Origin of the sequence: Mycobacterium adipatum, assembly GCF_001644575.1 — a bacterium.
GTDB lineage: Bacteria > Actinomycetota > Actinomycetes > Mycobacteriales > Mycobacteriaceae > Mycobacterium > Mycobacterium adipatum.
In genome coordinates, this window is sequence record NZ_CP015596.1 from 4,965,729 (window position 1) to 5,195,557 (window position 229,829).

Genomic DNA, 229,829 nt, shown 5'->3' on the forward strand with positions numbered 1-229,829 from the left:
TGCCCGTGGTGTCCGTGAGCGGGGTGCGGACGGGCACCGGCTCGGTCGCCGCACCGCGGGTCGCCTCGTAGATCAGCATCAGGGTCAAGTCCCGCAACGCCGCCCGGAAGCCGGCGTTGTCGGTGCGCTCGTCACGCAGCGTGGTGAGCCGGGCAGCAGCCAGCGGGTGATCGACGATGCGCACATCCATGGGCCAGAAGATTAGTGGAACCGAACGGCCGCGGCGCGCGTCATATCCACATGATCGCTGATACCGCGGCCATCGGTGCCGCCCGCGCCGGCCTCGCCCGCCGCGCGGCCGAGTTCGATGCCATCGCCGCCGGCCTGCCCGGGGCCGCCGAACCGTGCGTGGCCGCCCTCGGCCCCGTCGGCGCCGACTTTCTGACCGCGCTGGCGGCGGCACTCGCCGATGCCGCCCGCGCGGCGAGCGGGCTGGGCGCCGATCTCACCGGGGCCGCCCACACCGCCGCGGCGACGGCCGCCGGCTATGCCGACGCCGAGCGCCGGGCCGACCATTCCCTCGGCACGCTCGGGGGCTGACATGCCTGGCGCCCTCACCGCCACCCTCAGCGCGCCGCTGCACCAGCTGCTCGCCCTCGTCGGGTCCGGGCCGCCGGGGCCGCCGGCGGCCGCGTTGGCCGGGTGGGCGCAGCAGCTGGATGCCGCCGCCGCGGCGATCGCCGGGACCGGTGAGCAGATGCTGACGTCCTGGAACGGCAGCGCAGCCGCCTCGGCCGCCGACCGTCTGGGACGCGCGGTCGCCACGGCCCGTCTGCTGGGCGACCGGGTCGCGGCGCTGGGTGCCGAGGTCGCGGCGGCCACCGAGGCCGTCGCACGGGTGCGGGCCGCACTGCAGCGTCTCATCGCCGATTTCGAGGCCCGTGCCGCGGCACTGGAGACCGCGCTGGAGCGCCCGGGGGCCGCCGAACAACTCGTCGACGAGGCGCGCGAGGCGTTGGCCCGGGCGTTGCGGATGCTCGAGGAGCTGCGCTCCGAACTCGACGCCGGCGCGCACAACCTCACGGGCGCCGCGCCCGCCGGTGTGGCCCCGGCCGGCAGCGGCGGATCGGTGCCGGGCTCGGCACCGGGTTTCGGGACGGGATCCGGGCCGGTGGGCGGGACGGGGTCCGGGCCGGTGGGCGGGACGGGCTCCGGGCCGGCTCCGGCGCCGGTGACCGAGGCCGCCTTCACCGCGCTGCGTGACGACGTGCCGGATGCCGCGCAGTTCGGTGCGGGTGTCGCGGTCACCCTGCCCGACGGCAGCACCGTCACGGCCCCCAACGCCGTCGCCGCCGGCGCCGTGCGGCACGCGCTCACCCAACTCGGGGTGCCCTATCAGTGGGGCGGAACGACGGCCGGGGTCGGGCTGGACTGCAGCGGGCTCACCCAGTGGGCCTATCACCAGGCCGGGCTGGACATCCCGCGGCTGGCCCAGGAGCAGGATATCGGCGCGGCCGTCGACTCCGACTCGCTGCGCCCCGGTGACCTGGCCGTATGGGACGGTCACGTGGCCATGGTGGTCGGCAACGGCGTCATGGTGGAGGCCGGTGACCCGGTCCAGTTGTCGGCGATCAGAACCACCAACGCCGGGCAGGGTTTCCAGGGATTCTGGCGGCCCACCGCATGAGGATCGACGCGCTGCGTCGCACCCTTGAGGACACCGTGGCCGCGGTGCGCGCCCACGCCGAGGCCCTCGACCGGATCGCCGCCGAGCGCACGGAGGAACCGGGAAAAGTCCGTCTGCTCGAGCGTTTGGGTGGACGACCCTCCGAAGACCCCAGCTGACATCGTTACGCTGTGCGCCATGGCGGCTGACATCGTGCCGGTCCGGATCGGACTGACCAATGGCGACCTGTACACCCTGTGGGCTCCGCGCTGGCGCGATGCCGGCGACGAATGGGAGGCGTTCCTCGGCAAGGACGAAGACATCTTCGCCTTCGAGTCGGTTGCCGACCTGGCGGCGTTCGTGCGCACCGACAGCGACAACGACCTCACCGATCACCCCGCATGGGAGAAGCTGACCCAGGCCAACGCGCACCGGTTCGCCCCCGCCGAGGACCAGCAGCATGACCTGATCGGTGTCCCCGAGCTGGTCGCCGAGAAGCCCACCGAGGATTCCGTCAGGACGCTGCGCGGCGCCCTGGGGTTCGTGTCGTCCATCGGGTCGGTGTGCGATCTGCCCACCGTGACCAAGATGTTCAACGGCAACCCGGTGCTCGGCACCATCGGCGGTGGCGTCGAGGCGTTCAATGGCCGCGCCGGACGTAAGCGGTGGGCCGAGATCGAAGCGGTGATCGGCCGGGCCTGGGACGGTGTCATCGACGCCATCGACGCCCTGGTGAAGACGCCCGATGTTCCCGAGGCGGCATCGGCAAAGGCCGAAGCCGAACTCGCCGAACCCGCTCCCGAAATCGACGACCTCGTCATCGACGATGACGACGAGGTGATCATCGAGGGCGAGGTGGACACCGAGGAGGAGAGCGAGGCGCTGGAGGCCGAGGCCGAGCGCCAGGTCCTGGGCAGCGACAAGGATTTCTGGACCCAGGTCGGTATCGACCCCATCCGCGTCATGACCAGCGGTGGCACGCTGTACACGTTGCGCTGCTACGTCGGCGACGACCCCCGCTTCCTGGGCCGCAACGGTCGCATCAGTGTCTTCAACTCCGAGCGGGCACTGGCCCGCTACCTGGCCGACGAGCATGAGAGCGACCTCTCCGGCTTCAGTTCCTACGAGATCATCCGCACCGCCGCCACCGACGGTTCACTGCGCGTCGAGGTGACCGACGAGAACATCTACGTGCTGTCCGGGCTGGCCGACGATATCGCCGACGGCCCCGAGGCGGTCGACCGCGACCAGCTCGACCTGGCGCTGGAATTCCTCAGGGACGTCGGCGATTACGCCCAGGACCCCAGCGTGTCGAAGGCATTGCAGAGCGATCAGCCGTTGGGCGCGTTCGTCGAGCACGTGCTGGACCCCGCCCAGCCCAAGCCCAAGGGTTCCCCGGCAGCAGCCGTGGACCAGTGGGAAGAGCTGGAGCGTTTCGTCGAATCCCGGCTCCGCCCCGAGTGATTTGTGGAGTTTTAGCCGGAATGGTTACGGTGTGCTGTTCGGAGACATCGCTGACACTGATATGTCTCGGGACATCGCTGACACCTGAGTAGGGCGTGGACCAGCATGGTTCATGGCCCAGAAGGTGACGGCGATGGACATTCGTATGGCTGCGGCGCTGGCCGGGCAGATAGAAAACGTGGCGCAGTTCTGCCGCCAGGAGCAGATCAGTCGACAGACGTTCTACAAGTATCGTCAGCGCTTCCAGGACGAAGGGGTTGACGGGCTACGCGATCGTTCGCGTCGCCCGTTGACCTCACCGGGTCAGACTTCTCCCGAGATCGAAGATCTTGTGCTGCGGCGGCGCAAACAATTGCTCGAAGCGGGCAAAGATCATGGTGCCCAGTCGATTGTGTGGGCGCTGCAACGCGACGGAATACACTCAGTGCCCTCGCCATCGACGGTCTGGCAGATCTTGACCCGCCGTGGAGCGATCACCCCGCAGCCCCAGAAGCGTCCCAAGTCGGCGACCAAACGGTTCACCTTCGCCCGGCCCAACGAATGTTGGCAGTCCGATTGGACCCAATGGTCACTGGCGGATGGCAGCGCGGTGGCCATCGCGGGCACCCTCGATGATCACTCCCGCTACCTGGTGGGATTGCGCGCAGCTCGCGGTGACGCCGACGGTGACCTCGTCTGGTCGGTCATCATCGCTGGCATAGCCGAGTGTGGTGTGCCGTCGATGTCATTGTCGGACAACGGAATCGTCTACACCGGAAGATTCCACGCGCATGAATCCGCGTTCGAGCGCAACCTACGAGCCCTTGGTGTGCGCACCATCAACTCCGCGCCCTTTCATCCGCAGACCTGCGGCAAGATCGAACGGTTCTGGCAGACACTGAAAAAGTGGCTCAACGCGCGCGACCCAGCAGCCACCATCGATGACCTCAACGATCTACTCGAGCAGTTCCGCGGCTTCTACAACCACCACCGGCCCCACCGCGCGCTCAAAGGAGCGACCCCGGCTGAGGCCTTTCACGCCACAGCCGCAGCCCGTCCCATCGACCGACCACTGCCTGCACCGGTATTCGTGTCCCGACACACCGTCGACCGTAAAACCGGACGGCTCTTCGTGGCGCCCTACGACGTCAACGTCGGCTTACGGTGGGCCGGCCACACGTGCGACAGCATCCGCGACGGCGAGCACATCATCATCTTCAGCGGCAACCGCCTGGTCCGGACACTCACTGTCGACCCCACCCGCAAGTACCAACCTGGCGACAAGAACACCAGAAGCTATCGCACCCGAGAACCCCAACCGGCACCATAGGTGTCAGCGATGTCCCGAGACATAAGTGTCAACGATGTCCCGAGACACCACACCGGAATGGTTACGGCTAAAACTCCACAAATCGTCAGCCGATGAGCACCGCGTAGCGGGGCTTGATCACCCCGTCGATGAGCGCGAGGCGCTCGTCGAAATGCAGGAACGACGATTTCATCGCGTTGATGGTGAATCGTTCCAGGTCGCTCCAGCCGTAGCCGAACGCTTCGACCAGGCGCATCATCTCCTGGCTCATGGTGGTGTCGCTCATCAACCGGTTGTCGGTGTTCACCGTGACCCGGAATCTGGCGCGCGCCAGCAGGTCGAACGGGTGCTCGGCGATGCTGTCGACGGCACCGGTCTGCACATTCGAACTCGGACACAATTCCAGCGGAATTCGCTTGTCCCGCAGCAGTGCCGCCAGCCGGCCCAGCTCGAAGGTGCCGTCCTCGGTGACCGTGATGTCGTCGACGATACGCACACCGTGGCCCAACCGGTCCGCCCCGCAGAACGCGATGGCCTCGTGGATGGACGGCAGCCCGAACGCCTCGCCCGCGTGAATAGTGAAGCGCGCGTTGTTACTTCGCATGTATTCGAAGGCGTCCAGGTGTCGGCTCGGCGGATAGCCGGCCTCCGCGCCGGCGATGTCGAATCCGACCACCCCGCGGTCGCGGAACCGCACCGCCAGCTCGGCGATCTCGCGGGACCGCGCGGCGTGGCGCATCGCGGTGACCAGGCAGCGGACCACGATCGCGCGGCCCGCAGCGGCGGCCGCCTTCTCTCCCGCCGCGAAACCGTCGAGCACGGCGTCGACCACCGCATCCAGCGAGAGCCCGCCGTCGATGTGCAGTTCGGGGGCGAATCGGATCTCGGCGTAGACGACGTTGTCCTCGGCGAGGTCCTCCACGCATTCGTAAGCCACCCGGTACAGCGCGTCCGGCGTCTGCATCACCCCGACGGTGTGCGCGAAGGGTTCCAGATAGCGGACCAGGGAACCGCTGTGCGCGGCGGTCCGGAAGAAGGTCGCCAACTCGTCGGCGTCATCGGCCGGCAACTCGTCGTAGCCGACCTCGCGCGCCAGCTCCAGCACGGTGGCCGGCCGCAGGCCGCCGTCGAGGTGATCGTGCAACAGGGCCTTGGGCGCCTGGCGGATGAGGTCCAGCGTCAGTGGCGTACTCATCTACCCATCTTGCCCGCGCCGGCGCCGTTCGGCAGCCCAGTTCACCCAAGTGTCGCCGACCCGACCGCTAACCGATGCGGTCGATGATCAGCGGACCGAGCGTCGGCGCCCGCAATCCGATGATCCACCCACCGTCGAGCTCGGCCAGCGCCGGCGCCAGTCGCTCGGGGGTGTCGGTGTACAGCGTGAACAGCGTGTCCCCGGCGGCGACGGGTTCACCGGGGCGACGGTGGATCTGCACCCCGGCACCGGGCTGCACGGGATCGCCCGGCCCGGCCCGGCCGGCCCCGAGGCGCCAGGCCGCCATGGCGACGGCCATCGCATCGATATCGCCCATCACACCCCCGGTGGGCGCCAGCACCCTCTCCGAATGCGCCCCGATCGGCAGCGGCGCGGACAGATCACCGCCCTGCGCGGCGACCAGCGCCCGGAACCGGTCCATGGCGGTGCCGTCGGTCAGCGTCTGGGCCGGATCCACCCCGTCGATGCCCGCGGCAGCGAGCATCTCGCCGGCCAGTGCCAGCGTCAGTTCGACCACATCGGCCGGGCCGCCGCCGGCGAGCACCTCCAGTGACTCCGCGACCTCGACGGCGTTGCCGACCGCGCGTCCCAGCGGCCGGTTCATGTCGGTCAGCAGCGCCCTGGTCGGGACCCCGGAGTCGTTGCCGAGCGCGACCATGGTCGCGGCCAGCTCGCGCGACTCGGCCTCGGTCTTCAGGAACGCCCCGCGGCCCACCTTGACGTCGAGCACCAGAGTCTGCGCACCCTCGGCGAGCTTCTTGCTCATCACCGAGCTCGCGATCAGCGGCAGCGATTCGGTGGTCGCGGTGACATCGCGCAGCGCATAGATCTTGCGGTCGGCGGGCGCCAGCGCGCCGGCGGCGAAGATCGCGGCACCGACCTCGCAGAGTTGTTGGCGGATGCGGGCTTTGGACAGTTCTGCGGTGAAACCCGGGATCGCTTCCAACTTGTCGAGCGTGCCACCGGTGTGGCCGAGCCCGCGCCCGGCGGCCTGCGGGACCGCGGCGCCACAAGCCAGTACCACCGGTACCAGTGGGATGGTGATCTTGTCGCCGACCCCACCGGTGGAGTGCTTGTCCACCAACGGACGTCCCAGATCACCGAAGTCGAACCGTTCGCCCGACGCGATCATGGCCGTCGTCCACCGGGTGATCTCCGCACCGGTCATGCCGCGCAGGAAGATCGCCATCAACAGGGCCGACATCTGCTCGTCGGCGACCCGACCGTCGGTGTAGGCGGCGATCACCCAGTCGATCGCGGCATCGGAGAGCACACCACCATCGCGTTTGGTCCTGATCACCGTCGGCGCATCGAATGTCATGCTCGCCTCCCACTCGCTCCGGTCCTCGCTCGTACCTCGCTGCGATCCTCACTCCCGCTCGGCTTCGGGGTCATGCTCGCTCCAGATCGGACGGCCCGAAGGCGTCGGGCAGCAGTTCGGCGAGCCGTTTCGGGCCGCCGGGATGGTCGATCAACAATTCCGGCCCGCCGTGCTCGTAGAGCACCTGCCGACACCGACCGCACGGCATCAGCGGGGCCCCGTCGGCGGCCACACAACTGAGCGCCACCAGCCGTCCGCCACCGCCGGAATGCAGGGCGCAGACCACAGCGCACTCCGCACAGAGACCTAGGCCATATGAGACATTCTCCACATTGCATCCGAGGATGATCCGGTCATCGTCGACGATTGCCGCCGCCCCGACCGGGAAACTGGAGTATGGTGCATAGGCCCGCCGGGAGGCATCAATCGCCTTGTCGCGCAGTGCAATCCAATCGATTTCAGCAGTCATTCGATGTCCGTTCATCTTCATCTGAATGCATTCCGAACACAGCCCCCACCGAACGGTGGACCAAGGTAGGTAACCCTAACTTTGTGGTAAGAGGGGTGCCTGGACACCCAGGCTAGTTCTTCAGCGGCCCCAAATGGGATTAGAGTCGCCCCGAGGTTTGGGGACGGAATCAGCCTTCTCCCCAACCGTCCACCGAAGGCGTTGGAGGACTCAATGAGCACAGCCACGGCCGCGGAATCCGATATCCCGGCACCGCGAGCGAAACCGGCGCGCCGCCGCAGTCTGTACCGCGGCGACCCAGGCATGTGGAGCTGGGTGTTGCACCGCATCACCGGTGCCACGATCTTCTTCTTCCTGCTGGTGCACGTGCTCGACACCGCACTGGTCCGGGTCAGCCCCGAGGCGTACAACTCGATCATCGAGACCTACAAGACGCCGATCATCGGGCTCATGGAGATCGGCCTGGTGGCCGCGGTGCTGTATCACGCACTCAACGGCATCCGGGTCATCCTGATCGACTTCTGGGCCAAGGGGCCCAAGTATCAGCGCAAGATGTTGTGGGTCATCGCCGGCGTGTGGCTGGCCGTGATGATCCCGTCCCTGGGAGTGATCGGTATGCACATGGCGGAGCGGTTCCTGTGAGCGAGGCAGCGGGCGCCTGGACCCCGCACCACAAGGAGGGGCGCATCGCCCCGGTGCAGGAGAAAGAGCACGACCGGCCGGCGAGCCTCGATCACCCGCGCGCACCGCGCAGGCCGCGCGGCATCCCGTACTTCGAGAAGTACGCCTGGCTGTTCATGCGGTTCTCCGGCGTCGCCCTGGTGTTCCTGGCGCTGGGCCATCTGTTCATCATGCTGCTCTGGGAAGACGGCGTGTACCGCATCGACTTCAACTATGTCGCCGAGCGCTGGGCCTCGCCGTTCTGGCAGATCTGGGACATGGCGCTGCTGTGGCTGGCGATGATCCACGGCGCCAACGGGATGCGCACCATCATCGGCGACTACGCCCGCAAGAACACCACCAAGTTCTGGCTGAACTCACTGCTGCTGTTGGCCACCGGCTTCACACTGGTGCTGGGCAGCTACGTGCTCGTCACGTTCGACGCCAATATCTAGCTAGGGACGCAGGATGATTCAAGAACATCGTTACGACGTCGTCATCGTCGGCGCGGGCGGCGCCGGCATGCGCGCGGCCGTCGAGGCCGGACCGCGCGCCCGCACCGCGGTGCTGACCAAGCTCTACCCGACCCGCAGTCACACCGGCGCCGCCCAGGGCGGCATGTGCGCCGCGCTGGCCAACGTCGAGGACGACAACTGGGAATGGCACACCTTCGACACCGTCAAGGGCGGGGACTACCTCGCCGACCAGGACGCCGTCGAGATCATGTGCAAGGAAGCCATCGACGCGGTCTATGACCTGGAAAAGATGGGGATGCCGTTCAACCGCACCCCCGAGGGCCGAATCGACCAGCGCCGCTTCGGCGGTCACACGCGCGACCACGGCAAGGCCCCGGTCCGCCGGGCCTGTTACGCCGCCGACCGCACCGGCCACATGATCCTGCAGACCCTGTACCAAAACTGCGTCAAGCACGACGTCGAGTTCTTCAACGAGTTCTACGCCCTCGACGTCGTCCTGACCGACACCCCCGGCGGCCCGGTGGCCACCGGCGTGGTCGCCTACGAGCTGGCCACCGGTGACATCCACGTCTTCCACGCCAAGGCGATCGTCTTCGCCACCGGCGGATCGGGGCGGATGTACAAGACCACCTCCAACGCGCACACCCTCACCGGTGATGGCCTGGGCATCATCTTCCGCAAGGGACTGCCCCTGGAAGACATGGAGTTCCACCAGTTCCACCCGACAGGTCTTGCCGGGCTGGGCATCCTGATCTCCGAGGCCGTGCGCGGCGAGGGCGGCCGTCTGCTCAACGCCGACGGTGAGCGCTTCATGGAGCGCTACGCACCGACCATCGTCGACCTGGCCCCGCGTGACATCGTCGCCCGCTCGATGGTGCTCGAGGTACTCGAAGGCCGCGGCGCCGGACCGAACAAGGACTACGTCTACATCGACGTGCGCCACCTCGGTGAGGACGTGCTGGAGGCGAAGCTGCCCGATATCACCGAGTTCGCCCGCACCTACCTCGGCGTGGACCCCGTCACCGAACTGGTGCCGGTGTACCCCACCTGCCACTACGTGATGGGCGGCATCCCGACCAACGTCAACGGCCAGGTGCTGCGCGACAACACCAACATCATCCCCGGTTTGTACGCCGCCGGTGAATGCGCGTGTGTGTCGGTGCACGGCTCCAACCGGCTGGGCACCAACTCGCTGCTCGACATCAACGTGTTCGGCCGCCGCGCCGGCATCGCGGCCGCCGAGTACGCGCTCAACCACAACCACGTCGACATGCCGGAGAACCCGGCGAGCATGGTCGTCGACTGGGTCGGCGACATCCTCTCCGAGCACGGCAACGAGCGTGTCGCCGATATCCGCACCGCGCTACAGCAGTCGATGGACAACAACGCCGCGGTGTTCCGCACCGAAGAGACGCTCAAGCAGGCACTGACCGACATCCATGCGCTCAAGGAGCGCTACTCGCGGATCACGGTGCAGGACAAGGGCAGGCGCTACAACAGCGATCTGCTGGAAGCCATCGAGCTGGGCTTCCTGCTGGAGCTGGCCGAGGTCACCGTCGTCGGTGCGCTCAACCGCAAGGAATCCCGTGGCGGCCATGCGCGCGAGGACTACCCGAACCGGGACGACACCAACTACATGCGTCACACGATGGCCTACAAAGAGGGCACCGATCTGCTGAGCGATATCCGGCTGGACTATAAGCCCGTGGTCCAGACCCGCTACGAGCCGATGGAACGGAAGTACTGATGACTGCTGTCATTGAACCCGACACCAAGAGCCCCGAGCTGCCGCCCGTCCCCGACGGTGCGGTGATGGTCACGCTGAAGATCGCCCGGTTCAACCCGGATGCCCCCGACGAGGCCGGCTACCAGAGCTTCCGTGTCCCGTGCCTGCCGAGCGACCGGCTGCTCAACCTGCTGCACTACGTGAAGTGGTACCTCGACGGCACCCTGACGTTCCGCCGGTCCTGCGCGCACGGCGTGTGCGGGTCGGACGCCATGCGCATCAACGGGGTGAACCGGTTGGCGTGCAAGGTGCTGATGCGGGATCTGCTGCCCAAGAAGGCTTCCAAGGCGCTGACCATCACGATCGAACCGATCCGCGGGCTGCCCGTGGAAAAGGATCTGATCGTGAACATGGAGCCCTTCTTCGACGCCTACCGCGCGGTGAAGCCGTTCCTGATCACCAGCGGCAACGCGCCGACCAAGGAGCGCGTCCAGAGCGCGACCGATCGGGCCCGCTTCGATGACACCACCAAGTGCATCCTGTGCGCGTGCTGCACCACCTCGTGCCCGGTGTACTGGAGCGAGGGCTCCTACTTCGGGCCGGCCGCGATCGTCAACGCACACCGGTTCATCTTCGATTCGCGGGACGAGGGCGCCGCCGAGCGCCTGGACATCCTCAACGAGGTCGACGGGGTGTGGCGCTGCCGCACCACGTTCAACTGCACCGAGGCCTGCCCGCGTGGCATCCAGGTCACCCAGGCGATCCAAGAGGTCAAGCGCGCGCTGATGTTCGCGCGCTAGGTTCGGTCCGCCCGAGTCTGAACTAGATGGCGAGATTTCCCAGAAATCTCGCCATCTTCTTCATATTGGGCAACGGATGGGGTGCCCCGGCGGCGTCCAGATCGCCTCGCACGCGGCGGATTATCGTCAGCTGACGGCGCCGCAGCAGATCGGCATCCACCCGGATGATCCGCCACCCCAGTTCCCGGTACCGCGCATCCTGTTCGATGTCCCGTGCGCGCTGGCGGGGGTCGGTCCAGTGCTGCGCACCGTCGTACTGCACACCGACCTTCCACTCGGGCCAACCCATGTCGAGCCGGCCGATGAAGCGGTACTCGTCGTACACCTCGATCTGGGTTCGCGACGGGCGCATCCCGGCCTTGGTCAGAACCAACCGCAGACGGGTCTCCTGGGGCGACTCGGCTCCGTCATCGGCGAGCGCGAGCACGTGGCGCAGTTGGACGACTCCGCGGGCGCCCCCGTGCGAACCGATGAGCGCACGCACGTCGGTGACCGTGAGCGTGGTCGCCTGCAGTAATGCGTCGAGGCGCAGCACAGCACTCACCGGGCCCCGCCGTCGCCCGAGGTCGAAGGCCGTCCGGGCCGGCGTCGTCGCGGGTATGCCGTGGACGACGCTGATCTCGGCGGAATCCAATCGCTCGCAGTGCAGCATGATGCCGGCCACCTTGTGCTGGCTGCGCTGATTCAGTTCGGCCGGCTCGGCGGCGTCGATCCACTTGCAGCCGTGCAGCGCCGCGGCGGAGAGTCCGGCCACGACGGCTCGCCGCCGGGACCACAACCACGCCGCACGCGCTTTGTCGCTGGGAGTCAGTTCGGCCCCGCGGGCGATGTACACGTCACGATGCAACATCTCATGGTGATGAGTCAGCTGATGCCGGGTGACCGCGCCGGCCGCCAGCGCCTCCGATCCCAGAAACACCATGTGGATTCAGACGCAGCGCAACGCCAGCAGGTTCCCCCTCCGCCGAATCTGAACTAGTTCGCGGAAACTCCCGCCACTCTCGCCATCTACTTCAGATTGGCCGGTGCTACTCGGGCGGAAGCTCCGGCCCGATGTTCTCCCCCGCCCGTTCGGCCACCTGCTCGTCGTAGTAGCGGATGATGACGGCCAGCGCCGCGGCCACCGGGACCGCCAGGAACGCCCCGACGACACCGAAGGTCGACGCCCCCAGCGTGACCGCCAGCAGCACGATCACGGCGTGCAGTTTCATCGACTTGGACTGCAGCCACGGCTGCAGCACGTTGCCCTCCAACTGCTGCACCGCGACGATGATGCCCAGCACGATCAGGGCGACGACGGGGCCGTTGGCCACCAGGGCGATCAGCACGGCGAGACCGCCGGCGACGAACGCGCCGACGATCGGCACGAAGCCACCGATGAACGTGACGATGGCCAGGGCGTAGGCCAGGGGTACACCCAGGATCACCAGCCCGATCCCGATGAGCGCGGCGTCGACGAAGCTGACCAACGCCTGGGTGCGGATGAATCCGCCCAGACTCGACCAGATGCGTTGCAGCAGCTCGGCCAGGTGGGGGGCCGCGGGATGCCCGACGGACCGCCGTAGCCACGGGATGAACTGCGGCCCGTCCTTGAGGAGGAAGAACGTCACCACGACGGTGGTGAAGACGGTCACCAGTGCCGATGTCGCCGCGCCCACGCCGGTGAACACTCCCGCTGCGATCTGGGAGCTGCTGGAGTTCAGCTGGTCGTTGATAGCGGTGACGGCCGAATCAAGTTGCGCCTGGCTGATGTTCAGCGGGGGGCCGCCCAGCCAGTCACGCACCTGCACCACCCCGGCGCTCGCCTGCTCGGCGAGTTCGGTGGACTGCTCCACGATGGCGGGGGCCACCGCGGCGATCAGGCCGCCGATCACGGCCAGGGCGACCAGCAACATGCTCAGCGCGGCTGCGGCCGGCGGCAGACCCTTGGCCCGCATCCACCGCACCGGCGGCCAGAGCACGGTGCAGATCACCACCGCCAGGGCGACGGGCAGAATGATCACCCACCCCTCGCCGAGTAGCCAGGCGAAGATCCACAGCGCGGCGGACACCGCCACGATCTGCACGGATACCACGGCAGCCGATCGAAGGTGGGCCCCGAATACCGAGCCTCGGCTCGGCGGCATGTCAGTCACGGTTCCTCTCTACCCGCCCGCGCCCGGTTCGAACGGCTTATGCCCGTCACAATCTGGCTCGCTGTTTCGTCTACCCGTTATGACCACGAGAATTCCTGCACTGACCCCCGCCCACGCCGGACCGCTCACCCGGATGATGTACCGCTATGCCAAGCGGCGGTTCGGCGAGGTGCCCGAACCCTTCACCGTCGCCGCCCACCATCCCCGGCTGCTGATCGCCAACGGCGTGCACGAGGCGATGCTGCAGGCCGGATCGACGAGGCTTCCCACCAGCGTGCGCGAACTTGCGGTGTTCTGGACCGCCCGCACCATCGGCTGCTCCTGGTGCGTGGACTTCGGTGCGATGCTGCAGCGTCTCGATGGCCTGGACGTCGATCGGCTCAAGCACATCGACGACTACGCGACATCGCCGTCGTTCAGCGATGACGAGCGCGCCGCGATCGGCTATGCCGACGCGATCACCACCGATCCGCACACCGTGACCGACGAGCAGGTGGCCGACCTACGGCAGCGGATCGGCGACGACGGTGTGATCGAGCTGACATATCAGATCGGCGTGGAGAACATGCGGGCCCGGATGTACTCGGCGCTGGGTATCACCGAGCAGGGTTTCAGCTCGGGCGACGCGTGCCGTATCCCGTGGGCCGATCAGAGCTGACCGCGCAGCGGAGAGGCGGTGAACTTGTCCGGGTTCGCGATATCCCAGAGCGCACAGACCTTTCCGTCCCGGATCGTCATCGCGGTGATGCGCGGCATCAGCTCCGGGTAGCCGTCGAGCGCGGCGGCACCCGGGGTGTAGGCGCCGAGCTCGCCGTTGATCAGCGCAAGCTGATTGCCCGCGAGCCAGTTCGGCCCGTACCGCTGCGCCAGCCCGAACAGGAAGCGCGCCACCTTGTCGGGTCCGTGGATGACCCGTGCGGCCGTGGGAGCCCGCCGGTTCGAATCCCCGGTGAAGGTGACGTCGGGGTGCAGCAGCCGGACCGCGGCGTCGAGATCGCCATCGGCCAGCGCGGCCATCAGCGACCCGACCACCTCGTCGTGGGTGCCGTCGGATACCGGAGGCGGTGCCTGCTGAACGGCACGGCGTGCCCGTGAGGCCAACTGACGCGCGGCCGCGGCATTGACGTCGAGCACGTCGGCGATATCGCCGAACGGGACACCGAAACCATCGTGCAGGACGAAGGCCACCCGCTGGTCCGGGGTCAGGCGCTCCAGCACCACCATGGCCGCGAACCGGGCGTCCTCGCCGGCCACCACGGCGGCCAGCGGGTCGTCGCGGCCGAATCCGGTGACCACCGGCTCGGGCAGCCACTGCCCGACATAGGCCTCGCGGCGGTGGGCGGCCGAACGTAGCCGGTCCAACCCCAACCGGCTGACCACCGTGGTCAGCCAGGCCCGCAGATCGGCGATGTCCTCGGCGCAACCGTGCCAGCGCAGCCAGGCGTCTTGCACAATGTCCTCGGCGTCGGCGTATGTCCCGGTCAGGCGATATCCGACGGCGAGCAGATGCGGACGCAGGGCCTCGAATTCGTCGGCCCATGCGTGCGCGGTCACACGCTGAGTCTAGGACTGTTGAAAAGTCACCTAAAGAAGCGAATCCGTCGTCGTGTTACCTCAAAGAAAACCTTTTCGTCGTATCTACCCATGCAGACAACTGAAACCGTATATTCCTGCAAATGGCAATCGCGGAACAACCGGCACCGATGACCACAGACAAGGGTCTGCAAGCCGGGGCGCTGGGTCTGGTCGGCAATGTGGTGATCGGGCTGGCTGCGGTGGCACCCGCGTACAGCCTGGCCGCCACGCTGGGGTATGTGGTGCTCAACGTCGGCGACAAGGCACCGGCGATGTTCGTGCTGGCCTTCATCCCGATGCTGCTGGTGGCCTTCGCCTACAAGGAGCTCTCGCAGGACACCCCCGACTGCGGGACGACCTTCACCTGGGGCACCAAGGCCTTCGGCCCGTGGATCGGCTGGATCGGCGGGTGGGGCCTGGCCGTCTCGGCGATCATCGTGCTGGCCAACGTCGCCGAGGTGGCGGCCATCTACCTGTTCAAGTTCCTCGGCCAGGACGCGCTCGCCGAGAATCTGTTCGCCAAGGTGGCACTCGGGTCGTTCTTCATCATCTCGATGACCCTGGTCAGCGCCCGCGGCGTGGTGGTGTCCGAGCGGATGCAGAACGTGCTCATCGTCATCCAGTTCGGCGTGTTGATCATCGCCAGCATCTGGGCTCTGGCCCGGGTGTTCACCGGCACCGCGGGGGCTCAGGCCGTCTCCCCGCAACTGTCGTGGCTGTGGCCGTCGGGCCTCGACGTGTCCTCCATCGCGGCGGCGATCATCCTGTGCATCTTCATCTACTGGGGCTGGGACGCCTGCCTGGCCGTCGGTGAGGAGACCAAGAATCCCGGCAAGACGCCCGGGATCGCCGCGGTCATCACCACCCTGATTCTGGTCTGCACCTACGTGTTGGTGGCCTACGCCGTGCAATCGTTCTCGGGGTTCAGCGTCGTGGGAATCGGCCTGAACAACCCCAACAACACCGACGATGTGCTGACCGTGCTCGGCGGGCCGGTGGGCGGTTCGATTCTGGCGTCGCTGCTGCTGCTCACCGTGTCGGTGTCGGCGCTGTCGTCCACCCAGACCACCATCCTGCCGACCGCCCGCGGCACCCTGTCGATGGCGGTCTACGAGGCACTGCCGAAACGATTCGCCAATGTCCACCCCAAGTACATGACCCCCGCCTTCGGCACCATCGTGATGGGCGCGATGGCGCTGTTCTTCTACCTGGTCCTGACGTTCCTCTCCGAGAACGCGCTGGCCGATTCGGTGGCTTCGCTGGGCCTGGCGGTGGCGTTCTACTACGGCATCACCGCGTTCGCCTGCGTCTGGTACTTCCGCGCGACGCTGTTCTCCTCGGTCCGAAACCTGTTCTTCCGCGGCATCTTCCCGCTGCTGGGCGGGCTGGCGATGGCCGTCGCGTTCGGCATCAGCGCCAAGGACATGATCGCCCCCGACTACGGCTACACCGCGTTCGGTCCGATCGGCGGCGTGTTCGTGCTCGGCGTCGGCATGCTGGTGCTCGGCGTGCCGCTCATGCTGGCCTGCTTCGCCTTCGGCACCAAACGTTTCTTCCGCGGCGAAACACTCAACGCCCGCACCGAAGTCAAAGTCCCCGATGTGTACTGATACGAAAGAACAGGCAGCACCATGCATCTGACAGTGGGATACCTGGCGACCCCGACCGGCGACGACGGCGTCGCACTGGCGGCGGCGTTGGCGCGCACGTTCCGCGCCGACGTCGATGTCGTGCTGGTGGTGCGCGAGGAACTTCCGGATGGCCATCCGGGGCGCGCCCAATACCAAAAGCTGCTCATCACACGGGGCCAGGAGTGGATCGCCAAGGCGGTGTCCGCCCTCACCGGCGTCGCCGACTCGGTCAATGCCCATGTCCTGGTGGGCGAATCGTTCGCCGAAACACTGCTGCAGTTCGCCGAGGAACACCAATCGGACCTCATCGTGGTCGGCGGCGCCCGCGACGGCTTCTTCGGCGGGCATGTCATCGGTCCGGTGTCCAGTGCGCTGCTGCACAGTTCGACCATCCCCATCGCTCTGGCGCCGCGCGGCTATGCCGACGATGCACCCGAACGCATCGAGGCCATCACCGCCGCGGTGCCCAGCAAGGCCGGTGACGACAATCCGTTGCCGTTCGCCATCACGCTGGCCAGCGCGGCGAACCTCCCGATCCGGATGGTCTCGCTGGTATCCGCCGAGAACCTGGCCGAGGCCGAAGACCTCAAGGAACTGCGGCAGATGCAGATCGACGCCGCGCAAGAGAACATGGCGGTGGCCGCCCGGGCGCTGCCGGAGTCACCGGATATCGAATCGCTGGTGGCCGAGGGCATGACGCTGGAGTCCGCGCTCAAGAAGCTCAATTGGGGCGATACCGACGTGCTGGTTGTCGGCTCCAGCAGATTCGCCGCACCGAAGCGAATCTTCCTGGGGTCCACGGCATCGCGCATCCTGGCGGGTACCGATGCGCCGGTGATCGTCATCCCGCGCGACGAATAGCGATTTGTGGAGTTTTACCCGTAACCATTACGGCTAAGACTCCACGAATCGCTACAGGGTGATGACTTCGTAGGCGCCGTCGGCGTATCGGGACCGGATGGTCTTCTTGTCGTACTTGCCGACGCTGGTGCGGGGCACCTGGTCCACGAAGGCCCACCGCTCCGGCAACCACCAGCGAACCACCTTGTCGGCCAGGAAGTCCCGCAGCTCCTCGGCGGTGTGCACGACGCCCTCCTGCAGGACCACCAGGGCCAGCGGACGTTCCTGCCACCGCTCGTCGGGCACGCCGACGACGGCGGCCTCCAGCACGCCCGGGTGCCCGATGAGGTGATTCTCCAGCTCCACCGAGGAGATCCACTCACCGCCGGACTTGATGACGTCCTTGGCCCGGTCGGTCAGCGTCACGAAGCCGTCGGCATCGATACGCCCGACGTCACCGGTGCGCAGCCACCCGCTGTCGAACTTCTCGGCGTCCCGGCCGAGGTAATAACCCCCGGTGATCCACGGCCCGCGAACCTCCAATTCGCCCACCGATTCCCCGTCGGCGGGCAGCGGGTCTCCGGCGTCATCGACAACCCGGATCTCGACCCCGCACATCGGCCGCCCCTGGGTGCTGCGCATCTCCCAGTGCCGGTCCTCCGCAACACCGGGCAGCGGCCTGGCGACGGTGGCCACCGGCGAGGTCTCGGTCATTCCCCAGGCCTGCTGGATGTACACCCCGTGCTGGCGCTCGAATGTCTGCATCAGCGACAGCGGCACCGCAGACCCACCGCAGGCCACCAACCGCAGTGACGAAACGTCATGTCCCGGGCTCTTTTCCAGGCAGTGCATGACGTCGTTCCAGATCGTCGGCACCGCGCCGGCCAGCGTGGGCCGGCGCGATTCGATGAGCTCGATCAGCGAGGCACCGTCCAGGAAGCGGTCCGGCATGACCAGGTCGGCGCCGGCCATCAGCGCCGCGTAGGCCAGCCCCCAGGCGTTCGCGTGGAACATCGGGACGATGGGCAACACAATATCGTCGCTGCCGACGTCGAGCGCGTTGGCGGTGCAGGTGGACAGCGAATGCAAGTATGTCGAACGGTGGCTGTAGACAACACCTTTGGGGTTTCCGGTGGTGCCACTGGTGTAGCACATCGCGGCGGCGGAGTTCTCGTCCACCTCGGGCCAGTCGAATTCGGTCGGGTGGCCCGCCAGTAGGTCCTCGTAGCGCAGCACGGTGACGCCGTGCCCGCTCAGCGCGCCGGCATCCGCGTCCCCGGCCACGATCACGGTGTGCACCGTGTCCAGTAGCGGCAGCACCGGCGCCAGCACCCCCACCAGCGATGCATCGGCGACGATGACCTGATCCTCGGCCTCGTTGGCGATGAAGGCGATCTGTTCGGCGGACAACCGGATGTTCAGCGTGTGCAGCACCGCACCCATCGCCGGGGCGGCCAGGTAGACGGCCAGATGCTCGGCGTTGTTCCACATGAACGTGGCGACCCGCTGATCCCCGGTGATACCGAGCCCACGCAGTCCGTGCGCCAGCTGGGCGACCTGTTCCCCGAGCTCGCGGTAACTGAGGCTGCGGTATCCGCCGTGGCCGGTGGCGGTGGTGACCACCCGGTCACCGTTCACCCGGCAGGCGTGCCGCAGGATCGCGGCGATGGTCAACGGCCAATTCTGCATGGTGGACAGCACGCCGGCGATGTTAGCGCCTTCGACCAGCCGGTCTGCAACGAATCGACATCTGCCGGCGATGTATCAGGCAGAACCCTTTGAGCACGTCAGACAGGGGGCGCACGATGCGTCCGATTGCACTCACCGCCGGATTGATCGCCGCCGCGGCGCTCGCGGCGCCACCGCAGGCCTCAGCAGAACAGACCGCTCTGGAGACGATCGGCATGCTCGAGGCGCAGGGCTACACCGTCAACGTCGACCGGATCGGCAGCGCACCGCTGGAACAGTGCACCGTCACCGGTATCCGCAACCCGCAGCAGATCACCCAGTGGGTGAGCGTCGAGGACGGCGATCATCACGGCGGGGACCATCACCGCGGCACCGACCTGGTGGAAATAGTGGTCAGTCAGTCGATTTCGGTATCGCTGGACTGCAACCGCGCAACCGGCTGAGTTCAGACGCCGACCGGCGCCAGCTCGCGCACCGCATCGAATGCCACGGCGTCGAACGGCGAATACAGCGGAGCCGGGGCGGCCACCCGGAACGCGGTGACACAGCCGTCGACATCGGCCACGTAGAGCCGGTCGCCCGCGGTGTTCAGCGCGGCCGCAACCGGGCGGGCACCGACGGTGATGGTCTCGATGACCTCGTGGGTGACGGTGCACAGCACCGCGATCTGGTCGTAGTCGACGACGTAGGCGCGCGCACCGTCGGCCGACAGCGCCATCTGGATCGGCAGGGTGCCGGCGTTGATGCTGGCGGTGATGCCGAAGGTCTTCGGGTCGATGACCTCGACGACACCGCGGGCCTGCAGATCCGAGGTCAGCACGTAGACGCTTCCGTCGGCCGCGACGGCCAGGTCACGGATGGGTGCGCCGAAAGCGATCGACTTGCGCGCCTTGGCGGTTTCGATGTCGACGACCACCACGCGGCTGCCGCGGCTGGTGGTCACGCCCACGTAGAGCCGCCGGCCGGCGGCGTCGACCGCGAGTGCGTCGATGGTCGAGCCGGCGCCCGCCCCGATGTCGATGGTGCCGACGCGATCGGCGGTGATGTCGATGACGGCCACATCCACGTGGTCATGCCCGGCGCGCGCGGCGTAGGCACGCTTGCCGTCCGGCCCGGCCAGCACCGCGGTGACCGCAAAGGCCAGCGGATAGCTGCCCACGACCGCGTGGGTGCGGGTGTCGATGACCGCAACGGTGTCGGCCTCGGCGGCGCTGGTCACGACGAACGCCAGGTCATCGGTCAGGGCCACCGCGAGCGGTTCACCCTCCACCGACACCAGGGCGGGGGCCCCGGCATTGTCGGGGCGCACCACGGCAACGCTGTCATCGCCGTAGTTGGCCACCACGATGGCATCGGCGTTGGCGGTGAGGTCGGCGATCGGACCGCGGTTGATCGCGACCGAACCCGCGAACGCGCTCTGGGAATCGTTCAGCGCTGCCGCATTGGCGCGCACAACAACACTTGCCATCTCTTCGACACCTCCGCCGGATGACTATCCCGGCACTTGATTCAGTCGCCAGCGTCCGAGTTGAACGCGTTTGAACCGAGTCTAGCGACGGAACAAGGTACCCAATCCGGCCTTCGGTCGCTCGCCGAGTTCACTGCCGGTCCACCTCTCAGCCATCCCTCAGAAAAATATCGTTATACAGTTGTGACCTTGTCGTAGCAATGTCGTTCAGCGTTCTCAACTGCAACTTCGACACCACCAGCTAACTGCCCCGCGGGGCGCAACCACACCCGTCCCACACACATCTCTCAGACCTGGTGGCGAAAATGAAAGGCAGATCACAGCCGACACGTCAGCAAACTTTCGACGGGTCGCGCAGTGGCGCAAGTTCGCTATTGACGTAGCTGGCAAATTAGCGGTGCGTCAGGGCAACAGGATGTAGGACAACTCCGGAAGGGCCCGCACCGTGCGCCCCGACCAGATGTGTGGCGCCGTGTCGGGCGCCGCCATCTCGGTGATCCGCAGGTACGTCCCGTCCGGGCGGCTGGAGGTGGCATCGACCCACGCGACATGGCCCGTGCCGGGCGCGTCCAGCACGCCGGGGGGAATCACCACCACGGCGCGGTCGCGGGGCTCCCGGACGACCGTCCAGCCGGCCGCCCGGGCCGAGGACGCCAGGTCGCGCGGCGCACCGTCGACCGCCGGGTAGGACCGCTTGCCGGAGGCGAAATACCACTTCTCCAAGGCGCCCCACAGCGCGGATCCCTCTTCCCCGGGATTGCTGCCGACGGTTCTGCCGGCGGCCCTGGGCTGGGCCGGCCGCATCGATTCGGTGGCGCACGGTGGCACAACAGGGTCATCGGACCCGGTGTCGAGCATCGCGTCGGTGACGTAGCCACCGTCGGCCAACCGGTTCCACAGATCGGTGGACATGTCGTAGGGGCCGCCGTCGAACACGGTTCCGCGGGCGTAGCAGGTGATGGTGATCCGGGCGCCGTTGCGCACGGTGGCGACCCGCTGGCTCGTCGTCGACGGCGCCGAGCGCACATTGAGATCACCGCTGCCGGTGTTCACCGTAACGGTGACCGAATTCTCCGCCGATTCCGGCGCGGCGAAGGCCGGCGCCGCGGGCAGCAGCAGGGCCGAGGCAGCCAGCAGAGACACCCGTCGATGAATCCCAGTCCTGTGCACAGCGAGCCTTTCGGAAACCGGTCGAAAAAAATCATAGAACCGGCCCGATCAATTTGCTGTCAGCACACGAAGTATTTGCCCGGTTGATATCTGGCGGGTCCGGCCGCCGGACGCGTCATCCGGGAGGTCGTCAGCGCCACTGATAGCGCGTCTTGGGCCGGCCGGCCTTGCCGTAGTCGGTGTTGCGGGTGACGGTGCCCTCGTCGGCCAGGCGTTCCAGGTACCGCCACGCCGTCACTCGCGACACCCCGACCTGGGCGGCGACCTCGTCGGCGGTCAGCCCGCCGGGCCGGTCGCGAACGGCCCGGGCGATCTCGTCGGTGGTCTGCGGGGCCGCACCCTTGGGCGAGGCGGCCCGGTCGGCGCCGATCCGCAACTCCGCCATGGCCCGGTCCACCTCGGCCTGGCTGGCGGCCTCGGTACCGGCGGGTAGAGCGGTCCGGTATCGCCGGTAGCGCTCCAGCCGATCCCGGAACGCGGCGAAGGTGAACGGCTTGAGCAGATAGGCCAGCGCCCCGTGCGAGACCGCGGCGCGCACCATCTCCAGGTCACGCTCAGAGGTGATGGCGATGATGTCCGGGGCGGGGACCAGACCGGACAGCCCGGAGGCCAGCGAGATGCCACTCGCGTCGGGTAGGCCGAGGTCGAGCAGCACCAGGTCGATCGGCTCCCCCGCCGCCGCCGCGCCGGCTGCGGTGCGCATCGCGTCACGCGCGGTGTGCACCACGGCTGCCGGCGAAAAACCCTGCAGCCGACCGAGATACGTGCGATGCGCCTCGGCGATCAGCACATCGTCCTCGACGATCAGCACCCTGATCACCGGCCGATCACCACCGAGACCACCGATCCGTAGCCGGCATCGGTGCTCAGCGTGCCCCCGTGGCGGTGCACCACCTGTGCGACCAACGCCAGGCCCAGACCGTGCCCGTCGCCGGTTTTCGTCGAGTACCCCCGCCGTTGCGCTCGGGTGAACTCGTCGGCATCCATCCCGGTACCGCTGTCGGCCACGATGATTCGCAGCGCGTCAGCGTCCTGGGTCACCGTCACCTCGACCCACGGGTCGTCCCGATCACAGGCATCCATCGCATTGTCGATGAGATTACCCAGCACGGTCACCAATTCCTGACCGGTCAGTGCGACGTCGGCGGGCAGTTGGGTGTCCTCGGTGACCGACAGCGCGATACCGCGTTCGTCGGCCTGGGCGGTCTTGCCCAGCAGCAACGCGACGAGGGCCGGCTCGCTGACGGCCTCCGACAGCCGATCCACCAGCCGTTGGGAGAGTTCCAGTTCCCTGGTCGCCACCGCGACGGCCTCGGCCGGGCGGCCCATCTCGACCATCGTGATCACGGTGTGCAGCTTGTTGGCCGACTCGTGGGCCTGGGCGCGCAACGAATCGGCCAGCACCTGCAGGGAGCTCAGTTCGCCGAGGGCGCCCTGCAATTCGGTGCGGTCCCGCACGGTCACCACCTCGCTGCCCGAGTCGGGCACCCTCGCCCGGTTGACCACCAACACGCGCTCGTCGGTGACGTGCAGCTCGTCGCGCACCCCCGGATCGGCGGCCTGCAGGAACTCCGGGAGGTCGGCGACCGAGACCGGGCCGGGCCCCAGCGCCAGCAATCGGCGAGCCTCGTCGTTGACCAGCACCACGCCGTTGCGGTCCAACACGATCAAGCCCTCCGACACCGCGTGCAGGATCGCGTCGTGATGGTCGTACATCACCCGCAGCTCGTCGGGACGCAGCCCGCGGGTCTGCCGCAACAACCTGCGCCGGATTCCCCACACCCCGACCAGCGACACGGCGAGTGCGCCGGCGCCCACCGCGGCGATGACCGACCACTGCTGGCGCCACCGCTCGGCCAGGCTCTGCTGCAGGATGCCGGCGGCGACGAGCCCGATCACCCGGCCGTCGGCGTCGTGGACCGGTACCACCGCGCGGATCGACGGGCCCAGGGTTCCGGTGTAGACCTCGGTGAACGATTCACCGTGCAGGGCCGGTTCGATGTTGCCGAGGTAGCGCCCACCGATCTGGCTCGGGTCGGTGTGGGTGTAGCGGGTCCGGTCGGGGGCCATGATGGTGATGAACGCGATGTCGGTGTGTCGGCGCACCAGCTCGGTGACCGGTTGCAGCGTCGCCGTCGCGTCGCCGTCGATGATCGCCTGTGCCGTGGACGGGGAGTCCGCCAGCGAGGTGGCGATTCCCAGCACCTGGGCCTCGGCGGCGGCGTCGCCGTCCTGGCGGGCGTCCAGCAGGGCCAGCCCGCTGCCCGCCACCACGATCAGCGTGATGACCAGGATCTGCAGGGCGATGGCCTGACCCGCCAGCGACCACCGCCACAGTCGGTCGGCCACCATGCGGCGCACCTCCCGTGAACGAAATGAACTAAAACGTGACCTGGCTCACGCCGTGTCCGACCATCCTTACATGACTACTTCCCAGCATCCGTCTCCGGCGACGTCGCCGCTGGACGCGCCCAAAACCAAGCGGGACCGCACCCATTGGCTCTACATCGCCGTGATCATCGCGGTTGTCGCCGGTGTCGCCGTCGGCATCCTGTCCCCCGACGTGGGCAAGAGCGTCGGCGTGCTCGGCACCATGTTCGTCGCGCTGATCAAGATGATGATCGCACCGGTGATCTTCTGCACCATCGTGCTCGGCATCGGATCGGTGCGTAAGGCTGCGACCGTCGGCAAGGTGGGCGGGCTGGCCTTCGTCTACTTCCTGGCGATGTCGACCTTCGCGTTGGGCATCGGTCTGGTCGTCGGCAACCTGCTGCACCCGGGCGAAGGGCTCAACGTCACCGACACTGCGGGTAAGGGCGCCGAACTCGCCGACAAGGCCCATGAGGCCGGCGGTCTGCTGGACTTCGTCCAGGGCATCATCCCGACATCGCTGTTCTCGGCTCTGACCGAGGGCAGCGTGCTGCAAGCGCTGTTCGTCGCGCTGCTGGTGGGTTTCGCGATCCAGGGTCTCGGTGCGGCGGGCGACCCGATCCTGCGCGGTGTCGAGCACCTGCAGAAGCTGGTCTTCAAGGTGCTGGTGATGATCCTGTGGCTGGCCCCGATCGGTGCGTTCGGTGCCATCGCCAATGTCGTCGGGCAGACCGGCTGGGCGGCGGTCGGGCAGCTGATGACGCTGATGGTCGGCTTCTACCTGACCTGCGCGATCTTCGTGTTCGGTGTGCTCGGCGCGCTGCTGCGTGCGGTGGCCGGCGTGTCGATCTTCAAGCTGGTGCGCTACCTGGCCCGCGAGTACCTGCTGATCGTGTCGACGTCCTCGTCGGAGTCGGCGCTGCCGCGCCTGATCGCCAAGATGGAGCACCTGGGCGTCGACCGCTCGACCGTCGGCGTAGTGGTTCCCACCGGCTACTCGTTCAATCTGGACGGGACCGCAATCTACCTGACGATGGCCTCGCTGTTCATCGCCGGGGCCCTGGGTGATCCTCTGAGTGTGTCCGAGCAGATCGGCCTGCTGGTGTTCATGATCGTCGCCTCCAAGGGTGCCGCCGGTGTCACCGGCGCGGGGCTGGCCACGCTGGCCGGCGGTCTGCAGGCACACCGCCCCGACCTGCTCGACGGTGTCGGCCTGATCGTCGGCATCGACCGGTTCATGTCCGAGGCCCGGGCGTTGACCAACTTCTCCGGCAACGCGGTGGCGACCCTGCTGGTCGGGTCGTGGACGAAGACGATCGACCGCGACAAGGTGGACGCCGTGCTGGCCGGGTCCGACCCGTTCGACGAACTCACCATGCTCGACGATCATCGCCGGCCAGAAACCGAGCCAGCTTCGGCTTCGGCTTCGGCTTCGGAGCGAGTCCCGGTAACGGCATAAGGTCCGCGCGAACCCCTGCGGCGTCGCAACCACCCCCCTCGGTGGTTGCGGCGCCGCAGCCGTGTGCACGCCTTGTCCGAGTGACCCGCCGGAGGTCCTGCGGATATGCGACCATCGGCCCATGAATCCGCAGGACGACCCGGAAGCCCGGATCCGTGCGCTGGAACCCACCGAACTCGGCACCGAGCACGCCAGTTCCGCCGGGCAGGGCCACCTCGCCCCGCCACCACCGCCGACCCAGCCGTGGTCCGCCCAGCAACCCTATGCTCCACCGCAGTATGGCCAAAGCCCTTATGGCGCCGATCCTTACGCCACCGGATACGCGGCGCCCTATCCCTCGGGCCCGTCCGGTTCCGGGTTCCGGCCGTGGATGGCGATCGCGCCGATCGCGGTCGTGCTGTTCCTGTTCGCCGGTGGCGCGGCGGCGTTCTTCGTGTTCTCCAACACCTCGGTGCCCGAACTCCCCGGTATCTCCGGCGGCGGCGATGTGCTGACCGACGCTCCGGTGGCTCCGGTGCCGCCCTCGTTGCCGACGATCATCACGATCCCCACCGACATCGCGGCTCCCCCGTCAGACTCCGTACCGGAACCCGGGTCCACCCTGACGATCAGCGGCATCGGCGTCAACCGATCCGTGGTCTGCAACGACAACATCGTGATCATCAGCGGCGCGAACAACACCGTCGACATCACCGGGCATTGCACAGCCCTGACGGTGTCCGGTTTCGAGAACGTCATCACCGCCGAATCCGCCCAGCAGATCGCCGTGTCCGGGTTCGACAACTCGGTCACCTACCGCACCGGCGAACCCGGGGTGAGCCAGTCCGGCAACGGTAACTCCGTGACCCGCGGTTGAGTCACCCGTTCGCACCGGCGTGCGCGATTCGAGCAAAACATCCGGCGCCCGGGTGGGAGGTTCGCGCTGCGTCACAGCGTCGGCACAGGTTCGATTTAGCTAAGCCTTAGTTAATCTGTTACCTTCGTCGAGGACATCGACGTGGGACAGCAGTCCCGCCGACGACACAGTGGTTACATTCAGCGAGGTCAGTGGGCTATGCGCATCGTTTCGTTCGGCTTTCAAACCTGGGGCGTCAAGACGCTGCAGGCGCTCATCGACCTCGATCACGATGTCGCACTCGCCGTCACGCACCCGGCCAGCGAGGATTCCTACAAAGGCATCTTCTCGGATTCGGTCGAAGAGCTCGCCCACAGCTACGACATCCCGGTCCATCTCACCGAGCGCGTCGACAACGACACCATCGACCTGGTCAAGCGCTCCGAACCCGACGTCATCGTAGTCAACAGCTGGTACACCTGGATGCCGCCCGAGCTCTACACCCTGCCACCCCACGGAACGCTGAACCTGCACGACTCGCTGCTCCCGAAGGGCACCGGCTTCTCCCCCGTCATCTGGTCGCTGATCAGCGGTGAATCCCAGATCGGCCTCACGGTGCACCGGATGGACGAAACCCTGGACACCGGTGACGTTCTGGTGCAGCACTCCCTGCCGATCGGCCCGAACGACACCGGCACAGAACTGGTCGAGCGCGGTATCGAGCTGATCCCGGGCGCGCTGAAGGAAGCCCTGGCCGCCCTGGAGTCCGGCAACCCGCAGTGGCGGGCACAGGACCGGGCGTCGCGCACCTACTTCCACAAACGCTCCGAACGCGACAGCCTGATCGACTGGACCTGGCCAGCCGAGGATCTGGAGCGGCTGGTGCGGGCGCTGTCGGATCCCTACCCGGCGGCATTCACCTTCTACCGCGGCGAACGGATCGAGATTCTGGCGGCGAAGGTCTCCGAAATCCGTTACGGCGGAACGCCGGGACGCGTCATCGTGCAGGAGGGCGGCGGCGCGGTGGTGTCCGGGCCGCTGGCCCACCGCGGCAACAACCTGGGCCTGGTGATCACCCGGGTCCGGTCGGCCGACGGCGTCGAACACCGCGGCGACACGTTCTTCCGGCGCGGCGGCTACCTCACCGGCCAGCCGTGATCACACGAGCTTGAGCCGCATCGCCGCGGCGGTCGCCGGCCCCACGATCCCGTCGACCTTGAGGCCGCCGAACCGGCGCTGGAATTCCCTTACCGCTCTTTCGGTTTCGACGCCGAACACGCCGTCCACCACCAGGTCCCCGGCGTAGGCCGCGTAGGCCGCCTTGAGCCGGCGCTGCAGTTCGGCCACCTGGGTACCCCGGCTGCCGCGATACAGCAGGATATCGGCGTACTCGCCGACCGGCACCGGAGGCCGCGGGGTGGGCACCGCGCCGATGTCGGCGCTGCGCTGTTCGGCGATATCTCGGCGCAGCAGATCCATATCGATCCCGCCGGGATCCCATTTGCCTTGCGCCCGGCCCGCGTACTCCTTGTGACCGATGGTGCGCGCCGCGTTGTGCCCGAGTCTGCGGTTGATCGCCGCGCAGCACCGCACCAGCGCGAAGTACTGTGCATCCGGCCAGTTCCGGCGATGCGGGGCCGAGGGGCTGGTGCCGCTGTTCGCGCATTCGATGCCGATCAGGTGCCAGTTGCCCATGTTGGCGGGCACCCAGGGGTACATGCCGACGCCGGCATGCCAGGCCACTCCCGCGGCCACCACGGTGACCGTCCCGTCCCGGGCAATGTGCACCTGGGACAGCGGCCCAGCCAGATCGGGCCGCCCCTCGGCGATGGACGCCGCGCTGGCCCGGTCCGAGCCGGTGTGGTGCACCATCACCCCGCGGATGTCCTTGAACGTGCCGTGCCCACGCTGACGCCAGCCCGGGAACTCTGTGACGTCCAGCCCTTCGGCACGCAGCGCCTCGGGCAGCCACGTCGGATTCCCGGTCTGCGGTCGGACCTGTGGCAACGTGCCCCTCAGAGCACCTTGGACAGGAATTCCTGCAGCCGAGGGTGTTTGGGATTTCCGAAGACCGCGTCGGGACTGTCGTCCTCGACGATGTTGCCGTCGGCCATGAAGATCACCCGCGAGGCGACTTCCCGCGCGAAGCCCATCTCGTGAGTGACCACGACCATGGTCATACCGCCGGCGGCCAACTGCCGCAGCACCTCCAGGACGTCGCCGACCATCTCCGGATCCAATGCGCTGGTGGCCTCGTCGAACAGCATGATCGACGGGTTCATCGCCAGTGCCCGCGCGATCGCGACACGCTGCTTCTGCCCCCCGGACAAGGTGGCGGGCTTCACGTCGGCCTTCTCCGCCAGGCCGACCTGAGCGAGCAACTCCCGGGCCTTCTTCTCCGCGGCTGCCTTGTCCATCTTCTTGGTCAGCAGCGGTGCCAGCGTGACGTTCTCCAGCACCGTCATGTGTGGGAAGAGGTTGAAGTGCTGGAACACCATGCCGATGTGCTGACGGACCTTGTCCAGGTCGACCTTCGGGTCGGTCAGGTCATAGTCGTCGACGGTCACCTTGCCGCCGGTGATGTCCTCCAGCTTGTTGAGGCACCGCAGGAAGGTGGATTTACCCGAGCCGGACGGCCCGATGACACAGACCACCTCGCCCTCGCTGATGGTCGTGTTGATGCCGTTCAGCACGACGAGGTCACCGAAGGACTTCTTGAGTCCTTCGATGCGGATCTTGACCGTTCCTTCGGGCTGGGCGGACGCCTCTTCGGTTACCAGCTCACTCATTTCACGAGCCGCCTTTCCAGTCGGTCCGAGAGTTTGGTCAGCGCCATGATGACGATGAAGTAGATGATGCCGACGATCAACCACATCTCGAAGGCCTTGTAGTTGCCTGCGATGATGATCCGGCCGCTCTGCGTGAGTTCGGCGATGCCGAGCACCGACAGGATCGAGGTGTCTTTCAAGGTGATCACGAACTGGTTGATGTAGGACGGGATCATGGTGCGGATCGCCTGCGGGAGGATCACCTTGCGCATCGTCGGCAGGTATCCGATGCCGAGACTGCGCGCGGCCTCCATCTGACCCTTGTCCACCGACAGGATGCCACCCCGCACGATCTCGGTCATATAGGCGCCGGCATTGAGCGAGAGGGTGATGATGCCGGCGGTGACCGCCGACATCTGAAAGCCCAATGCCGTGGGTATACCGAAATAGATGAAGAACGCCTGCACGATCAGCGGTGTGCCGCGGAAGATGTCGACGAACGTGGTGCCGATGGCGCGCAGCCAAATCGACCGCGACACCCGGGCCAGGCCGAAGATCACGCCGAGGATCAGTGCGAAGAAGATCGACGATACGGTCAGGATGATCGTCATCTTGAGGCCCGCCAGCAGCATCGGCGCCGTGCTCTTGATCAGCCCGAAGAACGAGCTGTCGCTGGTGGCCGCGCCCTCACCGAGGTAGGTCGCCAGGATCTCGTCGTAGCGACCCGACGCCTTGAGGTTCTCCAGCCCGGCATTGAACTTCTGCAACAGCTCGGCGTTCTGCCCCTTGTTCACGGCGAAGCCGTAGCCGGTCGGATCTTCCTTCGGCGTCACGGTTTTGAATCCGTTGCCCTGCGCGATGGCGTAGAGCAGCACGGGGTAGTCCTCGAAGGCCGCCACCGAGTTGCCGGTTCGCACCTCGTCGAACATCGTCGACGAGTCGGCGAACGAGACCACCTCGAAGCCGTACTGGTCTTTGATCGAATTCGCGAAATCGGCGCCCTGGGTGCCGTTCTTGACCGAGACCCGCTTGCCGCGCAGGTCCTCGTAGGACTTGATGTCCTCGTTGTCCTCGAGCACCGCCATCTGGATACCGGACTCGAAGTAGGGTTCGGAGAAGTCGAAGACTTTCCGCCGTTCATCGGTGATGGACATGCCGGCGATGACACCGTCGACCTGGTTGGCCTGAACGGCCTGCAGTGCCGCGTCGAAGCCGAGCGGCTTGATGTCGACGTTGAAGCCTTGATCCTCGCCGATCGCCCGGATCAGATCCATATCGATGCCCACGAAATTGCCGCTGGCATCCTGGAATTCGAACGGTGCGAAGGTCGTGTCGGTGGCGATGGTGTAGGTCTCGCCGTCGGCGGAGGCGGTGGCCGGTGCGAGCAAGGCGCTGCCGAACAGCCCGATCAACAGACCTGTCAGCAACACTGCGAGCCGCCGCCCGGGCCTGGTGGGTGGTTCGGGCCGACAGCCCGACGACGTTTCGGCTCGCATGTTGATCTCCCGTCCGCAGTGCCGTGACCGAATCACGCTATCGCTGCGGTGCGTCATGCGGGGGATCTCCAGCCAATCTCCACGTCCGCTCCAAGCGCTGCCACCGCCACCCCGAGCAGGATCGACGCATGAAAACCCATCCCCACCAGGAAGGAACGCTCATGCGTACCGCATTGCCCGTCGTCATCGCCACCGCCGCCCTCGGCGTGTTGGCCGCCACCGCGGCCCCGGCACACGCCGAGGGCGCGAACGTCACCATCGATCAACTGCGGGCGCAGGGATTCGATGTCCGCGTCACCCGCGTGGGCAGTGCCCCCCTCGACGAATGCACGGTCACCGACATCGGCAACGTGCAGGAACGCAAGCGACTGGTCAACGTGGAAGGTTTCGATGACCGCAACGCGATTGTGCCCGTCGTCGTCGCCCGCACCGTCACGGTGTCCCTGAACTGCGCCCGCTGACGCTCGTCGGGCCGGGCCACAGCGGCACGCAGGTGACCACACTCGACCTCTGTGCATAGGTTAGGCTAACCTGCCCAACCATTCACCGCCCGGTCAAGTGCGGGGTCACTCGTCGGAGGTCCAATTGCTCGGCAGCGTTTTCCGGTTCCGGCGCCATGATATCGGCGAGCACCACGCCGCCAAGCGGCGTGCGCGCAGGCAGGTGGCGATGACCACGACGCTCGCGGCAGTGACCACGATCGCGCTCGCGCTCATTACCGCCGCGCGGTCCCGCCGTGACCACCCGATGGACCACGCCGACGAGGACGTCGCGAGCGCACCGCTGCAGCCGATCCCACAGCCACCCGCGCAGGATGACCGACCGCTTGAATATCGCTCGATAGCAGCACATTTCGCGGCAACCGCCCACAGCGTTCCGGACCGGGTTGCCCTGCGCACCGCGACCGACACGGTAACCTACCGGGAACTGCTGCACGCAGCGCAGGCGTCGCGACCACGTTCTGGCGACGCTCGCAGGGCAGCGGTATTGCCCGCCCCGCTGACACCCACGACCGTCGCGACCGCGCTGGGCCTGTTCGCATCCGGGACACCGGTGGTCGCGCTGGATCCGGCGACACCTCAGAACCGGGCACAGAAGATCACCGCAATCCTCAACGAGCACGGATACCGCCCCTGGCACGTCGAGGTCCCCGTCGACCTGCCCCGGGAGCCCGATGCCGAGGCACAGTGGGGCGCCGGGCCCGACACCGACGATATCGCGACCATCCAGTTCACTTCCGGATCCACCGGCACGCCCAAGGCGGTGCTGCATCCGAATGGGTTGTGGCTCGCGGATGCCCAACTGCTCAACGACCGGTTCGGCCTCGGCGACGGTCGACGGGTCGCGCTCTGCCTGCCGATCAGCTTCGCCGCCGGTCTCAATGTGCTGATCGCCGCCCTGCTGGGCGGAGCCGAGATCGTGACGGTCGATCCGCAGCAGCATTCCGCGCGTGCGGCATTCGACCGAATCGCCGATAACGCCGCGGAGGCGATCACCTGCACACCGGCGTTCGTCGATGCCCTGCACACCGCCGCGCGTGGAGCCACCCTTCCCGCGGTGCGACGGATCGTATGCACCGGCGAGGCCGCGCATGCGCGCCACGTGCGATTGGCCCGTGAACTCGCCCCGCACGCGGTGTTCACCAACTGGGCCGGTTCCACCGAGACGCTGGCCATCGCGAGCTATGACATTCCGCCGGGCGCTCTGTTGCCGCACGGGGTGATACCCGTGGGAGTTCGGGCCCCGCACAAACAGATCGACATCGACGAGCACGGTGCGGTGTCCATCACGTCACGCCATCTCGCATTGGGCTACCTGGATCCGACGGCTTCGGCTGCCGTGTTCACCTCCCACCGCGACGGTGGCCGAACCTACACCGGCGGTGACACCGGCCGCTGGGACGAGCAGGGCAATCTGGTGTTGTCCGGCCGGGCCGACGCCACCGTCAAGGTCAGGGGTTACCTCGTGGAACCCGCCGAGATCGAATCCGCGCTGTTGAGTTACGACGATATCCGCGAAGCCGTCGTGGTGGCCGATACCAGCGCCGCCACGTCCCTGGCCGCCTACGTCGCCGCGGATCCCGACGCCCGCACGCCCGCAGTGGCCGAGTTGCGCACCCGCCTACACCGGGACCTGCCCGCCTATATGGTGCCCAGCCATATCGTGGTGCTCGGTGCCCTGCCGCGCGGCGACCGAGGCAAGATCGACCGGGCGGCGCTGCCGCCGGTGAGTCGGCCGGAATTCGAACCTCCTCGCGGAGAACAGGAATCGTCCATCGCGCGGCTGTGGTCAGAGGTGCTGCACATCGAGAAGGTCGGACGCACCGATGGCTTCTATGCGCTGGGCGGGGACTCCCTGAGCGTGACCCAGATGCTGGCCCGGGTCACCGAGGTGCACGGTGTCTCGTTGAATCCGTCGGATCTGGCAGGTGCACCGACCGTGGCCGAGTTCGCGCAGAAGCTGACGACCTCCGGTACCGGTGTCCTGCCCGCCACCACGGTCGCCCTTCGGCCGCGGTCGCCGAATACCGTTGGCGAGCCCATCTTTTGCTTCTCCGGTGCCGGCGCGTCGTCACTGTGTTTCGTACCCTTCACCGAGCGAGTCGGGGCGAAGACCGCGGTGTACGCCTTGGAGCCCAAGGGCCTGGAAAGGCGGGCGATCCCCGATCTGTCGGTGCAAGCTGCGGCCCGGCGCCACGTCGGGAACCTCCGACGGATCCAGCCACGCGGCCCCTATATTTTGGTCGGCCATTCACTGGGCTCCCATATCGCGCTGGAAGCCGCTCGTCTGCTGGAGAGCTCCGGCGAGACGGTCGAACTGCTCGTGATGCTGGACCCGTGGCTGTCACCGCAGGCGGCCAAGCAGGCGGGCGCCGGCCTGCCCGATGTGCGGGTGACGATCCAGGAGACGATGCCAACGGATATCAAATCCTGGTGGGAACACCAGAAAACGGTGCCGTTGGCGGGCTTGATCCTCGGGGACCATCAGCGCAAGACCGCGGCGATCGAAGAGGTCGGCATCATGACCGGCTTGCGCTACGTCCCGCGCCCGTGGTCCGGACGCGCGCTGGTGGTGTTGAGCCACCTCAACAAGGACGATCCCCGACTGTGGCCTCGTATCATCACCGGTGACCTGACCATCCGGCATCTGGAATGCACCCACATGTCGATCGTGCGCGAACCGCATATCGGTGCCGTGGTGACCATGATCGAGGAGTTGCTGAGCACCTGACACGCACGCATCGGGAGGGCGGCACCGCCGCCCTCCCGATGTCCACTAGCTGGCTGTAGGTCGAGTCAAGGGGTGTGGAGGCCGTAGTGGGCCGACGCCCCGGGGCGGGGCGTGATGTCTGTGGTCGGTGGTGCTGCCGAGTTGAGGGCGGGTGCCTGGCGCCCACGCTGACTTATGCAACCTCGGTGTGGGTTATCTGGCGTCGTTCGGGCTGCCGTGGAGGCGAAGGGCCGGGTGCCAAGCTAGCGTCGGCGTGACCGGTGGGGGCCCGCCATAGCGGATACGGCATCTGATCCGGCCCTTCGTCCCGTCCTTCTAGCGTGGCACTACTGACGGGGTTGTGGAAGGGTCTGGTCGGTCCTTTCGCGTTGAGTGTGCGGGGTCTAGGCCCAGCGGGCTGCCTCGTAGGTGGCGTGGTCGCGGACGAGTGCATGGGCGATGCGGTTGGCGCGATGGGCCAACGCGCAGGCGACGATGCCGCCGGGCTTGCCGCGATCTTTGAGCCCCTGGGCGTAGTTCTTGGCGGCCGGCTCGTTGAGCCACAGGCCGATGCCTAGGTCGATCAGGGCGCGGCGCAGTGCGACGCTGCCTTCGCGGCTGATACCGCCGTCGCGGCGCTTGTGGGCGGATTCGTATTGCATGGGGGACAACCCCGACGCACGGTAGATCTGCTGGGGTCCCGGCCAGCGTTTCGGATCACCCAGAGCGGCAGCGTAATTGGATGCCCGCACCACTGCCCAGCCTGGCACCGAGGTCAACGTTGCATATGGGCTGCGCGGTAACAGTGATCCCAGCGCGGTCTCCGCGGACTGAATCTGGTCGTCAAGATCGCCCAGCAACACCAGATCGGCGGCCAGTATCCGACGCGCGATCACGGCGTCGCGGGTCGGCAAGGCGTCATGGGCCGCAGCGACCAAGCGCTCGACGACGGGGCGGCGCAGTTGCAGGTCGCGGGTCGCGGCGAAGCGGATCAACCGGTTGACCCCGAGCCCGGCCAGGCGTGCCGGGTCGGTGAACTCGGCGGCCACCAGCCGGCCGATCTTGGTGGCCAGCACGTCGGGCAGAGCCAGGGTCAGCCCGGGAAAGGCCCGGTCGAGCTGGCCGAGCAGCTGATTCTTCGTCGCGGTACGCGTGGCGACCCGCCGGCTCCGATGCACTGCCCAGGCGCTGATCTCACCGATCACGACATCGCGATCGGTGACCGGACGCCCGTAGCCGGCCAGCACCAGCTCGGTGATCGCTTCCAGGTCGATGACATCGGTCTTGATCCGGCGCCGTCCCTGCACGCGGCGCTGCTCAGCGACCTGAGCGGGGTTGAGTTCCAACACTTCCCACCCATCGGGCCATTGATGGTCGAGCACCGGTCGGTGATAGTGGCCGGCCGCCTCCACGCCCACCTTGACCTGCACCGCGGCAGGTGCGACAGCCATCGCGCGAGCCGCCGCGGCGGTCAGGCCCGATCCGGTCATCGCGAATTCCGACGGCGCGAGCAGCCGATGGCGAGCCGCGTCGGTCACCGAAAGCACAGCTGAGGTCTTGCCGACATCGACGGCAACGACGATCGTGGACGACGTGACTGGCGCTACATGCACAGACACAACAACACCTCCGGGGTGTGTCAGGAGGTCCGCGTGCGTCAACACACGGACCCCGAAAAGGAATCAGTTACAGATCCCTTCCTGACACCTCCGGAGGCATTTGAGAAGGACTAACTCGATCTATATCAGCGGAACAGGTTGCCGATATTGCGTGCGAGATTGCGGCCCGCGGTTCCGGCGTTGCGCGCCAGGTTGTTACCCGTCCGGTTGGCGTTCTGCACGACGTTGTCGGTGAAGGTGCCGCCGTTGATCAACAGGTTCGTCCCGACACGGCCGAGATTCTGCTGCACATCGCTGCCCACCTGTCCGGCGTTGCGCTGCAGATTGCTGCCGAAGCGGCCGATGTTGCGCACCAGGTTGTCGCCGAACTCCCCGATGTCCTCGGGGGTGACGGCGGTGGCGCTCACCCCGGCGCTGCGCTGCTGTGCGGCGACGTGCGCATCGGCGGCACTCGTGTCGGCCGATGCCGTCCCGGCGCCCGCGAGCGCAACCCCGAGACACATCGTCGCGGTGGCGCCGGCCATCACCATTGACTTGATCATTGCGGGTTTCCCTGACCCTGTGCGATCCATGATTCGTCTCCCCTCCAGCAAATTCGACACGAACAGGCTGAAGTTAACACAAAAAGTATCGCGCGCGTCATATCGCACCGGGACAATCCGCGCACGAAATGTCACGTTTTCAGCAGCATTCCGCTTTGCTGCCCGCGCCGTCAACGGCTAGCTACCCGCGGCGGCGGGCCGCCGAAACATCGCATCTGAACTGGAACAACAACGATCATGAAACACAGCAAGTATTTACCAAAGCGACAATTGAAGCTTCACCAGGAAATAGGGTGGCGGCGGCCACGACTGGCGCTATCGCCACCCCAGTGAAGGCGCCGGCCGCCCGCGGCGCGCACGACCCGATATCGGCTCGACAGCAAACCAATCGAGGGAAAAGGCAAAACGGGCAGCACCCCAAGCCACTGCCCGAACGCCGACGACGGGCAGGGGAACGTCACCACTGCCCGTCGTCGACCGAATTCTGGCTAGTCGCCCAGGATGTTGCCGACGAACTCGCCGAGGTTCTGCTGTGCGTTACTGGCCGCGGTGCCCCCGTTGACCAGAACGTCCGTACCGACCTGTCCGAGGCCCTGCTGCGCATCACTGCCCACGGTGCCACCGTTGATGAGCAGGTTGGTGCCGACAGTGCCCAGGCCCTGCTGCGCATCGCTGCCCACCTGCCCGAGGTTGCGCTGCAGATTGCTGCCGACGGTCCCGATATTGCGCTGCAGATTGCTGCCGAACCTGCCGATCCGCTGCAGCGGCGACTTGCTGGTGCTCGAGCTCGAGCTGGATGCGGTCTGCCCCGTCTCCGCATACGCGGCGCCCGCACCCGCGGTGGCCACACCCATGGCCAACGCGATTCCGCCCCCGGCCACGGCTGTCGCGGCGATCATCCTGACGGAGGTTCCCTGACGTCCCAACATGTTGATCTCCCTTTCAGCAAATTCCCCAACCAACATCGAGAAGCTACCACGGCAGTTGCTTAGCAAACTAGTACCCTCGGCAAATTTTCTGAAATTCCGATTGACGTTGGCGAAAATTTGTTTGCCCCGTCATTACCCGTAGCGCGGCGGCGAAACCTCGGCGGCGATGCGGCAGCGGTCCGCACGGTCGCCTAAAATAGGCACGTCAACGGTATTTTTGGGGCTGTACAGCTGGCGCGCGGACGGCGCTGGGCACGCGCATCGGACCCGAGCGTGGCATTAGCCTCCGCCAAGGCCAGGCAGAATCCGCCAGCATCTATCCAGCATTTGCCCACTGACCGTCAAGATCAGTGATTCTCGGCGTGCAGCAAACTAAACATCACATTCGCGCATCTTTTGTCCCAATGCCGAAGTACGTGCCGCAGGTCCGGGTGCGAGCGGGCATCGGACGCGAAGAAGCCGCCCGGACACCAAAGGTCGCCGGGCGGCACTGCTGGTCGTCTACTGGGTGCGATACACCTTCACGCCCACGAACGGCCGCCACGTCATGACGCCCCGTTGGAACGTCACCCTGGTCGCGCCGTTCACCCACTTCTCCGAGGACGTCGCCAATCCCAGATCCGGGGTCCACTTCTTGGCGAACTCCACGCTGGCCGTCTGCACGCCGGTCTCCGGCGAATACCAGACCCGGAACGGCTGCCACCCGCCGAAATCCTGGAAGCCGTCCTTGAAGGACGTCTTGGGCAGGATGTTCTTCCTGCGTACCAGGTCCGCAACGGGAGTGGGCGACGCCACGAACGTGCCCGGCGATACCTCCCAGACCGTGCCGAGGGCGCGCAACTGCGTCGGGATCTTGAAGGGTCCGGTGAACACCGGGCTGAGTACCTCGCCGAAGCTGGGGTCGGTGAACGCCGCGAACCGCTGGTAGACCGCGCCGGGGCCCGGTGGCGACGCGACCACCTGCTGCGCGGTCTTGGGAACCCAGTCGGACCGGTAGAGGCCGAACCGGTCGTCATCGGAACTGCTCGAGCTGTTGAGATCTCTTGTGGTGTAGAGCATCAGCGGGCCGGCATACGGGAGCTCGCGCCAGGTGCTGATCATGTCCGAGATGAAGGCCGCCTGCGTCGCCTCGTTCACCCGATTGGTGGGGGCGCCGTACTCCGAGACCCAGATCTTCTTCGCGGCGTCGCCCTGTTCCAGCATCACCCTGCGCATCCGGACCAGTTGGTCCACCGGGGAGTCCGCCTGCAGCATGCCCTGCGAGAACTTCATGGTGTAGCTGTAGGGGTGATAGGACAGCGCGTCGAAGAACGGTTTGGCACCCGCGGCGTACATGCGGGTCAGAAACGTGACCGGATCGATCGTCCATGAGCCCCAACTCTTTCCGGAGCCCAGGACGCCGCCCACCACAATCGCGGCCGGGTCGGCGGCTTTGATCCGCGGATAGGCGGCCTTCAGCAGATCGGTATATCCGGCCGGATCCGGTTTCGGGTGATAACCGAATACGCCATTGGGTTCGTTCCATATCTCGTACGCCGCAATTTTGCCTTTGTACCGTTGCGCGACTTTCGCCGTGAATTTCCCGTACTGCTCGGGTGAGGCCGGACGTCCGTGCGGGGGCAGCGCGTTCCACGCCTTGGCCCACCACGGGCTCGAGGTGATGGCGCAGATGATCGAGATGTTTGCCGCTGCTGCCGCAGCGACGACCCTGTCGGATCGCGACCAGTCGTAGCGGTTCTGCAGCGCCTCGACGCCTGCCCATGGGATTCCGATGCGCACCGTGCGGATATTGTTCTGGACCCAGCGCTGCACCGTGGCCGCGACATCGGCGTCGTTGTAAAAGTAGACCTGGGAGTCAGCGAAGCCCAACGTGGTGGCTGAATTACTCAACGGCGCCACGTCGTCGGTGATGACTTGGCGGTGCCGCTGCGACGTGGGAGTCGCCACCAGGGCGACAACGCAAAGCCCAGACACAATGGCGCCCAACGCTGCGCGCATTAATTTGCGGCGCCGGAATAATCTTCCGCCGCGCACTGTGCTCTTAAACATCGCCGACCCTTCTCAATATCAGGTTATTTGTAACGGAAGGGCCATCAGAACCACCGCACCCAATTCGGCGTGTCGAAAACCCCCGGTCACGGTCCGGATACGGTGTGGATATGCGGATCGGTGTGGTGTTTCCCCAAACGGAACTGGGCGGCGATGCCGGCGCGGTGCGCGCTTACGGCCAACGGGTCGAAGAACTGGGTTTCACCCACGTCCTCGCCTACGACCACGTCGTGGGGGCTGACCCGGACGTACACGCCGGATGGTCGGGGCCCTACGACGTGCACACCACCTTCCACGAGCCCCTGGTGATGTTCGGCTATCTGGCTGCCATCACCACGACCGTCGAACTGGTCACCGGAGTGGTCATCCTGCCCCAGCGCCAGACCGCCCTGGCTGCCAAGCAGGCGGCGGAGGTCGATCTGCTGAGCGGCGGGCGACTCCGCTTCGGCATCGGGATCGGCTGGAACGCGGTGGAGTACGAAGCGCTCGGCGAGGATTTCGGCAACCGCGGCAAGCGGTCCGAGGAACAGATCGCCCTGATGCGCCGGCTGTGGACCGAGCAGTCGGTGACCTTCACGGGCCGCTATCACCGCGTCACCGGCGCCGGCCTGGCACCGTTGCCGGCGCAGCGGCCGATCCCGGTGTGGATCGGCTCGGCGTCGGACGCCGGCTATCGGCGCGCCGGCCGGATCGCCGATGGCTGGTTTCCGATGATGGCGCCCGGCCCCGGTCTCGACCGTGCCCAGGCCGTCCTCTCCGAGGCGGCCGAGGCCGCGGGCCGGGATCCGTCCGCCATCGGTATGGAAGGGCGGGCCGGCTGGCGAGGTGACGATGACGCGACGTTGCGCGAGGTCGGTGCCTGGGCGCAGGCCGGTGCGTCACACCTGTCGATCAACACGATGGGCGCGGGACTGCGCACCGTGGACCAACATCTCGATGTGCTGGCCCGGTTGTCCGCGGCGCTGCCCGAATCATGACCCCCGCGGGCGAATCCGCGGCCGGCGGTTCGCCGGCGACCGATCGCCCCGCGACGGATCGGGTGGCATCGCTGACCGGGTTGCGCGCGGTGGCGGCGCTGCTCATCGTCGCCACCCATGCGGCCTTCGGAACCGGCCATCTCGATGACGGCTATCTCGGTCAGCTCTACGCGCGGCTGGAAGTCGGCGTCCCGGTGTTCTTCGTTCTGTCGGGTTACCTGTTGTTCGGGCCCTGGGTCGTGGCCGCGGCCCAGGGATCCCCGCCTCCCTCGGTGCACCGCTACGCCCGTCGCCGGGTGCGCCGCATCGCGCCGGCCTACATCATCACGGTGCTGGCCGCCTTCGCGATCTACGAGTTCCGCTACGCCGGACCGAATCCCGGCCACAGCTGGCTGGGACTGCTGAAGCATCTCACCCTGACCCAGATCTATCCGCCGCTGTACTACGCCGAGATGCATCAGGGGCTGACCCAGATGTGGAGTCTGGCAGTCGAAGTCGCCTTCTATGCGGTGCTGCCGTTGCTGGCCGGGTTGCTGCTGTCGGTGCTGTGCGGCGGGGTGTGGCGACCGGGTCGGCTGTTGGCGGCGCTGGCCGCGCTCGGCGCAGTGACACCGTTGTGGCTGCTGCTGCCGCAGGTCACCGACGTGCTGCCGCCGTCGGCAACCATCTGGTTGCCTGCGCATCTCATCTACTTCATCGGCGGGATGTGCCTGGTCGTGTTGCGGGAACTCGGCATCGGATGCCGCGCCGCCATCGCGCTGCCGATCGCGGTGGCCGCGCTGTTGGTGGTGGCGCTGCCGATCGCCGGTGATGTCACCGCCCCGGATGTCGAACCATGGCAGCGGATGCTCAAGACGATCCTCTACGCGGTGGTGGCCGTGGGCCTGCTGGCGCCGCTGGTGCGCGACACCGGCAGCGGGTACGCACGCCTGCTGAGCGCCCGGCCGGTGGTGTGGCTCGGCGAGATCTCCTACGAGATCTTCCTCTTGCACGTGATCGCGATGGAGTTCGCGATGGCCGAGGTATTGCGCTGGCCGATGTTCACCGGCTCGATGCCGGGACTGTTCCTCGTCACGACGGCGATGACGGTGCCGCCGGCGTGGCTGTTGCACCGCGCTACGCGGGTGCCGACGACGTTGAACTAACGACGTCGAACTAACGACGTTCAACTAATCACGCTGCGTGACAACATCATCGGACGGCTTGGAGCGCTGCTGCCACGGCCACCGCCCGCTGATCTCCACTTCGAGGGAGAAGCTGAGGAAGGTCCGGATCAACACGATTCCGGCCAGCACCACCACGCTCTGCCAGGTCGGTGTCAGAGCTACCGTGCGGATGATGTCGGCGGCCACCAGGAACTCCAGGCCCAGCAGGATCGAACGGCCCAGCTGTTCCCGGAAGTAGCGGTAGGCGTCACCGGACCGCCCCGCCATCTTGCGGATGGTCACGACACCGGCGAGTATCGCGCCCACGGCGATCACCGCCACGCCGATCCCGTCGATCACCTTGCCGACCGTCTCGATGACCTCGTAGAAGCTCATGGCGCAACGTTAGGGGCAGGGCATCAACCGCCGCACCGTGTCCCGGGAATCGGTGCGCAACAGGTATCGCCACGCCACGCGTCACGCCCCTCCTTGACGGCGACGGCGGCGATCACCAACGCCGCGAGCGGGTCGGCCCACGACCAACCGAAGGCACGTTTGAGCACCAGACCGGCCAGCAGTACGCCCGACAGGTAGGTGCACAACAACGTCTGCTTCGAATCGGCGACCGCCGACGCCGAACCCAGTTCGCGGCCGGCCCGACGTTGCGCCCATGACAGCACCGGCATGATGACCAGGCTCAGCGCTGCCAGCGCGATCCCGACGACGGAATGCCGGGCCTCCTGCGCACCGAGCAGCGAACGCACCGCGTCGACCGTGACGAAGACCGCCAAACCGAAGAACGCGAAAGCGATGATCCGCAGGGCTGTCTTCTCGCGGGCTTCGGGATCTGGACCGGCGAACTGCCATGCCACGGCTACCGCCGACGATACTTCGATCACCGAGTCCAGCCCGAAACCGACCAACGCGCTGGAGGACACCCGTGTGCCCTCGGTCAGGGCCACGACCGCTTCGATGACGTTGTAGGAGATGGTTCCCGCCACGAGCCAGCGGATCCGTCTCGACAGCAGCGCCCGGCGCTCGGTCCCGAGAACGCGCCCACCGGCCATCAGCGGCACCCGCATCCCGCGCCGTCGACACCCGCGCAGCCACACCTCGGGTCGACGGCCAGCACCAGGCCCATCAGATCGGTGAGTGCATCACCGATGCGGCTGTCCGCCAGCTCATACCGGGTGCGGCGCCCCTCGGGAACGGCAACCACCAGCCCGCACCCCCGCAGGCACGCGAGGTGGTTGGACAGGATCTGGCGGGAGACCCCCAGTTCCTCGGCGAGCTCGGACGGATAGCCGGCGGCCCCGTTGAGGCTGAGCAGTATCCGGGTGCGCGTGGCATCCGAGAGCGCATGCCCGAAGCGGGCCAGCGCGTCGGTGTGCGCCAATGTTCGCATGGCCGAGATAGTACATCGAATTCTGTACTAAGTCTTCACCGCCAGTCGCGAAAGGCCGCCAAGAGCCGCTCCCGGAACGCCGGGTCCAGCTGCCCGCTGTCCACCTTGCCGAGGACACCCACGGTGCTGCGCAGCTGTTGCAGATAGTTGTGGCAGCCTTCGCACTCGCCCAGATGGCGGTCGAAACGCGCCCGCGTATCCAGATCCAGCACACCGTCGAGGTAATCGGTCACCAGTTCCACCAGTCGGATGCAATCCAGCGATTCGGCATCGCTCATCGCGACTCCTTCAGATAGTCCTCAAGCGTCTGCCGCAGCGCGGCGCGGCCCCGGTGCAACAGCACGCGTTGATTGACCGCACTGATCTCCAACAGCGCGCTCACCTCCGCGGCCGTCATGCCCAGCACATCGCGCATGGTGAGCACGTCACGCTGCCGCGCCGGAAGTTTGTCGAGTTCGCGTCGGGTCACGGCCAACAGTTCGTCACCGAGCACCGACCCCTCGGGAGTGTCCGGAAACGGTGCCGGCGCTTCGTGTTCCTTCCAGTGACCGTCCCACTGCCGACCGTCCGCACGGAACCGGGCCGGGTCGACCGTGCCGCCGGTGAACGCCGTGATCTGGACCTCGATTTCCCTGCGCTCACGCTTACCACGCGTCTTGGCGATGTTCACCAACACCGTGAAAAGCCATGTGCGCAAGGAGGATCGGCACTCGAAGGTGTCGATACCCTTGAGCAGCGCGATCCAGGTCTCCTGCACCACCTCTTCGGCGATCTCGCGGCTGGCCACGTAGCCGCCGGCCACCCGCAGCATCGACGGAGTGTGCCGCTCGACCAAGGCCGCGAAGGCGGCCTCGTCGCCGAGCCGCAGCGCGGCGACGAGGCTGTCCTCATCAGCTGTCGATACCGTCATGGCGGTGTCAGCGTAGGACTGGAAGCTTGTCCGCGCGCTCGGTTTGCCGGCGTGCGGCGGCCAGCGAATCGGCGAGGGTCCACAGCGATATTCCGAGCAGGGCCGCGTCTTTGATGAGGAACTGCCCTGTCGAGGACAGCACCGGGAAGCCCCCGGCCGAGGCCTCACCGACTCCCGGGGTCGTGAACAGGAAGCTCAGCGTCGCCGTGAACAAGCCCACGGCCACCACGCTGCCCACCGCCGAGATCCGCGGCAGCCACGGCTTCACCGCCAGCAGGGCGGCCGTTGCGAGTTCCAGCAGACCGAGCAGTGCGGAGAAGGCCGTCACCGGGAGGATGTCGTACACCCAACTCATGAGCGGACTGTTTTCGACCAGCGGCTGGATGCCGTGCGCCTCGTAGGAGGTGAATTTCAGTGCACCGATCCAGGCCAGCACCAGCACCAGGCCGTATCGTGCGGCGTTGCCGCCGATATCGGCCAGCGCCGACTCGGCACGGATGAATCGCGCTTCGCGCGTGATGGTCATGGGTCACTCCTTTGCGTTCCGGTCATCGGTTACGCAAAGGGAGTGTGGCCTCGACGGCCAAGCGTTACAGACCGCCGGGTGCTACTGGGTAGCGGCGCTACGGCGTACCCGACTGCGGCAGCGGCGCCACGTCCGCACGCTGGGCACTGATGAGTTCGACGCCGTCACCCACATCGACGGTGACGACCTCTTCATGTTCATGCGGTTGATCGAAGAACGGGAGCCCGAGCAGTCCGCGGAAGTCGCCGGTATCGACGAAGGTGTGCGCCCGGGCGAACAGCGGTTGCACGTCGAACACCCGCACCCGGAGTTTCTCGCGGCTGAGCCTGCCGAGTTCCCGGCCGGATTCGGGATCGGTGATCACCTGACCGGTGCCGGAATGCACCCCGAAGATCATCCCGGTGACCACCCCGGACTGCGCGCCCCGATTGATGACCAGGGTGTAGTCGTCCTCGATCAGCGCGACTTGTCCGCAGATCGGTTGCGCGCTCACGAAGCCGCCGCGGAACCGGCCTGGATCCGGGGCCGCAACCGGTAGGCGTCGACGTGGACGGGTTCGGCATCGCGCTCGCTGTCGTCCTGTTCGGTGCCCAGGGCGAGTTCGACGGCCGTTTTCGCCTGGAAGAGCGCGATGACCGCCTGCTGGTGCCGTTCGGACCCGAGGGAGTTGAGCGCGAGCGTCAGCTTCCTGTCCACATAGCCCACCGAACGGGACAGCTCCGATTCGGCGGCGGCCGGTGCGGCAGCGTTCCTGGTGAACCAGCGGTGCCCGAGCGCGCCGAGAGCGATCGCGCTGACCGGCACGACCACCACACTGCAGATCAGCCCGAGCGTGCCCGTCGCGGCGATGGCACCGACGACCCCGACCAACATGGTCAGGGCCAGGACGGCGAGCAGTTGCAGGGCAGCCGGCACCGCCTCGATCGCACGCCCGATCTGCGCGAGCGCGCGGGCGATGAATCGCGCGCCGCCCGCGATCGCCCTCGTCGCGGCGGTCGCGGCGGTCCGGGAGGTCTTGGCGGCGGTGCGGCCGAACTCGTCGACCTGCGTGCGACCGATCGGAGACTTCGGCATCGACCACGACCGCTGCCGGCCCGCGGGACGCGCGGGAGCAGGCGGCGCAGTATCGGCAGCGGTCGCGGCCTCTGCGCCTGTCTCCTGCTCCACCGAGGGGTTCACATTGATCACATTTGTCTCAGCAACCACACCCGTATCATCCCCCGGACCGGCCGCGATCGGCTCGTGGCGCGCCGCGTCAGAGCCGAATCCACTGGCCGAGGAACCAGAATCCCCAGCCGTCGCCGTTACCCGCGCGCATCGGTTCGACACGCTGCCCGTTGTGCATGAACGGCTGGTGGTCATTGCGGGCCTGGTCGATCCCCCGCCGCTGCCAGTCGTTGTTCTGCGGCGCCGGGGCGCAGGCCTGGGCGTTGGGTTGCCCGCAGGGACGCCCGGGGTCGGCGCCGGCCGTACCCGAACCGACGCCCAGCAGACCGGCCAGGGCGATGCCACCGGCGAGGATCGGGGCGGCGGTCCGACACGAAAGCAACATGTGCGACTCCATTCGATCGTGTGTGTTCACGCGGCACCTCACCGCCACACGAGAAGGACGCTATGGCCGCCGATTGGGTGACCACTGTGCTGAGGTTAGGCGCCCGCTGTGCATCCCATAACGGAATGAAATGCGCTCGGTAACAGACTTGTTGAGCGCTAGCTGGCTGTAGGTCGAGTCAAGGGGTGTGGAGGCCGTAGTGGGCCGACGCCCCGGGGCGGGGCGTGATGTCTGTGGTCGGTGGTGCTGCCGAGTTGAGGGCGGGTGCCTGGCGCCCACGCTGACTTATGCAACCTCGGTGTGGGTTATCTGGCGTCGTTCGGGCTGCCGTGGAGGCGAAGGGCCGGGTGCCAAGCTAGCGTCGGCGTGACCGGTGGGGGCCCGCCATAGCGGATACGGCATCTGATCCGGCCCTTCGTCCCGTCCTTCTAGCGTGGCACTACTGACGGGGTTGTGGAAGGGTCTGGTCGGTCCTTTCGCGTTGAGTGTGCGGGGTCTAGGCCCAGCGGGCTGCCTCGTAGGTGGCGTGGTCGCGGACGAGTGCATGGGCGATGCGGTTGGCGCGATGGGCCAACGCGCAGGCGACGATGCCGCCGGGCTTGCCGCGATCTTTGAGCCCCTGGGCGTAGTTCTTGGCGGCCGGCTCGTTGAGCCACAGGCCGATGCCTAGGTCGATCAGGGCGCGGCGCAGTGCGACGCTGCCTTCGCGGCTGATACCGCCGTCGCGGCGCTTGTGGGCGGATTCGTATTGCATGGGGGACAACCCCGACGCACGGTAGATCTGCTGGGGTCCCGGCCAGCGTTTCGGATCACCCAGAGCGGCAGCGTAATTGGATGCCCGCACCACTGCCCAGCCTGGCACCGAGGTCAACGTTGCATATGGGCTGCGCGGTAACAGTGATCCCAGCGCGGTCTCCGCGGACTGAATCTGGTCGTCAAGATCGCCCAGCAACACCAGATCGGCGGCCAGTATCCGACGCGCGATCACGGCGTCGCGGGTCGGCAAGGCGTCATGGGCCGCAGCGACCAAGCGCTCGACGACGGGGCGGCGCAGTTGCAGGTCGCGGGTCGCGGCGAAGCGGATCAACCGGTTGACCCCGAGCCCGGCCAGGCGTGCCGGGTCGGTGAACTCGGCGGCCACCAGCCGGCCGATCTTGGTGGCCAGCACGTCGGGCAGAGCCAGGGTCAGCCCGGGAAAGGCCCGGTCGAGCTGGCCGAGCAGCTGATTCTTCGTCGCGGTACGCGTGGCGACCCGCCGGCTCCGATGCACTGCCCAGGCGCTGATCTCACCGATCACGACATCGCGATCGGTGACCGGACGCCCGTAGCCGGCCAGCACCAGCTCGGTGATCGCTTCCAGGTCGATGACATCGGTCTTGATCCGGCGCCGTCCCTGCACGCGGCGCTGCTCAGCGACCTGAGCGGGGTTGAGTTCCAACACTTCCCACCCATCGGGCCATTGATGGTCGAGCACCGGTCGGTGATAGTGGCCGGCCGCCTCCACGCCCACCTTGACCTGCACCGCGGCAGGTGCGACAGCCATCGCGCGAGCCGCCGCGGCGGTCAGGCCCGATCCGGTCATCGCGAATTCCGACGGCGCGAGCAGCCGATGGCGAGCCGCGTCGGTCACCGAAAGCACAGCTGAGGTCTTGCCGACATCGACGGCAACGACGATCGTGGACGACGTGACTGGCGCTACATGCACAGACACAACAACACCTCCGGGGTGTGTCAGGAGGTCCGCGTGCGTCAACACACGGACCCCGAAAAGGAATCAGTTACAGATCCCTTCCTGACACCTCCGGAGGCATTTGAGAAGGACTAACTCGATCTATATCAGCGGGGCGCGGCGGGGGGTACCGGTGGCGGCGAGTAGATGGGCGGGATCACATACACCGGGCCCGACGCGGGCTGACCGCCGTCGGGTTGATTCAACGCGGGCGGCTGCAGCGGCGGTGGCGGCGCGCAGTTGGCGCCCACCAGTTCACACCATCGGGCTTCCACGTCCTGGGTGAAGCCCTCATCGGCGCAACCGGCCGCCGACCACACCATCAGCACACCCAGCAGAACTACCGGAATCGTCCGCACCGCTGCCCCCCTCGCATGCCCAGGCCTGCCGAACGCTATGGTCACACACCCGCGGCGATCTGCGGGAATCTGCGATTGATCCCGTCGATCATGCCGTGCAATTGGTAGAGCTCCTTGCGCAACTGGGCGGTGTTGACCCGGTGGGCACGGGGGGTCGAACCGGCGGGCCGGCGCGCCACCCGCGCCTCCTCGTCCTCGATCTTGCGGGAGATGTCCTCCACCTGTTCCCACAACGCCCGAAGCAGCAGCCGCGCCTGCGCAATGTTCGCGGTTTCCTCGCTGTCGTTCTCGGCCATCGTCGTTATCGTCGCACCTGCGTGGGGCGCGGCGCCAACGAACGCTGAGCGCCCTTCTCAGCGTCCACGGCCCAACCTGGTGCCGCGCGACGCGGCCGCCTGCTGGCCGCGAAACCGCGGAACGGCGGCCAGGGAGAGGCTAAAGTTTGCTCAATTGACGAGGGAGGCAATTGTGGCGGGCAAGCACCAGGTTCGGCGCGAGGCTCGGCACCGGCGCCGCCGGCGGGCCGAGGACCTCCCGGTGCGGCACTGGCTCGCCGCGGGTGCCGCGTCGGCCGGGATGGCCGCCTCGCTGTGGGGGCTCTCACTGGCGGTCCCCGAGCTCGCGGTGGCCGCCGCCGACGATGGTGTCTCCGCGAGCTCGGACAGTTCCGGGAGCGCGGGTGAGTCTCGGAGCGGCGACACCGCCACCACGAATCCGACCGGCAGCGCCGGGTCCGCCGGCACCGCGCAACGCACCGATGATGCCGACGACACCGACCCGTCCGACGAGGCCGACGAGCCGCTAGCGACACCGAAAGATCGCGATTCCGCCGCCGATCTCGGCGGCGACACCGACGAGCCTGAAGAGGCTGAAGAATCTGAAGAGCCGAGCGTCTTCACCGATGCGGCCGAGCGCAGAACACAACAGGTTTCGGCCGCCACCGGCGATCGGTCCGAGGGGGCCGACACCGAGACGAGCGAGGCCACCGTGGCCGACGTCGCCGACGTCCAGCCGCCGTCGGTCACCCCGGTCGGCGCGGCGGCCCTGCCCGACCCGGAGCCGCCCTCCAGCGATGTCGAGGTACTGACTCCCGCCCAGTCCGCGGTCGTCTCACTCGACGGTCCCAGCTTCGGTCGGCAGTTGGTCGCCAGCCAGATCGCGGCCCTGATGGGCACCGGTAAAACCCTCATCTCGATACTGCCGGTCGCCGCCCCGGTCAAAGGCTGGCTGTATGACTCGCTGGCCGGCACGCGCCGAACACTGTTCAACCAGGCTCCGTGGTTCAGCCCCACCCAGATCACGGCGGACGGTGATCTTCCGATCGTCGGAACGCTCGGCGCGGTCGACCTGGAGGGTGACCGGATCCGGTACAGCATCGTCACCGCGCCGCTGTCGGGCACCATCGTCATCGCCGACGACGGGACATTCACCTACACGCCCAATAGCGGGTTCACCGGAGTCGACAACTTTGTGGTCGCCGCGACCGACCTCGGCACGCACATCAACCTGCTCGACCCGTTCCGCAGCGCCAGCACCCGCGCATCGCTGTTGGTGAATCAACGAGCGGTCACCTTCATCTTCAACTACACCAGCGGCTCGCAGTACTGGACTGCCGACGCGCGCAGCGCCCTGCAGCGGGCCGCCACCAATCTGATGAGCCAGTTCGTCGTGACCACCCCGGTGGTCGTGACCTACGACATCATCGGTGAGAACGACTTCAGCTCGGGCAATCTGGCGTCGGCACACAGTCCGCTCATCGGGTCCGGTGCCGGCTTCTTCCCCACCGTCGTGCAGCACAAACTGCTCACCGGGGTCGACGCGAACGGCGCCGCGGCCGACGGTCAGATCAACTGGAACTTCGCCTACCCCTGGGCCTTTGGCGATTTCGTGTCCGGCCTGCAATACGATTTCACCACCGTCGCGATGCACGAGTTCGTGCATTCGCTCGGCTTCATGTCCTATGCGCAGCCGTCCACCACCGGCACCCAACGATCATGGACGCTCTACGACAGCTTCCTGCGCACCGCGAGCGGCGCGGCCCTGATCGGCAATGATTTCCGGGTGGTTTCGGGCCTGGCCGGCAGCCTCACCGGCGCCGGCGGCGGGGTGTACTTCGGCGGCGCCGGCGCGGTGTCCGCCTACGGCACGCTCGTCCCGCTGTATGCACCGACGACGTGGGCCGAGGGCAGTTCCATCTCGCACCTGGACGGCACGGTGTTCACCGGGCCGGACCGACAGATGATGAACCCACAGGTGCCGTCAGGTCCCGGGGAACGCACATTGAGCGCCGTGGAACGCGCCATCATGGCGGACTTGGGTTACACCCTCGCACCGATCGATGTCACCTCGGCCTTCACCCTCGTGGGGTTCGTCTTGCTGCGGCGCCGGCGCGCGCTGAACTGAGTCCCGACGGCGTTCACTGTCGCGGGGTCAGGCGAAGCGACGGTTTGGGTTTGGGTACGGTTCCGGCGCTGGAGGGGTGCCGCAGCTCCTGTGCGACATCCGCGACCGCGATCAACCCGGCGGTCGCGGCGCGGTCATCGGTCACCGCCTGGTCCGGTTTGATCGGGTAGCGGCCGGCGGTGGGTCCATAGGCCTCGATGAACTCCTTGGTGCCGCGGCGGTAGCTGTGCCGCAGCGCGGCGAGCGTGTCATCCAACTCCGAGCCGGCCACGCGGTAGCGGATCCAGCGGTGCAGGTCGAAGTCGAAATCGTCGAACAGCGCGGCGGCCTGCGCACCACGGTTGGCCAGATCCTCGATGGTGCCGGGTTCCATCTTGAGATTCATGCCGCCTTCGCCGGGGCGCTGGAGCACCGCCGCGACCCGATCGCGGTAGCCGGGCATCGTGATCTGCGTCGTGTCCACCCAGTTCTGCATGGTGTCGAAGATCGCCTTGTACATTCCCACCACCGATTTCATCTCATAGCTGCGCGGCAGCCGTCCGCCTCTGCCCTGCGGACGTGGTGTCCACACCACGTTGTCGTAGTCGGGGTGTTGCGGCGAGAGGTTGATACCGAAGGTCGGGCGGGTCGGCCACAGCGAGTCGAACAGGTGCATGGGGAAGTTGCTCGAAATGCCGCCGTCGGAGAACCAGGCCTCGATGAGCGTGCGACGCCCCGGACCGCGCGCCCAGTCCACGCAGAACAGCGGGACGGCGCTGATCAGGGTCGGGAAGCTCAGGCTCATGCGGGCCGCCATCACCACCGGGATGTCCCACGGGTCTGGCAGTGATCGCACCTGTTCCCCGTGGCACGGGCACCGCATCGCGACGATGTGGTCGCCATCCTTGCCGTCGGGCGCCGGTGCTGACGCGCCGACCAGATGATCGACGACGTAGCCCGGGAAGTAGACCCGCAGACGCTTCTCACAGAAATAGAAGATGCGGCTGGTGAACGGGAATCGATACGGTCGCCGGAAGGTCAGGTTGGTGGTCATGACCTCCAGATCGATCCTGCGGGCCTCAAGGGCCGCGATGCGGTCCTCGACGGGCGCGGTGCCCTTCTTCTCTTTGAGGTCGAGGGCTTTGGCCAGCTCGACCGCCGCATCTCCCCACAGATCGCCGAATGTCAGCGGCTTCACCTGCTTCGGCAGCCCGGCCAGGTCATCGAGGACATCGGCGAGCCAATCCGTCAGCGGTGGGTAGTCGACACTCGCGTCGCGGGTGTGCCCGTCACACAACCCGAAACCGTTGCCCGGCAGTGCCTTCAACGTGCGGACCACAAAGAACACCAGCGCCACGACAAGCGCGATGGCGACGGCCACGGGCGCCCACACCAGTAGTGCGACGCTGCCGCCGAGCCACTGGGCCAGCGTCGCCGGGAGGCCGAAACCCGACCCGATCGCGAGCGCCGGGATCAGCATCAGGACCGCGGCGCACAGGAACGCCACGGGCGCGCCGCGGATGATCGCGATGAGCGTCTGCCAGATCTTGCCGGCCATGCTGCGCTTGGGTTCGAGCCAGTTGCTCAGCACCGCAAAGGCGGGCTTGGTCGTCGGGGCAGGCTGGAAGAGATCGGCCAGATGCGTGCCGAGATCGGTCGGCACGGTCTTCAACTTGTCGAATCCGCCGCTGCGGCGGCCGTGTTCGGCCGCGGCCGCGGCGGCCGCGGAGATGGCGCCCGCGGACGCGCCACCCAGTCGGCGGAACGTGTACCTCTCGGCGAGGTGGCAGACCGCTCGCGGGTAGACGATCCCGCTGCTGATGCCACCCTTCATGATCAGGTCGCATTCCGCCTGCGGTGCAACACTTCTTGCTTGCGCAACCTCTGCACTCACGACCGGCCCCCTCCCGTGAACGTGTCCCTTGCCGTTGTACATCGCCGCCTGCTGCTGCGAGGGTGAGTTGGTGAATCGGATCGAGGACTGGCGTCGCGCGCGCAATATGGTGGCGATCGGAAATCTCGGCGAACAGGTCGCGATCCGGGTGCTCAGCCGCTGGGGCTATCACGTGTTGGCCACCCAGGAAGATCTGCGCGGTGGGGTCGAGAACATCCTCGAGATGCCCACCCGGATGAACCCCGAGGATTTCGTGTGCGTCAGCCCCGACGGGCAATTGGTGACCGTGAACAGCAAGGCGACAGTCTCACCGCGGGCGTCGGGATCTGATCGCGACGGCAACCTGCTGCGGCCGAGAATTGCCAAGGGGCAGAACACCGTTGAGTACACGACGGTGCGCGGCGGGCTGCCGTCCCCGGTCGACGGCGAGGTGGACGGCCAGGTGCTCAAGGTTGACCTGGTGCTGATGCGGGCTCAGCTGTTCGCGTTCGACGACGCCGGGCGACTATATGCCGGCGGGCCGGTCGAGAACATCGCCGGCGATGTGCAGACCGTTCTGCGCCGGTATCCCGACTGTCCTCCGCCCGGGCCGTCGGCGTACGACGATCTGTAGCGACGATCCAGATGGCGAACAGTTCCCGCAATCAGCAAACCGATAAGCCGCACTGCCCTAGGGTTCGCAACCGTGGGCAAACTGACGTTAGTCATTCTATTTTTCGGTGCTGGGCTTGCGATGGCACCGCTGTCCCAGGCCGAACCGTGTGACTCCAACTATTCGGGGGCGTGCGTTCCCATCGCCAGCGATGTCGACTGTGCGGGCGGCAGCGGTAATGGCCCGGCCTACGTCGACGGTCCGGTGACCGTGGTCGGAAACGACATCTACAAACTGGACAACGACGGTGACGGCACCGGCTGCGAGTCGTAGTACCCGCGCCCGCCGACCTCCGCCGGCGCCCAGTCCGGTGTCCGGAGGTCAGTCGGTAGAGCCGCGATTGGTCAGCAGAAGGGCCGCCTCGTTGTAGGGAAACGCTCGGTAGAGCAGCCGGGAACGCGGCACGACGAGGGCCTCGGCCTCGGCCTTGCTCACCACCCGTGGGTTGACGAGCGCGATATCCCGTCCGCGCTTGCGCAGCACCGTCGGTCCGCCGGCCAGCACATTCTTCACCCAGTCCGTTTGTGGGCCGTAGCCGATGAGGATGGCGTAACCATCACGGGTCCTGAATACCAGCAGGGGCGTTCGATATCGCTTACCCGACTTCCGCCCGACGTGTTCCAGCGTCCCGAGGTTCGGAAGCCACGGTGTGATCGTGCGGGCCGCCGGATTGGTGACTCGCTTGTTGAACTCTGCGATTCGGCGAGGGACGCGCATTCTCGGAGTCTATGTACCGGTCGCCGTTCGTCGCCGACACGGTGCTGACATGAACCGTTAAAGGCCCGACCGCGGGTTGGGTGTACAGCGCAAAACTGCTTCTACTTGCATGTTCGTAGTGCCCCCAGCGAGACTCGAACTCACACTTGGCGGATTTCAAGTCGGACTTCCCTGCTTGATTGCGGTTGCTGCAACGCCGCGCAGCGATCCAGCAGGTCCGTAAAACCCCAGTCAGCGCTACTCTCCGACGCCAAAACGAGGTTTTGCAGCCGCTGCTGAATCGTTGCCGCAGGCAGCCGCATTGCTACCGCGCTGCTGTCACGACGCGGCAGCGTTGCCAGCATCACAGTCCTCATGACCGCCTTCTTCGTCATCGGCCTGGTAGGTATCGGCGAAGCCGAGCACGCGCGGTTCAAGCGGCATCTGCGGCGGTGCCAGACGTCGCCGGGTGAAGCCAGGGCCGGTCTGCAGGTAGTACGCCCCTTGCCGTCCCTCGAACCGTCCGATCAGTTCCCGTACTGTCGCCGCGTCCTGTGCCGTATTCGGATACAGCACCTTGTCCAACCTTTCCTGCAGCGGTCCCATGAGCGGCTGAACGGCCTTGATCATGTCCAGCACGTTGGGGTCAGAGTCCAACTCTTCCAATTCCCGACGCTTCAGCCAGGGTTTGGTCCGGTTGTCCGTCAGGAAGTCATCGAGCATGTAAGCGCGGTCCATCGTGATGATCACCTCTGGATCAGAGCGCATGCTGACGTTGAAGCTCCACCTGAACGCGTTAATATCGCCGTGCTGCAGCGCATCTCGCAATGCTTCCAGCCAACGGTAATCGAACGACTCTCGTTTCAGGTCGGCGAACAGCTGCTTGATCGCGTCCACCTGCTCACGGCCAAGACCGAGGGTTCGCCGGGCACTGCGGATCGTCTGGTACTCATGAATTTGCAGTGCGGCGGTGAAGGAGATCAGCGCCGATCGCAGTTTGCGCTTCCACTCGTCCATGGCCGCGTAGTTCGTCAGTGACAGTTGCTGGCTACCAAGTTCACGGAGGACGCCGATTAGCACGGCCATCAGGCGATCACTTTCGTACTGAATGTGCTGCAACAGTTCACTGTCCAGCATCCGCCGAAGCCGATCGTAAGCCTTGACGTACCTAGTGTTTTCCTCTTCGGTGAATGAACACACCTTCGTGAAGATGGGCGCATCCGAGACCCTGTGATCGCGGTACAGCAGGATCGCGCCGTACTGGTCGGCTTCGGCTTCGGCGTCCTGCGTGTCCAACTCGGCGTTCTTGCTCTCGATGGTGTCTTTGGCCTCAGCCACTGCGGCTACTACTGCCGAGATTCGTTGCTTTACATCATCTGAAGGCGGAAGTCCTTCATCCAGCCAGCGATGGCCCTCTGCTACAACTCTGTCCAGCGCATCTTTAGAGCGATCCTGGGCAGAATCGCGCGTGAAGCGATCACGCACGTCGGGTGTGTCGGCCCAGTCCATCGCGACGGCAACCATCACCTGTAGTAGCGCGTTCAGACCCTCCAGGGCGATTGCCATAGCCGGGCTGGTCCTCGGCGGCGGGTCGATCATCACTGCGCTCTGCCACGCGTAACATGCGTTCTCGCAGAATTCCGACGGCGTCTCCCCGTCGATGTCGTCCAGCGCAGAGGCGAAGCCTTCCAACCGGCCGACCCAGTCTCGTACTCGCTCTACTTCTTCCTGCTCGTCTTCCACGCTTCTTGCCTTTCCTCGCACTGTCACATCGCGTGTGGCTCCCTCCTTATGGGTAGCTCAACAGAATCGCACACCGACCCGACAAACGCACGCACATTCTCCCGGCGAGTCGCGGTCATGGCCCGCGCGAACACACAGTGACAGGGAGCGCTACACGCAGATGTCCAAGCGGGTCGGCCACTTCACGTTCGTGCTGACACTGACCACTTACGCGGACTACATCAATGAGGATGAGATGGTCGCCGAAGGTTGGACGAGGTGTCGTTACTGCAGATAACGTGGTGCCGTTAGGCCGAAAGGCCAACTAACCCTCGCGGGGATTATCCGGGCGTGTGTCGTCGCCGTCGGTGTGGTCTCGGATAACGCGGATGTCCCTCAGGAATTCCTCGCGCTCGCGTTCGTCTTCGATGAACTCCGCTTCGCGACGACGACGCTCCTCGTCACCAGGGACCGTGTACACCCATACTCCGTGATGTTCACGTTGGTAGCTCCGAAGCGTGTCTGCAATAGCGTAAAGCGCGTCTTTGGCTGTCTTGCTTTCGTTCCGGCGGATCCAAGTAGTGTTGTAGAACATGTTGGCGTCCAGCGAAATTGGATTCGAGTAGGACGGCTTGTCCGCGATCATCTTGTCGTCGAATTCGACGCTCCCCACGAAGCTGCTAGCCAGGCTTTCCTTGTGTTTCTTGCGATAGTCCTCGCGCCGAACGGCGGAATCCCACACGGTACGCCACTCTTGGTTAGGCGCCAGCACCGCTATGGTTTTCGGCAACCACAAGTGAGTCACTTCTTCGCCAGTGATCTGGTTAGTAAATGGTGCCACCCGCAAGGGAGGCAACTTCAACCGAATGTTGTATGCCGTGGTCTGTCCAAAGTTCTTGATCACCAGATCCAAGTAATGCCGAACCTCGTTGTGATCGATGTACACCACAACGTCGGGTTGCGCTACCCGTTCGCGGGTCTCACGGGCCAACTTGACCTGCTGATAGGCAAAGACTGCTGCGCCGATAGCGATGATGGCGGTAGCCCACTGCGCCCAAGCAGCCCACGTGTCCGCAGTTGGAAACCAGTCCGGAGTCACGACGTCACACTGTCGAGGCGCTCAGGCTGGCCGCTGTCCGTCCGCCGCCACTGGTAGCCGGCCTCGTCCTCATAGTCAATCGTGATGCGCAGCTTGAATCTCGGATCACTGGTGACATACGCCATCAACGCGCTTTGGTTAGGACCCAGTGTGGTTTGCCATTCCGCGGCGAAGTGACCAATCATTGCCTCCTGCATAGCTTGCTTGACCGTCGGTGTCATCTGGCCCGCCAGCTGACCAGCCGTTCCAGGCGGGATCATTGCGCCATAGCCCGAACGTTGAAGGCCACTTTCCAGTGACCCCGACAAAGCCGCCTGAATTGACCGCCCAAACGCTTCGTCAATCGGCATCGTGTTGTTGGCCCGCTGGCATCCGTCGGACACCACAGCGCCGCTGGCGTCTATAGCCGCCACGTCCACGTTGAGGATCGTCGCCACTGCGTTGCTAACGTTCTCGATCTTGACCGTCCACCACTTATTGCCGAACATCGGTGTTCGCACGCAGCTGGGCACAATTTTGCGGGCCTGCGCCGCTACGCGATCCATCTCAGCGCGATTAAGTGCGGTCATCTCAGCTTGGTGCCGTTCGCGTTCTTCAGCGGCCTTGCGCGGTTCCCGTACCACCGCTACGTAGAGCGCGATGAGCACGCCGACCGTGGTTGCAACGGCGGCAGCCGCCTGGACGGCCAAGTACCAGGTCGGATCGTTCACCCGTCTGCCTCCCTTTGAACTGTCACTCCCTCCCAGCACCGGCCAAGGTAATCGACAGGTCCGACAGGCTCGTTGCGCCGCGCCGCTGTCACGGTGTCTATTCGGGTGCCGCGGCAGCAACGTACGAACCGCCAAAGGGGCCTTTGAGCTCGGCGAACACCGGTGCCCCCAGTCGGACTCGAACCGACACTTGGCGGATTTTAAGTCCGCTGCCTCTGCCAATTGGGCTATGGGGGCGTTGCCAGCTCAGAGAGTACTTCAGGTCGAATTTGTGAGGTCCGACCGCTCCGCGTGCCGCAGTGCTCTCGGCCTCGCTGCTCAAAAGTTGGCCTGCAGCTGACCACTAGTGGCGCTGACAGCTGGCACTGCCGAGCCGGCAAGCTAGCCCCAAATCCCGCTTCTGCGCACCCGTAGAAACTGCGACGGCCACGGGTGCTGGCACGATCTACGCGCCAAACGGGGAATAGCATCAACCGCCCGTTTCCGGCAGCCGTGACAGCACCTAATTGGTCGAGGCTGGTGGTGGTTCGAATGGTGTGTACCACCACCATTGGGCGCGTTCACCCTTCGGTCCGGGGCACGGTGGCACCTCGGGTGCCGCCGTGGTGGGTGGGCGGGCCAGCGCGGTGTTGGTCAGCTCCTCTCCGTGCTGGTCGGTGACTTTCAGGGTGTCGGCGGGCCCGGTGAGGGTGATGCCACCGCGGTGATGCAGGCGGTGATGAAACGGGCACAGCAACACCAGATTCCACAATTCGGTGGGCCCGCCGTTCTCCCAGTGCACCAGATGATGGGCATGCAACCCGCGGGTCGACCCACACCCGGGCACCACACACGTGCGGTCACGGTGCTCCAACGCCCGGCGCAGCCGCCGCCCCACCGTCCGGGTCGCCCGCCCCGCCCCGATAGGGCGCCCGGCGCGTTCGAACCACACCTCGCAGGTGGCATCACAGAGCAGGTACCGGCGATCGGCCTCCGAGAGCGCCGGACCCAGGTGCAGCGCTGCGATTGGGGTGTCCACATCGGCGTGAATCACCACGGTGGTGTGCTGCCCGTGCGGGCGCGCCGCCACATCGGTGTCCCAGCCGGCCTCGATCAGGCTCATGAACGCATCCACGAGATTCGGCAACGGCGGCGCCTGCACCGAAATCGTGTCGGATCTGTCGACGTCGTACTGATCCCCCCTCGCGCGGATCAATCACGTCTTTGGGGTCGTGGTCGCGTTTCCACCCCGCGATCAGCCTGTCGCGGTGCGACTGCAGGCCGGCCTCGAAGATCGCGGCCTCCACCTTCGGCAGGGTGATCCGCCACGTCGTGGACTCATCACCCTCGACGCTCGTGATCGTGCGCTGAGGCTCCGGCTTGGGGTCGGGTTCGGGGCGCGGCTCCTGCTTGACCGCGGTGCGCAACTGGCTCACCGTGGCGACCGCCACCAACTCCGCATAATGCTCATCGCAGCCCGGCCCGCCACGCTCGGCGATCACCCCGATCTGATCCAACGACACCCGGCCCTCCCGCAGGCCCGCCACGCAGCGTCCAAGCTCCGACAACCGGTGCGCCACCGCGACCATGGTCTCGGCCCGGCTCGGGCTCACCCCGGTCTTCCACGCCACCAACCCCGGCAACGACCGACACCCCGTCGCACCCCACAACGCGTTCCCATCCTCGGAGCCCGCGCCGTCGATCTCGGCGATGATCTCCACCAACCGGCCATCGATCGCATTGCGCTGCCCCGTCAACTCCGCCATCTCATCGAACAACACCTCGATACGCTTGGGCGCAAACCGATCCCGATCCAAAGGCGCTGTCGGAGGCGGCATACCACGATTCTAGAAGCCGGGTACGACAAGTTCCGCGACGATCATGTGAACCCGCAATCCCCGTCGAGGCCGCCCTCACATGACCGATGTTGCGTCGGTGCTCGCGGGTGACTGTGCGCTGTCGGGCAACAGCTCGGCGACGATCTCCACGCCGAGGGCGTAGGCGGGGGCGCCGCAGGTGATCAGGGCGGTCTCTGCGACACCGGCAAGGTCGGTCAGGCTGGCACCCGCGTGCAGGGCGCCGCGGGCGTGCAGCCGCGCCGCGTCGGCGCGGCCGAGGACCAGCAGCTGGCCGAAGTGGACAAGCTGCTGAACCCTTTTGCCCAAAGGGTTTTCGTCGAGCACGACCTGGCGAAGGTTCGCAAACGTGTCCTCGGTGGTAACCCGGCCCAGGGCCCCGGCAACCCGCAAGCGCTCCTCGACGCCCGCCGGCACCGATCCGTACGTGCTGCGGTAGCGGTCGCGGATCGGCTCCAGATTGTGCGGGCTGGTCACGACGCCGCCCGCGCCATCGATGCCCGCACGGCTTCCAGCGCACCGGCGGGGAAATCCACCGCGCCGCCGAGTACGCGCGCCGCGAGCTCGGCCTCCGCACTTTCCTCGATGGCGATCAACAGGTCGGCCGCCTGCCGCGGGTCGGCTCCGAACACCAGCAGGCCGTGATTGGCCAGTAGCGCCGCCGAGGTGGTCGGGCACGCGTCGAGCAGTTCGGCGATGCCGCGGACCGACACCTCCGAGCCGCGCGGCCCCCAGGGCACCACCGGCACCTCCTCGGCCTGCCCGAACCGCAGCATGGTCTCGGTGCGGCACGGCAGCGGCCGATGCGCGACCGCAAACGCGGTCGCCGCGGGCGAATGGGTGTGCAGGACAGCGCCGACGTCGGGACGTGCGCGATACACGACGCCGTGCATGTTCACGATCTCGGTACTCGCCGACACCATCGGTCCACCGACCGCTCGCCCATCCATGCCGACCACCGCGACCTGGTCAGCGCGCAGGCCCGTCACGAACCCCGGGGTCAGCAGGAACCGATCGCCGCTGAGGCGGGCGCTGAGGTTCGCATGCCCCGAATGCGACATCACGCCCGCGGCGAAGAGTCGCTCCGCGACGGCCACCAGCTCTTCCGCGGACTCCCGCTGGCTCGATTCGTCGTCCTTCTCGATGTCCATCTCGATCCTCCAATCGTGTTGGTTGCTCGCCTCCCACCGTCCACCTTGAACTAAGGTTTAAGTCAAGTGCGAGGTTCGCCCCGCACCCCCTCGACGGGAGGATGCCCATGCTCATGACGATCGGCACCCTGGCCGAACGCACCGGGGTCCCCGCCTCTGCCATCCGGTATTGGGAACGCCACGGCCTGCTCCCCGCCCCCGAACGCCGCAGCGGCCAACGCCGCTACCCACCCGAAGCGGTGGAACGGATCACCCTGCTTCGAAAATGCCAGCACGCCGGCCTGACGCTTGCCGACCTCGCCGAACTACAACAGGACCGATCCCGCCGCACCGCGATGATCACCGCCAAACTCGCTGAGACACAGCAGCGTTCGCTCGATCTGGAGTACGCCAGGAAATTCCTGGAGCACGCGGTCCAATGCAGCCACGCCGACATCCTCGCCTGCCCGAAATTCCGGGCACAGATGGCCGCAGCCAGTGCCGCGCAGTCGAGCGGCGACTGAGCCCGTCAGGAATGAACGGAATCCCGTCAAGATTCCGTACGGAATGGCCCAACCCGCGCAATTGCCGCGCATCGTGGATTGGTGACCTACACCATCAAACGTCTGTGGCAGCTGCTACTCGATGGCGACACCGAGTGGGGCACGCTGGCCATCCGACCGCAACGCTGGGGCGCGACGTCCTACCGCATCGTGATGTATCCGCCCGGCATCACCGCCGAGCAGCGCCGCCGGGTACGGCTCTGGCGGGGCTGCTACGCCTGGGGCGCTGCTCTGTGGCTGTGCGCCACGGCGGTGCTGTCCGGCTTCACAACCCCCTGGACGGCCGTCGTCATCGCCAGCGCCATCACCGCGGCCGCCGGTGCGGTCGCCGGTGCCAGGGCGAAGGACACCCGGAAGCTGGTCCGATCCGCGGAAGTGACTGTGCTTTCCCCTGATACCGATCGCGCGGCACTCGCCCGCGCGCGGCTGATCGTCACCATCGGCGCCGCCATGACCAAAGTGGACGCGATGCGCAACGACGGGACGCTCGGGCTCACCCAGCACGAACTCATGTGGTGGCATGCCTACGAGCAGCTGGACCGCAACACCGCAATCCCATCCTTCGGCCGTTACGGAGTAGTTCGATGACCGACCTGATCGCCGCCCTCACCCTGCTCGGAGCGCCGGCGGCCGCATTGTTCGCGCTGCGCTGCACGGTCCAGCATCAGTTCCGCCGGGAACGCGGGGACGACCCGCGTCCCTGGACGGCCGCGCCGCAGCATGCGCGCGCCACCAAATCTCCGCGCGCTCTGTGACATTACGAGGTGCAATAACCCCACGGCCCGCCGATGCGACGTCACGGCCAATCATGGCCGGGACGGCCCGAGCGTCAGCCCCGGGCGCGGCAGCCGCCACCGCGCGCACCCGTCGTCGATAGCGTCATCGACGGCCGAGGCCAACGCCGTCAGCTCATGTTTGTCCGCCCGCAGCCAGGCATCGGCCGGGCCACCGACCAAGCTAATCCTGGTCACGTCGACACCCAGCCGGCGCAGGGCGGCGATCCGGCCGAGCAGTAGCTCGGCGGCACCGCCCCACCGCATCGGCGCCGACGTGTCGACGCAGCAGTGCATTCCGATCACACCGATCGCTTCCGAAGGTTGCCCGGCCACCACACAGCCGTGGTCCAGATGCACCGAGGCCACACCGGGAGCCAGGTCGGCGAGCGTGTTCAGCTGCCCGGGCGCGGAGGCCACGAAACGTGTCACACCGCAGGACAGCGCACCGGAGATCCCGATCGCCGATGGCCCGCACTGCCAGACCACCTGCTCCGGTGCCACCCCGGCCGCGCGCACCAATCCCAGTCCATGGGCATCACCGGCATAGACGGTGACACCATGCCCCCGAACCCAGGCCGCCACCATCGGATCGACCAGCAGCACCGCGGGCAACCCGCAGGCCGCCCGCGGCAGCACTCGACGCACGGTACGTATCGAGGCACGCAGCCGGTGCGGGCTGCACGCGTGCGTATCAAGATCTGTCATCACTCCGGTGTACGCGGGGCAGCTGACCGCCGGCTGTGCAGTAGCGCAGAACACCTTCAGAAATCCGCGTCGCATGGACTCCGTAAAGATGGCGGCCGCAGGTGTCAAGGAACCGTCAATGCCCAGTTCACCGCCCAAAACCGGCGGTAGTTTCACCTTGGCCACCGACCCGGAATCGGGCGGGGCGTCAACGATTCAGGAGAGCTGATTCCGCCGTGTTATCCACCTTCATATTCCTCGCGCTGACGGTGGCGGTCTTCGCCCTGCTCGGCCTGGTGCAGCGTCTGGTCGAGCGGCTGTGAACCTCGCCAATGGTGTCGGCCTCGTCTTGGCCGTCCTCATCGCACTGTTTCTGTTCGCCGCACTGCTCTTCCCCGAGAGGTTTTAGTGAGTACGACCACCGCGGGGATCGTGTTCCTCGCCGCACTGGTGCTCGCGCTGGCGGTCACCCATGTGCCGCTGGGCGACTACATGTATCGGGTCTACACCGGCACCAAAGACTCTCGCCTCGAACGCGGGATCTACAAACTCATCGGCGCCGACCCGAAGGCCGAGCAGACCTGGGGTGCCTACGCACGCAGCGTGCTCGCCTTCTCAGCAGTCGGCATCCTGTTCCTGTTCATCTTCCAGCTGGTGCAGGGCAAGCTGCCACTGAGCCTCACCGACCCGGGCACCGAGATGACCCCGGCGCTCGCGTGGAACACCGCGGTCAGCTTCGTGACCAACACCAACTGGCAGGCCTACTCGGGTGAATCCACCCAGGGGCACCTGCTGCAGATGGCCGGTCTTGCCGTGCAGAACTTCGTCTCGGCGGGCGTCGGCATGGCGGTGGCCGTGGCCTTTATCCGCGGGCTGGTCCGGCGCAGCACCGGCGACCTGGGCAACTTCTGGGTCGACCTGACCCGCGGCACCATCCGCATCCTGCTGCCGATCTCGGTCATCGGCGCCATCATCCTGGTCGCCGGCGGCGCCGTGCAGAACTTCGTGGTCAACGACATGGTGATCACCACGATCACCGGCGCCCAGCAGACCCTGCCCGGTGGCATGGTCGCCAGCCAGGAGGTCATCAAGGAACTCGGCACCAACGGCGGTGGGTTCTACAACGTCAACTCCGCGCATCCGTTCGAGAACCCCACGACATGGACGAACTGGCTGGAGATCCTTCTGCTGCTTCTCATTCCGTTCGCACTACCGCGCACGTTCGGCCGCATGGTGGACAGCAAGAAGCAGGGTTATGCAATTGCCTCGGTAATGGGCATCATCGCGGTGATCAGCGTCGGTATCACCATGTTCTTCCAGCTGCAGGCCCACGGCACCGTCCCGAGCGCCGTGGGGGCGGCCACCGAGGGCGTGGAACAACGCTTCGGCGTGGCCAACTCGGCGGTGTTCGCGGCCTCGACCACGCTCACATCGACCGGCGCGGTCGATTCGTTCCACGACTCCTACACCAGCCTCGGCGGCATGATCCTGATGTTCAACATGCAACTCGGCGAGGTCGCCCCCGGCGGTGTCGGGTCCGGTCTGTACGGCATGCTGATCCTGGCGATCATCACCGTGTTCGTCGCCGGCCTGATGGTGGGCCGTACCCCGGAATACCTTGGCAAGAAGATCACCCCGCGTGAAATCAAGCTCGCGGCAACGTACTTCCTGATCACCCCGCTGCTGGTGCTCACCGGCACCGGCATCGCCATGGCCATGCCGGGCCAGCGTGACGGCATGCTCAACTCCGGTCCCCACGGCCTGTCCGAGGTCCTCTACGCGTTCACCTCGGCATCCAACAACAACGGTTCGGCGTTCGCCGGCATCTCGGTCAACACCGAGTGGTACAACACCGCATTGGGCCTGGCCATGGCGTTCGGTCGCTTCCTGCCGATCATCATGGTGCTGGCATTGGCAGGGTCGTTTGCCGCACAGGGTAAGACACCCGAATCTGTCGGCACGCTGCCCACCCACCGACCGCAGTTCGTCGGAATGGTCGTCGGTGTCACCTTGATCCTGGTCGCCCTGACCTTCCTGCCCATGCTTGCGCTCGGGCCTCTTGCTGAAGGAATTCACTGATGTCCCCTTCCACCCAAATGCCGTCAGCCACCGATGATTCGGCCGCACCCGCGCAACCGAAGGCAACCAAGAAGGCCGTCAGCGGCGGCCTGCTCGACCCCAAGATGTTGTGGAAGTCGTTGCCGGATGCGCTGCGAAAGCTCGATCCCCGCACGATGTGGCGCAACCCGGTCATGTTCATCGTCGAGATCGGTGCGGTATGGAGCACTGTCCTGGCAGTCACCGAACCATCATGGTTCGCCTGGTTGATCGTGGCCTGGTTGTGGCTGACGGTCATTTTCGCCAATCTCGCCGAGGCCGTTGCCGAAGGCCGCGGGAAGTCGCAGGCAGACAGCCTGCGCAAGGCTAAGACCGACACCATGGCGCGTCGCGTCACCGCTTCCGGCGGCGAGGAAGCCGTCGCGGCACCCCTACTGCAACAGGGCGATGTCGTCGTGGTCGAGGCCGGACAGGTCATCCCCGGCGACGGCGATGTCATCGAAGGTATTGCCTCAGTGGATGAATCGGCCATCACCGGCGAATCCGCCCCGGTTGTCCGGGAGTCCGGTGGCGACCGATCGGCAGTCACCGGCGGCACCACGGTACTGAGTGACCGCATCGTCGTGAAGATCACCCAGAAGCCGGGCGAGAGCTTCATCGACCGGATGATCGGGCTGGTCGAGGGTGCGGACAGGCAGAAGACGCCCAACGAGATCGCGCTCAACATCCTGTTGGCATCCCTGAGCATCATCTTCGTGTTCGCGGTAGCGACCCTGCAGCCGGTGGCCATCTTCTCCAAGGCCAACAACCCCGGCGTACCGGATTCTTTGTCGCTGAACAGCTTCGGCGTCACCGGTATCGTCATGGTGGCCCTGCTGGTCTGCCTCATCCCCACCACGATCGGCGCCCTGCTGAGCGCCATCGGCATCGCCGGTATGGACCGCTTGGTGCAACGCAACGTGCTGGCCATGAGTGGCCGCGCGGTCGAGGCCGCCGGCGACGTGAACACTCTGCTGCTCGACAAGACCGGCACCATCACCCTCGGCAACCGGCAGGCCGGCGATTTCGTCCCGCTGACCGGTGTCACCGTCGAGGAGCTCGCCGACGCCGCGCAGTTGTCCAGCCTGGCCGACGAAACACCCGAGGGTCGTTCGATCGTGGTGTACGCCAAGCAGGCGTACGGTCTGCGGGCCCGCACCCCCGGCGAACTCAGCCACGCCCACTGGGTCGAGTTCACCGCACAAACCCGGATGTCGGGTGTGGATGTCGACGATCACAAGCTACGCAAGGGTGCCACGCAATCGGTCGCGGAGTGGATCCGTTCCGAGGGTGGCACCGTGCCCAACGAGCTCGGCGATATCGTCACCGGCATCTCACAAGCCGGCGGCACCCCGCTGGCGGTCGGCGAGGTACGCGACGGCACCGCCCGCGTGCTCGGTGTCATCCATCTCAAGGACGTCGTCAAGGACGGCATGCGGGAGCGCTTCGACGAGATGCGCCGCATGGGCATCAAGACGATCATGATCACCGGCGATAACCCGATGACCGCCAAAGCGATTGCCGAAGAGGCCGGTGTCGACGACTTCCTGGCAGAGGCCACGCCCGAGGACAAGATGGCCTTGATCAAGAAGGAGCAGGCCGGGGGCAAGCTGGTCGCCATGACCGGTGACGGCACCAACGACGCACCGGCGCTGGCACAGGCGGACGTCGGCGTGGCCATGAACACCGGCACCTCGGCGGCCAAAGAGGCCGGCAACATGGTCGACCTCGATTCGGATCCGACCAAGCTCATCGAGATCGTCGAGATCGGCAAGCAGCTTCTGATCACCCGAGGAGCACTCACCACGTTCAGTATCGCCAACGATATCGCCAAGTACTTCGCCATCATCCCGGCGCTGTTCGTCGCGATCTTCCCCGGCTTGGATGTGCTCAACATCATGCGGTTGCACAGTCCGCAGTCGGCGATCCTGTCCGCGGTGATCTTCAACGCGCTGGTCATCATCGCACTGATCCCGCTGTCACTGAAGGGTGTGCAGTACACACCCAGCAGTGCGTCGAAGTTGTTGAGCCGCAACCTCTACATCTACGGCCTCGGCGGCATCATCGCGCCCTTCATCGGCATCAAACTGATCGACCTGATCATCCAACTCTTCCCGGGAATGTGACATGTACTTCACCAATCTCGTTCGCCAACACGTCGCGGCACTGCGCGCGCTGCTGGTGTTCACCGTGATCTTCGGGTTCGCCTACCCGATCGGCATCTGGCTGGTCGCACAGCTTCCCGGCCTGCAGGACAAGGCCGACGGCTCGCTGATCGAGGTAAACGGACAGGTGGTGGGCAGCAGCCTCATCGGCCAGTTGTTCACCGACTCCGACGGCAACGCACTGCCGCAGTACTTCCAGTCCCGGCCATCCGCGGCCGGCGACGGGTATGACCCGTTGTCCACCAGCGCGTCCAACCTCGGCCCGGAGGACATCGTGGACACCGCCGATCGCACCAGCCTGCTGTCCACAGTGTGTGGACGCAGTGTCGCCGTGGGCGACCTCGAGGGTGTGTCCGGAGACCGGCCGTTCTGCACCGAAGATGGCGTGGGCGCTGTTCTCTCGGTTATCGGCCCGCGTGAGGCGACCGGCAATGTCACCGCGCCGACCCGGGTCGTCAGCGTCAATCAGATGTGCCCGGCCACCCCGTTCATGGCGACCTACCGCGGTGTACGGGTGGAATGCGCCGAACCCGGCGCCGACTACACGGCGGGCCAACTGGTCCCCGTGCACGGCCCGGTGACCGACCCGCAGGTGCCGGCCGACGCCGTCACCGCCAGCGGCAGTGGGCTGGACCCGCACATCTCCCCCGCCTACGCCGACCTGCAGGTCGACCGGGTCGCCACGGCCCGCGGCATCGCGCCCGAGACGGTTCGCGCACTCGTGGCCGAGCACACCGACGGCCGCACGCTGGGCTTCATGGGTGAGCCACGGGTCAATGTGCTGCAGCTCAACCTCGCCCTCGACGGCCTAGGTGGATGATGGGAACGTGACCGACCGAGCGAAACGCGGGGAGCTGCGCATCTATCTGGGCGCGGCTCCCGGCGTCGGCAAGACCTACGCCATGCTCGGCGAGGCGCACCGCCGGCTGGAGCGCGGCACCGACCTGGTGGCCGCCGTCGTCGAAACGCATGGCCGCGCGAAGACCGCCGAACTGCTCGATGGTATCGAGATCATCCCACCGCGCTACATCGAGTACCGCGGCAGCCGGTTCCCCGAACTCGATGTCGACGCGGTACTGGCCCGGCACCCGCAGGTGGTCCTGGTCGACGAACTGGCGCACACCAACACCCCGGGCAGCGCGAACGCCAAGCGCTGGCAGGACATCGAACAGTTGCTGGCCGCGGGCATCACGGTCATCACCACCGTGAACGTCCAGCACCTGGAAAGCCTCAACGACGTGGTAACCCAGATCACCGGGATCGAGCAGCAGGAGAAGGTGCCCGACGAGGTGGTGCGCGCCGCCGATCAGGTCGAGCTGGTGGATATCACCCCGGAAGCGCTACGGCGCAGACTCTCCCACGGCAATGTGTACTCCCCCGAACGCATCGACGCCGCCCTGTCAAACTACTTCCGGCGCGGCAACCTGACCGCACTGCGCGAGCTGGCCTTGCTGTGGCTGGCCGATCAGGTCGACGCCGCGCTGGCGAAGTACCGCTCCGACAACAAGATCACCGCCACCTGGGAGGCCCGCGAACGCGTCGTCGTCGCGGTCACCGGGGGCAAGGAATCCGAGACGCTGGTGCGCCGCGCCTCCCGGATCGCGTCCAAGTCCAGCGCGGAGCTGATGATCGTGCACGTGGTGCGCGGTGACGGTCTGGCCGGGGTGTCGGCGCCCATGATGGGCGCCGTCCGCGATCTCGCCGCCAGTCTCGGCGCCACCCTGCACACCGTCGTCGGCGATGACGTGCCGGCCGCGCTGCTGGAATTCGCCCGCGATATGAACGCCACCCAACTCGTGCTCGGCACCTCGCGCCGGTCGCGGTGGGCCCGCATCTTCGACGAGGGCATCGGCGCCACGGTGGTGCAGAACTCCGAGGGCATCGATGTGCACATGGTGACCCACGACGAGGCGGGGCGCGGATCGGCGCGGCAGACCCCCAAACCGTGGCAGCGCCATGCCCTTTCGTGGTTGGCGGCGGTGCTGGTGCCGACCGTGCTGTGCGCGCTGACGGTGCTGCTGTTGGACCCGTTCCTCGGGCTCAGCGGTGAGAGCGCGCTGTTCTTCATCGGCGTCCTGGCCGTGGCGCTGCTCGGTGGGATGGCGCCCGCCGCGCTCTCGGCGGTGCTCTCGGGTCTGCTGCTCAACTATTTCCTGGCCGAACCGCGGCACACCTTCACCATCGCCGAACCGGACAGCGCCATCACGATCGCCGTCCTCGGCATGGTCGCCGTGGCGGTCGCCGCACTGGTGGACGGGGCGGCCAAACGGGCGCGCGAGGCGCGGCGCGCCTCCCAGGAGGCCGAGCTGCTGGCGCATTTCGCCGGTTCGGTGCTGCGTGGCGCCGACCCCGCCGCACTGCTGGAGCGGGTCCGCGAGGTGTACTCGCAGGGCTCGGTCAGCCTGCTGCGCGAGCACGACGGGGACACCGAGGTGGTCGCGTGCGCCGGCGACGACCCATGCGTGACGGTCGAGCGCGCCGACACCGCCATCGAGGCCGGCGATGACGAGTTCTGGCTGCTGCTGGCCGGGCGCAAGCTGGGCGCCCGGGACCGCCGGGTGCTCGGCGCCGTCGCCAAGCAGGCCGCCGGCCTGGTTCGGCAACGCGAGCTGATCTCTGAGGCCGGCCGGGCCGAGGCCATCGCACGCGCCGACGAACTGCGCCGCTCGCTGCTGTCGGCGGTCAGCCATGATCTGCGCACCCCGCTGGCGGCGGCCAAGGCCGCGGTGTCCAGCCTGCGCAGCCAGGATGTCGACTTTTCCGCCGAGGACACCGCCGAACTGCTGGCCACCGTGGAGGAGTCCATCGACCAGTTGACCGCGCTGGTGGGTAATCTGCTGGACTCGTCGCGGCTGGCCGCCGGGGTGGTCCGCCCGGAGCTGCGCCGGGTGTATATGGAGGAGGCGGTCCAGCGTGCGCTGTTGGGAATCAGCAGGCGGACAACCGAGTTGGTGGACCGGGTGAAGGTCGATGTGGGCGACGCCGTGGCGCTGGCCGACCCCGGTCTGCTGGAGCGGGTGCTGGTCAACGTCATCGACAATGCGCTGCGCTACGCGCCGGACGGGCCCGTGCGGGTCAACGCCGGCCGGGTGGGCGAGCGGGTGCTGATCACCATCGCCGACGAGGGGCCGGGCATCCCGCGTGATGCGGAGGAACAGTTGTTCGCCCCGTTTCAGCGCCTGGGCGATCAGGACAACACCACCGGCGTGGGGCTGGGGCTTTCGGTGGCGAACGGATTCGTCGCCGCCATGGGCGGTTACATCGCGGCCAACGACACCCCCGGCGGCGGGCTCACCGTGGTGATCGACCTGGCCGCGCCCTCACAGAGCGACGGGGACGTGCTGGGGAGTGGCTCATGACCCGCGTCCTGGTGATCGATGACGAACCGCAGATCCTGCGCGCCCTGCGGATCAACCTGTCGGTGCGCGGATACGAGGTCACCACAGCGGCCACCGGCGCCGAGGCGCTGCGGGCGGCCGCCGACCACCGCCCCGACGTGGTGATCCTGGACCTCGGCCTGCCCGATATCTCCGGTATCGAGGTACTGGCCGGGCTGCGCGGCTGGCTCACCGTCCCGGTGATCGTGCTCTCGGCACGCACCGATTCCTCGGACAAGGTGGAGGCGCTGGACGCCGGCGCCGACGACTACGTCACCAAGCCGTTCGGGATGGACGAGTTCCTGGCCCGGCTGCGCGCGGCCGTGCGGCGTGCCAGCAGTACCACCGAAGAGGATCAGCCCGTCATCGAAACCTCCTCGTTCACGGTGGATCTGGCCGCCAAGAAGGTCACCCGCAGCGGCGTCGAGGTGCACCTGACCCCGACCGAGTGGGGCATGTTGGAGATGCTGGTGCGCCACCGCGGCAAGCTGGTGGGCCGCGAGGAACTGCTCAAGGAGGTGTGGGGACCCTCCTACGCCAAGGAGACCCACTATCTGCGGGTCTACCTGGCGCAGCTGCGCCGCAAGCTGGAGGTCGACCCGTCCCATCCCAAGCATCTGATCACCGAGGCCGGAATGGGATACCGCTTCCAGGAGTAGCGCTGCGAGGGATGATGGTCAGGTGAGCATCCTCGGCCGTCGACGCGCAGACCTGCGCATCTACCTGGGCGCGGCCCCCGGCGTGGGGAAGACCTATGCGATGCTCGGCGAGGCACACCGCAGGATGGAGCGCGGCACCGATGTGGTCGCCGCGGTGATCGAGACGCACGGTCGGCGCAGGACCGCCCAGCAGCTCGCCGGTATCGAGGTGATCCCCCCGATCTACATCGAGCATGAGGGCACCCGCCGTCCCGAACTCGACGTCGACGCGGTGCTGGCCCGGCGACCCCAGGTCGTCCTCGTCGACGAGTTGGCCCACGCCAACACCCCGGGCAGCCGCAATGCCCATCGGTGGCAGGACGTGGAGGTCTTCCTCGACGCCGGGATCACGGTGATCACCACCGTCAACGTGCAGCACCTGGAGAGCCTCAACGACGTCGTCAGTCACATCACCGGCACGGCCCAGTCCGAACGTGTGCCCGACGGATTCGTCCGCGCCGCCGATCAGATCGAGCTCGTCGACATCACCCCGGAAGCGTTGCGGCGCAGGTTGGTCCACGGCAATGTGTATCCACCCGAGCAGGCCGCCGCCGCGATGGAGGACTACTTCCGGCCCGGCAACCTCACCGCGCTGCGGCAGCTGGCGCTGCTGTGGCTGGCCAACCAGGTCGACGCCGCGCTGGAAAAGTACCGCAGCGACAAGAAGATCACCGACACCTGGGAAACGCGCGAACGCGTGGTGGTCGCGGTGTCCGGTGGCCCCGAGTCCGAGACCCTGGTGCGGCGCGCGTCGCGGATCGCGTCCCGGTCCGGCGCCGACGTGAAGGTGGTGCACGTCATCCAGGGCGACGGGTTGATCGCCATCTCGCCTCAGCAGAGGAAGGTCATCCGCGAGCTGGCCGCCAGTCTCGGCGCGACGATGCACACCGTCGTCGGCGACGACGTCGCCGCCACCCTGCTCGATTTCGCGCGCGGCAACAACGCGACCCAGGTGGTGATCGGCACGTCCCGACGGTCGCGGTGGGCCCGGATGTTCGACGAAGGTATCGGCGCACAGGTGATCCAGCAGTCCGGCAACATCGACGTGCACATGGTCACCCACCCCGAGGCTCACACCGGGAGCTCCTGGTCCCGGCAGTCGACGGTACGGCGCTCCGTCCTGTCATGGCTTGTCGCACTGGTCATTCCGGCGGCCATCTGCGCCGTGGTGACATGGTTGCCCGCCGGCATGCTGGGCATCGGCAGCCAGAGCGCGCTGTTCTTCACCGGCGTGCTGCTGGTGGCGCTGCTGGGCGGCCTCGGTCCGGCCGGCGTATGTGCGCTGCTGTCAGGACTGTTGCTCACCTATTTCCTGGTGAGTCCGGTGCACAGCTTCACCGTGTATGACTCCGACAGCGTCGTCACCGTTTTGGTGCTGCTACTGGTCGCGCTGGCGGTTGCGGCTCTGGTGGACTGGACCGCTCGCCGCGCCGGCGAGGTGCGCCGCGCCGCGCAGGAGGCCGAACTGCTGGCGTCCTTCGCCGACTCCGCGTTGCGTGACGCCGATCCGACACTGCTGCTCGAACGGCTCCGCGAAACGTATACCCAACGCGCGGTCAGCATCCTGACCGCCGAGGGCTCCCTGCTCGCCGCGGCGGGACCAGATCCGTGCGCCGACGTGGACGCCGCGGACACCGCCATCGAGGTGGGCGATCACGAGTTCTGGATGTTGATGACGGGGCGGACGCTGACGGCCCGAGACCGGCGCGTGCTCAGCGCGGTCGCCGAACAGGCCGTGGCCATGCTCACGCAGCGGCACTGAGCTCACAGCGCGTAGCGGGCGGCGAACGCGCCCGGTGTCGCACCGGTGACGCGGCGGAAGTCCCGGCTGAGGTGGGCCTCGTCGGCGTAGCCGAGATCTGCGGCGACCGCGGCCATCGTGGTCGCCCCGGTGCGCAACCGCCACGTCGCGTCCTGGATGCGGCGGCGGCGCACCAGCCACTTGGGGGTCAGCCCCACCCGGTGGCGGAGCAGCCGCTGCAGAGTGCGCTCGCCGATCGCGAATCGCATGCAGATATCGGCAACGCGGGTCACCTCCGGGGTGTCCTCCACATAGGCGACCACCTCATTGACCATCAGGCCCTGTTCGTCGACGGGTAGGTAGTCGCATAGGAATTGCCGGTAGCACTCGACGGCGGCCGACTGTGCGGCCGGCGCGACCGGATCGGGTGCCCTCGTCGCGCGGACCCGGTCGGCCAGCGCGGCCCCGCGGGCGCCGAACAGTGCGGCCAGTTCGCCGTGGGCATCGGTCCACCGCGACACCGGGCCGCCGGTGAGCAGCGCCCCGGCGGCCGGTTCGAACATCACCCCGGCCGCCCATCCGTCCCCGGTCAACGGGGTACTGGCGACACCCGACGAGGGCCCGTAAAACCGGGCGTACTCCGCGGTGACGACCATCAGACAGACCGGGTACTGCAACACCCGCTGGGTGTAGACCTCACCGGCCGGTACCCGCCACACCGGCATCCAGAACCGTCGGACCAGACCCGCGAGGTCGGCCGGCGCGGCGGGCCGGGTCATCGCGATCGCGGCCCGGTGCGCCGGATCGAGCAGGTGCGCCGGCTCCGCGGCGACGGAGTTGTCGGGTTTGTCCAATTCGCCCACCGTCTCGCTGCCTATCGTCGGCTCATGACCGTTTCGAGTGTCGCAGAGACCTATGACGAACTGGCCGAGGGCATGGCGGCGGTGATCGCGAGCCTGCGCGCCGAACACTGGGACCGGCCCAGCCCGTGCGAGGGGTGGACCGCACGCGATGTGCTGGCCCACCTGATCGACTCCGAGCGCGACTATCTGACCGGCCACGGCCTGCCGCTGCCGGCGCGGCCCGATCTCGACGACCCGGCGGCGGCGTGGTCCGCCCACCGGGCCGCCGTCGCCGAACTGCTCGCCGACGGTTCGGTCGCCGCGCGTGGCTTCGACGGGCACTTCGGACCCACCACCGTCGGCGATGCGCTGCTGCAGTTCTACGGATTCGACCTGATCGCGCACCGCTGGGATCTGGCCGCCGTCACCGAGACGCCGTACCGCTTCACCGACCGGGAACTCGACACGCTCGAGCGGTCCATCGCCGGCTGGGGTGAGGCGCTCTACCTGGACGGGGTGTGCAAACGGGCCGAGATTCCCGACCGGGCCGACCGCCAGGCCCGGGTGCTGGCCGCCCTGGGCCGCATCGGCTGATTGTTCTCGCCGGATTGCAACCGCATTGCAACGTGACGCGCATTACGGTTTGGCTTATGTCCGGCTATCGCGCACTCTTCGACGCCAGTATCACCGACCCGTCGACCTTCTGGGCCGACGCCGCCAAGGGCGTCACCTGGACCAGGGAACCGCAGCGGGTGCTCGATGACAGCAACCCGCCGTTCTACCGCTGGTTCCCCGACGGGGAGCTCAACACCTGCGCCAACGCGCTGGACCGGCATATCGCCGAGCGCGGCGATCAGGCCGCGCTCATCTACGACTCCCCCGTCACCGGCACCAAGCGCGTGTACACCTACCGCGAGCTGCTGGACCAGACGGCCCGGTTCGCCGGCGTGCTGCAGGGGCTGGGGGTGGCCAAGGGGGACCGTGTCGTCATCTACATGCCGATGGTGCCCGAGGCCGTCATCGCCATGCTCGCCTGCGCGCGGCTCGGCGCGGTGCATTCGGTGGTCTTCGGCGGGTTCGCCGGGCACGAACTGGCCACCCGCATCGACGACGCCCGCCCGACGGTGGTGGTCTCGGCGTCTTGCGGTATCGAGCCGACCCGCACCGTCGAATACAAGCCGATGCTCGACGCGGCGCTGCGCCTCGCCGAGCACACCACCCCGAAATGCGTGATCCTGCAGCGCGAACAGCATCCGTGCGAGCTGGTCGAGGGCCGCGACGTGGACTGGGCGCAGGCGATGGCCGCCGTGCAACCGGTCGACCCGGTCCCGGTGGCCGCCACCGACCCGCTCTATGTGCTCTACACCTCGGGGACCACCGGGAAACCCAAGGGCATCGTCCGCGACAACGGCGGGCATGCGGTGGCCCTGCTGTGGACCATGCGCCACCTCTACGATATCGAGCCCGGCGACGTGTTCTGGGCCGCCTCCGATGTCGGCTGGGTGGTCGGGCACTCCTACATCGTGTACGCGCCGCTGCTGCTGGGCGCGACCACCGTTCTCTACGAGGGTAAGCCGGTGGGCACCCCCGACGCCGGCGCGTTCTGGCGGGTCGCCGCCGAGCACAAGGTGAAGGCGTTGTTCACCGCGCCGACCGCGATCCGGGCCATCAAGAAGGAGGATCCCGACGCGAAACTGCTTGCCGACTATGACCTTTCGGGGCTGAAGTACCTGTTCCAGGCCGGCGAGCGGCTGGACCCCGGCACCTACGAGTGGGCCTCGGAGAAGCTCGGCATCCCGGTCATCGACCACTGGTGGCAGACCGAGACCGGCTGGGCGATCGCCGCGGACCCGATGGGGGTGGAAGCGCTCCCCGTCAAACCCGGCTCGGCGACGGTTCCGATGCCCGGCTACGACGTGCGGGTGCTGCGCCTGGACGGCTCGGAATGCGAACCCGGCGAAGAGGGTTCGATCTGCATCAAGCTGCCGCTGCCACCCGGAACGCTGCCCACGCTGTGGGGAGATGGCGCTCGTTACGTGTCCTCGTATCTGTCGGCGTTCGACGGCTACTACCTCACCGGCGACGGCGGGCACATCGACGCCGACGGTTACCTTTTCGTGGTCGGGCGCACCGACGATGTGATCAACGTGGCCGGGCACCGGATGTCCACCGGATCGATCGAGGCGGTACTGGCCGGCCATCCCGCGGTGGCCGAATGCGCCGTGATCGGGGTGGCCGACGAGCTGAAGGGACAGGTGCCGCGCGGGTTGGTGGTGCTCAAGTCCGGCGCCTCGGCCGACGGCGTGGCCGACGAACTGATCGACGCGGTGCGCAACGACATCGGTGCGGTGGCGAGCTTCAAGCTGGTGGATGTGGTTGCCGCCCTTCCGAAGACCCGGTCGGGCAAGATCCTGCGCAAGACCATGCGTGGCATCGCCGACGGCCGCGACGAGCCGGTGCCGTCCACGATCGAGGACCCGTCGGTGCTGGAGGCTCTCAAGGAGACGCTGCAGCGCTGACCCTCACCGATTCCGCCGAAACAGCATTCCAGACGGCAAAGTTCGAGGCAGATTCATACGGTCACTGCAACATCCGGTGGTGTGAGGAGTTGCTGAATGACCAGTGGTCGACGGTTCGGGTCTGAGGTTCGGCGTGAGTTCTATGACCGGGTCTGTGCCGGTGCGCCGGTCAAGCACGCCGCGGTGGAATTGGGCGTGTCGTTTCAGGCCGGCTATCAATGGTGGCGCAAAGCTGGCGCGATGCGACTGCTCAACGGCAAGGGCAAGTTAGGGCTGGCCGAACCAGGTGATCTGACCCGAGCCGGCGGGCCGGGCCGGCGACTCAGTTTCACCGAACGCGTGGCGATCATGCGGGGCCTCGACGCGGGATTGAGCTATGCCGCGATCGGGGCGCAGCTAGGCCGGGACCGCTCGGTCATCTGGCGCGAGGTCACCCGCCACCGCACCGCCGACGGGGACTACCACGCCCAACTGGCCCATGCCCGGGCTGCTCGGGCGGCGCGGCGGCCCAAAGCGTTCAAACTCGCCAATCCTCACCTGTGCGCGGCGGTGGAGGCCTGGATGGACGACGGGTGGAGTCCCAAGCTGATCGCCGAGGTGTTGGCCCGCGATCACCCCGGTGACAAGCTGGCACGAGTGAGCCATGAGACCATCTACCGCAGCCTGTATGTGCAGACTCGTGGCCAACTCCGCGCTGATCTGCACAAATGCTTGTCCACCCGACGCGCGGCGCGCAAACCGCGCGGGCAGGCCGAACGGCGCAGCCGCTTCGACGACGTGCTGCGCATCAGTCAGCGGCCCGCCGAAGCCGCCGACCGGGCCGTGCCCGGGCATTGGGAGGGTGATCTGATCGTCGGCGCCCGGGGAACCAGCGCGATCGGCACCCTGGTCGAACGCAGCACCCGGTTCACCATCTTGTTGCACCTGCCCGTCGACCACAGCGCCGCTGCCGTCGCCGCAGCGATGCTCGCCGCGATGGGCGAGTTGCCCGATCATCTGCGCCGCTCGATCGCCTGGGATCGGGGCAGCGAGATGGCCCACTGGCAAGACATCTCACTGCAGCTGCAAGCCCCGGTGTATTTCTGCGACCCACACTCCCCGTGGCAGCGCGGCAGCAACGAGAACACCAATCGGCTGCTGCGCCACTGGTTCGAAAAGGGCACCGATCTGAGCGGCTACACCAAAGCCGACCTGCAAGCCATCGCCGACAAACTCAACACCCGACCACGCCCCACCCTCGACCTCGACACCCCAGCACAACGCATGGCCGCCCTCATTAGCCAAGCGGCCTAACCGTTGTCATGACCACTTGACTTTGCCCGAGTGCACGCCTTCTGGAATGCTGTTTCGGCGCCCGGTGCCGGCCTGGTTACCGGACCGGCCAGGCGCGACGGCGCAGCAGCCGCAACCCGTTGAGGGCCACGATGATCGTGGAGCCCTCGTGACCGGCGACACCCAGCGGCAATGGTAGGTACCAGAACAGGTCCCACGCCACCAACACCACGATGAACGTGGCGGCGACAGCCAGGTTGGCGATCACCATCCGCCGTGCCCGCCGCGCCAGGGCCACCACCGCGGCCACCGCCGCCAGGTCGTCGCGCACGGTCACCGCGTCCGCGGTCTGCAGGGTCAGGTCGGCGCCGCTGCGGCCCATCGCCATCGACGCGTGTGCCGCGGCCATCGCCGGGGCGTCGTTCACACCGTCCCCGATCACCAGCACCCGGCCCGGCAGGCCCCGCACCGCGTCGACCTTCTGGTCCGGGAGCAGATCCGCGCGCACATCGTCGATGCCGATCTCGCTCGCCAGATGCGCTGCAGCCCCTGCGTTGTCACCGGTCAACAGCACCGGCCGGTGGACGGTGAGCCCCGACAGCGCCCGCACCGCGTCCCGCGCGGCGGGTCGTGCGGTGTCCCGCAGCCCGATGACCCCGGCGGGCACCCCGTCGATGACCACCACCACCGCGGTGGCGCCGCTGCGCTGCAAGGCGGCCACCTCGGGCGTCACCGGTCCCGGTGCCGCACCCGGATTGACCACCTCGACGAGGCGGGACCGGACGGTGGCTCGCACCCCGCATCCGGGTACCGCGTGAAAGCCCACGGCCCCCGGGATGTCGATGCCGCCGGCACGAGCGTGGGCCACGATCGCGCGCCCGAGGGGATGCTCGCTGTACTGTTCGGCCGCTGCGGCCATCGCCAGCACCTCCGGCGACGGCGCGCTCACCACCCGCGGCCTGCCCGTGGTCAGCGTGCCGGTCTTGTCGAAGGCGACGGTGTCCACCGTCGCCAGTTGTTCCATCGCGACGGCCGATTTGACCAGCACGCCGTGCCGTCCGGCGGTGGCGATGGCCGACAGCAACGGTGGCATGGTGGCCAGCACGAGCGCACACGGTGACGCGACGATCATGAAGGTCATCGCGCGCAGCAATGCCGAGCGCATGTCCTCACCGAACAGTTGCGGCACGATGAACAGGGCCAGCGTCGCGGCCACCATCACCACCGAGTAGCGCTGTTCCACCTTTTCGATGAACAGCTGGGTGCGGGCCTTGGTGGCGGACGCCGCCGTCACCAACGTTACGATGCGCGCCACCACGCTGTCGGAGGGGTCGCGAATCACGCTGGCCTGCAACACCCCGCCCCCGTTCACGGTGCCCGCGAATATCTCGTCACCGACACCGACCCCGACCGGCAACGGCTCCCCGGTGATGGAGGACTGGTCGACGTCCGATGCCCCGGTGCGTACCGCGGCATCGGCCGGGATCCGCTCGCCGGGCCGGACCAGGATGCGGTCCCCCACCTGCAGTTCGGCCGCCGCGATGACGCGCTCGATGCCGCCGTCGAGCACGGTGGCGGTTTGGGGCGCGAGGTCCAGCAGGGCCCGCACGGAATCCGCGGTTCGGCCGGTGGCAACGTCCTCCAGCGCACCCGAGGTGGCGAAGATGACGATCAGCAGCGCGCCGTCGAAGACCTGCCCGATCGAGGCCGCACCGACGGCGGCCAGCACCATCAACAGGTCGACATCGAGTCGCCGGGCGGCCAGCTCCCGGAGTCCGTCCAGCCCGGGTTGCCAGCCTCCCGCCGCGTAACACGCGAGATACATTGTCCACCAGATGATTTCCGGCGCGCCGAGCAACTGGGCGAGCAGCCCGAGAACGAAGAGGAACAGTGCCGCCGCGGCCCAGCGCACCGAGGGCAGCGACCACGGCGACCTCCGCGTCGACCGGGCTGTGCGCGCATCTGGTGCTCGAAGGTCCGTCATCACGTACACATCAAAACATGTAGAGTTCTACATGTCTAAACCTTATTGCGTCGTCGTGGTTCAATTGTCGAATGGGACATGGCGTGGAAGGACGCACCCCCGCGGTAACGTCACTGGATTCGGCGTCCGCGGTCAAGGTGGCCGAAACCCTACAGGCTCTCGCGTCGCCGAATCGGCTGCTGATCCTCACCCGGTTGCGCCAGTCCCCCTGCACGGTGACCGAGCTGTCCGCTGCGGTCGGGATGGAGCAATCGGCGGTATCCAACCAGTTGCGCCTGCTGCGCGCCCTGGGGCTGGTGGCCGGCGACCGTGCCGGCCGCAACATCGTCTACCGACTCTTCGACAACCACGTCGCGGCGCTCCTCGACGAGGCCGTCTACCACATCGAGCATTTGCGCCTCGGCGCCCGCGACAACACCGCCTGAGACCGGCACGGGCCACCCGGCTTTCACCGGCGGCATTGCGTGCCATACAGCCGTATGGAGCAAATGCTGCCGAGTTAGCACCGCGGCCCGGCGGAGCCCGCTGACCGGCGCAGCAAAGAAGTCAACGCCACTTGAGATATTTGCTGTATGGCACCGCCGCGATCCTCGCCCGGCCAGCCGCCGCGGCTGCCGGTACCGTGGCCGGGCAATACGGCGGTACCGTACACCCCGGCCACCTGCTAACTTCGCTGAGTGTGTGCACCCCACCGGGGGGAACGCCGTTATTCGGACGACTCAGGAGTGAAACACCGTGAAGACCACGAGCATCGCGGCCGCGTTTGCGGCCGCGGCCATCGCCGCCGCAGGGGCGATCACCGCGTACAGCGCGCCGAGCGCGATCGCCGAGGAGCAGAACGCCGTCAACACCACCCATCTGGGTAGCCAGGCCCAGCTGGTCGACGGCAATGTCGTGCAGGGCTGGACGGTCACCGGGCTGAAGGTCAGCACCGACACCATTCCCTATCAGCCGCAGGGCACCCTGTGGGAGGCCACCGCCACCGACCAGGCGATCCAGGGCAGCGCGATCCCCATCGTGTCCAACTTCAACGCCCGCGCCCGCGACGGCCAGACCTACCGGGCACTGTTCGGTGTCGCGACGGCGCAGGGTGTCAACCCCGCGACGCTGGCGCCGGGACAGCAGACCTCCGGAAAGATCTACTTCGACGTCACCGGCTCCGCGCCCGACAGCGTCGTCTACGCCACCAACGCCTCCGACCTGATCGTCTGGGTCACCCCGCCACCCGCACCGAGCACCGGCGGCAGCGCGGCGGCCAGCGGTACCCGCACCTATCGGGCTCCCGCCGCGACGTCGCCGTCCACCTCGAGCACCGAGACCTCGACCACCGAAACCCCGACCACCGAAACCCCGGCCGCTCCGGCGAGTGCCGAGGCCACCACCCCGGTGCCGACCTCGGTGCCGGCGGGTAGCCAGGGCACCCCGCTGCCCGAGGGCACCGCCGAGAGCGCCCCGGTCCCGGCCGGTAGCCAGGGCACCCCGCTTCCCCCGGGCGAGCCGGGCCTCACCCCCGCCGGTGTGCAGGAAGCTCCCGCGGCCGTCGCACCCGCGCCCGAGGGCGCAGTGCCGGCCGCAGACGGCGTCGCGCCGGCTCCCGTCGAGGGCACGCTGCCCGGTGACGAGGCCCGGATCGAAGGTGGCAGCCAGGGCACCCCGCTGCCCGACGGCGCGGCACCGGTCACCACCCCGGTGCTCGCACCGCCCGCCTGATCAACACACGACAAAGTCCGGCGCCCTGGCCAGAAGCCAAGGCGCCGGGCTTTTCTCGTCAGCGGGTCAGGAGTGGGTGGTCCACCAGGTGTACAGGTGATCCAGCGTCGGCCCGGCCGGACGGCCCTGGGTCACCGCGATCATCTGCCGGTCGATATCGGTCCACGCCAGCATCGGATTGTCGTTCTGGATGCCGCACACCAGGGTGCCGCTGACCTCGTGCAGCGAGGCGTTGTGCCGCCACGGCCCCGGGGACTGGATGCGGCCGGGACAATCGACCACGGTCGAGGTCGCCGCCAGATCCTCGATGGCGGTGTTGAGCGCAGCGGTGTCCACCAGCAGTGAATAGGTGGCCGACATCGGTCCGCCCGGATCCTTGTTCACCGTGCAGGCGATGGTGGCCAGGGCGCCCTGCAGCCGCGCCACCGGCTTGCACGCACCGGCCGGGTATCCCCGCGGCAACGCCCTCATCAAGCGGTCGTTAGGGTCGTCGGCTACCTCCGAAGTCGCTTGCGCCGCTGACGTTTCCGGCGCCGCGGCCGGAGCCCCGGAATCATCGGAGGCCGACGGCCCCAACAGCAGGTACGCCGCTGCGGCACCGACGGCCAACACGGCGGCCGTCACCCCGGCGATCACGCCGATACTCGGTCCGCGCCGCGTCGGCGGGCGGGGCACGACGGGTGGCGGGGTGCCACCCGAATTCCAGGTACTCACGCCGCTACCTCCTCAGGTCTCACCGCTACCACGCTAGGCGATGGATAGCGCTATGCCGTCCAGGATGTCGTGCTCGCTGACCACGAGTTCACCCAACCCGGCCCGCTCGGCCAGCACGCGGGTCAGTTCCTGCACGATGATCGCCCCACCCGGGATCACATCGGCGCGGCCCTCGTGCATCGGCCCCAGCGCCAGGCGTTGCTCGGCGGTCATCTCCAACAGATCCGCGCAGACCGCCAGCAGATCGCTGAAACCCGTCCGGGACAGATGAATCGCCGCCGGATCGTAGACCGGCAGCCGGTGCGCCAGCGCGGCCAGCGTGGTGAAGGTGCCCGCCACGCCCACCCAAGTGTGGGCGGCACCGACCTCGACCACCGACAGCGCCTCGGCGAGGCGTTCGCGCACCACCGCCCGTGCGGCGTCGATCTCGGCGGCCGTCGGTGGATCCGAATGCAGGCAGCGCTCCTTGATCCGCACGCAACCGATATCCGCGGAGAAGGCGGCGGTGACGCCCGCGTCCGTGCCGAGCACCAGTTCGGTGGATCCACCACCGAGGTCGACCACGACGAAAGGTGCAGCGCCGGCGTCGAGTTCGCCGACCGCCCCGCGGAAGGACAACTGTGCCTCTTCGGTACCGGTGATCACCTCGGCGACCGCGCCGGGCGCCACCGAACCCAGCAGCCGCGCGGTCATCGCGAAGAACTCGTCGCGGTTGCCGGCATCGCGGGCAGCCGAGGTCGCCACCATGCGGACCCCGCCCACCCCGTGCTCGCGCATCAGGTCAACGTAATCAGAGAGCGCGGACTCGGTGCGCGCCAAGGCTTCCGGTGCGAACTCACCGGTGGCGTCCACACCTTGGCCCAGCCGCACGATGCGCATCTCGCGATGCACATCCCGTAGCCGTCCGTCCGCACTTGGTTCGGCGATCAGCAGACGAATCGAATTGGTACCGCAGTCGACCGCGCCGACCCTCATCGCCACACCGCGCTGTCCAGAATTCCCGCCATCGCGGGTTCGGCGGCCAGCAGCGCGAGCGCCTCGTCGCCGAACGGGTTCACCCCGGGCCCCTTGGCCAGCGAGTGCGCCATCACCACGTGCAGGCACTTGACCCGGTCGGGCATACCACCGCCGGTGAACGTCGTGCCCAGTGGCTCGATGGCATCGCGTTCGGCGAGGAAGGACTCGTGGGCGCGCAGGTAGGCCGCGGCCAGATCGGGGTCCTGGGCCAGCCGATCGGTCATCTCCCGCATCAGCCCGGAGGACTCCAGCCGGCTCGCCGCGGCCGTGAGCACCGGGTGGGTCAGGTAGTACAGCGTCGGGAAGGGAGTGCCGTCGGGCAATCTCGGCGACGTCTTCACCACGGCCGGTTCGCCGTTGGGGCAGCGGTATGCGATCTCCAGGACGCCGCGCGGCTCACGGCCGAGTTGCTGCGCGACGGCGTCCAGATCGGCCTGGTCAACCACCGGCGGGTGCGGGGCTCGGCGGGGCCTCGCCCGGTGCGGGCGCCGGCGTGATCACCGGCGAAACCCCATGCGGGGCATCGGCAATCGTGTGCCACAGCGACGTGTACCACGGGTCACTGGATACCACCTCCGGGGCATCGGGTCCTGTCACCGGCGGGGCGGCCGCACCCGGAGGCAGCTGCACCTGGTACGGAATATCGCCCGGCATCACGAAGCCCAGCCGTTCCCGGGCCTGGGCCGCGATGAAGACCGGATCGGCCAGCTTGATCTTCTGCTGTTCCAGATCCGCGATCTGCGAACGCAACTGTGCTTCCACGGTTTTCAACTGATTCATCTCGGTTCGCTGGGCAAAATAGGTGCGCACCGGGCCGGCGATGGTCAGCGTGAGCACGCACACCACGGCGGCGAGGATCGCCGCTCGCCGCGCCGCCGAGCCGAAACGCTGATCGGACTGCTGCTCGGAGGATTCGGCAACCGACCTGCGGATCGCCTCGGCGACGGTGTCCGGTCCCGAATCCGGTGCGGCGGCACCGGTTTCCAGCTCATCCGCCTCCCGAGCCTGACGGCCCTCCCGGCTCTCGATGGCGCGCGGCTCCCGCCGCGACGCCGCGCGCGGACGGCCCGCTCCGCCCGCCTTGCCCGGCCTGGGGGCAGGGCCGCGGCGGCGCGGATCGGGCCGTTTCGCGTCGGGCATGCAGCGTCTTACTTACTCTCCACCGCGAAGCGCGGGAAGGCGAGGTCACCGGCGTAACGGGCGGCGTCGCCGAGGGCTTCCTCGATACGCAGCAGCTGGTTGTACTTGGCCACCCGCTCACTGCGGGCCGGCGCACCGGTCTTGATCTGACCGCTGCCCACCGCGACCGCAAGATCGGCGATGGTGGTGTCTTCGGTCTCACCGGAGCGGTGGCTCATCATGGTGCGGTAGCCGCTGTTGTGGGCCAGCGCAACGGCATCCAGCGTCTCGGTCAACGTGCCGATCTGGTTGACCTTCACCAGCAGCGCGTTGGCGGCGCCCTTGTCGATGCCCTCCTCCAGGCGCTCGGGGTTGGTGACGAACAGATCGTCACCGACCAGCTGCACCCGATCGCCGATGGCGGCGGTCAGCGCCACCCAACCCTCCCAGTCGTCCTCGGACAACGGGTCCTCGATGGAGACCAGCGGGTACGCGTCGAGCAGGCCGGCGTAGAACTCGGCCATCTGCTCGGCGGTGCGGGTCTCCTTCTCGAAGGCGTACCCGGTGCCCTCGGTGTGGAACTCGGTGGCGGCCACATCCAGGGCCAGTGCGATCTCGGTGCCGACCTTGAAGCCCGCTGCCTCGATGGCGCTGCCGATCAGGTCCAGCGCGGCCTTGGTGCCCGGCAGATCCGGGGCGAAACCACCCTCGTCACCGAGACCGGTGGACAGGCCCTGCTTCTTGAGCACCGACTTCAGCGAGTGATACACCTCCGCACCCCAGCGCAGCGACTCCTTGAAGGTGGCCGCACCGATGGGCGCGATCATGAACTCCTGGACGTCGACCCCGGTGTCGGCGTGCGCGCCGCCGTTGATGATGTTCATCATCGGCACCGGGAGGATGTGGGCGTTGGGGCCGCCGACGTAGCGGAACAGCGGCAGACCGGCCGACTCGGCGGCGCCGCGCGCCACCGCCAGCGAAACACCAAGGATGGCGTTGGCGCCGAGGCGCGACTTGTCCGGCGTGCCGTCCAGGTCCAGCAGCGCCTGGTCGACGAGGCGCTGGTCGTCGGCGGAGAGCCCGATGACCGCCGGGGCGATCTCGTCGAGCACGGCCTCCACGGCCTTCTCGACGCCCTTGCCGCCGTAGCGGCTGCCGCCGTCGCGCAGTTCCACAGCCTCGTGCTCGCCGGTCGAGGCGCCCGAGGGCACCGCGGCCCGGGCGATCGTTCCGTCGATCAGGGCCACCTCGACCTCGACGGTCGGGTTACCACGCGAATCGAGGATCTCGCGGGCTCCGACCTGTTCGATGATGGGCACGGGCTCCTCCTTGTGAAGACAGAATCTCTCTTGGGTGTGATCTTGTGCTCATAAGAGCCTAGAGGTTGCGCCGCGGCGCGGCGTGCTCAGCGTGGGTGACGCTCGGCGTAGGCGGTGGCCCAGTCCCGCACGCTGCGCGCGTACTGGTTGGACAGGTTGTAGGCGCGCAACGCCTCCATCCAGCCCCGCGGGGTGGACAGGTCCTTGCCCCGCCAGCACAGATAGCCCGCCGCCGACAGCGCGGCATCGTCGAAGTTGTCCGGGCTGATGACGCCGTCGTTGTTGGCGTCCACCCCGTACAACCGCCAGGTTTCCGGGATGAACTGCATGGGGCCCATCGCCCGGTCCAGGTTCGGGTCCCCGTCCAGCACGCCGTTGTCGGTGTCCAGGATCTGCATGTTGCCCAGGGTGCCGTCCAGCTGGACGCCGCGGATCGGTGGGCGCACGTCGCCCTTGGGCGCGATGGCCGCGCCCTGATAGGTGCCGTGATGGCTCTCCACCATCCCGATGCCGGCCAGCGTCGTCCAGGCCAGGTTGCACTTGGGATTGACCACCTGGGCGACCCGCGCCGCATAGGCGTAGGCCTCCAGCGCCTTGGCCGGGATACCGATGGCGGGCGCCAGCTCGGCGGCCCAGTCGCTGAGCTGGTCGGCGGGCCGCCCGGGCGCGTTGGTGTCGATCTCGGGGACCGGCGCACCACGCGGCGGCGGCACCCCGTCCGGGATCGGACTACCGGTCTGGAAAGAGCAGCTGGAGGCCAGCAGCAGCAGTGTCGCGGTCAGCACCGCGGCCACCCGCCACCAACGAACCCGTCGGGTCTGCACGTCGGGTGCCGGCGGGGGATCCTCGACGGTGGCGGGGACGGTCGGCGCCGGGCGCGACACACTCCCTACGTCGGACAAGGCTCTCCCTCAAACCACCGGTGACTGGGGCCGATATCCCCCGATCAAGAGTAACGGTGGCGCCGACCGACAACCCTGAACACGCGATTCGCGTCCGATAACCGAGGTATGCCTATCCAATCCTTGTCGAACGGGTACTGTGCTGGCATTCACTAGAGGAGGATCGATGGGACGGCATTTCGCCTGGCAGATACCGGTTGTCGCGACAGCACTCATTCTCAGCGGGTGTTCGAGCAATGGCGCGGACAGCGGCACGGAGGCTTCGACCTCGAGTGCCGCGTCGGGCGCGTCGGCAACCAGCTCGGCCGCTGCCGCACCCAATCCGCTGACCGAGAAGGCCGCCGCCGAGTACAAGGCGTACGCCATCGCCCAGATCGACGAGCTGGTCACCGCCGTCAAGGTGTTCACCGATGCCGTGCGGGCCGGTGACCTCAAGGCCGCCCAGGACGCCTACGCCCCGTCGCGCATGCCGTGGGAGCGCATCGAGCCGCTGGCCGGGCTGGTCGAGGAGATCGACGGCAAGATCGACGCCCGCGTCGATGACTTCGCCGGTGTCGACGACCCCGGGTTCACCGGCTGGCACCGTCTGGAGTACCTGCTGTTCGAGAAGAACACCACCGAGGGCGGCGCCCCGTTCGCCGACCAGCTCGACGCCGACGTCGCCGCGCTCAAGGAGCAGTTCCCCGCGGTCGACGTGAAGCCGGTCGACGTGTCCACCGGTGCCGCCGAACTGATCGAAGAGGTCTCCGAGGGCAAGATCACCGGCGAAGAGGACCGCTACGCCAAGACCGACCTGTGGGATTTCGACGCCAACCTGCAGGGTGCCCGCGACGCCGTCGGCAAGCTGAACCCGGCCCTGGTCGAAGCCGACCCGGCACTGCTCGGCAAGATCGAGGCGGGGCTGAACTCGGTGTTCGAGACGCTGCGCCCGCTGCGCCGCGGTGACGGCTGGGTGCTGTTCTGCACCGAGAACGACCCCTACCCGTCCGCGCGCTGCCCCGAGGTCACCGTGACCCCGGATGTGATCGACACCCTCAAATCCGAACTGGCCGGTCTGTCGGAGAACCTCTCGCAGGTCTCGGGAGTACTGAAGCTGCAGTGACGCAACGCTCACCACGCCGTGGGATCTCCCGCCGCGGATTCGTCGCGGGCGCGTTGGGCACCGGTGCCGCGGTGGGAGCGGGGGCACTGGCGGGTTGTTCGTCCGACGCGCCCGCCCCCGGGAGTTCCCGCACGCAACGGTTCATCGATTTCGAGGGCCCACACCAGGCCGGGATCACCGCGTTACCCATTCCCGAGCAGGGACTCATCGCGTCGTTCAACGTGCACGCCCGCGACCGTGCCGAGCTGGCGTCCACGCTGCGGGAGCTGACCGACGAGATCCGCGGGCTGATGGCCGGAAAGCCACCGGAGACAAGGGATCCCGCCTATCCCCCGGTCGACTCCGGAATCCTCGGCGAGAAGCCGCCGGCGGACAACCTGTCGATCGTCGTCGGTGTCGGAGCCTCGTTGTTCGACGATCGCTTCGGGCTGGCCGACCGCAAACCCCGCGAGCTGGTCACCATGCCGTTTTTGGCCAATGACCGGCTCGATCCCAAGCTCTCGCACGGCGACATCTCGGTGATCTTCGAGTCCGGCCACAACGACACCATGCAGTTCGCGTTGCGGCAGTTGATGCGGCGCACCCGCAGCGATCTGGTGTTGCGTTGGATGGTCGACGGCTACGCCCGCGGTATCGGCGCGGGGCGCGCCGCCGTCGCCTCCGACAAGGACGCCGCCACCCCGCGAAACCTGCTGGGGTTCAAGGACGGCACGTCCAACCTGGACGTGGCCGATCCCGCGGTGATGGACCGCCACGTGTGGGTGGGCGCCGACGACGACGAACCCGAGTGGGCCACCGGCGGGACCTACCAGGCCGTGCGCATCATCCGGAACTTCGTCGAGTTCTGGGACCGCACCCAGCTCGTCGAGCAGGAGGCTCTGATCGGGCGGGCGAAGGTCAGCGGCGCGCCGCTCGGCATGTCCGGGGAGTTCGACGACCCGGATTTCGCCGCCGACCCCGACGGACTCCGGATCAAGCTCAACGCCCACATCCGGCTGGCCAACCCGCGCACCCCGGAGACCGAAAAGAACCTCATCCTGCGGCGCGGCTTCAACTATTCGCGCGGATTCGACGCAGCCGGCCGCCTCGACCAGGGACTGGCGTTCGTCGCCTACCAGCGCAGCCTGCGCGACGGCTTCCTCGCGGTGCAGGAGCGGCTCAACGGCGAACCACTGGAGGAGTACATCCTGCCGGTGGGCGGCGGGTTCTTCTTCGTGCTGCCGGGCGTGACCGGGCACGACCGGTTCCTCGGCGACGCGCTCGTCGGCTGACGTCTTGGCTCGCCGAAACAGCATTCCAGACGGCAAAGTTCGAGGCAGATTCATACGGTCACTGCAACATCCGGTGGTGTGAGGAGTTGCTGAATGACCAGTGGTCGGCGGTTCGGGTCTGAGGTTCGGCGTGAGTTCTATGACCGGGTCTGTGCCGGTGCGCCGGTCAAGCACGCCGCGGTGGAATTGGGCGTGTCGTTTCAGGCCGGCTATCAATGGTGGCGCAAAGCTGGCGCGATGCGACTCTCAACGGCAAGGGCAAGTTAGGGCTGGCCGAACCAGGTGATCTGACCCGAGCCGGCGGGCCGGGCCGGCGACTCAGTTTCACCGAACGCGTGGCGATCATGCGGGGCCTCGACGCGGGATTGAGCTATGCCGCGATCGGGGCGCAGCTAGGCCGGGACCGCTCGGTCATCTGGCGCGAGGTCACCCGCCACCGCACCGCCGACGGGGACTACCACGCCCAACTGGCCCATGCCCGGGCTGCTCGGGCGGCGCGGCGGCCCAAAGCGTTCAAACTCGCCAATCCTCACCTGTGCGCGGCGGTGGAGGCCTGGATGGACGACGGGTGGAGTCCCAAGCTGATCGCCGAGGTGTTGGCCCGCGATCACCCCGGTGACAAGCTGGCACGAGTGAGCCATGAGACCATCTACCGCAGCCTGTATGTGCAGACTCGTGGCCAACTCCGCGCTGATCTGCACAAATGCTTGTCCACCCGACGCGCGGCGCGCAAACCGCGCGGGCAGGCCGAACGGCGCAGCCGCTTCGACGACGTGCTGCGCATCAGTCAGCGGCCCGCCGAAGCCGCCGACCGGGCCGTGCCCGGGCATTGGGAGGGTGATCTGATCGTCGGCGCCCGGGGAACCAGCGCGATCGGCACCCTGGTCGAACGCAGCACCCGGTTCACCATCTTGTTGCACCTGCCCGTCGACCACAGCGCCGCTGCCGTCGCCGCAGCGATGCTCGCCGCGATGGGCGAGTTGCCCGATCATCTGCGCCGCTCGATCGCCTGGGATCGGGGCAGCGAGATGGCCCACTGGCAAGACATCTCACTGCAGCTGCAAGCCCCGGTGTATTTCTGCGACCCACACTCCCCGTGGCAGCGCGGCAGCAACGAGAACACCAATCGGCTGCTGCGCCACTGGTTCGAAAAGGGCACCGATCTGAGCGGCTACACCAAAGCCGACCTGCAAGCCATCGCCGACAAACTCAACACCCGACCACGCCCCACCCTCGACCTCGACACCCCAGCACAACGCATGGCCGCCCTCATTAGCCAAGCGGCCTAACCGTTGTCATGACCACTTGACTTTGCCCGAGTGCACGCCGTCTGGAATGCTGTTTCGGCGGGGTGTGGTCAGGCGGGCCAGTGGCTGCGCCACTCGGCGGGGCTTATCGGCTCCGAAGGGGTCTCCCCGATGGGGTCGCCGCCCCGGGCGGTCTTGACGGCTCGCTCGGCCCGGCGGACGGCGTCGATGAACTCCAGGGTGGCTGTGCGCAGGGTGTTCTCGGCGTCGGACTCCACGCCGATCCGCACCTCCCGCAAAGAGTCCGGGATCAGCTCCTCGGGGATGCCGGCCCCGGCGCAGCGTTCGAGCACCTTCTGCGTCAGCGCCAGCGCGGGCTGACCGGTCGGCACGTCGTCCATGCAGGAATCGCGCACCTTCTCGCTGCGTTTGCGCTCCTCCCACTGGGCGAGCTGTTCCTCCAGGGACACCGACTGTCCGGCGAGCACTCCGGCGGCGCGATTGCCCAGTTTGCGTACCAGCGCATCGGCGACATCGTCGATACCGAACGGGTGCGCCGGCGCGTCCTCGGCGATGCGGGCATGAAAAAGCACCTGCAACAACACATCTCCGAGTTCCTCGCGCAGTTCCTCGGCGTCCCCGCCACGCACCGCGTCGAACAGCTCGTAGGTCTCCTCCAGCAGGTAGCGGCGCAGCGAATCGTGCGTCTGCTCGCTCTCCCACGGGCCGTCGGTACGCAGCTTGTCCATCACCGCGACGGCATCGACCAACCGCTCACCGGCCTGCGGCGCGGGCGCGGCGATCAGCTGCTCACCGGCGGCCAGCCGGGATGCCACGGCGGGATGTTCGGGATCCGAGGACAACAGCACCGGGGCGGGATCACCGTCGTATTCCGGGCGCGCCGAGGGCAACGACCACGGCACCTTGATCGGCATCTCCTCGGTGTACTGCACGTCGCCGACGAGCAGGGCGACGGCCTCCACCGGAACCAGCGAGGGCCGGCGCGGGTCGACCAGAACGACCGTCATTGCGCGCCGCCCATCGCGGTGATGTCCACATCGCCCGCCGGCCGGCCGTCCAGCGCCAGCAGCAGACCCGCAACCGCCTGCAGCAGTTCCAGATCGCGGATGCGCGGCGCGCCCACCCCGGAACCGGCCCGCGGGATCGGGACCTGCACCGTGGACGTCGTGGCCCGGTACGCCGAACCGGGATAGACCCGCTTGAGCCGCATCTGCCCGGAATCCAGCAGAGTCAGCGGGGCGACCTTCAGGGTGGCGTCGGACACGGTGGCCACCTCGGTCACCCCGTACTCGCGGCACAGCAGCCGCAGCCGGGCCACCGCGATCAGCCGTTGCGCCGGCTCGGGCAGCGGGCCGTACCGGTCGTTGAGCTCCTCGATGACCCGGTCCACCGCGGCACCGTCGGCGGCCGCGGCCAGCCTGCGGTAGGCCTCCAGCCGCAGCCGGTCGCTACCGATGTACTCGGGCGGGAAGTGCGCGTCCACCGGTAGATCGATGCGCACATCCTTGGGTTCCTCGACGGCGCTGACGGTCTTCCCGTCGACGGCGGCCCGGTACGCCTCGACGGCCTCACCCACCAGCCGCACGTAGAGATCGAACCCGACACCGGCGACGTGACCGGACTGTTCGGCACCCAGCACGTTGCCGGCACCGCGAATCTCCAAGTCCTTCATGGCAACCGCCATGCCGGCGCCGAGCTCATTGTTCTGCGCGATGGTGGCCAGCCGGTCGTGCGCGGTCTCGGTCAGCGGCACCTCCGGCGGATACAGGAAGTACGCGTACCCGCGCTCGCGACTGCGCCCGACCCGGCCCCGCAACTGGTGCAGCTGGGACAGGCCGAAGGTGTCGGCGCGTTCCACGATCAGCGTGTTGGCGTTCGAGATGTCCAGGCCGGTCTCGACGATGGTGGTGCAGACCAGGATGTCGTAGTCGCGGTTCCAGAAGCCCTCGACGGTCTTCTCCAGGGTCTCCTCGTTCATCTGACCGTGCGCCACCACCACGCGCGCCTCGGGCACCATCGCCTGCACCCGCGCCGCGGCCTGATCGATCGAGCGGACCCGGTTGTGGATGTAGAACGCCTGCCCGTCGCGCAGCAGTTCACGGCGCAGCGCCGCGGCCACCTGCTTGTCATCGTGCGGGCCGACGTAGGTGAGCACCGGGAAGCGTTCCTCGGGCGGGGTGAGAATGGTGGACATCTCGCGGATGCCGGCCAGGCTCATCTCCAGGGTGCGCGGGATCGGGGTGGCGCTCATGGTCAGCACGTCGACATGGGTGCGCAGGCTCTTGATGTGTTCCTTGTGCTCGACACCGAAGCGCTGTTCCTCGTCGACGATCACCAGGCCGAGGTCCTTCCAGCGCACCGCGGTCTGCAGCAGCCGGTGGGTGCCGATCACGATATCGACGGACCCGTCGGCCATTCCGTCGAGGGTCGCCTTCGAATCGGCCGGATCGGTGAACCGGGACAGGCCCTTCACGGTGACCGGGAAACCCGCCGTGCGGGCGGTGAACGTCTGCAGATGCTGATCGGCCAGCAGCGTCGTCGGCACCAGCACCGCCACCTGTTTACCGTCCTGCACCGCCTTGAACGCCGCCCGCACCGCGATCTCGGTCTTGCCGTAGCCGACGTCACCGCAGATCACCCGGTCCATCGGGACCGGCTTTTCCATATCGGCCTTGACCTCGGTGATCGCGGTCAACTGATCCATGGTCTCGGTGAAGCCGAAGGCGTCCTCCATCTCGGCCTGCCACGGGGTGTCCGGGCCGAACGCATGACCGGGGGCCGCCTGACGTTTGGCGTACAGCGCGACCAATTCACCGGCGATCTCCCGGACCGCCTTGCGCGCCTTGGTTTTCGTGTTGGTCCAGTCACTGCCGCCGAGACGGCTCAGGGTGGGCGCCTGGCCCCCGACATAGCGGGACAGCTGGTCAAGGGAGTCCATCGGGACGTAGAGCTTGTCGGTGCCACCACCGCGTTTGGCCGATGCGTATTCCAGTACCAGGTATTCGCGGCGTGCGCCGCCGATCACCCGTTCGGTCATCTCGACGAATTTGCCGATGCCGTGCTGATCGTGCACCACCAGGTCACCCGCGGTCAGCGCCAGCGGATCGACGACGTTACGGCGTTTGGCGGCAAGGCGTTTGCCGTCGGTGGCGGCCACTCGGTTACCGGTGAGATCGGTCTCGGTGATGATCACCAGATTGGCGCCGGGGATGACGACACCGTCGTGCAGCGGGCCCTTCAGCACGCCCACCGACCCCGCTGCGGGCGCGGCGCCCGGGTCCAGAAGTGTTGCGGGAGTGTCGGCCTCGGTCAGCTGCTCGACGACGCGCAGCGCGGTGCCGGTGCCCGGGGTGACCACGACGGCGAACCCGCCGGTCGCGACGTGGGCCCGCAGCATCGCGAAGATCTCCTCGAGCCCATTCTGGCTGCGCGCCGACGGCGCCGGGCGCACATCGAGCTCGATCGCCGACTCGTCGTTGAGCTGGCTGAGCGTCCACCAGTGCCCGGCCGCCGCCCGCACCTCGTCGAGCTCCCGGAAGCCGGACCCACCCAGGGATTCGATGTCGACCGGGGCCGCCCCGCCGATGGCGGCCACCGACCAGGACGCCTCCAGGAATTCCCGGCCGGTGCGAATCAGGTCGGCCGCGCGCGACCGCACCTTCTCCGGATCGCAGACCAGCACCGGGGTGCCCTCGGGCAGGTGAGTGGTGAGCAGGGTCAGCGCATCGGGTTGTAGCACCGGTAGCAACGCCTCCATCCCGTCGACCGGGATGCCCTCGGCGAGCTTGGCCAGCATGTCGCCGACCCCGCCGGCCACGGTGTTGTCGGTCTGCGGGCCGGCATCGACGAGTTGCCCGGCGCGTTCCCTGACGGCGTCGCTGAGCAGGATCTCCCGGCACGGGACGGCCACCAGATGGTCGATCTCGATCTCGGTGATGGACCGCTGATCGGCGACGGAGAACATCCGCATCTCGGAGACCTCGTCCCCCCAGAACTCCACCCGCACCGGATGTTCGGCGGTCGGCGGGAAGATGTCGAGGATGCCGCCGCGCACCGCGAACTCGCCGCGCTTGGCCACCATGTCCACCCGGGTGTAGGCCAGCTCGACCAGCCGGGCGATGGTGACGTCGAAATCGGAGTCGGCGCCGACCGTGAGCGTCACCGGCTCGATCTCACCGAGGTCGACCACCATCGGCTGCAGCAGCGACCGGGTGGTGGTGACCACGACGCGCAACGGCGGGCCCAGATGCTCGTCCTCGGGATGCGCGAGCCGGCGCAGCAGCATCATCCGGGCGCCGACGGTCTCCACGCCGGGCGAGAGCCGCTCATGGGGCAGCGTCTCCCAGGACGGGAACAGCGCGACGGCCTCGCCGAAGACGGCCTGCAGTTCGGCGGTCAGGTCGTCGGCCTCGCGGCCGGTGGCGGTCACCACGAGCAGCGGCCCGGTGCGGGCCAGCGCGGCGGCGGCGAACAGTCGGGCACTGGCCGGGCCCACCATCGCCAACGTGTCGGGACGGCCCTGCGCGCGGTCGACCAGATCGGTGAAGGTGGGCGAGCTCAGTGCCAGGTCGACGAGGCCCGCGATCGAATTCTGGACATGAGTGTGCCCCGGTGCGGTCATGATGGGGTCCATCCTAGGCGGCGCCCGACAGTGACGGAGCTCGCGCCGGGGTGCGGTCAGTCCTCCAGCTTCGGATCGGACTCCAGGTGTGTGAGCCCGTTCCAGCACAGGTTGACCACGTGCGCGGCCACCACTTCCTTCGGCGGCTCACGCACGTCGAGCCACCACTGGGCCGTCATCGACACCGATCCGACCAGCGCCTGGGCGTAGAGCGGCGCGAGTTCCGGATCCAGGCCACGCCGGGAGAAGTCCCCGGCCAGGATCGAGGCCACCTGGTTGACGGCATCGTTGAGCAGCGAGGCATAGGTGCCCGAGGTGATGGCCGCCGGCGAATCACGGATGAGGATGCGGAAGCCGTCGGTGTGTTCCTCGACATAAGTCAGCAGGGCCAGGGCCACCCGCTCCACCCGCACCCGGGACCGGTTGTTGGTCAGCGATGCGGTGATCCCGTCGAGCAACGCCGACATCTCGCGGTCCACGACGACCGCGTACAGCCCCTCCTTGCCGCCGAAATGCTCGTAGACCACCGGTTTGGAGACATTCGCGCGTTGGGCGATCTCCTCGATGGAGGTGCCGTCGAAACCGCGCTCGGCGAACAACGACTTGGCGATCTCGATGAGCTGTTGGCGTCGTTCACTGCCGGTCATCCGGGCGCGGGGCGCACGAGTCTCTTTGTCGGGTGCTGCCACGCTTGGAACCCTAGCGGGTTCGACTAGAGTCACGGGTTGATCAGTCCGTCGTGGTGTAATCGGCAGCACCTCTGATTTTGGTTCAGATAGTTCAGGTTCGAGTCCTGGCGACGGAGCGAGGCTTGCCGAGCGACCCTCGGGACGGAGCATCGAGCGAGGCTTGCCGCGCGAGCAGGCAGCACAGATTGCCGAGCGATATCGGAGGAATCCTTGTCAGCCACCGAAACCGCCGTGATCGTGCTGGCCGCCGGGGCCGGCACCCGGATGCGTTCGGCCACCCCCAAGGTGCTGCACCCCCTCGGCGGGCGCAGCATGCTGGCCCACGTCCTGCACGCGCTGACCGCGCTGGCCCCCAGCCACGCGGTGGTCGTCGTCGGGCACGGCCGCGATCGGGTGAACGCCGAGGTCAGCCGGGTCGCCGAGCGCACCAACACCACGATCGGCACCGTGGTCCAGGAGGAGCAACTCGGTACCGGACACGCCGTCGGCGTCGGACTCACCGCGCTGCCCGACGACTTCGCCGGCACCGTGGTCATCACCACCGCCGATGTGCCGTTGCTGGGCGCGGACACCTTGGCGGCGCTCACCGCCGCGCACGAGGGCGCCCAGGCGACCATCCTGACCACCACGTTGGCCGACCCGACCGGCTACGGCCGCATCGTGCGCGACGCCGACGGCGCGGTGGCCGCGATCGTGGAGCAGGCCGACGCCGACGAGACCCAGCGCGCGATCGGGGAGATCAACTCCGGTGTGTACGCCTTCGACGCCGCCGCGTTGCGCTCGGCGCTGACCCGGCTGAGCACCGACAACGCCCAGGGCGAGCTGTACATCACCGATGCGGTGGCCATCCTGCGCGCCGATGGGCACACCGTGCGCGCCCAGCACGTGGCCGACGCCACCCAGGTCTCCGGCGTCAACGACCGCGTCCAGCTCGCCGCCTTGGGCGCCGAGCTGAACCGCCGGATCGTCGAACGCCACCAGCGCGCCGGGGTGACCGTCATCGACCCGGCCACCAGCTGGATCGACGTCGATGTGGAGATCGGGCCCGACACCGTGGTGCATCCGGGCACCCAGCTGCTCGGGACCACCGCGATCGGCTCCGACTGCATCATCGGGCCGCACAGCACGCTGGCCGATGTCGAGGTGGGCGACGGCGCGTCGGTCGTGCGCACCCACGCTCAGCTGGCCGTCATCGGCGCCGGGGCCAGCGTCGGCCCGTTCAGCTATCTGCGCCCCGGCACCCAACTGGGTGCCGACGGCAAGCTCGGCGCCTTCGTCGAGACCAAGAACTCCACCATCGGCGCGGGGACCAAGGTGCCGCACCTGACCTATGTCGGGGACGCCGACATCGGTGAGCACAGCAATATCGGCGCCTCCAGCGTATTCGTCAACTACGACGGAGAATCGAAGCGCCGCACCACAATCGGTTCTCATGTCAGGACCGGTTCGGACACCATGTTCGTGGCCCCGGTGAACGTCGGCGACGGCGCCTACACCGGCGCGGGCACGGTGCTGCGCGACGACGTGCCCCCGGGTGCGCTGGCGGTCTCGGAGAACACCCAACACACCATCGAGGGCTGGGTGCTGCGCAAGCGCCCAGCCAGCGCGTCCGCCGACGCCGCGCGCCGGGCCGGGGCATCCGAACCCGACGCCTGATGTTCGCAATCTGGTAACCCGGGGACGCGGGACGGTTACTGGCCCGTACGATTGGCGCGTAATCGACCCGACTGGCGAAGGCGACAGATGAGCCACGACTGGACCGACAACCGCAAGAACCTGATGCTCTTCTCGGGTCGGGCCCATCCCGAGCTGGCCGAGCAGGTGGCCAAGGAACTCGATGTCCCGGTGACCGCGCAGACCGCGCGGGACTTCGCCAACGGCGAGATCTTCGTCCGTTTCGACGAGTCGGTACGCGGCTGCGACGCGTTCGTGCTGCAGAGCACGCCCGCCCCGTTGAACCAGTGGCTGATGGAACAGCTGCTGATGATCGACGCGCTCAAACGCGGCAGTGCGAAGCGGATCACCGCGATCCTGCCGTTCTACCCGTACGCCCGCCAGGACAAGAAGCACCGCGGACGCGAGCCGATCTCGGCCCGCCTGGTCGCCGATCTGTACAAGACCGCGGGTGCGGACCGCATCGTCACCGTCGATCTGCACACCGACCAGATTCAGGGCTTCTTCGACGGGCCCGTGGACCACATGCGCGCCCAGAAGCTGCTCACCGGCTACATCGCCGAGAACTACGCCGATGACGACAAGGTGGTCGTCTCCCCCGACTCGGGACGCGTCCGGGTGGCCGAGAAATGGGCCGACGCCCTCGGCGGCGTCCCGCTGGCCTTCATTCACAAGACCCGCGACCCGCTGGTGCCCAACCAGGTCAAGTCCAACCGGGTCGTCGGTGAGGTCAAGGGCAAGACCTGCATCCTGACCGACGACATGATCGACACCGGCGGCACCATCGCCGGAGCGGTCAACCTGCTGCGCCAGGACGGCGCCAAGGACGTCATCATCGCCGCCACTCACGGCGTGCTCTCCGACCCGGCCGCGCAGCGTCTGGCCGACTGCGGTGCCCGCGAGGTGATCGTCACCAACACCCTGCCCATCGGCGAGGAGAAGCGGTTCCCGGCGCTCACGGTGCTGTCGATCGCGCCGCTGCTGGCCAACACCATCCGGGCGGTGTTCGACAACGGCTCGGTCACCGGGCTGTTCGACGGATCCGCCTAGGAGCCCGGACATGGCGGCCCGCATCTTGCACAACCCGAAATGCTCGACCTCGCGCAAGACCTTGGAACTGTTGCGCGACAACGGTATCGAGCCGGAGATCGTGCTGTATCTGAAGACGCCGCCGACGCGTGCCGAGCTGCAGACCCTGATCGCCGACGCCGGCATCGAGGTGCGCGGCGCGGTCCGCAAACGCGAATCCTTGTACGGCGAACTGGGTTTGGCCGACGCCTCCGATGACGAGCTGCTCGACGCGATGGCAGCGCATCCGATCCTGATCGAGCGACCGTTCGTGGTCACCGACAAGGGCACCCGGCTGGCGCGCCCGATCGATTCGGTCCACGAGATCTTGTGAGGGCGGCACTTGCGGTGCTGGCGGCCGCGGTGTCGCTGCTGGCCGGCTGCGGCGACGCCACGCCGGACTACCAGTCGCTGCTGTCGACCGCCCCGTCGACGTCGCCTCCCGCCACCTCCGAGGAATCCGTCCCGCTCTCGGCGTATCTGGAGGGCGTCGGGGTGAAGGGTCAACCGGTCGCCCCGGAGAAGCTCACCGATCTGACCGTCACGGTCCCGCGGCCCAAGGGCTGGCAGGACTACACCAACACCAACCTGGCACCGGGCACCCGGGTGATCGCCGATGGCGAGACCTACCCGACGGCGATGCTGATGGTGTTCACCCTGGACGGGGATTTCGACACCGCCGAGGCCCTCAAGCACGCCGACGTCGACGCCGAAGTGTCGGAGAACTTCAAGAAGCTCAACGGTTCTCGCGAGGACTTCAAGGGATTCCCTTCGTCGATGATCGAGGGCACCTATGACCTCAACGGGCAGCGCATGCAGGCCTACAACCGCATCGTGTTCGCCACCGGGAAGATGCCCGACAAGCCGGCGCCCGGGCAGCTCGAACCGAAGGCACAGAAGTACCTGGTGCAGCTGACCATCACCAGCTTCGCCGATGACGCGGAAGCCAAGGGCGCGGCGATCGAGCAGATCATCTCCGGGTTCAACGTCGCGGCCAAGTAGATACCCTGGCCACCATGAGTTCATGGACCGCCGCAGATCTGCCCTCGTTCGCCGGCCGTCGCGTCATCGTCACCGGGGCCAACAGCGGGCTGGGACTGATCACCGCCCGCGAACTGGCCCGGGCCGGCGCCTCGGTGGTGCTCGCCGTCCGCAACACCGACAAGGGCCATGACGCCGCCGCCACCATGACCGGCGATGTCGAGGTCCGTCGGCTCGACTTGGCGGACCTGGCCTCGGTGCGTACCTTCGCCGGGCAGACCGACACGGTGGATGTCCTGGTCAACAACGCCGGCATCATGGCCGTGCCGTACGCCCAGACCGCCGACGGATTCGAGAGCCAGATCGGCACCAATCACCTCGGGCATTTCGCGCTGACCAACCTGCTGCTGCCCAAGATCACCGACCGGGTGGTGACGGTGTCCTCGGTGATGCACCTGCTCGGCGTCATCAGCCTCAAGGACCTGAACTGGCGTTCGCGGCCGTACTCGGCATGGCTGGCCTACGGGCAGTCCAAGCTGGCCAACCTGCTGTTCACCAGCGAGTTGCAGCGCAAACTGGCCGCCGCCGGTTCACCGGTACGCGCCGTGGCCGCCCATCCCGGCTACTCGGCGACCAACCTGCAGGGCCAGACCGGCAACCCCACCGGGGATCGGTTTTGGAAGGCCGCCAACAGGGTCGCCACCGATGCCGATTTCGGGGCCCGCCAGACGCTGTACGCGGTGGCCGCGGACGTCCCCGGGGACAGTTTCATCGGCCCGCGGTTCGGCATGCGCGGACCGACCGGCCTCAGCCCGCGCAGCCCGCTGGCTCGCAACACCCGGACCGCGGCCGCCCTGTGGGCGCTGTCCGCCCAGCTCACCGGTACCGAATTTCAGATCTGAGGCGACGGTGGGCTACCCTGATGCCGATCACGGCGAGGGTGGCCCGGCCACCGTTATCGACGGGAACTTGTCTGTTCTTCCCTGGCCGTGCGATTTCCCTCACCGGCACAGGAGTAAGAACACATGGCCAAGAACTCGGCCCCCAACAAGCTGACCGCGACCGTGCGCACCCGCACCGGTAAGGGCGCCTCGCGCCAGGCCCGCCGCGACGGCAACATCCCCACCGTGCTCTACGGCCACGGCACCGATCCGCAGCACCTGGAGCTCAACGCCCGCGACTTCGCGGCCGTAATGCGCCACTCCGGCACCAACGCCATCCTCACCCTGGACATCGAGGGCACCGAGCAGCTGGCCCTGACCAAGGCGCTGGACATCCACCCGGTGCGCCGCAACATCCAGCATGTGGACCTGCTCGTGGTGAAGCGTGGCGAAAAGGTGCACGTCGACGTCAACGTGCTCGTCGAGGGCGAGGCCGCCCCGGGCACCCTGGTCACCCAGGACGCGAACACGATCGCCATCGAGGCCGAGGCGATGTCCATCCCCGAGCAGGTCACGGTGTCGGTCGAGGGCGCCACGGCGGGCACCCAGATCACCGCGGGTCAGCTGGAGCTGCCCAAGGGTGTCAGCCTGACCGTCGATCCCGAGACCCTGGTGGTCAACGTCGTCGCGGCGCCGACCGCCGAGGACCTGGAGAGCGAGGGCGCCGGCGAGGCCGACGCCGCCGCGGCACCGGCCGAGGAAGCCGCCGACGGCGATGCCTCCGAGGGCGAAGCCGCCGAGTAACGGCGTGCTTCTTCCGAACTGATGGCCGAACCGTTGTTGGTGGTCGGCCTGGGCAATCCCGGGCCGAACTACGCCAAAACCAGGCACAACCTTGGTTTCATGGTCGCCGACATCCTGGCCGCGCGCATCGGTTCGGGGTTCAAGGTGCACAAGAAGTCCGGTGCCGAGGTGACCACAGGTCGCCTCGGCAACCGGGCCGTCGTGCTCGCCAAGCCGCGGGTCTACATGAACGAGTCGGGCCGCCAGGTCGGCCCGCTGGCGAAGTTCTATTCGGTGGCGCCCGCCGATGTCGTGGTGTTGCACGACGAACTCGATATCGACTTCGGGCGGATCCGGCTCAAGCTCGGCGGCGGCGAGGGCGGTCACAACGGCCTGCGCTCGGTGGCCGCGGCACTGGGCACCAAGGAGTTCCAGCGGGTCCGCGTCGGGGTGGGCCGCCCGCCCGGGCGCAAGGACCCGGCGGCCTACGTGCTGGAGAATTTCTCGGCCGCCGAACGCCCGGAGGTCCCCACCATCTGCGAGCAGGCCGCCGACGCCACCGAACTGCTTCTTGAGCAGGGCCTGGAGGCCGCGCAGAACACCGTCCACGCCTGGTAGCCGGACCCGCTCAGGCCGGTTCGACGCGCTTGGCGGCTGCGAATTCCCCACGGATGAGCCAGATTCCGAGCGCGAGCACCGCACCCACCTCGAACGCGACAATCCCGCGTTCGACGATTCCGAGCGGGATGATGCGATACCAGCGCAGGTCGGTGAGCATGCCGATGACGATGGCGCCGAACAGCACCGACAGCCAGGCCAGCGAACCGTAGGCCAGCCAGACCGCGGGCCGGGCCTGCCGGTGCCGGCGGGCGATGACCAGCACCGCGGCCGGCAGCGACACGAAGGCCAGCAGGGTGGCCAGCCGGTGGATCGACCCGCTGGTGCTCGGTCCGATCTCCCAGTTGTGTTTCGGGAACGCGGCCACCCCGACCAGGCCGATCACCCACAGCGACAACAGGATCGACCCGACCGACAGCGGAGCCAGCACGCCCGCGCGGATCAACCCGACCAGCAACAGCATCGAGCCGACGGCCAGCGCCAGCACGCCGGTGAGGAAGGCCCAGCCACCCGCGGTGTAGACGTACTCGGAGATGGTCGCCATCCGCAGTGTGCGACCGGGCCGGTGCGATTCGCCGCCGAGGACGGCGTCCAAGGCCAAGATGGCGACCACCGAGGTGGCCGCCCCCAGCACCGCGATCCAGCCGCACAACGCGTGAGAAGCACGGTCCATCACACCAGGGTAGGGACGCCCCCGATGTCGGCCTACCAGGACAGGATGATGCCCGACCTGTTGTTGCCGCGCGGGATGGACTCGGCCACGTTGGGCGCCCGGGTTCCCGGCACCGCCTTGATGGACACGCTGCCGTTGGTCTGGCATCGGGTGACACTGCCCGCGTCCTGACAGGTCGGCACGGCGTTGGCCGCCGGCGCCGAGATGAGGGCCGCCGCGACGGCACTGCCGACGAACAACACCGCCGGATACTTCGCGTAATGGGTCACGACACCTTCTCCCGCCGAGAATCGGCTGCTGGCAAGGACACTCACGGGCAGGACGACGCCAGCACTCGGGCGGCGGGGTCGAGTGCCACACCCGCCCGGGTGGCGTTGGCGAAGGCATCCTCACGTGCGGCCGCGATGGTCCCGCCGGCACCGCCGGCGACCAGGCCGCTGCCGTCATCGGCCCCCACCGTCACGACACAGAAGACGTCGTTGGTGACCTCGTCGCTGCTGCACTGGTCGGCCCCGGCACCCTGACAGAGCGACACCACGTTGGCCGCGGCCACCTCGTTGGTGGGCCCGGTTGCCGTATAGCCGACCAGCAGGCCGTCCACCAGACCGGAACCGACGGCCCTGGACAGGTCGGTGTCCTCGACGACCCCGCCCGGACCTCCGGCCCAGGCCGCCGCCGCGCAGAGCATCGCCGCGGCAACACCGACGGCAGAGAGCGCGCTCACCGTGACCGTAGAACGTCCGCGCAGCACAAAGCCTCCTCTATTGACGACCGCGTCAGCGCGGATCACCAGGAGGAATGTACCCCGTCGCGGGAGAAGGTGCCGGGCGTCGGAAGGATTGGCGAGAAAGAGGGTCAGCCGGTGACCAGTGCCACCGAGTTGGCTCGGCGCAGCTTGCCCGACGGCGTCTTCGGGATGGTGCCCGGGCCGAGCACGACGACGTTGCGGGGGCGCACGTCCACCTCGGTCACCACTTCGTGGGCGACCTGGTGCTCGATGCGGCGCACCGCGGCCGGATCCTGGTAGGCGTTGGATTCGACTGCCACGGCGAACGTTTCGCGAGAATGGCCGGCGTCCAGGCGCACCGCGACGGCGCAGCCGGGGCGCACCCCTTCGACGCGGCCGGCGGCCCGCTCGATATCGGTCGGGTAGATGTTGCGTCCGGCCATGATGATGACGTCCTTGACCCGGCCGCACACGACGATGTTGCCCTCGTCGGTGATGTAGCCGAGGTCGCCGGTGTCATACCAGCCGTTCTCGTCCTGGGTCGGCAGGAAACCCGCCATCGTGATGTAGCCCGGGGTGACGGATTCGCCACGCAGCTGGATGACACCGACACCGCGGGCCGGCAGCACGGCGCCGTCCTCGTCGACGATGCGGGCTTCCAGATCGTTGAGCAGTGGGCCCAGCGACGCCAGCCGGCGGGTGTTGCCCTTACTGGACGGCACCGCGCGGCGCAGCGCGGCCAGCAGGTCGGCGTCGACCTCGTCGACCACCAGGCCGGCGTTGCACGGTGAGAAGGACACCGCGAGACAGGTCTCGGCCATGCCGTAGGCGGGCAGGATCGCCGACGCCGGCAGACCGAACGGCTTACCCGCGTCGATCAGGTCCTCGACATCGGCGGGCTCCACCGGCTCGGCGCCCGAGAGCGCGAACCGCAGGGTGGACAGATCGAACTCGCCCGGCTTGGCTTGGCGGCGCAGCCGCTTGGCGAACAGCGCGTAGGCGAAGTTCGGGGCCGCCGTCATGGTGCCCTTGTACTTGTCGATGAGCTTGGCCCACAGCAGGGTGTCGCGCAGGAAGTCCATCGGGGTGACCTTCACCAGCTCGGCACCGAAGTACATCGGGATGGTGAGGAAGCCGACCATGCCCATGTCGTGGAAGCAGGGCAGCCAGCTGACCATGACGTCGGTGTTGACGTCGTACTGGGCGCCGATGAACATGGCCTCGGCGTTGGAGTAGATGTTGCGGTGCGTGATCTGCACGGCCTTCGGGGAACCCGTCGAGCCGCTCGTCAGCTGCATCAGCGCCAGATCGTCCTCGCCGGTCTCGACCGGGTCGATCGGGTCGGCGGCCAGCAGGTCGGCCACCTTGAGGACCTTGATGCCCTTTTCCTCGAGCACCGGGATGGCGACGATGAAAGGCTCGGAGACGATCACGGCCTTGAGTTCGATCATGCCGATGACGGTCATGGTGTCCTCGGCCCACACGACAAGGTCGGTGCGCGGGGTCGGCTGGTGCAGCATGGTGAGGCTGCCGCCGCGCATCCACACGCCCTGGGCGGTCGGTGCGATCTCGACCGGGAAACCGGCCAGCACGCCGACGGCATCGCCGGGGCCGATACCGGCCGCTGCCAATCCACCGGCCACCCGGCGGGCCCGCTCGTGCACCTCGGCCCAGGTGTGGCGGACCGGCTCGTACGGCTCGCCGGTGACCATGCCCCGGGTGCTCTCTTGGGCGCTGCGGTACATCTTGTCGGTGAATCGGCTCACGACGACCTCCTCGGTGTCTGGGCCGGGTCACGTGCGACGTCGGCGCCAGTTTCCTTGCGCGTTTCCCTATGTTCCGCCTGCTAGTGCACTCTTCGAGAGAGGCGCGCACACACAATTGGGAAGCAGTTGTGTCTCAAATCGGTGATGGCCTGCCGCTAACTCACGAGATCGGGCTGCGGTTTTCCACCGGAGCCCATCTTAAAGAACCCTTAAGTAACTGCCAAACGCTCGGGCCGATCGAGACATGTGTCACAACCCGGGAAGGTTTGGTTCAGCGCGCCGGGTCCGGCACCACACGGGCCCCGTGCACCGGCCCGCCGGCCACCCGCACGGTGCGGCACACGCCGGCTCCCGACAGCGCGGTGCCCACGTCGACGGCGTCGGACTCCGAAGCGCACAGGAAGGCGCAGGTGGGCCCGGACCCGGACACGATGCCGGCCAGCGCCCCGGCGTCGCGGCCGGCCCGCAGCGTGCGGCGCAGGTCCGACCGCAGGCTCAGCGCGGCGGGCTGCAGGTCATTGCCCAGCAGTGCGGCCAGCTCGTGCGGGTCACCGGACGCCAACGCGGCCAGCACCGGCTCGGCATCCTCCAGCCGGGGCGGCCCACCCCGGTCGGGGGTCTCGCGCAACCGGTCGATCTCGGCGAACACGGCGGGTGTGGACAGTCCCTCGTGGGCGAAGGCCAGCACCCAGTGGAAGGTGCTGCGGGCCAGTACGGTCGCGAGTTCCTCCCCGCGGCCGGTACCCAACGCCGTACCGCCGTGCAGGGCGAAGGGCACATCGCTGCCGAGTTCGGCCGCCAGCGCATGCAGATCGCGCCGGGGCACCCCCAGCTCCCACAGCTGGTTCATGGCCACCAGCACCGCCGCGGCATCTCCGCTGCCGCCGGCCATACCCCCGGCCACCGGGATCGACTTGACGATGGAGATCGCCACATCCGGTGCGCGGCCGACGTGAGCGGCCAGCAGCTCGGCGGCCCGCCACGCCAGGTTGCGCTCGTCGGTCGGTAGCGCCTCGGACCCCTCGCCGGACATCCGCAGCGTGAGCCGCTCGGCGTCGCGCACGGTGACGTCGTCGAACAACGAAACGGCATGGAACACCGTGGTGAGTTCGTGATAGCCGTCGGCACGGCGATCCCCGACCGCCAGGTACAGATTGACCTTGCCGGGGACGCGCACCGTGACCGAACCGGTGGGCACCCACTCGGTTGCGATATCGCCGTCTGATGCAGACACCGCACGACACTACCGCCACGCGCAGAACCGAGCGTTCAGGCGCTGAGATACCCCTCGTCAGATCCCGCCGCCGATGGCCAGACTAATGTTTGCCGGCGCAGTGTGTCAAGGATCACAATGAGATGGCCGGGAATGCCATTTTGCGCGATAACGGTCGTCATTGCTGATCGGCCGCGAAGCGGACCGGGGACCGACAGACTTTGCCAGCGGTCAGCTGCGAGCCGGGTCGACCGCACGCTCGGATTCACGCACGGCGGGCTCCGGCGCGGGGGCCGGCGGCGGCGCCAATTCGCCCGACCGCTGCAACAACCGGACGAAGTCCTTGATGGCCAACGTCTCGCCGCGGCGCGCCGGATCGATGCTCGCCGCCAGCAGGCGCTCGGCCGATTCGTTGCCGGACCCGGCCCACTCGGCGAACGCATTGCGTGACGTCTTGCGGCGCTGCGCGAAACCGATGTCGATCAGCTCGAAGACCTGCTCGCGGAACGCCGCGTCGGTCGGCCACTCGGACTTCTCGTACCGGTCGATGCGGACCAGACCGGAGTAGACCCGCGGGATCGGCCAGAACACCGTCGGCGAGACCATGCCGTAGCGGCGCACCTCGCCGTAGAAACGCACCTTGGCGCTCGGCACCCCGTAATCCTTGCCACCGGGCTCGGCGGCGAGTCGTTCGGCGACCTCGGCCTGCACCATGACCATCACCGTCTTGATGGACGGGAACTCGGCCAGCAGATGCAACAGCGCCGGGACCGCGATGTTGTAGGGCAGGTTGGCGACCAGCGCGGTGGGCAGCTCGTCGATATCGTCGGCCTTGAGCGTCAGGATGTCCTGGTTGAGCACCGTCAACCGGCCGATCTCGCTGTGCGAGTGGTTCGCGATGGTCTTGGGCAGCTGCCGGGCCAGCACCGGGTCGATCTCCACCGCGGTCACCCGGGCGCCACGGTCGAGCAGACCCAGCGTCAGGGAGCCGAGGCCGGGGCCGACCTCGATCACCGAGTCCTGCCGATGGACACCGGATGCGGACACGATGCGCCGCACGGTGTTGGCGTCGTGGACGAAGTTCTGTCCAAACGCCTTCCTCGGCCGGAAGTCGATCTCCCGGGCCAGATGCCGTATCTCGGTTCGCCCGAGCAGTCGGATCGTCATGATGACCCCAATCTGGCGCTACATGTCGGCCAGGCACCCCAACCCTGACGTGCCCTCGTCACTTCAGCAATCGCGATCTGTTCTTCGCGAGTCGCCAAATCTGCCCGCTGAGCATAGCGCAAACCGCCTTGCCGCTCCCAGGTGTTTTGGTCAAATTGGACGCCACCGAAATATCCGTTGCCGGTGTTGATAGCCCAGTTACCACCCGATTCACACCCGGCGAGGGCGTCCCAGGTGTGCCCGTTGGTCACCGGCGGAACCTCGGTACCGGGTTTGGTGCCGACCCTCAGCACAGCTTGACGCGCCGGCTGCACGACGACATTGGCTACCGGCAGTCGACCCGTTTCGACCCCGTTGACCTCTGCGATGGCAAACGTCACGTCCTGCAGGCCGGGGGTGCCCGGATCCTCGACGATCTGGCGGCTCTGATTGAGCGTCGGGTCCTCGATGCGGTTGCTGGGCGGGGGCAGCGGAACCTGAGCGGTGACCTTCTCGATCCGGATGCGCGTCACGTCGATGCGCATACCGTCGACCACCGGTGCCGACGGGGCCGGGACCACGGTGTCGCGCTGCTGCAGCGGCGCACCCGCAGCCTCGAGCAGGGCCCCGACGGTGGGGGCGGCCAGCCGGACGGTGCGCAGGGTGCCGCCGTCGTTGAGCTGTACGGTTTTGGCGCTCACCACGGGCAATGACATTCCGGCCAGGGGCAAACGGCTGCCGCGGGAGGCCGCCGCGGGAGCGGTGTCGGTCATCGACAGCTGCGCGAGCGCCTCCTGCACCGTCGACGCGGTGGTCCACACCTCCGTAGTGCCTCGGCCGTCCAGGGAGATTTGCAGGGGGCGGCTGCGACGCAGCACGATCGCATCGGTATCGGCCACGGCGGCGTCGGCGGCCGGGTAGAGATCGTCGCGCTCGCCGACGGTGTAGCCGTTCTCCTCGACGACGTCGATGACCCGCGACTTCATCGTTGCCACGGTGAGCTCGGTGCCGTCGACGGTCAGTGTGACCGTCTTGTGCGAGGTGACCGCGACCGCACCGGCAAACACCAAGGTGAGCAGCAGTGCGCCGACCAACAACCGCAGCGCAGATGACTGCGACTCATGGAGCTTGTTCAAGACATTCACTGATTTGGATCCCTGACTCGAGAGCGCGGCACACGAGCAGTCAGGACGACCGGCCGCATTCGATAACAGGACGGTAACGAAGTTCGGTGGACCGCGCCAACTCGGCACGACGGCGAATGCCTCACCCGATGCCGTAGGTGCGGAGCGCGTTCGTCGTGGTGATCTCAGCCAGTTCGGCCGCCGGCCGGTCCAGCAGGTCGGCCAGCGCCCGCACGGTGTAGGGCAGGCAGTACGACTCGTTGGGCGCACCGCGGAACGGGTGCGGGGTCAGAAACGGTGCGTCGGTCTCCACCAGCAGCAGCTCGGCGGGGACGACGGCAGCGGCCTCGCGCAGCGCGTGGGCGTTCCGGAAGCTGACCGTCCCCGACAGGCTGACCATCCATCCGTTGGCCGCGCAGGTGCGGGCCATCGCGGCGTCGGAGGAGAAGCAGTGAAAGATGACCGACTCGGGTGCTCCCTCGGCGGCCAGCACGTCGAGCACCTCGTCGTCGGCGTCCCGGTTGTGGATCATCAGCGGCTTTCCCACCCGTTTGGCCAGGTCGATGTGCCAGGCGAAGGCCTCACGCTGCACCGCGGGGTCGGCGCAGTCCGCCAGCTTGCCCGGCCAATACATGTCCATACCGGTCTCCCCCACCGCCACCACCCGCGGCCGGGCGGCCAGCACCTCCAGCTCCGCCTTCGCCGCGTCATCGAGCGCGTCGGCGCGGGTGGGATGCAGCGCCACCGCGGCGTACACGCGTGGATCCCAGTCCGCGGCCCGCGCGGCCCAGCGCGCGGCGTCCAGGTCGTCGGCGATGGTGACCACGGCCTGCACCCCGACCGCCGCGGCCCGGTCCACGATCGCGGTGACATCGGCGGCGGTCTCGGCGCCGCAGGCGTCGAGGTGGGTGTGCGCGTCGATCAGTGGCGCGAGGGGCTCCGGCACCGGCGGCGACTCGCGCTTTGCACTCACGGCCCACACTCTAGGGTGAACCTGAAATGAGTACGCCTTACTACATCACCACAGCCATCGACTACCCCAACGGTGCGCCGCATATCGGTCACGCCTACGAAAAGACGGCCACCGACGCGATCGCCCGCTTCAAGCGCCTCGATGGTTTCGATGTCCGCTTCCTCACCGGAACCGACGTGCACGGCCTCAAGATGGCCGAGACCGCCGCCGCCGAGGGCATCCCGACCGCCGACCTCGCGCGCCGCAACTCCGATGTGTTCCAGAGCATGCAGGAGAAGCTGAACATCTCCTTCGACAGGTTCATCCGCACCTCCGACGCCGACCATTACGAGGCGTCCAAGGCGATCTGGCGGGCGATGAACGAATCCGGCGACATCTATCTGGGCACCTACGCCGGCTGGTACTCGATCCGCGACGAGCGGTTCTTCGCCGAGGACGAGACCGAGCTGCTGCCCGACGGTTCGCGCATCGCCGCCGAGACCGGCACACCGGTCACCTGGACCGAGGAGCAGACCTACTTCTTCAAGCTGTCCGCGTACGCCGACCGGCTGCTCGCCCTCTACGCCGAACACCCGGAGTTCATCGGGCCCGATGTCCGACGCAACGAGGTGGTCAGCTTCGTCTCCGGCGGTCTGCGCGATCTGTCCATCTCACGCACCACGTTCGACTGGGGCGTGCCGGTCCCCGATCATCCCGATCACGTCATGTACGTGTGGGTCGACGCGCTGACCAACTATCTGACCGGCGTGGGTTTCCCCGACACCGCCGCCGAGTCGTTCCAGCGGTACTGGCCCGCCGATCTGCACGTGATCGGCAAGGACATCATCCGGTTCCACACCGTTTACTGGCCGGCGTTCCTGCTGTCTGCGGGTATCGCGCTGCCGCGCAGGGTGTTCGCGCACGGCTTCATCAACGTCAAGGGCGAGAAGATGAGCAAGTCGGTGGGCAATGTCATCGACCCGATCGCCCTGGTGGATGCCTTCGGTGTGGACCAGGTGCGGTACTTCCTGCTGCGGGAGGTGCCGTTCGGCCAGGACGGCAGTTACAGCGAGGAAGCGATCATCGGCCGGATCAACGCCGACCTGGCCAACGAGCTGGGAAACCTGGCCCAACGTTCGCTGTCGATGGTCGCCAAGAACCTCGACGGTGTCGTGCCGACGCCGGGTGAGTTCAGCGCCGAGGACGCGGCGCTGATCGCCCTCGCCGACGCGCTGCTGCCGCGGGTGCGTGGCCATTTCGACGAGCCCGCCATGCACCTGGGGCTGGAGGCGATCTGGTCGGTGCTCGGGGCCGCCAACCGGTACTTCTCCGCGCAGGAGCCCTGGGTGCTGCGCAAGACCGACGAGCAGCGCTTCGCCACCGTGCTCTACACGACGCTGGAGACCGTGCGGATCGCCGCGCTGTTGATCCAGCCGGTGATGCCGGCCTCGGCCGGCAAGCTGCTCGATCTGCTCGGCCAGCCCGCCGACCAGCGCGACTTCACCGCCATCGCGACCCGGTTGGTCCCCGGCACGGCGCTGCCGACACCCGAAGGAGTGTTCCCGCGATACCAGGAACAGTGATCTGAGCCACACTTGCACGCAAGGTGTCACACTCGGAGCGGCACCGGTGTCTTGAGGGCATGACCCCTCATAGACAGGAGAGCACCATGACTCAGAAGACCCGCGTCGTCGTCCTCGGTGGTGGATACGCCGGCGTGCTGGCCGCCAACCACCTGCAGCAGCAGGCGGTGGACGTCACCCTGGTGAACGCGCGCCCGGCGTTCGTCGAACGCATCCGGCTGCACCAGCTCGCCGTCGGCAACGACGACGCCGTGGCCGGCTACGACGACCTCCTGCACGCCGACGTGCGCCTGCTGGTCGACCACGCGCAGCGCATCGATACCGCGACGCGACGCGTGGAAGTGGCCTCCGGAACCGCACTGGACTACGACTACCTGATCTACGCGGTGGGCAGCACCAGCGGCGCCGCACCCGAATTCGCCTACCGGATCGCCGAATTGGAGGATTCGCAGGCCCTGGCCGCCCGGCTGCAGGACGTCCCGGCAGCGGCCCCGATCGTGGTGGTCGGCGGGGGCCTGACCGGTATCGAAGCGGCATCGGAATTCGCCGAGGCCGGCCGGTCGGTCACCCTGGTGACCGGTCCGGTGCTGGGGCCGTCGCTGAGCGTCCCGGGCCGCCGGTCGGTGGCCAGGCAACTCGCCAAGCTGGGTGTCAGTGTGATCGAGGGCCCCACCGTGACCGCGGTGACCGCCCACGACGTGACGCTGTCGGACGGGCGCGTTCTGGAGAGCGCCGCGACCGTGTGGACCGCCGGGTTCGGGGTACCCGCGCTGGCGGCCGACAGCGGCCTGCGCACCGACGCGTTGGGCCGGTTGCTCACCGACGAGACGTTGACCAGTGTCGACGACGACCGGGTCATCGCCGCCGGTGATGCCGCCGCGCCCTCGGGTGTGCCGCTGCGGATGAGCTGCCAGGCCGCCCTGCCGCTGGGCGCCCAGGCCGCCAACACGGTGCTGGCACGCATCGCGGGATCCGCACCGGCGCCCATCAATCAGGCCTTCACCGGGCAGTGCATCAGCATCGGCCGCGACGGCGGCACCATCCAGCTCGCCCGCACCGACGACACACCGATCCGGGTGTATCTCGGCGGGCGCACCGCGGCCCTGGTCAAGGAACAGGTGTGCAAGGGCACGCTGTCGTTCCTGCGCAAGGAGGCCGCCAAACCGGGTGCCTACTTCTGGCTCAAGGGCGGCAAACGCGCCCGCCGGATCGAACTCGCCCGAGCATGAGCGAGCACGCCGACCGGTTCACCGCCCTGCGGCCGCTGCTGTTCACCATCGCCTACGAAATTCTGGGTTCGGCAACGGAATCCGACGATGTGCTGCAGGAGAGCTACCTGCGCTGGGCCGAGGTGGACCTGGATACGGTGCGCGATACCAAGTCCTACCTGGCTCAGCTGGTCACCCGGCAGTCCCTCAACGCCCTGCGCGCGCAGGCCCGGCGCCGCGAGGAGTACGTGGGCCCCTGGCTGCCGGAACCACTGCTAGTGGACGCCGATGACGCCGGCACGGATCTGGTGCTGGCCGAGTCGGTGTCCATGGCGATGATGGTGGTGCTGGAGTCGCTGAGCCCCGATGAGCGCGCGGTGTTCGTGCTGCGCGAGGTGTTCGGCTTCGGGCACGACGAAATCGCCTCGGCCGTCGGCAAAACCGCGGCCGCGGTACGCCAGATGGCGCACCGCGCCCGCGAACACGTCCAGGCCCGACGGAAACGGTTCGAGCCCGTCGACCCGGCCACCAGCGAGCAGATCACGCTGCAGTTCTTCGCCACCGCCGCCACGGGTGACGTCAGCAAACTGATCGAACTGCTCGCGCCGGACGTGGTCTGGACGGCCGACAGCGCGGGCAAGGTCAGCGCCGCCCGCCGCCCGGTGCACGGCGCCGACCGGGTGGCCCGGCTCATCATCGGGCTGTTGCGGACGGCCGGCACCGCGGGCCGTGTCGAAATGGCCACCTTCAACAACGCGCCGGCCCTCAAGCTCTACCTCGGCGAGCGGTTCGAAGGCATCATCACCGTGGAGATCACCGAGGGCCGGATCTCGCACTTCTATGCGATGCGCAACCCGGAGAAGTTGACCACCGCCACCATCCCGCGCGCCATCAGCCGCTAGCTTCTGACAGGCTGGGCCGGTGCGCATCGACCCACTCGGCCCGCTGGGCAGTGCCCCCGGGGTGCTGCGCTGGATCGCCGACGCCGGGGCGCGGATCGGCCTGGCACCGCCGGCCGCGTTGATCGGCGACTGGTTCGGATCCCGGGCCGTCATCGCCCCGTCGCTGCACGCGACACCGGCCACCGAGGTGCCCGATGTGCCGCCCGGGGAATCGGCGGCCGTCGGCGGTGGCTGGTTCGGCTACCTGTCCTACCCGGACGGGCCCGGCACGCACCGCATCCCGGACACCGCGGGCGGCTGGTCGGATTCGGTGCTGCGCCAGGACGCCGACGGGCTCTGGTGGCATGAAAGCCTTTCCGGTGCAGCACTTCCCGAATGGCTGTCCGGGGTCACCGAAACGCCGCCGCGGCCGTACGCCATGACGTGGACCGCACCCGAGCGCGATCGACACCGGGCCGCAGTGGCGGCGTGCCTGGCCGCCATCGCCGCCGGGGAGATCTACCAGGCCTGCGTCTGCACCCAGTTCCATGGCCACATCACCGGTGACCCATTGGATTTCTTCGTCGATGCCGTCAGTCGAACCGCCCCGGCACGGGCCGCCTACGTCGCCGGCGACTGGGGCGCGGTGGCCTCGCTGTCCCCCGAGCTGTTCCTGCGGCGGCGCGGCGAGTCGGTCATCTCCAGCCCCATCAAAGGCACGCTGCCGCTGCGCATGTCACCCCACACGCTGCGCGAGTCGGTCAAGGATGTGGCCGAGAACATCATGATCGTGGACCTGGTGCGCAACGATCTGAGCCGCGTCGCGGTCACCGGGTCGGTGACGGTGCCCGAGTTGCTGCGGGTGCGTGCGGCTCCGGGCGTGTGGCACCTGGTGTCCACCGTCGCGGCCCGGGTCCCGACCCATGTGCGGTTGTCCGAGGTGCTGGCGGCGACCTTCCCGCCGGCGTCGGTGACCGGCACCCCGAAGGGCCGGGCCCGCGAACTACTGCTGCAGTGGGAGTGGGAACGCCGCGGAATTTATTGTGGCACCGTCGGTTTGGCATCACCGAGCGCCGGGACCGAATTGAACGTGGCGATCCGGACGGTGGAGTTCGACGCCCACGGCACCGCGGTGCTCGGCGTCGGGGGCGGGATCACCGCGGACTCCGACCCGGCCGCCGAATGGGAGGAATGCCTACACAAGGCGGCCGCCATCGTGGGACTCGGTCAGCCCGCCACCAGCGATTCGAGGGTGGCCACCCATTCGCCGATGCCGGAGAACACGTAGAAGCCGATCTCACCGGCGGCGGTCACCACGATCAGGTGGGTCTGCCCGCCGACCAGCGAGCCCTTGAAGACCGTTGCCTCCCGCACCCCGGTGATGGCCTCCAGGGGCACCTCGATCGTCTTTCCCGTCAGCGTCCGGAAGACCAGCCGCCGGCGCGTCAACGCGATCACCCCGGCGTTCTTCACCGTCGGGTAGCCGTCGGCCGTGGCGCCACGGTAGGAACCCTGCTCGGGCCCGCGCAGCACCGTCTCACCGGCGAGTTCGGCACCGAGTTCGTCGACGACCGCGGCACCGCGCCTGCGCAGCCAGCGGACCAAGGGCACGGCGATCAGGGCCAGCACGAGCAGGATGGCGAACACCAGCACCACCACGAACACCGTCGTATTCACGATGACCCCCGTCAGCTCATTCGCGCGCCTTCAAGATCGCATCGTAGAGTTCGCGCCGCGATGGCGCGCCCGGATTCGCGGCGACGACCTGCGCGCACGCGTCCTTCACCCGCATGCCGTCCTCCACCAACTCGGCCACCTCGGCGAGGAGGGTCTGCAGGTCGGTCTGCGGGAGCGCACCGGCCAGGACCACGGTGATCTCGCCGAGCACGCCGTCGGCGGCCCAGTCCGCAAGCTCGCCGAGCGTGCCGCGTCTGATCTCCTCGTGGGTCTTGGTCAGTTCCCGGCACACCACGGCCCGGCGGCCCGGACCGAGCGTATCGACGGCGTCGCGCAGGGTCTCGGCCAGCCGGCGCGGCGACTCGAAGAACACACAGGTGCGCCGTTCGCCGGCGAGCTCACCCAGCCAGGTGCGCCGGGCCGCCTGTTTGCGCGGGGCGAACCCCTCGAAGCAGAACCGGTCGGCGGCCAGACCCGATACCGCGAGCGCGGTGGTCACCGCCGACGGGCCCGGCAGGCAGCTCACCGGCAGGCCGGCTTCGATACACGCGGTCACCAACCGGTAGCCGGGATCGTTGATCAGCGGCATCCCGGCATCGCTGATCAGCAGCACCGTGGCGCCCGCGGCGATCTCCTCGAGCAGCATCGGCACCCGGCTCGCCTCGTTCTGGTCGAAAACGCTCAGCACCCGCCCGGCCGGGGTCACCCCCAGCGCCGCGGCCAGCGCACGGGCCCGCCGGGTGTCCTCGGCGGCGATCACGTCGGCCGACGCCAGCGCGTCGACAAGGCGCGCCGACGCGTCCCCGGGCTGGCCCAACGGGGTGGCAGCCAGCAGCAGTCGGCCCGTCAGCACCAGCACAGCCTACGATCGTCGGTGATGACCGCTCCCGACACCGTGCTTCCGGAGCGCGCCGCACCCGTGATCAGCCCGGGACCGCTCGTGCCGGTACCGGACTTCGGGCCCGTCGACCGGCTGCAGGGCTGGGTGATGACGGCCATCATCGGGGCGCTGGCCGCGCTGACCCGGTTCCTGAACCTCGGGTCCCCGACCGACGCGGGTACCCCGATCTTCGACGAGAAGCACTACGCCCCGCAGGCCTGGCAGATGCTGGGCAACGGCGGCCTCGAGGACAACCCCGGCTACGGGCTGGTGGTGCACCCGCCGCTGTCCAAGATGCTGATGGCCGTCGGCGAATGGCTCTTCGGCTACACCGGGCTGGGCTGGCGGTTCTCCGGCGCGGTGTGCGGCGTCATCATCGTGATCCTGGTGGCCCGCATCATCCGGCGGATCAGCCGCTCGACACTCGTCGGGGCGATCGCCGGGCTACTCGTCATCGCCGACGGGGTCAGCTTCGTCTCGGCGCGCACCGCGCTGCTGGACGTGTACCTGGTGGTCTTCGTGGTGGCGGCCTTCGGGGCGCTGATCGTCGACCGCGACCAGGTGCGGATGCGGATGCACACCGCGCTGCTGGAGGGTCGGATCGGCGAGACGCCGTGGGGCCCCCGGCTCGGGGTGCGCTGGTGGCGGTTCGGCGCCGGTGTGCTGATGGGGCTGGCATGTGCCACCAAATGGTCCGGGCTGTACTTCATCGCGTTCTTCGGCGTGATGACGCTGGCCTTCGATATCGCCGCCCGGCGCCAGTACCGGGCCCCGCGACCGTGGCTGGGCACACTGCGGCGCGACACCCTCCCGGCGGTGTACGCGCTGGGCGTGATCCCGTTCTGCGTCTACCTGGCCTCCTATGCGCGCTGGTTCGCCTCCGAGACCGGGGTGTACCGGCACGAGGTGGGCCGCACCATCGGTGAGGGCGGGCTGCTGCCGGACGCGATCCGCTCGCTCTGGTACTACACATCCTCGGTCTACAAGTTCCATTCCGGGCTGACCAATGCCGCCGGCAATCACCATCCGTGGGAATCCAAGCCGTGGACGTGGCCGATGTCGCTGCGGCCGGTGCTCTATGCCATCGATCAGCAGAACGTGTCCGGCTGCGGCGCACAGTCCTGCGTCAAGGCGGTGATGCTGGTCGGCACCCCGACCATGTGGTTCATCGCCGTGCCGGTGCTGTTGTTCGCGCTGTGGCGGATGTTCGTGCGCCGGGACTGGCGTTATGCCGCCGTGCTGGTGGGCTATTGCGCCGGGTTCCTGCCGTGGTTCCTCGATATCGACCGGCAGATGTACTTCTTCTACGCCACGACGATGGCGCCGTTCCTGGTGATGTTGATAGCCCTGATACTCGGCGACATCCTGTACCAGCCGCGGCAGAACGCCGAGCGCCGCACGCTGGGCTTGATCGCGGTGAGTTGCTATGTGGCGCTGGTGATCACCAACTTCGCCTGGCTCTACCCGGTGCTCACCGGGCTGCCGATATCGCAGAGCACCTGGCATATGCAGATCTGGTTGCCGTCCTGGCGGTAGCGCCACATCTGTCCTGCGCCGTTTTCCACACCAGGGCTGCACATCCGGACGGTTGACGACCCTGTTGTGGAAAACGGCGCAGGACCGCAGGAGGTTATCCACAACCGGGCGCGGAACCGGTCCAGAATTGGTGCGTTTCTGTCGGACCGGCGCGTGAGTCTTCGGCCATGAGCACCCCCTTCCTCGGCCCCGAAGCGCTGCGGGCCGGACTGCTGACCCGCGGTCAACTGCGCTCGCGCTATGTCGCAGCGCATCCGCGCGTCTACGTCCGCAAGGACGTTCCGCAGCGGTTGTCGTCCAGGATCGTCGCCGCGTGGTTGTGGTCCGACCGCCAGGCTGTCATCGCCGGGCGCGCGGCCGCGTTCCTGCACGGCGCACGGTGGGTGGACGACCACGTGCCGATCGAGTTGATCACCCGGCACGGACGCAGGCGTCCCGGCGTCGTCGTGCGGGAGGAAAAGCTGGCCGACGACGAGATCTGCCGTATCGGCGACCTCGCCGTCACCTCACCCGCTCGCACCGCGCTCGATCTGGCCCGCTTCCTTTCGCCGGCCGAGGCCGTCGCACATCTCGACGGTTTGGCTGCTGTCACGGGTATCAGCGCCGCCGAAGTACTGACATCGGCCGCGCGATACCCAGGGCTGCGCGGAATCCGGCAGGCGCGGATCGCCCTGGATCTGATGGACCCTGGCTCACAGTCGCCGAAGGAGTCGTGGCTGCGCCTGATACTCGTCCATGGCGGCTTTCCTCGGCCGCGCACCCAGATACCCGTCACCGACGGCGTCAACACCGCATATCTGGATATGGGCTACGACGGCCCGAAGGTCGGGTTCGACTACGACGGCGCACTTCACCAGACCGACAGACGCCGATTCGTGCACGACATCGGCCGTGCGGAGATGATCGACCGGCAGGGCTGGATCGACATCCACGTGGTGGCCGAGCATTCGAAGGCCTTCATCCTGCACCGAGCACGGGAGGCGTTCGCCCGGCGCGGCCATCCGGTGCCGCCGATTTCTCCATGAGGGCGGTGAACTGTGCCGCGCGGCGACCCTCGTGCAGAAAACGACGCCACCCGACCACCTCAACTATGGTTGAGGTCGTGGAGATCCACGAACTGACTCCCGGCGAGCTGGCACACCGCAGCGGGGTGGCGGTGTCCGCGCTGCACTTCTACGAGCGCGAAGGGCTGATCACCTCCCGGCGCACCTCGGGCAACCAGCGCCGCTACCCCCGCGAGACCCTGCGCCGGGTGGCGTTCATCCGGATGTCGCAGCGCCTGGGCATCCCGCTGGCCCGCATCCGGGAGGCGCTGGCCACCCTGCCCGACGACCGGGTTCCCACCAGCAAGGACTGGGCCCGGCTCTCGGCAGGCTGGCGCCAGGACCTCGAGGACCGGATCGTGCACCTGCAACGCCTGCGCGACAACCTGACCGGCTGCATCGGCTGCGGCTGCATGAGCCTGAAGGCCTGCCAGCTGGTCAACCCCGAGGACATGCTGGCCGATCACGGTCCCGGCGCGGCCAACCTCTGATATCGAACGCATGTGCGATACCCTGGAGTCGTGTCTCTGGCCGTTCAAGGGTCGCTCTTCGACCACGACGAACGTCGCAACCTGGGCGCGGGCGCCTGGATCGACGTGCGGGCCGGCTGGCTGAACGGCTGGTTGGACGAGGGCGGAACCCTGTTCGACGAACTGCTCGAGGCCATTCCGTGGCGGGCCGAGCGCAGGCAGATGTACGACCGGGTGCTCGCCGTACCCCGGCTGGTCAGCTTCCACGACCTCACCGCCGGGCCCGCCCCGCACCCGGCGATCGCGCGACTGCGCCGGCGCCTCAACGACATCTACGCCGGCGAACTCGGCGAACCGTTCACCAGCGCCGGGCTGTGCCTCTACCGCGACGGGACCGACAGCGTGGCATGGCACGGTGACACCGTGGGGCGCAGCAGCACCGAGGACACCATGGTGGCGATCGTGAGCCTGGGCGCCCGGCGGACCTTCGCCATGCGGCCACGCACCGGGGAACGCTCGCCGGGGTCGCCCGGCCGGCACCATCGGTCCCTGCGGCTGCCCCAGGGGCACGGGGATCTGCTGGTGATGGGCGGATCGTGTCAGCGGACCTGGGAGCACGCGGTCCCCAAGACCGCACGACCGACGGGCCCGCGGATCAGCATCCAGTTCCGCCCGCGCGACGTGCGCTAACCGCGTACCGCGGCCACCGCCGCGGTCAACACATCCCTGGCCTTCTGGGTGTCCACCGGCGCCACCGGGGTGTTCGGTATCACCAGCGGGTTGGCGGTGACGATCACCAGATAGTTGTCGAATGTCGCGACGTAGTTGAACAACTCACCGCTGTGGGGCTTGCCGTCCACCACGGTCTGCACGACGCGATGGGTGCCCAGGACCCGGACGCCGTCCATCTTCGGGGACTCCACCACCTCCACCAGGCCGCGGACGCCCGGACCCCCGTAGGCCACCTTCTGGCAATCCGGACCGGGCTCGTTGAACGGGACCGCCTCGCTGGTCTCGACGGCGATCGCGATGAAGCGGTTACCCTTGCCCTCCGCCGTGGTGGCCGCCATGTTGCCCTGCGCTCCCGGCGGAATGGCAAGGCCCGCGGCGAATTTCGCGCAGGCCTGCGGCTCCACTTTCACCCCTGCGGGTATCGCGGCGGGCGCGAGCAGCTTGGGGTCGATACCGGTGGGGCCGGTGGTGGTCACCTGGAAACCCGAGTCGAATGCCGACTTGACGTCGAATACGCCGGTGATACCCGCACCCTGTTCGGGTTCGCCTGCGGTGCACGATGTGAGCGCGGCTGCGCAGGCGGCGAGGACGAGCACCCGTGACGAGAACATCGCCGCCAATCTACCGGCCTCCCCCACCGACGGCGGTCACCGTCTGCGCCAGCAACCGCGCGGCGATATCGGGTCCGAGCACCGGCAGCGCCGAACCGGGGTCGGTCACCACGGTCACGGATGCGACGTAACCCGAGCCCAGATAGGCGCTGACGGTGTCGGCGTGCGAACGCGTCTCGGTACCGCCTTCGACAACCGTGGTGGCCACCGTGCTCATGGCGACGGTCGGCGTGTCGGCGATCGCGGGCGGTGGCACCGCGCGCACGGCAGCCGTGGTGCGTCCGCCGCTCAGCGACCAGACCGCACACCCCTCGGGCACCGACGAGGTGACCCCCGGTCCCGCGACAAGGGCGTACACGATGCCCCCCGGACCGGACGCCGACCAGCCCCGGACCGGCGCGCCGGCACCAGGATCGGCCAGCACACCGCACTGCACCGGCTCTGCCGTCCAGTTCGGGGTGAGCCCCCAGAACGCCGCCGGCGCAGCGTGATCGGCGAGCGCACCCACCTCGTAGCCGGGCGGCAGGTCGGTCCGCACCCGCGCGACCGCGGCGGGATTGATGTCCTCGATCGCGCCGGTGGCCGGCGGCGGGGTCGGTGTGGTGGGCCGGGGCGCACCACACCCGGCGACGACGAGCGCAGCGCCCAGACAGATCGCGTAGCCACGCATGAAGCTGTGGTATCACATCGACACCCGCGTACGGCCGTTCTCCGATATTGACGCGCTCGCCCGCGTGGCCTGACCGCGCCAGGTAACGTCCCGCACAAGATCGCCCTCGGGTGCCCACGACAGGAGACGCAATGAAGAAACAGACGACCGTCCGCGGTATGGCAGCGGCGGCCGCAGTTCTCAGCTTGGCCCTGGCCGGCTGCGGATCGGACGGCAAGAGCGAGTCCACCAGCAGCGCCGAGGAGAGCACCAGCACCACCTCCGCGGAGGCCACCGAGACCAGTGCCGCGACGTCCAGCGCGGCGGCCGCACCCGCCGGCGAGAACTACACCATTGCCGAGTACATCAAGGACAACGGCATCACCGAGGCCCAGATCAGGCGCGGCGCGGACGGGGCGCCCACCGTGAATCTGCCGACGCCGCCGGGATGGATCGATGCCGGGCCGGGCACCCCGGACTGGGCCTACAGCCAGATCGTGTACACCGATCCGTCGATGCCGCCGCCGCCGCCCACCATCACCGCGATCATGTCGAAGCTGACCGGCGATGTCGACGGGGCGAAGGTCCTGGAGTTCGCCGCGGGCGAGCTCAAGAACCTGCCCGAGTTCGACGGGCCCGCCGAGGGCCAACCCGGCAAGCTCGGAGGGTTCGACGCCGTCCAGGTCGGTGGCACCTACGTCAAGGACGGCAAGAATCTGCTCGTGGCGCAGAAGACGACGGTCATCCCCGCCGATGACGGCGTGTTCGTCCTGCAGATCAACGCCGAGGGCACCGAAGAGCAGATGGGCCCGCTGATGGACGCCACGTCGGCCATCGACGAGGAAACGACCATCACCCCCTGAGCGCGGCTGCCGGGCGACCGGCCGGTGGACAGTTCACAGGCTGGGTACCGCGTGAATGGGCAGATCGCTGAAAACCAATGTGAGTCGCAGAGGTCCGATCCGATCGCGGAGCTCGGCGTAGGTATGCGCGCGTAGGTTGTCCTGCTCCGCGACGGACATCACGCCGCCGTAGGAGACCCGCAGATCGATCTCGGCGGTCTTGCCTCGGCTGATCGCCAGTGCGTCGACAAGGACGAGGTGGTGGTCGAGTTCGTCGGCGTGCTCGGCATTCACGGCGGCGATGGCGTTCTCGACGGCGGCGTCGAGAGCCGGGTCGGCACGCTGCCCGGACAGCCGTGCGAACTCGCGGCGGATCTGGCGGATGGGCTCACCGACGAGTAGCAGACAGAGGACGATCACGATGATGCTGTCAGCGATGTCCTTGATATCGAAGTCCGGCGAGGTGATGACGGTGCCGTCCGGGATCACAATCACCAGAACCAGCGACGCGCAGATCCCGCCACTGATGATGGCTTCCATTTTTGCCGCGGTGGCTTCGACCCGCAGGAGAGCTGACGCCCCACCGACCGAACGATTGTTGCGTTCGTGATTCCACTTGAGGGCCAGGCAGACCAGCACACATACCGCGGTGTACACGGCAGCCAAGCCGAACTCCGGTTCGGTGCCCACTCCGGTGAGGAGGTAGTCCACCACCTTGATCCCGTTGATCACCAGACCGACGAGCACCACTCCGAGGATCATCAGCGAACGAAACAGGGCGTACAGGTTCTCCAAAGCCAGGCGGCCGTACGGGTTGTCGGCGTCGGCGGGCTGCGACGCAGTCACCGCCAGGCGTGCCGCAATGAAGGCTGCTGCCGCATTGATCAGCGAGATCACGCCATCGAGCTGAGTAGCCGACACCCGCGTTATCGCGTAGATGGCGAACCCGAGTACTGCCAGGCCGAGCATGGTGAACATGTAGGCCCGTAGGCTGCGACGCTCGGCTACCAGCACCATCGACTCCGTCGGCACCGCCATGGGTCCTCCTGTTGACGAGCATTTCCGGAAGTCAGGCGCAGGGGATAATTGCCGTGACCGTTAATTTAACCGGCCGGGACGGCAATCGCGGCTCGGACCCGGCCGTGTCGGTGACGTGCCCGCGCCGTATCACCCCCTAGGCGCGCGATATCGCCGACGCGGCGGCGATCTGCTCGGCGGTCGGCCGCACCCCGGTGTAGCGCTCGAACTGTTCGGCCGCCTGCCGGGCGATGACCTCCGCGCCGGTAATCACCGTCGTGCCCGCGGCGCGCGCGGCGGTGATCAGTGGCGTCTCCGACGGCAGCGCCACCACATCGAAAACCGTTGCGGCCGCAGCGATCACGTCGTCGTCGAAGGCCTGCTGGTTTTCCCCGGCGGCGCCGGCCATCCCGATCGGTGTGACGTTGACGACGATCGGGGCGCGCAGCGACCCGACCTCCGGCGCGTACCGGTAGCCCACCCGCTGCGCCAGCGCACGCCCGGCATCGCCGTTGCGCGCCACGATGACGCCGCTGCCGAAGCCGGCGCCGGTGAAGGCCGCCGCCACGGCGTTGGCCATGCCGCCGCTGCCCCGGATGATGACGGCATCGTCGGTGTTGAGCCCGTGCTCGGCGATCAGGCTTTGCACCGCAAGGTAATCGGTGTTGCAGGCCCGCAGATACCCGTCGTCGTTGACGATGGTGTTGACCGATTCGATGACCTGCGCCGAGGGTTCGATCTCGTCGACCAGCGCCATGACCGCGGATTTGAACGGCATGGACACCGAGCAGCCGCGGATGCCCAGCGCCCGGACCCCGCCGATGGCGGCGGCGATATCGGTGGTGGTGAAGGCCTTGTAGAGGAAATCGAGGCCGAGTTCGTCATACAAATAGTTGTGAAACCGGGTGCCGATATTGCTGGGCCGCGAGGCCAGCGAGATGCACAGCGTGGTGTCCTTGGACAGCGGCGGTCTCACCAGCTCACCGATCGCATGGTGCGGCGCGCCATCTCGGCGATCTCCTGGTAGATCTCCGGACGCAGCGACAGCGACTCGGCCGCGGGCACGTCCACCTCGGTGATGACCACATTGAGATCATCGCGCACCCAGTGCGCGCCGGCACGGTCCATGATGGCCCGCATGGCGTAGTTGTCCGAGAGCACCCGTGCGGTGAACCGGGTGACGCCGCCCACGTGGGCGGCGACCGCCAACGCATCCATCAGAAAGGTGCCGATGCCGTGGCCCTGGTAGATGTCGGCCACGATGAACGCCACCTCGGCGGTGCCGGCCCCGTGGCCCTCCCGCACGAATCGGGCGTCGGCCACCACGGGCCCGTCCGCGCCGGCGGTCATCACCCAGACGAAGTGGTCGACGTAGTCGACCTCGAACAGGTAGGCCATCAGCGCCGGGGTGGGCACGCGGGTGCTCTGGAACCGCCGGTAGAGCGTCTCCGAGGAGAACTCGATGGGCCCGCTCACGGTGCGCACGTTGTCACCGGGCAGCACCGGGCGCAGGTGCAGCACCAGATGATCGCGCAACGCGATCTCGATCGGGGTGATGTAGGCGGCCAGCCGCTGCCGGGCGGTGCGCACCATACGGTTCATCGCCTCGGGGAGTTCCAGCAGCGCAGCGAAGGCCTCCCGGTTGCCGGCCCAGCCCTTCAGTTCGGTGGTCGCCACCACGGTGGCGTTGCGCGGCTTGTCACGCAGCAGGGCGATCTCGCCGACGACGACACCGGGCCCGAGGTCCGAGACGGTCACCGAGCCGTCGTCGCCGACGTGCGTCACCTGGGCCTGCCCGGAGCCGATGAGCAGGAAGGTCAGCGCCGTTTCCCCCTGCCGCATCAGCACCTGCCCGGGCTCGGCGACCAGCGGTTGCAGCTGGGCGGCCAACGGCCGCAGGGTCTGCGCGGGACAACCGCCGAAAAACTCCAGCGCGGCCAGTTCGTCGGCACGGACAGCGGTCACTCCGGACACCTCACGAGGCTACGGCGGCACCGACGGGGTCGGCAACAACAGCCGTCAACTCATTTGCTATGAGCGCGCACAAACCAGCAGTTCGGGACGGTTTCTACGCATGAGTCAGATAACTGTGGCAAACTCCGCGTATGACACAAGCGCTGCGCCGTACTCGCGGCCGTCCCCGAGCAGCTAATGGTGCCGAAACCCGTGAGCGGATCATCCATGCGGCCCGGCAGGTTTTCAGCGAACTTGGCTATGACGCGTCCACCTTCCAGGCGATCGCCGAGCGCGCCAATCTGACCCGCCCGGCGATCAACCACTACTTCGCCAACAAGAAGGATCTGTACGGACAGGTACTGGCGAGCACCAACTCCGCGCTGTTCGACGCCGGCGTGCAGGCCGCGGACGGCGAGTCGACGCTGGCCGGCAAGTTGTCGGCATTCATGACCGGGATGATGGCCGCGCACCGCGAGTTCGACTCGGCGGCGGCCTTCCTGGTCACCTCGATGCTGGAGGCCTACCGGCACCCCGAGCTCAAGAATGACGATTACGCGCCGCGCGATGATGTCCGCGCGTTCTTGAGCAGTGCCGTCAGCGACGCCGCCGAGAGCGGCCAGCTGGCCGAGGACGCCGACGCCGCCGCCCTGGTGGAAATGTTGCTGGTGTTGATGTTCGGGATGGGCTTCTACGCCGGGTTCGTGGGGACCGACACCGAGGTGGCCGCGGTCATGGACAAGTTGCAGAAGTTGTTGTCCAACCACCTGTGGACGTTGCGGGAGCCCGCCGCGAGCTGACGGCTTGCCGGCTTCCCGTTCGGATGCGACGCTTCCCCGAAGCGTCGCATTCGGCATTTTTGGGATCGTCGTGCAATCTTTGGAGAACGCCATTACCGGTCGTGGACGCGACCGGCAGCGACGAGAGGATCCGCCGACGATGACCCGCGTTGACCCGCTGCACCCCAAACAGTGGCCGCCACAGATGCGCGACGCCTTGACGGCCATGAATCCCCCGGTCCGCCGGCACCCCCCGTTGCCGACCGAGGGGCGACCGAAGGGGATCAACGTGTTGGGGGCGCTGGCCTACCACCCGGAGCTGGCCAAGGCGTTCTTCACGTTCAACGGCCACCTGCTCTCGGCGACGTCGCTGACGCCACGGCAGCGCGAGCTGCTCATCCTGCGCACCGCGGTGCTGCGCCAGTCCGAGTACGAATGGGCTCAGCACGTGGTGATCGCCGGCGACGTCGGCATCTCCCGCGCCGAGGTGGCCCAGATCGCCTGGGGGCCGGATTCCACGCTGTGGTCCGACGCCGATGCCGCGCTGCTGCGCACCGCCGACGAACTGGTCACCCAGGGGGTCATCGGTGACGCCACCTGGGCCACCCTGAATGCACACCTGAGCACACCACAGATCCTGGACGCCATCTTCACCGTCGGTGCCTACGAGACGCTGGGCTGGATGTTGCGTTCCTTCGGTGTCGCACTCGACGACGATGTGCGGGCACACCTGAGCGGCAGTTGAGGACCGCGGCCGCACGGGTGTGACCCGGCTCTCATGCCGCGGGCGGGTTCGCCTCCTACCACGGTCGCACATCAAGATCGACCCCGGGCACGATGCCGGGTGGGCGCCGTATTCGTAGCGTCGAATCATGACACAAGCCCATCCCCTGACGGGGTCGCCGGCGGCGGCGATACCTCTGCCGCACATCAGTTTTCGACAGTGGGGAGACCGAGTCGCAGCTTTCCTTGCTGCGGCGCGGCCGACCCGCAAGAAGCCGCGCCACCGGGCGGTCCAGCGGGAGGCATTCATCGAAGACGCCGCGATGGCCCGCGAGATGTTCCGGCTCTAGCCGCCGGGCCGCGCCAGTACCGCCACGAATTCCCGCAGCGGGTCGGCGGAGGTGGCCACGTCACCGACGAAGGGGTGCGCCAGCTGCAACACCAGGAAGAGGTTGGTGGCCACCAGCACGCCGACGATCGCCACCATCGGGTAGTGCATCGACGGTTTCTCGACGCCGTAGATGATGGCGGTACCCAGCACCATGGCGCTGGTCAGGAAGATGACCGCCCACAGCGGCCACGGGATCCCGTCATCACCGCGGGCCTGCAGCACCCGGACGGTGCGCGCCTGGCTCACCTTGTCGAGATTTCCGAAAGACGTTGCCAGGAAGGTCTTCTGAGTGTCATTGACCGGCCGGATCTGCTCGTAGGCCCGGTACACGTCGGCCAGCGCCGCATCGGCATCCGCCGTCGAGTGACCGCCCACGATCGGCCACTCCGCCAGCGACGCCTGCCCATAGGCCAGCAGCCGGTCGCGCACACGTTGGCCGTCGGCCTCGTCGAAGACCACCGAATCCCTGGCCAACTGCACCGCCGCGGCACCTTCGGCCCGGATGTTGCCGTCCGCGGTGTTGATGTGGCCCCACATCGCCGAGACGACGAACCCGATGAAGAAGGCATACACGAAGCCGATCACGCCGTAGGTGAATCGGGTGACGTCGTTGTGGTCCTCCCCCGCCAGGTGCGGGTATCTGCGGCGCACCACACGTTGCAGCAGCACCGCGCCGCCGGCAATCAGGACGATCAGCGCAACGAGCAGCACCCCCGCCGGGATGTGGCCGACCAGCCAAGCACTCATCGCCTGACTGTAGAGCGCAGCGGGGACACCACCGCGCACGCCGCGGCGCGAGGCTGATCCAATTTCACTGACGGTCGTCATTGACGATCGTCAGTCATCCCTCTACGGTGAGTGCCATGGCAGCCAATGCCCTCTCCGACGCCCCGCCGACAGCGCGAGAAATCCGTCGGCGCGAAACGCGGGCCCGACTGTTCGAGGCGGCCGTGGCCGAGATCGGGCGATCCGGATTGAACGGTGCCGACGTCAGCGCCATCGCCAGCGCCGCCGGCGTCGTACGCGGGACGTTCTACTTCCACTTTCCGACCAAAGAGCATGTCCTGGTCGAACTCGAACGCAACGAAGAGGTCCGCATCGTCGCCGCACTCGGCGACCCCGCCACCACGTCGCTGGAGTCGATGCTGGCCGATCTGGTGCGCGAGACGCTCACCTCCGAACGCCGCCTGGGACCCGTCGTGTTCCGGGACATGCTCGGCCTGCACTTTTCGTCGACCCGCCCCGCCGAGGACGAACTGGCCGAACACCCGCTGGCCGAGTTCGTGGTCACCGCAGTCTCCGCCGCCCAGGCATCCGGTCAGGTCGCACCCGATGTCGACCCGGCGGAGATCGCGCTGTTCTTCTTGACCGGGCTCTTCGCGCTGCTGGCCACCGGCGCCCACGACTCACACCACGCCGACGCGCTGTTGCGCCGGTACGCCACGACCATCGTCAAAGGAGTGCAAACACGATGAACGACAACGGAATCGAAGGCTACCGCGAGTTCCTGCTGCGACGCGACGGCGAGGCCGACCTGCTCAACCGCAGGCTGGCCAATCGCGAGGACTTCTTCGCCGAGCTGCAAGCCAACCCGGTGCGGTCCGCTCGTCCTGCCGATCGGGATCAGTTCCTGCGCAATCTGCGTCACCGACGCCCCGAACCCGGGCTGGATCCCAAGATGCTGTTCCTGTTGGCGACCGCAAAGCTCAACCAGGCCGAGCGGTTCGGGGTCGGACTCGGGGAAACCTACGGCCGCAACAGCGCTGCCGACCTCCCGCCGGAGCGGGTCTATCTGGAGCTGGAGGAGCACTACCACACGCGGCTGCTGGCCTACGTGCTCGACATCTTCGACCTGACCTTCGAAGTGGTGCCGCCGCCAGTTGTGCTGCGGCAGTTCGTCAAGGCCGGAGTGTTCATGCCCGAGCGACTCGGATTCCTGTTCGTCGGTGCGGCGGAGATGGCCGGCTGCGTGATGTTCGACGAACTGCGGCGCACGGGCATCGAACTGTTCGCCGACGAGCCCGACGTCAGCGAGCGCATCGAGCGGCTCTACGCCGAGATCCTGATCGATGAGATCGGCCACGTCGGTTACTGCGCGTCGCGCTGCACGCGGGCCGAGCGGGCCGTGATGCGCCGCCTCTACCCTCTGATCGTCCGGTTCTTTGCCTACCAGACCGCCGAGATCGGTCTGCTGGTCGATCCGGCGCGGCTGCGTGCCCGGTTGGCTCGCCCGTTCGATGTCGCGGAGCTCACCGCCGGACTGCGCAACGAGACCTACCTCGTCGCGCACCCCTGATCACATCCGCAGCGTGATGGCCAGCAGGGCCAGCACACCCAGTCCGGCGATCAGCGCCGCGACAACCGAGGCGATGGAGTAGCGCATCGGCCCGAACTCCGCACGCAGCGCCGCCAGCTCCTGGCGATGCTGCACCCAGGCCAGCGCCAGCGCGCAGATGCCGATGACGACCATGACGGCGCCGACCAGCTGCGGGCTGACGTAGGGTTCGCGCAGGCGTTCACTCTCGGAGAGCACCCGGAAAATCTGGTAGATGGTGAACCCGAAGGCGATCAGCGAGGTCGCCGTCCTCGTCCAGGCCATCAGGGTGCGTTCCAGCGCCAAGCGGTTGCGTTCGGCAGCCAGACGGGTGTTCGCATCGACCGGCGGATCGCTCATCGGCACAGCTGCAGCATGACACAGGGCGTCAACCCGGTGCGCCGACCACCGACAGCAGCTGCACTTTGTCGTAACTCTCACTGCCGGGTGCCGCCGTATAAACCAGCAGCGTGTGTGATTCGTCGGGGTCCAGCAGGATCTGGCAGTGCAGTTCGAGGTCGCCGACCTCGGGGTGGATGTAGCGCTTGGTCTCACGCGGCCGGACGCCGATCTCGTGCTCGTCCCAGAGCGCGCGGAACTCGGCGCTGCCGGCGACGAGCAGCTCGGCGAACCGCGCCGCCTTCGATTCCGGGCCGCGCAGTGCCGCCACCCCGCGCAGCCCGGAAACATACATCCGCGAATAGAACTCGTGGTCCTCGGGCGGATGAAGCGCGCGGGCCGCCGGGTCGGTGAACCACCGGTAGCCGATACTGCGCGACGGACCGGTGAACCGGCAGAGGTCACCGAAAAGTGCGACACCCAGGGGTGTCTGGCGCAGCGTCTCGCCGAGCTCGGTGACGATCTCGGCCGGGGTGTCGGTGAGCCGGTCGAGGATCCGGAGCATCCCGGGGCCGATGTGATCGGTGCCCGCCCCCCGCACCGGCGGACGGTGCCCGGCCAGGGTGAACAGATGGTCGCGCTCAGCGCGGGACAGGTGCAGGCCCTGAGCGATCGAGGCGATCATCTGTTCGGAGGGGTGCGGGCCGCGTTCGCGCTCCAGCCGGGCGTAATAGTCCGTCGACATGTGGCACAGCGCGGCGACCTCCTCGCGGCGCAGCCCGCTGGTCCGGCGTCGCCGCCCCCGGGGCAGGCCGACATCCTCGGGCTGCAGCGCGCTGCGCCGGCGGACCAGGAACTCCGCCAACCCCGCTCGATCGATCATGGCTGCCATTGTCCCCCGGGGCCGGCGCCGTAACCACGGATCGTCAGACCGTGGTTACGGCGCCGCCCGCCCGGCAGTCTCGCAGTCATGCCACCCAGAACGTATGACCTTGCCCTTCCCGATCTCACCGGCCGACGCGCGGTGGTGACCGGCGCCAGCGACGGGATCGGGCTCGGCATCGCCGCCGGCTTGGCCGGCGCGGGCGCCGAGGTGATCATGCCGGTGCGCAACACCGCGAAGGGGGACGCCGCCGTCGACGCCATCCGGGCCCGGCACCCGCAGGCGAAGCTGTCGCTGGAGGCACTGGATCTGTCCTCGCTGGCGTCGGTCGGCGCGCTCGGCGCGAAGCTACGCGCCGAGGGCTCCCCGATCCACCTGCTGGTCAACAACGCCGGGGTGATGACACCGCCGGACCTGCAGCGCACCATCGACGGGTTCGAGCTCCAGTTCGGCACAAACCATCTCGGCCATTTCGCGCTCACCGGGCACCTGCTGCCACTGCTACGGGCGGGTCGGGCACGAGTGACCTCGCAGACCAGCGTGGCCGCCCGCAGCGGGTCGATCAACTGGGCTGACCTGAACTGGGAGCGCAGCTACGACGGGATGGCTGCCTACCGGCAATCCAAGATCGCGGTCGGGCTGTTCGGCCTGGAACTGGTGCGACGCAGCGCCGCAGGCAGCTGGGGTATCACCAGCACTATCGCGCACCCCGGTGTGGCGCCGACGAGTCTGCTCGCCGCGCGCCCGGAGGTCGGCCGGGACACCGACACCACCGAGGTCCGGATGATCCGGTGGCTGTCGGCGCGCGGCCTGCTCGTCGGGACTCCCGAGACCGCCAGGCTACCGGCGTTGCAGGCGGCGACAGCCACCGAACCCTCGGTGTTCTACGGACCGCAGTGGCCGGGTGGCGCCGGCGGCCCGCCCGGGCCACAGAAGCTCTGGAAACCGTTGCGTGACAGCGCAAATGCACGTCAGATGTGGGACATGTCGGAGCAACTCACCGGCGTCGCATTCGGCTGACGCAGCCGGCCGCGACGTCCTAGACCTCTACATCAGGCACCAGCGATGTCCATCGCGTGCTTCAGGCCGCGACCAGCCGGATGGGTAGCCGGTCGTGGCGGTGGATGATGTTGTTGATCCCCCACGTCGGCTCGGCGGCCACCTCGATGCGGTCGACGCGCTCGATCAACGCCTTGAGCATCGCCGTGGTCTCCAGCCGGGCCAGACCTTGACCGGCACAGGCGTGTGCGCCGCTACCGAACCCGACCTGGCGGCCGGCGTCGTTGCGGATATCGAAGACGTCGGGAGCGTCCCATTCGCGTTCGTCACGGTTGGCCGAGGCGTAGAGCACCAACACCCGGGCACCGGCCGGCAAGCCCACGTCGGCGATGACGCTTGCGCGCGCAGTCTTGCGGGTGAACGCCCGCAGCGGTGATTCGTAGCGAACCACTTCGTTGATGGCGTTCGGAATGAGCGATGGGTCGCCCTTGAGCAACTCCCATTGCTCGGGGTGGGTGGCGAACAGATACACCGCACTGGAGATCGCACTGATCGTGGTGTCCAGCGACGGGGCGATGTAATCGATGAGCAGCGGCGGCACTTCCTCGACGGCGAGGCTGCCCTCGTCGACGGCGGTCAATAGTTCGTGGGCCATGCTGCCGGGCAGCACGTTGCGTTCACGCACCACGCGGCGCGCGAAGCGCAGCATGTGCAGGCTGCGTGGTAGAGCCTTGATCGACTGCAGGTTCGCGGGTCCGAGGATGTCGAATGTGGCTGCAGCCCAGTCGAGCAAGTGGGCGCGTTGATCGCTGGGCCACCCCACCAGATCGGGCACGATGGCCAACGGTAGCGACGTGGCGAGGTCGGCGACCGCATCCACCGTCTTGCGCGACACGGCCTGCTCGACGATGGAACGCGCTTGGTCATCGACGGCATCGCCGAGGGTGCGCAGAGCGCGCGGCATCATCCGGTGAGCGACGAGCTTGCGGCGTCGGTCGTGGTCGGCGCCGTCGCTGTTCAGCGTGGTGCCGCGGGAGAGTCGATTGATCAGTGGGTTGGCCGCGACCCCATGACCGGAGAGGAACAGGTCATCATCGCGCAGCGTGGCCTTGCATTCGCTGTACCGCGGCAGGGCGTAGAGGCGATGGTGGGTCAGCCACACGACGGGCCCCAGCTCGCGCATCGCACGGTAATGCGGGTAGGGGTCGAGAATGGCTGAACGACTGTAGATGTCGGGCCGGTAGGCCGGCACAGACGAGGGGTGACGAAGCACGCGGATCATTCCTAATCGTGGTGAACGACACCGGTGGACGGCGACGTTGGCGGGCTGAGCGGTCGGGTGTGACGCTCGGGCAAGTCCGGTGGACGGCGCCCGAGTAGGAAGCGCGGGACGCCGTGGCACACTGCGGTGAGGTCACGGCCGGCGGTCATCACGGTGCCGTCCGGCCTGACCACCACGGCCTTGACGTAGTGGCGGCGCAGCCATCGATCCAGCTCCGATCCTGCGGCAGCGTGGACGATGCGAGCGCCGCGCGCGGTGACGATCTGCTGCTGCCCAGCGGTCAGGGCAGCCCGAGTGATCACACCGAACCCGACGCCGACTTGATCGTCGAGACGAATACCACTGTCCAGAAGCGCATTCGGGCACATATGGCCGGCGATACCACGTGTGGTCGCGGAACGTCGGAGCACGGTCGACGATCGAAGCGGCGGGGTTCGTGAGTCGGTGACCTTCGCGCGCAGTCCCGGCACCGCATGCAGGTGCGGCAACACCAGGGAGCGCGCGACTGCGCCGAGCCGTCCCCCAGCGGTCATCGCACGCCCCACGTTCAGCGCCAGCGAAATCATGTGCCGTGTGTGCGGGCGCCGCTCGGCCTGGTAACTATCGAGCACGCTGGATAGAAGATCTTTGTGGTGCACGCCGGCAACCTTCCATGCCAGGTTCATCGCATCGCGCAACCCGGCGCCCAAGCCCTGCCCGACGAACGGCGGGGTGAGGTGGGCGGCATCGCCGAGCAGGAAGACATTGCCATCCCGCCAGCGGTCGGCAAGCTGGGCGCGAAAGGTGTACTCGGCCACCCGGATCACCCGAAGATCGGACTCGTCAACATCCCGCGTCCACGGTGCGATCAACGGGCGCAGGTCGGCCAGGGTGGCATAGTCGTCGACCGTTTCGCTGTCCAGCAGCCGGAATTCCCAGCGGTAGCGGGTGGACCCGATGCGCATATAGGTGCCCGCGCGGTGGGAGTCGCAGAGCTGGTGCACACCCTCCCACTGCCGCAGATCGGCGTCGGTCGCGATGTCGACCACCAGCCAACGCTGGTCGAACCTCAGATTGCGCATCGAGGCACCGATTGCGCTGCGTACCATGCTGTTCGCACCGTCGCAGCCCAACACGAAGTCGGCGGTGACGTTTGAGTGCGCCCCGGTCGAGCGATCCCGCACAGTAAGGCGCAGTGGCTGGGCACCCGAGCCCACCGCGAGGTCGAGCACCTCGATGTCACCGCGTAGGCGGGCACGCGGGTGCCGAGTCAGATTGGCGCGCAGCAGCTCTTCGAGTTGGGGTTGATCGAACATGCTGGCCGCCGGAAAACCATGGCGAGTCACCCCGGTGTCGCGGTCGAACTGGGCCAGTACCGCCATGTGGCGATCGATGAGCCGCAGGCCGTGGGCGGGACGGGAAATCTCGGCGAACTCGCCGGCGATGCCGAGCCGGGCCAGGATCCGGTAGACCTCGTCGTCGAGGTGAACCGCACGCGGCTGCGGATACACCTGCGGCCAGCGATCCAACACAAGGCAGTCCACCCCATACTGGGCCAGCAGCGTGGCGGCGGTGATCCCGGTGGGCCCGCCACCGACGATCGCGACCGGAACATGTTCGTTATGAGAGGTATTCGCCTCGGTCATGACTGTCGAATCTCATGGTTCACCGAGAACGACTTCACCAACCGTTCCACGGCGGCGCGATCGGCGCCCGGCCCGAGGGTGAGCACGACGGTGGGCAGCCCGGCACTGACCTGGCCCACGATCTGTACCACCCCAGGCTCGTCGGCAAGGGCTTCGGTCAGCGCATGCTCGGCGGCGGTGGCGCGCAGCGCAACCTTGTAGGGCTTGCCCACATCGGTGACCGGGATCGCGTCGATGATGGTGACTGTTTTGGGGGTCGCGGCGCGTTCGCTGATCCGCTCGCCGGCGAACGCGGTCAATTCGTCACCGCGCACGGTCGCGCCCGGTCGCAGCGTGACGAATCCGACCGGGACTTCGCCGGAATGGGCGTCGGGCCGCGCCACTGCCGCGGCCGCGGTGACGTCGGGATGAGCGAGCAACGCGTCCTCGATCACCGCGGGGTCGATGTTGTGCCCGCCACGGATGATGAGGTCTTTGGAGCGTCCCGCCAGATAGACGAAGCCGTCGTCATCGACGCGGGCCAAGTCGCCGGTGTCGAGCCACCCGTCGCGCAAGGCACCACGACCGTCGAGCACGTAGCCGTCATCGTCGCGCCGGGTGACGTACCCCGGGAAGACGGTCGGTCCGTTGATGACCAGCCTGCCGACCCGACTGGTCGAAACCTCCTGCCAGGAACCGTCGTCGCCGACCTCGACGACCTTGAGCCGCTGATAGGGCATGCGCTGGCCGACCGAACCGGGCCGAGGGTGATCGGGGAAACTGCGCGCGCTGGCACAGGTCGCCTCGGTGAGCCCGTACCCTTCGACCAGGTTCACCCCGGTGGCATTGCGGAAGTCCTCGCGCACGGTGTCGGGCAAGGCCGAGGCGCCCGACACCGCGGACGTGAGGGTGGAGATGTCGGCGTTGACGGGGATGTGGGCCAACACCGCGTACACCGTCGGGACGGCGCTCATCGCCGCCAGTCGGTAGTGCGCCACGATGCGCCAGAAGTTCTGGTAGAGGCCCATGTCGCGGTATCCCAGCGGCCCCGCCCACACGACGGGCTGACCGCGCAACAGGGGGGCCAGCAGGGTGACGATCAGGGCGTTGACGTGAAACAGCGGCAGCGCGGCGAAGACCACGGCGTCCTCGTCGAGGTCGGCGCTGAGCGCGACCATCCAGGCGTCGGCGACCTCGTTGCCGTGGGTGTGTGCGGCCAGCTTCGGCGTGCCGGTGGTGCCGCCGGTGTGAAACAAGGCGGCCAACTGTGCCGAATCCGCCTGCCCACCAACGAGTGGTCGCGGGTCCTGTTCGGCGGCCAGGGCCGACAGATAGGCCACCGTGACGCCCGGCAGGGCCGGAAGCGGTTGTGGCGCATCGCCCGCAAGCGTCGGGCGGAGCAGCAGCACGGTGTCTATCAGGCCCGCGGCGGCCAGGTCCGCGGCGTGTTGCACGCCGGCGGGGTCGAGTTCGGGTGCCGCGGTGATCAATACCCGGGCACCTGAGAGCCGGGCCAATTCGGTGACGTGCTCGCCGGACAAGGATCCGTTGATCGGCACCGCGATACCGGCGGCCTGCGCCGCCAGCGTGGCGGTGATCAACTCGTCGCAATTGGGACTGATGAGCAGGACCGCATCGCGCCGCTCGATACCGCACTGCCGTAACGCCTTTGCCGTCCGTGTCACGTCGGCGGCGAGTTCACCGAACGTCCTCCGCGCATGTCTCTCGTAGTCGGTTCCGTCCGGCAGGACGGTGATCGCGGTGCGATCCGGCCACAGTCGCGCGGCGCGCAGGACGACGCCGTAGGTGGACTCTGGAAGTCCGCGACGTTCCAGCGGAACCTGTTCGATCGCAGCGAGGTCCTGCGGCGACTGGGCGGCGGGCCACAGCGCGTCGACGCTCACGCGTGCCGCACCGTCAGCCGCTGGGTGCCCAGGTCGAGGACACCGTCGTCGGTGGCGATCGAGGCCTCGACGACGTCGCCGTGCCCCAGGTACTTCGGATTCTTGGCCTGCCGGGAGAAGAACGCCTTCCACTTGACCGCGGGTGGCAGCAGGTTGCCGATCATCTCGATCGGCTTGGGCGGGGCGGTCAATGCGGTTCCCGCCGGGGTTCCGGTGAGGATGAGATCGCCGGCCGACAGGTCCTGGAACCGGGTCAACGACTGCAGGGCCTGCAGCGGGCGGTACAGCATGTCACCCTCGACAACCGCGTTCTGGCGTTCGTCGCCGCTGACGCTCAGCCGTAGCCGCAGGTCGCCGAACCGGGCAAGTTCGGCGGCGTCCAGGAGCACCAGCGCGGGCCCCACCGGGGTGAAGGTGGGGTACGACTTGGCCTCGTAGAACTGGGTCTGCGGCAACTGGATGTCGCGGGCCGAGACGTCGTTGGTGACCGTCAGTCCGGCGATGACATCAGCGAGGTTCGCGTCGGTGATCGCGGTACCCACCGGAACATCTCGCCCGATGATCAGGCCGATCTCGATCTCGTAGTCCAGCAGGCCCACGTGTGCGGGTCGCACGATGTCATCGAACGGGCCGCTGATCGAGGCCGATGACTTTCGGAAGAAGGTCAGCGGAACGGTTTTCGGATTCATTCCGGAATCGCGGACGTGGGATTCGAAGTTGGTCATCTGTGCGATCACCCGGCACGGTGCCGTGACGGGCGAGCACAGCGCCAACTCGTCGACGGCGACCGAACCCTCAGCGGCCGCGGCGTCCTCGATCGCTGCACGGTCAGCGAGCAGCTCGCTGGTGCTGGTGGCGGCTGTGGAGATTCTGGCAGCGCCGGTGGGCGTCTGGACCCACCAGGCGTCTTTGGTGCGCAGGACGGAAATGGTCACGAGGCAGCAACTTTCAGTAGGCCGACGAGGCGGTTGAGGTCGAATTCGTTGTCGCCACGCAGGGCGGCGAGCATCGAGGTCACTTGATGTCGTGCGGCGCGCGGGCTGGCGTCGAGGAAATCCTTCGTGGCCGGCGGCCCCCACTGCGCCAGTCCCGACGCGGTGAACGGGGCCCAGCCCGGCTCGAGGGTGTTGTCGAACACGTCACCGTCGGCGAAATGCTCGACCAGAAACCCGTCGGGGTCGCGCCAGTAGTCGAACAACTGGCTGCCCTGGATGTGCCGACCGATTCCCCAGGATCGTTGGTATCCGCGTTCTTTCAGATATTCTCCGCCTGCCGCCAGTGCGTCGAGGTCGCTGACCTCGTAGGCAGAGTGGATGTAGCGGTCGGCAGGGCCGAGCGCCAGCGCAAGGGTGTGGTGGTCGGTCGGCGTGCTCCCCCGGTCACACCGGATGAAGCTCATGGCCGGTCCGCGCTCACGCTGACCGGGAAAGAACAGAAAGTCGCTGACGATCATTCCGAAGGTGTCCAGATACCAGTTCAGCGTCTGGACGTAGATGGTGGACTGCAGCACCACGTGGCCGAGTCGTTGGACACGCGCCGGTACCCGCGGCGGCCGCACCGTGGCATTGACCCGGGCCACACCGGAGCCTGCGTTGATCACCTGCGGTTGCTGTTCTGGTTGCGCGGGAAGTTCATGCTGGCCGGCAACGACTTTGACCGGCGTACCGCTGGGGTCGGTCAGCTGAACACCGATGCCTCCGATCACTTCAGGAAGCCGGAGCACCGGAGCACCCGTCTTGTCGGCAAGGCGCAGCACGTCGACCTCGTCGGCGGCCCGCAAGGCCAGTCCGGCGAAACGCGTGCGGGGGCCGCGCCGCAGGATCACACACGGCGGACCCGCCGTTGTCCCGCGTAGGTGCAATTCCTGCGGATCCCGGAGCGCAATCCCGAATCCGAACGCGCGGGCAAACGCCTCGGCCCGCATCAGGTCGGGTTTGGTGAACTCCAGCCACGCAATATCCGCCACGCGAATCGTCGGGTTCTGCGAGCGGCCGGAATGCTCGCCGCGCTCGGCACCCCGTTCACTGTGCAGATCCTTGTGACCGTCCTGCCTCGGTGTCACTACTCGGGCCATGTTCCACCCCCTTTCTCGTATCTGAGGAAATCGTCACATACGCTCAAAAGATCAGTCAAGAGTATCTGACGAAATCCTCAGAATTGATGCGCGCTGGTATCCTCCCGCCATGGATCAGCCTGAACACAGCGGCGCCGCGTCGCCGGACATGCCGATCAGCCGACTTGAGCGGCGCAAGTTGCGCACCCGTCGCGCCCTGGTGCACGCGGCCCAGGGCTTCATCGCCCAGGGCAAGCTGGGCGTGCCGATCTTGGAGATCACCCAAGCCGCCGATGTGGGCATGGGGTCCTTCTACAACCATTTCTCGACCAAGGACGAGTTGTTCGAGGCCGCCCTGACCGACGCACTCGACGATCTCGGGGCCGTCCTCGACAGTTTCACCGGCTCCATCTCCGACCCGGCCGAGGCCTTTGCCGCCAACTATCGCCTGAGCGGGCGACTGTTCCGCCTGCGCCCGCAAGAGGCGGCATTACTGCTCGCGCATGGCGATTCACTGATCCTGTCGAATCGCGGGTTGTCACCGCGAGCGCTGCGGGACATCACCGCGGCCGTCGACCAGGGACGGTTCAAGATCACCGACCCCGAGCTGGGACTGGCCATCGCCGGGGGCATGTTCGTCGGCCTGGCCACGCTACTGCGGGAGCGACCGGAACGTGACACCGAAGCCACGGTGGACTCGGTGACCGAACGTCTACTCACCACACTCGGCATGACACCCAAGCAGGCCAAGACACTGTGCCACAAGCCATTACCCGATATTTCGGCGCTGCGCGACTGGCCCAACGAGTGGCCGGCCCCGTTGGCACACGGCGCACCCGCCGCGCACTCCGAGTAACACACCGCGGCCATCAGCCACCCACGGCCCGCGAGGTGGCTGAATGGTCACTACGTCGGAAATTGTCGGCCCGCGGTGCCGAGCGTAGCTAGCACGCGGCCGATGGCCCGGGCGGCGCAACAATCGAGGCAGATTCGACGCTGAGGACATCAGGTGCGCCAAGAACGGCGCGTAGAACGCGGAGTGGAGCTAAGGGGAATCGAACCCCTGACCTTCTCGATGCGAACGAGACGCGCTACCAACTGCGCTATAGCCCCTTGAACGATATGCAGGCTACCAGTAACCCTGGCGGCAGCCGAAACCGGTGGCTACTGCCCCGCCGCCCGCGGCAGGTCGTAGCCCCGGGCGAACCGGGCGTACTCCAGATGCTCGAACACCGGGTCCTCATCGTCGATGTCCAGCACGGCCGCACCCGGGCGGCGCAACCGCGACGGCACGACGTCGAACTCTCCATCCTCGGTGTTCTCCACCCCCAGCCGGGACCGCATCATCCGCTGCGCGCGCCGGCGCCGCACCTGCTCCTCGATGCGGGTCTGGCGCCGCAGGTAGCCCAGGTAGAGCACGGTCACCGTGGTGACCGTGCCGACCGCCCACCACAGCGTCGGCGACAACACGGCGGCGAGCACCGCGGAGAGCACCAGCGTCACCGCCATCGACATCAACACGCGCTTGCGGAAGGTGTACTTGCGTGCGCTCACCGCCTGCGCGGTCTTGGACTCGTAGCGGTTGCGCCGCGCCGAGGCCATCGACGCGGCCAACTCGGGCTCAGTGTCGGCCTCGGCTTCCAGACCCGATGAGTCCTCGACGTATTCGTAATCGTCGTCGGTGAGGTCGTCCTCGGTGAGATCTGCTTCGGCGGCCGGCTCCTCGGCGGCGATGTCCTCTGCGGCTACGTCCTCGGCGTCCTCTTCGGCCGCCGCCGCTTCGGCCGCGCCGAAGTCCAGCGTCAGCTCCTCGGTCTGCGGGTCGGCCTGCCGCTGGAACGACTCGCCGATGGGCAGCGCGCCGGAGTCCTCGTCGACGACGTCGACATCGAGGTAGGGAGACTCCGCCGACTCCTCGACGGCGGCGGCCAGCACCACCGCACGGCGGCGCGCGGGTTCTTCGCCGCGTTCGTCGTCGAGATCGTCGGCGAACTCGCCTTCGTATTCGGCGGACGGCTGCCAGTGCGGGTCACTGTTGTGCCCGGCAGCCGCGCGCGGACGCCGCAACCGAGCATTGCGCCCCGAGTTGAGCACGCGGGTCGCCAACGCGATATCGCTGGTGCGCCGGACATTGTCCCGTTTGCTCACCAACATCGGCACCAGCACAAAGAGCCAGAGCACGACGAGGGAGATCCACAACAGAGATTGGGGGATGCTTGGCATGACGCCTTTCCTTTCCCCTTCAGGCTAGGTCCGTGACCAGCGCATCCATGGGCGGCGCGCCGATGTCAATTACACACCTGTAATTCACCGGATACAAGCACCATGAGTCACATAAGTCACACGAGTAACAATTGCCGACGCCGATTCGCGCGTTTCCGGCGTATTCGCGGCTACGCGAGGCGCGGGTACGCGAGTTTCGCCGCAGAACTCAGGTCCAGCTGGCCCGCCCCGACCGCACCAACTTCGCGGCCACCGAACCGTCCGTCTCCTCGACGGTCATCGCGACCAACAGGTGGTCGCGCCACCCGCCGTCGACGTCCAGGTACCGCTTGAGCAGGCCTTCCTCGCGCAGACCCGCTCTGGCCAGCACCGCCCGGCTGGCCAGGTTCTCGGGCCGCACCGTGGCCTCAACCCGATGCAGCATCACCGGCCCGAACGCGTGGTCGAGGCCCAGTGCCAGCGCCCCGGTCGCCACCCCGCCGCCGGTGTACTGCCGGGCCACCCAGTAGCCGATCCAGGCCGAACGCAACGCGCCGTGGGTGACATTGCCGATGGTGATCTGGCCGGCGAACTGCCCGTCCAGTTCGATGACGAAGGGCAGCATCCGGCCCCGGCGCGCCTCCCCCCGCAGACCCGAACACACCGCGGGCCATGACGAAAGCGCATGGCGCATTTCCCAACTCACCTCCGAGCTGGGCTCCCACGGCTCCAGATGTTCGCGGTCGGCCAGCCGCAATCTGCTCCACTGCGCGCCGTCGCGCAGCCGCACCGGTCGTAGCCCGACGACGCCCGCAGGCACCCGGATCGGCCCGACCGGCACCGGCCACCCCGGATGCGCGGGGTTGGTACGCCAGCGGTTCACGTCTCAGCCGCGTTGCGCGAGGAAGGCGACGTCCACGACCTCGCCGGTACGGATCTGCTCGGCCTCGCTGGGCACGATGACGAGGCAGTTCGCCTCGGCCAGGGTGGCCAACAAATGCGAGGACGCCCCGGGCGCGCCGCCGAGCGCCTGCACCAGATACTCCCCGGTGTCCTGGTCGCGCATGAGCTGCCCGCGCAGATAACCCTTGCGGCCCGCCACCGAGGTGATCGGGGCCAGCGTGCGCGCCTGGATCACCCGCCGCATCGGCTGACGCTTCCCCAGCGACATCCGGATGAGCGGACGAACCATCACCTCGAACACCACCAGCGCGCTGACCGGGTTGGCCGGCAGCAGAAACACCGGGACACCGTCGCGACCGAGTTGCCCGAAACCCTGCACCGATCCGGGGTGCATGGCGATCCGCACCACTTCCATCTCACCGAGTTCGGAAAGCACCGCGCGCACGGCTTCGGCCGCCGCACCCCCGACCGCACCGGCGATCACCACCACTTCCGAGCGGCTGATCTGCCCCTCGACGACTTCGCGGAGTTTCGCGGGATCGGTATCGACGATGCCGACGCGGTTCACCTCGGCACCCGCATCGCGTCCGGCCGCGGCCAGCGCGTAGGAGTTCACGTCATAGACCTGGCCGTTGCCCGGGGTGCGCGACACGTCGACGAGTTCGCCGCCCACCGAGAGCACCGTCATCCGCGGCCGCGGGTGCACCATCACCTTGTCGCGGCCCACCGCCGCGAGCAGACCCACCTGCGCGGCGCCGATGATCGTGCCGGCCCGCACGGCCACGTCGCCGGGCTGCACATCGTCGCCGGTGCGCCGCACATAGGCACCGGAGCGCACACCGCGCAGCACCCGGACACGGGACTGACCGCCGTCGGTCCAGCGCAGCGGCAGGACGGCATCGGCGAGGGTCGGCATCGGCGCACCGGTCTGCACCCGGGCCGCCTGGCGCGGCTGCAAGCGGCTGGGTGTCCGCGCGCCCGCCTCGATCTCGCCGACAACCGGCAGGCTCACCTCACGGTTGAGACCATCGTCATCGGTGCCGCCCACCGAGAGCACGTCCACGCTGCGCACCGCGTAGCCGTCGATCGCCGCCTGGTCGAACCCGGGCAGCGGCCGTTCGGTCACCACCTCTTCGGCGCACATCAGACCCTGGGATTCGGCGATCGCCACCCGCACCGGCCGGGGAGCCACCGCGGCGGCCGCTACTCGAGCCTGCTGCTCCTCAACCGACCGCACCGCACGCCTTTCTCCTGTCCGAGACCCGCCGTGCTGTCGTCAACCTTCGGCAAGGCCCAATCGCTCGACCAACCAGCGCCGTAGTTCCGGTCCGTAGTCGTCGCGTTCTAGCGCAAAGTCAACCGCAGCCTTGAGGTAGCCGCCGGGATTTCCCAAGTCGTGTCGGGAGCCGCGGTGCACCACCACGTGCACGGGATGGCCCTCGTCGATCAGCAGAGCAATGGCATCGGTGAGCTGGATCTCGCCACCGACGCCCTTGTCGACCCGGCGCAGGGCATCGAAGATGGCCCGGTCGAGCACATAGCGCCCGGCCGCGGCGAAGTGCGACGGCGCATCCTCGGCCTTGGGCTTTTCCACCATGCCCTTGACCTTGAGCACGTTCGGGTTCGCCGCATCCGGCACGACTTCGACATCGAAGACGCCGTAGGCGCTGATCTCGTCGCCGGGAACCTCGATGGCGCACAGCACCGAGCCACCGCGCTTGGCACGCACCTTGGACATGGTCTCCAGCACGCCGGTCGGCAGCACCAGATCGTCGGGCAGCAGCACCGCGATGGCATCTTCGTCGGGCAGCAGCCTGGACTCCACGCACCCCACCGCATGCCCGAGCCCGAGCGGCTCGGCCTGCACCACCGATTCGACCTTGATCAGGGCGGGCGCACGGCGCACCTTCTCCAACATGACGTGCTTGCCGCGAGCTTCCAGGGTGCCTTCGAGCAGCAGATCCTCGACGAAGTGGGCGACGACGCCGTCCTTGCCCTCCGAGGTCACGATGATCAGCCGCTCGCCGCCGGCCTCCGCCGCCTCGGCGGCCACCAACTCGATTCCCGGCGTATCCACCACGGGCAGCAGTTCCTTCGGGACCGTCTTGGTCGCCGGGAGAAAACGCGTTCCCAGACCCGCCGCGGGAACCACCGCGGTCCGCGGGATGGGTACCTGTGCCTGTGCCATCGTTGACACACTAATGCCCGTTGATGGTTCAGGCGAAGGGTGTCGGCGCAAACGTGGCAATCATGACGAAACCCGCGCTCAGAACGCGAATTCTCGCGGCTCGGCGCGCACTCACCGAGCCCCGCCGAGCTGCCGAAACACGGTCCCTGCAAACGCAAGTAACCGCGCTCGCCGCCGGCGTGGGCACCCTGGGCGCCTACATTCCGGCAGGCTCGGAACCCGGGGCGGCGCCGGACGCGGTACCGCTGCTCGACGGCCTGCTCGGAGTACGGATTCTGGTGCCGATCGCCCGGACCGGGCAGCCGATGCAGTGGGCCGAGTATCGGCCCGGCGAGCTGATCGCGGCACCGTTCGGGCTGCGCGAACCACCGCCGCCCTGGCTGGCCCCGGAATCCATCGCCGAGGCCACGGTGCTGCTGGTGCCCGCGCTGGCCGTCGACCGCAGTGGCAACCGACTCGGCCGCGGCGCCGGCTTCTACGACCGGGCGCTGCCCCTGGCCGCCGCCGGTGCACTGTTGGTGGCCGTCATCCGCGACGACGAACTGCTCGACGAGATTCCCGCCGAACCGCACGATGTGCCGATGACCCACGCGCTCACCCCCGGGCGGGGCCTGGTCGTGCTGGGAATGACCCAACCCACATAGCGGTTCTAGCACTTGAGCAGCTAGAGTGCTAGAAGGTTTGACTGTCTCGGAGGATTTCGTGCCTACCTATTCCTACGCGTGTACCGAGTGTGACAATCGGTTCGATCAGGTCCAGGCGTTCAGCGACGATGCGCTGACCGTCTGCCCGCAGTGCAACGGACGGCTGCGCAAGTTGTTCGGCAAGGTCGGCGTGGTGTTCAAGGGCAGCGGTTTCTACCGCAATGACAGCCGCGACTCGTCGAAGTCGAGCAGCACCGCGAGCTCGTCCAAGAGCAGTGAGAGTTCGACGTCGACGGCGAGCAGCTCCTCGGACTCCACGAGCAGCGCATCAGCCGCGTCGAGCTCGTCATCGACATCGTCGAGTTCGACCAGCGCGACGCCGGCCGCCGCCTCCAGCTAGCACGTTATCCACAGGCAGCCCGCTGGTCGGCTGCCGTCTTCGGCCGCACCGGCCTAGCGTTGCCCCGGTGGGGGAATCACTGGATCCATCGGCGCTGACCCGGCTGCGCCGAGCGCTGCGCCCGGACTGGACGCGCACCGTGGCGGCCCGCCGGATCGCCGCCGGGCTGCTGGTGACGCTGGCCGCCGTCGCCGCGTTCCGACCGGACCCGGCCGGGGTGCGCACCGATGTCGTCATCGCCCTGCGCGACCTCCCGCCGGGGACCGCACTGACGGCCGGCGATGTCGGCGTCGAAACACGCTTGGCGACAACCGTCCCCGACGGTGCGACTGGCGATATCGCCATCGTGCTCGGCGCCACCCTCTCCGGACCGGCCCGGCGCGGTGAAGTGCTGACCGATGTCCGGCTGCTCGGTTCGCGGCTGACCGAGGCCAGCGTCGGGCCCGACGCCCGCATCGTGCCGCTGCACCTCGCCGACGAGGCACTGGTCGCGCTGATCCGGCCCGGCGACATCGTCGATGTGCTGGCGGCAGGGAGCACCGACGCCGGGCCGGACACCGCGCCGGAAGTGGTCGCGACCGAAGCCGTCGTGACCCTGGTCTCCGCCGAACCCACGGGCCCAGCAGGTTCCCCCGGCCGGGTGGTGCTGGTGGCGTTGCCCCGTCATGCCGCCAACGCGGTGGCCGGCGCCGCGCTGACCCGGCAGATCACCGTCACCTTTCACTGACATCGGCCGGCACCTGCTCGGTTAGTGTTTGCGTGTCGCCTGTACACCATCATCTGCTGGAAGGGTCCCCGCATGATCAAGGGTTTCAAGGAATTCCTCTTGCGCGGCAACATCGTCGATCTCTCGATCGCCGTGGTCATCGGCACCGCGTTCACCGCGCTCGTCACCAAGTTCACCGAGAGCATCATCCAGCCGCTGATCGACCGGATCGGCGCCGGCGGCGAGTCCGACTACGGCATCCTGCGCATCCCGATCGGCGGCGATCAGACCATCGACCTGAACGTGTTGCTGTCGGCAACGATCAATTTCGTTCTCGTGGCGGCCGTCGTGTACTTCCTGGTCGTGTTGCCGTACAGCAAGTTCCGCAAGAAGGAAGAGGAGACCGTCGAGGCCGAGGTGGTGCTGCTCACCGAGATTCGCGACCTGCTCGCCAACAGCCCGGGCCGCTCGGCGACCGAACGGGTCGATCCCGACGCCTGAACCGTGACACACGAACGCCCGGCTGAGCTCAGCCGGGCGTTCGTGTGGGTGATGTCTGGTGAACGACGGTCACCAGTCCCCGATGGGCGGGCTGAAGATGAACGCGCCGTTGGCGGCCAGGTTGAACGGTGCCGCCTTGGTGCCCGGCACCGCCTTGACGGTGTCCTTGTTGCCCGCGCCCTGGGCGTGCACGATGCCGGACTCGGCGTTGCGGGTGTCCAGGAACCCGCGGGCCTCGCCGTAATCGGCCACCCGCAGCGCATTGTCGTCGATCAGGATCGCCTGCCGACTGGTGACGAACGGGGCGGGCGCCGATTCCTCGACCTCCGCCGCAGCGGTGCCAGCACCCAGACCGGCCAACACCGTCGCTCCCGCGAACGAACCGAACCCCAGCACAGCCAGCTTCATCGATAGCGCCATGACCACCACTTCCCACATAAGTTGACCAGCGTTAACCTCTGGTTTCCCAATAGTAGCCTGGGCAACACCTGTGAGTTGCGGGTTCGGGGCCGAGCAGGCAAAACGCCCGGCCGGGGAAGCCCCGGCCGGGCGTCTGCGTCGAGCTCACGAAACGTCGGTCACCAGTCGCCGATCGGCGGGCTGAAGACGAACGCGCCGTTGGACTCCAGGTTGAACGGGGCCGCCGTGGTGCCCGGCACCGCCTTGATGGTGTCCACGTGCACACCCTCACCCTGCGCGTGCACGATGCCGGCATCCGCCGACCGGGTGTCCAGGAACCCACGCGCCTGGCCGTAATCGGCCACCCGCAGCGCGTTGTCGTCGACCAGCAGAGCCTGCCGGCTGGTCACATAGGGTGCCGGTGCCGATTCCTCGACCTCGGCACTCGCGGTCGCACTACCCAGACCGGCCAACACCGTCGCACCCGCGAACGTACCGAACCCGAGAACGGCCAACTTCTTCGAATGGGCCATGAGATTCGCCTTCCTCACCCCGTCGTCAGTTCATGTTCCAGGGCTCGCCGTAGGTGGTGACACTGTCACCCTCCGAGGCGATGAGGCGGGCGTAGGGGCGCAGCAGCACGCCACCGGCAGCACCGGTCACGGTGCCGTGCGCGTTGGAGACCGCAACCGCACCACTGGCGCCGGCGACGTCAGCGGAGAAGGTCGCAACTTCCTGGATGCCCGGGCCGTTGCCGAGGTCAGCGCTGATCGAGGCGCCGGGGAACAGCGGCGGGGTCACGATGGCGGGGATCAGGTCGAAGTCGATCCCGGCCGGCCCCAGAGTTCCGTAGTCCTGGCCGTCGAACGCGATGTTCGGGGTGGTGTAGCTGAAGTTGATACCCACACCCAGCGACCACGGGAAGCCGACCTGGTAACCCAGCTCCAGCACACCCTCGAAGTCCTCAGCGCCCGGACCCGACACGATGTACTTCGCCTTGCCCGAGTGGAACCACTCACGCGTCAGGCGGTTGCGATCCAGCGGAAACACACCATTGAGGAAGGTGTCCCACTGCTGAATGGTCAGGGTCCGGTCCTTGCCATCCACGAGGCTCAGCTCGTTGTCCAGACCCGCGTTGGAGGTGCCCGTGCTCACGAACAGCGACGCAATGGCCGCGATCATCGCGATCAGCACCCGACTGAATACCTTCATCTTCTCCCTTAGTGGTCCTGCACTCGATGGACTGGTCGATGCGCATTCCGCTCACCGTTGACACGAGGAAATTAGCGGCGATCCGCCGTTTCAGCAACGCGAGCGGATCCGAATTCGACACCTAGGTGAGGGCCGGGATGAAGTTAGCTGGATACGTTGCGTGCACAGTCCCGGCCGAACCCGGTCGCCGGCATCGCAGCACGTCATCAGGGATCTACCGGCACGGTGCGCCGCACCACCCGCCCACACGGATCACGGACCGGCCGCAAGCTGGAGAACAGGTCGGTTAACCATGCGGTTGCGGCGAGGCCCCTCAAACGCCGATTCGGCGCGTCACCGATGGCGCAGATCACACTCGAAAACCCGAGAATTTACCGGCCGTTCACGCTATGTGCCCAGCGTGCCCTGCGCCGCGATCGGCGTTTGCCGTCGGCGCGTCCGCAGCGCGCTCGTCGACCACCGGACGACCGGAGACAGCAAAACACCCGGCCGAGAGGAACCCCGGGCCGGGTGTTTGCGTCGAACTCACGAAATGTCGGTCACCAGTCGCCGATGGGCGGGCTGAAGACGAACGCGCCGTTGGCTTCCAGGTTGAACGGTGCCGCCTTGGTGCCCGGCACCGCCTTGACGGTGTCCACGTGCACACCCTCGCCCTGGGCGTGCACGATGCCGGCCTCGGCATTGCGCGTGTCCAGGAACCCGCGGGCCTCGCCGTAATCGGCCACCCGCAGCGCGTTGTCGTCGATCAGCAGAGCCTGCCGACTGGTCACGTACGGGGCTGGCGCCGATTCCTCGACCTCGGCACCTGCGGTCGCACTACCCAGACCGGCCAGCAGCGTCGCACCGGCGAACGAACCGAACCCGAGAACCACAAACTTTTTCGATAGGGCCATGAACCCTTTCCTTCCCTGCTTTTTAGGGCCCTGTCGCCGCCATGCGGCCCGCCTGTCGGAGCACGGACCACACGGCGACGTCGGGGTCAGGAGTGAACCGTCAGTTCATGTTCCAGGGCTCGCCGTAGGTGGTGACGCTGTCACCCTCTGCGGCGATGAGGCGGGCGTAGGGGCGCAGCAGCACGCCACCGGCAGCACCGGTCACGGTGCCGTGCGCGTTGGAGACCGCAACCGCGCCGCTCTCGCCGGCGACGTCAGCGGAGAAGGTCGCAACTTCCTGGATGCCCGGGCCGTTGCCGAGGTCAGCGCTGATCGAGGCGCCGGGGAACAGCGGCGGGGTCACGATGGCGGGGATCAGGTCGAAGTCAACGCCGCCGGGGCCCACGTAGCCGTAGTCCTGGCCGTCGAACGCGATGTTCGGGGTGGTGTAGCTGAAGTTGATACCCACACCCAGCGACCACGGGAAGCCGACCTGGTAACCCAGCTCCAGCACACCCTCGAAGTCCTCAGCGCCCGGACCCGACACGATGTACTTCGCCTTGCCCGAGTGGAACCACTCACGCGTCAGGCGGTTGCGATCCAGCGGAAACACACCATTGAGGAAAGTGTCCCACTGCTGAATGGTCAGGGTCCGGTCCTTGCCATCCACGAGGCTCAGCTCGTTGTCCAGACCCGCGTTGGAGGTGCCCGTGCTCACGAACAGCGACGCAATGGCCGCGATCATCGCGATCAGCACCCGACTGATTGTCTTCATGTTCTCCCTAAGCTGCCGACGGTTGGTGTGCTGTCAACCGTGTTTGTCGATGCGGATCCCGGCCCTAACCGAGACTTCACACCTTGCAAGACCTCCATGTGATGCGAATTAGAAACTCCACATGTTGCTCTTACGATTTGCTCATCGTTGACACGAGGAACATAACGGTGCTCCATCAACCCGGCAACGCGTAGGTCCCATCGCCAGAACCCGCCCATCACGGGCCCCCAGGTTTGCTGGGATGGCCATACAGCAGTATTCGCGGTGTCGTGACCAGCGCACCGACGGGGCACGCCGCGGTTTGCCTCACAGGTCGGACAAAAAGCAGTGATCGGCTGGAATCGGGACGATTCCAGCCGATCAGGGGGAAATTACTGGTCAGCCGTGGTGCGGCGGGACGTTGTCCCGGAGCCACCTTTCCCGGTCGTAACCCTCATCCGGGGCGTTGCCCTCGCGCTCGTCCTTGGTGGTACGCGGCATTTCCTCGCCGAAGATCGCGTTAACTGCATCCTTCGACGGCCGTGTCGCCCCGGTCACGAGGCGGTACCTCTTGTGACCAACGTCACATTCAGGGTGGGATGACCGTTCATCTGCTTGTAACCTGTCGCGCTTGAAAAGGGTGCGTGGACCTGCATGATTGCCGCCTGCATACCCATTCTCGGCAGCCTCAGATGTCGAGGCTCGACAGCTGCCCGATGACCTGAACGGCCAATGGGTTCAATGTGGCCATGCCGTCGCGGACCGCGGCGCGTGACCCGGCGATGTTCACCACCAGGGTGCTGCCGGAGATGCCGGCCAGCCCGCGCGATACGCCCGCATCCACGATGCCCGCGGACAGCCCGGAGGCGCGCAGCGCCTCGGAGATGCCCAGCAGCTCGCGGTCGAGCAGGTCGACGGTCGCTTCCGGGGTCACATCGCGAGGGCTCACGCCGGTGCCGCCGACCGAGATCACCAGATCGACACCACCGATGACCGCGGTGTTGAGTGCATTACGGATCTCCACCTCGTCGGCGGACACCACCACCACCCCGTCCACCAGGAAACCGCTCTCACCGAGCAACTCGGTGACCAACGGTCCGCTGTGATCCTCTTCGCCGTGTGCCGTCCGGTCGTCGACGACGACGACGAGCGCCCGCCCGACCAATTCCCCAGGTTGTTCCATGCCTGTCACCGTATATCCGGCCGACGACAGTGACCCAGGCAAGGTCGCCTCCACTCCCCGGGTCACTGCTGCGCCTTTCCGAGCGTCACGTCCAGGGTCTCGGGTCCGCCGGACCCTTGGTAGGTCAAGGTCACCTTGGTGCCCGGCGCCTTCGAGCGCACCGCCGCCACGAGAGCGTCGGCGCTGTTGATTACGCGTCCGTCCACCTTGGTCACCACCACACCGCTGGGCAGTCCGGCCGCCGCCGCCGCGCCACCCTCGGTGACCTCGACGATCTTCGCGCCGTCCACCGATGCGTCGTTGCCCACCTGCACCCCGAGCGAGGCGTGCGATGCGGTGCCGTTCTGCACCAGTTCGTCGGCGATCCGTTTGGCCTGGTCCACCGGGATGGCGAACCCGAGGCCGATCGAACCGCTCTGGGATTCCGCGGAAGCACCGCCCAGGGTGGCGATCGCGGAGTTCACGCCGACCAACTCACCGTTCATATTGACCAGCGCGCCACCGGAGTTGCCTGGGTTGATCGCGGCGTCGGTCTGGATGGCATCCAGCACGGTGTTCTGGTCGCGGCTGTTCCCGCCGGCGGCCACCGGACGGTTCAGTGCACTGACGATGCCGACGGTCACGGTGCCCTCCAGGCCCAGCGGGGAGCCGATCGCGACGACGTCCTGGCCGACCCGCAAGTCCCCGGAAGATCCGAGGGCGATCGGTGTCAGACCCGACACCCCCTCGGCACGGACCACCGCGATATCGCTGCTGGGATCGGTTCCGACCACCGTGAACGGCGCGGTCCGGCCGTCGGCGAAGGTGACCTTGGTCTGCGGACGCCCGCCGGGCGCACCCTCGGTGGCGACGACGTGGTTGTTGGTGAGGATCAGACCGTCGGTGGACAGGATGATGCCCGATCCCTCTTCGGAGGCCCGGCCGAGATTCGTCTCGAGCTTGACGACGCTGGGCACAACCTTGGCCGCGACCTGTTCCACGGAACCCACCGGCAGGCTGGCCGCCGGAACACCGGGTGTGGCGCCGCCGGCGCTGGAGAAGCTGGTGGACGGCCGGTCGGGCTGAGCCAGCACAGCCACCCCGCCACCGATACCCGCGGAGACGACTGCGATCGCGGCGGCACCGGCCACCAAAGCGCCTGCGCGCGAACGTTTCTGGGGCCGAACCTGAGTGGCTCCGGTGGGGCGGTACGGATCGTACTGCGGCCGCGGCTGCTGGCCCTGCTGGGCGTAGCGCCAGTCATAGGGTTGCTGGTAGCCCTGTTGATACGTGCTGCGCTGGGTGGAATAGCTGGTGGGATTGCTCTCATAGCCGGGCTGGGCCGGAGGCGGCGTGTACCTCGGGTCGTTCGTCATATCGCTCGGCGCTCTTTCTTTTCAGCGGTTCAGTTATCTGTTCAACGCATCGGACAGCCATACAGTGCCGCGTCGGGCTGAGAATCCACTTAGAGAATGGCGCACAGGGGCCCAATCAGTTTCTGAAGATTCCCCACATCACCCCCCCGGGCGAACCTTATCTATTGTCGGCGCCCGAGGACGTCGCGTCCATCGATGTGTCCCCGCGTGTCGGCAGCGTGCCGGTGGCCACCTGGAACGGAGCGGTCGCGGTGGCGCTCTCCGCCAGCACCCGCCGGCCCGGCAGCACGATGCGCACCGAGGTGCCCGACGGCTCCCCTCCGGGCACGGTGTCCTCAACGTGAAGCGTGCCACCGTGTTTGAGCACCACCTGCTTGACGATCGCCAGCCCGAGACCGGAACCGGGCATCGCGCGCGCCGATGTCGAGCGGTAGAACCGTTCGAACACGAGCTCGCGTTCCTGCGGCGGGATACCCGGACCCATATCGGCGATCATGAGCTCCGCATGCAGCGCATCCCGTTGCCACAACCGCACCAGCACCGTGGCATCGGGCGGGCTCCACTTCGCGGCGTTGTCGAGCACGTTGAGCACCGCTCGGGACAGCCCCGCGAGATCACCGTCGACCTGCCAGTCGATCATGTCCACGTCGAACTCGATATCGTTGCGGCGGCGGCGAACTCGCTCCAGGGCGCGATCCACGACATCGGACAGGTCGACCTTCTCCCGGATCACCACCCCGGCTTCATCTCGGGTGAGATCCACCAGATCGCCCACCAGGGTGGACAATTCCTCGATCTGGGCGATCACGTCGGCCTGCAATTCGGCCATCTCCCCCTCCGGCAACGGCGGGGCCCCCGGGGCCTGGGCGGCCATCAGCAGCTCGACATTGGTGCGCAGGGAGGTCAGCGGGGTACGCAGTTCGTGCCCGGCGTCGGTCACCAGCCGGGACTGACGCTCGCGGGATTCGGCCAGCGCCCGCAACATCATGTTGAAGGCATCGGTGAGGCGGGCCAACTCGTCGGTGCCGACGACCGGGATGGGCCGCAGATCGTCGGTGCGGGCGACCCGCTCGGCGGCCTGGGTCAGTCGCGCCACCGGGCGCAGACCGGCGCGGGCGACCATGCCGCCGGATATCGCGGCCACCGCCATGCCGGAGGCGCCGACGATCGCCAGCACCGTGCCCAGCCGGTTCAGCAGCGCCAGGGTGGGCGCCAGACTCTTGGAGATCAGCAGGGAATTGCCGTCGGCCAGGTGCACCGCCAGTACCCGCTGGTTGTTCACGGTGCGCAGCGACATCAGCAGCTCACCCTGCACGACGGCCTTTTCCGGCGCACCGAGCGGCAGCGTCTGGCCCTGCTGATTCGCGGTGTAGATATAGCGTCCCGGGCTGACCAGCATGGCGTTGACGTCGGAGTAGGCGGTGCCCTCGATGGCCTTGCCGGGGTCCGCGGCCAGCGACCCGCTCTCGATGAGCAGTTGTGCGCGGCTGTGCAGCTGGGTGTCGATGTCGTCGTAGACGGAACGGGACACGACGGCATACACGGCGACGGCCATCAGCACCACGACCATCGCGACCATCGACATCGCCAGCAACATCACCCGCCAGCGCAGCGAGACCGCGCTGACGTTTCTGGTGTACCGGCGCTGGCTGTCGGATCGGAACACCGGCTTCTTGAACAGCCGCATCAGGGCGGGGTTTCCCGCAGCACATAACCCACCCCGCGCACGGTGTGGATGAGCCGCGGTTCACCCTCGGCCTCCGTCTTACGACGCAGGTAACCGACGTACACCTCCAGCGCATTTCCCGAGGTCGGGAAGTCGAATCCCCAGACTTCCTCCAGGATGCGGCTGCGGGTCAGGACCCGCCGGGGGTTGGCGATCAGCATTTCCAGCAGCGAGAACTCGGTGCGGGTCAGGCTGATCTGCCGTTCGCCGCGGGACACCTCACGGGTCACCGGGTCCAGGCTCAGATCGGAGAAGGTCAGCGCCCGGGAATCGGCGTTCTCCTCCGGCAGGGCGCGGCGGCGCAGCAGGGCGCGCATCCGGGCCAGCAGTTCCTCCAAGGCGAAGGGTTTGGGCAGGTAGTCATCGGCTCCCGCATCCAGCCCGGCCACCCGCTCGGAGACCGAATCCCGCGCGGTGAGCACCAGGATCGGCAGATCATCACCGGTACTGCGGAGATGCCGACACACTTCGAGGCCGTCCAGCCTCGGCATCATCACGTCCAGGACAAGGGCGTCCGGTCGATCACTGGAGATCGCCTCGAGGGCCTCGACACCATCTTGGGCGAGCTCGACGGAGTATCCATTGAACGAAAGCGACCGGCGCAGAGATTCGCGCACCGCGCGATCGTCATCAACGACAAGAATGCGCACAGCCACAGTGTCATCCCTCTGTCTGAGAGCGACCTGAGAGGCGCGCCGCTGGAGCGGTTACTTGCGGTCGAGGTCGACCAGGCCGAGGCGAGCGGCCTTGAGCAGGCGACGCGGCACCTTGCGCTGCTGGCCGCCCACGGCGACGTTGACCAGGCCGACGGCCTCGGTCTTCCACTGCGACCGGCGGCTACGGGTGTTCGAGCGCGACATCCGGCGCTTGGGCACAGCCATGTTGGAGATCTCCTCTTGCGGGGTTTCCGCCGCGCAGCGAACAGCGACGGCACTTTGCACCACAGGATAGCCCGCACCGACGGATGCCTCCAAACCGCGAAGGAACGTGCGCGGTTTCCCTCTGCCGACGTTGCCGCTGCGCGAGACTGGTGACGGCGAACGGATCGGGGCCTACCCCTTGACGCGGTACCGTCGGTACCGACTAACCTACCTACCGGTTGGTGGAAACGCGATGGGAGTTCGGGTGCAGTCTGCGGCGGTGCGAATCGGCAACTGCTCGGGGTTCTACGGTGACCGCATCGCCGCCATGCGCGAGATGCTCGAAGGTGGCGAGCTCGACTACCTCACCGGCGACTACCTGGCCGAACTCACGATGCTGATCCTCGCCCGGGACCGGGCCAGGGATCCCGGGCTCGGCTACGCCAAGACCTTCCTGCGCCAACTGGAGGACACCCTCGGGCTCGCCGTCGACAAAGGCGTCAAGATCGTGGCGAACGCCGGCGGCCTCAACCCGGGTGCACTGGCCACCGCGGTGCGCGATCTCGCCGACCGCCTCGGAGTCAGTGTCGACGTCGCCCATGTCGAGGGCGACGACCTCGTCGCGCGGGCTGCCGAGCTGGGCTTGGGCGCGGCACCCCTGGCCGCCAACGCCTACCTGGGCGCCTGGGGCATCGCCGAGTGCCTGGACTCCGGCGCCGACATCGTCGTCACCGGCCGCGTCACCGACGCCTCGGTGATCGTCGGCCCGGCCGCCGCCCACTTCGGCTGGGCACGCACCGACTACGACGCGCTCGCCGGCGCTGTCGCGGCCGGCCACATCATCGAGTGCGGCACGCAGGCCACCGGCGGCAACTTCTCCTTCTTCACCGAGATAGCCGACCTGCGACACCCCGGCTTCCCGATCGCCGAGATCGCCTCCGACGGCTCCTCGGTCATCACCAAGCAACCCGGCACCGGCGGACTTGTCAGCGTCGACACCGTCACCGCCCAACTGCTCTATGAGATCGCCGGCGCCCGCTACCCCAATCCGGACGTCACCCTGCGACTGGACTCCGTCGCGCTCTCCGCCGCCGGTCCCGACCGGGTCCGGGTCAGCGGCGTGCGCGGCGAGCCGCCTCCCCAGACCCTGAAGGTCTCCCTGAACAGCATCGGCGGTTTCCGCAACGCCACGTCCTTCGTGCTGACCGGCCTGGACATCGACGCCAAGGCCGAGCTGATCAGATCCCAGTTGGAAAGCCACCTCACGGTCCGGCCCGCCGAGCTGCAGTGGACGCTGGCCCGCACCGACCATCCCGATGCCGATACCGAGGAGACCGCCAGCGCGCTGCTGCACTGCGTGGTCCGCGACCCCGACCCGAAGATCGTGGGGCGCCAGTTCTCCTCGGCCGCAGTGGAACTGGCGCTGGCCAGCTATCCCGGATTCACCTCCACCGCCCCGCCCGGGGACGGCCAGGTCTACGGGGTGTTCACCCCGGGGTACGTGGACGCCACCGAGGTGCCCCATATCGCGGTGCACGCCGACGGCACCCGCGTCGATATCGCGCCCGCCACCGAAACCCGGGTACTGGCACCCCTCGACGATCCCGCGCCACCGGAACCCCTGGACCCCGGCCGCACCGTGCGGGCTCCGCTGGGCCGCATCGCCGGTGCCCGCAGCGGCGACAAGGGCGGCTCGGCCAACGTCGGGGTGTGGGTGCGTACTCAGTCCGAATGGCACTGGCTGGCACACACTCTCACCGTGCAGAAGTTGCGCGAACTGCTCCCCGAAACCGCCGATCTGCCGGTCACCCGGCATCTGCTGCCCAACCTGCGGGCGGTGAACTTCGTCATCGAGGACATCCTCGGCCGCGGCGTCGCCTACCAGGCACGGTTCGACCCGCAGGCCAAGGGGCTCGGCGAATGGCTGCGATCCCGATACGTCGACATCCCGGAAAGGCTGTTGTGATGCGAAGGCGAACCCGCGTGAGGATCGCAGCGAGGCACGAGCGAGGACCGGAGCAAGGGAGAGCCGAGCGATGAGGACAAGCTTGTGACCGATATCTGGCATTCCCCCGAACGCGACGATCTACGAAAGACGGTGCGGGCGTTCGCCGAACGCGAGATCCTGCCCCACGCACAGGACTGGGAACGCAGCGGTGAAATCCCCCGCGAACTGCATCTGTTGGCGGGTGCGGCCGGGCTACTCGGTGCGCCCTACCCCGAATCCGTCGGCGGGGGTGGCGGTGACAGTGCCGACGCGGTGATCATCTGCGAGGAACTGCACCAGGCCGGGGTCCCCGGCGGAACGTTCGCTTCCCTGTTCACCTGCGGTATCGCGGTGCCACACATGATCGCCTCCGGCGACCGGCGACTGATCGACACCTACGTGCGCCCCACCCTGCGCGGCGAGCTGATCGGATCGCTGGCGATCACCGAACCCGGCGGCGGCTCGGACGTCGGGCACCTGACCACGAAAGCGGTCCGCGAGGGTGACGAGTTCGTCGTCAACGGCGCCAAGACCTACATCACCTCCGGGGTGCGCGCCGACTACGTGGTGACCGCGGTGCGCACCGGCGGCCCGGGGGCGGCCGGCGTCTCCCTGCTCGTGGTCGACAAGAACACCCCCGGCTTCGCGGTGAGCCGCAAGCTCGACAAGATGGGCTGGCGCTCCAGCGATACCGCCGAGCTGTCCTACACCGACGTCCGGGTGCCGGCCGCGAACCTGGTCGGCGCCGAGAACACCGGCTTCCTGCAGATCGCCGGCGCGTTCGTCAGCGAGCGGGTGGGCCTGGCCGCTCAGGCCTACGCCGGCGCGCAACGGTGCCTGGACCTGACCGTGCAGTGGTGCCGCGACCGGGAGACCTTCGGCCGGCCGCTGATCACCCGGCAGGCCGTGCAGAACACGTTGGCCGACATGGCGCGGCGGATCGATGTGGCCCGGGTGTACACCCACCGCCTGGTGGAGCGCGAGATGGCCGGCGAGACGAACCTGATCACCGAGGTCTGCTTCGCCAAGAACACCGCCGTGGAGGCCGGTGAGTGGGTGGCCAACCAAGCCGTCCAATTGTTCGGCGGGATGGGCTACATGGCCGAATCCGAAGTGGAGCGCCAGTACCGCGATATGCGCATCCTCGGCATCGGCGGCGGCACCACCGAGATCCTCACCTCGCTGGCGGCCAAGACGATGGGCTTGCAATGACCCGACTGAGATCCACCCTGGACCCGCGTTCGTCGGCCTACGCCGAAGCCGCCGACGCGATGGCGGTCAAGCTCACCGAGCTGGCCGCCGAACACGACCGCAGCCTCGCCGGCGGCGGCGCGAAATACGTCGACCGCCACCACGCCCGGGGCAAGCTGACCGCGCGTGAACGCGTCGAACTGCTGCTGGATCCGGACTCCCCGTTCCTGGAGCTCAGCCCGCTGGCCGCCTGGGGCACCGACTTCAGCGTCGGCGCCAGCGTGGTCACCGGGATCGGCGCGGTCGAAGGCGTCGAGTGTCTGATCGTCGCGAACGACCCCACCGTCAAGGGCGGCACCAGCAACCCGTGGACGTTGAAGAAAATCCTGCGCGCCAACCAGATCGCACGGGAGAACCGGCTCCCGGTGGTCTCCCTGGTGGAATCCGGCGGCGCGGACCTGCCCACTCAGAAGGAGATCTTCATCCCAGGCGGGCAGATGTTCCGCGACCTGACCAGATTGTCCGCCGCCGGGATCCCCACCATCGCACTGGTCTTCGGTAACTCCACCGCCGGCGGCGCCTACGTGCCCGGCATGTCGGACCACGTGGTGATGATCCGGGAACGCTCGAAGGTGTTCCTCGCCGGACCGCCGCTGGTGAAGATGGCCACCGGCGAGGAATCCGACGACGAATCCCTGGGCGGCGCCGAGATGCACGCCCGCACATCCGGACTGGGCGACTGCCTGGCCAACGACGAGCTCGACGCCATCCGGATCGGACGGCGCATCGTGGCGCGGCTGAACTGGCACAAACAGGGTCCGGCGCCGGTGCCGGTCGTCGAACCCGAGTACGACGCCGAGGAACTGCTCGGCATCGTCGGCGCCGATCTGCGCATCCCGTTCGACCCGCGCGACGTGATCGCCCGCATCGTCGACGGATCGGACTTCGACGAGTTCAAACCGCTCTACGGGTCGTCGTTGGTCACCGGCTGGGCCACCCTCTACGGCTATCCGATCGGCATCCTGGCCAATGCCCGCGGCGTGCTGTTCTCCGAGGAGTCACAGAAGGCCACCCAGTTCATCCAGCTGGCCAACCGGGCGAACACACCATTGCTGTTCCTGCACAACACCACCGGCTACATGGTCGGCAAGGCGTATGAGGAGGGCGGGATGATCAAACACGGATCGATGATGATCAACGCCGTCTCCAACTCGACGGTGCCGCACATCTCGCTGCTGATCGGCGCCTCCTACGGCGCCGGGCACTACGGGATGTGCGGGCGCGCCTATGACCCACGCTTCCTGTTCGCCTGGCCGAGTGCGAAATCCGCGGTGATGGGCGGCACCCAGTTGGCCGGTGTGCTCTCGATTGTCAGCCGCGCCGCCGCGCAGGCCCGCGGCCAGCAGGTCGACGAGGCCGCCGACGCCGCGCTGCGCGCCGCCGTGGAGGCCCAGATCGAGGCCGAGTCGCTGCCGATGTTCCTGTCCGGCCGGCTCTACGACGACGGTGTGATCGATCCACGGGACACCCGCACCGTGCTCGGAATGTGCCTGTCCGCCATCGCGAGTGGACCTGTCGAGGGGACGTCGAACTTCGGCGTCTTCCGGATGTAGGGGTTGCCGACGATGATCACCAGAGTCCTGGTCGCCAACCGAGGCGAGATCGCCCGCCGGGTGTTCACCACCTGCCGACGCCTGGGCATCGGCACCGTGGCGGTGTACACCGACCCCGATGCCGCGTCGCCGCATGTCGCCGAGGCCGATGCCCGGGTGCGGCTGCAGGGCCGCAACGGCTATCTGGATGCCGACCAGTTGATCGCCGCGGCGGCCACGGCCGGCGCGGACGCCATCCATCCCGGCTACGGATTCCTCTCCGAGAACGCGGCTTTCGCCGACGCCGTGCAGCGGGCCGGGCTGGTCTGGATCGGCCCGCCGGTGGCCGCGGTGCAGTCCATGGGCTCCAAGATCGAGGCCAAGAAGTTGATGGCCGCCGCCGGCGTCCCGGTACTGGCCGAACTCGACCCCGACACGGTGACCGCCGCCGATCTCCCGGTGCTGATCAAGGCGTCCGCCGGTGGCGGCGGCCGGGGGATGCGCGTGGTGCGCGACCTGGCCGCGCTGCCCGCCGAGGTCGAGGCCGCGCAACGGGAAAGCCAGTCCGCGTTCGGTGATCCGACGGTGTTCTGCGAACGCTACCTGGCCGCCGGCCACCACATCGAGGTGCAGGTGATGGCCGACCGGCACGGCACCGTGTGGGCGATCGGCGAGCGCGAATGCTCCATTCAGCGCCGGCATCAGAAGGTCATCGAGGAGGCGCCGTCGCCCCTGGTGGAGCGCACACCGGGGATGCGCGACCGGCTTATGGAGGCCGCGCGGCTGGCCGCCGGCGCCATCGGCTACACCGGTGCGGGCACCGTCGAGTTCATGGCCGATTCGGCCGGCGAGTTCTTCTTCCTGGAGATGAACACCCGGCTGCAGGTCGAACACCCGGTCACCGAGGAGACCACCGGCCTGGACCTCGTCGAATTGCAGATCGAGGTGGCCGACGGGATGGCGTTGCCCGCGCAACCACCTGCCGCGCAGGGGTATTCGATCGAGGCGCGGCTCTACGCCGAGGACCCGGCGAAGGACTGGCAGCCGCAGGCCGGTACCGTGCACCACTTCGAGATTCCCGGCGCACGCACCGAGTTCGGCACGCTCGGGCAGACCGGGGTCCGCCTCGACTCCGGCATCGTGGACGGTTCCGCAGTGTCGGTCTTCTACGACCCGATGCTGGCCAAGGTGATCTCGTTCGCGCCGACCCGGCGGCGGGCCGCGGCGATCCTGGCGGACGCACTGGCCCGCGCCCGCATCCACGGGGTCGGCACCAACCGTCATCTGCTGGTCAACGTGTTGCGGCACCAGGCCTTCCTGGCCGGTGACACCGACACCGCCTTCTTCGACACCCACGGGCTGGCCGACCTGGCCGCCGCACCTGCGGGCACCGCAGCCCTGTCGGCGTTGGCCGCCGCCCTGGCCGACGCCGCGCACAACCGCAGCACGGCAAGGGCTTTCGGCCCGGCACCGAGCGGATGGCGCAACCTCGCCTCCGGGTACCAGACTCGGGTGTTCGCCGACGCCGCCGGCGACGAGCAGCTCATCCGGTACCGCGTCGGCCGGGGCGGGATCGAATTGCCCGACTTCGAGGGTGTCGCCGTGCTGGCCAGCAGCCCCACCCGGGTGATGCTGTCGGTCGACGGTGCCGAGCTGGCATTCGCGGTGGCCCGCTACGGAACCGACGTCTTCGTGGACTCGCCGATCGGGCCGGCCCGGCTGAGCAGTCTGCCGCGTTTCCCGGACCCGGACTCCGCGGTGGCGCACGGATCACTGCTGGCACCCATGCCGGGCTCGGTGGTCCGGGTGGGCGCTGCCGAGGGTGACGCCGTCACCGCGGGCCAGCCGCTGATCTGGCTGGAAGCGATGAAGATGGAGCATACGATCGCCGCCCCCGGCGACGGTGTGCTCGCCGAACTCAATGTGCAGGCCGGCCAACAGGTCGAGGTCGGCACCGTCCTGGCCCGAATAGAAGGAGATCAACAATGACCGGCTTCATCGAAACCGAAGAGCAGCAGGCGCTGCGCAAGGCCGTCGCCGCGATGGCCGCCAACTACGGCCAGGACTACTACCTGGAGAAGGCACGCGCCGGCGCACACACCGACGAACTGTGGTCGGAGGCGGGAAAGCTCGGCTTCATCGGGGTCAACCTTCCCGAGCAGTACGGCGGCGGTGGTGCCGGCATGTACGAGCTGTCCATGGTGATGGAGGAGATGTCGGCGGGCGGGTGCCCGTTGCTGATGATGGTGGTCTCCCCCGCCATCAACGGCACCATCATCTCCAAGTTCGGCACCGACGAGCAGAAGAAGCGCTGGATCCCGGGGATCGCCGACGGCTCGATCACGATGGCCTTCGCGATCACCGAGCCCGATGCCGGCTCCAACTCGCACCGCATCACCACCACCGCGCGCCGGGACGGCAGCGACTGGATCCTGTCGGGCCAGAAGGTGTACATCTCCGGCGTCGACCAGGCCCAGGCGATCTTGGTCGTCGGGCGCACCGAGGACCACAAGACCGGCAACCTCAAGCCGGCGCTGTTCGTGGTGCCGACCGACACCCCGGGTCTGAGCTGGACCAAGATCGAGATGGAGATCCTGAGCCCGGAGTACCAGTTCCAGGTCTTCCTCGACGACGTGCGCCTGCCCGCCGACGCGTTGGTCGGGTCGGAGGACGCGGCGATCGCGCAGCTGTTCGCCGGGCTGAACCCCGAACGCATCATGGGGGCGGCCAGTGCGGTGGGCATGGGCCGGTTCGCGATCGGCAAGGCCACCGATTACGTCAAGACCCGCCAGGTGTGGAAGACGCCTATCGGGGCGCACCAAGGCATCGCACACCCCTTGGCGCAGAACCACATCGAGATCGAACTCGCGAAGCTGATGATGCAGAAGGCGGCGGCGCTCTATGACAGCGGCGACGACTTCGGCGCTGCCGAGTCGGCGAACATGGCCAAGTATGCCGCCGGTGAGGCCTCGGTGCGGGCGGTGGACCAGGCCGTGCAGTCCCTCGGCGGCAACGGGCTCACCAAGGAGTACGGCATCGCCTCGGTGCTGACGGCGTCGCGGTTGGCGCGCATCGCACCGGTGAGCCGGGAGATGATCCTGAACTTCGTCGCGCAGACCTCGCTGGGCCTGCCCCGGTCCTACTGATGCTCGTCGGATACGACCTGCAGGGTCGGGTGGCGCGGCTCACGCTGGACTCCCCGCACAACCACAACGCGCTGTCCACCGCGCTGGTGGAGCAGCTGCACCGCGGTGTCGAGGACGCGGTCGCGGCCGGGGCACGGGTGGTGGTGCTCGGCCATACCGGCCGGACGTTCTGTGCGGGGGCCGACCTGAGCGAGGCGGCCGGGGGCACACCCGGGGACATCGCTCTGGACCGTGCCCGCGAGATGACCCGGCTGCTGCGCGCCATCCTGGAGGCGCCGGTGCCGGTGATCGCCGCCGTCGACGGTCACGTGCGGGCGGGCGGTATGGGGCTGGTCGGCGCCTGCGATATCGCGGTGGCCGGGCCGCAGAGCACGTTCGCGCTCACCGAGGCACGCATCGGTGTCGCCCCGTCGATCATCTCGCTGACACTGCTGCCGAAGCTGACCGCGCGCGCGGCCGGACGCTACTTCCTCACCGGGGAGAAGTTCGGCCCGCAGGAGGCGGCCGCCATCGGGCTGGTCACCATCGCCGCCGACGACGTCGGCGTGACGGTCGCCGGGCTGACCGCCGATATCGCCAAGGCCTCCCCGCAGGGGCTGGCGGTGTCCAAGGCGCTGACGACGGCCGGCATCCTGGCCGGGTTCGATGACCGCGCCGAGGCGCTGACCGCACAGTCCGCCGATCTGTTCGCCTCCGAGCAGGCCCGCGAGGGCATGCTGGCCTTCCTGCAGAAACGCAGTCCCGACTGGGCGTGAGCGAACGCTCTGGGTTTGCCGGTTTCGTCGACGAGCTTGCGTTTACCGGCATGAGTCGTAGGCTCAGTAACGATGAGCACTTCGTCCAGGCAGAACGGCTCGACCCGCGCCGGCGACGCCGAGCGCATACAGGTAGCCCAGTTGCTGACCGATGCCGCGTCGCAGGGCAGGTTGTCGATGGACGAATACGAGCAGCGGTTGGCCAAGGCCTACGCCGCCACCACCCAAGGTGAGCTGTCCCGGCTGTCGGCCGACCTGCCGGACTTCGCCACCACGGCCAACTGCGGTGGCATCCGCAAACCCGCTCCCTCGACGTTGCTGCTGGCCATCCTGAGCGGATTCGAGCGGCGCGGCCGCTGGAACGTCCCGAAACGGCTCACGTCGTTCGCGCTGTTCGGCGGTGGCGTGATCGATCTGCGGTACGCCGATTTCACCTCCCCCGAGGTGGACATCCACTCGATCTCGATCTTCGGTGGGCAGACCATCCTGCTGCCACCGGAGGTGAACGTCGCCATCCGCGGGCACGGCGTGATGGGCTCGTTCGACCATGTCGGCGAGCAGGGCACGCCCGGCGCACCATGCATCACCATCCGCGGTTTCTCGCTGTGGGGCAGCGTCGGGATCAAGCGCAAGAAGCGCAAGAACAGCTGACCGCGGCCTTTGCTGGATCTGCTCAGCGGGTCGCGGCGAACCCGGTCAGCGGCGGCGGGCCCGCAGGTAGTCTCCGACCACCGCGGCGCCCAGCCCGTCCAGATCCGGCACCACCACCCGCCCCCCGACCCGGCGCGCCACCTGGTCGATGAACCGGGCCAGTCCGGGGTCGCTGCCCAAGCGGAAGATGGTCAGCTGCGCACCGATCGCGGCCAGCTCGTCGAACCCCTTCACCGTCAGCGCGATGGTGCGCGGATGCGGCGGGTAGTAGAAGAACGGCTCGGCGCCGTCGCCGAAGTCCTCCAGGTGCGCGGTCGGCTCACCGTCGGTCACGATCATCACCACCGGCTGCGCATTGGGATGCCTGCGCAGATGCCTGGCCGCCAGCGCCAGCGCGTGGTGCAGGTTGGTGCCCTGGTCCCGGACGCCCTCCATGGCGGTCAGCTCGGCGGCGCTGACGGTCCGCGCGTGCCGCCCGAACGCGATGATCTCCAGGTCGTCGGAGCGGAACCGGGTGCTCACCAGATGGTTGAGCGCCAGCGCGGTCCGCTTCATCGGCAGCCACCGGTTCTCCATCACCATGGAGAAGCTGGTGTCGACCAGCAGCGCGACCGCCGACTGGGTGCGGGTCTCGGTCTCGGAGATCTCGACGTCCTCGACGCCGAACCGCACCGGGCCGTCGACGGTGCCGGTTCCGGCTTGGCGCAGCACCGCATTGGTAGCCGCCGTGCGGAGCACGGCATTGGTGATCGTGCGGGTGACGTTCCACGGTTCGGTGTCCCCGAACGCCCACGGCCGGGTCGCCCCGGTCAGCTCGCCCGCCGCACCGGCCCGGCGGGTCTCCCGCTCACCGTGCCGCCCGGAAAGTTGTTGGGCCACATCCCGTAACGCGGTCTGGCCGAGCTGGCGCATCGCCTTGGGGGAGAGTCGGAACTGGCCGTCGGACCCGCGGTCCAGGAATCCCTGTTCGGTCAGTGCGCGCTCCAGATCGGCAAGGGTGCGCGCGTTGATCGCGGCCTCGTCGCCGAGCTGACGGGCCAGCATGTCCAGGTCGACGTCCTCCATGGTGGCGCCGGCGTAGCTCTGCGACAACTGTTCGGCCAGCTGCTCCAGTTCGCTGATATCGGCCAGCGCCTGGGTGCCCTGGCCCATCCCCATCGGGTCGTCGCCGCTGAACTCCTCCGAGCCGCCCCAGTCCTCGCCCGGCCGGGCGGCCTCCAGGTTGGCATCGAGCCGATTCAGCGCGTTCATCAGCGACGGCGACCCGAAGGCCTGCTGCGCCAACGCATCCAGTTCGGCCCGTTGGGATTCCGACAGGCTGTTGCGGAACCGCTGAGCGGCCGCGGCCCGCTTGGCCAGCGAGTCCATCAACTCGTCGACATTGCGCGGGTTCTCCGGGAAGTGCTGACCGTGCTCGGCCATGAACTTCTCGAAATCCTCGTCGGTGTCCGTACCGGCGGCGTGCTTCTCCAGCAGATCGTTGAGGTCATCGAGCATCTTGTTGATGGCTTGACGGTCCTCGTCGGTGGCGTTCTGCAGCGCTTCCTTCATCCCGGCGAAGCGTTGGTCGAGCATCTCCCGGCCCAGCAGATCCTTGATCTGTTCGTACTTCTGGCGGGCTTCCGTTGAGCGCCAGTCATATTCGGCGAGTTCCTGCACAGCCTTGGCCGGGGACGGGGACAGTGCGTCGATCTGCATCTCACCGAAGCGCGCGTCGTCGTCCAGTGCCCGTGCGAGTTCCTTGCGCTCGGCCAGCACGGCCTCGTCGAGCAACTTCTTGACCTCGGCAAGGGTGCCGTCGAGATTGTTGCGCTGCAACAGTTCCCGGCGCCGACGGTTCACCTCGGCGGCCAGCCGGTCGGCCCCCGGCATGTTCTCGGTGCCGCGGCGCATCAGCTCCTGCAGGGCGCGGCGCGGCGAGGCCCCGGACATGACGTCCTCACCGATCGCGTCGAGCGCCTCGCGCAGATCGACGGGGGGCGCCAACGGGTCCGGCCCGCCGGTGTATCGCGAGTACCGCGAGAGATGTTTAGCCATAGACGGTTTCACCCTCATCGGATTGCTTGTCGATGCGCTTGGCCAGGTACAGGCCCTCCAGCGCCAGCTCGATCGCTCCCGCCCGCTGTCCCTCGGTGTGCGCATCGAGGCGCTCGGCGATCTCGTCGAGCACCGGCAGTTCCGGAAGGGCGGCCAGGACGTCCTTGGCCGATACCCGCTCCCCCGTGGTGACCGGCGAGCCGGCCTCCACGGCGGCCACCAACGGGCCGACGTCGATACCGCCGAGCGCGCGGGAGGCGGTCTCGGCGGTGGCGCGGCGCAGCAGGTGCTCCATGACGGCCTGCTCGCGGCCCTCCTCGCCGGACTCGAACTCCAGCTTGCCGCGCAGCACGTCGATCACCGTGCCGAGGTCCACCACCCGGGCCACCGGATCCTGCTCGCCGAGGATGGCCCCGCGGTGCCGGGCCGAGGCGGCGACGGTCTCCGCCGCGGCGATGGCGAACCGCGCCGACACCCCTGAGCGCTGGTCGACGGCCGTGGACTCCCTCAGGGCGCGGGCAAACCGCGCGATGACGGCCAGCAGGTACTCGGGCACCTCGGCGCTCAGATGGGCTTCCTGGGCGATGACACCGACTTCGGCGTCGAGTTCCAGCGGATAGTGCGTGCGGATCTCGGCGCCGAAGCGGTCCTTGAGCGGGGTGATGATGCGGCCGCGGTTGGTGTAGTCCTCGGGGTTGGCGCTGGCCACCACGAGCACGTCGAGCGGTAGCCGCAGCGTGTACCCGCGCACCTGGATGTCACGCTCCTCCATCACGTTGAGCATGGCCACCTGGATGCGCTCGGCGAGGTCCGGCAACTCGTTGACGGCCACGATGCCGCGGTGCGAACGCGGGATCAGGCCGTAGGCGATGGTCTCCGGGTCTCCGAGGCTGCGGCCCTCGGCGACCTTGATGGGGTCGATGTCGCCGACCAGGTCGGCGACGCTGGTGTCCGGGGTGGCCAGCTTCTCGGTGTAGCGCTCGCTGCGGTGGATCCAGCTGATCGGCAGGTCCTCGCCCGAGGTGGCCACCCGGCGGATCGACTCGGGAGTGATCGGGGAGTACGGGTGCTCGCGCAGTTCGGAGCCTTCGATCGCCGGTGTCCACTCGTCGAGCAGCCCGATCAGCGAGCGCAACAACCGCGTCTTGCCCTGGCCGCGCTCGCCGAGCAGCACGAAGTCGTGGCCGGCGATCAACGCCCGCTCCACCTGGGGCAGCACGGTGTCCTCGAAGCCGAACAGGCCGGTCCAGATCGCGGTCTCGTCCTCGCCGTTCGACAGCCGGGCCAGCAGGTTCTCCCGGATCTCGGCCTTGATGCCGCGCTCCTGGTGGCCGGCGGCGCGCAGCTCGCCGAGGGTGCGGGGCAGATCATTGGGTGACGTCACGATGTCCACGCTACGACTGCTTGCGAGTGTGGGCTTGCCCACCTGACCGATCGGGGGCTTCGCGGCGCGAAAACTAACCAGTACCATCGGTACCGTGAACTTGCATGAGTGGCGTGATCGGCCCAGCACGGTGAGCTTCGGACCCGCGTCGTGGCAGTCCCGCGCGCTGGGTGTGCTGACCGCGCTCACCCTGCGTCCGGTGCTCGGCCTGCTGACCGTACTGGGGTTGCTCATCAACCGGATCTGGCCGGCCGGACTGCAGCGCGCGCACCTCGACCTGATCGACCGCCCGCTGCGCCTCATCCGGCCGTTGCCCGGCACCGTCGTCACCGAGCAGCGGCTACCGCACTGCCCGGCCGAGTGGGTGGTGGCGCCCGCCGCGCAGGGTTCGGATCGCGTCATCATCTATTTCCACGGATCGGCGTTGGTGACGCTCGGACTGAACTCGCATCGGCGGTTCGTCTCCAAACTGTCCGAGGCCACCGCCGCGCAGGTGCTCAATGTCGGCTATCGGCTGGCACCGCAGGCCAGCATCGACGAGGCCGTCGAGGACGGACTGGATGCCTACCGGCACGCGCTGGCGCTCGGCTTCGAGCCCGGTCGCATCGTGCTGGCCGGCGACTCGGCGGGCGGACTCATCGCCGCCGACACCGCGCTGGCGGTACGCGACGCCGGCCTGACGGTGCCGGCCGGGCAGGTGTTGTTGTCGGCGCTGACATCTGCCGACATGGACCTGAAGTATCGGGCCTTGAGGGATCACAAGGATGTGCTCTTCCCCTTCATGACGGTGAAGTTCATCTACGACGTGTTCGCCACCGTCAACGGCACGCGTGAAGTGCCGACCATGCCCGCCGAGTCCAACTCGGCCGGACTCGGCCCGTTCCTGTTGCAGGTCGGCACGAACGAAATGCTGCGCAACGACACCTTCGTGCTGGCCGACCAGCTCGCCGCCGCCGGCGTCCCGGTGTGGGTTCAGGTGTGGGACAAGGCGATGCACATGTTCCAGCTGAGCTTCGACGTCAACCCCGATGCCCGGCGTGCGGTAGCCGAGATCGCCTCGTTCGTCGAGCACGTGACGTCGGCGGCACACGACGAGGCCGCCTGACCCGGTCCGCCGAGTGGCCACTTATCACACGCTTTTCGCCGATCCGCGTGTGATAACTGGCCACTGAGCCAGGTGGGGTTGTCCACAATGGCCGATCCGTCCCCAGGATGAAGGCCGTGCCGCCGTGCTGGCGCTGACCCGTCGTACATCTGCGCGACCCTCCACGCATGACCATCCCGTTCGTGGGCACCGAGGCCCTGTGCGCCGGCACCGTCAGCCGCCGATCCCTGGAAAGACATCGGCGTCTGCACCGCAACGTCTATCTCCGCCCCGACGTCGAGCTGACGCCGGTGGTCCGGGCCCAGGCGGCCTGGCTCTGGTCGGACCGCATGGCAGTTGCAGGAGGCCTGTCCGCTTCGGCATTGTTCGGCACCCGTTGGATCGACACCGACGCTCCGGCCGAGTTGTTCCTGGTCAACGGCAAACACGCACCCGGTATCTTGATTCACCGGGACACACTTTGTACCGACGAGATCTGCGACATCGCCGGCATCGCCTCGACGACACCCGCACGCACGGCCTTCGATCTGGGCCGTCGCAAGGGGCTCCCGCGCGCCGTCATCCGGGTTGACGCGCTGGCGCACCAGACAGGGGTGACGGCCCGCGACATCGACCCGTTGATCGCCCGTCATCGCGGCGTCCGCGGGCTCGTCCAGCTTCGCACGGTACTCGAGCTGATGGACTGCGGCGCCGAATCCCCACAGGAAACCAGGACTCGACTGGTGCTCATCAAGGCCGGTTTACCGAAGCCACGCACTCAGATCCGGGTGCATCCCTACCGCCTCGATATGGGTTACGACGAATTCAAGGTCGGCGTGGAGTATGACGGCGAACAGCATTGGACCGATCCCGTGCAACGGGCGAAAGACATCGACCGGTTGGCGGATCTGGCCGCGCTGGGGTGGCGGATCATTCGCGTGAGCGCCGAGATCTTGCGCAATCGCCCGCAGGTGATGGTCTCCCGAACATGCCAAGCTCTACGCGCCGCGGGCGCCGAGTGGCCAGTTGTGACACGGATTTTGGGAGATCTCGTGCAATAACTGGCCACTCGGGTCAAGTACTAGTGCGCGAAGTGCCGTGCGCCGGTGAGGTAGAGCGTGATACCGGCGGCGGCCGCGGCGGCGGTCACCTCGTCGTCGCGCACCGATCCGCCCGGGTGCACGATCGCCTTCACCCCGGCCGCGGTCAACGTCTGCAGGCCGTCGGGGAACGGGAAGAACGCGTCGGAGGACGCCACCGCGCCCTGCGTACGCTCACCGGCGCGCTCCACCGCCAGCCGCGCGGCGTCGACCCGGTTGACCTGTCCCATACCGACGCCGACGGTGGCGCCGTCCTTGGCGATCACGATGGCGTTGGATTTCACCGCGCGGCCGGCCCGCCAGGCGAACACCAGGTCGGCCAGCGTCGCCGGGTCGGCGGCCTCGCCGGTGGCCAGCGTCCAGTTGTTCGGATCATCGCCATCGGCGTCGAGAGCGTCGCGCTGCTGCACCAGCAGGCCGCCGCTGATCGGGCGGAACTCCGCGCCGGCCTCCTGCGGCTGGGCGGCGACCAGGATCCGGATGTTCTTCTTCTTGCTCAACGCCTCCACCGCGCCCGGCTCGTACGCCGGCGCGATGATCACCTCGGTGAAGATATCGGCGACCGTCTCGGCCATGTCGACGCTGACGGTGGAGTTGGTGGCGATCACACCGCCGAAGGCCGACAACGGATCACAGGCGTGCGCCTTGGCATGCGCATCGGCCACCGAGACCGAGGACACTGCGATACCGCACGGGTTGGCGTGCTTGATGATCGCCACGCAGGTCTGCTCGTGGTCGAATGCTGCCCGCCACGCCGCATCGGCGTCGGTGTAGTTGTTGTAGGACATCTCCTTGCCGTGCAACTGCTCGGCCTGCGCCAGGCCCGGCCAGCCGGAGTCATCGCGGTACAGCGCGGCCGACTGGTGCGGGTTCTCGCCGTAGCGCAGCACGGCGGTGCGCCGCGATGTCGAGCCGACCCACCGCGGCAGCACGGCATCCTGCTCCGGGGCCAGTACCGAGACCATCCAGCCGGCCACCGCGACGTCATATTCGGCGGTGTGTTGGAAGGCCAACGCCGCCAGCTTCTTCCGCTCGGCAAGGGAGAACCCGCCGTTGCGCACCGCGGCCAGCACGCCGTCATAGCCGAGCGGGTCGACCACCACGGCAACGCTGGGATGGTTCTTGGCGGCAGCGCGCACCATCGACGGTCCGCCGATGTCGATCTGCTCGACGCACTCGTCGGGGCCCGCGCCGGAGGCCACCGTCTCGCTGAACGGGTACAGGTTGACCACGACGAGTTCGAAAGGCGCGATCCCCAATTCGGTCAGCGCCGCCTCGTGTTCGGGCTTGCGCAGGTCCGCCAGCACCCCGGCGTGCACCTTCGGGTGCAGGGTTTTCACCCGCCCGTCGAGCACCTCCGGGAAGCCGGTGACATCTTCCACCGGGGTCACCGGGACACCGGCGCCGGCAATGGTTTTCGCGGTGGATCCGGTCGAGACGATGCTCACGCCCGCCTCATGCAGCCCGCGAGCCAGATCCACCAGCCCGGTCTTGTCGTACACGCTGATCAACGCACGCCGGATCGGCCGCTTGTCGCTCATCCCAGAATCGCCTTTCGTCCGGTCCAGGTCACACCGCGCGTCGCCAGCGCGGCCAGCACGTCCACCAGCAGACGTCGTTCGACGCCCTTGATGCGTTCGTGCAAAGTCTCTGCCGTGTCATCCTCGTGCACCGCCACGGCCTGTTGCGCCAGAATCGGCCCGGTGTCCACCCCGCTGTCGACCAGATGCACGGTGCACCCGGTGATCCGCACGCCGTAATCGATGGCATCGGATACCGCGTGCGCTCCAGGGAAGGCCGGCAACAGTGCCGGATGGGTGTTCACGACCCGGCCCTCGAAGCGCGAAAGAAACTCGTTGCCAAGTATTTTCATGAAACCCGCGCTGACCACCAGGTCCGGCTCGTGCTGGGCGACCGCCTCGGTGAGCGCAGCATCCCAGGCGGCGCGGTCTCGATGGTCGCGCAGGCACACCTGGAAGGTCGGGATGGCGGCCCGGGCGGCCACGTCCAGCGCGGGGCAGACCCGGTCGGCGCCGACGGCCACCACCCGGGCCGGATAGTCCCCGGTGGCGGCTTCCACCATCGATGCCAGCAGCGAACCGGTGCCGGACGCCAAGACCACCAGCCGGGCCGGCGCGGTCGCCGGGATGCGGAGTGGTCGCTGCTGCACCCGCAGCAGCCTAGTCGCCCTGTTCGGGTGGCTTCTCAGCGGTCACGTCCGGATGATCGCCGTCGGCGATGAAGTGCTCTTCGGGATCCAGCAGCGGATCGTCGGGATGCTCGATCGGCGGCGCGCCGAGTTCGAAGGACTCGGCATGCTCCGGCAATTCGGGTTGCGCGTCCAGCAGGACGACATCGGTGATCGCGTCCTCATCGTCGACCACGGCGGCATCCTCGAACACGGCGGCGGGTTCCGGCGCGGGCGCCGCGACTGGTTTCACCTTCTTGGGCCGACGCACCACGCCGCCGGCCATCGCGACGGTCAGCCCACCGATGGACAGGAACCACAGGAACACCGCGGGCCCGAAGGTCACCTGGTCGACGCCGACATCACCGAAGTTGCCGAGCCGCCCTCCCCCGGCGTAGCCGAGCAGCGCCATGGTCAGCGCGGCCACCAGGGCGGCCACCGCGACCTTCGCGGCGGCGATCGGCCAGGGCGCGGCCCGGCGCGCGCACTGCTGGCCAAGAGCCACCGCCGAGACAGCGGCCACGATCAGCAGCGCCACCCAGATCGGTCCCAGCGGTGGCGTCGGGACGGCGGCGAGCACCGGCACGGCCGGGATGTCGCCGCCCAGCACGGTGAACGAACTGAAGTTGGCCAGCCCGATATGGGCGCTGGAGCCGACGGCGACCGCCGCGGTGCCGACGAGCACGTTGGGGATGTAGAGAATCGACAGCAGGGTCAGGCTGAACTGACCGAACACCGAATCGGTGATGCCGAACAGGTCGTGCATGGTGCCCCAGTGCACGATGATCGAACCGGCGGCCACCACACCGGAGAGACCGAGCAGCGCGAGCACTCCGGCCGCGGCGCCGCGCACCGCCTCGGGCAGCCAGCGCGGCACCCGCGGCAGGGTCAGCAGGCGGCCCGTCATGGCCACGCCGATCAGCGCACCGATCGCGTGCACCGCCAGCACACCCGCGAAGGCCCGCGAGGCGTCCGGTGTTTGCAGCTCGGTGATCACCGAGGCCGCGTCGTGAATGACGGCCAGCGAGAAGGCCGCGATCAACAGCGGCCCGCCGAGTGCCGAGGCCACCACCCAGCGGACGACGAACCAGGACGACCGGCCGGCGGCCGCGGCGGTGGTGCGTGCGGTGCCCCACACCATCAGCAACACCGGCAGCAACGGCATCACACCGAGCTCGCGGCCGCCGATCGACACCGGCACCTGGTGCACGCCGAGCCACATGCTGGCGATGGCGCCGAACGCGCCGGTCATATCGCTGTTGGCGATGAGCAGCTGGATCAGCGTCACCGCAGCGATCACACCGAGCGCGACGACCGATGGCCCGAACGCGACCCTGAGCAGGTCGCGAGCCTGTCGGGTGCCGACTGACCGGTTATCCACCACTGGCTGGGTCGCTCCTCGCGCGGGTCTGCGCAACCGAGGTCCGGGTGCGCGACGCCCAGACTACGACGAGGGGGTGCCGGACTGCGGTGAGGACTCCGGGTGTCCTTGCGGTGTCGCGGACGGCTGGGACGGCACCGCGGCGGTCGGCGCCGAGGAGCCCTGTTGCTCGTAGCCCGTCGTGTCGCCCGCCCTGGACGGCTGACCGAAGGCGGGGAACCCGGTGGGCGGCGTCGGCGGCCCGTTGTGGGCGCCGGACTGGAAACCACCGGTGTTCGGGGCGCCCTCGTAGCCGTACTGCGACGGATAACCCGGCCGCTGCTGCTGCGGTTGCTGGGCCGGTGCGCCGTACTGCTGGCCCGGCTGACCCGGCTGACCGTAGTACGGCGCGCCGTACTGGCCGTAGGGCTGCTGCTCGTAGCGCGGCTTGGGCACCGGCGGTGTGAGCACGCCCGCGTCGAACAGCAGGGCGGCGATGGCGGCGCCGGTCTGCAACAACGTCGCCGCGATGACCAGGTAGAGCCCCCAGCCGATGGACAACCCGGCCGGGGCGTTGATGACCTCGGCCAGCACCAGCAGGAACGACAGCGTGGCCGCCACGGCCACCAGCCCGGTGCGGGCCTTTTGCTTGGGCAGCAGCCCCACACCGGCGAGCAGCGCGGCGAGCACCGAGGCCGCGACGGCCAGGCCGAGACCGGGCGTGCTGCCGCTGGCGCTGCCGAACTGGGGGAAATCCGAGTTGCTGATGGTCAGCAACGGGCCGAAATTGAACGCGTAGGTCGCCAGGCCGAACACGGCGACGGCAGCGCTCAGGTAGCCAGGCAGCTTGCTGGGTCCCACCTCTGCGGGCTCGCCGTACTGCTGGGTGGGCGCGTACTGGTTGCCCTGCTGGACAGGCGGATATCCGGGGTTACCGGGCGGGTAAGTCATGACTCTCCTGTGTGAGCGATTTCGAACCCACGCTAGCGCACCCCGCTGGGCGGCGGCTCAGACCGATACGAGCACCGGGGCATCCGGGGCGGTCTGATCGGCGGCCTCGATTTCACGAACCAGCGGCAACACTTTTTCGCCGAAGTACTCGATTTCCTCCTGGAAGTGGAGGAAGCCGCCCAGGATGAGGTCCACACCGCGTTTGCGGTAGGACGCGATCCGTTCGGCGATCTGCTCCGGGGTACCGATGAGTTGGGTGCGGAATCCGTCGTTGTACTGGACGAGGTCCTCGAAACTCGAATCGGCCCACATGCCCTTGTTGTCCGCAGTGGAACGACCGGCCTGCTGCACGGCCCCGCGGAAGCCCTCGACGGCGGGCTTGTTGGCCTTGGCGATGATCTCGCGCAGGACGTCCTTGGCTTCCCGTTCGGAGTCCCTGGCGATGATGAACCCGTTGAGGCCGACCTTGACCTCCCGCGCGACGGAGCGCGCATGCTCGCGCACCTCCACCACCTGTTCGGTGATGCCGGCGAAATCCTTGCCGTTGGAGAAGTACCAATCGGCATGCAGGCCCCCGTTGCGGCGCGCGGCGGTGGAGTTGCCGCCCTGGAAGAGTTCGGGGTTGGGTCGCTCGGGGGTGTTCAGCGGTTTGGGCTTCAGCGTGAAGTCGTGGATCCGGTAGAAGTCGCCGCGGAAATCCACGTCGTCCTCGGTCCAGATCTTGCGCAGCACCTGCAGGAACTCCGCGCTGCGCCGGTAGCGTTCGTCGTGTTCGAGCCACGGCTCGCCCAGATGGGTGAACTCGTCCTTGAACCAGCCGGACACCACGTTCACGGCGAACCGGCCTCCGGAGAGGTGATCGGCGGTCGCGCCCAGCTTGGCCAATACCGCGGGCTGCCACAGGCCCGGATGCACCGCGGCGATCACCTTGAGTCGCTCGGTGGCCAGCAGCAGCGCCAGGCTGAAGCTGGTGGACTCGTGCTGGTACTCCGCGCCGTAACTGGCTTCGTAGCGCACCTGGGACAGCGCGTACTCGAAGCCGTTGTTCTCCGCGGTCTGCGCCAGCTTCTTGTTGTACTCGTAGTTCCAGTCGGTGCGCTGTTCGATATCGCTGGTCACCAGGCCACCGCTGACATTGGGCACCCAGTACGCGAACTTGATCTCATCGGCGATGCGTTCGGTCGTCATGGCTGCCATGGCATCAGCCCGCACACCCGGTGTCACCGGTATTGATCGGGCTGAACCGAACGCCTCGACCACCCGGCCTTGCGCTGGTTGACTAGAACACGTTCTAATTCTGGGCATGGACTACGGGCTCGTACTTTTCACCAGTGACCGCGGCATCGCTCCGGCACCGGCGGCCAAGCTGGCCGATGACCACGGCTTCACCACCTTCTACGTGCCCGAGCACACCCACATCCCAATCAAACGGCAGGCCGCCCATCCGACCACGGGTGACGAGACCCTGCCCGACGATCGCTACATGCGCACCCTGGATCCGTGGGTGTCGCTGGGCACGGCCGCGGCGGTGACCTCCCGAGTCCGGCTGTCCACCGCGGTGGCGCTGCCCGTCGAGCACGACCCGATCACACTGGCCAAATCGATCGCGACACTGGATCACCTCTCCGGCGGCCGGGTCAGCCTGGGTGTCGGATTCGGCTGGAACACCGACGAACTGGCCGACCACAAGGTCCCGCCCGGGCGGCGGCGCACCATGCTGCGCGAGTACCTGGAGGCCATGCGCGCGCTGTGGACCGACGAAGAAGCCTCCTACGACGGCGAATTCGTGAACTTCGGGCCGTCGTGGGCCTGGCCGAAGCCGGTGCAGTCGCACATCCCGGTGCTGGTCGGGGCCGCGGGCACCGAGAAGAACTTCAAGTGGATCGCCAGATCCGCGGACGGCTGGATCACCACGCCCCGCGATTTCGACATCGACGAGCCGGTGAAGCTGCTGCAGGACACCTGGGCCGCGGCCGGCCGCGACGGCGCTCCGCAGATCGTGGCACTGGACTTCAAGCCGGATCCGGAAAAGCTGGCCCGCTGGCGCGATCTCGGCGTCACCGAGGTGCTCTTCGGCCTCCCGGACAAGCCCGAGGCCGAGGTCGGCGCGTACGTGGAGCGGCTGGCGGGCAAGCTCGCCCAGCTGGTCTGAAACTCATAGCTGGTCCTCATCCGGCGCCCACGGTGGCACGAACTTGCCGGCACACAATGGGGACATGATCGAAGAACACGACCGCGGATTCGGCTATGACATCTCGGTGATGTCGCGGCGCAGGATCCTGCTCGGACTGGGCGCGGCCGCGGGGAGCGCGGCCATCGCCGCCTGCGGCACGACCGGTACCGCACCGAGCGACACGCGTACTGACACATCGGCCGCCGCGGCGGCGCCGCAGGAAACGATGGGGCCTTACCCGGGTGACGGTTCCAACGGTCCCAACGTGCTCATCGAGTCCGGTGTGGTGCGCAGCGACATCACATCCAGCTTCGGTCCGTATACCGGTGTCGCACAGGGCGTGCCGGCGACGTTGACGATGAACCTGCGCAACCTGGCCGACAACGGTAACCCCGGCGCCGCGATGGCCGTCTACATCTGGCACTGCGACCGCGAGGGCAGGTACTCGCTCTACAGCGAGGGTGTGACCGAACAAAACTATCTCCGCGGTGTGCAGGTCGCCGACGCCGCCGGTGCGGTCACATTCCGCACCATCTTCCCGGCCACCTACCCCGGTCGCTGGCCGCATATCCACTTCGAGGTCTTCGACTCCCTGGAATCGGCGGTCGCCGGGTCGGCGGCCCGGCTGACATCCCAGATCGCCCTGCCGGAAGCGACCTCGTCGGCCGTGTACAACTTCGACGACGGTTACGCAGCGAGCATCCCAAATCTCGGCGCCCTCAGCCTGGACTCCGACATGGTCTTCGGAGACGGCTGGACCGCCCAGATGGCATCGACCGGCGGCACACCCGCGACCGGGATCGATGTGGCCATCACCATCGGAGTGGCCGAGAAGTCGAAGAACGTCGACACCAACCCGCCGCCGTCGGGCGGTCCGGGTGGTCCGCCACCGGGCCGTTAGGCCAAGCCGGCCAGGTTGATGCCGTCCTCGGTGGACTTCACCTCGATGCGCGCGCCCAGTGGATCACCCTCGGTCATCAGGGCCAGCAGCGCTTCGTCGGTGCTCAGCGCCATGAACCGGGAGTTGTCGACGTCGAGGCGCCCGATGACGACGCCGGTGGTCTCGGGCCAGTCGTAGCGCACCGAGTACGTCTCGATGGTGCCCGCGCCGTCGGCGTCGCGGGTGACCGGCACGGTGGGCAGCGCGGCGATCTCTGCCTGTAAGGCCGCGCTGTCGTCGGCTTTCCACGCGGCGGGCGTCGTCGAGTACACCCCGACCGAATACTTGCTCATCACCCCGCCGTTGGCGCCCACCAGACCGAACGATCCTGGCCGGGAACGCATTTCGTTCACCGTCTCGGCGATGCCGTGCAGGGAGTAGCTGTTGCCGGGCCCGCCGAAGTAGGGCAGCCCGCCGGTCAGCGTGAGCCCGCGCGGGTCGTCGGTCGCCAGCGCGCTCGAGTCACACACGGAGAACACCGGGAACGGGAAGCAGCTGTAGAGGTCGAAGGTGGACACCTCGGCCAGCCCGATGCCGGCCACCCGAAGCGCCTCCGCCACAGCCTTTTCCGCGGAGAGACTGGCGCTCAGGTCTTCCCGGTCGAGCAGTTGTTGCTCCACCATGTCGGCGTGGCCGTGCAGGTAGACCCACTTCTCCTCGGGCACCGACAGCCTTCGGGCCGCGGCCACCGACATGATCAGCACCGCGGCGCCCTGGTTCACCTGATCACGCGCCACCATCAGCCGCGGATAGGGATCACAGATCATCCGGTTCTCGGCGGTGACGGTGATCAGCTCCTCGACCGAGCGCGGCACCGGCGACGAGGACAGCGGGTTTCGGGCGGCGACCTCGGAGAACGGGGCGAACAACTCGGCCATGTCTCGGCGGTAGTCGGCCACCGTCGCGCCGAGACGGGCCCGCCGGGCGTTGTCCAGCAGGCCGTATTGCACCGGCGCACCGGTCAATCCGTGCTTGGCGGTGTACTCGTTCATGTACTGGTCGAAGCCGTACCCGCGGTCCTCGAGTTGCCCACCGACGTGTTCGCTGTGGTCGGGTTTGTCGTCCCGTCCGGCGAAATAGCGCAACGTCGACCCGTTCTCGGAGCCGAGCACCAGCACCACCTCGGCGTCGCCGGCCGCGATGGCGCCGGAGAACTCGGTCACCACCTTCTGCGATCCGTGCCCGCCCAGCGGTTCGAGCACCGCGCGGGCCGGGTCGGCACCGATGCGCGCGGCGACCGATCGCGGATAGTTGTCCGAGCAACCCAGGGGCGCCTCGGAGAAGGGTGTGCAGATCTCGAACTGCCGCAGCGCCACGAAGACCTCGATCGCCGCGGCGACCGAGGCCGCGTCCACGCCGGTGTCGGCCAGTGCGGCCAGTACGGCCTCGGTGGCCAGTTCCACCGAGGACATACCCCGATAGTCCGGCGCGTCGACGCGCTCGGTGAACTGTCCGACACCGACGATCACCGGCGTACGCGGATCCACCATTACAGGCCTCCTGACACGTGTTAGTTCGTCAGGCTAACGGACAGCCTGGAACAGGTTCCAATCCGGGCGCTCACCGGGTCGGTCGACCCGGTCACACTTGACGCATCTGTCACTAAGTGACACGGTGGGACTGTCACTAAGTGACAAAACGCCGAGAAAGGACCCCGTGACCGACACGACGCACACCCGGAAGCGATCCCCGACCCTCTCCGTCGAAGACTTCTTCAGCCCGCCCGAGCGGGCCGGGGCGACGATCTCCCCCGACGGCACCCGCATCGCCTACCTCGCCCCGTGGCGCAACCGCCTCAACGTCTGGGTCCAGGACGTCGAGGGCACCGGAGAGCCGCGCTGTGTCACCGCCGACGAGACCCGCAGTGTCTACATCTACAGCTGGACCCACGACTCGCGGTGGCTGCTGTACCTGCAGGACAATGGCGGTGACGAACATTGGCATGTGCACCGGGTGGACCCCGACGACCCGGCCGGCACCGCCGTGGACCTCACGCCGTTTCCCCGGGTGCGCGCCTCCTACGAACTCCTCAAGGCCCAGCCGGGCAAGGCGCTCGTCCAGCACAATGCGCGCAACGCCGAACTCATGGACGCCTTCGAACTCGACATCGCCACCGGCGAGCTCACCCTGCTCGCCGAGAATCCCGGCACGGTGGTCGGCTGGATCAGCGGGCCGGGCGGTGAGCTGTTCACCAACACACTCACCGCCGGAGGCGATGTCGAGATCTCGCAATGGGATTCGGCCACCCGGTCACTGCGGACGATCACGGTCTACGAGGGTCGCGACTATCCACTGGGCATCCACCCGATCGCGGTCTCCCCAGACGGAACCGGCATCTGGCTGGGCTCCTATCGGGGTAGCGACCGGCTCCGGCTGGCCCGGCTCGACGTGGCCACCGGCGAGGAAACCGTCATCGACAGCCATCCCCACTACGACCTCGGGGCGCAGATCATGCTGCCGTCGCCGTTCATCATCAGTGAGCGCACCGGGGAACTGATCGGTGCTCGCTACTACGGTGAACGACAGGTGATCCACGCCCTCGACGACGAATTCGCCGACGTGCTGAGCAGGCTGGCCACACTCTCCGATGGCGACCTGGCCGGCATCTCCTGTGACGACAGCGGGCAGCGCTGGGTGGTCAGCTTCACCCATGACCGCGACCCGCACGCCACCTATTTCTACGACCATGCCACCGGCGAGAGCCGACTGTTGTTCCGGCCCTACCCACACCTGGATCCCGCGGCGCTGGCCGAGATGACACCGGTCACCGTCACCGCACGCGATGGGCTGGACCTGCACGCCTATCTGACGCTGCCGGTGGGCAGGCCGCCGGAGAACCTCCCGCTGGTACTGCTGGTGCACGGCGGTCCGTGGGCACGGGACTGCTGGGGCTACCAGCCCGACGTGCAGCTGCTGGCCAACCGCGGATACGCGGTGCTGCAGGTCAACTTCCGCGGATCGACCGGATACGGCAAAGCGTTCACCCAAGCCGCCATCGGCGAGTTCGCCGGCAAGATGCACGACGATCTGATCGATGCGGTTGACTGGGCGGTCAAGCAGGGCTTCGCCGACCGGGACCGGGTGGCCATCTTCGGCGGCTCCTATGGCGGCTACGCCACGCTGGTCGGTGTCACATTCACCCCGGACGTTTTCGCCGCGGCCATCGACTACGTGGGGATCTCAAGCCTGCCCAACTTCATGCGCACGCTGCCCGATGTGGGCCGTAGATTCCTGGCCAACAACTGGAATCTCTACGTCGGGGACCCGTCGGATCCGCAGCAGGAGGCCGATATGCTGGCCCGCTCACCGATCACCCGGGTGGACCGGATCCGCACCCCACTGCTGGTGGTGCAGGGCGCCAACGATTCTCGGGTGGTGCAGGCCGAGTCCGACAACATGGTCGCGGCGCTGCGCGCCCGGGGCGTCGAGGTCGAGTACATGGTCAAACAGGACGAGGGGCACGGATTCGTCAACCCGGACAACAACATCGACCTGTACCACGCCGTGGAGAGGTTCCTGGCCGCGCACCTTTGAGCTGGCGCACGAAAAGCCCCTGGGATCGCAATGATCCCAGGGGCTTTTCGCGTGCCTCTTGTGCAGTTACAGACCTGCGAGCAGCTCACGCGCCTTGGCGGCGGTCTCCGACGGGGTCTTACCGACCTTCACGCCGGCGGCCTCCAGGGCCTCCTGCTTGCCGGCCGCGGTGCCCGCACCGTCGGACACGATGGCGCCGGCGTGGCCCATCGTCTTGCCCTCGGGAGCGGTGAAACCCGCCACGTAGCCGACGACCGGCTTGGTGACGTTGGCCTTGATGTAGGCGGCGGCCTTCTCTTCGGCGTCGCCACCGATCTCGCCGATCATCACGATGAGCTTGGTCTCCGGGTCCTTCTCGAACGCCTCGATGGCGTCGATGTGGGTGGTGCCGATGACCGGGTCGCCGCCGATACCGATGGCGGTCGAGAAGCCGAGATCGCGCAGCTCGTACATCATCTGGTAGGTCAGGGTGCCGGACTTGGAGACCAGCCCGATCGGGCCCTTGCCGGTGATGTTGTTCGGCGTGATGCCGACCAGCGACTCGCCGGGGGTGATGATGCCGGGGCAGTTGGGCCCGATGATCCGGGTCTTCTCACCCTTGTCCACGTTGTAGGCCCACGCATAGGCGCTGTCCTGCACCGGGATTCCCTCGGTGATGACGACCAGCAGCGGAATCTCGGCGTCGATGGCCTCGATGATCGCGTCCTTGGAGAACGCCGGCGGCACGAAGGCGATCGACACGTCGGCGCCGGTCTCCTTCATGGCCTCCGCGACGCTGCCGAAGACGGGCAGCTCGATGGCGTTGCCGTCCTTGTCTTCGTGCTTGACGGTCGTGCCGGCCTTGCGGGCGTTGACGCCGCCCACGATCTGGGTGCCGGCCTTGAGCATCAACTTGGTGTGCTTGGTGCCCTCGCCACCGGTGATGCCCTGGACGATGACCTTGGAATCCTTGTTGAGGAAAATAGACATTGTTCGTCGGCCCTTACTTGTTCGCCAGCTCGGCGGCCTTATCGGCGCCGGAGTCCATGGTTTCGGCCTGGATGACCAGGGGATGGTTGGCCTCGGCCAGGATACGCCGGCCCTCTTCCACGTTGTTGCCGTCCAGGCGCACCACGAGCGGCTTGTTGGCCTCGTCGCCGAGGATCTCCAGCGCCTTGACGATGCCGTTGGCCACCGCGTCACAGGCGGTGATCCCGCCGAACACGTTGACGAACACGCTCTTGACCTGGCTGTCGCCCAGGATGACGTCGAGCCCGTTGGCCATCACCTCGGCCGAGGCGCCGCCGCCGATATCGAGGAAGTTGGCCGGCTTCACACCGCCGTGCTTCTCGCCCGCGTAGGCCACCACGTCCAGGGTCGACATGACCAGACCGGCGCCGTTGCCGATGATGCCCACCTCGCCGTCGAGCTTGACGTAGTTGAGATCGTTCTCCTTGGCCTTGAGCTCGAGGGGATCGGTGGCGTCGCGGTCCTCGAACTCGGCGTGGCCGGGCTGGCGGAAGTCGGCGTTCGCGTCCAGGGTGACCTTGCCGTCCAGGGCCAGGATCTGATCGTCGGGCGTGCGCACCAGCGGGTTGACCTCCACCAGGGTGGCGTCCTCACCGACGAAGACCTCCCAGAGCTTCTGGATGGTCACCGCGGCGGCGTCGAGCACCTCGGCCGGCAGGTGGCCCTTCTCGGCGATCTCGCGCGCGAAGGCCAGATCGACACCCTTGACGGCGTCGACGGGCACCTTGGCGAGGCGCTCGGGTTTGGTCGCGGCGACCTCCTCGATCTCCATGCCGCCCTCGACCGAGCACATGGCCAGGTAGGTGCGGTTGGAGCGGTCGAGCAGGAAGGAGATGTAGTACTCCTCGGCGATGTCGCTGGCCTCGGCCACCAACAGCTTCTTGACGACGTGGCCCTTGATGTCCAGACCCAGGATGTTCTGCGCGTGGGTGAAGGCGTCCTCGGGGGTGGCCGCGTACTTCACGCCCCCCGCCTTGCCGCGGCCGCCGACCTTGACCTGAGCCTTCACCATGACCGGCTTGCCGATTTCCTCGGCGATCGCCTTGGCGTCCTCGGCCGAGTCGGTGACCCGTCCGGGCGTGGTGGGTACGTTGTGCTTGGCGAACAGCTCTTTCGCCTGGTATTCGAACAGATCCATGAGCTTCCTAAATCGCGTCGGTGCGAACTGACTTCTGAAGGTGGGCCGCCGGACCGGCCGGAAGGCCGCGACAGGCTCGCTGGCACTGTATCCATCCCGGTGTCGGGCGCCGTCATCGCCCACCGCTCATGTGGTACATCTCACCGGGTGCCGTTGGTGATACAAGTCACATTCGGTGTGGGAATGGCCGCTTAAGTTGCCACCAACATTGGGATTTCGTTAACGTGCCTCTTGGTCTTGATAACGGTCAGGTCACGGCACGAAGGATATTCCAGGTTGGCTGAGCACAGTTCGTCCCGAACCCTCCGGGGGGTAGCGACGAAAGGGCTCGCCACCCAAAGCCGCGCCGAAGTCACCGACATCATCCCGTTCAACGAGTTCGGCGACCTTCATGACCTGGACTTTCGCGATAGTTCCGCGTTCGACAAGGAACAGCGGGTGATCGCCGCGCCCGAACTCGACGACCTCCACGACACCGACGACCTGGTGCCGCTGCGGCTGGTCGTACCGAGCGAGTTCCGGTCACAGACCTCGCCGCACGGCGACGCCGGCAACGAGCCCGGCTCCTCGCACGCCTATCGCGATTCTCACACCGACCTGAGCGACGGAAACGCCCTCACCGACGTGATCGACCTGCGCGGCCCCCAGCAGCGCAGCGGCGGCGCGCATCGCAAGCAGACCGTCGGCGCGGTCAAGAGCCGGCTGATGATCGCCGCGATGGCCGCCGGCGCGACCGCGTCCGGCGCCTACTCGCTGAGCACCGCCGACGACACCACATCGACCGACACCGTGCTGGCCGCCGACAACACCCTCATCAACGGCGCCGCCATCAGCGGCTCGCCCGACGGCATGCAGATCGTCGCCGTCCAGCCGGTCGCCTCGTCGGCGATCCACGCCGAGGAGATCACCAAGGCCGCCGCGTTCGCCCAAGAGCGCGCCGAGCGCGAGGCCCGGCTGGCGCGCCCGCTGTTCGCGATGCCCACCAAGGGTGTGTGGACGTCCGGGTTCGGTTATCGCTGGGGCGTGCTGCACGGCGGCATCGATATCGCCGGCCCCATCGGCACGCCCATTCTGGCCGCCAGCGACGGCGTCGTCGTCGAGGTCGGTCCGACGGCCGGGTACGGCGCGCTGGTGAAGCTGCGGCACTCGGACGGCACCGTGACCCTGTACGGGCACATCAACACCTGGCTGGTCAGCAAGGGCCAGCGGGTGATGGCCGGCGACCAGATCGCCACCATGGGCAACCGCGGTAACTCGACCGGGCCGCACCTGCACTTCGAGGTGCTGGTGAACGGCTCCAACCGGATCGATCCGGTGCCGTGGCTGGCACAGCGGGGCCTCAGCCCCGGCAATTACGTTGGATAGGGTGACGAACCCGGATCCCCTCGCAGGGCCGCCGTCTCCCGGTCAGCCCCGCATCATCCGCCGCACCCCGACCGGCTCGTTCCCGGTTGTCGTTCCGCCGTCGACTCCCGAGGACCCGACGTCCTATGTGCGCGGACAGACCGCCTACATTCCGCGTCCGGTTCCGGTCGCGGTGCCCTCGCGTCGACCTCCGGGTCCGGGTACCGCCATCGCGGCCGCCACAGCGAGCATCCTGTCCGGCTGGGCCACCGCCGTGATCGCCACCGACCTGATCGCCGGATGGTGGAGCACCGATCTACTGTTCTGCATCGCGATCGGCTTCCTCACCGCCATCTCGGCCGCCGCAGGGATCGGCGGGTTGATCGCGCTGCTGTTACGGCGCCGGATGGGTCGGCTGTTGATCGCGGTCGGTGCCGCCATCGGGCTGCTCATCTTCGGCAGCCTGTTCCTGGCCGGCGCCAAACTGCATCCAGTGGTCTACGCCATGCCGCTGCTGCCGGTCTCGGCGATCGTGCTCGCCGCATTGCCGAGCACCCGGGACTGGGCGCGCAGCTGATCCCCGACCCTGCCGATCTAGAGCTTCTGCACCGGCGCGTGGTTGTGCATCAACTTCACCCGTCCGGCGCTGCCGAAGTCGATGAGCGACATCGCCGACTCCCCCGCCCCGGAGACCTCTTCCACGCGGCCGAGACCGTACTTGTCGTGGGTGACCCGGTCCCCCGGTTCCAGCGTGATCATCGCGCGGTTGCGCGCCTTGGCCGGCGCCGGTCGCGCGTTGTCGGCGAAGCGCCCGACGCTGCGCGGCGCGCTGAGCACCGAGGCCGGGGTCTCGACGCGGCGCCAGTCGATCAGGTCTTCCGGAATCTCACGCAGGAAACGTGACTCCGGGTTCAGCATCGGCTGCCCCCAGGACGAGCGCACCTTGGCCCGGCTCAGGTAGAGCCGCTGCCGCGCCCGGGTGATGCCGACATAGGCCAACCGGCGCTCCTCGGACAGTTCGGTCGGGTCGCCCAGCGCGCGCATGTGCGGGAACATGCCGTCCTCCCAACCGGTCACGAAGACCACCGGGAATTCCAGGCCCTTGGCGGTGTGCAGCGTCATCATGGTGACCACCCCGGATTCGTGTTCGGGGATACCGTCGGCGTCGGCGACCAGGGACACCCGCTCCAGGAACTGGGCCAGCACACCGGTATCGGGGACGTCCTCGTCCTGCGGTGTGCCCTCCTCCTCGCGCAGCGCCTGGGCATTGGCCAGGTCGATGCTGAATTCGTGTGCGACGCTGACGAGTTCGTTGAGGTTGTCCAGCCGCGCCAGATCCTGTGGGTCAGTGGAGGATTCGAGCTCGCGCCGGTACCCGGTGCGGTCCAGCACGGCCTCCACCAGATCGCCGAGTTCACCGTCCAGCCCGCCGCGCAGGCTGTCCAGCAGTTGCACGAAGGACGCGATCGCCTTCTCCGAGCGGGTGTTCAGCATCGGTACCCGGCCCTCGGCGGCGGCTTGCAGGGCGTCGTTGAAGCTCGCGCCGGTGTTCTCGGCGTACACCGCGACACAGGCTTCGGCGCGGTCCCCGATACCGCGGCGCGGGGTGTTCAGGATGCGCCGCATGCTCACCGCGTCCCCCGGGTTGTCCAGCACCCGCAGATAGGCGACGATATCGCGGATCTCCTTGCGCTCGTAAAACCGGACACCGCCGACGACCTTGTACGGGATGCCGGCGCGGATGAACACCTCTTCCAGCGCCCGCGAGTTGTTGTTGGTGCGGTAGAACACCGCGACATCGGAATAGTTGATCTCGTTGCGGTCGGCGAGGGCGTCGATCTCCTCGGCGACGAAGCGCGCCTCGTCATGCTCGTTGTCGGCGACATACCCGACGATCAGCTCGCCCTCACCGGAATCGGTCCACAGCCGCTTCTCGCGGCGTCCGGCGTTGCGGGAGATGACGGCGTTGGCGGCATTGAGGATGGTCTGGGTGGAGCGGTAGTTCTGTTCCAGCAGAATGGTTGTCGCGTCCGGGTAGTCGCGTTCGAAGTCCTCGATATTGCGAATGGTGGCGCCGCGGAATGCGTAGATCGACTGGTCGGCGTCACCCACCACGCACAGCTCGCCGGGCGGCACTCCATCCTGCGTGGTCTCGACTCCGACGAGTTCGCGCACCAGCATGTACTGGGCATGGTTGGTGTCCTGGTACTCGTCGACCAGGATATGCCGGAACCGCCGTCGGTAGTACTGCGCGATCTGCGGAAATGCTTGCAGCACAGCGACTGTCTCACCGATCAGGTCGTCGAAGTCCAGGGCGTTGGCCGCGCGCAACCGGCGCTGGTACTCGCCGTACACCGAGGCCACCGTCTTGGACATGTCATCGGCGGTCTCGGTGAGATCGGCCAGCGCCCGGTCCGGGTCGATCAGTTCGTTCTTCAGGTTGGAGATGCCGTTGGACAGCAGCCGCGAGGAATACCGCTTGGTGTCCAGGCCCATGTCCTTGGCGATCATCGTGAGCAACCGCCGCGAGTCGTCGGCGTCGTAGATGGAGAAGTTGGAGTTCAGCCCGGGCAGCAGTGAGGCCTGGTTGCGCAGGATGCGCACACAGGTGGAGTGGAAGGTGGACACCCACATGTTGCGGGCGCGCGGACCGATGAGGGCCACCACCCGCTCACGCATCTCGGCGGCCGCCTTGTTGGTGAAGGTGATGGCCAGCACCTGACCGACGCCGACCTCGCGGGCGGCGAGCAGATAGGCGATGCGCCGGGTGAGCACGGCGGTTTTGCCCGAGCCGGCGCCGGCCACGATGAGCAGCGGGGACCCCTCGTGCAGCACGGCCTGGCGCTGCTGGGGGTTCAGGCCCTCGAGCAATTGTTCGGTTTCGGTGGCCCCACCGGAAGCGTGCGTCGGTGCGTGAGAAAGCGATGTCATTTCGGTCTCGAATCTACCGCTGAACGGTGACATCCCCGTGACCCGGCTTTGCACCGAATCTGCGTCGGGTGGCACACTCGGGTCGTGCTTCCCGAGCCCGCCGCCAACATCGACGACCTCCGCCTGGAGATCGACGAGCTGGATGCCGCGATCCTGGCCGCGGTGAAGCGCCGCACCGAGGTCTCCCGCATCATCGGCAAGGCCCGGATGGCCTCCGGCGGGACCCGGCTGGTGCACAGCCGGGAGATGAAGGTCATCGAGCGTTACAGCGAGCTCGGCCCGGAGGGTAAAGACCTCGCCATGCTGCTGTTACGCCTGGGCCGCGGCCGCCTCGGCCACTAGCTCGTGAACGCGATGTACTTGGTCTCCAGGTACTCCTCGATGCCCTCGGAACCGCCCTCGCGACCGAACCCGGATTCCTTGATCCCGCCGAACGGGGCGGCGGCATCGGAGATGACGCCGCGGTTCACCCCGACCATGCCGGCCTGCACGGACTCGGCGACGCGCAGCGCGCGGTCGAGTGACTGCGTGTAGATGTAGGACGCCAACCCGTAGGCGGTGTCATTGGCCGCGGCGATGCCCTCCTGCTCGGTGTCGAACCCGGTGATCGGCGCGACGGGCCCGAACACCTCCTCCTTGAGGATGCGCGCGTCGGCGGGCACATCGGCCAGCACGGTGGCCGGGTAGAAGTGCCCGGGGCCGCCGGGGGCGACGCCGCCGACAGCGACCTCCGCGCCGCGGGACACCGCGTCGGAGACCAGGTCGGCGACGATGCCGAGCTGTTTGGCCGAGATCAGCGGGCCCAGCGTCGAGGAATCGTCGAGGCCGTTGCCCAGCGTGTACTCGCTCATCCGCTTGACCAGCTTGTCGGTGAACTCCGCGCGGACCGCGTTGGCGACATGGAAGCGGTTGGCCGCCGTGCATGCCTCGCCGCCGTTGCGCATCTTGGCCAGCAGCGCACCCTCGACCGCGGCGTCGACGTCGGCGTCGTCGAACACCACGAACGGGGCGTTGCCGCCGAGCTCCATCGAGGTGCGCAGCAACTTGTCGCTGGACTGCTTCACCAGCGCCTTGCCCACCCCGGTGGACCCGGTGAAGGTGAGTTTGCGCAGCCGGCCGTCGTCGATGAGGGCGGTGGTCAGCTCGCCCGGCTTGGTGGTCGGCAGCACCGAGAGCACGCCCTTGGGCAGGCCGGCATCGTCGATGAGCTTGGCCAGCAGCAGCATGGTCAGCGGCGTCTCCTGGGCGGGTTTGACCACCATGGTGCAGCCGGCGGCCAGCGCCGGGCCGATCTTGCGGGTGCCCATCGCCAGCGGGAAGTTCCACGGGGTGATGGCGTAGCAGGGGCCGACGGGCATCTTGGTGACCAGGATGCGTCCGGTGCCCGCCGGGGCCGCGGTGTAGCGCCCGGCGATGCGCACCGCCTCCTCGGCGAACCAGCGGAAGAACTCGGCGCCGTAGCGGACCTCGCCGCGGCTCTCGGCGATCACCTTGCCCATCTCCAGGGTCATCAGGGTGGCGAGATCTTCGCTTCGCGCGGTGAGGGTTTCGAACACCGAACGCAGGATCTCGCCGCGCTCGCGGGCCGGGGTGGCGGCCCAGTCGGCCTGCGCCGCCGCGGCGGCGTCCAGCGCGGCGATCCCGTCGGCCGCGGTGGCGTCGGCCACCGAGGTGATCACCTCGTCGGTCGCCGGATTGAGCACGTCGAAGCTGGACGAGCCCGCGCGCTCCTCACCGCCGATCCACAAGCCGGTGGGCACGGATGAAAGCAACTCGTCGATGTGCATACATCCATCATGTACACCCTTGAAACGTGCGCCGCACTAAGGTCGGAAGAATGAGTGCTGACATCACCGATACGGCCGCATGGCATTCGCTGCAACGCCACCATGAGGTGGTTGCACCGAAGAATCTTCGGGAGCTCTTCGCCGAGGATCCGGCCCGCGGCACCGACCTCACGCTGACCGTCGGCGATCTCTACATCGACTACAGCAAGCACCGGCTGACGCGCGAAACCCTGGCGCTGCTGGTCGATCTGGCCACCGCCGCCGACCTGGAGGGCCGCCGGGACGCCATGTACGCGGGTGAGCACATCAACACCTCCGAGGGCCGCGCCGTGCTGCACACCGCGCTGCGCCTGCCCAAGGGCGCCGAGCTGACCGTGGACGGCCAGGACGTCGTCGCCGATGTGCACGCCGTCCTCGATGCGATGGGTGAGTTCACCGACCGGCTGCGCTCGGGTGCCTGGACCGGGGCGACGGGTGCGCGGATCACGACCGTCGTCAACATCGGGATCGGCGGCTCGGATCTGGGTCCGGTGATGGTCTACGACGCGCTGCGCCACTACGCCGATGCCGGCATCTCGGCGCGGTTCGTCTCCAACGTCGACCCGGCCGACCTGGTCGCCAAACTCGACGGGCTCGACCCGGCCACAACGCTTTTCGTGATCGCCTCCAAGACGTTCTCCACCTTGGAGACACTGACCAACGCCACCGCGGCGCGGCGCTGGCTCATCGACGCACTCGGCGAGGACGCGGTCGCCAAGCACTTCGTGGCGGTCTCCACCAACAAGAAGCTGGTCGACGAGTTCGGGATCGACACCGCCAACATGTTCGGTTTCTGGGACTGGGTCGGCGGGCGCTATTCGGTGGACAGCGCCATCGGGCTGTCCGTGATGGCGGTGATCGGCAGGGAGCGGTTCGCGGAGTTCCTGGCCGGGTTCCATCTGCTCGACGAGCACTTCCGCACCGCGCCGCTGGCCGAGAACGCGCCGGCGCTGCTCGGCCTGATCGGCCTCTGGTACAACAATTTCTTCGGCGCGCAGTCCCGTGCGGTACTGCCCTACTCCAACGATCTGTCTCGGTTCGCGGCCTACCTGCAGCAGCTGACGATGGAGTCCAACGGCAAGTCGGTCCGCGCCGACGGCACCCCGGTCAGCACCGATACCGGCGAAATCTATTGGGGCGAACCGGGAACCAACGGCCAGCACGCGTTCTACCAGTTGCTGCACCAGGGCACCCGGCTGATCCCCGCCGATTTCATCGGGTTCTCCCAGCCCACCGATGACCTGCCGACCGCGGACGGCACCGGCAGCATGCACGACCTGTTGATGAGCAACTTCTTCGCCCAGACCCAGGTTCTGGCGTTCGGCAAGACCGCCGAGGAGATCGCGGGCGAGGGCACCGATGCCGATGTCGTCCCGCACAAGGTGATGCCGGGTAACCGGCCCACCACCTCGATCCTGGCGACCAAACTGACCCCCTCGGTGGTGGGCCAGTTGATTGCGCTCTACGAGCACCAGGTGTTCACCGAGGGTGTGATCTGGGGTATCGACTCCTTCGACCAATGGGGCGTGGAGCTGGGCAAGACCCAGGCCAACGCGCTGCTGCCGGTGCTCACCGACGACACGGCGCCGGCCACTCAGACCGACAGCTCCACCGATGCGTTGGTGCGCCGCTACCGCGCCGAGCGCGGCCGCAGCGCCTGACCACGACCCGCCGAAACACGCGTACCCGCTGCGACTGAGGTGCAGTTCGCAGCGGGTACGCGTGACTCGCGGTCAGTTAGGGAGCGGGGATGGTGGCGCACCCGATACCCGGGATGCAGCCGCTGGCGCCACCGGGGCCTGCGCTGCCCACCGGGCCGCCGGGGATCCCACCGCTGGCACCGCCGGGACCTGCGGTGCCCGCCGGACCGCCGGGGATGGATCCGGTCGCACCGTCGGGACCTGCCGCGCCACCCGGGCCGCCGGGAATCACGCCACTGGCACCGCCGGGACCGGCTTCACCGACCGGCCCGCCGGGAATGGCCACATTCGCGCCGTCCGGACCGGCGGTGCCGACGCTGGCGCACGGGGTGCCATCGGGGTTCCAGCACGGCGGCGGAGCGGGCTCCGCGCCGGCGATCGGCGAGAACGCGATGGCCGCTCCGGCGGCGCCTGCGAACAAGAGGGGCGTCATCTTCGTCAGTTTCACCATCATGGAGAAACGGTTACCACCGGCGAAGCCGGGCCAAACATCGTGCGAAACGAAAGTTCAGGCGAAGCGTTTGGTGTACTTGGGCGGCAGCAGCCGCATGATCTGGGTGATCGGCGCCCACGGCCAGGACGGCACGACGGCGCGCCCCTTTTCCTTCTCGATCGCCTCCACCATCTTGCGGACACCGGTCTCGTTGTCGACCATCAGCAGGGTGGTCGCCGATTTCGCGGTCATCTCGGATTCGATGTAGCCGGGTTCGATGACGGTGATCCGGATGGGCCCCTTGTCGTACTCGGCGCGCAGCGACTCACCCAGCGAGGTCATACCGGCCTTGCTCGCGCAGTAGGCGGCCTTGCCCCCGGGCACGCCGGTGTTGCCGAGTACCGACGAGATCAGCACCAGGTGCCCGGCGCCGGATTTCTTGAACATCTCCAGCGCGGTCTCGATCTGCACCATGCCCGAGATCAGGTTGGTGTTGATGGTGGCCTTATTGGCCCACGGCTTGCCCTCGCCGAGCGGCCAGCCCTTGCCGATGCCGGCGTTGACGATCACCCGGTCGATACCGCCGAGTTCCTCGGACAGCTCACCGAAGACCCGCGGGATGGCCTCGTGATCGTCGACGTCCAGCGCCGCGATCGCGACCTTCGCGTACGGGTGCTTGTCGAGGATCTCAGCGCGCAGCTCTTCGAGGCGTTCCACGCGGCGGGCACACAATGCCAGGTCCCGGCCTTTGGCGGCGAAGGCGCGGGCCATGCCGGCGCCCAGGCCCGAGCTGGCACCGGTGATGAGGATCTTCTGGCGGGTCATGCCAGCAGGATAACCGAGTTAAACAGCTGACCAGAAACCGTCAGAGCTCGGACGACGATTCGGGGTCCGCACCCCGGCGCGCGACGGCGTTCCAGGCCGCGTATCCGGTGGTGAACCCCAACGCGATCGACATCATCGACACCAGCATCACCGTGATCGCGCCGCTGGCCTGCCCCGATGCCAGCTGAGCGAGCCCGATCATGCCGATCGAACTGGGCACCAACAGCCAGAACCCGGGGGCCAGCATCACCTGGGCCACCGGTGTCATCGACAGCCTGCTGAGCGCCAGCGCGGACAGGATCAAGATCAGGCCGCCGCCGAAGCCGCTCATGTACCCGCCGAATACCGCGTTCGTCAGCAGCTGGGCGCCGTACGCGGTGAACAGCACCAGCGTCAGCCACGGGGCGAAACCGCGCGGCGGCCCCAGGTGCAAGGTGATCCCGACGGCGTAGACCGCCACCCCCACCCAGGGCGCCCAGCTGCCCAGCGTGTTGACCTCGACGTCGGCGAGTTCCGACCAGGTCAGCCCGAGCAACTGGACGGCCAGCAGGATGCCCAGCGCCAGTTGCGCCAGCCGCATCAGCCCGCCCATCAGGCGCGCCGACCCGCTGACCACCTCACCGGTCGACGACTCGATGACCGACAGCGTGATCGCCACCCCCGGCAGGAAGAGGGTCAGTGGCGCGATCAGTACCCGCAGACTGTCATGGCCCATGTGCAGGAGCCGCCCGAGGCTGAACGCGACATAGGTGACGACGAAGGCGCTGAGCACCGGGAGCAGCTGTCGCACCGCGGCGTTCCTGCGGGTCAGCAGCTCCAGCAGTCCCACGAACAGCCCGAAAACGGTCGCGGCGACCAGCGACACCACCGTCGGTTGCAGGATCAATCCGTATGCGGCGCTCTGCAATCCGTAGCCGATGACGCCGACCCAACCGGGAAAGCGGCGGGGCAGCGCATGCATGCGGTCCAGCTCGGCCAGTCCCTGGACCGGGTCGAGCCGACCGGCCTGGGCCTGCTCCACCAATTCGCCCAACGGAAAGGTCTGGTCATAACGCAACGTCGCACCCCGCACCACGGTGGTGTGGTGCCGGTCGCCGGCCTGGATGAAGTTCGGCAACACGAGCACCGGGCAGTCGATACCTTGGCGCGCGGCCACCCGCTCCAGGGCGTGGCGGACCATCGGCACCGGATAGTCGGCGCTGAGCATCGCCGACCCGAGCCGGGCGATGAACTCGACGGCGACGGTGTCGTCAGACACCGCGGTCACGATCCGGCCGGGGATGAGGACGGGTCACGGCTGGAAATCTACTTGAGCAACCGCGACATTCTGCGATCCGCGAGCACTTTGCCGCCGGTCTGACAGGTCGGGCAGTACTGGAACGACTTGTCGACGAAGGACACCTCGGCGACGGTGTCCCCGCACACCGGGCACGGCAGCCCGGTGCGGGCGTGCACCCGCAGCCCGGAGCGCTTCTCCCCTTTCAGGGTCGCCGCCTGCTGGCCCACCGAACGCGTCACCGCGTCGGTGAGCACCGAGGACATCGCATCGTGCAGATCGGCCAGCTGCGCATCGGAGAGCTTGTCGGCGGTCGCGAACGGCGACAGCCTCGCCACATGCAGGATCTCGTCGCTGTAGGCATTCCCGATACCGGCGATCACCTTCTGGTCGGTCAGAACGGTCTTGATGCGCCCACCGTGACCGGCCAGCGCCTGATGCAGCCCGTCGACATCCAGTTCCAGCGCATCGGGTCCGAGACCGGCGATCTGCGGCACGTCCATCGGGTTTCTCACCACCCACACCGCCAACCGCTTCTGGGTGCCGGCCTCGGTCAGATCGAAACCGTGCCCGTCACCCAGATGCACGCGCAACGCGATGGGGCCCTTACCCGGTTTGAGCGGGGTCGGGGCCAGCTTGTCCGACCAGCGCAGCCAGCCGGCCCGCGACAGGTGGGTGATCAGGTACAGCTCACCGGCCTGCAGGCCAAGGTATTTGCCCCACCGAGCGGCACCGGTCACCTCGGCACCGTGCAGGGCGGTCACCGGCGGGTCGAAGGTCTTCAGTACCGACAGGGCGGCGATGTCAACCCTGCCGATCACCGTGCCGACGGCGTGCCGGCGCAGGTGATCGGCGAGCGCCTCCACTTCGGGCAGTTCAGGCATCTCACCAGTGTGACTCGAGAGGACCCGCGGTGAGTGCCGTTATCGGCGCGCAGTGCGGTGGTTCGCCGGCGCGCCGCCGCATCGCCGGCAGCCGGCAGTCACGGTGGCCATGGCCTGCGGCAGCGGCTGAACTGTTACTGCACAGCCCTTTTCGCGTCTCCGGCAACCAGCGACAGCAACCAGCTGACGAACGACAGCACGATCGCGGCCCAGATCGCCGTCCACCAGAAGTCGTCGATGAACAGGCCCCAGTGGGTGGTGTGCTCGGTGATCCAGGAGGTGATCCACAGCATCAGCGCGTTGATGACGATGTGGATGAGGCCCAGGGTCAGAATGTAGAGCGGTATCGAAATGAACTGCACGATCGGCTTGATCACCGCGTTCACGAGTCCGAACACCACCGCGACGACGAAGATGATGCCCGCCCGCTCGATGGCGGAGTCGCCGCCGAGGATGCTGACACCGGGCACGATCAGCGTCACCACCCACAAGGCGACTCCGGTCAGTGCGGCGCGCAGCAGAAAGTTCATGCCGCTGCCTCACACGCTCGGCTGGGCCATGTCGAAAGTCGATTCGCTCCGCACGCTGCGCTCATGCGGTTCAGTCTGCCGTGCGCAGCAGGTAGATGTCCATGATCCAGCCGTGCCGTTCCCTTGCCGCGGCACGTATTTCGGCGATTCGGTCACCGACCTCACCCACCGTGCCGTGCACCAGCAACTCGTCGGGCGTGCCGAGGTAGGCGCCCCACCAGATGCGGGTGTCCGCAGGAGTGCCCAGGAATGAACATTCGCAGTCGAGCATCACCACCGCGGCGCCGCGGACCCCCTCATCACGCAGCCGCCGGCCGGTGGTGATGAGCACGGCTTCGCCGATATCGTTGAGCGGAATGCGATGTCGGGCGGTGAGCGCCTGGATGGCGGTGATGCCGGGGATGACATCGAACTCGAACTCCACATGTTCGGCGACACGGTCCAGTATGCGCAGCGTGCTGTCGTACAGCGACGGGTCACCCCAGGCGAGGAAGGATCCGCATGCGCCGTCGGGCAGCTCGGCCTCGATCGCCTGCGCCCACAGCCGGGCGCGGGCGGCGTGCCAGTCGCTGACGGCCTGCTCGTAGTGGACATCGGTGGCGCGGGTGGGATCGGGCAGTTCGACGAACCGGTAGCCGGGCTGCTCGATGAACCGTTCACAGATGTGCCTGCGCAGCGCCACCAGATCGTCCTTGGCATCGCCCTTGTCCATGGCGAAGAACACCTGCGTGTCGTTGAGCGCCGAGATGGCCTGCGCTGTCACGTAGTCCGGGTCACCCGCACCGATACCGATCACATGAATTCTGCGCACCCGCGAAGGCTAGCCGCATTGTCGACCGCGGAAATTACCCAGTACCGCAGGTATTGACTACCGCTGGTATCGGCCGTAGCTTCAAGGCTCACGCACCATGCGAGGGAGTCGACGATGACAGCTTCGGTGAAGGCACAGACGACGCGCGCGGAGTTCGCGGAGCGCCTGCTCAAGGGATCGGTGCGCAAGTCCTATGCGCCCGTCGTGGACATCGACTGGGACGCACCCCTGGATCCCGACAAGTTCTACCTGCCGCCGCGGGTGGTGTCGCTCTACGGCACCCCGCTGTGGGAGGCGATGAGCCGGGCCGAGCAGATCGAACTGTCCCGCCAGGAACTGGTGAACACCCTCTCGGCGGGCATCTGGTTCGAGAACATCCTCAACCAGGCACTGCTGCGCAAGATGATGCATCAGGATCCGACCGCACCCACCACCCATTACGAGCTGACCGAACTCGGCGACGAGACCCGGCACATGGTGATGTTCGGCAAGGCCATCGCCAAGGTGGGCGCCGACCCGGTGCGGCCCAAGCTGTATCAGCGCATCATCATCAACGCGCTGCCGTTCGCCTTCCGCGGCTCCGCGCTGTGGGTGGCCGCGCTGATCGGCGAGGAGATCTTCGACGCGCTGCAGCGCCAGATGTCCGACGATGACGAATTGCAGCCGATGGTGCAACGGCTCATGCGCATCCATGTCACCGAGGAGTCCCGGCACATTCAGTTCGCCCGCGACGGGCTGCGCAAACGCACGCCGCAGATGTCACGACTCAAGCGGGCCTGGATCGGAAACATCAACGGCGTCGGCGGTCCGTTCTTCCGTTTCCTGTTCACCAATCAGGTGCAGTACCGCCGGGTCGGCCTGGACGGCCGGGCCGCGCGGCGGATGGCACGCCGCTCCCCGCACCGCCACGAGGTGCAGATCGCCGGCTTCGCCCCGCTGGCCTCGTTCCTGGAGGAGGTCGGGCTGCTGGGCCCGATCGCGCGGCGGATGTGGCGGCGCAGCGGGTTCCTTCCCGGTGGCGCGGTGGCCCCGGCGGGCCGCACCGAGATCGTCGCTGCCGAGGACGACGATCTCTACGACGGGCCCGCCACCATCGACGGTCGGGTGGCCCGGGTTCGCCTGGCTGGGCACCTCGATCCGATCGATGGCCAGTACCACTGGCGGGGAACGGTTTTCGACACGCTGCCCGATGACGCGCGCAACCCGATGACGGTGACGATCGAGCGCCGGTCCGCGTCGGCGAGGTTCACCGAACGCAGCCAGCAGGGTGGTTACTCGATCACCGGTGTCGGCGTCCCGCCCTTTGCGCGGTAGGCCGCCACCAGCATCGCCACCGCGAACACACCGCCGAGCACAATCGGACATTGCGGGTGAGCCACGGTCGGCGGGGCCGGGAATCCGGCCGGGATCTCGGCACCCGCCCATCCTCCTCACCGGTTCCGCGCCGCAGAACTAGAACGTGTTCTAGTATCGGCGTCATGCGGTTCACCTATGCGGAAGCCATGACCGACCCCAAGTACTACATCCCGTTGGCCAAGGCCGCCGACGAGGCCGGATACCACGGGATGACCATCGCGGACAGCGTCGCCTACCCGCAGGTGTCGGACTCCAAGTATCCCTACACCGAAGACGGCAACCGCGAATTCCTGGACGGCAAGGCGTTCATCGAGACCTTCGCGCTCATCGGGGCGTTGTCCGCGGTGACGACGAAGCTCCAGTTCAACGTCTTCGTGCTCAAACTCCCGATCCGGCCGCCCGCGCTGGTCGCCAAGCAGGCAGGTTCGCTGGCGGCCATGTTCGACAACCGGCTCAACCTCGGCGTCGGCACCAGCCCATGGCCGGAGGACTACGAGATCATGGGCGTCCCGTACGCGCGACGCGGCAAGCGCATGGACGAGTGCATCGATGTCATCCGGGGGCTCACCTCCGGGGACTATTTCGAATACCACGGCGAGTTCTACGACTTCCCCGCCTTCAAGATGACTCCGGCCCCGACGAAGCCGATCCCGATCCTCATCGGTGGGCACGCCGATGCGGCGCTCAAGCGGGCCGCGCGCAACGACGGCTGGATGCACGGCGGCGGCGATCCCGCCGAACTCGACCCCTTGCTGGCCAAGCTGAAGAAGTACCGGGAGGAAGAGGAGCGCATCGGCCTGGCCGACGAGTTCCAGATCCACGTCATCTCGATCGACGGTTTCACCCTCGACGGCGTCAAGCGCCTGGAGGACAAGGGCGTCACCGATGTCATCGTCGGCTTCCGGATTCCCTACATCACCGGGCAGGACACCGAGCCACTGGATGACAAGATCCGCAACCTGGAGTGGTTCGCGGAGAACGTGATCGCCAAGGCCAACGGCTAGACGCGCTCGTCGATCGCCGCCGCGCTGAGCACCCGGTCGAGCACGATGGCCGCGGTGCCGACGGTGGCGGACCGGTCGCCATGGGTTGCCGGACGCACCCGCAACGCACTGGTGGCCTGGGCGGTCGCGTTGCGGTACAGCGTCTCTCGCAGCCCTGCCACGAAAATCTCGTGCACGCCGGCCATATCGCCGGCCACCACGATCGACGCCGGGTTGAGCAGGTTCACCGCTGGCGCGATGCCCTCCCCCACGTACCGTCCGCTGTCGCGGACCATCCGGCGCGCCTCGGGGTCGCCGTCGTGGGCGAGTTCGGCGACATCACGCAGATGCCGCACCGGGCGCCCCTGCTGCTGCAGTGCCCGCACGATCGCCCAGCCGCCGGCGATCGCCTCCAGACATCCGGTGTCACCGCACCGGCATCCAAGGCCCGCCGCGGCGGCAATCTTGTTGTGCCCGAACTCACCGGCGGCCTGATCGGCACCGCGCAACAGCACACCGCCGGCGATGATGCCCGCGCCCAGACCACTGGAGGCCTTGAGCACCAGCACATCGTCGTCGCCACCACGTTCGGCGAGTGCGATGGCGTTCGCGTCGTTGTCGAGCACCACCGGCTGGCCCGAAAGTCGGTGTAGTGCACCGAGATACGGCCGCAGGTCCACGCCGTCCCAGCCCCGCAGGATCGCCGATCCGCAACTGCAGCCACGTCCGGCGTCGACCGTCCCGGGCAGGCTCAATCCCACCCCGTAGACCGACGCGCCGGGAAACTGTTCCAACAGCACGTCGAGGCCTTTGACCACGTCGGGCATCAGATCGTCGGGCCCGAGCGCCACCTCGGAGTCGATATCGGCCAGCGCCAGCACGGCACCGGCAAGATTGCACACCGCGAGCCTGGTGCGGCTGATACCCACGGCCACCGACAGCACCACCCCGGCATCGGCGTTGAAGCTCAACTGGGTCGCCGGGCGGCCACCGGTCGAGGCGGCCGGCTGGCATTCGATGACCAACCCGGTGTCCAGCAGCGCGGTCAGCCGGGACCCGACGGCGGTGCGGGACAGGCCGGTGCGGGCGCTGATCTCGGCGCGGGTGATCTGCTGGCGCCCCCTGATCAGGGCAAATATCTCACCGACGCTGGTCACGACCTCGATTCCACCACGAAGACGTAAGTTTCGCCACTTTCGACCAAAAAATGCAAAACTAGTTTGTGGATACGACGTAAGTCGCCATAGGCTGGCCGCGTGACACCCAGCGTCGAACGCCCCACCCGCCCGCAGTCGGTCATCGCCACCGACCCCACGGTGCGCTGGCTGGCCGTGTTCGCACTGGCGCTCGGCGGCTTCGGGATCGGCACCACCGAGTTCGTCGCGATGGGTCTGCTCCCGGACATCGCGGCAAGTTTCGGGATCAGCGAGCCGACCGCGGGCCACGTCATCTCCGCCTATGCCCTGGGCGTGGTCATCGGCGCACCCACCATCGCCGCACTGACGGCCCGGCTCCCGCGCCGCGCGCTGCTGCTGGCACTGATGGCGGTGTTCACGGTCGGAAACCTGGCCAGCATGGTCGCGCCGTCCTATCTCACGCTGGTGATGGCGCGGTTCGTCGCGGGCCTACCGCACGGCGCGTTCTTCGGGATCGCCGCCCTGGCGGCCGCCCATCTGATGGGACCGCAGAACCGGGCCAAGGCCGTCGCCCATGTGCTGTCCGGGTTGACGATCGCGACGGTGCTCGGCGTGCCGATGGCCTCCTGGCTGGGCCAGTCGCTGGGCTGGCGCAGCGCGTTCGGACTCGTCGTGTTCATCGGCGTGCTCACCATGACCGCGCTCTGGTTCTGGCTGCCCGACCAGTTGCGCACCATGCACGTCAGCAGCCCGCTGACCGAGCTCGGCGCACTGCGCCGGCCGCAGGTGCTGCTGGCCGTGCTGGTCGGCATGATCGGCTTCGGCGGCATGTTCGCCGTCTACACCTACATCAGCACCACCATGACCGACGTGTCCGGGCTGTCCCGCACGCTGGTTCCGGTGGCGCTCATGGTCTTCGGTCTCGGCATGGTCGTCGGCAACCTGGCCGGCGGGCGGCTGGCCGATGTCTCGGTGATCCGCGCGCTGTACCTGTCCCTGGGCCTGCTGGGCGTGCTGCTCGCGGTGTTCGTGGCCGCAGCGCACAACCCGTGGACGGCGCTCCTGGTGCTGTTCGGCATCGGCGCGGCCGGCTCGGCGGTCGGCCCGGCACTGCAGACCCGGCTGATGGACGTCGCCCAGGACGCCCAGACACTGGCTGCCGCGCTGAACCATTCCGCGCTCAACATCGGCAACGCGACCGGCGCCTGGGTCGGCGGATTGGTGATCGCCGCGGGTTACGGCTACACCGCGCCGGCCGCGGCGGGAGCCGCGCTGGCCGTGGCCGGCTTGGGAGTTCTCACCGTGTCGGTACTGCTGGGCCGGTCCGTCAGTCCTCGATGACGTGGATGGCGGCCTCCTCGGCCGAGGCCGCACCACCATCGATGCCGACATCGCTGCCCAGCAGCTCGGACTCGACGTCCTCGCCGAAACCGGCGTCGGGTGCCACCAGACGACCCGAGCGGCGGGCACCGACCTCGTCGTCGCCGAACTGCTCATCGGGCACTGCATCGGCGTCGCCCAGCGCGGGATCGGGCTGCTCGTCGGCCAGTCGTTCGTCCAACGACTCGTGCTCGCGGGGCTCCTGCCAGCGCTCCGGCGGCGAGTATCCCTCGTCGAGCAGGTCATCGACACCGCGGTCGAGCAGGGTGTCCTCCTGGGGCAGCTGGTCTTCGTCGTCGATGCTGTAGCCCTGGGATTCTTCCGGCGTCTCTGCACTCATGCCACCACGCTACCGCCGATGCGGGTACCCGCGAGGCCGCGCGGGCGACAGATACCGTCACCCCGCAGCGCGTTTGAGCGTGTTGGCGATGGCATCGATGGGAGCCGTCGCGTCGATCGCGCGCTGCATGCGTCGCGCCGCCCTCCGATACCGGTCATCGCGGAGCACGTGATCGACGGCCGCGCGGATCGCCGCGGCCGTCGGCGTCGAGGTGCCCAGGTCCACCCCGACGCCGGTGTGGTCGACCCGGGCGGCCACCTCCGCCTTGTCGGATGTTTCGCCCGCGACCACCAGCGGCACGCCGTGGCTCAGCGCGTAGTGCACCCCGCCGTAGCCGCCGTTGGTGACCATCACATCGACATGCGGCATCAGGGCCGAGTACGGCAACCAGTCGGCGACCCGCGCATTCGCCGGTATCGCGGCGCTCAGTCGCGCGTCGGGACGCGCGGTGGTGACCACCACCAGCAGGTCGTCCCGATCGCCGAGGGCCGCCATGGTGGGCGCGATCAGCTGATCCAGATCGGTGTTGTCGAATGTCCCCTGGGTGACGTGCACCACCGCACCGGCCCGCTGCACATCGGGCCACCACGGCGGTAATGCCCTGTCGCCCTTGTACTTTGCCGCCAGTACCGGTCCCACGAAATCCACTGTGGGCGGCAGGTCCGAGCGCGGGTATTCGAACTCGCGGACCGACAACGCGACCACCGCGTCGGCCAATCGCGGCCAGTCACTGATGAACACCGGGCTGCGGCGGGACCCGGCGCGGCGCAGCGCGCGATCGAACCTGCGCTGACTGCCGCGCATGATGAGGCGGTGCGCGACGGCCGTCATCGGCCGGTAGTCGACGCCGGCTTCGGGCTGCCATGCCATACCGAAGGGCGGGACGTCGGCACTGGAGAGGGTCAGCGGGCCGACGTTGCATACCACCACCGGCGGGCGGCGGCCGTCCTGCAGCAGCAGCGGCACCGCCCCGGTGAACGTGACATCGGCCAGCACGGCGTCGAAACGGCTACTGCGCAACGCGGCACGCAGGGCACGGTCCTCGCCGCAGAGCGGTTTCGCGAAGACGCTGTCCAACTCTGCGCGGCCCAGCCAGAACCGGCGCAGCTGCACCGGAGCGCGGCGCAGCAGGGCGGGCGCCGCCGACGGCGGATCGATGTGGACATCATCGGGCAGGGTCATGGCGGGCAGCCCGGCCCGCCGCGCGGGCTCGACGAATCCCGGGCCGGTCAGCAGGGTGACATCGTGGCCGAGTGCGCGCAGACCCGCGCCGATGTCGATCATCGGCAGCACATGACCGCGGATCGGACTGACGGCAAGCAGGTATCGGGCCAATCCTCTTCCTTCGCTCGGTGGGTATCTGTGCCCCGGTCCTCAACCGCTCAAACCGCCGATGATCATAGCGGCCGCAGCCCGCGCTGCAGGGCCCCGGAGAAAGCGCAAAACTGGATGCTTAACCGCCGGAAAAAGGGGTACAAATGGGTCTGATGGCAGCACGAACCGGGGCCGCTACCCAGCCACCTGTAGCCGGCTCGACAGATTCTGCGTGGCTCACGCCGCTGCGCGCGGACGTGCTGGCCGCGGTCACCGAGTTTCTCGACACGCGGTGCCGCGACACTCTGCGCGGGGCCCACGTCGACATCGCCGAGGACGTGCTGCGCGGCCTGCTGGCCGAGGGCAAGTGTGTGCGCTCCAGTTACCTCTATCTCGGCTGGCAGTGCGGGGCGCCCGTCTCGGCCGCGACGGTCCGGGCGGCGGCCAGTCTCGAACTTCTGCACGCGTTCGCGTTGGTGCAGGACGACGTGATGGACGAGTCCGATATGCGGCGCGGCCGCCCGAGCGCCCATCGCGCGTTCCAGCGATGGCATCAGGAACGTGGGCTGCCCGGATCACCGGCCCGCTTCGGTGAGTCCGCCGCGGTGCTGCTCGGTGACCTGTGCCTGGTGTGGGCCGAGCAGATGCTGCGCGAGAGCGGGGTGGACGGTGCCGCACTGTCGCGCGCCTGGCCGCGCTATGACGCGATGCGCACGGAACTGGCGGTCGGCCAGTTCGCCGACCTGGTCAACGACAGCGCCGGGTTTCCCAGCCTGACCGATGTGCTCGACGTCGCACGCCGCAAATCGGGCAACTACACGGTCCGCCGGCCGCTGGAGATCGGTGCCGCCCTGGCCGGATGTGACGACGCCGTGCTCGATGTGCTCGGCCGCTATGGCGAAGCCATCGGCGAGGCCTTCCAACTCCGCGATGATCTGCTCGGTGTCTTCGGTGCGCCGGCGACGACCGGCAAGCCGACCGGGACCGATCTCATCGCGCGCAAGGCGACCACCGTGGTGGTCGCCGGATACGAACTTGCCTCTGGCGCCCAGCAGCGTCAGTTCAAGGAATTCATGACGGCCGACCATCTCGGCTCCGATGACGTGACTCGGTGGCAGGCCCTGATCAAAGAGGTGGGAACGGTGCAGTGGATAGAGAACATGATCGTTGACCGAGTCAACGCGGCGGTCGAGGTACTGAGCAGCCTCGGCCCCGCCGACGTCGCGCCCGACGCCCGATCGGCGCTGATCACGATGGCCTCGGCCTGCACTGAGCGGACAGCCTGATGCGCACCGTGCCCGGGCGCACCGAACATGTGGTCGTGGTGGGCGCCGGCCTGTCCGGACTGTCGGCGGCGCTGCATCTGGCCGGGCGGGGACTGCGGGTCACCGTCGTGGAGCGCGGATCCCACCCCGGTGGGCGGGTCGGCCGTGCCGACGTCTCCGGCTATCACATCGACACCGGTCCGACCGTCCTGACGATGCCCGACATCATCGACGAAACCTTTGCCGCTGTCGGAGATCTCACCGCTGAGCGCCTCGACCTGATGCCCGTCGAACCGGCCTACCGGGCGTCCTTCGCCGACGGCAGCAGCCTCGATGTGCACAGCGATGCCACCGCCATGGCCGCCGAGATCGAGCGCTTCGCCGGCCGCGCCGAGGCCGAGGGCTATCTGCGGATGCGCGACTGGCTGACCCGGCTGTACCGCCTCGAATTCGACGGATTCATCGCCGCCAACTTCGAGTCACCGCTATCGCTGCTGACCCCCCAATTGGCCAAACTTGCCGCCATCGGCGGGTTCCGGCGCTGGGAGCCGATGGTGCGCCGGTTCATCACCGACGAACGCCTGCTGCGGGTGTTCACCTTCCAGGCGCTCTACGTCGGGGTACCACCCAAGCGGGCGCTCGCCGCCTACGCCGTCATCGCGTACATGGACACCGTGTCGGGGGTGTACTTTCCGCGCGGCGGCATGCGCGCACTACCCGACGCGCTCGCGGCCGCAGCCACCGATGCCGGGGTCGAATTCCACTACAACGCACGGGTTTCCGAGTTGGAACGGTCCGGATCACGAGTGACCGCGGTACGCACCGAAGCCGGTGAGCGGTTCACCGCCGACGCGGTCATCCTGACCACCGAGCTGCCCGACACCTACCGGCTGCTCGGCCGCACACCACGGCGCGCCGTCCGGCTCCGGCCGGCACCGTCCGCCGTGGTGGCTCATATCGGCTGCCGCGCAGCATCTCCCGCAGATGCCGCCTCACATCACACGATCCTGTTCGGCGACGAGTGGGACCGGACGTTCGACGAGATCATCGATCAGGGCCGCACGATGGTGGACCCCTCGCTGCTGGTCACCCGCCCGACCGCCGGCGACCCCGCCCTCGCGCCCGACGGACGCGACCTGCTCTACGTCCTCGCCCCCGCGCCCAATACCGCGGTGGGCGGCCTGGACTGGGACGCCCGTCGCGACGACTACACCGCCGACATGCTGGACACGGTCACCAGGCGGATGCCGCACCTCGGTGCGGATCCCGAGATCCTGCACGTCGTGACGCCGCAGGACTGGGCGCGCCAGGGGATGATCGCGGGCACCCCGTTCGCGCTGTCACACACCTTCGGCCAGACCGGGCCGCTCCGGCCCGGGAACACGGTGCGCGGTATCGACAACGCGGTGCTGGCCGGGTCCTCCACGGTGCCCGGCGTGGGTATTCCGACCGCCATCGTGTCGGGTCGCCTCGCCGCCGACAGAATCACCGGGGTCGTATCACCGGCCCGCCAGCAGATTGTGACGCGATGATGGGGGCCGGCACATGATCCACTCCGAACTGGACGCGGCGGGCGTACAAGGTGCGCAGCTGCGTGCCGCCTACCAACGGTGCCGGGCGCTCAATGCCGCGCACGGCAAGACGTTCTTCCTGGCGACGCGGCTGCTCTCACCTCGCCAACGCCCGGCCGTGCATGCGCTCTACGGTTTCGCCCGGCGCGCCGACGACGTGCTGGACGGTTTCGACGACCGCACGACCGCCGCGCGCGCCGACGAGTTACAGGGCCTGGCCGATGCCCTGCACAGCCGGCTGGTGCTCGACCGGGTGGAAGGTGACGACCCGGTGCTCGATGCCGTCGTCGACACCGCGCGCAATTACGGGTTGGACTGGCAGCTATTCGACGATTTCCTGGCCTCCATGCGGATGGATCTGACCGTCACGGACTATCCCGACCGCGCCGCGCTGGACAGGTACATGTACGGCTCCGCCGAGGTGATCGGGCTGCAGCTGCTCCCTGTGCTGGGCACGGTCGTCCCCCGCGAGGAGGCGGCACCACATGCCGCCGCCCTCGGAAAGGCCTTCCAGCTCACCAATTTTCTGCGAGACATCGACGAGGACCTGACCCGTGGAAGGGTGTATCTGCCCGCCGATGAGCTCGCCGCCCACGGTGTGGACCGCGATGTGCTGAGCTGGTGCCAGCAGAACCGGCGCACCGATCCGCGGCTGCGCGCGGCGCTGGTCGAGCAGCACGCGATGACCCGGCGGATCTACGAGCACGCCGAACTGGGTATCGCGATGCTGGAGCCGCAGTCCCGGCCCTGTATCCGGGCGGCGCTGACGTTGTACTCGGAGATCCTCGACTGTATCGAGGAGATGGACTTCGAGGTCTTCAGCCGCCGGGCCACCGTGTCCAACCGCAGACGCCTGCAGGTGGCGGGTCGGGGATTGATCGACGCCTGGCGCGCCCGCGCCCGCCACGGGGAGGCCTGAGATCGCGACCTACAACGTTCCCGAGGCCTTCGATGCCGGCGCCGACGCCTATGACGGATTGGTCGGCGCCAACCCCGGATACCACAGCCATCTTCGGCTCTCCGCCCAGCGCATGCAGCTTCCCGACGCCGGAAGAGGTCTGCGACTTCTCGATATCGGTTGCGGCACCGGAGCTTCCACCGCCGCACTGCTGAAGCAGGCACCGCATGCGCAGATCATCGGGGTCGACGGCTCCGCCGGCATGCTGGCCCGCGCCCGGGCGAAGGACTGGCCCGACACGGTGTCGTTCGTGCAGAGCCGGGCCGAGGACCTGGAGCAGGCCGGGGTGAGCGGTCCGTTCGACGGGATCCTGGCCGCCTATCTGGTCCGCAACCTGCCCGACCCCGATCCGGTACTCCGCGCACTGCGAACGCTGCTGAAACCCGGGGGTGTCTTTGCCGCCCACGAGTATTCGGTGCGCGACTCGCGTCGTGCCACCGCGATGTGGAATCTGGTGTCATCGGCAGTCATCATCCCGGCCGGGAAGATCCGCACCGGGGATGCGGATCTCTACCGCTATCTGCGCCGCAGCGTCAACAGTTTCGACGGGGCGGCGCGTTTCCGGGAGCGGTTGCAAGACAACGGTTTCGTCGATGTGTCCAGCCTGACGATGCCGGGCTGGCAGAACGGCATCGTGCACACCTTCCTGGGCAGGGCGCCGGCGTGATCGACAACCGGCGGGTACGTCATCCCGCTGCGGCGGGGGTGTCGGATGCCGCGCAGCTGACCGCGCGTCCCACGGTTGTCGTGGTGGGCGGGGGCATCGCGGGCCTGAGCGCGGCGACGGCACTGGCTGAGCGTGGCGTCGCGGTGCACCTCCTGGAGCGGGAGGCCTATCTGGGTGGCCGGGTGGGCGGCTGGACCGAGACCCTCCCGGACGGCACCGCGGTGGCGATGAACCGTGGCTTCCACGCCTTTTTCCGCCAGTACTACAACCTGCGTAATCTGTTGCGCCGCGCCGATCCCGGGCTGAGCATGTTCAGTCCGCTCGATGACTACCCGTTGGTTGACGCCGACGGCCGGCGCGACACGTTTCGCGGGCTCCCCCGTACCCCGCCGTTCAATGCGATGGCGTTCGCGCTGCGCAGCCCGACGTTCCGGCTGCGTGATCTGGTGCGCCTGGACGCGAAGGCGGCCGCGCCGCTGGCCGCCGTGTCGGTGCCGGAAACCTACTGGCGACTCGATGATCTCGACGCGGAGTCCTTCCTGCGGGACATCAACTTTCCCCAGGCCGCCCGGCATCTGGCGTTCGAGGTGTTCTCGCGCAGCTTCTTCACCCGGCCGGAGGCTCTGTCGGCCGCCGAGCTGGCCACGATGTTCCACATCTATTTCCTCGGGTCCAGCGAAGGCCTGGTGTTCGATGTGGCCGCCGCGAATTTCGATGTTGCGCTGTGGCAGCCGATGCAGCGCTATCTGCAGGGTCAGGGTGCGGACATCCGGTTGGGCACCGCGGTGCACAGCGTGCGCCGCGACGATGCCGCCACGTTCACCGTGACCGACGTCGCCGGCAGCACCCTGACCGCGGACGCGGTGGTGCTGGCGACCGAAGTGCCGGCGCTGCAGCGGATCGTCGCCGAGTCACCGGGTCTGGGTGACAGTGACTGGCGTGCCCGTATCGGAGACCTCGGTTCGGCGGCACCGTTCGTCGTGCGCCGGCTGTGGTTGGACCGGCCGGTCGACGGTGACCGTCCGGCGTTCCTGGGCACCGGGGGGCTGCCGCCGCTGGACAACATCAGCGTGCTGAACCGCTATGAACGCGAGGCGACGTCCTGGGCGCAACGTACCGGTGGCTCCGTGGTGGAGTTGCACGCCTACTCCGTCACCGAAGACACCCCCGAGCTGCGCCGGCAACTCGACGCGCGGATGCACGCCTTGTTCCCGGAGACTGCGGCGGCGGGTGTGGTGCACGAAAGCACGTTGTGCCGCAACGACTGTCCGCGACTGGGTCCGGGTGATTTCGCGAACCGTCCGACCGTGTCCACCCCCGAGGAGGGCCTGGTGCTGGCCGGTGACGGGATTCGCATCGACGTGCCGGTGGCGCTGATGGAACGCGCGGCCACCACCGGCTTCGCCGCCGCGAACGCCCTGCTGGATCGTTTCGGGGTGCGCGGGCACGACCTGTACACGGTGCCGGTGCGCGGCCGTTCTGCCGTGCTGCGCCGGCTGGCCGACCGGGTGGAAGGGCGGATCCGGGCATGAAAGCGTGGCCTTTCCAACTACTCCCGCGCATCGAGTGGAGCCGGCAGCGCCCGACGGTCGGCCAGGCCGACCCGTCGCTGATCGCCGCCGCGCTGGCGAGGTCGCAGCGCAGACCGAGCGGCAATTGGTATGTGGTCGGGGCGAGCACGGATGTCGCCGAGAAGCCGTTCGGCGCGACGGTGTCCGGAGCCGAGCTGGTCTGCTGGCGGGACAGCGAAGGCACGGTGCACGCCGGTCCGGCGCGCTGCCCGCACCTGGGCGCGGACCTGTGCACTGCCGTCGTCGACGCCGGCCAGCTGATCTGCCCGTGGCACGGGTTACGGCTCACCGGGCGGGGACGGCCCGACTGGCCGGCGTTGCCGGCATTCGATGACGGTGTGCTGGTGTGGGTGCGTCTCGATCGCATCGGCGGCGAGCCACCGACGGACTTCCCGGTGCTGCCGGCGCGGCCCGGTGATCCGCGGATTTCGGCCGTCACCAGCCTCACCGGCGCGTGCGAACCCGCCGACATCATCGCCAACCGGATGGATCCCTGGCACGGCGCCTGGTTCCATCCGTACTCGTTCGCCAGGCTCGAGGTCCTCAGCGCACCACCGGAGGACCCTGGGCTGGCCGAGGACGAAGACCGGTTTTTGGTGGCGGTGACGTTCCATATCGGCCGCTTCGGCGTGCCGGTCATCGCCGAATTCACCAGCCCGGAGCCCCGCACGTTGACCATGCGCATCGTCGACGGCGAGGGCAGCGGCAGCGTGGTGGAGACCCACGCCACCCCGAACGGTGTCGGGCCCGACGGCCGGCCGCGCAGCACGGTGATCGAGGCGGTCATCGCGCATTCCGACCGTCCCGGTTTCGCGCATGCGCTGCGGGCCCAATCGGTGATCACGCCGTTCATGCGGCGGGCGGCCCACCGGCTGTGGCGTGACGATCTGGAGTACGCGGAGCGGCTGCGCGAGGTGAACCGTCAGGATGCCGACGGCACGGCGGCGTTGCTCAGGCCGCCGGACGGGCCCACCGCGGCAGGTCCGCCGCCTCCAGCAGCGGGATCTGATCCTGCGCCCAGGGGCTGATCGCCCAGTCCAGGGCGGCGGCGGTGCGCGCCTGGCTCCAATCGACCCACACCATGTCCATCACTTCGTGCGGTGCCGCGGCGATCTCGCCGTCGAGAAGCGCGCAGAACACCGGGCAGATCTCGTTCTCCACGGTGCCGTCGGCCGCGCGGGCGCGATAGCGGAATTCCGGGAGTACGCAGTGCACATCGCGGATCGATGCTCCGAGTTCCTGGTGGCCGCGCCGGTGCACGGCGTCGATGATCGCCTCGCCGGGCGCGGGGTGCCCGCAGAAGGAGTTGGTCCACACCCCCGGCCAGGTCTGTTTGGTCAGCGCGCGGCGGGTCAGTAGGACACGGCCGGCGTCGTCGAACAGGTAGCAGGAGAACGCGAGGTGCAGGGGTGTATCGCCGTGGTGCACGGCGGCCTTCGAGGCCTGCCCGATGGTGTTGCCGGCATCATCGAGCAGGACGACCTGCTCCTCGGGGACGGTTCTCACACCGGAGGTGATAGCCGCTGGGTCCGGTACCGAAACGTTTCGCATGTCAGCGCAGTTGGTCCTCGCAGTTGGAGGTGAGGCCGGAGAAGTGGACCGCGGGCGCACCGTCGACGAGGACGAAGTCGGTGCCCGTGTACCACTGGGTGGGGTGCCGAGCCGGGGCGGTTCACCCGGGGAGGTTAGCAACTGGTCGACGCGCCGGCATGTCGGCCGGCCCGCCGCTCAGAACGGTGCGACCAACTCCCGCCGGTACCGCTGCACCCAGCCGATGTTGGATTGCCGTTCGTCGTCGATGCGGCTGGCACGGTCCTCGGCCCGGGTGCGCTCACGCCGCGGCATGGTCAGTCCGGCGGTGTGCTGCGGTGGCGGGCTCCCGACGGGCGGGACGGGCGCGGTCGGCGTGCAGAGTTCGGGAAACAGCGCAAGGCTGCCCGGCCTGGTGATGTGCGTGCCGCCGTCGGGATCGGTCCATTCCAGGGTGCCGTCGGTGAATTGACGGGTGCGCCACCCCGCCCAGAACGTCTTGCACAAGTGGTGCTCGCGGCACAGCGCGACCAGGTTCGACGCGGCGGTCGGCCCGAACGGGTAGGCGATGGTGTGGTCGATATCGGTGACCGTGCGGGTGCAGCCGGGAAACCGGCAGGTGCGGTCCCGGCAGCGGATGAACCGAGCCAGCGCTGTCGACGGCCGATACCGGGGTTCCGGTGGGGACTGCCCGGGGTGGACGAGGGGGCGCAACGTGGCGTGCGATGCAATCTGCGCGATCACCGGCGCGGGGAGCACCGGCCCGCCCAGGATCACCCCGGGCGCGACGGGGCAGAGCTCACCGCGGTCCCCGCGCAGACCCGAGATCAGCTCGGGCCAGGTGTGCCGGTACCACGGCTTGGCGAACAGTGGCCTGCGCCGGGCGACAAGCGCTCGGCGCTGCGCCGTCAGGTCACCGACCGGCAGCGGGTCCGGGTCCGGGTCGGGCTTTGGGCCCGGGTGCGGCTGCGACTCCGAGTCGGGCTGGGGCGGCTGCGACTCCGGCTCCGGGTCGGGCTCTGGACCGGGATCGGGCGCGGGGCCGGGCGCAGACTCGGGAACCGCGTCGACCGCGTCTTGGCGCGCGACCACGTAGATCACCACGCCACCGGCCGGCGGCCGGGCCCCGGCGGCGCAGTCCGCACGTTCACACAGACACGGCAGCCGGTCCCAACCGAAACCCATCGCCCCGAGCGCCGCCGCGCGTCGTATGTCCAGGGAGCGCGGATCGTGCGCGCATACCGTGCGGGCCAACGCATCGGCCCGCTGATCGAGCGCCATCCCGTCGGTCACCGACAGGGACGCGTTCAGATGCGCGGTGCCCGACGCGTCATCGATGAAGACGTCGGCCCGGTGTCCGTGCGCGCTGGCCTCGCAGCGGCGTACCGCCAGCGGATCGTGGGTCAACACCACCGTGTCGACGGCTTTCTCGATCTGATCCACCGACATCGCGGCACCGGATCCGAACTGCGTGGACAGTGCCGCGTCCACGGCACGGCGGGCATCGGGGTCCTTGACCAACATCGTGCGGCCGCACACGATGTGCACCGTCCGATAGGAGAGGGCGCCCGCTGCGAACAGTTCGCGCAGCTTCGGTAACCGCTCAGCGAGCGCCACGGCGTCCATCAACAGCCCGGAAGCCATCCCGCTGGTGATGCCGTGCGCTGCGCCGATCTGCGCGCACACCGCCGACCAGTTGTCGAACCGCCACTGCTCCCGATCGGCCGAGCCCTGCGCCGCATACGCCGCTGCGAGCATGTCCGCCATGGATGCCAGTCGCGCCGCGCACGCCGCGTTCTCCAGCCGGGCGAAGGCCCGGACCCGGGTGGCCGGGGTCCGCGCCGCGGCCACCTCGGCCAGCTGCTCATCGAACATATTTTCGATTATCGTCCGGATCGAGGCCCGCGCCCAATGCCCAAAGCCCGGACTGTGGATGAATCCGCGATTGGGGATAACCCGCGCGGCGCCGATCGGAAATAAACCGCAGCCGGGCGCAGTTACACCCACCATCGCTTATAGAACATTGTTCCATAAGATCACCACACACGATAGGAATGGTCATGGCCAACGTCGTCTTCATCCATGGACTCTGGGTTGCGCACACCGCATGGCAGCCGTGGATCGAACTGTTCCACGCACACGGTCATCGAGCGGTCGCGCCGCCGTGGCCCGGTGAGCACGCCACCCCCGAGCAGACCCGCCGTCACGCCGCCGATCAAGCCGGTAACGGGATCGACGAGCTGACCGAGCACTTCGCGAAGCACCTCGAACAGTTCGACGCCCCGCCGGTGGTGATCGGACATTCGTTCGGCGGGCTCATCGCGCAAAAGCTGCTGGGCCAGAACAGGGCTGCGGCAGCCATCGCGATCGACCCCGCCCCCATCAAGGGAGTCAAGCCGCTACCGTTCACGCAACTGCGTTCGGCCTTCCCCATCCTCGGCAATCCTGGCAACAAGGGGCGCGCCAAGGGACTGACCGAGGCCCAGTGGCGGTACGGATTCGGGAATGCCTTGTCCCAGGCGGAATCCGACGCGCTCTGGCGGCAATGGGCCATCCCGTCACCGGGACGGCCGCTCTTCGAGGCCGCCGCGGCGAATTTCGCGAAGAACTCGCCGGCCAAGGTGGACACCGCCAACAGCACGCGGGGTCCACTGCTTATCACCGGGGCCACCGCCGACCACACCGTGGCGCCGGCGAGCACCAGGGCCGCCCACCGGTTGTACGAGAAGTCCTCCGCCATCACCGATTTCCATGAGTTCGACGGACGCGGCCACTCATTGACCATCGACCACGGTTGGCGCGACGTGGCCGACGTCGCGCTGGACTGGATGGCGCAACGCCAGGTCACCCGGGCGGCATGACACCGCGCCGGCGTACCGCCAGCCATCAGGTCTCGGCCGCGCTGCTCACCGCGGCCGAGACCGTGCTGGATCGTGACGGCACCGACGGCGTGACCGTGCGCGCCGTCGCGCACGAGGCTGCTGTCTCCCCGATGAGCGTTTACCACCGGTTCGTGAACAAGGAGGGACTCGTGGTCGCGCTCGCGACCCGAGCACTCGAAGAGCTGGCCACCGCCATCGGCGCGGCAGACGACGCTGATTCGGCCGAACGGTTCCGCGCCGCCTGCCGTGGCTACCGCGAGTTCGCGCTGCGCCATCCGGCCCGCTACTCGCTGATCTTCGGCGTGGGCAGCCCCCTGCGGGACCAGTCCTCGGCGGTGGCGGTGACCGGCCGAGCGGTGTTCGACACCCTGGCCACCCTGATCGATCAGATGGGATCGCTTCCTCCACAATCGGATTCAGTGGAGGCTGCACAGATCGTCTGGGGCGCGATTCACGGCGCCGTCACCATCGAGCAGGTGGGCATCGGTCAGACCCCCGACGCTGACGCCACCTTCGAGAACCTGCTGACGTTGCTGATCGGCGGACTCAGAGATAGGTGGGCAGTGCCGGATCCCCGGCAGCAAGATTGATCGGCAGCCGACCCGCCGCCGAGGCCGCCGCGGTCACGGCCCGACCGACCGGTCCCGAGACCACCCCCGACACGGTGTGCAGCACGCGGATACCCGCCCGGGTGCGCGGGTTGGCCAGCCGCAACATCCGCGGCCGCACCAGCGGTGCGGCATCGACGAAGGGCCTCATCCGCTGCTGATACCGGGGCAGGGCCGACTCGATATCGGCGCCCGTGCCGAGTTCGCCGGCCAGGATGTAGGCGCCGATGAGGGCCAGGCTGGTGCCCGCCCCACCGAAGGTGGCGTTGCAGTGCGCGGCATCGCCGAGCAGTGCGACGCGCCCCCTGCTCCACCGGGGACTGCTCATCTGCCCGACGGACGAGAAGTACATCGGGGCACCGGCTTCGAGTTCGGCCAGGATGCGCGGGGCGGCACCGCCGAGATCGTCGAACGTGCGCCGCAGGACCCTCACCAGGGCGCCACGGTCGAGTTCGTCCAAACCCCGGACGTCGGAGAGGAACGTCAGCATCGCGCGGGTGGTGCCGAGATTGTCCGGGCGCAGGTGCACCGACCGGGACTCGGTGGCGTTCTGCCAGGTCCACCAGTTGTCGTCGTCGTCGCGCCGCGGGATGGTCGCGTAGCTGAGATACATGCCGAGCTCGTGCACCTTCGTCGGGGCCACGAAACGCCGTGACCGGGAGTGCAGGCCCTCGGCGATGACGAGCAGATCGGCCTCGACGCTGCTGCCGTCGTCCAGAGCGACGCTGACGTGCCCGTCGTGATCGCTGACGTCGGCGATCTGCCTGCCGAACCGGAACTCGGTGGTCGCGGCGCGCTCGATCAGGATGCGGGACAACTCCCCGCGCAGGATCTCCAGTTCCGCGGTGGGCCCATCTGTTCCGAGCGAGACCGGGAAGGCGGCGGCCGTCGAACCGTCGGCCCGCAACAGGCGCATCCCCACCTCGGTGGTGTTGGCCGCCCGCACGTCGGCGTCGATGCCCATCCGCCGGACGACCTCGCGGGCCGCGCCGCGGATGTCGACGTTCTGCCCCTCGTCGCGGCGTTGGGGATACCGCTCGAGGACGGTGGTGCGCCAGCCGCGCGCGGCCAGTTGACCGGCCAGGGCGGGTCCGCCGATACCGGCGCCGGAGATGACAGCGTGAGGGGCCACCCTTCGAACGTAGCCGTTCGCGTCGTAGTCTCGCGGTCATGGCCATCACCGTCGACGAGCTCGTGGTCGCCGACCCGCCGCAGGCGTGGAGCACGGCCGGGTTCACCGTCACCGACGGCACCTGCCGGGTCGGCGACGTCGGCATCCGGTTGGTCGGGCGCGAGCGGGGCATCGGGATCATCGGCTGGGCCCTGCGCGGGCTCGACGCCCGGGACATCGACGGCATCCCGACCGCGGTTGCCGGCGGCGCGCCCACCGCACCCGCCGAGCATGCCAACGGCGTCACCGGGATCGACCACATCGTGGTGCTGTCCCCCGACGTCGACCGTACCGTCGCCGCGCTGGCCGCGGTCGGGATGACACCGCGCCGGGAACGGCTCGGCACCCTGGGCGGCCGGCCGATTCGGCAGGTCTTCTTCCGCTTCGGCGCGGTGATCATCGAGGTTGTCGGAGCCCCGGATCCGGCCGGCGACGGCCCGTCGACGCTGTGGGGAATCACCTACAACGTCGCCGATATCGACCGGACCGCCGCCTATTTCAGCGGTCGGACAACGCCGGTCAAGGATGCGGTTCAGCCGGGCCGACGGATCACCACGGTGGGCCACCAGCAGTTCGGTATGTCGGTACGGACGGCGATGCTCTCGGCACCTATTCTCAGTTCATGAGCGACGATCCGGTGGTCATCCACACCGACGGCGGCTGCCGGCCCAACCCTGGTCCCGGCGGGTGGGGCGCCGTACTGCGCCACCGCCACCATGTGCGCGAGATGTGTGGCGGCGAGCCCGCCGAGACGAGCAACAACCGCATGGAACTCACCGCGCCGATCATGGCGCTGGAGGCGCTGACCCGCCCGGTGCTGGTGCATCTCTACACCGACAGCACCTACGTGCGCAACGGCATCACCAAGTGGGTACTGGGCTGGGAGCGCAACGGCTGGCTGACGGCCGCCAAGCAGCCGGTGAAGAACGTCGATCTGTGGCAACGCCTGCAGGCCGCGTGCGCGCTCCATCAGGTCGAGTGGTTCTGGGTGAAGGGACATTCCGGCATCGCCGACAACGAACTTGCCGATGTGCTCGCGACCCGGGGGCTTCAGCAGGCCATCGCCGGCGCCTGATCCTCCCACCGTCGCCTGCCGTCCGGTGCGCCGGGCCGGCTGACATGTCAGGACGTGTCGGTGTCATCCCAGAACCGCACCGCCCGCGCCGCGATCCGATCGGGATACTCACCGGTCAGTGCATGCGAGGCCCCGTCCCAGACCTCGACCTGACCGTGCCGCAACAATTTTCGGGCCGTGGACGCCGCGCGGCGGGCATCGTGGATGACGCTGCGCCCGGCGATGATCGCCAGTACCGGGACCTGGAGACCGCGTAGCTGCGCCGGCGAGAACAGGGTGGGTGCCGGCTGGTGGAGCTCGAAATCGGCGGTGCCGGCATCGATCAGCACAAACACCGGTTCCGATTCCTCGACGTCGGCCCCACCGGAGATCCACCGCAGGATCCGGCGTCGCAGCGCGCCCGGAACACCCGGCAACCCCATCGGAATGAACGCCAGCATGGTGGGCAGCGGAATCGGCGCGAACGTCAGCACCGGATCCAGAAGCGCCAGCGACGCCACCCTGCCCGGGTGGCGCACGGCATGATTGACCGCGCTCCACCCTCCGAAGGAGACCCCCATCAGATGCACCGAATCCAGTCCGAGCCCGGACAGCACTTCCTCGAGCCAGCGCGACTGATCGTCCGCCCCGGAAAGCGGGGCATCCTGCACCGACATCCCCGGTTCACCCAGCAGATCAACGCAATACACGGTGCGGTGCGCCAGCAAGCCGGGCAAGTTCTCCGCCCACATCGGGGTCGACGCGTTGCGGCCCGGCAACAACATCACCGGACGCCCCGGCCCACCGTCGAATCGGTACACCCGCACCGTACCGAATGTTGTCGGCACGTCGCGGATCTCGGCGATCGGCGGCAACACCGCCAGTGCCTGGTCGTACACCCGGGCGAAGTGGGCACGCGCCGACTCGCTACGCAAGCGTCCGACGCCCACTGCCACTATTCGACGGTGACCGACTTGGCCAGGTTGCGCGGTTTGTCGACATCGTAACCACGCGCCTGCGCCACCCCGGCGGCGAACACCTGCATCGGGATCGTCGAGAGCAGCGGCTGGAAAAGCGTTGACACCGCCGGTATTTCGATCAAGTGATCGGCGTAGGGCGCCACCGTGTCGTCGCCCTCCTCGGCGATGACGACGGTGACCGCACCGCGGGCCTGAATCTCGCGGATATTGCTGAGCAGCTTGGCGTGCAGCGTGGCCGCGCTCTTGGGCGAGGGCATCACCACGATGACCGGCAGGTCGTCCTCGATCAACGCGATCGGACCGTGCTTGAGCTCGCCGGCGGCGAAGCCCTCGGCATGCATGTAGGCCAGTTCCTTCAGTTTGAGCGCGCCCTCCAGTGCCACCGGGTAGCCGACATGGCGGCCGAGAAAAAGCACAGCACTCGATTTCGCGAACCGCTGCGCCAGAGCCGTCACCGGCTCCATGCAGGTCAGCACCCGCGCGACCTGGTCGGCCATGGCTTCGAGCTCGTGGTACTCGCGGGCCACCTCGTCGGCGTACTTGGTGCCGCGGGCCTGCGCGAGCGCCAGCCCGACCAGGTAGTTCGCGGTCAGCTGCGCCAGGAAGGTCTTGGTGGACGCGACACCGATCTCCGGTCCGGCGCGGGTGTAGAGCACCGCATCCGCCTCGCGCGGAATCTGGCTGCCGTTGGTGTTGCAGATGGCCAACACCTTGGCCTTCTGCTCCTTGGCGTGCCGCACGGCCTCCAGGGTGTCGGCGGTCTCACCGGACTGCGAGATCGCGATCACCAGGGTGCTGCGGTCCAGAACCGGGTCGCGGTACCGGAATTCGCTGGCCAGCTCCACCTCGACCGGCAACCGGGTCCAGTGCTCGATGGCGTATTTGGCCAGCAGGCCGGAGTGGTAGGCGGTACCGCAGGCGACGATGAAGACCTTGTCGACCTCACGCAGTTCCTGATCGGAGAGCCGCTGCTCGTCGAGCACGATCCTGCCGTCCACGAAATGTCCGAGCAGGGTGTCGGAGACGGCGGCGGGCTGCTCGGCGATCTCCTTGAGCATGAAGTACTCGTAGCCGCCCTTTTCGGCGGCCGACAGATCCCAGTCGATATGAAAAGGACGCGCCGGTGCGTCCGCTCCGGCGAAGTCGGTCACCCGGTAGCCGTCGGCGGTGATCACCACGGCTTGGTCCTGGCCGAGTTCGACGGCCTCCCGGGTGTATTCGATGAAGGCGGCCACATCGGAGCCGACGAACATCTCGCCGTCACCGACACCGACCACCAGCGGGGTGGAACGGCGCGCGGCCACGATGGTGCCGGGCTCGTCGGCGAAGGCGAAGACCAGGGTGAAGTGACCCTCCAGGCGCTGCAGCACCTTGTGCACGGAGGCGACGAAATCTCCGGCGGTGTCCCCGTCCCGGTACGCCTGCGCGACCAGGTGCACGGCCACCTCGGAGTCGGTATCGCTGGCGAACTCGACGCCCGCGGTCTCCAGCTCGGCGCGCAGGGCCGCGAAGTTCTCGATGATGCCGTTGTGCACCACGGCGAACTTGCCGCTGGCGTCGCGATGCGGGTGCGCGTTGCGGTCGGTGGGGCGGCCGTGGGTGGCCCACCGGGTGTGCCCCATCCCGGCCTGACCGCGCAGGTCGCCGGCGTCCTTGAGAGCCGCTTCCAGATTGGCCAGCCGACCCGCCCGCCGTTGCACGGTGAGCCCACCGGCGCCGTCGAGCAGGGCGACCCCCGACGAGTCATAGCCGCGGTATTCCATTCGCCGCAGCGCATCGACGACGATCTCGCAGGCAGGGCGCTGCCCGACATAGCCGACGATTCCACACATAGCCACCCAGGGTAGTGCAGCGGGCCGGGCAGACCCGCTTCGCGCAGCGCCACGGTGCTCATCGCCACAGCCGCCGATCGCGGTGCGCGGACGTCGACTAGGGTCTATGCGTGGCCAAGACGAAGAAACTCTTCGCTGCTCTGACCCGGCGCGGACCGCACCGCGTCCTGCGCGGAGACCTCGCTTTCGCGGGCCAGCCCGGCGTCGTCTACACCCCCGAATCAGGCCTGAGCCTGCCCGGTGTGGCGTTCGGGCACGACTGGCTGGCCGCTGCCGACCGCTATGCGGGCACCCTGGAGCACCTGGCGTCCTGGGGCATCGTCGCGGCGGCGCCCGATACCGAGCGCTCGTTGGCTCCCTCGGCGCTCAAGATGGCCGTCGACCTGGGCACCACCTTGGACATCATCGCCGGGGTGCGGCTGGGACCCGGGAAGATCAGCGTGCACCCGGCCAAGCTGGCCGTCGTGGGTCACGGCTTCGGTGGATCCGCCGCGGTGTTCACCGCCGCCGGACTGGGGTCGCGGTTGCAGACCGCCGCGGCGCTGTTTCCCGCTGTCACGAGCCCACCGGCCGAACAACCGGCCGCCACCTTGCGGCTGCCCGGGCTCATCCTGCGCGCACCCGCCGATGCCACCGCCATCAAATCCAACGCCGACGCCTTGGCCCGCGCCTGGTCGGGGGCGACTCTGCGCACGGTGGCCAAAGCGGAGGCCGGTGGACTGATCGAGGGACGCCGGTTGGCCAAGGCGGTGGGGTTGCCCGGCGCCGACAAGGGCACCCAGAAGGCCACCCGAGCGCTGCTGACCGGCTATCTGTTGCACGTGCTGACCGGGGACAGGCAGTACCGCGACTTCGCCGACCCGGAGGTGGTGCTGCCCAAAACGGTCGCCGCGGACCCCGACGCCGCCGAGCCCACGCTGGAGGACAAGGTGGTCGCCCTGCTGAAGGGCTGACCCCTTGCGCTGCGGCCAACCAACCGGTCGGCCAACCAACCGGTTGGTGATATAACTCATCCATGCGCACCGGAATCTTCCTCAGCTACGCGGGCGGCTTCAAGCAGGCCGTCGAGCAGGTCGTCGAACTGGAAAAGGTCGGCGTCGACATCGCGCTGGTGGCCGAGGCCTACTCCTACGACGCGATCAGCCAGCTCGGGTACCTGGCGGCCAAGACCTCGACCATCGAGCTCGGGTCCGGCGTCGTGCCGATCTACGTGCGCACCCCGACCCTGTTGGCGATGACCGCGGCCGGCCTGGACTACGTGTCCGACGGACGGTTCCGGCTCGGCATCGGAACCTCCGGCCCCCAGGTGATGGAGGGTTTCCACGGCGTGGCCTTCGACGCCCCGCTGGGACGCACCCGCGAGGTCGTCGACATCTGCCGGCAGGTCTGGCGCCGGGAGAAGGTCACCTATGACGGCAAGTACTACCAGATCCCGCTGCCCGCAGAACGCGGCACCGGCCTGGGCAAACCGCTGCGCCTCATCAATCACCCAGTGCGGGAAGACATTCCGATCACCATCGCCGCCCTGGGCCCGAAGAACGTCGAGCTGACCGCGGAGATCGCCGAGGGCTGGCAACCGGTGTTCTTCTACCCGGAGAAGGCCGACGAGGTGTGGGGTGACGCGGTGCGGGCCGGCTACGCCAAGCGCGACCCGGCGCGCGGCCCGCTGGACATCATGGTCAGCGCCAGCCTGGCCATCGGCGATGACGTCGAGGACCGGCTGGCCTGGGCCAAACCCCAACTGGCGCTGTACATCGGCGGCATGGGGGCCAAGGGCAAGAACTTTTACCACAACCTCGCCACCCGCTATGGGTTCGGCCAGGTGGCCGACCACATCCAAGAGCTGTTCCTGTCGGGCAAGAAGGACGAGGCGATCGCCGCGGTTCCCGACGAGTTGGTGCGCAACGTGTCGCTGGTCGGTCCACGCGGTTTCGTCAAGGAACGCCTGGCCGCGTACAAGGAGGCCGGCGTGACCACCATGCTGGTGCATCCGCTGGCCACCGACGATGCCGAGGCCCTGCGGTTCACCGAGGAATTGGTGACGCTCACCTCATAGTTTCCGGCAATCGGCCTTCGTTGGGTACTCTGGTCGGCAGCGGCATCGTCTGTTCTGCCTTTTGCCGCTTCGCCAGAGCCGGATATGAGCTCTGCTGATCGTCACACCGAGCGCCGCGGACCATCCGCGCCGGGCAGGACGACCATTTCTATTTCTGGAGCCCTTCTTGTCTACGTTTGCCGACCTCGGCTTGCCTGAGGCCGTTGTCACCACACTCGCCGCCAATGGCATCGAGTCCCCCTTCCCCATTCAAACCGCGACGCTGCCCGACTCGCTGGCCGGGCGCGACGTGCTCGGCCGCGGTCGTACCGGATCCGGCAAGACCTACGCATTCCTGCTGCCCGTCGTGGCCCGACTGTCGGCATCGGCCACGCCCCGGCGATCCGGGCGACCCCGCGCGCTGATCCTGGCACCGACCCGCGAACTGGCCACCCAGATCGAGGCCTCGCTGGCACCGTTGGCCAAGGCGACCGGCCTGCGTTCGGTGACCGTGTTCGGTGGCGTCGGCGCCCAGCCGCAGATCAACAAGCTGCGCGAGGGCGTCGACATCGTCATCGCCTGCCCCGGCCGCCTGGAAGACCACGTCAAGTCCGGCCATGCCGATCTGTCGGCGGTGGAGATCACCGTGCTCGACGAGGCCGACCACATGGCCGATCTCGGCTTCCTGCCGCCGGTGAAGCGGCTGTTGGACCGCACCCCGCGGGACTGCCAGCGGCTGCTGTTCTCGGCCACCCTCGACGGTGGTGTGGACGTGCTGGTCCAGCGCTACCTGCGCGATCCGATCGTGCACAGCGTGGACTCCGAGCAGTCGCCGGTCTCCACGCTGGTCCACCATGTGTTGCACGTCGACGGCGCGGCACGTTTCGACGTGTTGGCCGACCTGGCCGCATCACCGGGGCGCACCATCGTGTTCGCCCGCACCAAGTACGGCGCCAAAGGCCTTGCCCGCAAGCTGAACTCACGCGGCGTCCCGGCAGTCGAACTGCACGGCAACCTGTCCCAGAACGCGCGCACCCGTAACCTCGGGGCATTCTCCGACGGCTCCGCCCAGGTCCTCGTCGCGACCGATATCGCCGCGCGCGGCATCCACGTCGACGATGTCAACCTGGTGGTGCACGCCGACCCGCCGGTCGAGCACAAGGCCTACCTGCATCGGTCCGGCCGCACCGCACGGGCCGGCAACGACGGCACCGTGGTCACCTTGATGGTCGACGATCAGGTCGCCGACGTGCGGGTGTTGACCCGCAAGGCCGGCGTCAAGCCCACCATCACGAAGTTCAGCGGAGCTTCGCACCCGGTGCTGCAGGAGATCGCCCCCGGCGAGCGCTCTTTCACCGGCGGCCTCGTGGTCGACACCCCGGAGCCCCCCGCGCGCACCGCGCAGCAGCCCGGGCGTCGTCGTCGGCCTCAGCGCCACAACGGTTCCGGCGCTGCCGGTTCGGGCGGCACCGGCCATAGCGGCGGCGGTCACAGTGGCGGCGGCCGCGGCCGCGGCGGACAGCGGCGCAGCGGCTCCGGAACGGCACGCACCGGCACGCGCTGAGCCTCTGGGCTCGACGTCTCTCGCTCGACATCGACGAAATGGTCACGCCAGACCCATTGGCGACGACCGTTTCGTCGATTTTGCGTTACGGCCCCGCCTGCGGCAGTGCATCGGCGGCGATCTCGCATGGGGTTTCGGCCGGGACCGGTTCGGTCGTCGCGTCGAGCGCCGGCGCGGCCATCGGCTCGGCCGGCGGCTCGGGGACCGGTGTCGGCGCCGCTGGCTCCGGTGCAGGCGGTAGCGGCGCCGGCACCGCGGGATCACCGGCCGGCACCGCTTCGTCCGCCTCCTCCGGCGACGTCTCGTCCCCGGCTGACTCCTCGTCCTCCGGATCTTCGGTAGCGTCCTCGTCGTCCTCGTCGTCCTCGTCGTCCTCGTCGTCCTCGTCGTCCTCGTCGTCCTCGTCGTGGTCGTCGATTTCGGGGTCGGCCGGGGCGTCCATCTCCGAAGCATCGAATTCGCCGTCCCCGCTGAGACTCTCGCCGAGGCCCTGCCCACCGGCACCGAACAGCCCGCCGAGGATATCGGCGAAGGACTGCCCGAGACCGGACAGGCCCGACATACTCGACATCCCCGACCCGAGCGGTGCGCCAGGTGCGCTCGCCACCGGGTCCACCGCGGCCGCCGCCGGTGCGGCGACCGGCTGAAGTTGCGCCGCTGCAGCGGGACCCGGCGCAGCGCCCCCCGGCGCGAAACCCGCCGTTCCGGAGCCGGCAGGGAGCGAATTCTGTTCGGCGCCAACCGGTGTGGGTCCAGCCAACGCAGCCCCGCCGAACCCGGCCGATGCCTCGGTCGTCATCGCCGCGATGGCGTCGCGGTAGGCCTGCCGCACCGCCGACTCGGTGTCGCACATCGTGGGCAGCCAGTCCAAGGCGATATCGTTGGCCACGAACGGCGCCACCTGCAGATCCACCGTCTCGCTGGCATCGGAGCGGTCCCCGGCGCCGGTCGTGACGGTGCGCGCGGCTCCCAACCACTGCGCCCTGCTCCCCCGCGCCTCGACGTCCCTGGTGACATTGACCTTCGCATCGATCAACTGCCACAGCCGGTCTCGCAGCTCACCGACGGCGGCCGTGGCGGCTCGCAGCCCCTCGACGCCGGCCTCCGCCGCCTGCGCGTGCCGCATCAGACGATCGGCTGCCGCCTGCGCCCCGGCGCCCCGCCAGGCCGCCGCCAGTGCGAGCCGCGCATCGTCCTGCACCAACAGCGCCTCCTCGACGGCCACCACGGCCTGCGCCAACGTCCGGTGATCGGCCTCCAGCGTGTACAGGTCCAGGCCGTCCTCCGCGGTGTACGCGGCGTGCAGACGTGCCGGGTCCGGCACGGCATGACCGAGCTGACCACTGGCACGGGCGTATTCGGTCATCGCCTCGACCGCCGGCAGACCGGCATCCAGCATGCCGGTCACCCGATCCGGCCCGCGGCGCGATCATCGATCTGCGCGTAATCGTCGGCGGAGAGCCGTAATTGAGCGGCTATGTCGCCACAGCTGCGAGACCAACCGCCCAGTGCGCTCAGGGTGTCGTCGACGGCGTTGCGCACGTGGGCGCCACAGTCGGTGTACTCGCGCCCGGCTCGTGCGGCGGTGAATCCCAGCGCCGCCTGGCAGCGCCGCAATGCCGCATCCACCCGCTCAGCGGTGTCGTCGTAGCGGCGCGCGATATCGCGTACCGCGGCGGCATCCATTCGCGCCGATTCGAGAAGTCCCATACCGAATTGGACGCAGCAGCGCCCCATCCGGTTCCCCGGATCGGGCGTCAGTTCTGTTGGCTGACCGATTCGGCGACGCGTACCGCCAGCTGGCGTGCCGTATCCGCGTCGGCCGCTTCCACCATCACCCGCACGACCTGCTCGGTTCCCGACGGGCGAAGCAGGATCCGGCCAGTATCGCCGAGCTCGGCCTCGGCCTCGGCAACCGCCGTGCGCACGGTGGCGGTTTCGGCGACGGTCGCCTTGTCGGCGACCGCGACATTGATCAGCACCTGCGGCAGGGTCTGCATCGGTTCGCACAGCTGGGCCAGCGTGGACCCGGTCTGCGCCATCCGCGACATCAACCGCAGTCCCGTGACGATCCCGTCACCGGTGGTGCCGAAGCTCGGCAGCACGATATGGCCGGACTGCTCGCCACCCAGCGAGAACTCACCGGCGCGCAGTTCTTCGAGCACGTACCGGTCACCGACCGCCGTGGTGCGCACCTCGATACCGGCCGCCCGCATCGCCAGATGCAGCCCCAGATTGCTCATCACGGTGGCGACCAACGTGTTGGAGGCCAGTTCACCGGCTTCGCGCATGGCCAGCGCCATCAGCACCATGATGGCGTCCCCGTCGACGATTGCCCCGTCGGCATCGACGGCCAGGCACCGGTCGGCGTCGCCGTCGTGGGCCAGCCCCAGGTCGGCGCCGTGCGTGAGCACGGCCTGCTGCAACTCCTCCATGTGGGTGGATCCGCAGCGGTCGTTGATGTTGAGACCATTTGGCTCGGCGTTCAGGGTGATGACCTCGGCACCGGCGGCGCGATAGGCCAGCGGCGCCGCCGCGAAGGCCGCCCCGTTGGCACAGTCCACCACCACTTTGACGCCGTCGAGCCGGGTGGTGACGGCCTTCGCGACGTGGCGCAGGTAGCGATCCAGGGCGTCCTCGGCGTCGAGGACGCGCCCGATCTCCGCGCCGACCGGTCGACTGCCCGGACCCGAGCTCACCAGCTCCTCGATGCGGTCCTCGGTGGCGTCGTCGAGCTTATGGCCGCCCGGGCCGAATATCTTGATGCCGTTATCGGGCATCGGATTGTGCGATGCGGAGATCATGATGCCGAAGTCGGCGTCATACGCGCTGGTCAGATACGCCACGGCCGGCGTGGGCAGCACCCCGACGCGCAGCGCGTCGATGCCTTCGCTGGTCAGGCCGGCGATCACCGCGGCCTCCAGCATCTCGCCGCTAGCGCGCGGATCACGGCCCACCACGGCGACCCTGCGCCTGGCGGTGCCCGCCGACGCCAGCCGCCGGGCGGCGGCCGAACCCAGCGCCAACGCCAACTCGGCGGTCAAATCGCGATTGGCGACTCCGCGCACTCCGTCGGTGCCGAACAGTCGAGCCATGCCCACAAATTTCTCACATGAGGCACCCAAAGAGCGAACTGACAACCCCCGCCATCGTGTCGACGCCGAATCGAGATCCGATCGTGCTCCGAACGGCCCACCGCCCGCTCCCAGGTGGGTGCGGGCGGTGGGGGTGCACGTCGACCGGGTCGCTTACCCGGCGCTGGGCGCGGGCACCGTGGTCGTGGTGGTGGGCGTGACCGGCTCTTCGTCACCGGTGGCCTCATCGGGTGCGGGCACCTCGGTCTCGGTCACCGGTTCCTCGGAGAACGAAGCCCCCTCGGCGGTGCCGGGCGCATCGATCACACCGGAGGACCCGTCCTCGACGGTGGCCGTGTTCTGCCGGAAATCGACGATGCCGATGGCGTTGTCGCACACACTCTGCGGTGAACCGCTGGCGTCCACGCTCGCGGCCACCGTGGCGATGGTGGCCGTATCGCTGTCACAGACGCCCGCGGCCATCTGGGTAGCCGTCTCGACCGGCACGCCCGTCAGGACGCCGGCCGTGCCGATGGCGAGGTCCACGCGTCCGTCGCCGGGCTCGGCATTGGCCGCCGCGGCCCCTCCGAACAGGAGTAGCGCGCCTCCAACAGCAGCGCCGGCGGTCACACGTGTCACGGTGAGGTTCTTCATGTTCATCCTTTCAGTCAGAGCAGCGGGTACCGGTCCCCCACGAGCTGACTGACTCGTACCGGCGGCAGATTCTCTGCCCGGGCGCATGCTGCGGCGCCCCCGCTCCACACCCACGGTGATGCCCCGCCGCGCGGGGTGTCAAACCCGTCCCGCAAACACTGCCGCGTGAGCCAACATGGGCTCAGATCGGGGCGATTAGCTGCCCGTGGCGGGCGCATCGGCCGAAACGCCGTGATGAACAGTCAGCGGTACGCCGATATGGGCGCCCACGACCCGTTTACCCACACCCTGCGACTACGGGTTCAGCAAACAAGGTCACGATAAAAAGAAACCGCCGGGTGTGGATCGGAATCCACACCCGGCGGTGCCAAGACTGAACAGATCAGCGCTTGCTGTACTGCGGAGCCTTACGGGCCTTCTTCAGGCCGTACTTCTTGCGCTCGATGGCACGCGGGTCACGCGTGAGGAAGCCGGCCTTCTTCAGGGCCGGACGGTCCTCGGGCTGCACCAGGATCAGCGCACGCGCGATGGCCAGGCGCAGCGCGCCGGCCTGCCCGGACGGGCCGCCACCATCGAGGTGGGCGTAGATGTCGAAGCTGTCCACGCGATCCACGGTGACCAGCGGGGCCTTGATCAGCTGCTGGTGCACCTTGTTCGGGAAGTAGGCCTCCAGGCTGCGCCCGTCCAGCATGAACTTGCCGGTGCCGGGCACCAGGCGGACCCGGACGACGGCTTCCTTGCGGCGGCCGACGGTCTGGATCGGGCGGTCGATGTAGACCGGCTCACGGGGAGCGGCCGCCTCGACAGCGCCCTCTTCGACGACACCCTCTTCAACGACGCCCTCTTCGGCGACGGCCGATTCCGCGGTTTCGCCCTCGGGGGTCTCCACGACGTCTTCGACAACTTCGGTCACTTCAGACTCGGTCACTGGGCCACCTGCTTGATCTCGAACGGAATCGGCTGCTGCGCGGCATGCGGATGATCCGGACCGGCGTACACCTTCAGCTTCTTCTGAACCTGGCGGCTCAGCTTGTTGTGCGGCAGCATCCCCACGATGGCGTTCTCGACGACACGGGTGGGGTGCTTCTCCAGCAGCTCGCCGATGGTGCGCTTACGCAGACCGCCGGGGTAACCCGAGTGGCTGTAAGCGAACTTGTTGGTGAGCTTGTCGCCGCTGACGGCGATCTTCTCGGCATTGATGACGATGACGAAATCGCCACCGTCGACATTGGGCGTGAATGTGGGCTTGTGCTTGCCACGGAGCAGCTTGGCTGCTTCGACGGCGAGCCGGCCCAACACCACGTCCTGGGCGTCGATGACGTACCACGAACGCGTGGTGTCACCCGCCTTGGGCGCGTATGTAGACACAGTGCTTACCTTTTTCTCGGGTTACAGTGCCGGTCAGACGGACGCGCTCGGGGTGGCCCGGCGACCGACGTTGACCCGGGACCCGTATGCCCGGATGGGCAGCACACGCCAACGCGGCAGCTTACCGGCCGCCGTCACCCCAGGTCAAAACGCCCAAACCGGCATGCAACCGCACGGTGGCGACACGTCTAGGAAATCTCGCGTTCGACGTCACGGTCGAGGGAATCCGGCGACCGTGAGGTGTCCTTGAGGTCGACACCGGAACGCCCGAGCGCGACCGCCCCACCGATCAGGCCGGCGGCCACCCGTGCGGCCTCGGCGTATCCCAGCCCGTCGGGCGGGTGGATGTTGGAGACGCAGTTGCGGTCGGCGTCGGTGCGGCCGGGGCGGGGCAGGTGGGTGAGGTAGATCCCGAGACTGTCGGCAACGCTCAGACCGGGACGTTCACCGATGATGACCACCAGCGTGCGCACCCCCTGCGCCGCGGCGATGTGATCGCCGAGCGCAACGCGGGCCTGGGTGGCGATCACCGGCGGCGCCAGGCTGTACCGGTCGCCCAACCGTTGCACCAGGGCCTTCAGCAGCGCGGCCCCGTGATGGCTCAGCGCGGTCGGGGACAGTCCGTCGGCCAGCACGAAGCCGAGATCGGCCGGGGTGTGCGGCACGTCCATGTCCTGCGATGGCAGCCGGCCCAGATCCGGGCGGCGCAGATACTCGTCGCGGGTGGTGGCGCGGCTGGTCACCAGGACCGGCTCCCCGATACCCACCTCACGGACCGCGCCGGCGAGCGCATCGGTATCCAGCGGGATGTGCACGGCGTCGCGGGCCGCGGCGTGCGCGGCGGCCAGCTCAAGCACCTCGCGGGTGGGCAGGGCGGTGCCCGCCCGGCCCAGCCCGATCCTGGCCTGGGTGGTTTTGCGCAGCTCGGCCCAGAACTCCTGGACTGCCGGATCTTGGGTGGTCACGGCGCTCCTGATGTCGCGGAGGTGAGCGCACGCAACGGTGAGTGCGTCAGATCGAACGGGGTCAGCCGGCCGGTGGCGTCGACCATCCCAACCGTGCGCAGCCACTCCTCGAACTCCGGTGCCGGCGCCAGCCCCAGGGTGCGGCGGGTGGTGAGCACATCGTGGAAGGACAGGCTCTGGTAGCCGAGCATCACGTCATCGGCGCCGGGCACGGTGATGACGAACGCCGCCCCGGCGGCCGCCAGCAGGGTCAGCAGGGTGTCCATATCGTTCTGGTCGGCCTCGGCGTGGTTGGTGTAGCAGACGTCCACTCCCATCGGCAGCCCGAGCAGCTTGCCGCAGAAATGGTCTTCCAGGCCCGCCCGGATGATCTGCTTGCCGTCATAGAGGTACTCCGGCCCGATGAATCCGACGACGGTGTTGACCAGCAGCGGGTTCAGATCGCGCGCCACCGCGTAGGCCCGCGTCTCCAGGGTCTGCTGATCGACCGGTTTGCCACCGACCCCCAGATGGGTGTGCGAGCTGAGCGCCGACCCCTGCCCGGTCTCCAGGTACATGACGTTGTCGCCGACGGTGCCCCGGCCCAGGCCGGTGGCCGCGTCGCGTCCCTCCCGCAGCAGCGAGATGTCCACGCCGAACGCAGAATTGGCGCCTTCGGTCCCGGCGATGGACTGGAACACCAGGTCCACCGGCGCCCCGCTCTCGATCAGCCCGATGGTGGTGGTGATGTGGGACAGGACGCAGGACTGCACCGGGATGTCGTAGCGGGTGCGGATGGAATCGAGCAGCACCAACAGGTCGGCGGTGGCCTGCGGGGAATCCGTCGCCGGGTTGATGCCGATCACCGCATCCCCGCAACCCAGCAGCAGCCCGTCCAGGACGGCCGCGGCGATACCGCGCGGGTCGTCGGTCGGATGGTTGGGCTGCAGCCGGGTCGCCAGCGTGCCGGGCAGCCCGATGGTGGTGCGGAAGGACGCGGTGACCGTGGTGGCCGCCGCGACGGCGATGAGATCCTGGTTGCGCATGATCTTGCTGACCGCGGCCACCATCTCCGGGGTGAGCCCGGGCGCGATGGCCGCGATCCGCACCGCGCTGTCGTCATGCGAGGCGGCCTCCAACAGCCAGTCCCGCAGGCCGCCGACCGTCAGCCCCGAGATGTGCGAAAAGGATTGCCGGTCATGGGTATCCATGATCAGGCGGGTCACCTCGTCGGTCTCGTAGGCGACGATGTCCTGGTTGAGAAAAGTGTCCAGCGGCAGGTCTGCCAGCACCCACGCGGCGGCCGCGCGTTCTGCGTCGTGCTCGGCGGCACACCCGGCGAGTTGGTCGCCCGAGCGCAGCGGGGTGGCCTTGGCCATCACCTCCACGAGTCCGTCGAAGGCGTAGTTGACGCCGGAGACCTGCTGCCGGTAGATCACTTGAGCTCGCTCTCCGCCCGTGCGAGCATGGCGAATTCCTCATCGGGCGAGTTGGCCACCAACTGGTGGCGGCTGTACACCGCGAAGTAGAGCATGAAGGCGGCGAACACGCCCAGGCACCAGCCCGCGGCGACGGGGTCGACCAGGAATGTCGCGATGACCGCGAACACCCCGATGACCAGGGCGAAACCGGTGGTGGCGACACCGCCCGGGGTGCGGTAGGGACGCGGCATCTCCGGCTCCCGGCGGCGCAGCACGATATGGCTGATCATCATCAGCACATAACTGAGTGCCGCACCGAAGACCGCCATGTTCAGCAGCATCGCCCCCTGACCGGTCAGCGACAACAGGAACCCGACCAGGCCGGGCACCAGCAGTGCCAGCGTCGGCGCCTTGCGCGAGTTGGTCACCGACAACACCTTGGGCAGGTAGCCGGCCCGCGACAAGGCGAACAGCTGCCGTGAGTAGGCGTAGATGATGGAGAAGAAGCTCGCGATCAGGCCGGCCAGGCCGATGTAGTTGACGACCTTGGCGGCGGTCCCGTCACCGAGCGCCTCCACGAGCGGGTTGCCCGATGCCGACATGGCCTCGGCCCCGCCGGCTCCGGTGGTGAGGATGAGCACCGTGACGCAGGTGACCAACAGCACGGCCATGCCGGCGATGATGCCGCGCGGCACGTTGCGCTCGGGGTTGGCGGTTTCCTCGGCGGCCAGCGGCACACCCTCGATCGCCAGGAAGAACCAGATGGCGAACGGGATGGACGCCCAGATGCCCAGGTAGCCGTTGGGCAGCCAGCTGGAGGCACCGGCGGCGGTCTCGTCGACGGCCATATCGGTGAGGTTGGCGACGTCGAAGTGCCCGATGGCGGCCACCGCGAACACCAGCAGGCCCACCAACGCGATCGCGGTGATCACGAACATCACCTTGAGCGCCTCACCCACCCCGGCGAGGTGGATACCGATGAAGATCAGGTAGGCCGCCAGGTACACCCACCAGCCGTCGGTGATGCCGAACAGCCCGAGCGACTCGACATAGGCGCCGATGAAGGTGGCGATGGCCGCCGGCGCGATGGCGTATTCGATGAGAATGGCTGTGCCCGTGGCGAAACCGCCCCAGGGGCCGAGTGCCCGGCGGGCGAAGGTGTAACCGCCGCCCGCGGCAGGCAGCGCGGAGGACAGCTCGGCCATGCCCAGCACCAGCGCCAGGTACATGCCGGCGATGATGACGGCCGCGATGGCCAGCCCACCGAATCCGCCCTCGGCGAGGCCGAAGTTCCAGCCCGAGTAATCACCGGATATGACATAGCTGACGCCGAGACCGGCCAGCAGCACCCAACCCGCGGTGCCCGATTTGAGCTGACGCTTGCGCAGATAGTCCGCGCTCTCGAGGTGTTCTTCAACACCGGCCACTTGGAACTCCTTCGTTCACAGTGCAATCACAGTCATTTTCGAAATTCACGACGCTGTCTGACTACTGCCAGCCGGCGGCTGACCGGGAAGGCGTGGCGGCGACCGGAACCTTCCGGCATCCTCGCCGCGGCGGCCACGGCCTTCCAGCGTGCGACTGCTCAACACCGGGCAGCCTAAAGGTCTGATACCCAACCTTTGATAGAGCAGTATCGTCTGTTATCGCTGTCGTGTCCAGCCCAACATGGCCTCAGGCCGGACCGAGATCATCTTCGGGCAGATCCTTCAGCGGCAGCCCCGCCACGATGCGGGCGGCGTTGTGCCCCATGGTCCGCGCCGCCGAGGGCGTCGATCCGGCGGGCAGGCCGAAGACCGGCCGCCCGAGCTTGGCATGACAGACCCGGATATCGCCCGACGCGCCGATGCCCACGCCGAGCTGTAGCGGTGACTGCATCGCCGCCCGCTGCGCCAGATCCGCCGCGCAGACGTCACGGTCGCCTGCGGCCACCGCGGATGCCGAGGACGGCACCCCTTCCTCCTCGATGCCGGCCAGCACCTCGCGCATCACCGCCTCGCCGCCGGCGGCGAGGACAACGATCACCGGCCGGGAGCGCTGCCCACCGCGTCCGGACGATCGTTCAGCCACGACCGCTGACCAACACGCCGGCGGACCGGCCCGCGTAGGCCGACACCAAACCCGAGGCCACCGCGTTGCGCGGCCCCTCGATCCCGCGGATGTTCCCGGTGCCGCACACGATCCCGTACGGCGCGAGGGCATCGGCGATGAGCTGCGGGATCTCGAAGTCCAGAGCGCAGCCACCGAGCAACACCACGAAGCCGATCTGGCGCAGGTCGGCGCCGGGCGCGACGGTGCGCAGCGAGCGCAGCGCATTGACGACGAAGATGCGTTCCTTGGCCGTCCGCCGGACGGTGGCGATCCGCTCCATCGAGTGCCGGCCCGGAATCGGGTTCATGCTGTGCCCGTCAAGGGTGACCACCCGGGCAAAAGCCGTTGCCGGCAGTGGCTTTTCGAAGAACTGGACGGTCCCGTTCTCCAGCCGGACGTGAAAGAAGCTCTCGGCCTTTCCCAGTGGGCAGCGTTTGATGTCCTCGGCAAGCTCCAGATTGTCCAGGCCCAGTTCGGCGTCGATCAGTTTGGTGACCAGATCGCCGGCACCGGCCAGATGGACCGCCGCAATCGCACCATCGGTTTCGATCAGCGCCGCATCGGTGGATCCGCCCCCGAGGTCGAGCACGACGAGCGGCTTGTCGGTACCCGGCGTGGTGAGGGCCCCGAGGACGGCCATCTCGGCCTCCACCCCACCGACGATCACCTCGACACCTTCGGCGCCATTGGCGCGCAGCCGCTCGGACACCGCGGCGGCGACGGCCTGCATCCCGCTGTCGCGGGTGCGCACCATGGCGGCCAGTGCCACCGCATTCTCCAGCGCCACCTCGCCGGCCACCCCACCGCGCACTTCCTGGGGGACAAAGGTGTCCACGGCGAGCAGATCCTTGATGTGTACATCGGCGACCGCATGATCGGACAGGTCGGCCATGCTCTGGCGTACGTTCGCGATCATGCCGCCGGTGTTGGTGCCCGCCTCGCCGGCGACGTCGACCAGCGGGCTCACCCGTTCGACGGCGGCCATGATCTCCACCGCGCCGCGCGACACATCCACTGTCGCTCGGCGCGACACACCGTTGAGCTCAAGGGATCCCGCCGGAATCGTGCGGTCGGCGACATCCCCGGCGGGCGTGCGGACGACAACCGCGGAACGGTTCCCGGTCAGCGCCCGGGCCACCGGCGAGACCACCCTGGTCGCGGTCGCGTCGAGTTCGAAGATGGTGGCCAGTCCGTAGGCGTTGGACAGGCTGCGAATCGACTGGCCCGGCCCGGCGACCTCCACGGCCGCCAGCATGCCCAATGGCACCGCGTCGATGCGTGACACCTCGTCGATCACCGGAATCGCGGTGTCCAGGCGATTGACCACCAGGACGGCATCGTCATTGCCGAGGATGGCGCCGGCCACCGCGATGCCGCGGCGGGTGGCGGCGTTGATCTGCCCCGCCGCCACCTCGAAGTCCACCCCAGCGGGCACGACCACGATGATCGGTTC

At 68.0% G+C, this 229,829-nt stretch carries 223 protein-coding genes, 3 tRNA genes and 5 pseudogenes (2 of these 231 cut by a window edge); 101 read left to right on the forward strand and 130 right to left on the reverse strand.

From position 1 onward, the window contains the following. Positions 1–190, reverse strand: the beginning of a protein-coding gene (gene upp / locus A7U43_RS23580; RefSeq protein ID WP_067999900.1) for a uracil phosphoribosyltransferase. Its footprint begins 434 nt before the window's first position; 190 of the gene's 624 nt are visible here — the first part of the coding sequence; its start codon is at positions 188–190; its stop codon lies beyond the left edge, outside the window. Positions 191–240: 50 nt separating this feature from the next. On the opposite strand from upp, the gene A7U43_RS23585 reads away from it, so the two are divergent. The 5 genes from A7U43_RS23585 to A7U43_RS23600 all read left to right on the forward strand — a co-directional run bounded on the left by A7U43_RS23585 (position 241) and on the right by A7U43_RS23600 (position 4,379). Then, positions 241–540 (forward strand): hypothetical protein, encoded by a 300-nt coding sequence (locus A7U43_RS23585; RefSeq protein ID WP_068003574.1) that lies wholly within the window; start codon positions 241–243, stop codon positions 538–540. 1 nt (position 541) lies between these two features. Then, the gene (locus tag A7U43_RS23590) at positions 542–1,627 is read left to right on the forward strand and encodes a C40 family peptidase (protein WP_067999902.1); all 1,086 of its coding nucleotides are present in this window, start codon (positions 542–544) and stop codon (positions 1,625–1,627) included. Beyond that, positions 1,624–1,785, forward strand: coding sequence for a hypothetical protein (locus A7U43_RS29860; protein WP_156526005.1), 162 nt, complete (start codon positions 1,624–1,626; stop codon positions 1,783–1,785). Before A7U43_RS23590 ends, A7U43_RS29860 begins: the two co-directional genes overlap by 4 nt. A 19-nt stretch (positions 1,786–1,804) precedes the next feature. Further along, the gene (gene satS, locus A7U43_RS23595) at positions 1,805–3,070 is read left to right on the forward strand and encodes a protein export chaperone SatS (RefSeq protein ID WP_067999905.1); all 1,266 of its coding nucleotides are present in this window, start codon (positions 1,805–1,807) and stop codon (positions 3,068–3,070) included. A gap of 112 nt (positions 3,071–3,182) precedes the next feature. Beyond that, on the forward strand, positions 3,183–4,379 hold the full coding sequence (locus A7U43_RS23600; protein ID WP_067999907.1) for an IS481 family transposase: 1,197 nt from the start codon (positions 3,183–3,185) through the stop codon (positions 4,377–4,379). 85 nt (positions 4,380–4,464) lie between these two features. Here A7U43_RS23600 and A7U43_RS23605 read toward each other — a convergent pair whose 3' ends face one another. The 3 genes from A7U43_RS23605 to A7U43_RS23615 form a co-directional block, all read right to left on the reverse strand. Then, the gene (locus tag A7U43_RS23605) at positions 4,465–5,553 is read right to left on the reverse strand and encodes an adenosine deaminase (protein ID WP_067999909.1); all 1,089 of its coding nucleotides are present in this window, start codon (positions 5,551–5,553) and stop codon (positions 4,465–4,467) included. A 67-nt stretch (positions 5,554–5,620) separates the two neighbouring features. Further along, on the reverse strand, positions 5,621–6,895 hold the full coding sequence (locus A7U43_RS23610; RefSeq protein WP_082902273.1) for a thymidine phosphorylase: 1,275 nt from the start codon (positions 6,893–6,895) through the stop codon (positions 5,621–5,623). 70 nt (positions 6,896–6,965) lie between these two features. Further along, complete coding sequence (locus A7U43_RS23615) at positions 6,966–7,364, reverse strand: cytidine deaminase (RefSeq protein WP_068003581.1); 399 nt, start codon at positions 7,362–7,364, stop codon at positions 6,966–6,968. 213 nt (positions 7,365–7,577) lie between these two features. Here A7U43_RS23615 and sdhC point away from each other — a divergent pair, with 213 nt between their 5' ends. From sdhC to A7U43_RS23635, 4 genes are read left to right on the forward strand one after another with little or no spacing between them, the layout of a single operon-like run. Then, entirely contained in the window at positions 7,578–8,006 is a 429-nt protein-coding gene (gene sdhC, locus A7U43_RS23620) for a succinate dehydrogenase, cytochrome b556 subunit (protein ID WP_081843397.1), read from the forward strand. After that, the gene (locus A7U43_RS23625) at positions 8,003–8,479 is read left to right on the forward strand and encodes a succinate dehydrogenase hydrophobic membrane anchor subunit (RefSeq protein ID WP_156526006.1); all 477 of its coding nucleotides are present in this window, start codon (positions 8,003–8,005) and stop codon (positions 8,477–8,479) included. Before sdhC ends, A7U43_RS23625 begins: the two co-directional genes overlap by 4 nt. 13 nt (positions 8,480–8,492) lie before the next feature. After that, positions 8,493–10,247 carry a succinate dehydrogenase flavoprotein subunit gene (gene sdhA / locus A7U43_RS23630; protein WP_067999911.1) on the forward strand — a complete coding sequence of 585 codons (1,755 nt, stop codon included), beginning with the start codon at positions 8,493–8,495 and terminating at the stop codon, positions 10,245–10,247. Beyond that, entirely contained in the window at positions 10,247–11,026 is a 780-nt protein-coding gene (locus A7U43_RS23635; protein WP_019510107.1) for a succinate dehydrogenase iron-sulfur subunit, read from the forward strand. Before sdhA ends, A7U43_RS23635 begins: the two co-directional genes overlap by 1 nt. 22 nt (positions 11,027–11,048) lie before the next feature. Here A7U43_RS23635 and A7U43_RS23640 read toward each other — a convergent pair whose 3' ends face one another. Next, on the reverse strand, positions 11,049–11,948 hold the full coding sequence (locus tag A7U43_RS23640; RefSeq protein WP_067999913.1) for an endonuclease domain-containing protein: 900 nt from the start codon (positions 11,946–11,948) through the stop codon (positions 11,049–11,051). 106 nt (positions 11,949–12,054) lie between these two features. Next, positions 12,055–13,152 carry an AI-2E family transporter gene (locus A7U43_RS23645; protein ID WP_067999915.1) on the reverse strand — a complete coding sequence of 366 codons (1,098 nt, stop codon included), beginning with the start codon at positions 13,150–13,152 and terminating at the stop codon, positions 12,055–12,057. Between the two features lie 76 nt (positions 13,153–13,228). On the opposite strand from A7U43_RS23645, the pseudogene A7U43_RS23650 reads away from it, so the two are divergent. Next, positions 13,229–13,819 (forward strand): annotated as a pseudogene (locus A7U43_RS23650) (carboxymuconolactone decarboxylase family protein); the annotation flags it as partial. Here A7U43_RS23650 and A7U43_RS23655 read toward each other — a convergent pair. Continuing rightward, positions 13,810–14,715, reverse strand: coding sequence for a sigma-70 family RNA polymerase sigma factor (locus A7U43_RS23655; RefSeq protein WP_067999918.1), 906 nt, complete (start codon positions 14,713–14,715; stop codon positions 13,810–13,812). The pseudogene A7U43_RS23650 and the gene A7U43_RS23655 overlap by 10 nt on opposite strands. A 122-nt stretch (positions 14,716–14,837) precedes the next feature. Between A7U43_RS23655 and A7U43_RS23660 the strand changes: the two genes are divergently transcribed. Beyond that, entirely contained in the window at positions 14,838–16,346 is a 1,509-nt protein-coding gene (locus tag A7U43_RS23660) for an APC family permease (RefSeq protein ID WP_067999920.1), read from the forward strand. A 21-nt stretch (positions 16,347–16,367) separates the two neighbouring features. Further along, on the forward strand, positions 16,368–17,228 hold the full coding sequence (locus A7U43_RS23665) for a universal stress protein (protein WP_067999922.1): 861 nt from the start codon (positions 16,368–16,370) through the stop codon (positions 17,226–17,228). 51 nt (positions 17,229–17,279) lie between these two features. On the opposite strand, the gene A7U43_RS23670 is transcribed toward A7U43_RS23665, so the two are convergent. Next, positions 17,280–18,908, reverse strand: coding sequence for a fatty acid--CoA ligase (locus A7U43_RS23670; protein WP_197499902.1), 1,629 nt, complete (start codon positions 18,906–18,908; stop codon positions 17,280–17,282). A 104-nt stretch (positions 18,909–19,012) separates the two neighbouring features. Between A7U43_RS23670 and A7U43_RS23675 the strand changes: the two genes are divergently transcribed. After that, positions 19,013–19,339: a hypothetical protein gene (locus tag A7U43_RS23675; protein WP_067999924.1), complete on the forward strand. Its 327-nt coding sequence runs from the start codon at positions 19,013–19,015 to the stop codon at positions 19,337–19,339. A 2-nt stretch (positions 19,340–19,341) separates the two neighbouring features. Here A7U43_RS23675 and A7U43_RS23680 read toward each other — a convergent pair whose 3' ends face one another. The 4 genes from A7U43_RS23680 to A7U43_RS23695 all read right to left on the reverse strand — a co-directional run bounded on the left by A7U43_RS23680 (position 19,342) and on the right by A7U43_RS23695 (position 23,886). Next, on the reverse strand, positions 19,342–20,364 hold the full coding sequence (locus tag A7U43_RS23680; RefSeq protein WP_231963447.1) for a YncE family protein: 1,023 nt from the start codon (positions 20,362–20,364) through the stop codon (positions 19,342–19,344). Positions 20,365–20,766: 402 nt separating this feature from the next. After that, positions 20,767–21,507: an amidase gene (locus tag A7U43_RS23685; RefSeq protein ID WP_231963448.1), complete on the reverse strand. Its 741-nt coding sequence runs from the start codon at positions 21,505–21,507 to the stop codon at positions 20,767–20,769. A 157-nt stretch (positions 21,508–21,664) separates the two neighbouring features. After that, positions 21,665–22,354: a response regulator gene (locus A7U43_RS23690; protein ID WP_067999926.1), complete on the reverse strand. Its 690-nt coding sequence runs from the start codon at positions 22,352–22,354 to the stop codon at positions 21,665–21,667. Further along, entirely contained in the window at positions 22,351–23,886 is a 1,536-nt protein-coding gene (locus A7U43_RS23695; protein WP_067999928.1) for a sensor histidine kinase, read from the reverse strand. Before A7U43_RS23695 ends, A7U43_RS23690 begins: the two co-directional genes overlap by 4 nt. 70 nt (positions 23,887–23,956) lie before the next feature. Between A7U43_RS23695 and A7U43_RS23700 the strand changes: the two genes are divergently transcribed. From A7U43_RS23700 to A7U43_RS23710, 3 genes are all read left to right on the forward strand, one after another. Then, on the forward strand, positions 23,957–25,363 hold the full coding sequence (locus tag A7U43_RS23700) for a cation:dicarboxylate symporter family transporter (RefSeq protein WP_067999930.1): 1,407 nt from the start codon (positions 23,957–23,959) through the stop codon (positions 25,361–25,363). 121 nt (positions 25,364–25,484) lie between these two features. Further along, on the forward strand, positions 25,485–26,219 hold the full coding sequence (locus tag A7U43_RS23705) for a DUF3060 domain-containing protein (protein WP_082902275.1): 735 nt from the start codon (positions 25,485–25,487) through the stop codon (positions 26,217–26,219). A 198-nt stretch (positions 26,220–26,417) separates the two neighbouring features. Then, complete coding sequence (locus tag A7U43_RS23710; RefSeq protein ID WP_067999932.1) at positions 26,418–27,356, forward strand: methionyl-tRNA formyltransferase; 939 nt, start codon at positions 26,418–26,420, stop codon at positions 27,354–27,356. Here the strand turns inward: A7U43_RS23710 and A7U43_RS23715 are convergent, their stop codons facing one another. Genes A7U43_RS23715 through A7U43_RS23725 form a run of 3 tightly spaced genes read right to left on the reverse strand, consistent with a single transcriptional unit; the run spans position 27,357 to position 30,462 of the window. After that, the gene (locus A7U43_RS23715; RefSeq protein WP_067999934.1) at positions 27,357–28,205 is read right to left on the reverse strand and encodes a peptidoglycan recognition protein family protein; all 849 of its coding nucleotides are present in this window, start codon (positions 28,203–28,205) and stop codon (positions 27,357–27,359) included. A gap of 8 nt (positions 28,206–28,213) precedes the next feature. Continuing rightward, a complete protein-coding gene (locus A7U43_RS23720; protein WP_067999936.1) occupies positions 28,214–28,987 on the reverse strand; it encodes an amino acid ABC transporter ATP-binding protein in 774 nt (257 codons plus the stop codon). After that, positions 28,984–30,462 carry an amino acid ABC transporter substrate-binding protein/permease gene (locus A7U43_RS23725; RefSeq protein ID WP_067999938.1) on the reverse strand — a complete coding sequence of 493 codons (1,479 nt, stop codon included), beginning with the start codon at positions 30,460–30,462 and terminating at the stop codon, positions 28,984–28,986. The genes A7U43_RS23720 and A7U43_RS23725 overlap by 4 nt, the downstream gene beginning before the upstream one ends. Positions 30,463–30,623: 161 nt before the next feature. On the opposite strand from A7U43_RS23725, the gene A7U43_RS23730 reads away from it, so the two are divergent. After that, on the forward strand, positions 30,624–30,923 hold the full coding sequence (locus tag A7U43_RS23730; protein ID WP_068003600.1) for a hypothetical protein: 300 nt from the start codon (positions 30,624–30,626) through the stop codon (positions 30,921–30,923). 208 nt (positions 30,924–31,131) lie between these two features. Continuing rightward, on the forward strand, positions 31,132–33,693 hold the full coding sequence (locus tag A7U43_RS23735; protein WP_156526008.1) for an alpha/beta fold hydrolase: 2,562 nt from the start codon (positions 31,132–31,134) through the stop codon (positions 33,691–33,693). Positions 33,694–34,076: 383 nt separating this feature from the next. On the opposite strand, the gene A7U43_RS23740 is transcribed toward A7U43_RS23735, so the two are convergent. The 4 genes from A7U43_RS23740 to A7U43_RS23755 all read right to left on the reverse strand — a co-directional run bounded on the left by A7U43_RS23740 (position 34,077) and on the right by A7U43_RS23755 (position 38,709). Then, positions 34,077–35,291: an IS110 family RNA-guided transposase gene (locus A7U43_RS23740; protein ID WP_067999940.1), complete on the reverse strand. Its 1,215-nt coding sequence runs from the start codon at positions 35,289–35,291 to the stop codon at positions 34,077–34,079. Between the two features lie 125 nt (positions 35,292–35,416). Further along, positions 35,417–35,833: a hypothetical protein gene (locus A7U43_RS23745; RefSeq protein WP_067999943.1), complete on the reverse strand. Its 417-nt coding sequence runs from the start codon at positions 35,831–35,833 to the stop codon at positions 35,417–35,419. A gap of 488 nt (positions 35,834–36,321) precedes the next feature. After that, positions 36,322–36,762, reverse strand: a complete 441-nt coding sequence (locus tag A7U43_RS23750) for a hypothetical protein (protein WP_156526009.1) — start codon at positions 36,760–36,762, stop codon at positions 36,322–36,324. A gap of 501 nt (positions 36,763–37,263) precedes the next feature. Next, the gene (locus tag A7U43_RS23755; RefSeq protein WP_197499903.1) at positions 37,264–38,709 is read right to left on the reverse strand and encodes a cellulase family glycosylhydrolase; all 1,446 of its coding nucleotides are present in this window, start codon (positions 38,707–38,709) and stop codon (positions 37,264–37,266) included. 212 nt (positions 38,710–38,921) lie between these two features. On the opposite strand from A7U43_RS23755, the gene A7U43_RS23760 reads away from it, so the two are divergent. Further along, the gene (locus A7U43_RS23760; protein WP_067999949.1) at positions 38,922–39,788 is read left to right on the forward strand and encodes an LLM class F420-dependent oxidoreductase; all 867 of its coding nucleotides are present in this window, start codon (positions 38,922–38,924) and stop codon (positions 39,786–39,788) included. After that, positions 39,785–40,933, forward strand: a complete 1,149-nt coding sequence (locus A7U43_RS23765) for an acyltransferase family protein (RefSeq protein WP_067999951.1) — start codon at positions 39,785–39,787, stop codon at positions 40,931–40,933. The genes A7U43_RS23760 and A7U43_RS23765 overlap by 4 nt, the downstream gene beginning before the upstream one ends. A gap of 24 nt (positions 40,934–40,957) precedes the next feature. Here the strand turns inward: A7U43_RS23765 and A7U43_RS23770 are convergent, their stop codons facing one another. The 12 genes from A7U43_RS23770 to A7U43_RS23825 all read right to left on the reverse strand — a co-directional run bounded on the left by A7U43_RS23770 (position 40,958) and on the right by A7U43_RS23825 (position 47,710). After that, positions 40,958–41,329 carry a DUF1622 domain-containing protein gene (locus A7U43_RS23770; protein WP_067999952.1) on the reverse strand — a complete coding sequence of 124 codons (372 nt, stop codon included), beginning with the start codon at positions 41,327–41,329 and terminating at the stop codon, positions 40,958–40,960. Between the two features lie 23 nt (positions 41,330–41,352). Continuing rightward, positions 41,353–42,000 (reverse strand): cation efflux transmembrane domain-containing protein, encoded by a 648-nt coding sequence (locus tag A7U43_RS23775; protein WP_068003603.1) that lies wholly within the window; start codon positions 41,998–42,000, stop codon positions 41,353–41,355. Further along, entirely contained in the window at positions 42,000–42,338 is a 339-nt protein-coding gene (locus tag A7U43_RS23780; protein WP_067999954.1) for an ArsR/SmtB family transcription factor, read from the reverse strand. The genes A7U43_RS23775 and A7U43_RS23780 overlap by 1 nt, the downstream gene beginning before the upstream one ends. Before the next feature lie 35 nt (positions 42,339–42,373). Continuing rightward, a complete protein-coding gene (locus A7U43_RS23785) occupies positions 42,374–42,616 on the reverse strand; it encodes an anti-sigma factor family protein (RefSeq protein ID WP_197499904.1) in 243 nt (80 codons plus the stop codon). Beyond that, complete coding sequence (locus A7U43_RS23790) at positions 42,613–43,248, reverse strand: RNA polymerase sigma factor (protein WP_067999957.1); 636 nt, start codon at positions 43,246–43,248, stop codon at positions 42,613–42,615. Before A7U43_RS23790 ends, A7U43_RS23785 begins: the two co-directional genes overlap by 4 nt. A 7-nt stretch (positions 43,249–43,255) precedes the next feature. Then, positions 43,256–43,774, reverse strand: a complete 519-nt coding sequence (locus tag A7U43_RS23795; RefSeq protein ID WP_067999959.1) for a YkgB family protein — start codon at positions 43,772–43,774, stop codon at positions 43,256–43,258. Positions 43,775–43,871: 97 nt separating this feature from the next. Then, a complete protein-coding gene (locus A7U43_RS23800; protein ID WP_197499905.1) occupies positions 43,872–44,267 on the reverse strand; it encodes a hypothetical protein in 396 nt (131 codons plus the stop codon). Continuing rightward, entirely contained in the window at positions 44,264–44,980 is a 717-nt protein-coding gene (locus A7U43_RS23805; protein WP_067999961.1) for a hypothetical protein, read from the reverse strand. The genes A7U43_RS23800 and A7U43_RS23805 overlap by 4 nt, the downstream gene beginning before the upstream one ends. A gap of 49 nt (positions 44,981–45,029) precedes the next feature. Further along, positions 45,030–45,326 carry a hypothetical protein gene (locus A7U43_RS23810; protein ID WP_067999962.1) on the reverse strand — a complete coding sequence of 99 codons (297 nt, stop codon included), beginning with the start codon at positions 45,324–45,326 and terminating at the stop codon, positions 45,030–45,032. Positions 45,327–45,822: 496 nt separating this feature from the next. Then, entirely contained in the window at positions 45,823–47,037 is a 1,215-nt protein-coding gene (locus tag A7U43_RS23815) for an IS110 family RNA-guided transposase (protein WP_067999940.1), read from the reverse strand. Between the two features lie 125 nt (positions 47,038–47,162). After that, complete coding sequence (locus tag A7U43_RS23820) at positions 47,163–47,414, reverse strand: hypothetical protein (RefSeq protein ID WP_067999964.1); 252 nt, start codon at positions 47,412–47,414, stop codon at positions 47,163–47,165. 41 nt (positions 47,415–47,455) lie between these two features. Then, positions 47,456–47,710 carry a hypothetical protein gene (locus tag A7U43_RS23825; protein ID WP_082902278.1) on the reverse strand — a complete coding sequence of 85 codons (255 nt, stop codon included), beginning with the start codon at positions 47,708–47,710 and terminating at the stop codon, positions 47,456–47,458. A gap of 172 nt (positions 47,711–47,882) precedes the next feature. Here A7U43_RS23825 and A7U43_RS23830 point away from each other — a divergent pair, with 172 nt between their 5' ends. Further along, positions 47,883–49,817: an Ig-like domain-containing protein gene (locus tag A7U43_RS23830; RefSeq protein WP_067999966.1), complete on the forward strand. Its 1,935-nt coding sequence runs from the start codon at positions 47,883–47,885 to the stop codon at positions 49,815–49,817. Between the two features lie 13 nt (positions 49,818–49,830). Here A7U43_RS23830 and A7U43_RS23835 read toward each other — a convergent pair whose 3' ends face one another. Continuing rightward, positions 49,831–51,690, reverse strand: coding sequence for a patatin-like phospholipase domain-containing protein (locus A7U43_RS23835; protein ID WP_197499906.1), 1,860 nt, complete (start codon positions 51,688–51,690; stop codon positions 49,831–49,833). Between the two features lie 70 nt (positions 51,691–51,760). On the opposite strand from A7U43_RS23835, the gene A7U43_RS23840 reads away from it, so the two are divergent. Both A7U43_RS23840 and A7U43_RS23845 read left to right on the forward strand, forming a co-directional pair. Next, positions 51,761–52,303 carry a hypothetical protein gene (locus A7U43_RS23840; RefSeq protein WP_156526011.1) on the forward strand — a complete coding sequence of 181 codons (543 nt, stop codon included), beginning with the start codon at positions 51,761–51,763 and terminating at the stop codon, positions 52,301–52,303. Between the two features lie 120 nt (positions 52,304–52,423). After that, positions 52,424–52,615, forward strand: coding sequence for a hypothetical protein (locus tag A7U43_RS23845; protein ID WP_067999973.1), 192 nt, complete (start codon positions 52,424–52,426; stop codon positions 52,613–52,615). 48 nt (positions 52,616–52,663) lie between these two features. Here the strand turns inward: A7U43_RS23845 and A7U43_RS23850 are convergent, their stop codons facing one another. The 9 genes and pseudogenes from A7U43_RS23850 to A7U43_RS23885 all read right to left on the reverse strand — a co-directional run bounded on the left by A7U43_RS23850 (position 52,664) and on the right by A7U43_RS23885 (position 59,555). After that, a complete protein-coding gene (locus A7U43_RS23850; protein ID WP_067999975.1) occupies positions 52,664–53,059 on the reverse strand; it encodes a nitroreductase family deazaflavin-dependent oxidoreductase in 396 nt (131 codons plus the stop codon). Positions 53,060–53,199: 140 nt separating this feature from the next. Continuing rightward, positions 53,200–53,415 (reverse strand): hypothetical protein, encoded by a 216-nt coding sequence (locus A7U43_RS29865; protein WP_156526013.1) that lies wholly within the window; start codon positions 53,413–53,415, stop codon positions 53,200–53,202. Next, positions 53,378–54,781: a hypothetical protein gene (locus A7U43_RS23855; protein WP_067999977.1), complete on the reverse strand. Its 1,404-nt coding sequence runs from the start codon at positions 54,779–54,781 to the stop codon at positions 53,378–53,380. The genes A7U43_RS29865 and A7U43_RS23855 overlap by 38 nt, the downstream gene beginning before the upstream one ends. Positions 54,782–55,085: 304 nt before the next feature. Further along, positions 55,086–55,859: a hypothetical protein gene (locus tag A7U43_RS30415; RefSeq protein WP_231963449.1), complete on the reverse strand. Its 774-nt coding sequence runs from the start codon at positions 55,857–55,859 to the stop codon at positions 55,086–55,088. Continuing rightward, positions 55,856–56,569, reverse strand: coding sequence for a hypothetical protein (locus tag A7U43_RS23865; RefSeq protein ID WP_067999979.1), 714 nt, complete (start codon positions 56,567–56,569; stop codon positions 55,856–55,858). Before A7U43_RS23865 ends, A7U43_RS30415 begins: the two co-directional genes overlap by 4 nt. A gap of 163 nt (positions 56,570–56,732) precedes the next feature. Continuing rightward, positions 56,733–56,806: transfer RNA gene (locus tag A7U43_RS23870), tRNA-Leu, on the reverse strand. Positions 56,807–57,071: 265 nt separating this feature from the next. Continuing rightward, positions 57,072–58,386 (reverse strand): annotated as a pseudogene (locus tag A7U43_RS23875) (HNH endonuclease signature motif containing protein). Between the two features lie 75 nt (positions 58,387–58,461). Continuing rightward, positions 58,462–58,881, reverse strand: a complete 420-nt coding sequence (locus tag A7U43_RS23880) for a carboxymuconolactone decarboxylase family protein (protein WP_197499907.1) — start codon at positions 58,879–58,881, stop codon at positions 58,462–58,464. Further along, complete coding sequence (locus A7U43_RS23885; protein ID WP_067999981.1) at positions 58,878–59,555, reverse strand: class II aldolase/adducin family protein; 678 nt, start codon at positions 59,553–59,555, stop codon at positions 58,878–58,880. Before A7U43_RS23885 ends, A7U43_RS23880 begins: the two co-directional genes overlap by 4 nt. A gap of 113 nt (positions 59,556–59,668) precedes the next feature. On the opposite strand from A7U43_RS23885, the gene A7U43_RS23890 reads away from it, so the two are divergent. From A7U43_RS23890 to A7U43_RS29870, 3 genes are all read left to right on the forward strand, one after another. Next, positions 59,669–60,058 carry a MerR family transcriptional regulator gene (locus A7U43_RS23890; RefSeq protein WP_197499908.1) on the forward strand — a complete coding sequence of 130 codons (390 nt, stop codon included), beginning with the start codon at positions 59,669–59,671 and terminating at the stop codon, positions 60,056–60,058. 81 nt (positions 60,059–60,139) lie between these two features. Then, positions 60,140–60,685 carry a DUF6611 family protein gene (locus A7U43_RS23895; RefSeq protein ID WP_067999984.1) on the forward strand — a complete coding sequence of 182 codons (546 nt, stop codon included), beginning with the start codon at positions 60,140–60,142 and terminating at the stop codon, positions 60,683–60,685. After that, complete coding sequence (locus A7U43_RS29870) at positions 60,682–60,852, forward strand: hypothetical protein (RefSeq protein WP_156526014.1); 171 nt, start codon at positions 60,682–60,684, stop codon at positions 60,850–60,852. Before A7U43_RS23895 ends, A7U43_RS29870 begins: the two co-directional genes overlap by 4 nt. Positions 60,853–60,903: 51 nt before the next feature. Here A7U43_RS29870 and A7U43_RS23900 read toward each other — a convergent pair whose 3' ends face one another. Continuing rightward, positions 60,904–61,578 carry a hypothetical protein gene (locus A7U43_RS23900; RefSeq protein WP_068003619.1) on the reverse strand — a complete coding sequence of 225 codons (675 nt, stop codon included), beginning with the start codon at positions 61,576–61,578 and terminating at the stop codon, positions 60,904–60,906. Between the two features lie 298 nt (positions 61,579–61,876). Here A7U43_RS23900 and kdpF point away from each other — a divergent pair, with 298 nt between their 5' ends. From kdpF to A7U43_RS23935, 7 genes and pseudogenes are all read left to right on the forward strand, one after another. Beyond that, positions 61,877–61,966, forward strand: a complete 90-nt coding sequence (gene kdpF, locus A7U43_RS30420; RefSeq protein ID WP_156526015.1) for a K(+)-transporting ATPase subunit F — start codon at positions 61,877–61,879, stop codon at positions 61,964–61,966. Next, the gene (gene kdpA / locus A7U43_RS23910; protein ID WP_067999987.1) at positions 61,966–63,636 is read left to right on the forward strand and encodes a potassium-transporting ATPase subunit KdpA; all 1,671 of its coding nucleotides are present in this window, start codon (positions 61,966–61,968) and stop codon (positions 63,634–63,636) included. The genes kdpF and kdpA overlap by 1 nt, the downstream gene beginning before the upstream one ends. 17 nt (positions 63,637–63,653) lie before the next feature. Further along, the gene (gene kdpB / locus A7U43_RS23915) at positions 63,654–65,780 is read left to right on the forward strand and encodes a potassium-transporting ATPase subunit KdpB (protein ID WP_082902284.1); all 2,127 of its coding nucleotides are present in this window, start codon (positions 63,654–63,656) and stop codon (positions 65,778–65,780) included. Between the two features lies 1 nt (position 65,781). After that, entirely contained in the window at positions 65,782–66,639 is an 858-nt protein-coding gene (locus A7U43_RS23920) for a potassium-transporting ATPase subunit C (RefSeq protein ID WP_067999991.1), read from the forward strand. Then, entirely contained in the window at positions 66,632–69,178 is a 2,547-nt protein-coding gene (locus A7U43_RS23925) for a sensor histidine kinase (protein ID WP_067999993.1), read from the forward strand. The genes A7U43_RS23920 and A7U43_RS23925 overlap by 8 nt, the downstream gene beginning before the upstream one ends. Further along, a complete protein-coding gene (locus tag A7U43_RS23930; RefSeq protein ID WP_067999995.1) occupies positions 69,175–69,855 on the forward strand; it encodes a response regulator in 681 nt (226 codons plus the stop codon). The genes A7U43_RS23925 and A7U43_RS23930 overlap by 4 nt, the downstream gene beginning before the upstream one ends. A gap of 22 nt (positions 69,856–69,877) precedes the next feature. Continuing rightward, positions 69,878–71,650 (forward strand): annotated as a pseudogene (locus tag A7U43_RS23935) (DUF4118 domain-containing protein); the annotation flags it as partial. Between the two features lie 8 nt (positions 71,651–71,658). On the opposite strand, the gene A7U43_RS23940 reads toward A7U43_RS23935, so the two are convergent. Beyond that, on the reverse strand, positions 71,659–72,498 hold the full coding sequence (locus tag A7U43_RS23940; protein WP_067999997.1) for a helix-turn-helix domain-containing protein: 840 nt from the start codon (positions 72,496–72,498) through the stop codon (positions 71,659–71,661). Positions 72,499–72,522: 24 nt separating this feature from the next. On the opposite strand from A7U43_RS23940, the gene A7U43_RS23945 reads away from it, so the two are divergent. The 3 genes from A7U43_RS23945 to A7U43_RS23955 all read left to right on the forward strand — a co-directional run bounded on the left by A7U43_RS23945 (position 72,523) and on the right by A7U43_RS23955 (position 76,289). Beyond that, positions 72,523–73,071: a maleylpyruvate isomerase family mycothiol-dependent enzyme gene (locus A7U43_RS23945; protein WP_067999998.1), complete on the forward strand. Its 549-nt coding sequence runs from the start codon at positions 72,523–72,525 to the stop codon at positions 73,069–73,071. Between the two features lie 56 nt (positions 73,072–73,127). Further along, a complete protein-coding gene (locus A7U43_RS23950; RefSeq protein WP_068000000.1) occupies positions 73,128–74,996 on the forward strand; it encodes a propionyl-CoA synthetase in 1,869 nt (622 codons plus the stop codon). A gap of 96 nt (positions 74,997–75,092) precedes the next feature. Next, positions 75,093–76,289, forward strand: coding sequence for an IS30 family transposase (locus A7U43_RS23955; RefSeq protein WP_068000002.1), 1,197 nt, complete (start codon positions 75,093–75,095; stop codon positions 76,287–76,289). Between the two features lie 76 nt (positions 76,290–76,365). Here A7U43_RS23955 and A7U43_RS23960 read toward each other — a convergent pair whose 3' ends face one another. After that, entirely contained in the window at positions 76,366–78,252 is a 1,887-nt protein-coding gene (locus A7U43_RS23960) for a heavy metal translocating P-type ATPase (RefSeq protein ID WP_068003624.1), read from the reverse strand. A gap of 71 nt (positions 78,253–78,323) precedes the next feature. On the opposite strand from A7U43_RS23960, the gene A7U43_RS23965 reads away from it, so the two are divergent. Together A7U43_RS23965 and A7U43_RS23970 are read left to right on the forward strand one after the other, a co-directional pair. Continuing rightward, positions 78,324–78,677: an ArsR/SmtB family transcription factor gene (locus A7U43_RS23965; RefSeq protein ID WP_068000004.1), complete on the forward strand. Its 354-nt coding sequence runs from the start codon at positions 78,324–78,326 to the stop codon at positions 78,675–78,677. 310 nt (positions 78,678–78,987) lie between these two features. Then, a complete protein-coding gene (locus A7U43_RS23970) occupies positions 78,988–79,962 on the forward strand; it encodes an MPT63 family protein (RefSeq protein WP_068000006.1) in 975 nt (324 codons plus the stop codon). A 66-nt stretch (positions 79,963–80,028) separates the two neighbouring features. On the opposite strand, the gene A7U43_RS23975 is transcribed toward A7U43_RS23970, so the two are convergent. From A7U43_RS23975 to A7U43_RS24000, 6 genes are all read right to left on the reverse strand, one after another. Next, positions 80,029–80,676, reverse strand: a complete 648-nt coding sequence (locus tag A7U43_RS23975; protein WP_068000008.1) for a hypothetical protein — start codon at positions 80,674–80,676, stop codon at positions 80,029–80,031. 33 nt (positions 80,677–80,709) lie between these two features. Beyond that, positions 80,710–81,651 carry a Ppx/GppA phosphatase family protein gene (locus A7U43_RS23980; protein WP_068003627.1) on the reverse strand — a complete coding sequence of 314 codons (942 nt, stop codon included), beginning with the start codon at positions 81,649–81,651 and terminating at the stop codon, positions 80,710–80,712. Next, the gene (locus A7U43_RS23985) at positions 81,648–82,139 is read right to left on the reverse strand and encodes a DUF501 domain-containing protein (protein WP_068000011.1); all 492 of its coding nucleotides are present in this window, start codon (positions 82,137–82,139) and stop codon (positions 81,648–81,650) included. Before A7U43_RS23985 ends, A7U43_RS23980 begins: the two co-directional genes overlap by 4 nt. After that, positions 82,132–82,833, reverse strand: a complete 702-nt coding sequence (locus A7U43_RS23990; protein WP_068000013.1) for an FtsB family cell division protein — start codon at positions 82,831–82,833, stop codon at positions 82,132–82,134. Before A7U43_RS23990 ends, A7U43_RS23985 begins: the two co-directional genes overlap by 8 nt. Before the next feature lie 8 nt (positions 82,834–82,841). Continuing rightward, complete coding sequence (gene eno / locus A7U43_RS23995; protein ID WP_068000015.1) at positions 82,842–84,131, reverse strand: phosphopyruvate hydratase; 1,290 nt, start codon at positions 84,129–84,131, stop codon at positions 82,842–82,844. 86 nt (positions 84,132–84,217) lie between these two features. Further along, positions 84,218–84,955, reverse strand: coding sequence for a lytic transglycosylase domain-containing protein (locus A7U43_RS24000; RefSeq protein ID WP_068003631.1), 738 nt, complete (start codon positions 84,953–84,955; stop codon positions 84,218–84,220). Between the two features lie 244 nt (positions 84,956–85,199). Here A7U43_RS24000 and A7U43_RS24005 point away from each other — a divergent pair, with 244 nt between their 5' ends. The 3 genes and pseudogenes from A7U43_RS24005 to A7U43_RS24015 all read left to right on the forward strand — a co-directional run bounded on the left by A7U43_RS24005 (position 85,200) and on the right by A7U43_RS24015 (position 88,695). Then, positions 85,200–86,135: an EfeM/EfeO family lipoprotein gene (locus A7U43_RS24005; protein WP_068000017.1), complete on the forward strand. Its 936-nt coding sequence runs from the start codon at positions 85,200–85,202 to the stop codon at positions 86,133–86,135. Continuing rightward, positions 86,132–87,406, forward strand: a complete 1,275-nt coding sequence (locus A7U43_RS24010) for a Dyp-type peroxidase (protein WP_068000019.1) — start codon at positions 86,132–86,134, stop codon at positions 87,404–87,406. Before A7U43_RS24005 ends, A7U43_RS24010 begins: the two co-directional genes overlap by 4 nt. Positions 87,407–87,499: 93 nt before the next feature. Next, positions 87,500–88,695: pseudogene (locus tag A7U43_RS24015) on the forward strand (IS30 family transposase). Positions 88,696–88,763: 68 nt separating this feature from the next. On the opposite strand, the gene A7U43_RS24020 reads toward A7U43_RS24015, so the two are convergent. The 3 genes from A7U43_RS24020 to A7U43_RS24030 are packed head-to-tail and all read right to left on the reverse strand — an operon-like array spanning position 88,764 to position 93,942. Then, positions 88,764–89,681 carry a nucleoside triphosphate pyrophosphohydrolase gene (locus A7U43_RS24020; protein ID WP_068000021.1) on the reverse strand — a complete coding sequence of 306 codons (918 nt, stop codon included), beginning with the start codon at positions 89,679–89,681 and terminating at the stop codon, positions 88,764–88,766. Next, on the reverse strand, positions 89,678–93,295 hold the full coding sequence (gene mfd, locus A7U43_RS24025; protein WP_068003636.1) for a transcription-repair coupling factor: 3,618 nt from the start codon (positions 93,293–93,295) through the stop codon (positions 89,678–89,680). Before mfd ends, A7U43_RS24020 begins: the two co-directional genes overlap by 4 nt. 56 nt (positions 93,296–93,351) lie before the next feature. Further along, on the reverse strand, positions 93,352–93,942 hold the full coding sequence (locus A7U43_RS24030) for a TetR/AcrR family transcriptional regulator (RefSeq protein WP_068000023.1): 591 nt from the start codon (positions 93,940–93,942) through the stop codon (positions 93,352–93,354). 86 nt (positions 93,943–94,028) lie between these two features. Between A7U43_RS24030 and A7U43_RS24035 the strand changes: the two genes are divergently transcribed. The 8 genes from A7U43_RS24035 (at position 94,029) to pth (ending at position 99,989) form a co-directional block, all read left to right on the forward strand. Then, positions 94,029–94,100 (forward strand) — tRNA-Gln (locus A7U43_RS24035). 148 nt (positions 94,101–94,248) lie between these two features. After that, positions 94,249–95,640, forward strand: coding sequence for a bifunctional UDP-N-acetylglucosamine diphosphorylase/glucosamine-1-phosphate N-acetyltransferase GlmU (glmU, locus tag A7U43_RS24040; protein ID WP_068003640.1), 1,392 nt, complete (start codon positions 94,249–94,251; stop codon positions 95,638–95,640). Between the two features lie 87 nt (positions 95,641–95,727). Beyond that, complete coding sequence (locus tag A7U43_RS24045; protein WP_068000026.1) at positions 95,728–96,708, forward strand: ribose-phosphate diphosphokinase; 981 nt, start codon at positions 95,728–95,730, stop codon at positions 96,706–96,708. A 10-nt stretch (positions 96,709–96,718) separates the two neighbouring features. After that, positions 96,719–97,060: an arsenate reductase (glutaredoxin) gene (arsC, locus tag A7U43_RS24050; RefSeq protein WP_068000027.1), complete on the forward strand. Its 342-nt coding sequence runs from the start codon at positions 96,719–96,721 to the stop codon at positions 97,058–97,060. Next, a complete protein-coding gene (locus tag A7U43_RS24055; protein WP_068000028.1) occupies positions 97,057–97,728 on the forward strand; it encodes an LpqN/LpqT family lipoprotein in 672 nt (223 codons plus the stop codon). Before arsC ends, A7U43_RS24055 begins: the two co-directional genes overlap by 4 nt. A gap of 14 nt (positions 97,729–97,742) precedes the next feature. Further along, a complete protein-coding gene (locus tag A7U43_RS24060) occupies positions 97,743–98,609 on the forward strand; it encodes an oxidoreductase (protein WP_068000029.1) in 867 nt (288 codons plus the stop codon). A 123-nt stretch (positions 98,610–98,732) separates the two neighbouring features. Continuing rightward, positions 98,733–99,392 carry a 50S ribosomal protein L25/general stress protein Ctc gene (locus A7U43_RS24065; RefSeq protein ID WP_068000033.1) on the forward strand — a complete coding sequence of 220 codons (660 nt, stop codon included), beginning with the start codon at positions 98,733–98,735 and terminating at the stop codon, positions 99,390–99,392. 21 nt (positions 99,393–99,413) lie between these two features. Then, the gene (gene pth, locus A7U43_RS24070; protein WP_068000035.1) at positions 99,414–99,989 is read left to right on the forward strand and encodes an aminoacyl-tRNA hydrolase; all 576 of its coding nucleotides are present in this window, start codon (positions 99,414–99,416) and stop codon (positions 99,987–99,989) included. A gap of 10 nt (positions 99,990–99,999) precedes the next feature. On the opposite strand, the gene A7U43_RS24075 is transcribed toward pth, so the two are convergent. From A7U43_RS24075 to A7U43_RS24110, 8 genes are all read right to left on the reverse strand, one after another. Further along, positions 100,000–100,662 carry a DUF998 domain-containing protein gene (locus A7U43_RS24075; RefSeq protein ID WP_068000037.1) on the reverse strand — a complete coding sequence of 221 codons (663 nt, stop codon included), beginning with the start codon at positions 100,660–100,662 and terminating at the stop codon, positions 100,000–100,002. A gap of 32 nt (positions 100,663–100,694) precedes the next feature. After that, complete coding sequence (locus A7U43_RS24080; protein ID WP_068000040.1) at positions 100,695–100,931, reverse strand: hypothetical protein; 237 nt, start codon at positions 100,929–100,931, stop codon at positions 100,695–100,697. A 41-nt stretch (positions 100,932–100,972) separates the two neighbouring features. Further along, complete coding sequence (locus tag A7U43_RS24085; protein WP_231963450.1) at positions 100,973–101,452, reverse strand: hypothetical protein; 480 nt, start codon at positions 101,450–101,452, stop codon at positions 100,973–100,975. A 65-nt stretch (positions 101,453–101,517) separates the two neighbouring features. Next, positions 101,518–103,155: a fatty acyl-AMP ligase gene (locus tag A7U43_RS24090; RefSeq protein ID WP_068000042.1), complete on the reverse strand. Its 1,638-nt coding sequence runs from the start codon at positions 103,153–103,155 to the stop codon at positions 101,518–101,520. Positions 103,156–103,426: 271 nt separating this feature from the next. Then, positions 103,427–104,389, reverse strand: coding sequence for a 4-(cytidine 5'-diphospho)-2-C-methyl-D-erythritol kinase (locus A7U43_RS24095; protein WP_068000043.1), 963 nt, complete (start codon positions 104,387–104,389; stop codon positions 103,427–103,429). Between the two features lie 210 nt (positions 104,390–104,599). Next, entirely contained in the window at positions 104,600–105,535 is a 936-nt protein-coding gene (gene rsmA / locus A7U43_RS24100; protein ID WP_068000044.1) for a 16S rRNA (adenine(1518)-N(6)/adenine(1519)-N(6))-dimethyltransferase RsmA, read from the reverse strand. Then, positions 105,532–106,659, reverse strand: a complete 1,128-nt coding sequence (locus A7U43_RS24105) for a resuscitation-promoting factor (protein ID WP_068000045.1) — start codon at positions 106,657–106,659, stop codon at positions 105,532–105,534. Before A7U43_RS24105 ends, rsmA begins: the two co-directional genes overlap by 4 nt. 121 nt (positions 106,660–106,780) lie before the next feature. Further along, on the reverse strand, positions 106,781–107,620 hold the full coding sequence (locus tag A7U43_RS24110) for a TatD family hydrolase (protein ID WP_068000046.1): 840 nt from the start codon (positions 107,618–107,620) through the stop codon (positions 106,781–106,783). 17 nt (positions 107,621–107,637) lie between these two features. Between A7U43_RS24110 and metG the strand changes: the two genes are divergently transcribed. From metG to A7U43_RS24130, 4 genes are all read left to right on the forward strand, one after another. After that, a complete protein-coding gene (gene metG / locus A7U43_RS24115; protein WP_068000047.1) occupies positions 107,638–109,173 on the forward strand; it encodes a methionine--tRNA ligase in 1,536 nt (511 codons plus the stop codon). Positions 109,174–109,259: 86 nt separating this feature from the next. Continuing rightward, entirely contained in the window at positions 109,260–110,402 is a 1,143-nt protein-coding gene (locus A7U43_RS24120; protein ID WP_082902288.1) for an NAD(P)/FAD-dependent oxidoreductase, read from the forward strand. Beyond that, positions 110,399–111,283, forward strand: coding sequence for an RNA polymerase sigma-70 factor (locus A7U43_RS24125; RefSeq protein WP_068000049.1), 885 nt, complete (start codon positions 110,399–110,401; stop codon positions 111,281–111,283). The genes A7U43_RS24120 and A7U43_RS24125 overlap by 4 nt, the downstream gene beginning before the upstream one ends. Before the next feature lie 19 nt (positions 111,284–111,302). Beyond that, positions 111,303–112,550, forward strand: a complete 1,248-nt coding sequence (locus A7U43_RS24130; protein ID WP_068000050.1) for an aminodeoxychorismate synthase component I — start codon at positions 111,303–111,305, stop codon at positions 112,548–112,550. Here A7U43_RS24130 and A7U43_RS24135 read toward each other — a convergent pair. Together A7U43_RS24135 and rsmI are read right to left on the reverse strand one after the other, a co-directional pair. After that, complete coding sequence (locus A7U43_RS24135; protein ID WP_231963451.1) at positions 112,490–112,939, reverse strand: hypothetical protein; 450 nt, start codon at positions 112,937–112,939, stop codon at positions 112,490–112,492. The genes A7U43_RS24130 and A7U43_RS24135 overlap by 61 nt on opposite strands. 16 nt (positions 112,940–112,955) lie before the next feature. Beyond that, the gene (rsmI, locus tag A7U43_RS24140) at positions 112,956–113,792 is read right to left on the reverse strand and encodes a 16S rRNA (cytidine(1402)-2'-O)-methyltransferase (protein WP_068003644.1); all 837 of its coding nucleotides are present in this window, start codon (positions 113,790–113,792) and stop codon (positions 112,956–112,958) included. Between the two features lie 24 nt (positions 113,793–113,816). Between rsmI and A7U43_RS24145 the strand changes: the two genes are divergently transcribed. From A7U43_RS24145 to A7U43_RS24160, 4 genes are all read left to right on the forward strand, one after another. Then, positions 113,817–115,355, forward strand: coding sequence for a dolichyl-phosphate-mannose--protein mannosyltransferase (locus A7U43_RS24145; protein ID WP_068000052.1), 1,539 nt, complete (start codon positions 113,817–113,819; stop codon positions 115,353–115,355). A 167-nt stretch (positions 115,356–115,522) separates the two neighbouring features. After that, entirely contained in the window at positions 115,523–116,380 is an 858-nt protein-coding gene (locus A7U43_RS24150; RefSeq protein ID WP_068000053.1) for a hypothetical protein, read from the forward strand. 65 nt (positions 116,381–116,445) lie between these two features. After that, positions 116,446–116,889, forward strand: a complete 444-nt coding sequence (soxR, locus tag A7U43_RS24155) for a redox-sensitive transcriptional activator SoxR (RefSeq protein ID WP_068000054.1) — start codon at positions 116,446–116,448, stop codon at positions 116,887–116,889. A 30-nt stretch (positions 116,890–116,919) separates the two neighbouring features. Then, positions 116,920–117,558, forward strand: coding sequence for an alpha-ketoglutarate-dependent dioxygenase AlkB (locus A7U43_RS24160; protein WP_068000055.1), 639 nt, complete (start codon positions 116,920–116,922; stop codon positions 117,556–117,558). Here the strand turns inward: A7U43_RS24160 and A7U43_RS24165 are convergent. After that, positions 117,555–118,211 carry a DUF5642 family protein gene (locus A7U43_RS24165; protein ID WP_068003647.1) on the reverse strand — a complete coding sequence of 219 codons (657 nt, stop codon included), beginning with the start codon at positions 118,209–118,211 and terminating at the stop codon, positions 117,555–117,557. The two genes, A7U43_RS24160 and A7U43_RS24165, sit on opposite strands and share 4 nt — an antisense overlap. Before the next feature lie 10 nt (positions 118,212–118,221). After that, complete coding sequence (locus A7U43_RS24170; protein ID WP_068000056.1) at positions 118,222–118,881, reverse strand: DUF5642 family protein; 660 nt, start codon at positions 118,879–118,881, stop codon at positions 118,222–118,224. A 131-nt stretch (positions 118,882–119,012) separates the two neighbouring features. On the opposite strand from A7U43_RS24170, the gene lpqN reads away from it, so the two are divergent. After that, a complete protein-coding gene (gene lpqN / locus A7U43_RS24175) occupies positions 119,013–119,723 on the forward strand; it encodes an envelope biogenesis lipoprotein LpqN (RefSeq protein ID WP_068000057.1) in 711 nt (236 codons plus the stop codon). 33 nt (positions 119,724–119,756) lie between these two features. Here lpqN and A7U43_RS24180 read toward each other — a convergent pair whose 3' ends face one another. The 3 genes from A7U43_RS24180 to A7U43_RS24190 all read right to left on the reverse strand — a co-directional run bounded on the left by A7U43_RS24180 (position 119,757) and on the right by A7U43_RS24190 (position 122,693). After that, on the reverse strand, positions 119,757–120,740 hold the full coding sequence (locus A7U43_RS24180; RefSeq protein WP_068000059.1) for a cation transporter: 984 nt from the start codon (positions 120,738–120,740) through the stop codon (positions 119,757–119,759). A 136-nt stretch (positions 120,741–120,876) separates the two neighbouring features. After that, a complete protein-coding gene (locus tag A7U43_RS24185; RefSeq protein WP_068000061.1) occupies positions 120,877–121,698 on the reverse strand; it encodes a shikimate 5-dehydrogenase in 822 nt (273 codons plus the stop codon). Beyond that, entirely contained in the window at positions 121,692–122,693 is a 1,002-nt protein-coding gene (locus A7U43_RS24190; RefSeq protein WP_068000063.1) for a GNAT family N-acetyltransferase, read from the reverse strand. Before A7U43_RS24190 ends, A7U43_RS24185 begins: the two co-directional genes overlap by 7 nt. A gap of 131 nt (positions 122,694–122,824) precedes the next feature. Between A7U43_RS24190 and A7U43_RS24195 the strand changes: the two genes are divergently transcribed. From A7U43_RS24195 to A7U43_RS24205, 3 genes are all read left to right on the forward strand, one after another. After that, positions 122,825–123,472: a TetR/AcrR family transcriptional regulator gene (locus A7U43_RS24195; protein WP_068000067.1), complete on the forward strand. Its 648-nt coding sequence runs from the start codon at positions 122,825–122,827 to the stop codon at positions 123,470–123,472. Between the two features lie 139 nt (positions 123,473–123,611). Next, the gene (locus A7U43_RS24200; protein ID WP_068000069.1) at positions 123,612–124,196 is read left to right on the forward strand and encodes a carboxymuconolactone decarboxylase family protein; all 585 of its coding nucleotides are present in this window, start codon (positions 123,612–123,614) and stop codon (positions 124,194–124,196) included. Positions 124,197–124,323: 127 nt separating this feature from the next. Beyond that, positions 124,324–124,524, forward strand: coding sequence for a hypothetical protein (locus A7U43_RS24205; protein ID WP_068000070.1), 201 nt, complete (start codon positions 124,324–124,326; stop codon positions 124,522–124,524). On the opposite strand, the gene A7U43_RS24210 is transcribed toward A7U43_RS24205, so the two are convergent. Then, complete coding sequence (locus A7U43_RS24210; protein ID WP_068003650.1) at positions 124,521–125,312, reverse strand: bestrophin-like domain; 792 nt, start codon at positions 125,310–125,312, stop codon at positions 124,521–124,523. The genes A7U43_RS24205 and A7U43_RS24210 overlap by 4 nt on opposite strands. Positions 125,313–125,428: 116 nt before the next feature. On the opposite strand from A7U43_RS24210, the gene A7U43_RS24215 reads away from it, so the two are divergent. Together A7U43_RS24215 and A7U43_RS24220 are read left to right on the forward strand one after the other, a co-directional pair. After that, the gene (locus A7U43_RS24215) at positions 125,429–126,040 is read left to right on the forward strand and encodes a TetR/AcrR family transcriptional regulator (RefSeq protein ID WP_068000072.1); all 612 of its coding nucleotides are present in this window, start codon (positions 125,429–125,431) and stop codon (positions 126,038–126,040) included. Then, positions 126,037–126,861 (forward strand): hypothetical protein, encoded by an 825-nt coding sequence (locus A7U43_RS24220; RefSeq protein WP_068000074.1) that lies wholly within the window; start codon positions 126,037–126,039, stop codon positions 126,859–126,861. Before A7U43_RS24215 ends, A7U43_RS24220 begins: the two co-directional genes overlap by 4 nt. Here the strand turns inward: A7U43_RS24220 and A7U43_RS24225 are convergent, their stop codons facing one another. Continuing rightward, the gene (locus A7U43_RS24225) at positions 126,862–127,239 is read right to left on the reverse strand and encodes a YidH family protein (protein WP_068000076.1); all 378 of its coding nucleotides are present in this window, start codon (positions 127,237–127,239) and stop codon (positions 126,862–126,864) included. Positions 127,240–127,267: 28 nt separating this feature from the next. Next, positions 127,268–128,101: a helix-turn-helix transcriptional regulator gene (locus A7U43_RS24230; RefSeq protein ID WP_068003652.1), complete on the reverse strand. Its 834-nt coding sequence runs from the start codon at positions 128,099–128,101 to the stop codon at positions 127,268–127,270. Between the two features lie 87 nt (positions 128,102–128,188). On the opposite strand from A7U43_RS24230, the gene A7U43_RS24235 reads away from it, so the two are divergent. Next, positions 128,189–129,121, forward strand: coding sequence for an SDR family oxidoreductase (locus A7U43_RS24235; protein WP_068000078.1), 933 nt, complete (start codon positions 128,189–128,191; stop codon positions 129,119–129,121). A 61-nt stretch (positions 129,122–129,182) separates the two neighbouring features. Here A7U43_RS24235 and A7U43_RS24240 read toward each other — a convergent pair whose 3' ends face one another. From A7U43_RS24240 to A7U43_RS24260, 5 genes are all read right to left on the reverse strand, one after another. After that, a complete protein-coding gene (locus tag A7U43_RS24240; RefSeq protein ID WP_231963452.1) occupies positions 129,183–130,283 on the reverse strand; it encodes a cytochrome P450 in 1,101 nt (366 codons plus the stop codon). A 101-nt stretch (positions 130,284–130,384) separates the two neighbouring features. Next, complete coding sequence (gene mhpA, locus A7U43_RS24245; RefSeq protein WP_082902289.1) at positions 130,385–132,007, reverse strand: bifunctional 3-(3-hydroxy-phenyl)propionate/3-hydroxycinnamic acid hydroxylase MhpA; 1,623 nt, start codon at positions 132,005–132,007, stop codon at positions 130,385–130,387. Next, positions 132,004–133,890: an acyl-CoA synthetase gene (locus tag A7U43_RS24250; RefSeq protein WP_068000084.1), complete on the reverse strand. Its 1,887-nt coding sequence runs from the start codon at positions 133,888–133,890 to the stop codon at positions 132,004–132,006. The genes mhpA and A7U43_RS24250 overlap by 4 nt, the downstream gene beginning before the upstream one ends. Beyond that, positions 133,887–134,825 (reverse strand): fumarylacetoacetate hydrolase family protein, encoded by a 939-nt coding sequence (locus tag A7U43_RS24255; protein ID WP_068000086.1) that lies wholly within the window; start codon positions 134,823–134,825, stop codon positions 133,887–133,889. The genes A7U43_RS24250 and A7U43_RS24255 overlap by 4 nt, the downstream gene beginning before the upstream one ends. Next, the gene (locus A7U43_RS24260; protein ID WP_068000087.1) at positions 134,822–135,964 is read right to left on the reverse strand and encodes a VOC family protein; all 1,143 of its coding nucleotides are present in this window, start codon (positions 135,962–135,964) and stop codon (positions 134,822–134,824) included. The genes A7U43_RS24255 and A7U43_RS24260 overlap by 4 nt, the downstream gene beginning before the upstream one ends. A gap of 109 nt (positions 135,965–136,073) precedes the next feature. Between A7U43_RS24260 and A7U43_RS24265 the strand changes: the two genes are divergently transcribed. Then, positions 136,074–136,799, forward strand: a complete 726-nt coding sequence (locus tag A7U43_RS24265; RefSeq protein WP_068000089.1) for a TetR/AcrR family transcriptional regulator — start codon at positions 136,074–136,076, stop codon at positions 136,797–136,799. A gap of 184 nt (positions 136,800–136,983) precedes the next feature. Here A7U43_RS24265 and A7U43_RS24270 read toward each other — a convergent pair. The 5 genes from A7U43_RS24270 to A7U43_RS24290 all read right to left on the reverse strand — a co-directional run bounded on the left by A7U43_RS24270 (position 136,984) and on the right by A7U43_RS24290 (position 141,236). After that, a tRNA-Ala gene (locus tag A7U43_RS24270) sits at positions 136,984–137,056 on the reverse strand. Between the two features lie 51 nt (positions 137,057–137,107). Continuing rightward, complete coding sequence (gene sepX, locus A7U43_RS24275; protein ID WP_068000091.1) at positions 137,108–138,166, reverse strand: divisome protein SepX/GlpR; 1,059 nt, start codon at positions 138,164–138,166, stop codon at positions 137,108–137,110. Between the two features lie 208 nt (positions 138,167–138,374). Beyond that, complete coding sequence (locus A7U43_RS24280; RefSeq protein ID WP_068000093.1) at positions 138,375–139,028, reverse strand: GNAT family N-acetyltransferase; 654 nt, start codon at positions 139,026–139,028, stop codon at positions 138,375–138,377. A gap of 3 nt (positions 139,029–139,031) precedes the next feature. After that, positions 139,032–140,285 (reverse strand): molybdotransferase-like divisome protein Glp, encoded by a 1,254-nt coding sequence (glp, locus tag A7U43_RS24285; RefSeq protein WP_068000096.1) that lies wholly within the window; start codon positions 140,283–140,285, stop codon positions 139,032–139,034. A 39-nt stretch (positions 140,286–140,324) separates the two neighbouring features. Next, the gene (locus tag A7U43_RS24290) at positions 140,325–141,236 is read right to left on the reverse strand and encodes a UTP--glucose-1-phosphate uridylyltransferase (RefSeq protein ID WP_068000098.1); all 912 of its coding nucleotides are present in this window, start codon (positions 141,234–141,236) and stop codon (positions 140,325–140,327) included. A 62-nt stretch (positions 141,237–141,298) separates the two neighbouring features. Between A7U43_RS24290 and A7U43_RS24295 the strand changes: the two genes are divergently transcribed. From A7U43_RS24295 to mscL, 4 genes are all read left to right on the forward strand, one after another. Then, on the forward strand, positions 141,299–141,880 hold the full coding sequence (locus A7U43_RS24295) for a 5-formyltetrahydrofolate cyclo-ligase (RefSeq protein WP_197499912.1): 582 nt from the start codon (positions 141,299–141,301) through the stop codon (positions 141,878–141,880). 58 nt (positions 141,881–141,938) lie between these two features. Next, complete coding sequence (locus A7U43_RS29300) at positions 141,939–142,280, forward strand: FmdB family zinc ribbon protein (RefSeq protein WP_082902290.1); 342 nt, start codon at positions 141,939–141,941, stop codon at positions 142,278–142,280. A gap of 67 nt (positions 142,281–142,347) precedes the next feature. Then, positions 142,348–143,007 (forward strand): SAF domain-containing protein, encoded by a 660-nt coding sequence (locus tag A7U43_RS24300; protein WP_068000100.1) that lies wholly within the window; start codon positions 142,348–142,350, stop codon positions 143,005–143,007. Between the two features lie 72 nt (positions 143,008–143,079). Beyond that, positions 143,080–143,487 carry a large-conductance mechanosensitive channel protein MscL gene (gene mscL / locus A7U43_RS24305; protein WP_068003657.1) on the forward strand — a complete coding sequence of 136 codons (408 nt, stop codon included), beginning with the start codon at positions 143,080–143,082 and terminating at the stop codon, positions 143,485–143,487. Between the two features lie 69 nt (positions 143,488–143,556). Here mscL and A7U43_RS24310 read toward each other — a convergent pair whose 3' ends face one another. The 11 genes from A7U43_RS24310 to rpmF all read right to left on the reverse strand — a co-directional run bounded on the left by A7U43_RS24310 (position 143,557) and on the right by rpmF (position 151,869). Then, a complete protein-coding gene (locus A7U43_RS24310) occupies positions 143,557–143,907 on the reverse strand; it encodes a hypothetical protein (protein ID WP_068003660.1) in 351 nt (116 codons plus the stop codon). Positions 143,908–144,065: 158 nt separating this feature from the next. Next, a complete protein-coding gene (locus A7U43_RS24315; protein ID WP_068000102.1) occupies positions 144,066–144,419 on the reverse strand; it encodes a hypothetical protein in 354 nt (117 codons plus the stop codon). A 25-nt stretch (positions 144,420–144,444) separates the two neighbouring features. Then, complete coding sequence (locus A7U43_RS24320) at positions 144,445–145,098, reverse strand: MspA family porin (protein WP_068000104.1); 654 nt, start codon at positions 145,096–145,098, stop codon at positions 144,445–144,447. Between the two features lie 539 nt (positions 145,099–145,637). Further along, complete coding sequence (locus tag A7U43_RS24325) at positions 145,638–145,991, reverse strand: hypothetical protein (protein ID WP_068000106.1); 354 nt, start codon at positions 145,989–145,991, stop codon at positions 145,638–145,640. A 100-nt stretch (positions 145,992–146,091) separates the two neighbouring features. Continuing rightward, positions 146,092–146,745 carry an MspA family porin gene (locus tag A7U43_RS24330; protein ID WP_068000108.1) on the reverse strand — a complete coding sequence of 218 codons (654 nt, stop codon included), beginning with the start codon at positions 146,743–146,745 and terminating at the stop codon, positions 146,092–146,094. Positions 146,746–147,123: 378 nt separating this feature from the next. Beyond that, on the reverse strand, positions 147,124–147,282 hold the full coding sequence (locus tag A7U43_RS30135; RefSeq protein ID WP_197500111.1) for a hypothetical protein: 159 nt from the start codon (positions 147,280–147,282) through the stop codon (positions 147,124–147,126). Between the two features lie 130 nt (positions 147,283–147,412). Continuing rightward, a complete protein-coding gene (locus A7U43_RS24335; protein ID WP_068000111.1) occupies positions 147,413–147,907 on the reverse strand; it encodes a MogA/MoaB family molybdenum cofactor biosynthesis protein in 495 nt (164 codons plus the stop codon). 62 nt (positions 147,908–147,969) lie between these two features. Then, positions 147,970–149,262 (reverse strand): S1C family serine protease, encoded by a 1,293-nt coding sequence (locus A7U43_RS24340; RefSeq protein WP_068000113.1) that lies wholly within the window; start codon positions 149,260–149,262, stop codon positions 147,970–147,972. Positions 149,263–149,419: 157 nt separating this feature from the next. Continuing rightward, positions 149,420–150,949 (reverse strand): HAMP domain-containing sensor histidine kinase, encoded by a 1,530-nt coding sequence (locus tag A7U43_RS24345; RefSeq protein WP_411289685.1) that lies wholly within the window; start codon positions 150,947–150,949, stop codon positions 149,420–149,422. Next, positions 150,949–151,638 (reverse strand): response regulator transcription factor, encoded by a 690-nt coding sequence (locus tag A7U43_RS24350; RefSeq protein WP_068003666.1) that lies wholly within the window; start codon positions 151,636–151,638, stop codon positions 150,949–150,951. Before A7U43_RS24350 ends, A7U43_RS24345 begins: the two co-directional genes overlap by 1 nt. Before the next feature lie 57 nt (positions 151,639–151,695). After that, positions 151,696–151,869: a 50S ribosomal protein L32 gene (gene rpmF, locus A7U43_RS24355; RefSeq protein WP_057168308.1), complete on the reverse strand. Its 174-nt coding sequence runs from the start codon at positions 151,867–151,869 to the stop codon at positions 151,696–151,698. Between the two features lie 259 nt (positions 151,870–152,128). Between rpmF and A7U43_RS24360 the strand changes: the two genes are divergently transcribed. From A7U43_RS24360 to A7U43_RS24390, 7 genes are all read left to right on the forward strand, one after another. Further along, positions 152,129–153,814 carry an acyclic terpene utilization AtuA family protein gene (locus tag A7U43_RS24360; RefSeq protein ID WP_197500096.1) on the forward strand — a complete coding sequence of 562 codons (1,686 nt, stop codon included), beginning with the start codon at positions 152,129–152,131 and terminating at the stop codon, positions 153,812–153,814. An 84-nt stretch (positions 153,815–153,898) separates the two neighbouring features. Then, positions 153,899–155,047, forward strand: coding sequence for an acyl-CoA dehydrogenase family protein (locus A7U43_RS24365; protein ID WP_068000115.1), 1,149 nt, complete (start codon positions 153,899–153,901; stop codon positions 155,045–155,047). Beyond that, on the forward strand, positions 155,044–156,639 hold the full coding sequence (locus tag A7U43_RS24370; RefSeq protein WP_068000117.1) for an acyl-CoA carboxylase subunit beta: 1,596 nt from the start codon (positions 155,044–155,046) through the stop codon (positions 156,637–156,639). The genes A7U43_RS24365 and A7U43_RS24370 overlap by 4 nt, the downstream gene beginning before the upstream one ends. 12 nt (positions 156,640–156,651) lie before the next feature. Continuing rightward, complete coding sequence (locus A7U43_RS24375) at positions 156,652–158,607, forward strand: ATP-binding protein (RefSeq protein ID WP_068000119.1); 1,956 nt, start codon at positions 156,652–156,654, stop codon at positions 158,605–158,607. Then, the gene (locus A7U43_RS24380) at positions 158,604–159,764 is read left to right on the forward strand and encodes an acyl-CoA dehydrogenase family protein (protein ID WP_068000120.1); all 1,161 of its coding nucleotides are present in this window, start codon (positions 158,604–158,606) and stop codon (positions 159,762–159,764) included. The genes A7U43_RS24375 and A7U43_RS24380 overlap by 4 nt, the downstream gene beginning before the upstream one ends. After that, positions 159,764–160,519 carry an enoyl-CoA hydratase family protein gene (locus tag A7U43_RS24385; protein WP_068000121.1) on the forward strand — a complete coding sequence of 252 codons (756 nt, stop codon included), beginning with the start codon at positions 159,764–159,766 and terminating at the stop codon, positions 160,517–160,519. Before A7U43_RS24380 ends, A7U43_RS24385 begins: the two co-directional genes overlap by 1 nt. Positions 160,520–160,591: 72 nt before the next feature. Further along, positions 160,592–161,170, forward strand: coding sequence for a DUF1707 SHOCT-like domain-containing protein (locus tag A7U43_RS24390; RefSeq protein ID WP_068000125.1), 579 nt, complete (start codon positions 160,592–160,594; stop codon positions 161,168–161,170). Between the two features lie 45 nt (positions 161,171–161,215). Here A7U43_RS24390 and A7U43_RS24395 read toward each other — a convergent pair whose 3' ends face one another. Beyond that, positions 161,216–163,225: a vWA domain-containing protein gene (locus A7U43_RS24395; RefSeq protein WP_156526017.1), complete on the reverse strand. Its 2,010-nt coding sequence runs from the start codon at positions 163,223–163,225 to the stop codon at positions 161,216–161,218. Next, a complete protein-coding gene (locus A7U43_RS24400) occupies positions 163,200–164,591 on the reverse strand; it encodes a sigma 54-interacting transcriptional regulator (RefSeq protein WP_068003670.1) in 1,392 nt (463 codons plus the stop codon). The genes A7U43_RS24395 and A7U43_RS24400 overlap by 26 nt, the downstream gene beginning before the upstream one ends. Positions 164,592–164,685: 94 nt before the next feature. Here A7U43_RS24400 and A7U43_RS24405 point away from each other — a divergent pair, with 94 nt between their 5' ends. Continuing rightward, on the forward strand, positions 164,686–165,696 hold the full coding sequence (locus tag A7U43_RS24405) for an alpha/beta hydrolase (protein WP_068000131.1): 1,011 nt from the start codon (positions 164,686–164,688) through the stop codon (positions 165,694–165,696). A 167-nt stretch (positions 165,697–165,863) separates the two neighbouring features. Continuing rightward, positions 165,864–166,736: an endonuclease domain-containing protein gene (locus tag A7U43_RS24410; protein WP_068000132.1), complete on the forward strand. Its 873-nt coding sequence runs from the start codon at positions 165,864–165,866 to the stop codon at positions 166,734–166,736. A gap of 20 nt (positions 166,737–166,756) precedes the next feature. Here the strand turns inward: A7U43_RS24410 and purH are convergent, their stop codons facing one another. The 5 genes from purH to sfnG all read right to left on the reverse strand — a co-directional run bounded on the left by purH (position 166,757) and on the right by sfnG (position 172,462). Further along, a complete protein-coding gene (gene purH / locus A7U43_RS24415) occupies positions 166,757–168,316 on the reverse strand; it encodes a bifunctional phosphoribosylaminoimidazolecarboxamide formyltransferase/IMP cyclohydrolase (protein ID WP_068000133.1) in 1,560 nt (519 codons plus the stop codon). Further along, complete coding sequence (gene purN / locus A7U43_RS24420; protein WP_068000134.1) at positions 168,313–168,945, reverse strand: phosphoribosylglycinamide formyltransferase; 633 nt, start codon at positions 168,943–168,945, stop codon at positions 168,313–168,315. Before purN ends, purH begins: the two co-directional genes overlap by 4 nt. A 10-nt stretch (positions 168,946–168,955) precedes the next feature. After that, entirely contained in the window at positions 168,956–170,344 is a 1,389-nt protein-coding gene (locus A7U43_RS24425) for a cell division protein PerM (RefSeq protein ID WP_068003672.1), read from the reverse strand. A 63-nt stretch (positions 170,345–170,407) separates the two neighbouring features. Next, positions 170,408–171,274 (reverse strand): DUF5336 domain-containing protein, encoded by an 867-nt coding sequence (locus A7U43_RS24430; protein ID WP_068000136.1) that lies wholly within the window; start codon positions 171,272–171,274, stop codon positions 170,408–170,410. A 57-nt stretch (positions 171,275–171,331) separates the two neighbouring features. Continuing rightward, on the reverse strand, positions 171,332–172,462 hold the full coding sequence (gene sfnG / locus A7U43_RS24435) for a dimethylsulfone monooxygenase SfnG (protein WP_068000138.1): 1,131 nt from the start codon (positions 172,460–172,462) through the stop codon (positions 171,332–171,334). Positions 172,463–172,577: 115 nt separating this feature from the next. On the opposite strand from sfnG, the gene A7U43_RS24440 reads away from it, so the two are divergent. Further along, on the forward strand, positions 172,578–173,426 hold the full coding sequence (locus tag A7U43_RS24440; RefSeq protein ID WP_068000140.1) for an LLM class F420-dependent oxidoreductase: 849 nt from the start codon (positions 172,578–172,580) through the stop codon (positions 173,424–173,426). Positions 173,427–173,490: 64 nt separating this feature from the next. Continuing rightward, the gene (locus tag A7U43_RS24445; protein ID WP_068000142.1) at positions 173,491–174,348 is read left to right on the forward strand and encodes a dioxygenase family protein; all 858 of its coding nucleotides are present in this window, start codon (positions 173,491–173,493) and stop codon (positions 174,346–174,348) included. Here A7U43_RS24445 and A7U43_RS24450 read toward each other — a convergent pair. Then, positions 174,345–175,877 (reverse strand): acetyl-CoA acetyltransferase, encoded by a 1,533-nt coding sequence (locus tag A7U43_RS24450; RefSeq protein WP_068000144.1) that lies wholly within the window; start codon positions 175,875–175,877, stop codon positions 174,345–174,347. The two genes, A7U43_RS24445 and A7U43_RS24450, sit on opposite strands and share 4 nt — an antisense overlap. Before the next feature lie 166 nt (positions 175,878–176,043). On the opposite strand from A7U43_RS24450, the gene A7U43_RS24455 reads away from it, so the two are divergent. After that, positions 176,044–177,921, forward strand: coding sequence for a S9 family peptidase (locus tag A7U43_RS24455; RefSeq protein WP_068000146.1), 1,878 nt, complete (start codon positions 176,044–176,046; stop codon positions 177,919–177,921). Between the two features lie 66 nt (positions 177,922–177,987). Here the strand turns inward: A7U43_RS24455 and sucD are convergent, their stop codons facing one another. After that, complete coding sequence (sucD, locus tag A7U43_RS24460) at positions 177,988–178,890, reverse strand: succinate--CoA ligase subunit alpha (protein WP_068000147.1); 903 nt, start codon at positions 178,888–178,890, stop codon at positions 177,988–177,990. A gap of 13 nt (positions 178,891–178,903) precedes the next feature. Next, positions 178,904–180,067 carry an ADP-forming succinate--CoA ligase subunit beta gene (gene sucC, locus A7U43_RS24465; protein WP_068000149.1) on the reverse strand — a complete coding sequence of 388 codons (1,164 nt, stop codon included), beginning with the start codon at positions 180,065–180,067 and terminating at the stop codon, positions 178,904–178,906. Between the two features lie 276 nt (positions 180,068–180,343). On the opposite strand from sucC, the gene A7U43_RS24470 reads away from it, so the two are divergent. Both A7U43_RS24470 and A7U43_RS24475 read left to right on the forward strand, forming a co-directional pair. Beyond that, positions 180,344–181,432: a M23 family metallopeptidase gene (locus A7U43_RS24470; protein ID WP_068000151.1), complete on the forward strand. Its 1,089-nt coding sequence runs from the start codon at positions 180,344–180,346 to the stop codon at positions 181,430–181,432. Position 181,433: 1 nt separating this feature from the next. Continuing rightward, a complete protein-coding gene (locus tag A7U43_RS24475; RefSeq protein ID WP_068000157.1) occupies positions 181,434–181,988 on the forward strand; it encodes a hypothetical protein in 555 nt (184 codons plus the stop codon). 17 nt (positions 181,989–182,005) lie between these two features. Here A7U43_RS24475 and pcrA read toward each other — a convergent pair whose 3' ends face one another. Continuing rightward, positions 182,006–184,342, reverse strand: a complete 2,337-nt coding sequence (pcrA, locus tag A7U43_RS24480) for a DNA helicase PcrA (protein ID WP_068003674.1) — start codon at positions 184,340–184,342, stop codon at positions 182,006–182,008. Between the two features lie 84 nt (positions 184,343–184,426). Between pcrA and A7U43_RS24485 the strand changes: the two genes are divergently transcribed. Beyond that, positions 184,427–184,684, forward strand: coding sequence for a chorismate mutase (locus tag A7U43_RS24485; protein ID WP_156526018.1), 258 nt, complete (start codon positions 184,427–184,429; stop codon positions 184,682–184,684). Here the strand turns inward: A7U43_RS24485 and A7U43_RS24490 are convergent. Next, on the reverse strand, positions 184,681–186,129 hold the full coding sequence (locus tag A7U43_RS24490; RefSeq protein WP_068000159.1) for an NAD-dependent succinate-semialdehyde dehydrogenase: 1,449 nt from the start codon (positions 186,127–186,129) through the stop codon (positions 184,681–184,683). The two genes, A7U43_RS24485 and A7U43_RS24490, sit on opposite strands and share 4 nt — an antisense overlap. Positions 186,130–186,179: 50 nt before the next feature. Here A7U43_RS24490 and pgi point away from each other — a divergent pair, with 50 nt between their 5' ends. After that, positions 186,180–187,829 carry a glucose-6-phosphate isomerase gene (gene pgi / locus A7U43_RS24495; RefSeq protein WP_068000161.1) on the forward strand — a complete coding sequence of 550 codons (1,650 nt, stop codon included), beginning with the start codon at positions 186,180–186,182 and terminating at the stop codon, positions 187,827–187,829. Between the two features lie 76 nt (positions 187,830–187,905). On the opposite strand, the gene A7U43_RS24500 is transcribed toward pgi, so the two are convergent. The 7 genes and pseudogenes from A7U43_RS24500 to cobF form a co-directional block, all read right to left on the reverse strand. Then, complete coding sequence (locus tag A7U43_RS24500; protein ID WP_231963454.1) at positions 187,906–188,301, reverse strand: hypothetical protein; 396 nt, start codon at positions 188,299–188,301, stop codon at positions 187,906–187,908. Between the two features lie 75 nt (positions 188,302–188,376). After that, positions 188,377–189,126, reverse strand: coding sequence for an SDR family oxidoreductase (locus tag A7U43_RS24505; protein ID WP_068000162.1), 750 nt, complete (start codon positions 189,124–189,126; stop codon positions 188,377–188,379). A 40-nt stretch (positions 189,127–189,166) separates the two neighbouring features. After that, a complete protein-coding gene (locus A7U43_RS24510) occupies positions 189,167–190,384 on the reverse strand; it encodes a threonine/serine exporter family protein (RefSeq protein WP_068003681.1) in 1,218 nt (405 codons plus the stop codon). A 47-nt stretch (positions 190,385–190,431) separates the two neighbouring features. After that, positions 190,432–190,905, reverse strand: a complete 474-nt coding sequence (locus A7U43_RS30425; protein ID WP_231963720.1) for a zinc finger domain-containing protein — start codon at positions 190,903–190,905, stop codon at positions 190,432–190,434. Positions 190,906–191,088: 183 nt separating this feature from the next. Then, positions 191,089–191,286, reverse strand: a pseudogene (locus A7U43_RS30430) (DNA-formamidopyrimidine glycosylase family protein); the annotation flags it as partial. Between the two features lie 134 nt (positions 191,287–191,420). After that, entirely contained in the window at positions 191,421–191,816 is a 396-nt protein-coding gene (locus A7U43_RS24520; protein WP_068000168.1) for a phage holin family protein, read from the reverse strand. Between the two features lie 70 nt (positions 191,817–191,886). Next, positions 191,887–192,627, reverse strand: a complete 741-nt coding sequence (gene cobF, locus A7U43_RS24525) for a precorrin-6A synthase (deacetylating) (protein ID WP_068000171.1) — start codon at positions 192,625–192,627, stop codon at positions 191,887–191,889. Positions 192,628–192,741: 114 nt separating this feature from the next. Here cobF and A7U43_RS24530 point away from each other — a divergent pair, with 114 nt between their 5' ends. Beyond that, positions 192,742–193,941 carry a diiron oxygenase gene (locus tag A7U43_RS24530; RefSeq protein WP_068000178.1) on the forward strand — a complete coding sequence of 400 codons (1,200 nt, stop codon included), beginning with the start codon at positions 192,742–192,744 and terminating at the stop codon, positions 193,939–193,941. 164 nt (positions 193,942–194,105) lie between these two features. Next, positions 194,106–194,987, forward strand: a complete 882-nt coding sequence (locus A7U43_RS24535) for an LLM class flavin-dependent oxidoreductase (protein ID WP_068000180.1) — start codon at positions 194,106–194,108, stop codon at positions 194,985–194,987. Here the strand turns inward: A7U43_RS24535 and A7U43_RS24540 are convergent. Continuing rightward, positions 194,984–196,123 (reverse strand): ROK family transcriptional regulator, encoded by a 1,140-nt coding sequence (locus tag A7U43_RS24540; protein WP_082902296.1) that lies wholly within the window; start codon positions 196,121–196,123, stop codon positions 194,984–194,986. The genes A7U43_RS24535 and A7U43_RS24540 overlap by 4 nt on opposite strands. A 99-nt stretch (positions 196,124–196,222) precedes the next feature. Between A7U43_RS24540 and A7U43_RS24545 the strand changes: the two genes are divergently transcribed. Further along, positions 196,223–197,443, forward strand: a complete 1,221-nt coding sequence (locus A7U43_RS24545; protein WP_068000182.1) for an MFS transporter — start codon at positions 196,223–196,225, stop codon at positions 197,441–197,443. Here the strand turns inward: A7U43_RS24545 and A7U43_RS24550 are convergent. Both A7U43_RS24550 and A7U43_RS24555 read right to left on the reverse strand, forming a co-directional pair. Next, on the reverse strand, positions 197,430–197,822 hold the full coding sequence (locus tag A7U43_RS24550) for a DUF5709 domain-containing protein (protein ID WP_068000184.1): 393 nt from the start codon (positions 197,820–197,822) through the stop codon (positions 197,430–197,432). The genes A7U43_RS24545 and A7U43_RS24550 overlap by 14 nt on opposite strands. A gap of 57 nt (positions 197,823–197,879) precedes the next feature. Beyond that, positions 197,880–199,157: a glycosyltransferase gene (locus tag A7U43_RS24555; protein WP_197499914.1), complete on the reverse strand. Its 1,278-nt coding sequence runs from the start codon at positions 199,155–199,157 to the stop codon at positions 197,880–197,882. A gap of 152 nt (positions 199,158–199,309) precedes the next feature. Here A7U43_RS24555 and A7U43_RS24560 point away from each other — a divergent pair, with 152 nt between their 5' ends. From A7U43_RS24560 to A7U43_RS24585, 6 genes are read left to right on the forward strand one after another with little or no spacing between them, the layout of a single operon-like run. Beyond that, positions 199,310–200,422, forward strand: a complete 1,113-nt coding sequence (locus A7U43_RS24560; protein ID WP_068003687.1) for a polyprenyl synthetase family protein — start codon at positions 199,310–199,312, stop codon at positions 200,420–200,422. After that, positions 200,422–201,933, forward strand: coding sequence for a phytoene desaturase family protein (crtI, locus tag A7U43_RS24565; protein WP_068000185.1), 1,512 nt, complete (start codon positions 200,422–200,424; stop codon positions 201,931–201,933). The genes A7U43_RS24560 and crtI overlap by 1 nt, the downstream gene beginning before the upstream one ends. 13 nt (positions 201,934–201,946) lie before the next feature. Further along, positions 201,947–202,891 carry a phytoene/squalene synthase family protein gene (locus A7U43_RS24570; protein ID WP_068000186.1) on the forward strand — a complete coding sequence of 315 codons (945 nt, stop codon included), beginning with the start codon at positions 201,947–201,949 and terminating at the stop codon, positions 202,889–202,891. Between the two features lies 1 nt (position 202,892). Continuing rightward, entirely contained in the window at positions 202,893–203,597 is a 705-nt protein-coding gene (locus A7U43_RS24575; protein WP_068000188.1) for a class I SAM-dependent methyltransferase, read from the forward strand. After that, complete coding sequence (locus tag A7U43_RS24580) at positions 203,594–205,129, forward strand: NAD(P)/FAD-dependent oxidoreductase (RefSeq protein ID WP_068000190.1); 1,536 nt, start codon at positions 203,594–203,596, stop codon at positions 205,127–205,129. The genes A7U43_RS24575 and A7U43_RS24580 overlap by 4 nt, the downstream gene beginning before the upstream one ends. Beyond that, on the forward strand, positions 205,126–206,196 hold the full coding sequence (locus tag A7U43_RS24585) for a DUF5914 domain-containing protein (RefSeq protein WP_068000191.1): 1,071 nt from the start codon (positions 205,126–205,128) through the stop codon (positions 206,194–206,196). Before A7U43_RS24580 ends, A7U43_RS24585 begins: the two co-directional genes overlap by 4 nt. Here A7U43_RS24585 and idi read toward each other — a convergent pair. After that, positions 206,120–206,719: an isopentenyl-diphosphate Delta-isomerase gene (idi, locus tag A7U43_RS24590; protein ID WP_068000193.1), complete on the reverse strand. Its 600-nt coding sequence runs from the start codon at positions 206,717–206,719 to the stop codon at positions 206,120–206,122. The genes A7U43_RS24585 and idi overlap by 77 nt on opposite strands. Positions 206,720–206,896: 177 nt before the next feature. After that, positions 206,897–208,573 carry an HNH endonuclease signature motif containing protein gene (locus A7U43_RS24595; protein ID WP_068000195.1) on the reverse strand — a complete coding sequence of 559 codons (1,677 nt, stop codon included), beginning with the start codon at positions 208,571–208,573 and terminating at the stop codon, positions 206,897–206,899. 185 nt (positions 208,574–208,758) lie between these two features. On the opposite strand from A7U43_RS24595, the gene A7U43_RS24600 reads away from it, so the two are divergent. Continuing rightward, positions 208,759–209,559, forward strand: a complete 801-nt coding sequence (locus A7U43_RS24600) for an alpha/beta hydrolase (protein WP_068003689.1) — start codon at positions 208,759–208,761, stop codon at positions 209,557–209,559. Next, positions 209,556–210,170, forward strand: a complete 615-nt coding sequence (locus A7U43_RS24605) for a TetR/AcrR family transcriptional regulator (RefSeq protein ID WP_068000197.1) — start codon at positions 209,556–209,558, stop codon at positions 210,168–210,170. The genes A7U43_RS24600 and A7U43_RS24605 overlap by 4 nt, the downstream gene beginning before the upstream one ends. Here the strand turns inward: A7U43_RS24605 and A7U43_RS24610 are convergent. Next, positions 210,127–211,320 carry an FAD-dependent monooxygenase gene (locus A7U43_RS24610; protein ID WP_068000198.1) on the reverse strand — a complete coding sequence of 398 codons (1,194 nt, stop codon included), beginning with the start codon at positions 211,318–211,320 and terminating at the stop codon, positions 210,127–210,129. The two genes, A7U43_RS24605 and A7U43_RS24610, sit on opposite strands and share 44 nt — an antisense overlap. A gap of 38 nt (positions 211,321–211,358) precedes the next feature. Here A7U43_RS24610 and A7U43_RS24615 point away from each other — a divergent pair, with 38 nt between their 5' ends. Next, on the forward strand, positions 211,359–211,985 hold the full coding sequence (locus A7U43_RS24615) for a VOC family protein (RefSeq protein WP_068000200.1): 627 nt from the start codon (positions 211,359–211,361) through the stop codon (positions 211,983–211,985). Further along, positions 211,982–212,434 (forward strand): ribonuclease HI, encoded by a 453-nt coding sequence (gene rnhA / locus A7U43_RS24620; protein ID WP_068000202.1) that lies wholly within the window; start codon positions 211,982–211,984, stop codon positions 212,432–212,434. The genes A7U43_RS24615 and rnhA overlap by 4 nt, the downstream gene beginning before the upstream one ends. A gap of 47 nt (positions 212,435–212,481) precedes the next feature. Here the strand turns inward: rnhA and A7U43_RS24625 are convergent, their stop codons facing one another. Beyond that, positions 212,482–213,363 (reverse strand): alpha/beta fold hydrolase, encoded by an 882-nt coding sequence (locus A7U43_RS24625; protein WP_082902472.1) that lies wholly within the window; start codon positions 213,361–213,363, stop codon positions 212,482–212,484. A 5-nt stretch (positions 213,364–213,368) separates the two neighbouring features. Continuing rightward, positions 213,369–215,225 carry a glutamine--fructose-6-phosphate transaminase (isomerizing) gene (glmS, locus tag A7U43_RS24630; protein ID WP_068000210.1) on the reverse strand — a complete coding sequence of 619 codons (1,857 nt, stop codon included), beginning with the start codon at positions 215,223–215,225 and terminating at the stop codon, positions 213,369–213,371. Between the two features lie 110 nt (positions 215,226–215,335). Here glmS and A7U43_RS24635 point away from each other — a divergent pair, with 110 nt between their 5' ends. The 3 genes from A7U43_RS24635 to A7U43_RS24645 all read left to right on the forward strand — a co-directional run bounded on the left by A7U43_RS24635 (position 215,336) and on the right by A7U43_RS24645 (position 218,824). Then, positions 215,336–216,178: a dienelactone hydrolase family protein gene (locus A7U43_RS24635; RefSeq protein ID WP_068000213.1), complete on the forward strand. Its 843-nt coding sequence runs from the start codon at positions 215,336–215,338 to the stop codon at positions 216,176–216,178. A 62-nt stretch (positions 216,179–216,240) separates the two neighbouring features. Continuing rightward, the gene (locus A7U43_RS24640) at positions 216,241–217,281 is read left to right on the forward strand and encodes an LLM class F420-dependent oxidoreductase (protein WP_068000214.1); all 1,041 of its coding nucleotides are present in this window, start codon (positions 216,241–216,243) and stop codon (positions 217,279–217,281) included. 166 nt (positions 217,282–217,447) lie between these two features. Continuing rightward, entirely contained in the window at positions 217,448–218,824 is a 1,377-nt protein-coding gene (locus A7U43_RS24645) for a DEAD/DEAH box helicase (RefSeq protein WP_068000216.1), read from the forward strand. 85 nt (positions 218,825–218,909) lie between these two features. Here A7U43_RS24645 and A7U43_RS24650 read toward each other — a convergent pair whose 3' ends face one another. The 11 genes from A7U43_RS24650 to A7U43_RS24700 all read right to left on the reverse strand — a co-directional run. Next, the gene (locus A7U43_RS24650) at positions 218,910–220,223 is read right to left on the reverse strand and encodes a hypothetical protein (RefSeq protein ID WP_068003691.1); all 1,314 of its coding nucleotides are present in this window, start codon (positions 220,221–220,223) and stop codon (positions 218,910–218,912) included. Positions 220,224–220,228: 5 nt separating this feature from the next. Beyond that, positions 220,229–220,534: a type VII secretion target gene (locus A7U43_RS24655; RefSeq protein WP_068000217.1), complete on the reverse strand. Its 306-nt coding sequence runs from the start codon at positions 220,532–220,534 to the stop codon at positions 220,229–220,231. A 47-nt stretch (positions 220,535–220,581) separates the two neighbouring features. Continuing rightward, positions 220,582–221,919, reverse strand: a complete 1,338-nt coding sequence (glmM, locus tag A7U43_RS24660) for a phosphoglucosamine mutase (RefSeq protein WP_068000218.1) — start codon at positions 221,917–221,919, stop codon at positions 220,582–220,584. A 153-nt stretch (positions 221,920–222,072) separates the two neighbouring features. Continuing rightward, positions 222,073–222,537 carry a hypothetical protein gene (locus A7U43_RS24665; protein WP_156526020.1) on the reverse strand — a complete coding sequence of 155 codons (465 nt, stop codon included), beginning with the start codon at positions 222,535–222,537 and terminating at the stop codon, positions 222,073–222,075. 397 nt (positions 222,538–222,934) lie between these two features. Next, positions 222,935–223,441, reverse strand: a complete 507-nt coding sequence (gene rpsI, locus A7U43_RS24670; RefSeq protein WP_418287700.1) for a 30S ribosomal protein S9 — start codon at positions 223,439–223,441, stop codon at positions 222,935–222,937. A 35-nt stretch (positions 223,442–223,476) separates the two neighbouring features. After that, positions 223,477–223,920 carry a 50S ribosomal protein L13 gene (gene rplM / locus A7U43_RS24675; protein WP_068000222.1) on the reverse strand — a complete coding sequence of 148 codons (444 nt, stop codon included), beginning with the start codon at positions 223,918–223,920 and terminating at the stop codon, positions 223,477–223,479. 188 nt (positions 223,921–224,108) lie between these two features. Continuing rightward, positions 224,109–224,885, reverse strand: coding sequence for an ethanolamine ammonia-lyase subunit EutC (gene eutC, locus A7U43_RS24680; RefSeq protein WP_068000224.1), 777 nt, complete (start codon positions 224,883–224,885; stop codon positions 224,109–224,111). After that, positions 224,882–226,303: an ethanolamine ammonia-lyase subunit EutB gene (locus A7U43_RS24685; RefSeq protein WP_068000225.1), complete on the reverse strand. Its 1,422-nt coding sequence runs from the start codon at positions 226,301–226,303 to the stop codon at positions 224,882–224,884. The genes eutC and A7U43_RS24685 overlap by 4 nt, the downstream gene beginning before the upstream one ends. Continuing rightward, positions 226,300–227,712, reverse strand: coding sequence for an ethanolamine permease (gene eat, locus A7U43_RS24690; RefSeq protein WP_068000227.1), 1,413 nt, complete (start codon positions 227,710–227,712; stop codon positions 226,300–226,302). Before eat ends, A7U43_RS24685 begins: the two co-directional genes overlap by 4 nt. A 247-nt stretch (positions 227,713–227,959) precedes the next feature. Further along, entirely contained in the window at positions 227,960–228,355 is a 396-nt protein-coding gene (locus tag A7U43_RS29880) for a glycerol dehydratase reactivase beta/small subunit family protein (protein ID WP_197500112.1), read from the reverse strand. After that, positions 228,348–229,829: the 3' portion of a diol dehydratase reactivase subunit alpha gene (locus A7U43_RS24700; RefSeq protein WP_068000229.1), read on the reverse strand. The gene runs 384 nt beyond the window's last position; 1,482 of the gene's 1,866 nt are visible here — the last part of the coding sequence; its start codon lies beyond the right edge, outside the window — the gene reads right to left on this strand; it ends in the stop codon at positions 228,348–228,350. The genes A7U43_RS29880 and A7U43_RS24700 overlap by 8 nt, the downstream gene beginning before the upstream one ends.

Bases quoted from the DNA above. Each gene is read 5' to 3' on its own strand.
- A7U43_RS23585 (WP_068003574.1), top strand. From the start codon at position 241: ATGATCGCTGATACCGCGGCCATCGGTGCCGCCCGCGCCGGCCTCGCC.
- A7U43_RS23590 (WP_067999902.1), top strand. From the start codon at position 542: ATGCCTGGCGCCCTCACCGCCACCCTCAGCGCGCCGCTGCACCAGCTG.
- A7U43_RS29860 (WP_156526005.1), top strand. From the start codon at position 1,624: ATGAGGATCGACGCGCTGCGTCGCACCCTTGAGGACACCGTGGCCGCG.
- satS (WP_067999905.1), top strand. From the start codon at position 1,805: ATGGCGGCTGACATCGTGCCGGTCCGGATCGGACTGACCAATGGCGAC.
- A7U43_RS23600 (WP_067999907.1), top strand. From the start codon at position 3,183: ATGGCCCAGAAGGTGACGGCGATGGACATTCGTATGGCTGCGGCGCTG.
- A7U43_RS23605 (WP_067999909.1), bottom strand. From the start codon at position 5,553: ATGAGTACGCCACTGACGCTGGACCTCATCCGCCAGGCGCCCAAGGCC.
- A7U43_RS23610 (WP_082902273.1), bottom strand. From the start codon at position 6,895: ATGACATTCGATGCGCCGACGGTGATCAGGACCAAACGCGATGGTGGT.
- A7U43_RS23615 (WP_068003581.1), bottom strand. From the start codon at position 7,364: ATGACTGCTGAAATCGATTGGATTGCACTGCGCGACAAGGCGATTGAT.
- sdhC (WP_081843397.1), top strand. From the start codon at position 7,578: ATGAGCACAGCCACGGCCGCGGAATCCGATATCCCGGCACCGCGAGCG.
- sdhA (WP_067999911.1), top strand. From the start codon at position 8,493: ATGATTCAAGAACATCGTTACGACGTCGTCATCGTCGGCGCGGGCGGC.
- A7U43_RS23635 (WP_019510107.1), top strand. From the start codon at position 10,247: ATGACTGCTGTCATTGAACCCGACACCAAGAGCCCCGAGCTGCCGCCC.
- A7U43_RS23640 (WP_067999913.1), bottom strand. From the start codon at position 11,948: ATGGTGTTTCTGGGATCGGAGGCGCTGGCGGCCGGCGCGGTCACCCGG.
- A7U43_RS23645 (WP_067999915.1), bottom strand. From the start codon at position 13,152: ATGCCGCCGAGCCGAGGCTCGGTATTCGGGGCCCACCTTCGATCGGCT.
- A7U43_RS23660 (WP_067999920.1), top strand. From the start codon at position 14,838: ATGGCAATCGCGGAACAACCGGCACCGATGACCACAGACAAGGGTCTG.
- A7U43_RS23665 (WP_067999922.1), top strand. From the start codon at position 16,368: ATGCATCTGACAGTGGGATACCTGGCGACCCCGACCGGCGACGACGGC.
- A7U43_RS23675 (WP_067999924.1), top strand. From the start codon at position 19,013: ATGCGTCCGATTGCACTCACCGCCGGATTGATCGCCGCCGCGGCGCTC.
- A7U43_RS23680 (WP_231963447.1), bottom strand. From the start codon at position 20,364: ATGGCAAGTGTTGTTGTGCGCGCCAATGCGGCAGCGCTGAACGATTCC.
- A7U43_RS23695 (WP_067999928.1), bottom strand. From the start codon at position 23,886: ATGGTGGCCGACCGACTGTGGCGGTGGTCGCTGGCGGGTCAGGCCATC.
- A7U43_RS23700 (WP_067999930.1), top strand. From the start codon at position 23,957: ATGACTACTTCCCAGCATCCGTCTCCGGCGACGTCGCCGCTGGACGCG.
- A7U43_RS23705 (WP_082902275.1), top strand. From the start codon at position 25,485: ATGAATCCGCAGGACGACCCGGAAGCCCGGATCCGTGCGCTGGAACCC.
- A7U43_RS23710 (WP_067999932.1), top strand. From the start codon at position 26,418: ATGCGCATCGTTTCGTTCGGCTTTCAAACCTGGGGCGTCAAGACGCTG.
- A7U43_RS23720 (WP_067999936.1), bottom strand. From the start codon at position 28,987: ATGAGTGAGCTGGTAACCGAAGAGGCGTCCGCCCAGCCCGAAGGAACG.
- A7U43_RS23725 (WP_067999938.1), bottom strand. From the start codon at position 30,462: ATGCGAGCCGAAACGTCGTCGGGCTGTCGGCCCGAACCACCCACCAGG.
- A7U43_RS23730 (WP_068003600.1), top strand. From the start codon at position 30,624: ATGCGTACCGCATTGCCCGTCGTCATCGCCACCGCCGCCCTCGGCGTG.
- A7U43_RS23735 (WP_156526008.1), top strand. From the start codon at position 31,132: ATGACCACGACGCTCGCGGCAGTGACCACGATCGCGCTCGCGCTCATT.
- A7U43_RS23745 (WP_067999943.1), bottom strand. From the start codon at position 35,833: ATGATCAAGTCAATGGTGATGGCCGGCGCCACCGCGACGATGTGTCTC.
- A7U43_RS23750 (WP_156526009.1), bottom strand. From the start codon at position 36,762: ATGTTGGGACGTCAGGGAACCTCCGTCAGGATGATCGCCGCGACAGCC.
- A7U43_RS23760 (WP_067999949.1), top strand. From the start codon at position 38,922: ATGCGGATCGGTGTGGTGTTTCCCCAAACGGAACTGGGCGGCGATGCC.
- A7U43_RS23765 (WP_067999951.1), top strand. From the start codon at position 39,785: ATGACCCCCGCGGGCGAATCCGCGGCCGGCGGTTCGCCGGCGACCGAT.
- A7U43_RS23770 (WP_067999952.1), bottom strand. From the start codon at position 41,329: ATGAGCTTCTACGAGGTCATCGAGACGGTCGGCAAGGTGATCGACGGG.
- A7U43_RS23775 (WP_068003603.1), bottom strand. From the start codon at position 42,000: ATGGCCGGTGGGCGCGTTCTCGGGACCGAGCGCCGGGCGCTGCTGTCG.
- A7U43_RS23780 (WP_067999954.1), bottom strand. From the start codon at position 42,338: ATGCGAACATTGGCGCACACCGACGCGCTGGCCCGCTTCGGGCATGCG.
- A7U43_RS23785 (WP_197499904.1), bottom strand. From the start codon at position 42,616: ATGAGCGATGCCGAATCGCTGGATTGCATCCGACTGGTGGAACTGGTG.
- A7U43_RS23790 (WP_067999957.1), bottom strand. From the start codon at position 43,248: ATGACGGTATCGACAGCTGATGAGGACAGCCTCGTCGCCGCGCTGCGG.
- A7U43_RS23795 (WP_067999959.1), bottom strand. From the start codon at position 43,774: ATGACCATCACGCGCGAAGCGCGATTCATCCGTGCCGAGTCGGCGCTG.
- A7U43_RS23810 (WP_067999962.1), bottom strand. From the start codon at position 45,326: ATGTTGCTTTCGTGTCGGACCGCCGCCCCGATCCTCGCCGGTGGCATC.
- A7U43_RS23825 (WP_082902278.1), bottom strand. From the start codon at position 47,710: ATGGCCGAGAACGACAGCGAGGAAACCGCGAACATTGCGCAGGCGCGG.
- A7U43_RS23845 (WP_067999973.1), top strand. From the start codon at position 52,424: ATGGCACCGCTGTCCCAGGCCGAACCGTGTGACTCCAACTATTCGGGG.
- A7U43_RS23850 (WP_067999975.1), bottom strand. From the start codon at position 53,059: ATGCGCGTCCCTCGCCGAATCGCAGAGTTCAACAAGCGAGTCACCAAT.
- A7U43_RS29865 (WP_156526013.1), bottom strand. From the start codon at position 53,415: ATGAGGACTGTGATGCTGGCAACGCTGCCGCGTCGTGACAGCAGCGCG.
- A7U43_RS23885 (WP_067999981.1), bottom strand. From the start codon at position 59,555: ATGGACATCGAGAAGGACGACGAATCGAGCCAGCGGGAGTCCGCGGAA.
- A7U43_RS23890 (WP_197499908.1), top strand. From the start codon at position 59,669: ATGACGATCGGCACCCTGGCCGAACGCACCGGGGTCCCCGCCTCTGCC.
- A7U43_RS29870 (WP_156526014.1), top strand. From the start codon at position 60,682: ATGACCGACCTGATCGCCGCCCTCACCCTGCTCGGAGCGCCGGCGGCC.
- A7U43_RS23900 (WP_068003619.1), bottom strand. From the start codon at position 61,578: ATGACAGATCTTGATACGCACGCGTGCAGCCCGCACCGGCTGCGTGCC.
- kdpB (WP_082902284.1), top strand. From the start codon at position 63,654: ATGCCGTCAGCCACCGATGATTCGGCCGCACCCGCGCAACCGAAGGCA.
- A7U43_RS23920 (WP_067999991.1), top strand. From the start codon at position 65,782: ATGTACTTCACCAATCTCGTTCGCCAACACGTCGCGGCACTGCGCGCG.
- A7U43_RS23930 (WP_067999995.1), top strand. From the start codon at position 69,175: ATGACCCGCGTCCTGGTGATCGATGACGAACCGCAGATCCTGCGCGCC.
- A7U43_RS23945 (WP_067999998.1), top strand. From the start codon at position 72,523: ATGACCGTTTCGAGTGTCGCAGAGACCTATGACGAACTGGCCGAGGGC.
- A7U43_RS23950 (WP_068000000.1), top strand. From the start codon at position 73,128: ATGTCCGGCTATCGCGCACTCTTCGACGCCAGTATCACCGACCCGTCG.
- A7U43_RS23955 (WP_068000002.1), top strand. From the start codon at position 75,093: ATGACCAGTGGTCGACGGTTCGGGTCTGAGGTTCGGCGTGAGTTCTAT.
- A7U43_RS23960 (WP_068003624.1), bottom strand. From the start codon at position 78,252: ATGACGGACCTTCGAGCACCAGATGCGCGCACAGCCCGGTCGACGCGG.
- A7U43_RS23965 (WP_068000004.1), top strand. From the start codon at position 78,324: ATGGGACATGGCGTGGAAGGACGCACCCCCGCGGTAACGTCACTGGAT.
- A7U43_RS23980 (WP_068003627.1), bottom strand. From the start codon at position 81,651: ATGAGGGTCGGCGCGGTCGACTGCGGTACCAATTCGATTCGTCTGCTG.
- A7U43_RS23990 (WP_068000013.1), bottom strand. From the start codon at position 82,833: ATGCCCGACGCGAAACGGCCCGATCCGCGCCGCCGCGGCCCTGCCCCC.
- A7U43_RS24005 (WP_068000017.1), top strand. From the start codon at position 85,200: ATGGGACGGCATTTCGCCTGGCAGATACCGGTTGTCGCGACAGCACTC.
- A7U43_RS24020 (WP_068000021.1), bottom strand. From the start codon at position 89,681: ATGACGGTCGTTCTGGTCGACCCGCGCCGGCCCTCGCTGGTTCCGGTG.
- mfd (WP_068003636.1), bottom strand. From the start codon at position 93,295: ATGACCGCACCGGGGCACACTCATGTCCAGAATTCGATCGCGGGCCTC.
- A7U43_RS24030 (WP_068000023.1), bottom strand. From the start codon at position 93,942: ATGACCGGCAGTGAACGACGCCAACAGCTCATCGAGATCGCCAAGTCG.
- glmU (WP_068003640.1), top strand. From the start codon at position 94,249: ATGCGTTCGGCCACCCCCAAGGTGCTGCACCCCCTCGGCGGGCGCAGC.
- A7U43_RS24045 (WP_068000026.1), top strand. From the start codon at position 95,728: ATGAGCCACGACTGGACCGACAACCGCAAGAACCTGATGCTCTTCTCG.
- arsC (WP_068000027.1), top strand. From the start codon at position 96,719: ATGGCGGCCCGCATCTTGCACAACCCGAAATGCTCGACCTCGCGCAAG.
- A7U43_RS24060 (WP_068000029.1), top strand. From the start codon at position 97,743: ATGAGTTCATGGACCGCCGCAGATCTGCCCTCGTTCGCCGGCCGTCGC.
- A7U43_RS24065 (WP_068000033.1), top strand. From the start codon at position 98,733: ATGGCCAAGAACTCGGCCCCCAACAAGCTGACCGCGACCGTGCGCACC.
- pth (WP_068000035.1), top strand. From the start codon at position 99,414: ATGGCCGAACCGTTGTTGGTGGTCGGCCTGGGCAATCCCGGGCCGAAC.
- A7U43_RS24075 (WP_068000037.1), bottom strand. From the start codon at position 100,662: ATGGACCGTGCTTCTCACGCGTTGTGCGGCTGGATCGCGGTGCTGGGG.
- rsmA (WP_068000044.1), bottom strand. From the start codon at position 105,535: ATGACGATCCGACTGCTCGGGCGAACCGAGATACGGCATCTGGCCCGG.
- metG (WP_068000047.1), top strand. From the start codon at position 107,638: ATGAGTACGCCTTACTACATCACCACAGCCATCGACTACCCCAACGGT.
- A7U43_RS24120 (WP_082902288.1), top strand. From the start codon at position 109,260: ATGACTCAGAAGACCCGCGTCGTCGTCCTCGGTGGTGGATACGCCGGC.
- A7U43_RS24125 (WP_068000049.1), top strand. From the start codon at position 110,399: ATGAGCGAGCACGCCGACCGGTTCACCGCCCTGCGGCCGCTGCTGTTC.
- A7U43_RS24145 (WP_068000052.1), top strand. From the start codon at position 113,817: ATGACCGCTCCCGACACCGTGCTTCCGGAGCGCGCCGCACCCGTGATC.
- A7U43_RS24150 (WP_068000053.1), top strand. From the start codon at position 115,523: ATGAGCACCCCCTTCCTCGGCCCCGAAGCGCTGCGGGCCGGACTGCTG.
- soxR (WP_068000054.1), top strand. From the start codon at position 116,446: ATGGTTGAGGTCGTGGAGATCCACGAACTGACTCCCGGCGAGCTGGCA.
- A7U43_RS24165 (WP_068003647.1), bottom strand. From the start codon at position 118,211: ATGTTCTCGTCACGGGTGCTCGTCCTCGCCGCCTGCGCAGCCGCGCTC.
- A7U43_RS24170 (WP_068000056.1), bottom strand. From the start codon at position 118,881: ATGCGTGGCTACGCGATCTGTCTGGGCGCTGCGCTCGTCGTCGCCGGG.
- lpqN (WP_068000057.1), top strand. From the start codon at position 119,013: ATGAAGAAACAGACGACCGTCCGCGGTATGGCAGCGGCGGCCGCAGTT.
- A7U43_RS24180 (WP_068000059.1), bottom strand. From the start codon at position 120,740: ATGGCGGTGCCGACGGAGTCGATGGTGCTGGTAGCCGAGCGTCGCAGC.
- A7U43_RS24195 (WP_068000067.1), top strand. From the start codon at position 122,825: ATGACACAAGCGCTGCGCCGTACTCGCGGCCGTCCCCGAGCAGCTAAT.
- A7U43_RS24200 (WP_068000069.1), top strand. From the start codon at position 123,612: ATGACCCGCGTTGACCCGCTGCACCCCAAACAGTGGCCGCCACAGATG.
- A7U43_RS24205 (WP_068000070.1), top strand. From the start codon at position 124,324: ATGACACAAGCCCATCCCCTGACGGGGTCGCCGGCGGCGGCGATACCT.
- A7U43_RS24210 (WP_068003650.1), bottom strand. From the start codon at position 125,312: ATGAGTGCTTGGCTGGTCGGCCACATCCCGGCGGGGGTGCTGCTCGTT.
- A7U43_RS24215 (WP_068000072.1), top strand. From the start codon at position 125,429: ATGGCAGCCAATGCCCTCTCCGACGCCCCGCCGACAGCGCGAGAAATC.
- A7U43_RS24220 (WP_068000074.1), top strand. From the start codon at position 126,037: ATGAACGACAACGGAATCGAAGGCTACCGCGAGTTCCTGCTGCGACGC.
- A7U43_RS24225 (WP_068000076.1), bottom strand. From the start codon at position 127,239: ATGAGCGATCCGCCGGTCGATGCGAACACCCGTCTGGCTGCCGAACGC.
- A7U43_RS24230 (WP_068003652.1), bottom strand. From the start codon at position 128,101: ATGATCGATCGAGCGGGGTTGGCGGAGTTCCTGGTCCGCCGGCGCAGC.
- A7U43_RS24235 (WP_068000078.1), top strand. From the start codon at position 128,189: ATGCCACCCAGAACGTATGACCTTGCCCTTCCCGATCTCACCGGCCGA.
- A7U43_RS24240 (WP_231963452.1), bottom strand. From the start codon at position 130,283: ATGCGCGAGCTGGGGCCCGTCGTGTGGCTGACCCACCATCGCCTCTAC.
- mhpA (WP_082902289.1), bottom strand. From the start codon at position 132,007: ATGACCGAGGCGAATACCTCTCATAACGAACATGTTCCGGTCGCGATC.
- A7U43_RS24260 (WP_068000087.1), bottom strand. From the start codon at position 135,964: ATGGCCCGAGTAGTGACACCGAGGCAGGACGGTCACAAGGATCTGCAC.
- A7U43_RS24265 (WP_068000089.1), top strand. From the start codon at position 136,074: ATGGATCAGCCTGAACACAGCGGCGCCGCGTCGCCGGACATGCCGATC.
- sepX (WP_068000091.1), bottom strand. From the start codon at position 138,166: ATGCCAAGCATCCCCCAATCTCTGTTGTGGATCTCCCTCGTCGTGCTC.
- A7U43_RS24290 (WP_068000098.1), bottom strand. From the start codon at position 141,236: ATGGCACAGGCACAGGTACCCATCCCGCGGACCGCGGTGGTTCCCGCG.
- A7U43_RS24295 (WP_197499912.1), top strand. From the start codon at position 141,299: ATGACGAAACCCGCGCTCAGAACGCGAATTCTCGCGGCTCGGCGCGCA.
- mscL (WP_068003657.1), top strand. From the start codon at position 143,080: ATGATCAAGGGTTTCAAGGAATTCCTCTTGCGCGGCAACATCGTCGAT.
- A7U43_RS24310 (WP_068003660.1), bottom strand. From the start codon at position 143,907: ATGGCGCTATCGATGAAGCTGGCTGTGCTGGGGTTCGGTTCGTTCGCG.
- A7U43_RS24315 (WP_068000102.1), bottom strand. From the start codon at position 144,419: ATGGCCCATTCGAAGAAGTTGGCCGTTCTCGGGTTCGGTACGTTCGCG.
- A7U43_RS24320 (WP_068000104.1), bottom strand. From the start codon at position 145,098: ATGAAGGTATTCAGTCGGGTGCTGATCGCGATGATCGCGGCCATTGCG.
- A7U43_RS24325 (WP_068000106.1), bottom strand. From the start codon at position 145,991: ATGGCCCTATCGAAAAAGTTTGTGGTTCTCGGGTTCGGTTCGTTCGCC.
- A7U43_RS24330 (WP_068000108.1), bottom strand. From the start codon at position 146,745: ATGAAGACAATCAGTCGGGTGCTGATCGCGATGATCGCGGCCATTGCG.
- A7U43_RS24335 (WP_068000111.1), bottom strand. From the start codon at position 147,907: ATGGAACAACCTGGGGAATTGGTCGGGCGGGCGCTCGTCGTCGTCGTC.
- A7U43_RS24340 (WP_068000113.1), bottom strand. From the start codon at position 149,262: ATGACGAACGACCCGAGGTACACGCCGCCTCCGGCCCAGCCCGGCTAT.
- A7U43_RS24345 (WP_411289685.1), bottom strand. From the start codon at position 150,949: ATGCGGCTGTTCAAGAAGCCGGTGTTCCGATCCGACAGCCAGCGCCGG.
- rpmF (WP_057168308.1), bottom strand. From the start codon at position 151,869: ATGGCTGTGCCCAAGCGCCGGATGTCGCGCTCGAACACCCGTAGCCGC.
- A7U43_RS24370 (WP_068000117.1), top strand. From the start codon at position 155,044: ATGACCCGACTGAGATCCACCCTGGACCCGCGTTCGTCGGCCTACGCC.
- A7U43_RS24375 (WP_068000119.1), top strand. From the start codon at position 156,652: ATGATCACCAGAGTCCTGGTCGCCAACCGAGGCGAGATCGCCCGCCGG.
- A7U43_RS24380 (WP_068000120.1), top strand. From the start codon at position 158,604: ATGACCGGCTTCATCGAAACCGAAGAGCAGCAGGCGCTGCGCAAGGCC.
- A7U43_RS24385 (WP_068000121.1), top strand. From the start codon at position 159,764: ATGCTCGTCGGATACGACCTGCAGGGTCGGGTGGCGCGGCTCACGCTG.
- A7U43_RS24390 (WP_068000125.1), top strand. From the start codon at position 160,592: ATGAGCACTTCGTCCAGGCAGAACGGCTCGACCCGCGCCGGCGACGCC.
- A7U43_RS24395 (WP_156526017.1), bottom strand. From the start codon at position 163,225: ATGAGGGTGAAACCGTCTATGGCTAAACATCTCTCGCGGTACTCGCGA.
- A7U43_RS24410 (WP_068000132.1), top strand. From the start codon at position 165,864: ATGACCATCCCGTTCGTGGGCACCGAGGCCCTGTGCGCCGGCACCGTC.
- purH (WP_068000133.1), bottom strand. From the start codon at position 168,316: ATGAGCGACAAGCGGCCGATCCGGCGTGCGTTGATCAGCGTGTACGAC.
- A7U43_RS24430 (WP_068000136.1), bottom strand. From the start codon at position 171,274: ATGACTTACCCGCCCGGTAACCCCGGATATCCGCCTGTCCAGCAGGGC.
- sfnG (WP_068000138.1), bottom strand. From the start codon at position 172,462: ATGACGACCGAACGCATCGCCGATGAGATCAAGTTCGCGTACTGGGTG.
- A7U43_RS24440 (WP_068000140.1), top strand. From the start codon at position 172,578: ATGGACTACGGGCTCGTACTTTTCACCAGTGACCGCGGCATCGCTCCG.
- A7U43_RS24445 (WP_068000142.1), top strand. From the start codon at position 173,491: ATGATCGAAGAACACGACCGCGGATTCGGCTATGACATCTCGGTGATG.
- A7U43_RS24450 (WP_068000144.1), bottom strand. From the start codon at position 175,877: ATGGTGGATCCGCGTACGCCGGTGATCGTCGGTGTCGGACAGTTCACC.
- sucD (WP_068000147.1), bottom strand. From the start codon at position 178,890: ATGTCTATTTTCCTCAACAAGGATTCCAAGGTCATCGTCCAGGGCATC.
- sucC (WP_068000149.1), bottom strand. From the start codon at position 180,067: ATGGATCTGTTCGAATACCAGGCGAAAGAGCTGTTCGCCAAGCACAAC.
- pcrA (WP_068003674.1), bottom strand. From the start codon at position 184,342: ATGACATCGCTTTCTCACGCACCGACGCACGCTTCCGGTGGGGCCACC.
- A7U43_RS24490 (WP_068000159.1), bottom strand. From the start codon at position 186,129: ATGCACATCGACGAGTTGCTTTCATCCGTGCCCACCGGCTTGTGGATC.
- pgi (WP_068000161.1), top strand. From the start codon at position 186,180: ATGAGTGCTGACATCACCGATACGGCCGCATGGCATTCGCTGCAACGC.
- A7U43_RS24500 (WP_231963454.1), bottom strand. From the start codon at position 188,301: ATGACGCCCCTCTTGTTCGCAGGCGCCGCCGGAGCGGCCATCGCGTTC.
- A7U43_RS24505 (WP_068000162.1), bottom strand. From the start codon at position 189,126: ATGACCCGCCAGAAGATCCTCATCACCGGTGCCAGCTCGGGCCTGGGC.
- A7U43_RS30425 (WP_231963720.1), bottom strand. From the start codon at position 190,905: ATGGACGTGCCGCAGATCGCCGGTCTCGGACCCGATGCGCTGGAACTG.
- A7U43_RS24520 (WP_068000168.1), bottom strand. From the start codon at position 191,816: ATGAACTTTCTGCTGCGCGCCGCACTGACCGGAGTCGCCTTGTGGGTG.
- A7U43_RS24530 (WP_068000178.1), top strand. From the start codon at position 192,742: ATGACAGCTTCGGTGAAGGCACAGACGACGCGCGCGGAGTTCGCGGAG.
- A7U43_RS24535 (WP_068000180.1), top strand. From the start codon at position 194,106: ATGCGGTTCACCTATGCGGAAGCCATGACCGACCCCAAGTACTACATC.
- A7U43_RS24550 (WP_068000184.1), bottom strand. From the start codon at position 197,822: ATGAGTGCAGAGACGCCGGAAGAATCCCAGGGCTACAGCATCGACGAC.
- A7U43_RS24560 (WP_068003687.1), top strand. From the start codon at position 199,310: ATGGCAGCACGAACCGGGGCCGCTACCCAGCCACCTGTAGCCGGCTCG.
- crtI (WP_068000185.1), top strand. From the start codon at position 200,422: ATGCGCACCGTGCCCGGGCGCACCGAACATGTGGTCGTGGTGGGCGCC.
- A7U43_RS24570 (WP_068000186.1), top strand. From the start codon at position 201,947: ATGATCCACTCCGAACTGGACGCGGCGGGCGTACAAGGTGCGCAGCTG.
- A7U43_RS24585 (WP_068000191.1), top strand. From the start codon at position 205,126: ATGAAAGCGTGGCCTTTCCAACTACTCCCGCGCATCGAGTGGAGCCGG.
- idi (WP_068000193.1), bottom strand. From the start codon at position 206,719: ATGCGAAACGTTTCGGTACCGGACCCAGCGGCTATCACCTCCGGTGTG.
- A7U43_RS24595 (WP_068000195.1), bottom strand. From the start codon at position 208,573: ATGTTCGATGAGCAGCTGGCCGAGGTGGCCGCGGCGCGGACCCCGGCC.
- A7U43_RS24600 (WP_068003689.1), top strand. From the start codon at position 208,759: ATGGCCAACGTCGTCTTCATCCATGGACTCTGGGTTGCGCACACCGCA.
- A7U43_RS24605 (WP_068000197.1), top strand. From the start codon at position 209,556: ATGACACCGCGCCGGCGTACCGCCAGCCATCAGGTCTCGGCCGCGCTG.
- A7U43_RS24615 (WP_068000200.1), top strand. From the start codon at position 211,359: ATGGCCATCACCGTCGACGAGCTCGTGGTCGCCGACCCGCCGCAGGCG.
- rnhA (WP_068000202.1), top strand. From the start codon at position 211,982: ATGAGCGACGATCCGGTGGTCATCCACACCGACGGCGGCTGCCGGCCC.
- glmS (WP_068000210.1), bottom strand. From the start codon at position 215,225: ATGTGTGGAATCGTCGGCTATGTCGGGCAGCGCCCTGCCTGCGAGATC.
- A7U43_RS24640 (WP_068000214.1), top strand. From the start codon at position 216,241: ATGCGCACCGGAATCTTCCTCAGCTACGCGGGCGGCTTCAAGCAGGCC.
- A7U43_RS24650 (WP_068003691.1), bottom strand. From the start codon at position 220,223: ATGCTGGATGCCGGTCTGCCGGCGGTCGAGGCGATGACCGAATACGCC.
- A7U43_RS24655 (WP_068000217.1), bottom strand. From the start codon at position 220,534: ATGGGACTTCTCGAATCGGCGCGAATGGATGCCGCCGCGGTACGCGAT.
- glmM (WP_068000218.1), bottom strand. From the start codon at position 221,919: ATGGCTCGACTGTTCGGCACCGACGGAGTGCGCGGAGTCGCCAATCGC.